General features: G+C 71.6%; 205 protein-coding genes, 2 tRNA genes, 4 pseudogenes and 1 riboswitch (2 of these 212 cut by a window edge). Of the genes and pseudogenes, 90 read left to right on the top strand and 121 right to left on the bottom strand.

From position 1 onward, the window contains the following. From HUO13_RS05240 to HUO13_RS05225, 4 genes are all read right to left on the bottom strand, one after another. A protein-coding gene (locus tag HUO13_RS05240) for a patatin-like protein (protein WP_211900349.1) crosses the window boundary here: on the bottom strand, positions 1 to 2,064 show its 5' portion. The gene continues 1,386 nt to the left of window position 1, outside the view; the window shows 2,064 of its 3,450 coding nt (coding positions 1–2,064); the start codon lies at positions 2,062 to 2,064; its stop codon lies beyond the left edge, outside the window. A 323-nt stretch (positions 2,065 to 2,387) separates the two neighbouring features. Next, positions 2,388 to 3,347: an HpcH/HpaI aldolase/citrate lyase family protein gene (locus HUO13_RS05235; RefSeq protein WP_211900348.1), complete on the bottom strand. Its 960-nt coding sequence runs from the start codon at positions 3,345 to 3,347 to the stop codon at positions 2,388 to 2,390. Positions 3,348 to 3,445: 98 nt separating this feature from the next. Next, entirely contained in the window at positions 3,446 to 3,856 is a 411-nt protein-coding gene (locus HUO13_RS05230; protein ID WP_249124463.1) for an NUDIX hydrolase, read from the bottom strand. Between the two features lie 23 nt (positions 3,857 to 3,879). Beyond that, the gene (locus HUO13_RS05225) at positions 3,880 to 4,371 is read right to left on the bottom strand and encodes a MarR family winged helix-turn-helix transcriptional regulator (RefSeq protein ID WP_211900346.1); all 492 of its coding nucleotides are present in this window, start codon (positions 4,369 to 4,371) and stop codon (positions 3,880 to 3,882) included. Between the two features lie 168 nt (positions 4,372 to 4,539). Here HUO13_RS05225 and HUO13_RS05220 point away from each other — a divergent pair, with 168 nt between their 5' ends. Beyond that, positions 4,540 to 5,679, top strand: coding sequence for an Mrp/NBP35 family ATP-binding protein (locus tag HUO13_RS05220; RefSeq protein WP_211900345.1), 1,140 nt, complete (start codon positions 4,540 to 4,542; stop codon positions 5,677 to 5,679). 180 nt (positions 5,680 to 5,859) lie between these two features. Here the strand turns inward: HUO13_RS05220 and HUO13_RS05215 are convergent, their stop codons facing one another. Next, a complete protein-coding gene (locus tag HUO13_RS05215) occupies positions 5,860 to 6,405 on the bottom strand; it encodes an O-methyltransferase (protein ID WP_249124462.1) in 546 nt (181 codons plus the stop codon). A gap of 401 nt (positions 6,406 to 6,806) precedes the next feature. On the opposite strand from HUO13_RS05215, the gene sigE reads away from it, so the two are divergent. The 5 genes from sigE (at position 6,807) to tatB (ending at position 11,608) form a co-directional block, all read left to right on the top strand. Next, positions 6,807 to 7,397 carry an RNA polymerase sigma factor SigE gene (gene sigE, locus HUO13_RS05210; RefSeq protein ID WP_282976833.1) on the top strand — a complete coding sequence of 197 codons (591 nt, stop codon included), beginning with the start codon at positions 6,807 to 6,809 and terminating at the stop codon, positions 7,395 to 7,397. Beyond that, entirely contained in the window at positions 7,394 to 8,158 is a 765-nt protein-coding gene (locus HUO13_RS05205; RefSeq protein ID WP_249124461.1) for a zf-HC2 domain-containing protein, read from the top strand. The genes sigE and HUO13_RS05205 overlap by 4 nt, the downstream gene beginning before the upstream one ends. A gap of 66 nt (positions 8,159 to 8,224) precedes the next feature. After that, positions 8,225 to 8,953 (top strand): uridine kinase, encoded by a 729-nt coding sequence (locus HUO13_RS05200; RefSeq protein ID WP_211900342.1) that lies wholly within the window; start codon positions 8,225 to 8,227, stop codon positions 8,951 to 8,953. A gap of 182 nt (positions 8,954 to 9,135) precedes the next feature. Next, positions 9,136 to 11,103 (top strand): trypsin-like peptidase domain-containing protein, encoded by a 1,968-nt coding sequence (locus tag HUO13_RS05195; protein WP_349253361.1) that lies wholly within the window; start codon positions 9,136 to 9,138, stop codon positions 11,101 to 11,103. A 109-nt stretch (positions 11,104 to 11,212) separates the two neighbouring features. Continuing rightward, positions 11,213 to 11,608, top strand: a complete 396-nt coding sequence (tatB, locus tag HUO13_RS05190; protein WP_211900341.1) for a Sec-independent protein translocase protein TatB — start codon at positions 11,213 to 11,215, stop codon at positions 11,606 to 11,608. Here the strand turns inward: tatB and HUO13_RS05185 are convergent. Further along, positions 11,587 to 12,792, bottom strand: a complete 1,206-nt coding sequence (locus HUO13_RS05185) for an MFS transporter (RefSeq protein WP_211900340.1) — start codon at positions 12,790 to 12,792, stop codon at positions 11,587 to 11,589. The genes tatB and HUO13_RS05185 overlap by 22 nt on opposite strands. A 63-nt stretch (positions 12,793 to 12,855) precedes the next feature. Here HUO13_RS05185 and HUO13_RS05180 point away from each other — a divergent pair, with 63 nt between their 5' ends. Continuing rightward, the gene (locus tag HUO13_RS05180; protein WP_211900339.1) at positions 12,856 to 13,782 is read left to right on the top strand and encodes a LysR family transcriptional regulator; all 927 of its coding nucleotides are present in this window, start codon (positions 12,856 to 12,858) and stop codon (positions 13,780 to 13,782) included. A gap of 121 nt (positions 13,783 to 13,903) precedes the next feature. Here HUO13_RS05180 and HUO13_RS05175 read toward each other — a convergent pair whose 3' ends face one another. Then, on the bottom strand, positions 13,904 to 15,415 hold the full coding sequence (locus HUO13_RS05175; RefSeq protein ID WP_211900338.1) for a leucyl aminopeptidase: 1,512 nt from the start codon (positions 15,413 to 15,415) through the stop codon (positions 13,904 to 13,906). 254 nt (positions 15,416 to 15,669) lie between these two features. Beyond that, a complete protein-coding gene (locus tag HUO13_RS05170; protein WP_009949794.1) occupies positions 15,670 to 15,837 on the bottom strand; it encodes a DUF3117 domain-containing protein in 168 nt (55 codons plus the stop codon). Positions 15,838 to 16,214: 377 nt separating this feature from the next. Here HUO13_RS05170 and HUO13_RS05165 point away from each other — a divergent pair, with 377 nt between their 5' ends. Beyond that, positions 16,215 to 17,003, top strand: a complete 789-nt coding sequence (locus HUO13_RS05165; protein WP_211900337.1) for an enoyl-CoA hydratase-related protein — start codon at positions 16,215 to 16,217, stop codon at positions 17,001 to 17,003. A 184-nt stretch (positions 17,004 to 17,187) separates the two neighbouring features. On the opposite strand, the gene HUO13_RS05160 is transcribed toward HUO13_RS05165, so the two are convergent. The 3 genes from HUO13_RS05160 to HUO13_RS05150 form a co-directional block, all read right to left on the bottom strand. Beyond that, on the bottom strand, positions 17,188 to 17,775 hold the full coding sequence (locus tag HUO13_RS05160; RefSeq protein ID WP_211900336.1) for a DNA-3-methyladenine glycosylase I: 588 nt from the start codon (positions 17,773 to 17,775) through the stop codon (positions 17,188 to 17,190). Then, complete coding sequence (locus HUO13_RS05155; RefSeq protein WP_211900335.1) at positions 17,772 to 18,119, bottom strand: DivIVA domain-containing protein; 348 nt, start codon at positions 18,117 to 18,119, stop codon at positions 17,772 to 17,774. Before HUO13_RS05155 ends, HUO13_RS05160 begins: the two co-directional genes overlap by 4 nt. 80 nt (positions 18,120 to 18,199) lie before the next feature. After that, complete coding sequence (locus HUO13_RS05150) at positions 18,200 to 18,541, bottom strand: PadR family transcriptional regulator (RefSeq protein WP_211900334.1); 342 nt, start codon at positions 18,539 to 18,541, stop codon at positions 18,200 to 18,202. A gap of 227 nt (positions 18,542 to 18,768) precedes the next feature. Here HUO13_RS05150 and HUO13_RS05145 point away from each other — a divergent pair, with 227 nt between their 5' ends. Then, positions 18,769 to 19,098, top strand: a complete 330-nt coding sequence (locus tag HUO13_RS05145) for a hypothetical protein (protein ID WP_211900333.1) — start codon at positions 18,769 to 18,771, stop codon at positions 19,096 to 19,098. A 175-nt stretch (positions 19,099 to 19,273) separates the two neighbouring features. Here HUO13_RS05145 and folP read toward each other — a convergent pair whose 3' ends face one another. Continuing rightward, positions 19,274 to 20,143: a dihydropteroate synthase gene (gene folP / locus HUO13_RS05140; protein WP_211900332.1), complete on the bottom strand. Its 870-nt coding sequence runs from the start codon at positions 20,141 to 20,143 to the stop codon at positions 19,274 to 19,276. A gap of 151 nt (positions 20,144 to 20,294) precedes the next feature. Between folP and HUO13_RS05135 the strand changes: the two genes are divergently transcribed. Then, on the top strand, positions 20,295 to 21,890 hold the full coding sequence (locus HUO13_RS05135; protein WP_211900331.1) for a CocE/NonD family hydrolase: 1,596 nt from the start codon (positions 20,295 to 20,297) through the stop codon (positions 21,888 to 21,890). Between the two features lie 139 nt (positions 21,891 to 22,029). On the opposite strand, the gene HUO13_RS05130 is transcribed toward HUO13_RS05135, so the two are convergent. Both HUO13_RS05130 and HUO13_RS05125 read right to left on the bottom strand, forming a co-directional pair. Then, positions 22,030 to 22,581, bottom strand: coding sequence for a TIGR00730 family Rossman fold protein (locus HUO13_RS05130; protein WP_211900330.1), 552 nt, complete (start codon positions 22,579 to 22,581; stop codon positions 22,030 to 22,032). Beyond that, positions 22,578 to 23,363, bottom strand: coding sequence for a TIGR00730 family Rossman fold protein (locus HUO13_RS05125; RefSeq protein WP_211900329.1), 786 nt, complete (start codon positions 23,361 to 23,363; stop codon positions 22,578 to 22,580). The genes HUO13_RS05130 and HUO13_RS05125 overlap by 4 nt, the downstream gene beginning before the upstream one ends. A gap of 251 nt (positions 23,364 to 23,614) precedes the next feature. On the opposite strand from HUO13_RS05125, the pseudogene HUO13_RS37295 reads away from it, so the two are divergent. Further along, positions 23,615 to 24,433 (top strand): annotated as a pseudogene (locus HUO13_RS37295) (slipin family protein); the annotation flags it as partial. Positions 24,434 to 25,526: 1,093 nt separating this feature from the next. On the opposite strand, the gene dapE reads toward HUO13_RS37295, so the two are convergent. Continuing rightward, positions 25,527 to 26,612 (bottom strand): succinyl-diaminopimelate desuccinylase, encoded by a 1,086-nt coding sequence (gene dapE / locus HUO13_RS05115; protein WP_211900327.1) that lies wholly within the window; start codon positions 26,610 to 26,612, stop codon positions 25,527 to 25,529. A gap of 80 nt (positions 26,613 to 26,692) precedes the next feature. Here dapE and HUO13_RS05110 point away from each other — a divergent pair, with 80 nt between their 5' ends. From HUO13_RS05110 to HUO13_RS05080, 7 genes are all read left to right on the top strand, one after another. Further along, the gene (locus tag HUO13_RS05110; RefSeq protein WP_211900326.1) at positions 26,693 to 27,007 is read left to right on the top strand and encodes a hypothetical protein; all 315 of its coding nucleotides are present in this window, start codon (positions 26,693 to 26,695) and stop codon (positions 27,005 to 27,007) included. Then, complete coding sequence (locus HUO13_RS05105; RefSeq protein ID WP_211900325.1) at positions 27,007 to 28,707, top strand: alpha/beta hydrolase; 1,701 nt, start codon at positions 27,007 to 27,009, stop codon at positions 28,705 to 28,707. Before HUO13_RS05110 ends, HUO13_RS05105 begins: the two co-directional genes overlap by 1 nt. Beyond that, positions 28,707 to 29,219 (top strand): LppA family lipoprotein, encoded by a 513-nt coding sequence (locus tag HUO13_RS05100; protein WP_211900324.1) that lies wholly within the window; start codon positions 28,707 to 28,709, stop codon positions 29,217 to 29,219. The genes HUO13_RS05105 and HUO13_RS05100 overlap by 1 nt, the downstream gene beginning before the upstream one ends. Continuing rightward, positions 29,216 to 29,737, top strand: coding sequence for an LppA family lipoprotein (locus HUO13_RS05095; RefSeq protein WP_211900323.1), 522 nt, complete (start codon positions 29,216 to 29,218; stop codon positions 29,735 to 29,737). The genes HUO13_RS05100 and HUO13_RS05095 overlap by 4 nt, the downstream gene beginning before the upstream one ends. Positions 29,738 to 29,952: 215 nt before the next feature. Next, positions 29,953 to 30,942, top strand: coding sequence for a 2,3,4,5-tetrahydropyridine-2,6-dicarboxylate N-succinyltransferase (gene dapD, locus HUO13_RS05090; RefSeq protein WP_211900322.1), 990 nt, complete (start codon positions 29,953 to 29,955; stop codon positions 30,940 to 30,942). A gap of 88 nt (positions 30,943 to 31,030) precedes the next feature. Further along, positions 31,031 to 31,975 (top strand): CHAD domain-containing protein, encoded by a 945-nt coding sequence (locus HUO13_RS05085; protein ID WP_211900321.1) that lies wholly within the window; start codon positions 31,031 to 31,033, stop codon positions 31,973 to 31,975. A 183-nt stretch (positions 31,976 to 32,158) separates the two neighbouring features. Next, on the top strand, positions 32,159 to 33,043 hold the full coding sequence (locus tag HUO13_RS05080) for an NAD(P)H-binding protein (RefSeq protein WP_211900320.1): 885 nt from the start codon (positions 32,159 to 32,161) through the stop codon (positions 33,041 to 33,043). Between the two features lie 114 nt (positions 33,044 to 33,157). Here HUO13_RS05080 and dapC read toward each other — a convergent pair whose 3' ends face one another. The 7 genes from dapC to typA form a co-directional block, all read right to left on the bottom strand. Beyond that, positions 33,158 to 34,279, bottom strand: a complete 1,122-nt coding sequence (dapC, locus tag HUO13_RS05075; RefSeq protein ID WP_211900319.1) for a succinyldiaminopimelate transaminase — start codon at positions 34,277 to 34,279, stop codon at positions 33,158 to 33,160. Then, positions 34,276 to 34,596, bottom strand: a complete 321-nt coding sequence (gene fdxA, locus HUO13_RS05070) for a ferredoxin (RefSeq protein WP_211900318.1) — start codon at positions 34,594 to 34,596, stop codon at positions 34,276 to 34,278. Before fdxA ends, dapC begins: the two co-directional genes overlap by 4 nt. A gap of 231 nt (positions 34,597 to 34,827) precedes the next feature. Then, a complete protein-coding gene (locus HUO13_RS05065; protein WP_211900317.1) occupies positions 34,828 to 35,208 on the bottom strand; it encodes a hypothetical protein in 381 nt (126 codons plus the stop codon). Then, entirely contained in the window at positions 35,205 to 36,116 is a 912-nt protein-coding gene (gene mshB, locus HUO13_RS05060; RefSeq protein WP_211900316.1) for an N-acetyl-1-D-myo-inositol-2-amino-2-deoxy-alpha-D-glucopyranoside deacetylase, read from the bottom strand. The genes HUO13_RS05065 and mshB overlap by 4 nt, the downstream gene beginning before the upstream one ends. 125 nt (positions 36,117 to 36,241) lie before the next feature. Next, a complete protein-coding gene (locus HUO13_RS05055) occupies positions 36,242 to 37,381 on the bottom strand; it encodes a threonine synthase (RefSeq protein WP_211900315.1) in 1,140 nt (379 codons plus the stop codon). 48 nt (positions 37,382 to 37,429) lie between these two features. Beyond that, positions 37,430 to 39,178: an ABC transporter family substrate-binding protein gene (locus tag HUO13_RS05050; protein ID WP_211900314.1), complete on the bottom strand. Its 1,749-nt coding sequence runs from the start codon at positions 39,176 to 39,178 to the stop codon at positions 37,430 to 37,432. Positions 39,179 to 39,499: 321 nt separating this feature from the next. Then, complete coding sequence (gene typA, locus HUO13_RS05045; protein ID WP_211900313.1) at positions 39,500 to 41,425, bottom strand: translational GTPase TypA; 1,926 nt, start codon at positions 41,423 to 41,425, stop codon at positions 39,500 to 39,502. A 319-nt stretch (positions 41,426 to 41,744) separates the two neighbouring features. Here typA and HUO13_RS05040 point away from each other — a divergent pair, with 319 nt between their 5' ends. Further along, positions 41,745 to 42,116 (top strand): hypothetical protein, encoded by a 372-nt coding sequence (locus tag HUO13_RS05040; protein ID WP_211900312.1) that lies wholly within the window; start codon positions 41,745 to 41,747, stop codon positions 42,114 to 42,116. A 339-nt stretch (positions 42,117 to 42,455) separates the two neighbouring features. Here HUO13_RS05040 and HUO13_RS05035 read toward each other — a convergent pair whose 3' ends face one another. Next, positions 42,456 to 42,764 carry a YciI family protein gene (locus HUO13_RS05035; RefSeq protein WP_211900311.1) on the bottom strand — a complete coding sequence of 103 codons (309 nt, stop codon included), beginning with the start codon at positions 42,762 to 42,764 and terminating at the stop codon, positions 42,456 to 42,458. Positions 42,765 to 43,179: 415 nt separating this feature from the next. Here HUO13_RS05035 and trpS point away from each other — a divergent pair, with 415 nt between their 5' ends. Together trpS and HUO13_RS05025 are read left to right on the top strand one after the other, a co-directional pair. Beyond that, entirely contained in the window at positions 43,180 to 44,145 is a 966-nt protein-coding gene (gene trpS, locus HUO13_RS05030) for a tryptophan--tRNA ligase (protein ID WP_211900310.1), read from the top strand. 203 nt (positions 44,146 to 44,348) lie between these two features. Next, complete coding sequence (locus HUO13_RS05025; protein WP_211900309.1) at positions 44,349 to 44,954, top strand: Uma2 family endonuclease; 606 nt, start codon at positions 44,349 to 44,351, stop codon at positions 44,952 to 44,954. A 287-nt stretch (positions 44,955 to 45,241) separates the two neighbouring features. Here the strand turns inward: HUO13_RS05025 and HUO13_RS05020 are convergent, their stop codons facing one another. The 3 genes from HUO13_RS05020 to HUO13_RS05010 all read right to left on the bottom strand — a co-directional run bounded on the left by HUO13_RS05020 (position 45,242) and on the right by HUO13_RS05010 (position 48,708). Further along, positions 45,242 to 46,090: an NUDIX domain-containing protein gene (locus tag HUO13_RS05020; protein WP_249124460.1), complete on the bottom strand. Its 849-nt coding sequence runs from the start codon at positions 46,088 to 46,090 to the stop codon at positions 45,242 to 45,244. Between the two features lie 549 nt (positions 46,091 to 46,639). Then, entirely contained in the window at positions 46,640 to 48,028 is a 1,389-nt protein-coding gene (locus tag HUO13_RS05015) for a sensor histidine kinase (protein ID WP_211900308.1), read from the bottom strand. Beyond that, the gene (locus HUO13_RS05010; RefSeq protein WP_249124459.1) at positions 48,025 to 48,708 is read right to left on the bottom strand and encodes a response regulator transcription factor; all 684 of its coding nucleotides are present in this window, start codon (positions 48,706 to 48,708) and stop codon (positions 48,025 to 48,027) included. Before HUO13_RS05010 ends, HUO13_RS05015 begins: the two co-directional genes overlap by 4 nt. A 163-nt stretch (positions 48,709 to 48,871) precedes the next feature. On the opposite strand from HUO13_RS05010, the gene HUO13_RS05005 reads away from it, so the two are divergent. The 9 genes from HUO13_RS05005 to HUO13_RS04965 all read left to right on the top strand — a co-directional run bounded on the left by HUO13_RS05005 (position 48,872) and on the right by HUO13_RS04965 (position 59,326). Further along, on the top strand, positions 48,872 to 49,915 hold the full coding sequence (locus HUO13_RS05005) for a LolA family protein (protein WP_211900306.1): 1,044 nt from the start codon (positions 48,872 to 48,874) through the stop codon (positions 49,913 to 49,915). Then, positions 49,915 to 50,877, top strand: a complete 963-nt coding sequence (locus tag HUO13_RS05000; protein WP_211900305.1) for an ABC transporter ATP-binding protein — start codon at positions 49,915 to 49,917, stop codon at positions 50,875 to 50,877. Before HUO13_RS05005 ends, HUO13_RS05000 begins: the two co-directional genes overlap by 1 nt. 307 nt (positions 50,878 to 51,184) lie before the next feature. Next, entirely contained in the window at positions 51,185 to 52,024 is an 840-nt protein-coding gene (locus tag HUO13_RS04995) for an ABC transporter permease subunit (protein WP_211900304.1), read from the top strand. Between the two features lie 409 nt (positions 52,025 to 52,433). Further along, positions 52,434 to 54,023 carry an ABC transporter substrate-binding protein gene (locus HUO13_RS04990; RefSeq protein ID WP_211900303.1) on the top strand — a complete coding sequence of 530 codons (1,590 nt, stop codon included), beginning with the start codon at positions 52,434 to 52,436 and terminating at the stop codon, positions 54,021 to 54,023. 13 nt (positions 54,024 to 54,036) lie between these two features. Then, on the top strand, positions 54,037 to 54,987 hold the full coding sequence (locus HUO13_RS04985) for an ABC transporter permease (protein WP_211900302.1): 951 nt from the start codon (positions 54,037 to 54,039) through the stop codon (positions 54,985 to 54,987). After that, complete coding sequence (locus HUO13_RS04980) at positions 54,984 to 55,877, top strand: ABC transporter permease (RefSeq protein WP_211900301.1); 894 nt, start codon at positions 54,984 to 54,986, stop codon at positions 55,875 to 55,877. The genes HUO13_RS04985 and HUO13_RS04980 overlap by 4 nt, the downstream gene beginning before the upstream one ends. Continuing rightward, positions 55,877 to 57,640, top strand: a complete 1,764-nt coding sequence (locus HUO13_RS04975) for an ABC transporter ATP-binding protein (protein WP_211900300.1) — start codon at positions 55,877 to 55,879, stop codon at positions 57,638 to 57,640. Before HUO13_RS04980 ends, HUO13_RS04975 begins: the two co-directional genes overlap by 1 nt. After that, complete coding sequence (locus HUO13_RS04970; protein ID WP_211900299.1) at positions 57,640 to 58,770, top strand: serine hydrolase domain-containing protein; 1,131 nt, start codon at positions 57,640 to 57,642, stop codon at positions 58,768 to 58,770. Before HUO13_RS04975 ends, HUO13_RS04970 begins: the two co-directional genes overlap by 1 nt. A gap of 76 nt (positions 58,771 to 58,846) precedes the next feature. Then, entirely contained in the window at positions 58,847 to 59,326 is a 480-nt protein-coding gene (locus HUO13_RS04965) for a GNAT family N-acetyltransferase (protein ID WP_211900298.1), read from the top strand. On the opposite strand, the gene HUO13_RS04960 is transcribed toward HUO13_RS04965, so the two are convergent. The 7 genes from HUO13_RS04960 to HUO13_RS04930 form a co-directional block, all read right to left on the bottom strand. Next, positions 59,311 to 60,096 (bottom strand): ESX secretion-associated protein EspG, encoded by a 786-nt coding sequence (locus HUO13_RS04960; protein ID WP_211900297.1) that lies wholly within the window; start codon positions 60,094 to 60,096, stop codon positions 59,311 to 59,313. The two genes, HUO13_RS04965 and HUO13_RS04960, sit on opposite strands and share 16 nt — an antisense overlap. Positions 60,097 to 60,275: 179 nt before the next feature. Beyond that, positions 60,276 to 61,817 (bottom strand): hypothetical protein, encoded by a 1,542-nt coding sequence (locus tag HUO13_RS04955; RefSeq protein ID WP_211900296.1) that lies wholly within the window; start codon positions 61,815 to 61,817, stop codon positions 60,276 to 60,278. Between the two features lie 30 nt (positions 61,818 to 61,847). After that, positions 61,848 to 62,366, bottom strand: coding sequence for a DUF3558 family protein (locus tag HUO13_RS04950; RefSeq protein WP_211900295.1), 519 nt, complete (start codon positions 62,364 to 62,366; stop codon positions 61,848 to 61,850). A 29-nt stretch (positions 62,367 to 62,395) separates the two neighbouring features. Beyond that, positions 62,396 to 62,791 carry a hypothetical protein gene (locus HUO13_RS04945; protein WP_211900294.1) on the bottom strand — a complete coding sequence of 132 codons (396 nt, stop codon included), beginning with the start codon at positions 62,789 to 62,791 and terminating at the stop codon, positions 62,396 to 62,398. A gap of 165 nt (positions 62,792 to 62,956) precedes the next feature. Continuing rightward, positions 62,957 to 64,171 carry an ABC transporter ATP-binding protein gene (locus tag HUO13_RS04940; protein ID WP_211900293.1) on the bottom strand — a complete coding sequence of 405 codons (1,215 nt, stop codon included), beginning with the start codon at positions 64,169 to 64,171 and terminating at the stop codon, positions 62,957 to 62,959. Positions 64,172 to 64,265: 94 nt separating this feature from the next. Next, entirely contained in the window at positions 64,266 to 65,903 is a 1,638-nt protein-coding gene (locus tag HUO13_RS04935; protein WP_211900292.1) for an ABC transporter permease, read from the bottom strand. After that, entirely contained in the window at positions 65,879 to 66,925 is a 1,047-nt protein-coding gene (locus HUO13_RS04930; protein ID WP_211900291.1) for a thiamine ABC transporter substrate-binding protein, read from the bottom strand. The genes HUO13_RS04935 and HUO13_RS04930 overlap by 25 nt, the downstream gene beginning before the upstream one ends. Positions 66,926 to 66,964: 39 nt before the next feature. Next, a riboswitch (TPP riboswitch) is annotated at positions 66,965 to 67,053 on the bottom strand. 147 nt (positions 67,054 to 67,200) lie between these two features. Between HUO13_RS04930 and HUO13_RS04925 the strand changes: the two genes are divergently transcribed. Continuing rightward, positions 67,201 to 67,500, top strand: coding sequence for a 4a-hydroxytetrahydrobiopterin dehydratase (locus HUO13_RS04925; RefSeq protein WP_211900290.1), 300 nt, complete (start codon positions 67,201 to 67,203; stop codon positions 67,498 to 67,500). A gap of 69 nt (positions 67,501 to 67,569) precedes the next feature. Here the strand turns inward: HUO13_RS04925 and HUO13_RS04920 are convergent, their stop codons facing one another. Further along, a complete protein-coding gene (locus HUO13_RS04920) occupies positions 67,570 to 68,523 on the bottom strand; it encodes an FAD-dependent oxidoreductase (protein WP_249124458.1) in 954 nt (317 codons plus the stop codon). 96 nt (positions 68,524 to 68,619) lie between these two features. After that, a complete protein-coding gene (gene bioD, locus HUO13_RS04915) occupies positions 68,620 to 69,297 on the bottom strand; it encodes a dethiobiotin synthase (RefSeq protein WP_211900289.1) in 678 nt (225 codons plus the stop codon). Positions 69,298 to 69,496: 199 nt separating this feature from the next. On the opposite strand from bioD, the gene HUO13_RS04910 reads away from it, so the two are divergent. The 11 genes from HUO13_RS04910 (at position 69,497) to HUO13_RS04860 (ending at position 76,887) form a co-directional block, all read left to right on the top strand. After that, the gene (locus HUO13_RS04910; protein WP_211900288.1) at positions 69,497 to 70,660 is read left to right on the top strand and encodes an 8-amino-7-oxononanoate synthase; all 1,164 of its coding nucleotides are present in this window, start codon (positions 69,497 to 69,499) and stop codon (positions 70,658 to 70,660) included. Between the two features lie 213 nt (positions 70,661 to 70,873). Then, on the top strand, positions 70,874 to 71,692 hold the full coding sequence (locus tag HUO13_RS04905) for a hypothetical protein (RefSeq protein WP_249124457.1): 819 nt from the start codon (positions 70,874 to 70,876) through the stop codon (positions 71,690 to 71,692). Beyond that, complete coding sequence (locus HUO13_RS04900; RefSeq protein ID WP_249124456.1) at positions 71,685 to 72,818, top strand: SRPBCC family protein; 1,134 nt, start codon at positions 71,685 to 71,687, stop codon at positions 72,816 to 72,818. The genes HUO13_RS04905 and HUO13_RS04900 overlap by 8 nt, the downstream gene beginning before the upstream one ends. A 6-nt stretch (positions 72,819 to 72,824) precedes the next feature. Beyond that, complete coding sequence (gene gvpJ / locus HUO13_RS04895; RefSeq protein WP_211900286.1) at positions 72,825 to 73,259, top strand: gas vesicle protein GvpJ; 435 nt, start codon at positions 72,825 to 72,827, stop codon at positions 73,257 to 73,259. Further along, on the top strand, positions 73,256 to 74,044 hold the full coding sequence (locus HUO13_RS04890; RefSeq protein WP_211900285.1) for a GvpL/GvpF family gas vesicle protein: 789 nt from the start codon (positions 73,256 to 73,258) through the stop codon (positions 74,042 to 74,044). Before gvpJ ends, HUO13_RS04890 begins: the two co-directional genes overlap by 4 nt. A 1-nt stretch (position 74,045) precedes the next feature. Beyond that, entirely contained in the window at positions 74,046 to 74,297 is a 252-nt protein-coding gene (locus HUO13_RS04885) for a gas vesicle protein GvpG (RefSeq protein ID WP_211900284.1), read from the top strand. Between the two features lie 4 nt (positions 74,298 to 74,301). Next, positions 74,302 to 75,135, top strand: a complete 834-nt coding sequence (gene gvpO / locus HUO13_RS04880; protein ID WP_211900283.1) for a gas vesicle protein — start codon at positions 74,302 to 74,304, stop codon at positions 75,133 to 75,135. Beyond that, a complete protein-coding gene (locus tag HUO13_RS04875; protein WP_211900282.1) occupies positions 75,132 to 75,572 on the top strand; it encodes a gas vesicle protein in 441 nt (146 codons plus the stop codon). Before gvpO ends, HUO13_RS04875 begins: the two co-directional genes overlap by 4 nt. Further along, a complete protein-coding gene (locus tag HUO13_RS04870; RefSeq protein WP_211900281.1) occupies positions 75,565 to 76,341 on the top strand; it encodes a GvpL/GvpF family gas vesicle protein in 777 nt (258 codons plus the stop codon). Before HUO13_RS04875 ends, HUO13_RS04870 begins: the two co-directional genes overlap by 8 nt. A 2-nt stretch (positions 76,342 to 76,343) precedes the next feature. Then, positions 76,344 to 76,580, top strand: a complete 237-nt coding sequence (locus tag HUO13_RS04865) for a gas vesicle protein (RefSeq protein ID WP_211900280.1) — start codon at positions 76,344 to 76,346, stop codon at positions 76,578 to 76,580. Next, complete coding sequence (locus tag HUO13_RS04860) at positions 76,573 to 76,887, top strand: gas vesicle protein K (protein ID WP_211900279.1); 315 nt, start codon at positions 76,573 to 76,575, stop codon at positions 76,885 to 76,887. Before HUO13_RS04865 ends, HUO13_RS04860 begins: the two co-directional genes overlap by 8 nt. On the opposite strand, the gene HUO13_RS04855 is transcribed toward HUO13_RS04860, so the two are convergent. Next, entirely contained in the window at positions 76,884 to 77,663 is a 780-nt protein-coding gene (locus tag HUO13_RS04855; RefSeq protein ID WP_211900278.1) for an alpha/beta fold hydrolase, read from the bottom strand. The genes HUO13_RS04860 and HUO13_RS04855 overlap by 4 nt on opposite strands. 112 nt (positions 77,664 to 77,775) lie before the next feature. Between HUO13_RS04855 and HUO13_RS04850 the strand changes: the two genes are divergently transcribed. Further along, positions 77,776 to 78,141, top strand: coding sequence for a MerR family transcriptional regulator (locus tag HUO13_RS04850; protein WP_211902661.1), 366 nt, complete (start codon positions 77,776 to 77,778; stop codon positions 78,139 to 78,141). Here HUO13_RS04850 and HUO13_RS04845 read toward each other — a convergent pair. Continuing rightward, a complete protein-coding gene (locus tag HUO13_RS04845; protein WP_211900277.1) occupies positions 78,065 to 78,601 on the bottom strand; it encodes a hypothetical protein in 537 nt (178 codons plus the stop codon). The two genes, HUO13_RS04850 and HUO13_RS04845, sit on opposite strands and share 77 nt — an antisense overlap. Positions 78,602 to 78,767: 166 nt before the next feature. Here HUO13_RS04845 and HUO13_RS04840 point away from each other — a divergent pair, with 166 nt between their 5' ends. Continuing rightward, positions 78,768 to 79,700, top strand: a complete 933-nt coding sequence (locus HUO13_RS04840; RefSeq protein ID WP_211900276.1) for a DMT family transporter — start codon at positions 78,768 to 78,770, stop codon at positions 79,698 to 79,700. Here the strand turns inward: HUO13_RS04840 and HUO13_RS04835 are convergent. Next, positions 79,694 to 80,374: a DUF899 family protein gene (locus HUO13_RS04835; RefSeq protein ID WP_211900275.1), complete on the bottom strand. Its 681-nt coding sequence runs from the start codon at positions 80,372 to 80,374 to the stop codon at positions 79,694 to 79,696. The genes HUO13_RS04840 and HUO13_RS04835 overlap by 7 nt on opposite strands. 137 nt (positions 80,375 to 80,511) lie before the next feature. Here HUO13_RS04835 and HUO13_RS04830 point away from each other — a divergent pair, with 137 nt between their 5' ends. Beyond that, positions 80,512 to 80,889: a TraR/DksA family transcriptional regulator gene (locus tag HUO13_RS04830; RefSeq protein ID WP_211900274.1), complete on the top strand. Its 378-nt coding sequence runs from the start codon at positions 80,512 to 80,514 to the stop codon at positions 80,887 to 80,889. 44 nt (positions 80,890 to 80,933) lie between these two features. Here the strand turns inward: HUO13_RS04830 and ychF are convergent, their stop codons facing one another. Both ychF and HUO13_RS04820 read right to left on the bottom strand, forming a co-directional pair. Further along, positions 80,934 to 82,013, bottom strand: coding sequence for a redox-regulated ATPase YchF (gene ychF / locus HUO13_RS04825; RefSeq protein WP_211900273.1), 1,080 nt, complete (start codon positions 82,011 to 82,013; stop codon positions 80,934 to 80,936). 311 nt (positions 82,014 to 82,324) lie between these two features. Continuing rightward, positions 82,325 to 82,552, bottom strand: coding sequence for a hypothetical protein (locus HUO13_RS04820; protein ID WP_211900272.1), 228 nt, complete (start codon positions 82,550 to 82,552; stop codon positions 82,325 to 82,327). Positions 82,553 to 82,702: 150 nt separating this feature from the next. Between HUO13_RS04820 and HUO13_RS04815 the strand changes: the two genes are divergently transcribed. The 4 genes from HUO13_RS04815 to HUO13_RS37290 all read left to right on the top strand — a co-directional run bounded on the left by HUO13_RS04815 (position 82,703) and on the right by HUO13_RS37290 (position 87,432). Continuing rightward, positions 82,703 to 83,656 (top strand): hypothetical protein, encoded by a 954-nt coding sequence (locus HUO13_RS04815; RefSeq protein WP_211900271.1) that lies wholly within the window; start codon positions 82,703 to 82,705, stop codon positions 83,654 to 83,656. 17 nt (positions 83,657 to 83,673) lie between these two features. Next, positions 83,674 to 84,924 (top strand): sensor histidine kinase, encoded by a 1,251-nt coding sequence (locus tag HUO13_RS04810; RefSeq protein WP_249124455.1) that lies wholly within the window; start codon positions 83,674 to 83,676, stop codon positions 84,922 to 84,924. After that, the gene (locus HUO13_RS04805) at positions 84,921 to 85,565 is read left to right on the top strand and encodes a response regulator (protein WP_211900269.1); all 645 of its coding nucleotides are present in this window, start codon (positions 84,921 to 84,923) and stop codon (positions 85,563 to 85,565) included. The genes HUO13_RS04810 and HUO13_RS04805 overlap by 4 nt, the downstream gene beginning before the upstream one ends. Positions 85,566 to 85,677: 112 nt before the next feature. Continuing rightward, the gene (locus HUO13_RS37290; RefSeq protein ID WP_249124454.1) at positions 85,678 to 87,432 is read left to right on the top strand and encodes a DNA-3-methyladenine glycosylase 2 family protein; all 1,755 of its coding nucleotides are present in this window, start codon (positions 85,678 to 85,680) and stop codon (positions 87,430 to 87,432) included. 190 nt (positions 87,433 to 87,622) lie between these two features. Here the strand turns inward: HUO13_RS37290 and HUO13_RS04790 are convergent. From HUO13_RS04790 to HUO13_RS04780, 3 genes and pseudogenes are all read right to left on the bottom strand, one after another. Further along, positions 87,623 to 89,022: pseudogene (locus HUO13_RS04790) on the bottom strand (alpha/beta hydrolase). Between the two features lie 257 nt (positions 89,023 to 89,279). Beyond that, positions 89,280 to 92,234: an AAA family ATPase gene (locus tag HUO13_RS04785; protein WP_211900268.1), complete on the bottom strand. Its 2,955-nt coding sequence runs from the start codon at positions 92,232 to 92,234 to the stop codon at positions 89,280 to 89,282. Continuing rightward, positions 92,231 to 93,415, bottom strand: coding sequence for an exonuclease SbcCD subunit D (locus tag HUO13_RS04780; protein WP_211900267.1), 1,185 nt, complete (start codon positions 93,413 to 93,415; stop codon positions 92,231 to 92,233). Before HUO13_RS04780 ends, HUO13_RS04785 begins: the two co-directional genes overlap by 4 nt. Before the next feature lie 269 nt (positions 93,416 to 93,684). Between HUO13_RS04780 and HUO13_RS04775 the strand changes: the two genes are divergently transcribed. Further along, positions 93,685 to 94,596, top strand: a complete 912-nt coding sequence (locus tag HUO13_RS04775) for a DNA recombination protein RmuC (RefSeq protein ID WP_432757850.1) — start codon at positions 93,685 to 93,687, stop codon at positions 94,594 to 94,596. 246 nt (positions 94,597 to 94,842) lie between these two features. Here HUO13_RS04775 and HUO13_RS04770 read toward each other — a convergent pair whose 3' ends face one another. The 3 genes from HUO13_RS04770 to HUO13_RS04760 all read right to left on the bottom strand — a co-directional run bounded on the left by HUO13_RS04770 (position 94,843) and on the right by HUO13_RS04760 (position 98,850). Further along, the gene (locus HUO13_RS04770; RefSeq protein WP_211900265.1) at positions 94,843 to 95,787 is read right to left on the bottom strand and encodes an alpha/beta hydrolase; all 945 of its coding nucleotides are present in this window, start codon (positions 95,785 to 95,787) and stop codon (positions 94,843 to 94,845) included. A 70-nt stretch (positions 95,788 to 95,857) separates the two neighbouring features. Next, positions 95,858 to 97,348 carry an FGGY-family carbohydrate kinase gene (locus HUO13_RS04765; RefSeq protein WP_211900264.1) on the bottom strand — a complete coding sequence of 497 codons (1,491 nt, stop codon included), beginning with the start codon at positions 97,346 to 97,348 and terminating at the stop codon, positions 95,858 to 95,860. A gap of 86 nt (positions 97,349 to 97,434) precedes the next feature. After that, entirely contained in the window at positions 97,435 to 98,850 is a 1,416-nt protein-coding gene (locus tag HUO13_RS04760; RefSeq protein ID WP_211900263.1) for an L-fucose/L-arabinose isomerase family protein, read from the bottom strand. A gap of 250 nt (positions 98,851 to 99,100) precedes the next feature. On the opposite strand from HUO13_RS04760, the gene HUO13_RS04755 reads away from it, so the two are divergent. Together HUO13_RS04755 and HUO13_RS04750 are read left to right on the top strand one after the other, a co-directional pair. Next, the gene (locus tag HUO13_RS04755; protein WP_211900262.1) at positions 99,101 to 100,096 is read left to right on the top strand and encodes a LacI family DNA-binding transcriptional regulator; all 996 of its coding nucleotides are present in this window, start codon (positions 99,101 to 99,103) and stop codon (positions 100,094 to 100,096) included. 10 nt (positions 100,097 to 100,106) lie between these two features. Beyond that, positions 100,107 to 100,454 (top strand): DUF1801 domain-containing protein, encoded by a 348-nt coding sequence (locus HUO13_RS04750; RefSeq protein ID WP_211900261.1) that lies wholly within the window; start codon positions 100,107 to 100,109, stop codon positions 100,452 to 100,454. 122 nt (positions 100,455 to 100,576) lie between these two features. Here the strand turns inward: HUO13_RS04750 and HUO13_RS04745 are convergent, their stop codons facing one another. From HUO13_RS04745 to HUO13_RS04730, 4 genes are all read right to left on the bottom strand, one after another. Continuing rightward, positions 100,577 to 103,072, bottom strand: a complete 2,496-nt coding sequence (locus HUO13_RS04745; protein WP_211900260.1) for a glycoside hydrolase family 172 protein — start codon at positions 103,070 to 103,072, stop codon at positions 100,577 to 100,579. A gap of 641 nt (positions 103,073 to 103,713) precedes the next feature. After that, positions 103,714 to 104,718: a substrate-binding domain-containing protein gene (locus tag HUO13_RS04740; RefSeq protein WP_211900259.1), complete on the bottom strand. Its 1,005-nt coding sequence runs from the start codon at positions 104,716 to 104,718 to the stop codon at positions 103,714 to 103,716. A gap of 32 nt (positions 104,719 to 104,750) precedes the next feature. Further along, complete coding sequence (locus HUO13_RS04735) at positions 104,751 to 105,815, bottom strand: ABC transporter permease (RefSeq protein ID WP_211900258.1); 1,065 nt, start codon at positions 105,813 to 105,815, stop codon at positions 104,751 to 104,753. Continuing rightward, positions 105,812 to 107,398, bottom strand: a complete 1,587-nt coding sequence (locus HUO13_RS04730) for a sugar ABC transporter ATP-binding protein (protein ID WP_211900257.1) — start codon at positions 107,396 to 107,398, stop codon at positions 105,812 to 105,814. Before HUO13_RS04730 ends, HUO13_RS04735 begins: the two co-directional genes overlap by 4 nt. Before the next feature lie 184 nt (positions 107,399 to 107,582). Here HUO13_RS04730 and HUO13_RS38305 point away from each other — a divergent pair. Continuing rightward, a pseudogene (locus HUO13_RS38305) lies at positions 107,583 to 108,023 on the top strand (DUF6542 domain-containing protein); the annotation flags it as partial. 914 nt (positions 108,024 to 108,937) lie between these two features. Here HUO13_RS38305 and HUO13_RS04720 read toward each other — a convergent pair. Next, complete coding sequence (locus HUO13_RS04720) at positions 108,938 to 109,966, bottom strand: 4-hydroxy-3-methylbut-2-enyl diphosphate reductase (protein WP_211900255.1); 1,029 nt, start codon at positions 109,964 to 109,966, stop codon at positions 108,938 to 108,940. A 141-nt stretch (positions 109,967 to 110,107) separates the two neighbouring features. Here HUO13_RS04720 and HUO13_RS04715 point away from each other — a divergent pair, with 141 nt between their 5' ends. From HUO13_RS04715 to HUO13_RS04690, 6 genes are all read left to right on the top strand, one after another. Further along, complete coding sequence (locus tag HUO13_RS04715) at positions 110,108 to 110,572, top strand: lipid droplet-associated protein (RefSeq protein ID WP_211900254.1); 465 nt, start codon at positions 110,108 to 110,110, stop codon at positions 110,570 to 110,572. A gap of 354 nt (positions 110,573 to 110,926) precedes the next feature. After that, a complete protein-coding gene (xseA, locus tag HUO13_RS04710) occupies positions 110,927 to 112,111 on the top strand; it encodes an exodeoxyribonuclease VII large subunit (RefSeq protein WP_432757822.1) in 1,185 nt (394 codons plus the stop codon). Next, positions 112,108 to 112,563 carry a hypothetical protein gene (locus HUO13_RS04705; protein ID WP_211900253.1) on the top strand — a complete coding sequence of 152 codons (456 nt, stop codon included), beginning with the start codon at positions 112,108 to 112,110 and terminating at the stop codon, positions 112,561 to 112,563. Before xseA ends, HUO13_RS04705 begins: the two co-directional genes overlap by 4 nt. A gap of 35 nt (positions 112,564 to 112,598) precedes the next feature. Continuing rightward, positions 112,599 to 112,814 carry an exodeoxyribonuclease VII small subunit gene (locus HUO13_RS04700; RefSeq protein ID WP_432757849.1) on the top strand — a complete coding sequence of 72 codons (216 nt, stop codon included), beginning with the start codon at positions 112,599 to 112,601 and terminating at the stop codon, positions 112,812 to 112,814. Between the two features lie 533 nt (positions 112,815 to 113,347). Next, positions 113,348 to 114,394, top strand: a complete 1,047-nt coding sequence (glpX, locus tag HUO13_RS04695) for a class II fructose-bisphosphatase (protein WP_211900251.1) — start codon at positions 113,348 to 113,350, stop codon at positions 114,392 to 114,394. Positions 114,395 to 114,640: 246 nt separating this feature from the next. Continuing rightward, positions 114,641 to 115,387: a S1 family peptidase gene (locus HUO13_RS04690; protein WP_011873213.1), complete on the top strand. Its 747-nt coding sequence runs from the start codon at positions 114,641 to 114,643 to the stop codon at positions 115,385 to 115,387. Positions 115,388 to 115,548: 161 nt separating this feature from the next. Here the strand turns inward: HUO13_RS04690 and HUO13_RS04685 are convergent, their stop codons facing one another. Next, positions 115,549 to 116,532: an NAD(P)/FAD-dependent oxidoreductase gene (locus HUO13_RS04685; protein WP_211900250.1), complete on the bottom strand. Its 984-nt coding sequence runs from the start codon at positions 116,530 to 116,532 to the stop codon at positions 115,549 to 115,551. Between the two features lie 248 nt (positions 116,533 to 116,780). Here HUO13_RS04685 and HUO13_RS04680 point away from each other — a divergent pair, with 248 nt between their 5' ends. Together HUO13_RS04680 and HUO13_RS04675 are read left to right on the top strand one after the other, a co-directional pair. Next, the gene (locus HUO13_RS04680; protein ID WP_211902658.1) at positions 116,781 to 117,512 is read left to right on the top strand and encodes a S1 family peptidase; all 732 of its coding nucleotides are present in this window, start codon (positions 116,781 to 116,783) and stop codon (positions 117,510 to 117,512) included. A 187-nt stretch (positions 117,513 to 117,699) separates the two neighbouring features. Then, entirely contained in the window at positions 117,700 to 119,094 is a 1,395-nt protein-coding gene (locus tag HUO13_RS04675; RefSeq protein WP_211900249.1) for a class II fumarate hydratase, read from the top strand. 525 nt (positions 119,095 to 119,619) lie between these two features. On the opposite strand, the gene xylB is transcribed toward HUO13_RS04675, so the two are convergent. Genes xylB through HUO13_RS04645 form a run of 6 tightly spaced genes read right to left on the bottom strand, consistent with a single transcriptional unit; the run spans position 119,620 to position 126,258 of the window. Beyond that, a complete protein-coding gene (gene xylB / locus HUO13_RS04670; protein ID WP_211900248.1) occupies positions 119,620 to 121,071 on the bottom strand; it encodes a xylulokinase in 1,452 nt (483 codons plus the stop codon). After that, on the bottom strand, positions 121,068 to 121,958 hold the full coding sequence (locus HUO13_RS04665; protein WP_249124453.1) for a DeoR/GlpR family DNA-binding transcription regulator: 891 nt from the start codon (positions 121,956 to 121,958) through the stop codon (positions 121,068 to 121,070). The genes xylB and HUO13_RS04665 overlap by 4 nt, the downstream gene beginning before the upstream one ends. Before the next feature lie 10 nt (positions 121,959 to 121,968). After that, positions 121,969 to 122,988, bottom strand: a complete 1,020-nt coding sequence (locus HUO13_RS04660; protein WP_211900247.1) for an NAD(P)-dependent alcohol dehydrogenase — start codon at positions 122,986 to 122,988, stop codon at positions 121,969 to 121,971. Continuing rightward, complete coding sequence (locus HUO13_RS04655; RefSeq protein WP_211900246.1) at positions 122,985 to 123,839, bottom strand: carbohydrate ABC transporter permease; 855 nt, start codon at positions 123,837 to 123,839, stop codon at positions 122,985 to 122,987. The genes HUO13_RS04660 and HUO13_RS04655 overlap by 4 nt, the downstream gene beginning before the upstream one ends. Continuing rightward, positions 123,836 to 124,813, bottom strand: a complete 978-nt coding sequence (locus HUO13_RS04650; RefSeq protein WP_211900245.1) for a carbohydrate ABC transporter permease — start codon at positions 124,811 to 124,813, stop codon at positions 123,836 to 123,838. The genes HUO13_RS04655 and HUO13_RS04650 overlap by 4 nt, the downstream gene beginning before the upstream one ends. Then, on the bottom strand, positions 124,810 to 126,258 hold the full coding sequence (locus HUO13_RS04645; protein ID WP_211900244.1) for an extracellular solute-binding protein: 1,449 nt from the start codon (positions 126,256 to 126,258) through the stop codon (positions 124,810 to 124,812). The genes HUO13_RS04650 and HUO13_RS04645 overlap by 4 nt, the downstream gene beginning before the upstream one ends. A gap of 168 nt (positions 126,259 to 126,426) precedes the next feature. On the opposite strand from HUO13_RS04645, the gene HUO13_RS04640 reads away from it, so the two are divergent. The 3 genes from HUO13_RS04640 to HUO13_RS04630 all read left to right on the top strand — a co-directional run bounded on the left by HUO13_RS04640 (position 126,427) and on the right by HUO13_RS04630 (position 129,769). Continuing rightward, on the top strand, positions 126,427 to 128,472 hold the full coding sequence (locus HUO13_RS04640) for a thioredoxin domain-containing protein (RefSeq protein WP_211900243.1): 2,046 nt from the start codon (positions 126,427 to 126,429) through the stop codon (positions 128,470 to 128,472). Between the two features lie 99 nt (positions 128,473 to 128,571). Next, entirely contained in the window at positions 128,572 to 129,078 is a 507-nt protein-coding gene (locus HUO13_RS04635; RefSeq protein WP_211900242.1) for a GNAT family N-acetyltransferase, read from the top strand. Positions 129,079 to 129,154: 76 nt separating this feature from the next. Continuing rightward, positions 129,155 to 129,769: a hypothetical protein gene (locus HUO13_RS04630; RefSeq protein WP_249124452.1), complete on the top strand. Its 615-nt coding sequence runs from the start codon at positions 129,155 to 129,157 to the stop codon at positions 129,767 to 129,769. Between the two features lie 55 nt (positions 129,770 to 129,824). Here HUO13_RS04630 and trhA read toward each other — a convergent pair whose 3' ends face one another. Continuing rightward, positions 129,825 to 130,490 carry a PAQR family membrane homeostasis protein TrhA gene (gene trhA / locus HUO13_RS04625; protein ID WP_211902655.1) on the bottom strand — a complete coding sequence of 222 codons (666 nt, stop codon included), beginning with the start codon at positions 130,488 to 130,490 and terminating at the stop codon, positions 129,825 to 129,827. Positions 130,491 to 130,621: 131 nt separating this feature from the next. Here trhA and HUO13_RS04620 point away from each other — a divergent pair, with 131 nt between their 5' ends. Further along, positions 130,622 to 131,398 (top strand): isoprenyl transferase, encoded by a 777-nt coding sequence (locus HUO13_RS04620; protein WP_211900241.1) that lies wholly within the window; start codon positions 130,622 to 130,624, stop codon positions 131,396 to 131,398. 82 nt (positions 131,399 to 131,480) lie between these two features. Here the strand turns inward: HUO13_RS04620 and HUO13_RS04615 are convergent, their stop codons facing one another. Next, a complete protein-coding gene (locus HUO13_RS04615) occupies positions 131,481 to 131,729 on the bottom strand; it encodes a hypothetical protein (protein WP_249124451.1) in 249 nt (82 codons plus the stop codon). A 303-nt stretch (positions 131,730 to 132,032) separates the two neighbouring features. Further along, positions 132,033 to 132,236 (bottom strand): hypothetical protein, encoded by a 204-nt coding sequence (locus tag HUO13_RS04610; RefSeq protein WP_211902653.1) that lies wholly within the window; start codon positions 132,234 to 132,236, stop codon positions 132,033 to 132,035. Positions 132,237 to 132,557: 321 nt separating this feature from the next. Here HUO13_RS04610 and HUO13_RS04605 point away from each other — a divergent pair, with 321 nt between their 5' ends. Then, positions 132,558 to 133,787, top strand: coding sequence for a DUF885 domain-containing protein (locus HUO13_RS04605; RefSeq protein WP_211900240.1), 1,230 nt, complete (start codon positions 132,558 to 132,560; stop codon positions 133,785 to 133,787). Positions 133,788 to 134,152: 365 nt separating this feature from the next. Next, positions 134,153 to 135,532, top strand: coding sequence for a PhoH family protein (locus tag HUO13_RS04600; protein ID WP_211900239.1), 1,380 nt, complete (start codon positions 134,153 to 134,155; stop codon positions 135,530 to 135,532). A gap of 188 nt (positions 135,533 to 135,720) precedes the next feature. Here the strand turns inward: HUO13_RS04600 and HUO13_RS04595 are convergent, their stop codons facing one another. The 6 genes from HUO13_RS04595 to mca all read right to left on the bottom strand — a co-directional run bounded on the left by HUO13_RS04595 (position 135,721) and on the right by mca (position 141,327). After that, positions 135,721 to 137,160 (bottom strand): GuaB1 family IMP dehydrogenase-related protein, encoded by a 1,440-nt coding sequence (locus tag HUO13_RS04595; protein WP_211902652.1) that lies wholly within the window; start codon positions 137,158 to 137,160, stop codon positions 135,721 to 135,723. 229 nt (positions 137,161 to 137,389) lie between these two features. Then, the gene (locus HUO13_RS04590; RefSeq protein WP_249124450.1) at positions 137,390 to 137,947 is read right to left on the bottom strand and encodes a hypothetical protein; all 558 of its coding nucleotides are present in this window, start codon (positions 137,945 to 137,947) and stop codon (positions 137,390 to 137,392) included. 86 nt (positions 137,948 to 138,033) lie between these two features. Continuing rightward, positions 138,034 to 138,447, bottom strand: a complete 414-nt coding sequence (locus HUO13_RS04585; protein ID WP_211900238.1) for a DUF4288 domain-containing protein — start codon at positions 138,445 to 138,447, stop codon at positions 138,034 to 138,036. 13 nt (positions 138,448 to 138,460) lie between these two features. Then, positions 138,461 to 139,993 carry an ATP-dependent DNA ligase gene (locus HUO13_RS04580; RefSeq protein WP_211900237.1) on the bottom strand — a complete coding sequence of 511 codons (1,533 nt, stop codon included), beginning with the start codon at positions 139,991 to 139,993 and terminating at the stop codon, positions 138,461 to 138,463. A gap of 96 nt (positions 139,994 to 140,089) precedes the next feature. Continuing rightward, entirely contained in the window at positions 140,090 to 140,446 is a 357-nt protein-coding gene (locus tag HUO13_RS04575) for a hypothetical protein (RefSeq protein ID WP_211900236.1), read from the bottom strand. Beyond that, complete coding sequence (gene mca, locus HUO13_RS04570; RefSeq protein ID WP_211900235.1) at positions 140,443 to 141,327, bottom strand: mycothiol conjugate amidase Mca; 885 nt, start codon at positions 141,325 to 141,327, stop codon at positions 140,443 to 140,445. The genes HUO13_RS04575 and mca overlap by 4 nt, the downstream gene beginning before the upstream one ends. Positions 141,328 to 141,523: 196 nt before the next feature. Here mca and HUO13_RS04565 point away from each other — a divergent pair, with 196 nt between their 5' ends. Both HUO13_RS04565 and greA read left to right on the top strand, forming a co-directional pair. Beyond that, a complete protein-coding gene (locus HUO13_RS04565; RefSeq protein ID WP_249124449.1) occupies positions 141,524 to 141,961 on the top strand; it encodes a DUF4307 domain-containing protein in 438 nt (145 codons plus the stop codon). 188 nt (positions 141,962 to 142,149) lie between these two features. Beyond that, positions 142,150 to 142,638 (top strand): transcription elongation factor GreA, encoded by a 489-nt coding sequence (gene greA / locus HUO13_RS04560; protein ID WP_009950486.1) that lies wholly within the window; start codon positions 142,150 to 142,152, stop codon positions 142,636 to 142,638. Between the two features lie 143 nt (positions 142,639 to 142,781). Here greA and HUO13_RS04555 read toward each other — a convergent pair whose 3' ends face one another. Further along, positions 142,782 to 143,285, bottom strand: coding sequence for an Lrp/AsnC family transcriptional regulator (locus HUO13_RS04555; RefSeq protein ID WP_211900234.1), 504 nt, complete (start codon positions 143,283 to 143,285; stop codon positions 142,782 to 142,784). 216 nt (positions 143,286 to 143,501) lie between these two features. On the opposite strand from HUO13_RS04555, the gene hppD reads away from it, so the two are divergent. Continuing rightward, positions 143,502 to 144,647: a 4-hydroxyphenylpyruvate dioxygenase gene (gene hppD, locus HUO13_RS04550; RefSeq protein ID WP_211902650.1), complete on the top strand. Its 1,146-nt coding sequence runs from the start codon at positions 143,502 to 143,504 to the stop codon at positions 144,645 to 144,647. A 54-nt stretch (positions 144,648 to 144,701) separates the two neighbouring features. On the opposite strand, the gene ilvA is transcribed toward hppD, so the two are convergent. After that, positions 144,702 to 145,916, bottom strand: a complete 1,215-nt coding sequence (gene ilvA, locus HUO13_RS04545) for a threonine ammonia-lyase (protein ID WP_211900233.1) — start codon at positions 145,914 to 145,916, stop codon at positions 144,702 to 144,704. 278 nt (positions 145,917 to 146,194) lie between these two features. Between ilvA and HUO13_RS04540 the strand changes: the two genes are divergently transcribed. Next, a complete protein-coding gene (locus tag HUO13_RS04540; protein WP_211900232.1) occupies positions 146,195 to 146,449 on the top strand; it encodes a hypothetical protein in 255 nt (84 codons plus the stop codon). A 41-nt stretch (positions 146,450 to 146,490) separates the two neighbouring features. Here the strand turns inward: HUO13_RS04540 and HUO13_RS04535 are convergent, their stop codons facing one another. The 3 genes from HUO13_RS04535 to HUO13_RS04525 form a co-directional block, all read right to left on the bottom strand. Continuing rightward, positions 146,491 to 147,630 carry a cystathionine gamma-synthase gene (locus HUO13_RS04535; protein ID WP_211900231.1) on the bottom strand — a complete coding sequence of 380 codons (1,140 nt, stop codon included), beginning with the start codon at positions 147,628 to 147,630 and terminating at the stop codon, positions 146,491 to 146,493. A 156-nt stretch (positions 147,631 to 147,786) separates the two neighbouring features. After that, positions 147,787 to 148,950, bottom strand: coding sequence for a hypothetical protein (locus HUO13_RS04530; protein WP_211900230.1), 1,164 nt, complete (start codon positions 148,948 to 148,950; stop codon positions 147,787 to 147,789). A 105-nt stretch (positions 148,951 to 149,055) separates the two neighbouring features. After that, positions 149,056 to 150,423: a cystathionine beta-synthase gene (locus HUO13_RS04525; protein ID WP_211902649.1), complete on the bottom strand. Its 1,368-nt coding sequence runs from the start codon at positions 150,421 to 150,423 to the stop codon at positions 149,056 to 149,058. Between the two features lie 352 nt (positions 150,424 to 150,775). Here HUO13_RS04525 and HUO13_RS04520 point away from each other — a divergent pair, with 352 nt between their 5' ends. Together HUO13_RS04520 and HUO13_RS04515 are read left to right on the top strand one after the other, a co-directional pair. After that, a complete protein-coding gene (locus HUO13_RS04520) occupies positions 150,776 to 151,708 on the top strand; it encodes an SGNH/GDSL hydrolase family protein (protein WP_211900229.1) in 933 nt (310 codons plus the stop codon). 194 nt (positions 151,709 to 151,902) lie between these two features. After that, positions 151,903 to 153,123 (top strand): acetyl-CoA C-acetyltransferase, encoded by a 1,221-nt coding sequence (locus HUO13_RS04515; RefSeq protein ID WP_211900228.1) that lies wholly within the window; start codon positions 151,903 to 151,905, stop codon positions 153,121 to 153,123. A 1,054-nt stretch (positions 153,124 to 154,177) separates the two neighbouring features. Here the strand turns inward: HUO13_RS04515 and HUO13_RS04510 are convergent. Then, complete coding sequence (locus HUO13_RS04510) at positions 154,178 to 154,975, bottom strand: Bax inhibitor-1/YccA family protein (protein WP_211900227.1); 798 nt, start codon at positions 154,973 to 154,975, stop codon at positions 154,178 to 154,180. Positions 154,976 to 155,425: 450 nt separating this feature from the next. Here HUO13_RS04510 and HUO13_RS04505 point away from each other — a divergent pair, with 450 nt between their 5' ends. Together HUO13_RS04505 and HUO13_RS04500 are read left to right on the top strand one after the other, a co-directional pair. Further along, the gene (locus HUO13_RS04505; RefSeq protein ID WP_211900226.1) at positions 155,426 to 156,850 is read left to right on the top strand and encodes a SpaA isopeptide-forming pilin-related protein; all 1,425 of its coding nucleotides are present in this window, start codon (positions 155,426 to 155,428) and stop codon (positions 156,848 to 156,850) included. Between the two features lie 2 nt (positions 156,851 to 156,852). Further along, positions 156,853 to 157,506, top strand: a complete 654-nt coding sequence (locus HUO13_RS04500; RefSeq protein WP_211900225.1) for a class F sortase — start codon at positions 156,853 to 156,855, stop codon at positions 157,504 to 157,506. Between the two features lie 338 nt (positions 157,507 to 157,844). On the opposite strand, the gene yidC is transcribed toward HUO13_RS04500, so the two are convergent. The 4 genes from yidC to HUO13_RS04480 all read right to left on the bottom strand — a co-directional run bounded on the left by yidC (position 157,845) and on the right by HUO13_RS04480 (position 161,152). Further along, positions 157,845 to 158,870 carry a membrane protein insertase YidC gene (yidC, locus tag HUO13_RS04495; protein ID WP_249124448.1) on the bottom strand — a complete coding sequence of 342 codons (1,026 nt, stop codon included), beginning with the start codon at positions 158,868 to 158,870 and terminating at the stop codon, positions 157,845 to 157,847. A 128-nt stretch (positions 158,871 to 158,998) separates the two neighbouring features. Next, a complete protein-coding gene (locus HUO13_RS04490; protein ID WP_249124447.1) occupies positions 158,999 to 159,499 on the bottom strand; it encodes a HipA family kinase in 501 nt (166 codons plus the stop codon). Between the two features lie 43 nt (positions 159,500 to 159,542). After that, entirely contained in the window at positions 159,543 to 160,163 is a 621-nt protein-coding gene (locus HUO13_RS04485) for a TetR/AcrR family transcriptional regulator (protein ID WP_211900223.1), read from the bottom strand. An 83-nt stretch (positions 160,164 to 160,246) separates the two neighbouring features. After that, positions 160,247 to 161,152 carry a LysR family transcriptional regulator gene (locus HUO13_RS04480; RefSeq protein WP_211900222.1) on the bottom strand — a complete coding sequence of 302 codons (906 nt, stop codon included), beginning with the start codon at positions 161,150 to 161,152 and terminating at the stop codon, positions 160,247 to 160,249. A gap of 105 nt (positions 161,153 to 161,257) precedes the next feature. Between HUO13_RS04480 and HUO13_RS04475 the strand changes: the two genes are divergently transcribed. Both HUO13_RS04475 and HUO13_RS04470 read left to right on the top strand, forming a co-directional pair. Next, positions 161,258 to 161,608 carry a DoxX family protein gene (locus HUO13_RS04475; protein WP_211900221.1) on the top strand — a complete coding sequence of 117 codons (351 nt, stop codon included), beginning with the start codon at positions 161,258 to 161,260 and terminating at the stop codon, positions 161,606 to 161,608. A gap of 343 nt (positions 161,609 to 161,951) precedes the next feature. Next, complete coding sequence (locus HUO13_RS04470) at positions 161,952 to 163,469, top strand: plasmid pRiA4b ORF-3 family protein (RefSeq protein ID WP_249124446.1); 1,518 nt, start codon at positions 161,952 to 161,954, stop codon at positions 163,467 to 163,469. A 7-nt stretch (positions 163,470 to 163,476) separates the two neighbouring features. Here the strand turns inward: HUO13_RS04470 and HUO13_RS37285 are convergent, their stop codons facing one another. The 8 genes from HUO13_RS37285 to HUO13_RS04425 form a co-directional block, all read right to left on the bottom strand. After that, positions 163,477 to 164,322 carry a hypothetical protein gene (locus HUO13_RS37285; RefSeq protein WP_249124445.1) on the bottom strand — a complete coding sequence of 282 codons (846 nt, stop codon included), beginning with the start codon at positions 164,320 to 164,322 and terminating at the stop codon, positions 163,477 to 163,479. A 472-nt stretch (positions 164,323 to 164,794) separates the two neighbouring features. Beyond that, positions 164,795 to 168,787: a TIGR02680 family protein gene (locus HUO13_RS04455; protein WP_211900220.1), complete on the bottom strand. Its 3,993-nt coding sequence runs from the start codon at positions 168,785 to 168,787 to the stop codon at positions 164,795 to 164,797. 70 nt (positions 168,788 to 168,857) lie between these two features. Then, on the bottom strand, positions 168,858 to 170,093 hold the full coding sequence (locus tag HUO13_RS04450) for a TIGR02678 family protein (protein ID WP_211900219.1): 1,236 nt from the start codon (positions 170,091 to 170,093) through the stop codon (positions 168,858 to 168,860). Further along, a complete protein-coding gene (locus tag HUO13_RS04445; RefSeq protein ID WP_009944168.1) occupies positions 170,090 to 171,604 on the bottom strand; it encodes a TIGR02677 family protein in 1,515 nt (504 codons plus the stop codon). The genes HUO13_RS04450 and HUO13_RS04445 overlap by 4 nt, the downstream gene beginning before the upstream one ends. Before the next feature lie 17 nt (positions 171,605 to 171,621). Beyond that, positions 171,622 to 172,914, bottom strand: a complete 1,293-nt coding sequence (locus HUO13_RS04440) for a TIGR02679 family protein (RefSeq protein ID WP_432757848.1) — start codon at positions 172,912 to 172,914, stop codon at positions 171,622 to 171,624. A 119-nt stretch (positions 172,915 to 173,033) separates the two neighbouring features. Next, positions 173,034 to 173,107, bottom strand: a tRNA-Leu gene (locus tag HUO13_RS04435). Positions 173,108 to 173,259: 152 nt separating this feature from the next. Further along, positions 173,260 to 174,423 (bottom strand): ATP-grasp domain-containing protein, encoded by a 1,164-nt coding sequence (locus HUO13_RS04430; RefSeq protein ID WP_211900218.1) that lies wholly within the window; start codon positions 174,421 to 174,423, stop codon positions 173,260 to 173,262. A 327-nt stretch (positions 174,424 to 174,750) separates the two neighbouring features. After that, positions 174,751 to 176,073 (bottom strand): NAD(P)/FAD-dependent oxidoreductase, encoded by a 1,323-nt coding sequence (locus tag HUO13_RS04425; protein ID WP_211900217.1) that lies wholly within the window; start codon positions 176,071 to 176,073, stop codon positions 174,751 to 174,753. A 502-nt stretch (positions 176,074 to 176,575) separates the two neighbouring features. Between HUO13_RS04425 and HUO13_RS04420 the strand changes: the two genes are divergently transcribed. Continuing rightward, the gene (locus tag HUO13_RS04420) at positions 176,576 to 177,385 is read left to right on the top strand and encodes an ArsR/SmtB family transcription factor (RefSeq protein WP_211900216.1); all 810 of its coding nucleotides are present in this window, start codon (positions 176,576 to 176,578) and stop codon (positions 177,383 to 177,385) included. A 192-nt stretch (positions 177,386 to 177,577) separates the two neighbouring features. Here the strand turns inward: HUO13_RS04420 and HUO13_RS04415 are convergent, their stop codons facing one another. The 3 genes from HUO13_RS04415 to HUO13_RS04405 form a co-directional block, all read right to left on the bottom strand. Beyond that, positions 177,578 to 177,955, bottom strand: coding sequence for a type II toxin-antitoxin system death-on-curing family toxin (locus tag HUO13_RS04415; RefSeq protein ID WP_211900215.1), 378 nt, complete (start codon positions 177,953 to 177,955; stop codon positions 177,578 to 177,580). After that, complete coding sequence (locus HUO13_RS04410; protein ID WP_211900214.1) at positions 177,952 to 178,155, bottom strand: ribbon-helix-helix protein, CopG family; 204 nt, start codon at positions 178,153 to 178,155, stop codon at positions 177,952 to 177,954. The genes HUO13_RS04415 and HUO13_RS04410 overlap by 4 nt, the downstream gene beginning before the upstream one ends. 72 nt (positions 178,156 to 178,227) lie before the next feature. Next, a complete protein-coding gene (locus tag HUO13_RS04405) occupies positions 178,228 to 178,974 on the bottom strand; it encodes a uracil-DNA glycosylase (protein WP_282976826.1) in 747 nt (248 codons plus the stop codon). An 84-nt stretch (positions 178,975 to 179,058) separates the two neighbouring features. Here HUO13_RS04405 and HUO13_RS04400 point away from each other — a divergent pair, with 84 nt between their 5' ends. Then, complete coding sequence (locus HUO13_RS04400) at positions 179,059 to 180,537, top strand: S10 family peptidase (RefSeq protein WP_211900213.1); 1,479 nt, start codon at positions 179,059 to 179,061, stop codon at positions 180,535 to 180,537. Between the two features lie 204 nt (positions 180,538 to 180,741). Here the strand turns inward: HUO13_RS04400 and HUO13_RS04395 are convergent, their stop codons facing one another. The 7 genes from HUO13_RS04395 to HUO13_RS04365 form a co-directional block, all read right to left on the bottom strand. After that, positions 180,742 to 181,935 carry a helix-turn-helix domain-containing protein gene (locus tag HUO13_RS04395; RefSeq protein ID WP_211900212.1) on the bottom strand — a complete coding sequence of 398 codons (1,194 nt, stop codon included), beginning with the start codon at positions 181,933 to 181,935 and terminating at the stop codon, positions 180,742 to 180,744. A gap of 376 nt (positions 181,936 to 182,311) precedes the next feature. After that, a complete protein-coding gene (locus HUO13_RS04390; RefSeq protein ID WP_211900211.1) occupies positions 182,312 to 183,313 on the bottom strand; it encodes an ABC transporter ATP-binding protein in 1,002 nt (333 codons plus the stop codon). Then, on the bottom strand, positions 183,306 to 184,337 hold the full coding sequence (locus tag HUO13_RS04385) for an ABC transporter ATP-binding protein (RefSeq protein WP_211900210.1): 1,032 nt from the start codon (positions 184,335 to 184,337) through the stop codon (positions 183,306 to 183,308). The genes HUO13_RS04390 and HUO13_RS04385 overlap by 8 nt, the downstream gene beginning before the upstream one ends. A gap of 11 nt (positions 184,338 to 184,348) precedes the next feature. Continuing rightward, positions 184,349 to 185,317 carry an ABC transporter permease gene (locus tag HUO13_RS04380; RefSeq protein ID WP_211900209.1) on the bottom strand — a complete coding sequence of 323 codons (969 nt, stop codon included), beginning with the start codon at positions 185,315 to 185,317 and terminating at the stop codon, positions 184,349 to 184,351. Further along, positions 185,310 to 186,236: an ABC transporter permease gene (locus HUO13_RS04375; protein ID WP_211900208.1), complete on the bottom strand. Its 927-nt coding sequence runs from the start codon at positions 186,234 to 186,236 to the stop codon at positions 185,310 to 185,312. Before HUO13_RS04375 ends, HUO13_RS04380 begins: the two co-directional genes overlap by 8 nt. 74 nt (positions 186,237 to 186,310) lie before the next feature. Beyond that, the gene (locus HUO13_RS04370) at positions 186,311 to 187,942 is read right to left on the bottom strand and encodes a peptide ABC transporter substrate-binding protein (protein WP_211900207.1); all 1,632 of its coding nucleotides are present in this window, start codon (positions 187,940 to 187,942) and stop codon (positions 186,311 to 186,313) included. Between the two features lie 204 nt (positions 187,943 to 188,146). Then, positions 188,147 to 189,121 (bottom strand): Ppx/GppA phosphatase family protein, encoded by a 975-nt coding sequence (locus HUO13_RS04365; RefSeq protein ID WP_211900206.1) that lies wholly within the window; start codon positions 189,119 to 189,121, stop codon positions 188,147 to 188,149. A gap of 481 nt (positions 189,122 to 189,602) precedes the next feature. On the opposite strand from HUO13_RS04365, the gene HUO13_RS38300 reads away from it, so the two are divergent. After that, positions 189,603 to 190,250 carry a hypothetical protein gene (locus HUO13_RS38300; RefSeq protein WP_432757847.1) on the top strand — a complete coding sequence of 216 codons (648 nt, stop codon included), beginning with the start codon at positions 189,603 to 189,605 and terminating at the stop codon, positions 190,248 to 190,250. Here HUO13_RS38300 and HUO13_RS38295 read toward each other — a convergent pair. The 5 genes and pseudogenes from HUO13_RS38295 to eno all read right to left on the bottom strand — a co-directional run. Then, positions 190,214 to 190,726: pseudogene (locus HUO13_RS38295) on the bottom strand (lytic transglycosylase domain-containing protein); the annotation flags it as partial. The gene HUO13_RS38300 and the pseudogene HUO13_RS38295 sit on opposite strands and share 37 nt — an antisense overlap. 541 nt (positions 190,727 to 191,267) lie before the next feature. Beyond that, complete coding sequence (locus tag HUO13_RS04355; RefSeq protein WP_211900204.1) at positions 191,268 to 191,876, bottom strand: Uma2 family endonuclease; 609 nt, start codon at positions 191,874 to 191,876, stop codon at positions 191,268 to 191,270. 175 nt (positions 191,877 to 192,051) lie between these two features. Next, the gene (locus HUO13_RS04350) at positions 192,052 to 192,570 is read right to left on the bottom strand and encodes a DUF501 domain-containing protein (protein ID WP_211900203.1); all 519 of its coding nucleotides are present in this window, start codon (positions 192,568 to 192,570) and stop codon (positions 192,052 to 192,054) included. Positions 192,571 to 192,572: 2 nt separating this feature from the next. Then, on the bottom strand, positions 192,573 to 193,103 hold the full coding sequence (locus tag HUO13_RS04345; protein WP_211900202.1) for an FtsB family cell division protein: 531 nt from the start codon (positions 193,101 to 193,103) through the stop codon (positions 192,573 to 192,575). 2 nt (positions 193,104 to 193,105) lie between these two features. After that, positions 193,106 to 194,392, bottom strand: a complete 1,287-nt coding sequence (gene eno / locus HUO13_RS04340) for a phosphopyruvate hydratase (RefSeq protein WP_211900201.1) — start codon at positions 194,390 to 194,392, stop codon at positions 193,106 to 193,108. A gap of 361 nt (positions 194,393 to 194,753) precedes the next feature. Here eno and HUO13_RS04335 point away from each other — a divergent pair, with 361 nt between their 5' ends. Next, on the top strand, positions 194,754 to 195,137 hold the full coding sequence (locus HUO13_RS04335) for a tetratricopeptide repeat protein (RefSeq protein ID WP_211900200.1): 384 nt from the start codon (positions 194,754 to 194,756) through the stop codon (positions 195,135 to 195,137). Between the two features lie 12 nt (positions 195,138 to 195,149). On the opposite strand, the gene HUO13_RS04330 is transcribed toward HUO13_RS04335, so the two are convergent. From HUO13_RS04330 to mfd, 10 genes are all read right to left on the bottom strand, one after another. Beyond that, positions 195,150 to 195,968: a lytic murein transglycosylase gene (locus HUO13_RS04330; protein ID WP_211900199.1), complete on the bottom strand. Its 819-nt coding sequence runs from the start codon at positions 195,966 to 195,968 to the stop codon at positions 195,150 to 195,152. Between the two features lie 73 nt (positions 195,969 to 196,041). Further along, a complete protein-coding gene (locus HUO13_RS04325; RefSeq protein ID WP_249124444.1) occupies positions 196,042 to 196,845 on the bottom strand; it encodes a lytic murein transglycosylase in 804 nt (267 codons plus the stop codon). Between the two features lie 199 nt (positions 196,846 to 197,044). Further along, positions 197,045 to 198,049 (bottom strand): MazG family protein, encoded by a 1,005-nt coding sequence (locus tag HUO13_RS04320; protein WP_211900198.1) that lies wholly within the window; start codon positions 198,047 to 198,049, stop codon positions 197,045 to 197,047. Positions 198,050 to 198,148: 99 nt separating this feature from the next. Further along, a complete protein-coding gene (locus HUO13_RS04315) occupies positions 198,149 to 199,087 on the bottom strand; it encodes a SurA N-terminal domain-containing protein (RefSeq protein WP_249124443.1) in 939 nt (312 codons plus the stop codon). 198 nt (positions 199,088 to 199,285) lie between these two features. Then, on the bottom strand, positions 199,286 to 199,816 hold the full coding sequence (locus HUO13_RS04310; protein WP_211900197.1) for an AMIN-like domain-containing (lipo)protein: 531 nt from the start codon (positions 199,814 to 199,816) through the stop codon (positions 199,286 to 199,288). Positions 199,817 to 199,902: 86 nt separating this feature from the next. After that, positions 199,903 to 200,706 (bottom strand): ESX secretion-associated protein EspG, encoded by an 804-nt coding sequence (locus HUO13_RS04305; protein WP_211900196.1) that lies wholly within the window; start codon positions 200,704 to 200,706, stop codon positions 199,903 to 199,905. Further along, the gene (locus HUO13_RS04300) at positions 200,690 to 201,718 is read right to left on the bottom strand and encodes a hypothetical protein (RefSeq protein WP_211900195.1); all 1,029 of its coding nucleotides are present in this window, start codon (positions 201,716 to 201,718) and stop codon (positions 200,690 to 200,692) included. Before HUO13_RS04300 ends, HUO13_RS04305 begins: the two co-directional genes overlap by 17 nt. A gap of 86 nt (positions 201,719 to 201,804) precedes the next feature. Beyond that, entirely contained in the window at positions 201,805 to 202,206 is a 402-nt protein-coding gene (locus HUO13_RS04295; RefSeq protein WP_211900194.1) for a hypothetical protein, read from the bottom strand. A gap of 312 nt (positions 202,207 to 202,518) precedes the next feature. Beyond that, the gene (locus HUO13_RS04290) at positions 202,519 to 204,210 is read right to left on the bottom strand and encodes a BCCT family transporter (protein WP_211900193.1); all 1,692 of its coding nucleotides are present in this window, start codon (positions 204,208 to 204,210) and stop codon (positions 202,519 to 202,521) included. Between the two features lie 339 nt (positions 204,211 to 204,549). Then, entirely contained in the window at positions 204,550 to 208,134 is a 3,585-nt protein-coding gene (gene mfd, locus HUO13_RS04285; RefSeq protein ID WP_211900192.1) for a transcription-repair coupling factor, read from the bottom strand. A 214-nt stretch (positions 208,135 to 208,348) separates the two neighbouring features. Here mfd and HUO13_RS04280 point away from each other — a divergent pair, with 214 nt between their 5' ends. Next, positions 208,349 to 209,539 (top strand): PQQ-dependent sugar dehydrogenase, encoded by a 1,191-nt coding sequence (locus HUO13_RS04280; RefSeq protein ID WP_211900191.1) that lies wholly within the window; start codon positions 208,349 to 208,351, stop codon positions 209,537 to 209,539. Between the two features lie 5 nt (positions 209,540 to 209,544). Here the strand turns inward: HUO13_RS04280 and HUO13_RS04275 are convergent, their stop codons facing one another. Together HUO13_RS04275 and HUO13_RS04270 are read right to left on the bottom strand one after the other, a co-directional pair. Next, entirely contained in the window at positions 209,545 to 209,898 is a 354-nt protein-coding gene (locus tag HUO13_RS04275; protein WP_211900190.1) for an ArsR/SmtB family transcription factor, read from the bottom strand. A gap of 41 nt (positions 209,899 to 209,939) precedes the next feature. Next, positions 209,940 to 211,193 carry an MFS transporter gene (locus HUO13_RS04270; protein ID WP_249124442.1) on the bottom strand — a complete coding sequence of 418 codons (1,254 nt, stop codon included), beginning with the start codon at positions 211,191 to 211,193 and terminating at the stop codon, positions 209,940 to 209,942. Positions 211,194 to 211,311: 118 nt separating this feature from the next. On the opposite strand from HUO13_RS04270, the gene HUO13_RS04265 reads away from it, so the two are divergent. Beyond that, the gene (locus HUO13_RS04265; RefSeq protein ID WP_211900189.1) at positions 211,312 to 212,301 is read left to right on the top strand and encodes a LysR family transcriptional regulator; all 990 of its coding nucleotides are present in this window, start codon (positions 211,312 to 211,314) and stop codon (positions 212,299 to 212,301) included. Here the strand turns inward: HUO13_RS04265 and HUO13_RS04260 are convergent. From HUO13_RS04260 to HUO13_RS04245, 4 genes are all read right to left on the bottom strand, one after another. Beyond that, positions 212,277 to 213,452 (bottom strand): 4-hydroxybenzoate 3-monooxygenase, encoded by a 1,176-nt coding sequence (locus HUO13_RS04260; protein ID WP_211900188.1) that lies wholly within the window; start codon positions 213,450 to 213,452, stop codon positions 212,277 to 212,279. The genes HUO13_RS04265 and HUO13_RS04260 overlap by 25 nt on opposite strands. A gap of 276 nt (positions 213,453 to 213,728) precedes the next feature. Continuing rightward, positions 213,729 to 214,541, bottom strand: a complete 813-nt coding sequence (locus HUO13_RS04255; RefSeq protein ID WP_211900187.1) for an IclR family transcriptional regulator — start codon at positions 214,539 to 214,541, stop codon at positions 213,729 to 213,731. Between the two features lie 55 nt (positions 214,542 to 214,596). Beyond that, complete coding sequence (locus HUO13_RS04250; protein ID WP_029621455.1) at positions 214,597 to 215,193, bottom strand: TetR/AcrR family transcriptional regulator; 597 nt, start codon at positions 215,191 to 215,193, stop codon at positions 214,597 to 214,599. A 172-nt stretch (positions 215,194 to 215,365) separates the two neighbouring features. After that, the gene (locus HUO13_RS04245) at positions 215,366 to 216,334 is read right to left on the bottom strand and encodes an acyl-CoA desaturase (RefSeq protein ID WP_211900186.1); all 969 of its coding nucleotides are present in this window, start codon (positions 216,332 to 216,334) and stop codon (positions 215,366 to 215,368) included. A 497-nt stretch (positions 216,335 to 216,831) separates the two neighbouring features. On the opposite strand from HUO13_RS04245, the gene HUO13_RS04240 reads away from it, so the two are divergent. The 4 genes from HUO13_RS04240 (at position 216,832) to HUO13_RS04225 (ending at position 221,561) form a co-directional block, all read left to right on the top strand. Beyond that, positions 216,832 to 216,902: transfer RNA gene (locus tag HUO13_RS04240), tRNA-Gln, on the top strand. A gap of 107 nt (positions 216,903 to 217,009) precedes the next feature. Then, on the top strand, positions 217,010 to 218,716 hold the full coding sequence (locus HUO13_RS04235; protein WP_211900185.1) for a GGDEF domain-containing protein: 1,707 nt from the start codon (positions 217,010 to 217,012) through the stop codon (positions 218,714 to 218,716). 302 nt (positions 218,717 to 219,018) lie between these two features. Beyond that, positions 219,019 to 220,542, top strand: a complete 1,524-nt coding sequence (gene glmU, locus HUO13_RS04230; protein WP_211902642.1) for a bifunctional UDP-N-acetylglucosamine diphosphorylase/glucosamine-1-phosphate N-acetyltransferase GlmU — start codon at positions 219,019 to 219,021, stop codon at positions 220,540 to 220,542. Positions 220,543 to 220,589: 47 nt separating this feature from the next. Further along, positions 220,590 to 221,561: a ribose-phosphate diphosphokinase gene (locus HUO13_RS04225; RefSeq protein ID WP_249124441.1), complete on the top strand. Its 972-nt coding sequence runs from the start codon at positions 220,590 to 220,592 to the stop codon at positions 221,559 to 221,561. Between the two features lie 86 nt (positions 221,562 to 221,647). On the opposite strand, the gene HUO13_RS04220 is transcribed toward HUO13_RS04225, so the two are convergent. From HUO13_RS04220 to HUO13_RS04210, 3 genes are all read right to left on the bottom strand, one after another. Then, positions 221,648 to 222,256 (bottom strand): malonic semialdehyde reductase, encoded by a 609-nt coding sequence (locus HUO13_RS04220; protein WP_211900184.1) that lies wholly within the window; start codon positions 222,254 to 222,256, stop codon positions 221,648 to 221,650. Between the two features lie 94 nt (positions 222,257 to 222,350). Beyond that, on the bottom strand, positions 222,351 to 223,664 hold the full coding sequence (locus HUO13_RS04215) for an Nramp family divalent metal transporter (RefSeq protein WP_211900183.1): 1,314 nt from the start codon (positions 223,662 to 223,664) through the stop codon (positions 222,351 to 222,353). A 149-nt stretch (positions 223,665 to 223,813) separates the two neighbouring features. Continuing rightward, positions 223,814 to 224,446, bottom strand: coding sequence for an NAD(P)-dependent oxidoreductase (locus HUO13_RS04210; RefSeq protein WP_211900182.1), 633 nt, complete (start codon positions 224,444 to 224,446; stop codon positions 223,814 to 223,816). 77 nt (positions 224,447 to 224,523) lie between these two features. On the opposite strand from HUO13_RS04210, the gene HUO13_RS04205 reads away from it, so the two are divergent. The 3 genes from HUO13_RS04205 to pth all read left to right on the top strand — a co-directional run bounded on the left by HUO13_RS04205 (position 224,524) and on the right by pth (position 226,585). Then, the gene (locus HUO13_RS04205; RefSeq protein ID WP_249124440.1) at positions 224,524 to 224,925 is read left to right on the top strand and encodes a winged helix-turn-helix transcriptional regulator; all 402 of its coding nucleotides are present in this window, start codon (positions 224,524 to 224,526) and stop codon (positions 224,923 to 224,925) included. A gap of 365 nt (positions 224,926 to 225,290) precedes the next feature. Next, on the top strand, positions 225,291 to 225,923 hold the full coding sequence (locus HUO13_RS04200; RefSeq protein ID WP_211900181.1) for a 50S ribosomal protein L25/general stress protein Ctc: 633 nt from the start codon (positions 225,291 to 225,293) through the stop codon (positions 225,921 to 225,923). An 86-nt stretch (positions 225,924 to 226,009) separates the two neighbouring features. Then, positions 226,010 to 226,585 (top strand): aminoacyl-tRNA hydrolase, encoded by a 576-nt coding sequence (gene pth, locus HUO13_RS04195; protein WP_211900180.1) that lies wholly within the window; start codon positions 226,010 to 226,012, stop codon positions 226,583 to 226,585. A gap of 259 nt (positions 226,586 to 226,844) precedes the next feature. Here pth and HUO13_RS04190 read toward each other — a convergent pair whose 3' ends face one another. Both HUO13_RS04190 and HUO13_RS04185 read right to left on the bottom strand, forming a co-directional pair. Further along, entirely contained in the window at positions 226,845 to 228,494 is a 1,650-nt protein-coding gene (locus HUO13_RS04190) for a fatty acyl-AMP ligase (protein ID WP_211900179.1), read from the bottom strand. A 121-nt stretch (positions 228,495 to 228,615) separates the two neighbouring features. Further along, on the bottom strand, positions 228,616 to 228,912 hold the end of the coding sequence (locus tag HUO13_RS04185) for an ABC-F family ATP-binding cassette domain-containing protein (RefSeq protein ID WP_211900178.1). It continues 1,494 nt past the right edge of the window; only the last 297 of its 1,791 coding nucleotides appear in the window; the start codon falls outside the window, past its right edge; the stop codon is at positions 228,616 to 228,618.

Here is a 228,912-nt window from a genome sequence, read left to right as displayed (position 1 = left end):
CGCGCCGCGGATCTTGTCGGCGATCCGCAGCGGGAGGTCGGAACCGCGGCGCAGGGCGTCGAACGGCAGCGAGCTCTGCTCGTCGCTGACCACCCGCAGCAGGTTGATGCGGGCGCCCGGGGTCCGGCCGACGTCGAGCGGGGCGGTGAGCACCACCAGCGGGCGCAGCGCCCGCGCGCCGGCTTCCTCCAGCAGCGAGTAGCCGAGCTGTTCGGGCTCCTCCAGGTGCACCCGCTCGCCGGCGGCGGCCGCCAGGCGGCCGGCGATGCCGTGCAGCACCGCGGTCGCCTCGGCTACCGCGTCGACCCCGCCGGTGTCCTCGGGCACCGCGTCGGCCCCCGAGGACTCCACGATGGACAGCAGCTCGCGGGCGAACCCGGTCAGCTCGTGCTGGAACCCCTCGCCGCCCTCCACCGACGCCAGCACCGAGCCGAGCAGCGGCCGGATCGGTGAGGGCAGGTGGTGCTGGAGCCGCTCGCGGCGCCGGATCACGCGGTCGATCCAGCCGTCGAGCTCGTCGGACTCCACGATCGGCTCCAGCCGGGCGCCGTTGAGCCAGTACCGGTCGGCGTGGCCTTCCAGCACCTCGGCGAAAACCCGCAGCCGGTACAGCGCCGACTTGCACCGCCCGATCCCGGCGGGCTCGGCCGACCAGCGCTCGATGTCGCGCGCCCAGCCGATGCACTCCTGCACTCCCGACAGCAGACCGCGCACGTCGTCGAAGACCCTGGGCGTGGCATGCGCGGCCATCCGCCGCGACAGCCGCCTGCCGAGCAGGTGGCGCGCCCGCGCGGACCAGCCGGCCAGCGGGTCGCCGGGCACCGGCGGGAGCAGCCTGCCGTCCTCGGTGCCCGCGGGCTCCTCGAGCAGCCGTTGCACGGCCTGCGCGTCGAGTTCGCAACGCACCACGGCGTGCTCGGTCTCGACCTCGGCCGCCTCGCGCACGAGCGCGTCCTGCCGGTCCGCGGGTTCGGCGGCGCGCAGCCGGGCGAACAGAGCCCTGCGGCGCAGGCCGGTCCGCTCCACGACCCGGTTGTGCTCGTCCAGCGCGTCGAGGTCGCTCAGCAGCGACTCCTGGCTCAGCCGCGCCCGGATCGCGGCGGAGGCGACCGGCAGCCCGGCCCCGTCGGCGCGCTCGGTGTCCGACGCCGCGCCCTCCGGGTTGAGGTAGAGCAGCCAGCGCTGCGTGGGCCGGTCGGCCGGGGCGGCGGCGATGGCCTCGACCGCGGCGGCGACCGGGATGTTGTCCAGCACCCCGCCGTCGATCACCCGGTACGGCGAGCCGGTGGTGTTGAGCTCGGAGAACAGGCCGCTCATGTTCGGCTCACCGGGCGGGACCTCGCCGGTCGACGAGTACACCCTGGACGGTTCGAACGCGAACGGGAACGACGACGTCGTGCGCGCCGCGTGCGCGAGCCGCTGGACCGTCTCGTCGAACTCCGCGCCGCTCCCGAAGTCCGAAAGCGGGTCCCCGGCCTCGCCGCGGTGGCGGAACCGGAACGACGCGGTGCGTCGCTCCTGGGTCAGCGGCCGGGACCGCCCGTCGAAGTGCCGCTCGATCACCGGGTCCAGCAGGGTGGCGGTGAGCAGCAGGTCCGCGCGCCGGCCGAGGTCGCGCGCCCCGTCGCCCTCGGCGACGCCCTCGGACATGGTGCGCGCCAGCTCGGTGCGGAAGTAGCCGTCGCCCTCCAGCAGCGACGGCGGGCGGGCGTCCCAGAGCTTCGGCACCGGCCGGGCCATCGCCTCCAGGTCGGCCAGCCGCACCCACATCCGCCGCATCCGGTCGAAGGGCATGCCGTAGACCATCGACGCCGACAGCAGGGTCGCGTTCAGCCCGCCCGCCGACGCCCCGGCGAGCACGTCCACCGCGACCGAGTCGTACCCGGCCAGCCGCGCGAGCGCGCCCCAGGGATGCTCCGCCGGACCGGGCTCGGCCAGCGCCGAGCGCAGGTGGTTGATCTCGGCGACCGCGCCTCCGATCCACACCGCGAGGCTCGCACCGCCGCGCATGGCCAGCGCCAGCCGCAGTTCCTGCTCGTTCTCCTGCACAGGCCCGGTGGCCACGTCGAGGCCCGCCCCCTCGGTCGGTGATCGGTGCTGCCTCGGAAAGCTACCTCGTGCCGGGCGCCGGACGAAGATCGACTCGGGTCGGTCAGCCCACCGGCCCAGCGGCTTGGTCTGTTGGTGGCCTCCGGCGGTCGGCCGACGTCAACCCGCTGTTGGCGGCGGTCGGCGATCGGCCCGCATCGCCCTGCTGCCAGCGGGTCCAGCAGCCGGTCCGCGTTCCAGCGGCGCCCAGCGATCGATCCGCATCAGCCCGCCAGGGGGCGTCCAGCGATCGGTCCGCGTCAACCCGCTGCCGACGGCCTCCAACCGGCCGATCCGCGTCAACCCGCCGGCGGCGTCCAGCGGTCGGTCCGCGTCATCCCCGCCGCGCGCCCCTTGCCCGCGATCACCAGGGCCATCTTGCGCGAGGCCTCGTCGATCATCTCGTCGCCGAGCATCGCCGCGCCGCGCTTGCCACCGGCCTCGGAGGTGTGCCACTCGTAGGCGTCGAGGATGTTCTCGGCGTGGTCGTAGTCCTCCTGGCGAGGCGAGAAGATCTCGTTGACCGCATCGACCTGCGCCGGGTGCAGCACCCACTTGCCGTCGTAGCCCAGCGCGGCCGAGCGCCCGCCGACCTCGCGCAGCCCGTCGACGTCCTTGATCTGCAGGTACGGCCCGTCGATCGCCTGCACGCCGAACGCGCGCGCCGCCATGAGCATCCGCATCAGCACGTAGTGATAGGCGTCGCCGACGTCGTAGCCCGGCGGCTGCTGGCCGACGACCAGTGAGCGCATGTTGATCGAGGCCATGAAGTCGGCCGGACCGTAGACCAGTGCCTCCACCCGGGGCGACGCGGCGGCGATCGCGTCGACCTCGACCAGACCCCTGGCGTCCTCGATCTGCGGCTCGATGCCGATGCGGCCGACCGGCAGGCCCAGCGCCCGCTCGATCTGGGTGAGGGTCAGGTCGAGCCAGCGCACGTGGTCGGCCACGCTCACCTTCGGCAGGATGATCGTGTCGAGGTTGGCGCCCGCGCCCTCGACGACTCGCACCACGTCCTGGTAGGTCCACTCGGTGGTGAGGTCGTTGACCCGCACCGTGCGGATCTTGCCGTCCCAGCCGCCCTCGTTCAGCGCACCCACGATCCGGTCCCGCGCCTCGGCCTTGGCGAGCGGGGCGACGGCGTCCTCGAGGTCGAGGAAGAACTGGTCGACGGGCAGGCCGCGGGCCTTGTCGATCATCTTCGCGCTGGAGCCGGGCACCGCCAGGCAACTGCGGCGGGAGCGTGGGCTGTCGGGCACGTGATCCTCCTCGGTCCGGGTCGCACCGTGTCTACCACGCACGACGGCGCGTGCACTGTGATCGCCGTCCCTTCCGCGGCCCGGGCGCTCGCGCGCCGTCAGGCCCGTGCGGACTCGGCTTCCAGGTCGCGCAGCAGCGCGACGACGGCGGGCGCGGTCTCCGGCTGCGCCAGGTACTCCGCGCACGTCATCCAGGCCATCTCGGCGATCTCGGCGGCCGGTTCGGGCTGCCCGCTCAGCTCGGCGGCGTAACAGCTCAGGTCGACCTGCACTCCCTCGCCCTGGCCGTAGGCGTCGGTGACGTAGCGGCCGACGAAGCGCTCCGAGCCGGCCACCAGACCGACCCCGAGCTCCTCGTCGACCTCGCGGCGCAGGGCCCCGAGCTCGGTCTCACCGGCTTCGATCTTGCCGCCCGCCAGGTAGAACGCGGCGTGCCACCGGGCACGCACCAGCAGCACCCGGCCGTCCACCCGGTGGACCAGCCCGACGACACGAATGGTCTCGCTCACCGGTCCATGCTTTCGCACGCCGCTCAGGCCTGCGCGCGCTGCCCCGGTGGCGCGGGCACTCCCCCGTCCGCCAGGCGCTCGCACCAGCGCGTCAGCTCCGCCAGCTCCCCGCCCTCGGCGGCGGAGAGGAAGTAGCGGGCGACGCCGCTGCGGTGCGTCGCCGACGCCGTGCGCAGCCGGTGCTCGCCGCGTTCGGTGATCACGGCCTGCACGCCGCGCCCGTCGGAGTCGACCCGCACCCTGCGCACCAGCCCGAGGCGCTCCAGCCGGTCCACCAGCCGGGTCACCCCGGAGCGGGAGAGCAGCACGGAGTCGGCGAGCTCGGTCATCCGCAACCGCTGTTCGGGGGCCTCGGTGAGCGCTTCCAGCACGTCGTATGCGGCCAGGGTGAGCCGCTGCTCGGCGATCAGGTCGCCTTCCAGGCAGCGGGTGACCCGTGCGTGCGCACGCAGGAAGGACCGGTACGCCAGCAGTTCGGTTCGAGTGGGTAATCGATCAAGACCCGTCTCGGTCACGTCGGCCGATGTTACGGAACGCGTTCGGGTGACTGCGAAGCGCCCCCGGCGTTCACTTCGCGGACGCGTTCGACCAGCTCGCCCGGCGGCCACTACTGTCTGCGGGCTACCGGTCCGTAGCATGGAGGCAGCAGCGCACGCGCGCAGAAAGGTCGGTGTCAGGCAACCGTGACCACTACGCAGTCCACACCCGCCGAGGAGGCTGTCCGGCGGGCCCTGAGCAAGGTCCTGGACCCGGAGATCAACAAACCGATCACGGACCTGGGCATGGTCAAGTCGGTCTCGATCGGCTCCGTCGGCGACGTCACGGTCGAGGTCTACCTGACGGTCAAGGGCTGCCCCATGCGGGAGACGATCACGCAGCGGGTCGACTCGGCGGTCTCCGAGGTCGAGGGCGTGTCGTCGGTACGCGTGGAGCTCGACGTGATGAGCGACGAGCAGCGCAGCGAGCTGCGCAAGAAGCTGCGCGGCAGCTCCGACGAGCCGCGCATCCCGTTCGCCGAGCCCGGCTCGATGACCCGCGTCTACTGCGTCGCCTCCGGCAAGGGCGGGGTCGGCAAGTCCAGCGTCACGGTGAACCTCGCCGCGTCGATGGCCCGGCGCGGGCTGTCGGTCGGCGTCGTCGACGCCGACATCTACGGCCACTCGGTGCCCCGCATGCTCGGCGCCTCCGGCAAGCCCACCCAGGTCGACAAGATGATCATGCCGCCCCAGGCGCACGGCGTGAAGGTCATCTCCATCGGCATGTTCACCCCGGGCAACACCCCGGTCGTCTGGCGCGGGCCGATGCTGCACCGCGCGCTCCAGCAGTTCCTCTCCGACGTGTTCTGGGGCGACCTCGACGTCCTGCTGCTGGACCTGCCGCCCGGCACCGGTGACGTCGCGCTCTCGACCGCGCAGCTCATCCCCAACGCCGAGATCCTGGTGGTCACCACCCCGCAGCAGGCGGCGGCCGAGGTCGCGGAGCGCGCGGGCGCGATCGCGATGCAGACCCGCCAGCGGCTGGCAGGGGTCGTGGAGAACATGTCGTGGATGGAGATGCCCGACGGGTCCCGGATGGAGGTCTTCGGCTCGGGCGGCGGGCAGATCGTCGCCGACTCGCTGACCCGCTCGGTCGGCTCCGATGTTCCGCTGCTGGGGCAGGTGCCGCTGGACCCGCGGCTGCGCGAGTCCGGCGACGGCGGCACGCCGCTGGTGCTGGAGGCGCCGGAGTCGCCTGCCGCCGTGGTGCTCGACGGCATCGCCAAGCGCCTGTCCACCCGGGCCCGCGGCCTGGCCGGTCAGCTGCTCTCGGTCTCCCCGGCCTAGGACGTATTTCAGAGGTGGCGTGCGCAGTGGGGCGGCTGGCGGAACCTCAGCCGCCCTCTCACTCCGGGATCTCCGACTGACGTGTGTCCGCCGCCCGCGAGCCACCGCGGGCGGCGGCTCGGACGACGGCCGCGCCCGCTGCTCGGGTGCGCGGGCGCGGGTTCCTGAGCAGGGCGCCGCTCAGCTCTGCGCGATCGCCAGCAGACCGTCCCCGACCGGCAGACCGACCGTGACCAGCGTTTCGTCCTCCTGCACCCGCCGGGCCAGCTCGCGCAGCGCCATGCTCTCCGGGTCCCGCCCGTGCTCGCGCTCCTGCCCCGGGCGGACCCCGGCGAACACGATCACCCCGCCGGGCCTGAGCAGGCGAAGTCCCAGCTCCAGGTAGGAGGGGTAGTCGGTCTTGGCGCCGCCGACCGAGACCATGTCGTAGCCGCCCTCGGTCAACCGGGCCATCACCTCGGTCGCCAGTCCGGTGATCAGCCTGGCGCGCCCGGAGGGCATGCCCGCCTCGGCCAGCACGCGGCGCGCGTCGCGCTGCGCGACCGGGTCGAGGTCGATCGAGGTGAGCACGCCGTCGGAAACCATGCCCCGCAACAGGGACAGCGATTTCTCACCGTCGCCCGTGCCGATCTCGACGACGGCCCGCGCGCGGAGCGCCGCGGCGAGGAACCGCAGCACCCGCCCCGGCGTCATGTCGCCGGCGGGGTCGTCGCCGTCCCCGGGCACTGCGCCGGGCCGGCGCCCGCCGGATAAGCGGCTGCGCGCGAACTCCCGGCCGACAGGCGCGGGACCGATCGGTGTCTCGGGTATCACAACGCGCAAGGCTAACGGCGTGCCCTCCGGCGGCGAACACGCGCGGGCACATTGTTAGGCCCCCGTTTCCCGTCCCGACGCCCCTTAGCCCGATGGTGTGAGCCGCACATCACGACCCGTTCGGCGGTTCTCAGGCTGCTCTCAGGCACCTTTCATGACCTCCTCACCAGCGCGGAGGAGATTGGAGACGCACAACCGGCCGTCTCCCGCTCCTGGCAGGGGACGCACCGCAGGAACAAAGCGATAGGTGCGCACGTTCACCTTGTGCAGCCGCCCGCATGGAGGTGGGTACCCGCCCGATGGCAACCAAGCCGATGGCAACTCAGCCGATGAGTTCGACCGAAACCGAACACCACGCGACCGTGCCGGTCGACCAGCCGTGGACGCCCCCGTCGTGGGACGAGGTCGTCCGCCAGCACGCCGACCGGGTCTACCGGTTGGCCTACCGGCTCACCGGCAACCAGCACGACGCCGAGGACCTCACGCAGGAGACCTTCATCCGGGTCTTCCGGTCGCTGGCGTCCTACAAGCCCGGCACCTTCGAGGGCTGGCTGCACCGCATCACCACGAACCTGTTCCTGGACATGGCCCGCCGCCGCGCCCGGCTGCGGATGGAGGGGCTGCCCGAGGACACCGACCGCCTGCCGGGCGGTGGCCCGAGCCCGGAGCAGGTGTTCAACGACACCCACCTGGACCCGGACCTGCAGGCAGCGCTCGACGAGATGCCGCCGGAGTTCCGCGCCGCGGTCGTGCTCTGCGACGTGGAAGGTCTTTCCTACGAGGAGATCGGTGCCACCCTCGGCGTGAAACTCGGTACTGTGCGCAGCAGGATCCATCGCGGTCGCCAGATGCTGAAGGCCACCTTGGAAGCTCGGCGCGAGCACGCTCGGGAGGACTCCGAATGACGGTTATGCGTGGGTGGGGGTTGCCGGAGCAGCACCTCGCGCTCGACGCGCTGGTCGCGTTCGTCGACGGTGAGCTCAGTCCGAGCGCCTACGACCGCGCCGCGTCCCACCTCGCCCGCTGCCCAGCCTGCGCCGCCGACGCCGCCGCCCAGCGGCAGGCTCGGGCCGCCGTGCAGGCAGCGGACACGCCGTCGATCTCCCCGCGCCTGATGCAGGCGCTGCAGGCCATACCGTCCCAGGCCGAGCTGCCCTCGCAGCCCGACGGCCTGGCGCTGACCCCGGACGGTCAGCTCGTCGCGCTCACCCCGGGAGCCCGGGGAAAATCGTTCGGCACCGGGGCGGTGCTCGGTGCCAGTACACCGCTCGGCGGCTCCCGCCAACCGCTGGGCAGCTCGACGCCGCTCGGCGGCGACGGAGTGGAGGCCGAGCCGCACGCGCGCGGTGACGCCAGGGGCCGCCGCACCCGTCAGGGCGCGGGCGTGGTGTTCTCCGGCCTGGTGCTCGGAGCCCTCGCGCTGATGAACCTGCCCTCCGACGACCAGCGGCTGCCGACCACGAACAGTCCGCTGCCGCTTCCCGGCGGCGCCTACGGCAACGTCGTCATGCCCGCTTCGGCGTCGACGACGAGCGTGGCGCCGGAGTCGGCGGCCGCCCAGCCCGCGGCGTCACAGCCCACTCAACCCGCGACGGCGCACCCCAGCGCCGCGCCGCAGGCTGCCGCGCACGCCACGAGCGCCGCGCCGGCGGCACCGCAGCCCTGACCCGTCCCGCCCGGTACCTGACCGCAGCGTGCGGAATCACCCACGAATGCGGCTGGCTTGTCGCGCGTGCACGCATACGAATCCGTGTCGACGTGGCGGCAACCCGAACCGGCACCGGCCTCCGATGCCCGGACAGCGCTGGTCGGCGAGATCGCCGGGGCGGTGTCCCGCCTCTCCCCCGGCCGCCTGCGGGTGGCGATCGACGGCTTCACCGCTTCGGGCAAGACGAGCTTCGGGCACGAACTCGGCGCCGCGCTGCGCGGACTGAGCCGCCCGACACTGCGGGCGACCATGGACGACTTCAAGAACCCGTGGCGCGAAGCTCACGAACAGGTCTACGACCGCGTCAGCGGCCCCGGCTACTACCGCAACGCTTACGACTTCACCTCCGCGCGGGAACTGCTCCTGGAACCCGCCGGCCCTGAGGGGTCCGGCGAGATCGTGCTCTGCGCGCACGATCCGCTGACCGGGGAGGACCACCGCGACGAAGTGGTGCGTGCGGGCGACGACGCCGTGCTGGTCGTCGACTCGGTCTTCGCCTTCCGCCCGGAGTACGACGCCTGCTGGGACTACCGGATCTGGCTGGAGGTCGACGCCGAGGTCTCGCTGGCCCGCGGGATCGCCCGCGATGTCGCCCTCGAGGGCCTCGACGAGGCCACCCGCCTGCACCGCGACCGGTACCACCCCGCGCTCGCGCTGTACCTCGAGGAGGTCGACCCGCGGGCGCGCGCCGACGTGGTCATCGACAACACAGACTTCGCAAACCCCCACCTTGTGCCCGTTCCAGGGCGCTGACCACGGCTTTCGGCGTCCCTCGGACGGTCGTGACCGATTCGGGGCACCCGAACGCCACACGAACTTCACCTCTGCCGGTGCAGGATGGGGACGAGCGGCTCACGTGCCGGTGACGTGTGCGTCCCGAACGTGTGATCCACTCGGACAGTGGTGTTGAGTCGATTGCGCATGCCCGGGGAGCGATGAGCGAGCAGTCAGGAAGGCCCGCGCGGGGTTCCGGTGACCGGCGCCCGGTCGATGGCGAGTCCGGGACCGGCTCCGGTGACCAGGTGACGCCAGGCAGCGGCGCGGGCAACGGCCGCCCAGCCGAGCCGGTGCACCCCTGGCAGGGTGCCGCACCGGGCACACGCGGCCTCCCGGCGGACCGCTTCGCCCCGGCGCGGCCGCCCTCGGGCAATGGCTGCCCCGAGCAGCACTCCTCCCGCCACGGACCGCAGCCGCCGACCGCGGCGGACGCCCGATCCGCGCCGCAGCGGCCCGTCCAGCCACCGCACGCGGACGCACAGCCCCCGCAGCACAGTCCCGGCCAGCACCCGCAGCACAGCCCCGGCCAACCTCCGCAGCACGGCTCTGGCCAGCCCCCGAGCGCACAGCCCGGCTCGCACTCCAGCGCCGCGCCGCCACAGACCCCTGCCGCTGCCGGACCGCAGCCCGCCAAGCAGGAGGTGCCCAAGGCACAGCCGCGCCTGGCTCCCCGCCCGATCCAGCGCCCCGCGATCGACCCCGCGCAGTCCGCGGTGTTCGGCCGTCCGAAGGACGTCGAGGGCAGTTTCGATCCCGCGCGACCCGACGCCCACGCCGCCCGGGGCATCGAGCAGACCCCGCCGCCACCGGAGGCGCTCGCGAAGGCGTTCGGCCGCCCCGAAGGCTCCGCCGAACTGCTGCAACGCGCCCCCGGCGAGCAGCCGCCGAACGCCGAACGCGACGACCCCGCTTTCTGGGACGACAAGGCGGAGCGCGATCCGTGGCGCGACCCGGCCTCGGCCGCCGTCATCGGCCCGCCCGCGGTGCGCGAGGACCCCGCCGAGAAGCAGGCCGACGCCGAGGAGGGTCCGCTGCTGAGCGCCCGCGAGGTGCTGTTCGGCCGCCGCGTCTCGCCGCGAGCCCTGGGCGCGCTGGCGGGTGTGGCACTGCTGCTCTCGGTGGCCGGCGGCTTCATCGGCAGGCTCACCGCCGAGGAGGGCAACCCGCTGACCAACCCCGACGTGACGCTGGCCGAGGTCGAGCAGGGTGAGGACCGCCCGGCGGGCGCCGTCGCCGCCGTCGCCCAGCGGGTCGTGCCCGCGGTGGTGTCGGTCGAGGTCCGCGTCGGTGCGCAGGGCGGTGCCGGCTCGGGCGTGGTCATCGACGGCAACGGCTACGTCGTAACCAACAACCACGTGGTCTCGATGGCGGCCGACACCCCGGGCTCGCAGGTCTCGGCCGTCTTCCACGACGGGACCCGGGCCCAAGCCCGGATCGTCGGCCGAGACGTCAAGACCGACCTGGCGGTGCTCAAGGTCGAGGTGGCCAACCCGACCGTCGCGCAGCTCGGCGACTCCGACCGGCTCGCCGTCGGCGACGACGTGATCGCCATCGGCTCCCCGCTCGGCCTGTCCGGCACGGTCACCACCGGCATCGTCAGCTCGGTGCACCGGCCGGTGCGGCTGGCGGGCGAGGGCACCGACACCAACGCCGTCATCGACGCCATCCAGACCGACGCCGCGATCAACCCGGGCAACTCCGGCGGTGCGCTGGTGGACGGCAACGGCGCGGTGGTCGGCATCAACAGCGCCATCCGCACCCTGGGCGCGGGCGGCGAGGGCGGCTCGATCGGCCTGGGCTTCGCGATCCCGATCGACGACGCGCGCCGGATCGCCCAGGAGCTGATCCGCACCGGCCAGGTCAGGCACGCCGACCTCGGGGTCAACGCCAAGTCGGTCAGCGACGGCGTCGCCGACGGCGCGCAGGTGCAGAACGTTCAGGACGGCAGCGCGGCAGCGGCGGCGGGCATCGCCGAGGGCGACGTGATCATCCGGGTCGGCGACCGCAGGGTCGGCAGCGCCGACGAGCTGATCGTCGCGGTCGACCGGAACCCCGTTGGCGCGACGGTGCCGGTCACGGTCGTCCGCCAGGGACGTGAACTGGTCCTGAACGCCCAGTTGCGGTAGTGGCGGGCGTGCGGCCGGCACCGGATTCGTTCCGGTCACCCAGCGGGTGTAGGTACCCTGGGCGTCGGCAGGTCGCCGCGCAGGATTCAGGAACCCGGAGGTAGGCGGGGTGTTCGAGAACATCGGCTGGGCCGAGTTGCTGGTCCTCGTCGTCGCCGGGCTGTTCATCCTCGGGCCGGAGCGGCTGCCGCAGGGTGCGGCGTGGCTTGGCCGCACGGTCCGCCAGGTCAAGGAGTACGCGACCGGCGCTCGTGACCAGCTGCGCTCCGAGCTCGGGCCTGAGTTCGACGAGCTGCGCAAGCCGCTGGAGGACCTGCGCGGCATCCGCAACTTCGACCCCAAGCGGGCGATGACCAACCAGCTGTTCGACGGGGAGAACCCGCTCGACGGGATCACCCGCAACGGCAGCACCCCGTCGTCGCCGCCGGCCTCGCCGTCCCGGCCCGCCGAGCAGCGTCCGCTCGCTCCGGGTGAGAAGCCCCCTTACGACTCCGACGCCACCTGAGCCATCAGGGTCCGCGCCGCGGGCCTGCGGTGGGCGAGCGCGACACCGGTCGCGGCCAGCGCGAGCCATCCGCAGAGCAGCACCGTCATGCCCGGCCAGCCCCACGCCGCGTAGGCGGAGCCGCCGATGACGCCTCCGACGCTGCTGCCGCCGTAGTAGGAGAACTGGTACATCGCCGAAGCCTGCCCCCGCGCCGACGACCGGGCCCGCTCACCGACCCACCCGCTGGCGACGGCGTGGGCGGCGAAGAACCCGCCGGTGAACACGACCAGCCCGAACAGGATCGCGGGCAGGTCGTCGGTCAGCATCACCAGCAGCCCGGCGACCGTGGTGGCGAGGCTGAACAGCAGGGTGCGGGTCCGGCCGAAGCGGTCGGCGGCCCGCCCGGCGACCGCGGAGGTGGCGGTTCCGGCCGCGTAGGCCATGAATGCCAGCGCGGCCAGCGCCGGCGGCACCAGCAGCGGCGGGGTGATCAGCCGGAAACCGAGCACGTTGTAGACCGTCACGAACGCGCCCATGCCCAGCGCGGCCACCATGTACGGGACGTAGAGGACCGGGTCGCTCAGGGCGCTGCGCAGGCCGTCGAGCAGCGGCGCCCAGCGCAACGCCTGACGCTTGTGGGCGCGTTCGGCGGGTAGCAGCAGCACGAACAGCACCGTGCACACCGCGCCCAGCACCGCGACGGTGAGCACGCCGCCGGTCCAGCCCGTGAAGTCGCCCGCGACGCCGCCGAGCAGCCGTCCGGACATGCCGCCGATGGTGGTGCCCGCGACGTAGAGCCCCATGATCGCGCCGAGCCGGTTGCCGCCGGTCTCGTCGGCGAGGTAGGCGGCGGCGACGGCGGCGAGCCCCGCGATGGCGACACCCTGCACCAGCCGCAGGGCGACCAGCAACGGGAAGTGGTGCACCCACGGCAGCAGCAGGCCGAGCGCCTCGGCGAGCAGCAGCGAGCCGATCATCATGCGCCGCCTGCCGACCGCCTCGGAGAGCATGCCCAGCGGGATCGCGCCGACCGCCAGCCCGAGCGTCGCGGCCGACACCGTCAGCGCGGCCGAGCCGGGACTCAGGCCGAAGTCGCCCGCGAGCTGCGGCAGCACCGGCTGCGGCGCGTAGAGCAGCGCGAACAGCGCCAGGGCGCCCAGCAGCATCGAGATCCGGATCCGTCGGAGGCGTGCGGTGTCCACGCCTCCGAAGCTAAGACGGGCTAACTAATGCGTCCAATGCGTGAAGTGGTAATAATCGATGCGATGACGTATGAGACAGCTCCGTCCGAGGATGCGGCGCAGCTCGCGGCGCACCTGAGCCCCACCCTGGCACTGCTGCGCGCGGTCGCGTCCGAGGGCCATCTCACACGTGCGGCCGAGCAGCTCGGCATCCCGCAGCCGACCGCGAGCCGGACGCTGGCGCGGCTCTCCGACGAGATCGGCGCGCCGGTGATCGCCCCGCACGGGCGCGGTATCCGGCTCACTCGCACCGGCCGGCTGCTCGCCTCCGCCGCCACCGACGCGCTGCGCAGCCTGGAGGCGGGGTGCCGCGAGGTCGTCGAGGAGATCTCCCCCGAACGCGGCCAGGTCGTCCTGGGCTTCCAGCACACCATGGGCGGCACGCTGGTACCCGCGTTGATCAGGGGCTTCCGCGCCGACCACCCGCACGTGCGGTTCGGGCTCGCGCAGGGTGCGCGCGCCGACATGCTGAGCGGGATGCTCGACGGCCGGATCGACCTCTGCCTGGTCTCCCCGCCGCCGGACCAGGACCCGGCGCTGGAGTGGGTGCCGCATTGCGCGGAGCCGCTGCTGGCCGTACTGCACAACGGGCACCCGCTCGCCGGACGCACCGCGCTGGCGCTGTCCGAGCTCGCCGATGACGACTTCGTCGTCACCCGGCACGGCTACGGGCTCCGGCAGATCTTCACCGAGCTGAGCGACCGCGCGGGTTTCTCGCCACGGGTGGCGTTCGAGAGCGAGGAGGTCGACACCGCCCGCGGGCTGGTCGCAGCCGGGCTCGGCGTGGCCCTGCTGCCGCCCGCCGTGCCGGAGGCGGTGCCCGGGACGGTGGAGATCCCGCTCGACCCCGCCGAGCACCGCACGATCTGCCTCACCTGGCCCGCCCAGCGGGCGCTGCCGCCCGCGGTGCGCGCCTTCCGCGCCTTCGCCTCCCGCCGCGGGCTCGCCTGACCGGCGTCGACCGAAGCCGCTGCGGGGCCACGGCCCGCGCCGCCCCACTTCGCGCTCGGGGCTGTTTCAGAGTCAGCCGATCAGGGTGCGGGTCCCAGCCGCTCGGCAAACCCTCCTGGAACTAACCCCGCTCGGCCAGGCTCGCGACGAACTCGACCAGGCTCCGGGCCGCGAAGCCGGTGCCGCCCGCGACGACCTCGGCGTAGTTCTTGTCCGCCCGCGCCGGTCCCGCGATGTCCAGGTGCGCCCACGGCAGCCCCTCGGTGAACTCCCGCAGGAACAGCGCCGCGGTGACTCCACCCGGGCCCTGCGGGATCTGGTTCACATCGGCCAGCTCGCCCCGGACCGCCTCGGCGTGGTCCTCGATCAGCGGCATCGGCCACCACGCCTCGCCGACCCGCTCGCCCGCGTCGCGCAGCCGCCGCGACAGGTCCGGGTCGGTGGCGAACACGCCGCCGGTGCGCAGGCCGAGCGCGACCTTCATCGCACCGGTGAGCGTGGCGACGTCGACCAGCAGGTCGGCCTCGTGGTGGCGCGCACCGTAGACCAGCGCGTCGGCCATCACCATGCGTCCTTCGGCGTCGGTGTTGCCGACCTCGGTCGTCTTGCCGCCGTAGTGGCGCACGACGTCGCCGGGCCGGTAGCTGCTGCCCGACAGGTGGTTCTCAGCCGACGGGACCAGCGCGGTGACCCGCACCCGGAGCCCGAGCCGCGCCACGGCCAGCATCGCCCCGATCACCGCCGCGCCACCGGACATGTCGGTGCGCATCAGGTGCATGCCCTCGGCGGGCTTGAGCGAGATGCCGCCGGTGTCGAACGTGATGCCCTTGCCCACCAGCACCAGGTGCGGCCCCGTGGCGTCGGCGGGCCGCCAGGTCAGTTCGAGCAGCCGCGGCGGCGAGGCGGAACCGCCGCCGACGGCGAGGATGCCGCCGAAGCCGTGGTCGGCCAGCCACTTCTCGTCCCGCACGGTCGCGGTCAGCCCGTCGACCTCACCGGCCAGCCGCGCGGCCAGCCCGGTGAACCAGTCCGGGTCCTTGACGTTGGACGGCGAGTTGGCCAGGTCGCGGGCCAGCGCGGTCGCCGCCGCCCACTCCCGGGCGCGCGCGACCGGCTCGCGCAGCTCCTCGTCGTCGGTCACCAGCAGCGCCTTGCGCAGTCGCGGCGGGGCGGGCTGCCCGGTGACGCGGAAGCGGTAGTCGCCCAGCGCCAGGCCGAGCGCGAGCGCCGACACGGCGTCCTGGCCGATGCCTGCGGGCAACCTGATCTGGAGGTACTCGGCCTCCGACGGCTCTCCGAAGTCGACGGTGTCGCCCTCGGCCTCGCCGGTCTCGCCCAGCTTCTCCCGGGTCGCGCGGGCCAGCGCGGCACCCGCGGTGCGCCACTGCTCGTCTTCGCCGGAGCCGATGCCGACCACCCAGCCGAAGCGCCCTTCCGGCAGCGGCACCGTGCGCACGTCACCGGCGGAGGACTTGACGCCGATGGCCTCCAGCAGCGCGACGTCCACTTCGAACGCTTCAGCCACCGGGGCCAGCTCGGGACCGGACTCGCCCGCCGGCAGCGGCACCGCCGTGGGCACTCCGTCGCGCGGACGCCGCACGACGTCCACTTCGACCAGTGACGTGGGGATCACCGGCAGTACCGGGTCGTCTTCCCCGTTCCCCCGAGCTGAACCGAATCTTGAGGCACCGGACACAGAAATACCCTTCCGCGCGGAACACCCACGCACGATCGAACCGCGGGCCGACGACGGCCCCGGCACCCACCGAGATGCCGGGGCCTGGTCAATGTGTCGGCGAACGCACTGCGCACCGAACGCCGGCCCGCACAGTTTGTCGCCTGACTACCGGGGCAGGCGACGACCATCCCGTTCACCTTCCAGCGGCCTCAGCCGGTGGCCGACTCCAGCGCGTCGCCCAGGTTCTTGGCCTCCTCGACCGACATCTCGACGACGAGCCGCCCACCGCCCTCGAGCGGGACGCGCATCACGATCCCGCGCCCCTCCTTAGTCACCTCGAGGGGACCGTCACCGGTCCGGGGCTTCATGGCCGCCATAGCGTGCTCCCTCCGTGAACTCGTGCCCGCACCTGGTCGCCACAACCAGCCGGGTCCGGTCCCATTCTCCCCCATCCGGACGCAGCCGCGAAACCGAACCGATCAACTGGTGCCGGTCGTGCGCTGGTCGAATGCCCTCGCCGGGTGGCAGACTCGAGCGTCGTGCGGGGTTGTCCGGCGCCTGTGCGGCGCCATTCGCCGCCGGCGCTCGAGAGCCGGCTCCGGTGGGCTGCCCGCTGCGGAGCGGCGACGGCGATCGCGTGCGGCACCAGGCGGAACCGCACTGTCTACTCGGGACCCGGGCCGCTGCCGAAGTCGTCCACTGTGGAGAACGCGGTCGGCGCGGCACCCGGTCCACCACGACGAAAGGGCGAGAAGTGTCCGACGTACTGCTGACCCAAGACACCGAGGGTGTGCGCCTGCTCACGTTGAACCGGCCGGAGAGCTTCAACTCGCTCAACGTCGAGCTCAAGCAGGCGCTGATCGGCGCGCTGCGGGAGGCCGCAGCCGATGACGCGGTCCGCGCCGTCGTGATCACCGGCGCGGGCAAGGCCTTCTGCGCGGGCCAGGACCTCAAGGAGCACGTCGCCCTGCTGCAGGCCGACGACCCGGCGCCGCTGCGGACGGTGGAGGAGCACTACAACCCGATGATCCGCGCGGTCGCGACGATGCCCAAGCCGGTGATCGCGGCCGTCAACGGCACCGCGGCCGGCGCGGGCGCCTCCCTGGCCTATGCGTGCGACCTGCGGATCGCCTCCTCCGACGCGAAGTTCCTGATGGCCTTCGCCAACGTCGGGCTGTCCACCGACTCCGGCGTGTCGTGGACGCTGCCCCGGCTGATCGGCTACGGGCGCGCGATGGAGATGCTGCTGCTGGCCGAGCCGGTCGCCGCCGAGGAGGCGCTGCGCATCGGCATGGTCAACCGCCTGGTCGGCGAGGGCGAGGCGGCCATGGCCGCCGCCGAGCTGGCGTCGCGGATGGCCGCCGGACCGACCAGCGCCTACGCCCGCATCAAGGAAACCCTGCTCGCGGCTGCGGCCGAGGGCCTCGACGAGGCGCTCGCCGTGGAGGCGGGTGCGCAGGCGGAGGCCGGGCGCACCGCCGACCACCGGGAGGCGGTGGCGGCCTTCACCGAGAAGCGGAACCCGAACTTCACCGGGCACTGAGCCGCGAGCCGTCGCGCCGGTTCCGCGCGTCGCGGACCGGTGCGGCGGCCGGCCGGTGCGGCGGGGCGGTGCGTGCGGTCAGCGGACCGGGGCGACCGGGCGGCCTTGCGGCCGGTACGGGCAGCGGCGTGGGTGGACGGCTGCGTAGCGGCGTGGCCGGGCGACCATGGGCCGCAGGCAGCCTTCAGCCGGAGGCGGCTCTCCAGCAGCCCTCGAGGTGGTCGTCGACCATGCCGGTGGCCTGCATCAGCGCGTAGCACGTGGTGGGCCCCACGAACACGAAGCCGCGGCGCTTGAGCTCCTTGGCCATCGCGGTGGACTCCGGTGTCGTCGCGGGCACGTCCGCGAGGGCCGCCGGCCGCGTCCGGCCGTCGGCGGGCGGCGCGAACGACCACAGCAGCTCGTCCAACGGCCGGTCGAGCCCCAGCACCGCCCCGGCGTTGCGGATGGCGGCGTCGATCTTGGCGCGGTTGCGCACGATCCCGGCGTCGGCCAGCAGCCGCGCCCGGTCGTGCTCCCCGAAACCGGCCACCCGCTCGGGGTCGAAGCCGGCGAAGGCGGTGCGGAACGCCTCTCGCTTGCGGAGGATGGTCAGCCACGACAGACCGGACTGGAACGACTCCAGCGTGATCCGCTCGAACAGCGCGCGGTCGCCGTGCAGGACGCGGCCCCACTCGGTGTCGTGGTACTCCACGTAGTCCGGCGTGCTCGCGCCCCAGGGGCAGCGGGCGAGTCCGTCCGCACCGACGACGACGTCGCCGTGCGTGCTCACAGCTCCTCCTCGGCGCGCTCGGCCCGGCTCCGCCTGATCTCCTCGCCCGCCGCGTCGAGCTGGCGTTCCAGCACGGCGATGCGGCCGCGGAGCTCGTCGAGCTCGCCGGCGACCCGCTCCAGCGCCCAGTCGACCTCCGCCGCCTTGTAGCCGCGGAGCACCTGCTGGAAGCGCAGCGCGCGCACGTCGGAGCCTTCGACATCGGCGGGTGGCAGCCGGGTCGGGGTCGAGCCGGGCGGCAACGCCTCCAGCTGCTCGCCGCGGCCGAAGACCAGCGAGGCGAGCAGGTAGATCACTGCGGCGACCGCGAGCACGACGAGCAGGTAGATCAGCGCACTAGCCACACCCAGATCGTGGCACGCGGCGCCCGAGCCGCACGGCTCGGCCTGCGCGGACGCGGCGACCAGCGGCGCGAGGTACCGGGCTACGCCTGCACGGGCGCCGGGGGCCGCTTGACCAGCACGCCCTCGATCGCCGTGGTGAACTCGCGCCACGCGCGGCGTTCGGCCTGCAGGGTCTGCACCCCCGAATGTGTCAGGCGGTACGTGCGCCGCTGCCTGCCGCCGACCGTGCTCCACGAGCTGTGCACGTACCCGGCGCGCTCGAGCCGGCGCAGCGCGGGGTAGACGGTGCCGGTGGGCAGGTCGAGGGCACCCCCGCTGCGTTGTTGCAGCGCCTCGATGATTGCGTACCCGTGAAGCTCCCTGCCGTCGAGCGTGGCGAGGAGCAGAGCGTCCAGGTGACCGCGCAACGCATCAGCCTTCACGAGTAGCGACTCTACGGATATTTCCGACCACTGTCATCGCCTTCCCGCAAGGGGACCTAGGTCCTTTCGCGATCTGGACCGGTGATGACGTGCATCACATCGCCCGCGGCGGTTCGCCGGAGTTGCCCCGATCGGTTGAATAACGTGGCGACATCCCCGTTCGTGCCCACCGCTGCAGCAGACTTCGGGATCGCCGGTACCCGCGAGCGATCGAGGAGCTCCCCGAAGTGCGCAACGACAGCGACCGCTCGGACCAGCCGGACGCGCGGCCCGACGCCGCCGCGGCGGTCGGCGGCAACAGCGCGCTCGACCAGCTCCGCACCTACGTCAACGCGCTGGTCGACGTGATCGCCGCGCACCCGGACCCGATCCTGGAACGCGACGAGGCGCAGTGGCGGCTCGAGGAGCTCGCCGACGAGCTCGCGGCGGCCAAGCCCAGCGCCCCCAGGGTGAAGGCGCGGTGGATCAGGCTGGCCCCGGTGCTGCTCGTGGTCCGCCCGGACGTCCCGGCCGATGGCGTCTCCGAGCTGGTCGACCAGGCCTTCCGCACGAGCTGACCACCGGCCGCCCACCATTTCCGGACCTCCGCCCGAGGCGCCTCCGCCCCGGGCCACGTCCGTCCAGGCCGCCTCCGACCGCAGTGCCTTCGACCTGGCGCCGCCTCCGAGTGCGACACCTCCGCCCGAAGCACCACCCACCGCCAGGGCAGCCGAGCGCCGCGAACGGGCCTCGTCAGGCCAGGGCGCGGAGCACCTGCTCGGGCGGCCGGGTGCCCGCGATGCTCGCGACCATCTCCACCACGCGCCGCGTCTCCCGGACGTGGTGCGCCCGGAAGACCCGTGCCCCGACCCACGCGGCGACCGCGGTCGCCGCCAGCGTCCCCTCCAGCCGCTCGTCGACCCCGGCGCCGAGGGTCTCACCGACGAAGTCCTTGTTGGACAGCGCCATCAGCACCGGCCAGCCGGTCGCCACCAGCTCGTCGACGCGGCGCAGCAGCGCCAGCCCGTGCCAGGTGTTCTTGCCGAAGTCGTGCGTCGGGTCGATCAGCACGCCGTGCGCGGGCACGCCGATGCGCACCATCCGCTCGGCTCGCTCGACGAGCTCGGCGGTCACCTCGGCGACGACGTCGGCGTAGCGGACCCGGTGGGGGTCGGTGCGAGGCGGCAACCCGCCGGTGTGGGAGCAGACGACGCCGACGCCGAACTCGGCGGCGACCTCGGCCAGCCGCGGGTCCACACCGGCCCAGGTGTCGTTGAGCAGGTCGGCACCGGCGTCGCAGACGTGCCGGGCGACCTCGTGGCGCCAGGTGTCGACGCTGATCACCAGCCCCGGGTGGCGCTCGCGCACCGCCGCGACGAAGGGCGCCACCCGGCGGGCCTCCTCGGCCGCGTCGACGGTCTCGCCCTGCGCCCCGGCGCGCACGCCGCCGATGTCGACGATGTCGGCCCCGTCCTCGACCGCGCGGTCGACGGCCTCGGCCGCGGCGGACGTCTCGAACGTGCGCCCCCGGTCGTAGAAGGAGTCCCTGGTCCGGTTCACGATCGCCATCACCAGCGGGCGATCTGCCGGCAGGTCCTTGTCGCCGAACCGCAGTGGCTTCACCCGTCAAATCCTGGCATGGACGTGCGCAGGTGCGGCACGCCCAGGTGTGTGGCGCTGGTTCCCCGCGACCTGCTAGCCACTTGCTACCCGAGAGTAGGTTCATGTTTACTGCTGATCGCTGTGCCCCACGCCACTCGACAAGGAGGTCGGTGTGCGCCGCCTGCTCACCCTCGCGACCGCGGCCGTCGTCGCGGCCCTCGCCGTTCCCGTGGTCCCCCCGACCGCGTCCACCGCCCCGCCAGGCGTCACCGTCCGCCACGAGACGATTCCCGGCGCCGACGGCGTCGCCCTCGACGCCAAGGTGATCGAGCCGGCCGGTGACGGTCCGTTCCCGCTGCTGGTGATGCCGGCCAGCTGGGCCACACCGAACCTGGAGTACGTCGGCGCCGCGGCCGATCTCGCCTACAACTCCGGATACGTGGTCGTCACCTACACCGCGCGCGGCTTCTGGGCCTCCGGCGGCGCGGTCGAGGTCGCCGGGGCCGAGGACGTCGCCGACGCGTCGAAGGTCATCGACTGGGCGGTGGCCAACACCGGGGCCGACCCCGGCCGCGTCGGCATGGCCGGGATCTCCTACGGCGCGGGCATCAGCGCCCTGACCGCCGCCGCCGACCCGCGCGTGCGGGCCGTCTCGGCGATGAGCGGCTGGGCGGACCTGGAGAAGTCGCTGTACCCGAACGGCACCGTGAACGCGCAGGGTTCCGAGTTGCTGCTCGGGGCGGGCCACCTGACCGGCCGGTTCGGCTCGGACCTCGCCGAGCTGGAGCGCGCGTACCGCGAGGGCCGGATCGAGGACGCCCTGCACCTGGTCCCGGAGCGCTCACCGGCCACCGTCGTGGACGCGATCAACGCCAACGGCACCGCGGTGATGATCGCCAACGCCTGGGAGGACTCGCTCTTCCCGCCGCAGCAGATGGCCGACCTCTACGAGGACCTGCGCGGCCCCAAGCGCCTCATGCTCTCGCCCGGCGACCACGCGACCCCGGAGATCTTCGGCGCGGCGGGCCTGCCCAACGACGTCTGGGACTCCACCCGGCGCTGGTTCGACCACCACCTGCGGGACGTCCCCAACGGCATCGGCGGGGAGAACCCGGTGCGGCTCAAGCCGATCAACGGCGGACCGTGGCGCGGGTACCCGGACTGGGACTCGGTCACCGGCCGGGTCGACACCCGCTACCTCGGCGCGCCCGAACCGCGCCACCCGCTCGCGCCCGTCACCGGCGGGCTGACCACCCAGCCCGGTGCCGGCTGGCAGCACTCGATCTCCGCCGAAGTTCCCACGTTGGCCGACAGCGGGCCGGTGATGATCAGCGGAATCCTCCAGGGCTTCGGCATTCCCGTCGGAGTGTTCACCCCGCTGGTCGACCGCCGCGGGGCCGGGGTGTGGGCCACCGATCCTTACCCGCGCGCGGTGACGGTCAGCGGCACGCCGAGGCTCAGCACGACGGTCACCTCCGACTCCGACGACACGACGCTGTTCGCCTACCTCTACGACGTGGACGCCTTCGGCGCGGGCAGCCTGATCAGCCACAAACCCGTGACGCTGCACGGCGGCGCATCGGGTGGCCCGCAGCGGGTCGAGCTGGCACTGGAGCCCGGGCTCTGGACCGTGCCGGCCGGGCACCGGCTGGTACTGGTCGTCGACACCCTCGACCCCCGCTACGGCAGCAGCGCGCAGGCGGGCTCGCGCGTCGGCTTCGACTCACCGGCCGGTGCGCCGTCCCGGCTGGACATCCCGCTGGGCTGACCTCCAGGCCGCGGCCGGCGGGACGGGCGCCGCCGCGGCCGCGCGGGCTGTCACCTGGCGCGAAGTCCTGGCGCACCTACCGTTCGGGGCGTCGCTGCGGGCGCGCGGGCTGCCACCACGCCCGCACGGCCCGGAGCGTTCACGGCGCGCAGGCGTCGAGCGCGGCCTCCACGTCGGTGACGACGGTCAGCGCGTCCAGCGAGCTGCTGCTCGCGAAACCGCTGTCGACCATGCCGTGCAGCCAGTCCAGCAGCCCGCGGTAGTGGCCCTCCGGGTCCAGCAGCACCACCGGCTTGGCGTGCATGCCGAGGTAGCGCGAGGTCCACACCTCGAACAGCTCCTCGCACGTGCCGATGCCGCCCGGCAGGGCCAGGAACGCGCTGGCGTGCGCGTCCATCAGGCCCTTGCGCTCGCGCATGGTGTCGACGACCAGCAGTTCGTCGGAGTCGCTGTCGGCGACCTCCAGGTCGACCAGCGCCCGCGGGATCACGCCGACGGTCCGCGCACCGCCCGCCCTGGCGGCGCGCGTCACCTCGCCCATCATCGACACCCGGCCGCCGCCGGAGACCAGCGACCAGCCGCGCTTGGCGATGCCCGTGCCGACCTCGGCGGCCAGGTCGAGGTGGTGCTGCGGGACCGGGCGGGACGCGCAGTAGACGCAGACCGCCACCGTTGCCGACTCCTCGTTCAATGCGCGGCCTCCCAAGCCTGGTACGCCTCCTCGACGATGCTCACGGCATCATCGATGTCGTCGGTCAGGTGCAACAAGCCCATTTCCTTCTCGCCGATCTTGCCGGTGGCGAGCATGCTGTCGCGCACCCAGTCGTAGAGGCCCTGCCAGTAGGACTTGCCGAAGAGCACCACGGGGAACTTGGTGACCTTCTTGGTCTGCACCAGCGTCAGCGACTCGAACAGCTCGTCCATCGTGCCGAAGCCGCCGGGCAGGCAGATGAACGCCTGCGCGTACTTGATGAACATCGTCTTGCGCGCGAAGAAGTAGCGGAAGTTGACGCCGAGGTCGACCCACGGGTTGAGCCCCTGCTCGAAGGGCAGTTCGATGCCCAGCCCGATCGAGAGGCCGCCCGCCTCCGAGGCGCCCCGGTTGACCGCCTCCATGGTGCCGGGGCCGCCCCCGGTGATCACCGCGCAGCCGATGGCGGCCAGCGCCGCGCCGAGCTCCACGCCCGCGGCGTACTCGGGGTGCTCCCGCGGGGTTCTGGCCGATCCGAAGACGGTCACCGCCCGGGGCACCTCGGCCAGCGCACCGAAGCCCTCGACGAACTCCGCCTGGATCCGCAGCACCCGCCACGGGTCGGTGTGCACCCAGTCCGACGGGCCGCGCGAGTCGAGCAGGCGCTGGTCGGTCGTGGTGGGCTCGGCGAGCCTCGACCGGCGCAGGACCACCGGTCCGCGTTGCTTCTCCTGCGGGTGCTCGGCACCGTTCGGTGTGCCCCAGGGGCCCTCAATCGTCATGCGATCGAGAGTAAGCACCCGCGGCGAACGGCGGGTGAGCCATCAGTGTCACGGGCGTGCCGCGCCGGTCTCGCCGAGCCGACGATTCCGCTGTTCAAGAGCTTCGCGGCGGTGCGTGCGGGGCGTACGATACGAGGGGTTAGATCGAGTGAATTCGGCGATCCGTCGCCGACACGGGCGATCACGGTGGTTCACACGGGGACGGGACGGATCGCCGGGCACGACCGCGAATCGAGCCCGGGGAGCCTGCCATGGTCATCGAGGCGTTGCTCGTAGCAATCGTGCTCGTCGTGCTCTACGTGGGTTCGGCCGTGAAGGTCATCAAGCAGTACGAGCGCGGCGTGGTGTTCCGCTTCGGCCGGCTGCAGGAGCAGACCCGCGGGCCCGGCCTGACCACGATCGTCCCGGTGGTGGACCGGCTGCGGAAGGTCAACCTCCAGATCGTCACGATGCCGGTCCCGGCGCAGGAGGGCATCACCCGCGACAACGTGACCGTGCGGGTCGACGCCGTCGTCTACTTCAAGGTGGAGGACGCCGCGCGCGCCATCGTCAACGTCGAGGACTACCTGTTCGCGGTCGGTCAGGTCGCGCAGACCTCGCTGCGCTCGATCATCGGCAAGAGCGACCTCGACGACCTGCTGTCCAACCGGGAGCGGCTCAACCAGGGGCTCGAGCTGATGATCGACAACCCCGCGCTGGGCTGGGGCGTGCACATCGACCGGGTGGAGATCAAGGACGTCTCGCTGCCGGAGTCGATGAAGCGCTCGATCGCCCGGCAGGCCGAGGCCGAGCGGGAACGGCGCTCCCGGGTCATCGCCGCCGACGGCGAGTACCAGGCGTCGCAGCGCCTCGCCGACGCCGCGACCGTCATGGCCGACACGCCGGCGGCGCTGCAACTGCGGCTGCTGGAGACGGTGGTCGAGGTGGCGGCGGAGAAGAACTCGACGCTCGTGCTGCCCTTCCCCGTCGAGCTGCTGCGGTTCGTCGAGCACGTGAAGTCCGATCAGGGGGGCGGGGCGGCCGCGCCCGAGCCGAGGCGTCCGGAGTCGGACCAGCCGGCGGAAGCGGAACGCCTGGCCGACGCGGAGCGCTTGGCCGCCGGTGGGCGACAGGAGGAGCTCGCGGCGGCCGGACCGGCACCCGGGGAGGCACTGGCACGCGGGGAGGCACTGGCGCAGGGCGAAGAACCGGTGCCGGACGAGGAGCTGGTGCAGGACGAGGATCGGGTGCGGCGGGGCGCCCCGGCGGACAGCGAACCTGGAGAGCCTTCGCGTATGGCTGGCGAACCCGGTATGGCCGAGGCGCCGCAGCCCCGGCAGGTACCGGATGACGAACCCGGCTCTCCGGGCTTCCGGCCCGATTCGCAACGGCCCCTCGGCCAGTCCTGGACCACAACCGGCGCGGACTGACCCACGCGCCCCAGCCGCCGACGGGGTGGCGGAACGGCACGCGCGCCCGATCGCGTTCGCCTCGGCGTGTCAGTCGATACCACCGGCCACTGCCCCACTGACACGCACACGCGACAGGCTCACCTCGGCATGTCGGCTGACACCACCAGCCACCGCCACCGACACGCGCACCCGACCAGGCTCACCCCGGCATGTCGGTCGCCTTCACCGCTGATCGCCCTGCCGACACGCGCACGCAACCGCGCTCACCCCAGCGTGTCGGTTGCCTTCTCCGCAGACCGCCCCACCGACACGCGCGCCTGACCACGGTCGCCCTCGCGTGTCGGACAGCTGCACCACCCTGGCCAGGATGCGAGTCGGACCGCACACGCGTGTATCGCACGTGCATCGGACTACAAGCATTCCGGCGTGTCGGTTCGGCCAATGCGGCCCCGGATCCGACACGCGCACTTGACCAAGCTCCCCCCGGCGTGTCGGTTGACACCACCAGTCACCGCCCACCGACACGCACACGCACACGCGCACGCGCACGCGCACCTGACCAGGCTCACCCCGGCATGTCGGTCGCCTCCACCGCCGATTGCCCCACCGACACGCGCACGCGACAACGCTCAACCCAGCGTGTCAGTCGCCTTCTCCGCAGACCGCCCCACCGACACGCGCACGCGACAACGCTCAACCCCGCGTGTCGGTAAGCCACCGCCGCAGCCGCCGCACCTCACCTCGCCCCGCGAAGGCAGTCGGCGCCAGCCCCTCAGCCCTCCGGGCTGAGGAAGCGCCGCAGGGCCTGGGCGCAGTGGCGGATCTGCGTCACCGGCACGTGCTCCTGCTGCGTGTGGGCCAGCGTCGGGGCGCCGGGCCCGAAGTTCACCGCGGGCAGCCCGCGCGCGGCGAACCGCGCCACGTCGGTCCACCCCAGCTTCGCGACCGGCGGCTGTCCGGACGCCGCCACCAGCTCCGCCGCCGCGGGCGCCGTGAGTCCCGGCAGCGCGCCCTGCGCCCCGTCGGTCAGCGTCACGTCGAAGCCGTCGAAGACCTCCCGCACGTGCGCCTCCGCCTCGGCCAGGGAGCGGTCCGGGGCGAAGCGGTGGTTCACCGTCACCACGCAGCTGTCCGGGACGACGTTGCCCGCGACGCCACCGGCGATCCGCACCGCCTGCAGCCCCTCGTGGTACTGGAGGCCGTCGATCATGGGCTGCCTCGGCGTGTAGTCGACCAGGCGCTGCAGGACCGGCTGCGCCGCATGGATGGCGTTCTCGCCCATCCACGCCCGCGCCGTGTGCGCCCGCGCACCCTTCGTGCGCACCTCGACCCGCAGCGTGCCCTGGCACCCGGCCTCGATCGCCGCGTTCGACGGCTCGCAGACCACCGCGAGGTCGCCGTCGAGCCATTCCGGCAGCTCCCGCTCGATGCGGTTCAGGCCGTTGCGCTCGGCCTCGACCTCCTCGCAGTCGTAGAACAGGAAGGTCAGGTCGTGGCGCGGGTCGGTGAGCCCGGCGGCGATGCCGAGCATCACCGCGTCGCCGCTCTTCATGTCGGCCGTGCCGCAGCCGTGCAGCAGCTCGTCGTCGCCCGAGCCGCTGCGGTGCGACGGGAGGTTGTCGTTGACCGGCACGGTGTCGAGGTGCCCGGCGAGCACCACTCGGGAGCCCCGGCCCAGGTTCGTCCTGGCCAGCACGGCCTCGCCGTTGCGCACGACCTCCAGGTGCGGCGCCTGCTCGCGCAGCGCGTGCTCGACCGCGTCGGCGATGAGCTTCTCGTCGCCCGACACGCTCGGGATGTCCACCAGCGCGGCGGTGAGCTCGACAGGGTCTGCGGTGAGGTTCAGCTCGGCGGTCACGTGGGGGAGGCTACCGGTATTCACCGAATCGCCCCTTCCGAGCCACTTGATCGGGATAGCCTGCCCGCCGGAGGTGGGCAGTGAGCTACCAAGCCGTCATGCAGAACCTTCGCGAGGCCGCCGCGAAGGCGAGGTCGGCCGGTGACCAGGCCGCCGCGGTCGACCTCGGCTCCGCCGCGACGGACCTGGCCACCGCCCTGCCCGGCAGCCGTTCCGCGCAGGCCGCGGGCGCGGTGGCGCGGAGCTGGTCCCAGACCGTCAAGGTGTGGAGCCGCGACGCGCGCGCCCACGGCGCGGCGCTCGACTCGGCCGCCGCCGAGTACGGCGGGAACGAGCAGGCCGCCGCCGACGCCTTCGGACGCATCGCCGCGGAGATGAGGGAGCAGGCCGGCTGATGGTGTCGCTTTCCGACGTCCGCAGGTGGGAGCCGGCCGCGCTGGAGAAGGTCTTCGCCGCGCTGGGCAGGCACCAGGACCGGCTGGTCGCCGTCGACGACGAGCTGAAGGGCTCAGCCCGGCCCGAGGGCTGGCGTGGTGCGGCCGCCGATTCCGCCGCGCAGAGCCACGCGGGCCTGACCCGGGTGATGCGGGAGCTGGTGGTCGAGGTGGCCGCGGTCCGCCGCTGCGTCGCCGAGACCGCCGACGAGGTGGAGGCGATCCACAGGCTGCTCCGCGAAGCCGACGACCTGGCCAGGGGAAACGGCTTCGAGATCACCGCCGAGGGCGGCGTCCGCGACGTCGCTCCGCCCGACGACGTGCCGGCCGACCAGATCGAGCAGGTCAGGCAGGAGCGCATCCGCGTCCGCGACCAGCTCGTGGAGAAGGTCCGCGAGATCCTCCAACGGGCCAACCGCGCCGACGAGGAGCTGGCGAAGGTGCTCACCGACGCCGAGAACGACGTCATGGACCCCGGCCGGGGCGGCTCGCTCGCCGACGACGCCGCGACCGGCGACGCCCGCGGCCTGGCCGCGACCATCGACGCACCGCCCGCGGGCACTGCGGCGGAGAACGCCCGCTGGTGGAAGTCGCTGTCGCGGGAGGAGCAGGACGCGCTGCGCGCGGCCCCTCCCGCCTGGCTCGGCAACCGCGACGGCATCCCCGCCCAAGTCCGCGACCTGGCCAACCGCAACCGCATCGACGACGAACGCGACGCCCTGCACGAGGAGAGGGCCGGGATCGAGCGGGGCGGTGTCTCCGAGGACGAGCGCGCGAAGCTCGAGGAGGTCGACGGCAAGATCGCCTCCATCGATGCCATCGACAAGACGCTCGAACGGCAGCCGCCGAGGCAACTGCTGGTGCTGGACTCCGGCGGTGAGCGCCTCAAGGCCGCGGTGGCTGTGGGCGACGTCGACACCGCCGATCACGTCTCGGTGTTCACCCCGGGGCTCAACAGCACGGTGAGCGGCACCCTGGAGGGCCTCGACCACCAGATGAACCAGCTCCGCACCCAAGCCCAGCACGAGAGCGACCGCTACGGCGAAGGCGGCACGGTCGCCGCGGTCAGCTGGATCGGCTACGAGGCCCCGCAGGACGACGAGCACGCGCCGTGGGATGAGAACTCGGTGATCCGCTCCGACTCCGCGCAGGAGGGCGGAGCGAAGCTCAACGAGTTCTTCAGGGGCATCAACGCCTCCCGCGACACCGATCCGCACCTGACCGCGCTCGGGCACTCCTACGGTTCGACCACGACCGGCTACGCGTTGCAGGGCGGTGGGCACGGGGTGGACGACGCGATCGTCTTCGGCTCCCCCGGCGTCGGCACCGACGACGTCGAGGACCTGCACATGCCGGAGGGGCACACCTACCGGATCGAGGCGAGGAACGACCCGGTGGCCGACTTCGGGCGCTTCGGCGGCGATCCCACGCACATGGAGGGCATCCAGGACCTCTCCGCCGAGGAGGCGACCGAGCCCGGTGGCGGCCGGCGGCTCGGGGAGTCCACCGGGCACAGCGGTTACGTCGCCGACAACAGCACCAGCCAGCACAACATGGCCGCCGTCGTCGCGGGTCTGCCCGACCGCACCGTGCGGGGCGAGGGCAAGGGCTTCGGCGACTACCTTTCATGGGCACCCTCGAAGATCCGGGACCTGTTCTGATGAAGAAGCTCGTTCTGTTCACGCTCTGCGCCGTGCTCGCCGCCGGATGCGCGGGACGGCCGGGCCCGACCCCCGGGGGAGATGTGGAAGACCAGCGCGCGACCCTCCAGCAGCGGCCGAGCATCGAGGAGGTGACCGCCCGCTACGACCAGATGCAGCGCGAGCTCCGGGAGCGGCTGTCCGCCGAGATCGGGTCGCTGTCCTGGACCCCGCGCGAGCCGATGAGCAACGCCGGCTGCGCGGACTTCCCCAACCTGGGTGGGGAGACTCGGATGCTGGAGTCGTGGCGCTCCAGCGGCAACCTCCCCGACGCCAACTGGCCGCGCGCGGTACGCGTCGTGGGAGAGGTGACCGCCCGATACGGCTTCGGCGCCGTGGAGGTCGTCGTCGACCGGCCCGGCGACCACCAGATCACCGCGACCGACCAGTACGGCGGCAGCTACCTGTTCGGCACCGCGAAGAACACCCTGCTGACCGTCAGCACCGGCTGCCACCTGCCGCAGGGCGGATGAGCCCCCTCGGCGCGCGTTCGGCGGCAGGCACTTCGGCGCTGTTGCTCACCGCAACAGTGGCCGGCGGGTGCGCGAGCGGGCCCGAGGACGGTGCCGCCGCGCTGCGGCAACGCCCCTCCATCGAGGAGATCAGCGACCGCTACGGCCGGATGCAGCAAGAGCTGCGCGACCGGCTGGCCGCGGAGCTCGGCGTGTCCGCGTGGGTGAACGACGGGGAGGCGAGCCGGGCGGGTTGCGCGGACTTCCCCGGCATCCAAGAGGCCGAGAGCCGCACCCTCGACCGGTGGACCTACGAGGCGAACATCGCCGACGAGCGCTGGCCGGAGGCCGTCCGGGTCGCTGCCGAGGTCACCGCCGGTTACGGGTTCGGGGCACCCAGGCCGGTCGTCGACCGCCCCGACGACCACGAGGTCGAGGCCACCGACGGGTTCGCAGCGGTCTACCGGTTCGGCACGGCGAAGAACACCATCCTCAGCCTCAGCACCGGCTGCCACCTGCCGCAGGGCAGTCTGGGCTGATGTCCCCGGCAGTCGGCCTGGGACCTGTGATGCCGCCTACACCGACGCCACCGCATGCCCGCCCCGGGGCTGCCGCCCCACCCCGGCCGCTGTAGAAAACCGCAGGTGAGAGCCCCGGCCGAAGCACCGCCCGGAGGCTCGTGAGGCGTCGGCGGCCCGGTCGTCGCACGCCCCTTGCTAGCAGTGGTCACCTGCGCCGATTACGGTTTCCAGCCATGAGCAGTGCACTCACACCCGACCCGCAGGCCACCGGAGCCCACGGCATCGGCCTGGCCACCGTCACCGACGACGGCACCGTGCTGGACACCTGGTTCCCCACCGTCCGGCTCGGCGAGCCCGGGGAGTCGGGCACCCGGCGCCTGTCCGCCGAGGAGGCCGCGCAGTCGCTCGGCGAGGCCGGCGCTGCGCTGGTCGGTCGCGACGACGCCCGCGGCGTCGACGTCGTGGCGGTGCGCACCGACATCTCCCGGCTGGCCGACGAGCCCGCCGACGCCCACGACCTCTACCTTCGCCTGCACCTGCTGTCGCACCGGCTGGTGCGCCCGCACGGCCAGAACCTCGACGGCATGTTCGGCCTGCTGTCCAACGTCGTGTGGACCAACCACGGCCCGTGCCCGGTGGAGGGCTTCGAGGCGACCCGCCTCAGGCTGCGCGCCCGCGGCCCGGTCACCGTCTACAGCATCGACAAGTTCCCGCGCATGGTCGACTACGTCGCGCCGTCGGGCGTGCGCGTCGGCGACGCCGACCGGGTGCGCCTCGGCGCCCACCTGGCCAGCGGCACGACGGTGATGCACGAGGGCTTCGTCAACTTCAACGCCGGCACGCTGGGCGCCTCCATGGTCGAGGGCCGCATCTCGGCGGGCGTGGTGATGGGCGACGGCTCCGACCTCGGCGGCGGCGCCTCGATCATGGGCACGCTGTCCGGTGGCGGCAAGGAGGTCATCTCCGTCGGCGAGCGCTGCCTGATCGGCGCCAACGGCGGCGTGGGCATCTCGCTCGGCGACGACTGCGTCGTGGAGGCCGGCCTCTACGTCACGGCGGGCACCAAGGTCACGCTGCCGGACGGCACGATCACCAAGGCGCGCGAGCTTTCGGGGTCGGCCGGACTGCTGTTCCGCCGCAACTCCAGCACCGGCGCGGTCGAGGTCGCGCCGCGCTCGGGCGGCAAGGTCGAGCTGAACGCCGTCCTGCACGCCAACGACTGAGCGCCGGAGCACCGCTGCGACGGCGGGCGGGCCTGCTTCGCCTGGATGAACCAGGCGGACGGTCCGCCCGCCGTTCCTATAATCGGGAATGGTTTCCACCGGGACGCAGGGTTGGCAGAGCCGTGACGTGGCGGGCGCGATCGGTCTCGACGAGCCGATCACCGCTGGTCGCGACGCACCCGTCAGGGAACACGTCCGCGCCGGGCTGGACGTCCGGCTGCGCGCGATGGTCCGGCACGACCCCGGCACCAGGCTGGGCGAGGACCCCGAGGAACTGCACCAGATGCGGGTCTCGGTGCGGCGGATGCGGGCGATGCTCCGATCCGGCCGCCCGTTCCTGGACCAGGACTGGTCGGAGCCGCTGCGCGCGGAGCTGGGCTGGCTCGGCCGCGCGCTGGGCCCGGTCCGCGACCTCGACGTGCTGATCGACCGGCTGCGCCAGGAAAGCGCCGACCTCGACGCCGAGGAGCGCGCAGCGGCGGCCCGGCTGCTCTCCGGCCTGGAGGTCGAGCACGGCGAGGCCCGCTTCGAGCTGCTCGCGGCGCTGGACAGCGACCGCTACGTGGAGCTGGTGCGCGAGCTGGCCGCCGCGGTGCGCACCGAACTGCCCTCGCCGAAGTCCGATGTGGACGGACCGGACGAGCTGCGACGCCTGGTCGCAAAGGAGTACCGGAAGCTGCGCAAGGCGGTGGGCAAGCTCGGCGACGACCCCTCCGACGCGGAGCTGCACGCGCTGCGCATCCGCGGCAAGCGCCTGCGCTACACCGCCGAGCTGGCCGAGTCCGCGCTCGACGTCAAACCGCTGCTGAAGGCCGCGAAGCGGTTCCAGGACGTGCTCGGCGAACACCAGGACGCGTGCGTCGCCGAGCAGCGGCTGCGCGACCTACTGCACGCACTCGGGGACGGCGCGGACGGTGCCGTGGCGTTCGTGGCCGGACGGCTCGTCGAGCGCGAGGCTGCCCGCCGCCGCGATCGCCGCGCCGAGTGGCCGACGGCGTGGAAGGAGCTCAGCAAACGCGCCACCGCCGCGTAGCGGTGGCACCGCCGCGACGCGGCGGCACCGCCGCAAAGCGGCGGCAACACGTCCCTGGCCCTTCCCGACCGCAAGCGCAGCCACGGCCCCAAACTCGACAGCCGCGAACCCGTAGACGAACAGACATGAAATAGCGCGCTTCGACCATGTTCCGTCCAACCGCGGCCAGGTTGACTGACGCTCATGACACAACCACCGATCCTCGTCCTGGCCGCGACGGGCAAGACCGGACGCCGGGTGGTGACCCGGCTGCGGGCTGCCGGGCACCAGGTGCGCGCCGCTTCCCGTTCGAGCGACGTCCGCTTCGACTGGTACGACCCCTCGACGTGGCCGGCCGCGCTGGCCGACGTCCAGGCCGTCTACCTGGTCGTACCGGACGACCCCGCCCCCATCGACCCGTTCGTCCGCCAGGCGGTGGCCGCCGGTGTCCGGCGCTTCGTGGTGCTTTCCGGCCGCGGCATCGACTTTCTCCCCATCCCCGGCATGAAGACGGCCGAGGACGCGGTCCGGGCGACGGAGGCCGAGTGGACGATCCTGCGGGCCAACAACTTCCACCAGAACTACGACGAAGACGTGTTCCTGCACCCGGTCCGCGAAGGCGAGGTGGCGCTGCCGCTCGGCGACGAGCCGGAGCCGACCATCGACGTCGAGGACATCGCCGAGGTCGCGGTCGCGGCGCTCACCGAGGACGGCCACGCCGGAAGGGTCTACCAGCTGTCCGGCCCGCGCGGCATCGGCTTCCGCGAGGCGGTCGAGCTGATCGGGAAGGCCACCGGCCGGACGATCCGCTACGTCGAACTCCCGACCGAGGAATACGTGGCCGCGCAGGTGGCGCAGGGCGTCGCGGAGGCCGAAGCGAGGTTCCTCGCCTCCCTGTGGGACCTGGTGCGCAGCGGGCACGTCGCCGCACCCACCGATGACGTCCGCGCGGTCACCGGGCACGCGCCCCGGGACTTCGAGTCCTACGTCGAACGGGTCGCCGAGACCGGTGTCTGGGGCCCGCCGCATCGCGGCGGCAACACTTCTCAGGCTTCCCCAACCACACACGCAACAGGGCCCCAAACCTGACAGCTGCGCAACTGCGGACTCCGCAGCTCCGCGGCTCTCAGGTTTTGGCCGTTGGTGCGACTGCGACTGCGAAAGGCCAGGGAGGTGTTGCCGCCGCTACGCGGCGGGCGGCGGCTACCCCAGCCGCTTCGCGGCGGCGTCGATGCGCTCGTCGGACTCGGTGAGCGCGATCCGCACGTGACGCTCGCCGGCCGGTCCGTAGAACGTGCCCGGGGCGACCAGGATGCCGCGTTCGGCCAGCCAGTCCACGGTCTCCAACGCCGGCTCCCCGCGCGTGGCCCACAGGTACAGGCCCGCCTCGGAGTGCTCGACGGTGAAGCCCGCGGCCTCCAGCGCGGGACGCAGCACCGCTCGCCGGGCCGCGTACAGCTCGCGCTGCACGCGCACGTGCTCGTCGTCGTCGAGGGCGGCGGTCACCGCCTCCTGCACCGGCCTCGGCACGATCATGCCCGCGTGCTTGCGCAGCTCCAGGAGCCGCTTGACCAGCGCCGGGTCACCGGTGACGAACCCGGCCCGGTAGCCGGCGAGGTTCGACGACTTCGACAGCGAGTGCACCGCGAGCACCCCGGTGAGGTCCTCGGTCACCGACGGGTGCAGCACCGACACGGGGTCGGCGTCCCAGCCCAGCGCCAGGTAGCACTCGTCGGAGGCCACCACCGCGCCCAGCTCGCGCGCCGCTCGCACCGAGGCGCGCAGCCGTTCGGCCTCCAGCACCCGTCCGGTCGGGTTGGAAGGCGAGTTCAGCCACAGCAGCGCCGTTCCGGGCGGTGGCGGGTCGTCCGGTCCGAGCCGCACGACGGTCGCGCCCGCCAGCTTCGCGCCGACCTCGTAGGTCGGATACGCCAGCTCGGGGATCGCGACGACGTCGCCCTCCCCGACGCCCAGCAGCATCGGCAGCCAGGCGACGAGCTCCTTCGAGCCGATGGTCGGCAGCACCGCTTCCGGGTCCACGCCCCGGATCCCGAACCGCCGTTCCAGCGCCCCCACAGCAGCGGCGCGCAGCTCCGGCGTGCCGTGCGTGGCCGGGTAACCGGGGCGGTCCGAGACCGAAGCCAGCGCCTCGCGCAGCCGCGCGGGCACCGGGTCGACCGGTGTGCCCACCGAGAGGTTGACGATGCCGTCCGGGTGCGCCTGGGCCCGCGCCTTCTGCCCGGCGAGCGAGTCCCAGGGGAAGTCCGGCAGGCTCGGACCGCGGCGCCCGGCCGACGACGCGGCCGGGCCGGTCCCCGATGTCATTCGCCCTGCGGGGGCAGGCTGGTGACAGGCTCGACGTCGCGGTCGACCTTGCCCACCTTGGCCGCGCCGCCGGGCGAACCGAGCTCGTCGAAGAAGTCGACGTTCGCCTTGGTGTAGGCGGCCCACTCGTCCGGGACGTCGTCCTCGTAGTAGATGGCCTCCACCGGGCACACCGGCTCGCAGGCACCGCAGTCGACGCACTCATCGGGGTGGATGTAGAGCATCCGCCCACCCTCGTAGATGCAGTCGACAGGGCACTCCTCGATGCATGCCTTGTCGAGCACGTCGACGCAGGGCTCGGCGATCACGTAGGTCACGGTTGCTCTCCTGCTTGAAGCGTTTGTCGTACCCGCGCGAGGAATCTCCCGGCGCGGCTGCTGACAGTATCCCCCGAGCCCGGCTGGCCGGGGAACTGGTCCCACGACGTGGAGCGGGTTCCGGCACCACACGACGGCGTCAACGGCGTGTACCGGGCAGGTCACCTTGATCGTTCGACCAGGTGACCAGCGACGGAGCGACGGCGGAGTGTTGTTCGACACACCGTCAGGTCAGTGCGCCGCCCGCCCGGCCTCGACGGCGTTGCGGGCCAGCACGATGCCCAGCATCATCGCGCTCGGCAACGCGCCGGCCGCGATGAACAGCAGCGCACGCCAGTCGCCGACGAGCACCACGTCCCCGCCCGGGCCGAACAGCCCGAACACGAACACCGCGAGGAACCACACCACCAGCGGCGCGGCGGCGACACTGCGGTGGTGCGAGAGCCTGCCCGCCGCCGAGACCAGCAGCGGAGTGGTGACCGCGGCCACCGCGGCCATGATCGGGAACTTCACCGGGCCGATCCACAACGGCAGGAACAGCAGCTCGGTGACGGCCAGGACGAGCGCGTCGAGCAGCAGGAAGCCGAACAGGACCCGGTCGGCAGCCGTCAACGGGCGCCCACCGGCTCGGTCCCGCTCACGCCGAGTCCGCCGAACAGGTCCGTCTCGCAGCCCTGCGGGTCACCGCTCGCCAGCACGTAGTGCTCGGTGTTCACCACCGGCTGCGCGACGCCGTTGGACAGCGCGTACGCGGCCACCCCGGCGCCGTTGTTCCACTGCTCCAGCCACATCTTCACCTGGGTGCCGTGCGCCCGGAGCGCGCTGATCTTGGCGGGCAGGTGCTCGCCGACGTCGACCACGGTCGTGATCCCCTCGTCGGGCACCCCTGGCAGCTCGTGCGGCTCGGGCAGCTCGAAGGGCATCCCCTCGGCCTCGGCCAGCGCCGCCAGACCTTCCTTCACCACGCCCTGCGAGGGTACGGCGTGGAAGACCCGCAGCACGTCCGGGACCTTCGCGGCGGCGGCCGTCGTCACCTCGTGGGCGCGGATGTGGTCGGGGTGGCCGTAGCCGCCGTCGGCGGCGTAGGTCACCACCACCTGCGGCCGGAACTCCCGCAGCAGCTCCTCCAGGGCGCCTGCCTGCTCCTCGGCGTCGCCGACGGCGAAGGCGCGCGGATGCGCGTCCGGCAGCGCGCCGGCCTGCCCCGGCTTCTCCCAGAGCATCCCGGAGTCGCGCCAGCGGCCGACGCCGCCGAGGAACCGCTGGTCGGCGACGCGCAGCGCGGCGCACGCCGAGCGCAGCTCGCCGACCCGGTAGCCGCCGAGCTGGTCGGCCTGGTCGGCGGCCAGGCCGCGCAGGTTCTCCGGGATGACCTCGCCTTCCTCGCCGAGGGTGCAGGTCACAACGACCACCTGCACTCCGCGGGCGGCGTAGCGGGCGATCGTCCCGCCGGTCCAGAGGGTCTCGTCATCGGGGTGTGCGTGTACCAGCAGCAACCGCGGTGGGGCCGTCAGCGTCACCGGTCCAGCCTAGTTGGCGAGGTGCGGGCGTCGGCGGAAGGTAGCGGCATTGACCTGAACGTCCGTTTCACGAGAGCGCTGCCAGGCGCAACGGAATACGGCCGAACGATCCAGCGGCGGTTGCGTCATCGGAGGGTGCCGGGTTGGTTCGCGGCGTGCGAGGTCACCAGCGCGACCGCCCGGTCGCCCGGCTCCAGCAGCGAGTCGCGGCGAAGCGCGTCGATCCCGACCAACCCCGCGGCCGAGCTCAGCTCCGCCCCGACACCGGCCCTGCCCAGCCGCTCGGCCGCCTCGTGCAGGTCGGCGTCGGTGCACGCCACGGCGGTGCCGCCGGACTCGCGGATCACCCGCAGCGACATGACGGTGGCCTGCGGGTTGCTGATCGAGGTGGCTTCGACCGGCCCGGTGACGTCGTTGGCCGGGGGCGGTTCGGCACCCTCGCGCAGGGCCCGGCTCAGCGACGGGTAGCGCTCCACGGCGACCATCCTCGGGGTCCTCGACACCACGCCGAGCGCCTGCAGCTCCTGGAACCCCAGCCACATCCCGGCGAAGCCGTCGCCGCGCGACACCGGCGCGAGCACCACCTCCGGCACGTCGCCGAGGTCGCGCACGATCTCGTAGGCGATCGTCTTGTAGCCCTCGACGCCGACCCACAGGCTGCTGACCGGGACCTCGGAGGTGTTGGTCAGCACCGTCCACTCGTCGGCGTGCTCGCGCAGGATCGCCCAGCGCTGCTCGGGGGTGTCGCCGAACAGCAGCCGCCCGCCGAACCTGCGGACCAGTCCGCTCGCGGTGCCGCTGATCTCGCCGGTGGTGACCACCACCGACTCCAGCCCGGCAGCGGCGGCGTAGGCGGCGGCCGCGACACCGGCGTTGCCGCTGGAGGCGACCGCCACCGTGCTAGCGCCGGCCTCTCGGGCCCACGACACGGCGGTGGTGAAGAACCGGTCCTTGAAGCTGCCGGTGGGGTTGCGGCGCTCGTCCTTGAGCAGCACGCCCCCGTCCAGTTCGAGCAGCGGCGTCGCGCCCTCGGCGAGCGTGACCGCCTTCGCCGCGTCGACCGGCAGCAGCTCGTGGTGCGACCACAGGCCCGGCCTCCGGCGCGACCACTCCGCCCACAGCGCCGCGCCGTCGACCCCGCTCAGGTCGTGGTCGGCGACCAGCGCGGACGGCACGCCCGCGGCCCGGCAGCCGGAGCATCCCGAGGTGTCGTACCGCAGCCCGGTCCGCTCGCCGCACCGGACACAACGCAAGCCCCGCAGCACCCGCCCACTCCTCACGTATTCCGGTCGTGCCCGTTCACGGCTGGTGAGCTACCAGCCGTCGTTCTTGGCCGGTGTCCCCAGCCACTGGTCGGCAGTGGAGAAGGGCCCGGCGAAGCCGTGGCCGGGCTGCACCCCGCGCACGTCGCGGCCCAGGGCCAGCACCTGCGCCTGCTGGTACAGCGGCACCGCGACCGCCGCGTTCCACACCGCCGGCTCGACCCGTGCCGAGGCCGCCGCGAACGGCAGCCGCCCGGTGATCGCGGCGTCGACCGTCGGCTGCAGCAGCTCATCGCAGAATCCGGCCGCGTTGTAGGGGAAGGGCTGCTCGCTGTCGGGGGCGACGCCGGGGCAGCCGAAGGAGGCGGCCATCATCGCCGCCGGATCACCACCGGCGGGCCGCGGCGCGATCGCCATGTCGACCGACACCGCCGAACCCGGGTCCTCGGTCTTCGGGTTGGCCGCGAGCATCTCGCCGAAGAGCTGGTCGCCGGTCGGGGTCGTCACGGTCGCCTGGATGCCCTGCTCACGCAGCTGCCGCGCGGCGGCCTCGGCGATCCGCACGTACTGCTCGTGCTCGAAGGGAGCGGCGATCAGCAGGTTCAGCGGACGCCCGTCGCGCGACCACACACCCCCGACGCGCTGGTAGCCGGCCTCGCTCAGCAGCCGGTCGACCCGCGCCGGGTCGGGCCGCTCGGGGAAGGCTCCCGCGGGCTCGGTCGGGACGTAGCCGGGCTCGGACGGCGCGAGGACCTGCGCGTGCGCCTGCAACTGGTCGGCGGGGCCGCCGCCGGTGCCCGCGTCGATCAACGCGCCCCGGTCCAGCGCGGCGGCGACGGCGTTGCGGACCCGGACGTCGGAGAGCTGCCTGCTGCTGGGACGCAGCAGCAGCTGCATGGTCGCGGGCCTGGGCACCGTGATCAGCTGCACCCGGTCGCCCATCTCCCGCAGCGCGTTCATGGTCGCGGTGTCGGCGCCGAACACGGCCAGATGCGTGTCACCGCTGCGCAGCGCGGATAGCTGGCCCTGCTTGTCGGCGGCCCGGAACACGATCCGGTCGGAGACCGCGGGCGTGCCCCACCAGCGCTCGTTGCGCTCCAGGATGATCTCGCCGCGGTCCAGGTCCACCTGGCGGATGGCGAAAGGCCCGCCGGAAGCCGGATAGCCCTCGTCCAGCGCGGTCGCCCAGCCGCGGGGCGCGTCGCGCAGCAGGTGCGCCGGGAGCAGGTTGTTGAACAGCGTCTTCCAGCCGGGGAACGGCTTGGCGAAGGTGACCTCGACGGTCTTGCCCGCCTGCCGCGACGCCACGTCCTCGATGAGCTGGTATCCGGCCGGGTCGGCGACACCGGGCTGCGAGCGCAGCTGCTCCCACAGGTAGACGAAGTCCTCGGCGGCGATCGGCGCCCCGTCGGACCAGCCCGCCTCCTTGCGGATGCGGTAGCGGACGGTGAACTTGCCCGCCTCCGGCACCACCTCGGCGGACTCCATCAGCGTGGTGTCCAGTTGCAGGGAGCCGTCGGCGGCCGGGCGGAACACCGACGGCAGCATCAGGCTCGACAGCGCCGACGAGGTCGGCGAGAGGTCGGCCAGCGTGTGCGGGTTGAAGCCGCCTTCCAGGTGATCGAGCCCCACCACGACCTCGGTCGGCATCGGCTGGCCCGAGGACGACGTGGTCTCCGGCGCCGTGGTCGTGGGCTGCACGAGGGGCGGCGGCGGTGCGTTGGTGCAGGCCGCGACCGAGCTCAGCAGCGCCACCAGCAGAACGGCCGCGGTGAACGGGCGGCGTCGACCGTGCGACACGACGTACGAACCTCCCCTCACCGCACCACCGGCCGGAGGTGCGTCCGAGACAGCCAACCGCGCTCTCGCGGTAATGGACGTGCCGAAGTCCCCCATGGTTGCTTCCGCCGATCCGGTGGACGACACCGGGGGCCACCGCGCAGCGTTGACCAGCGCGGCATGTCAACCACCCGAAGGCGTGAAGAAGGACCGGTGGGTCTCGGGTGCCGCCGTGGCCGCCCGGCGCCGTCCATCCCGGCGTCCACCCGCGGGCGGGACGAGCCGGCCGGCTCGTCCTCCCACATTACGCAGCGGCCGGGCCTGCCACCCGGCAAGCCGCCGCTACGCCTGGTTGTCGCGGGCCTTCTGGCGGGAGCGCTCGCGGCCGCGGGTGGTGCTGTCCAGGATCATCTTGCGCACCCGGATCGCCTCCGGCCCGACCTCGACGCACTCGTCACCGGAGCAGAACTCCAGGGCCTCCTCCAGCCCGAGCTTGCGCGGGCGGGCCAGCCGCTCCAGCTCGTCGCCGGTGGCCGAGCGCATGTTGGTGAGCTTCTTCTCCTTGGTCACGTTGATGTCGAGGTCCTCGGCGCGCGGGTTCTCCCCCACGACCATGCCCTCGTACACCTCCGCGCCGGGCTCGACGAAGAAGCTGCCGCGGTCGGCCAGCTGGAGCATCGCGTAGCTGGTGACCGAGCCGGAGCGGTCGGCGACCAACGAGCCGCTGTGCCGGGTGCGCAGCTCGCCCACCCACGGGAAGTAGCCCTCGAAGACGTGGTTGGCGATGCCGGTGCCGCGGGTCTCGGTGAGGAACTCGGTGCGGAAGCCGATCAGGCCGCGGGACGGGATCACGTACTCCAGCTTGATCCGGCCGGTGCCGTGGCCGTCCATCGTCTCCATCCGGCCCTTGCGGCCGGCCAGCAGCTGGGTGATCGCGCCGAGGTGCTCCTCCGGCGAGTCGATCGTCAGCCGCTCGAAGGGCTCGCAGAGCTTGCCGTCGATGGTCCTGGTCACCACCTGCGGCTTGCCGACGGTCAGCTCGAAGCCCTCCCGGCGCATCGTCTCCACCAGCACCGCCAGCGCCAGCTCACCGCGGCCCTGGACCTCCCAGGTGTCCGGGCGGTCGGTCGGCACGACCTTGACGCTGACGTTGCCGATCAGCTCGGCGTCGAGCCGGTTCTTGACCAGCCGGGCGGTGACCTTGGTGCCGCCGTTGCGGCCGGTCAGCGGCGAGGTGTTGACGCCGATGGTCATCGAGATCGCCGGGTCGTCGACGGTGATCCGGGGCAGCGGACGCGGGTCCTCGGGGTCGGCCAGGGTGTCGCCGATGGTGATGTCGGGGATGCCCGCGATGGCGACCAGGTCGCCCGCCGAGGCCTCCGCCGCCGGCACCCGGTCCAGGTTCTCGGTGATCAGCAGCTCGGTGAGCTTGACCTTCTCCACGGTGCCGTCCGCGCGGCACCAGCCGACGGTCTGGCCCTTGCGCATCGTGCCGGAGTGGATCCGGCACAGCGCGATCCGGCCGAGGAAGGAGGAGGCGTCGAGGTTGGTCACCAGGGCCTGCAGCGGCGCGTCGGTCTCGGCGACCGGTGCGGGCACCCGCTCCAGCAGCACGTCGAACAGCGAGGTCAGGTCCTCGTCGGCTGGGAGGTCGCCGTCGCCGGGGGCGGTCAGGCTGGCCCGGCCGGCGCGCGCGGAGGCGTAGATCACCGGCAGGTCCAGGATCTGCTCCATGTCGACGCCGCCGCCCTCGCCGTCGAGCTCGGAGGCCAGGTCCAGCAGCAGGTCGTGGGCCTCGTCGACGACCTCGGCGATCCGGGCGTCGGGGCGGTCGACCTTGTTGACGACCAGGATCACCGGCAGCCCGGCCGCCAGCGTCTTGCGCAGCACGAACCGGGTCTGCGGCAGGGGGCCCTCGCTGGCGTCGACGAGCAGCACCACGCCGTCGACCATGGACAGGCCGCGCTCGACCTCGCCGCCGAAGTCGGCGTGGCCGGGGGTGTCCACCACGTTGATGGTCACCGGGCCGTCCGGGGTCATCCGGCGGATGGCCGTGTTCTTGGCCAGGATCGTGATGCCCTTCTCGCGCTCCAGGTCGTTGGAGTCCATCACGCGGTCGACCAGCTCGGCGCGTTCGGAGAAGGCGCCGGACTGCCGCAGCATGGCGTCGACCAGGGTCGTCTTGCCGTGGTCGACGTGCGCGACGATGGCGACGTTGCGCAGGTCGCTGCGTACCTGCTGGGTGGGGGCGACGCTCGTGGCGGACACGCGGGTACTCCTGTCGAACTGGAAGGTGGGCGAACTGAGTCGATCCTGGCTGCGGCGGTTCTCGTCGACTCGGGTTCGGCCGCGGCTCCGCTGTGTTGGTCGCCGCTGCGGAGCGGATTTACGGCACCTCCGGGGCCCGGCGGTGCGGCGCGATGTCGACGCGCGGCTCGCTCCAGCGTAGTGCAAGGTGATTGCGAGACCGCCGACACGTGCTCAGCGCAACATCCAACACCGCTCCCAACATCAAGTTCGCCCGAACGGGTTAGGTTCGCCTACCCTGTCCGCCGACGCACCCGAGGACCGGAAAGACCAGAGCAGCGTGGGCAAGACGATCAAGGTCAAGAGCAAGTGCTGCCGTTCGCGGCCACCGTGCAAGAGCTGTCCGATCGTGGTCCTGCGGGAGATCCTTCGCGAGGCGAAGGCCGAGGACCTGCGCAAGGAGCGCAAGAAGGCGCGCAAGCACGCGGACAAGGCCGCGAAGGACCCCGCCGCGGACGCGGACCTGGCCGGCTGGGAGGCCGAGCCAGGTGACGGCAACGGCTTGGGCGCCGAGGGCGACGACGGCCACGACTCGAAGAAGGACGGCAAGAAGAGCGACAAGAAGGCCGCGAAGAAGGCCGCCGCGAAGGACCGTGACCGGAAGGAGTCCGGCAAGAAGAAGCCGGGCAAGAAGGGCACGGGCAAGAAGTAGCCCCGGCCGGTTCCGCAACTCAGCTCCGCGGACCGGTCGTGGCGAGATCGACTCCGGCAGGACCGGTGGCGGCAAGATCAATTCTTGCCGAACGGGTGGCGGCGGATCAATCCCGACCGGACGGGGAAGCGGCAAGATCAATCCCCGCCGGACCGGGGTGGCGGCAAGATCGATCAGGTCGAGATCAATTCGGCCGAGATCGATTCCGGCGAAAAAGGACTTCGGCGATCAGTTCCGGCGCGGACGGATTCACCTGGAACATTCGGACAATTCCATCAAAAGGCACGCGAATTCACATGGCCTCGGCGCCGGCGCCGGGGCGCGGTCTTCTCGATGCGGTTATTCGCCCGCCGGAGCCAGGGGGTCGGCGTACCTGGCCAGCTCGGGCACCGTCCGCAGGGCCTGGAACTCGATCACCTCGTGCCGGGTCAGCTTGTGCAGGGCGAACGGGTCGGTGGCCAGGATCGCCTCCAGCCTGCCGCGGGGCATCGCCCTGGCGATGATCACAGCCCCGGCCATCGGCCTGCGATGCCCGGTCGCGATGAAGTCGCCCGCGTCGTAGTGCTGGGTGACCCATTCGTAGTGATCCACCAGCCATGCGTCTATGTCTGCTTGCGGGGCCGTGTAATTCAGCAGAACCACGTACATATCTTCAAGGTAACTCCGGCACCGGCACACCGCCGCCAACCCGGCCGCCGAATTCCCGCGGGTGTCCGGGCGGGAACTACCGGACTTTTCCGATCATCCGCGGATGCGCTTTCGGTGACCGCGCATGCCTTTCGGCACTTCCGGACGCCGTTTCCGGCGCTCTCGGACGCCACTCTCCGGCGCCGGCTGATGCACATTCCGGGTCGACGCGGTCCGCCACCGCACGCGGAACGGTTGACCGCCGCCACTTGCCGAGCGGTAAGCTTCCGGACATGCGCGAGCACCTGAGCATGTGGTGGGCCGCCCACGGGCGGCCCGGACGCATCGCGCACTGACCAACGCGAACCGGCCGCCATCAGGCGGCCGGCGCGAATCGCGGTCATCCTGGTGGCGGCCCGGACACCAGGAGATCATCATGACCCGTCTATCCGGCATCACGCCCTCCGGCCACGTGCACCTCGGCAACCACCTCGGCGCGGTCCGCCGGTGGGCGGCCGAGCGGGAGCCGGAGGACCTGTTCTTCGTCTCCGACCTGCACGCGATGACCGCGCCGCACCGCCCGGAGCGGCTGCGCTCGCTCACCCGCGAGGTGTTCGCGGTGCTGCTCGGCGCGGGCATCGAACCGGACTCGGTGTTCGTGCAGTCCGACCTCGCCTACGAGCTGGGCGCGCTGAACTGGGTGCTCGAGTGCACCTGCACCTACGGCGAGGCGGCGCGCATGATCCAGTTCAAGGAGAAGGGCGCCGGCCAGGAGTCGGTCCGCGTCGGCCTGCTCACCTACCCGGTGCTCATGGCCGCCGACATCCTGATGCAGGGCGCGTCCGAGGTGCCGGTCGGCACCGACCAGGACCAGCACGTCGAGCTGGCCCGGACCCTGGCCAGGAGGTTCAACTCCAACTACGGCGAGGTGTTCGTCGTCCCGCGCGCGGTGGTGCCCAAGACGGCGGCGAGGATCCGGGACCTCGGCGACCCGAGCCGCAAGATGGCCAAGTCCTCGCAGCAGTCCCCCGGCAGCGTGTTCGTGCTCGACGAGCCCGACGCGATCCGCCGCAAGTTCCGCCGGGCGGTGACCGACGGCGGCGACGAGGTCCGCTACGACCCCGAGGCCAAGCCCGGGGTCGCGAACCTGCTGGAGATCCTCGCGGCGTGCAAGGGCACCAGCCCGTACGCCGCGGCCGACTCGGTCGGCTCGTACGCGGAGCTCAAGGACACCGTCGCGGAGGCGGTCGTCGAGGAGCTGCGGCCCGTGCGCGAACGCGCGCGGGAGCTGCTCGACGACTCCGCGGAGCTCGACCGCGTGCGGGCGCACGGCGCGAAGCGCGCGGCGGAGCGCGCGCGCCCGCGGCTGGAGGCCGCGCTGCGCGTCGCGGGGCTGCGCTGAAGGGCCGCGGGCTGCGCCGATGACGGGCGAAGCGCCCTGACCTGCGGCGAAGCGGGTCAGGGCGCTTGCAGCAGCATTCGTTCACCAGTTCGAGTGGATCTTGATCCGATTCATGGCACTCCCCTGAGCGGTCCCGCCAACCTGGATGCATGGGTACTGTGGTGGACCAAGGGCAAACGTGGGTTTTCGAGAGGAGCGCTGTCATGGCCGCACCAGCGTTCGACCCGACTGCCAGGTTCGACCCGCTGGTCGATCTCGACGGCTTGTGGACACCCGAGCTCGCCGACCGGTACCTGCCGATCCCGGGGATGCCTCCGGCGAAGTACGAGTGCCTGGACGGAAAGCTGATCGTGAGCCCGCGTGAAGGAACCGCAAACATGTTCGCCGTGTGGATGCTGGGAAAGCTCCTGGAACCGGCGGCAGCGGCGAATGGAAACCGCTTCTACCTGACGGTGAACCTGCAGCTGGACCAGCAGAGATGGATCGAGCCGGACTTCGCCGTGCTCGTGAAGTCGGGGCACGGACGCGTGTGGGTTCCGGCCGGGGAAGCACTGCTCGTCGGCGAATGCGTGTCACCGTCCAGCCGGAAGAACGACCGCATCGACAAGCCGGCGCTCTGCGCTCAGGCGGGCATCCCGTACTTCATGCGCGTGGAGGTTTCGTACGCGCGCCAGCGAGTCGAGGTCGAGCTGCTGCGGCTTGTGGACGGCGAATACCGCGATCAGGCCAAGGCTCTCGACGGGCAGCGCTTCGAAACCGACCTGCCGTTCGAGCTGTCCTTCGACCCGGGCGAACTCCTCGAGCCCTGAGGGCTGTGGGAGCGTCCGGCGGCTGGTGGGCCGGGGCTGCGGAGCGGGGCCCGGGCGGCGGCTGGGGGCCGGGGAAGCCGGGCCGGGCGGTTTGGAAACCAGGGCACACCCAACGGGGTCCAGTGGGCACGCCGGGCCGGCGGTTGGGAAACCAGCGCAAACCCAACGGAATCCGGTGGGCAAGCCGGGCCGGCGGTTCGCGGCGCAGAGCGGAGCAGGCCGGGCGGTCCTCCTCCGCGGAAGCGTTGCCAGCGGGCGGAAATCTGGGCAGTGATCTGGCCCTTGCTTCAGCTCTTCCCGACCAGTTCCCGGAGTGAGTGGACCAGGACTCGGTCGGCGTCCAGCCAGTCCAGGGCGGGCAGGTCCGCCGCCTTCACCCAGCGGACGTCGTGGTGCTCGACGGCCTTCGGGGCCGCTGCCGGGTCGACCAGTTCGGCGCTGTGGATCCGCAGGATCATCCCGTTCGACAGGGGCACGTCGGTGCCGACCCGACCTGTGGGCCGCACCTCGACGTCGAGTTCTTCCTTGCACTCCCGGACGACCGCGTCGCGTTCTCCCTCCCCTGGCTCCACCCGGCCACCTGGCAACTCCCAGCGGCCCGCGTGGTCGGCGGGATAGCGGCGCTGCTGCGCCAGCAGGAGTCCACTTCGGACGATCGCGGCGCCGACGACGACCTTCCGGCCCGCCCACGACTCGGCCAGCTCCCGCACGGCCCTGATTCGCTGGGCCTGCACTGCGAGCACCTTGCGGCGCAACAGCGCCACGTCGGCCAGACGCCCGGCTCCGCCGAGCGGCGTCGTCCAGTGCACCGAGTCGGTGATCAGGGTGCGGTCACCGACGGCGGCGAGAACCGCTTCGTGCCGCAGCTCCCGCAGCGGCCCGGCGACCAGCACTGAGGTGAGGGCGTCCGCATCGGCCCGGACGATCCGCGTGCGCAGCGAGACCGGCACTCCGAGCACCGGCATCCGGAACGCAAGCTCGTCCCCCGGCACGAGCAGCGCCGACGCCTTCCCCACCACGCGGGCGCGCACCCCGAGCCCGGCCAGCGCGTGTTCGGCGAGTGGGATGTCGCGGAGCGCACCTCCGACGGTCGGCAGCGGCGCGTCGATCAGGCCCGTGGTTCGCAAGACTGGCACGTGACGACATCTTGCCCCACCGGGACTCCGTCCAGGTGGTGAGATGGGCGATGACCACACCGCGCCGGACACCTGGGCTGGTGGGGAGGACCACCGGCGACGACCCGGGCGTGGACAGGCGAGGGTCCGCTCGACCAGGAACGTCAACGGCGAGAACGAAGAACGGGCCGCCCGACCGCAGACGCCAACGGCGTGTACATACGAAGACCCTCCGGCCAGGGACATCAGCGGCGAGAACGGACGACGGAGCGCCCGACCGGCGACGGCTCGTGGCGCGCAGGGCTCAAGCGCTCGGCCCTGGCCGCTGACGGCTCCCGTGCGGAAGGGCGCGGGACAACGCGCCTGTCACCGTCGCCGTCGTCTCACAGCGCCTCCTACCGCTGTCGCCATCTCACAGCGCCCCTGCGGGCCGTCGCCCCACAGCGCCCCCGCGGCCATCGCCCCACAGCGCCCCCGCGGCCGTCGCCCCACAGCCCGCCCCAGCGCCGCCGTCTCACAGCCCGCCCGACCGCCGCGGTCGCCTCACAGCGCCCTGCCACTCCCCCGTCGCTACCGCCGCCCGTCGTCGCGGCGAACGGCGGGCAGGAGGGGACCCGAAAGGGGCCAGCGTGCCTCGATGCGGGCTCCGCCCTCGGGCGACTCGCCCGCGCGGACGGTGCCGCCGCGGCGGCGGACGGCCTCGGCAACCAGTGCGAGCCCGAGGCCGCTGCCGCCGGTGCTGCGCGCCCGGTCGGCCTCGACGCGGTGGAAGCGGTCGAAGACCTGTGCCCGGTGTTCGGCGGGGATGCCGGGGCCGTCGTCGTCGACCAGCAGCCGCACGGAGTCCGCCGCGGGCAGCAGCGACACCCGGACCAGTGCGCGGGCGTAGCGCAGGGCGTTGGAGACGAGGTTGTCCAGGACGGTGGCCACCTCGTAGGGGCTGGCGGAGACCACCAGCGCCGCCGCCGAGGTCTCGACCTGGACCCGTGGCCGGACTCCCCGCATGTTCGCCCTGTCGGCCGCCGCGCGCACGGCCGACACCAGGTCCACCGGTCGCGGCGGTGGCTGGCTGCCGCGCTCCGCGCGGGCCAGCGCCAGCAGCCCGTCCACCAGATCGGAGAGCCGCTTGGCCTCGTCGGCGATCTCCTGCAGCGCCTCCTGCGCCTGCTCCGGGTCGGGGTGCACCACCGCGACCTCGGCCTGCACGCGGATCGCCGAGACGGGGTTGCGCAGCTCGTGCGCGGCGTCGCCGGTGAAGCGGCGCAGCCACTCGGTGTCGGCGTCGCGGCGGGTGAGCATGCTGTTGAGCGCTTCGGCGAGCGCCCGCAGCTCGTCGTCGGCCTCGGGCACCGGCAGCCGCTCGCCCTCCGGCAGCGTCCCGGCCGCCACCCGCAGCCGCTCCACCGGGCGCAGGCAGCGGCGCACGACGATCCAGGTGGCCAGGCCGATCGTCGTCGCCGACAGGATCGAGCCGAAGACGAGGAAGTTCCCCGCGGTGCTGAGGGTGTCGCGGTACCCGACGAGCGGCGTGCCCGCCAGCACCAGGCGAGGTTCGCCGCGCGGGTCGGGGACGACCGCGCCCACCCAGCGGCGCCACTCGGCGTGGTCGCGGTGCTCTATGACGCCCTCGCCCTCCTTGAGGTCGTCGATCTCGCGACCGCCGAGCGCCCGCGCGGGCAGGCCGTCGACGGGGGTGCCCGCGACGTCGAGCACCCGCAGGTCGGGTCCGACCAGCGCGGCGGGGTCCGCGCCCGAGGCCAGTTGCGAGGTGGCCGCCGTGGCCCTGCGCCGGAGGTCGGTGTCGACCGAGTCGAGCAGCAGCCAGCCGACGAAGCCGGTGCTGGCGTGCGCGATGGCGCCCAGGGCGCAGAGCGCGACGACGGTGGCGACCGCGCTGGTCCGGAACTGGATCGTGCGGCGCGACCACCACGACCGCACTGGACGGGGCAGCCTGATCACGACGGCTCGTCGCTGACCCGGTAGCCGTGGCCGCGCACCGTCTGCACCAGGTGCCCGGCCCCGGCGGCGGTCAGCTTGCGGCGCAGGTAACCGACGTAAACCTCGACGACGTTGCGCGTGACGAACTGGTCCTCGCCCCACACGGTGCGCAGCAGGTCCTCCTTGGACACCACCGCCCCGGGACGCCCCGCGAGCGCGACGAGCAGCCCGTACTCACGGGGCGAGAGCGACACCTCGGTGCCCGCCCAGCGCACCTCGCGGCTGCTGCGGTCGATCAGCAGCTCGCCGACGCGCAGCTCACCGCGCCCGGCCGCCTCGCCGCGCCGCAGCAGGGCCCGGATCTGGGCCACGAGCACCAGGAACGAGAACGGCTTGACCAGGTAGCCGTCGGCGCCCAGGTCGAGCCCGTCGGCCTGGTCGACCTCGCCGTCCTTGGCCGACAGCAGCAGGACGGGCGTTGCGACGTCGTCCGCGCGCAGCCGTTCGAGCACGCGGTAGCCGGAGAGCTCCGGCAGCATGATGTCGAGCACGACGACGTCGAACGCGCCGGTGCTCGCCAGGCGCAGGGCCTCCACCCCGTCGGACGCGACCGTGACGTCCATGCCCTCGGCCGACAGCCCCCGGCGCAGCGCCGAGCGGACTCCCGGTTCGTCGTCGACCACCAACACCCGCGCCGCCATGGTTCTCAGCATGCCGAGGTCGGGGTCCGTCGTGCACCGTCTCTAAGAGAGTTCTCAGCTGCGGAGGCAGGTCTCAGGCTCTTCTCAGCGTCGGCGGGTCACTCTGGCAGTCCGGGAGCCACGGCTCCCGCAGGGGGAACGGACAGCGACAGGAGACAGTCCAATGAAACGAAACCACGTCACGCTCACCGCGACGGCAGGGGTGGTGGCCGGCGTCGCCGGGCTCACCGCGCTGGCCCTGCCGACCGGTGCGGGCGCCGATCCCGTGCTCCCGCCGGTCGCGCCGGAGGCGCTGGTGGAGTCGGTGATGACGGCCGCGCCGCCCGCCCTGTCCGGCACGGTGGAGGTCGACAACGCGCTGGGCCTGCCGATGATCCCCGGCCAGGACGCGAGCACCTCCGTGCTCTCGCAGAGCCACAGCGCCTTCCAGGTGTGGACCGACGGCCAGAGCAGGCACCGGGTGTCGCTGCCGTCCTCGGCGGGCGAGAACACGATCGTCGACGACGGCGCGACGGTGTGGAGCTGGGACTCGGCGGAGCGCACGGTCACCAGGGCCCCCCACGACCGCGCTCCGGCGCCGGAGCACAAGGCGCCCGCCGACCCGGCCGCGATGTCGCGGCAGCTCATCGACGCCGTGCGCCAGACCAGCGAGGTGTCGGTCGACGGCACCGCCAGCGTCGCCGGCCGCGACGCCTACGAGCTGGTGCTGAAGCCGAAGCCGACCGAGCGGACCGTGCTGCGCGAGATCCGGATCGCCGTGGACGCCGAGAAGCGCATCCCGCTCGCGGTCACGGTCGGCACCAACGGCTCCGACAGCCCCGCGCTGCACGTCGGCTTCTCCAGCCTGGACCTGGCGCAGCCCGACCCGGCGCTGTTCCGCTTCACCGCTCCCCCCGGCGCGCAGGTTCGCGAGGCGGAGGAGACCGGGCCGCACGGCAAGCCCGGCCCGGGTGCCGAGCACCCCGAGCCGACCGTCATCGGCGACGGCTGGGACACGGTCGTGCGGACCGAGCTGCCCAAGGGCGAGGGCGCCGAGGGCAACCCGATGGCCATGGTCGAGCAGATCGGCAGGCCGGTCAGCGGCCCGTGGGGCCAGGGCTGGCTCATCCAGACCAAGGCCGGTTCGGCGCTGGTTACCTCCGACGGTCGCGCCGTCGCCGGCGCGGTCCCGGAGCAGGTGCTGACGGCCGCGCTCGGAAACGCGTGATGACCGGAGTCGTCGAGTCCGCCGGGGTGGCCACCGCCGCCCCGGCGGGCGGTTTCGCCGCCCGCACGGCGGGCCTGCGCAAGACCTACGGGGAGACCGTCGCCGTCGCCGGGGTGGACCTGACCGTCCCGCGCGGCGCGGTCGTCGGCGTCCTGGGCCCCAACGGGTCCGGGAAGACGACCACGATCCGGATGCTGCTGGGGCTGACCCGGCCGACGGCGGGCACGGTCGAGGTGCTCGGCCACCCGGTGCCCGACGGGGCGGCGCACGTGCTGCCCGGCGTCGGGGCTCTGGTCGAGGGTCCCGGTTTCCACCCCTTCCTGTCCGGGCGGGAGAACCTGATGCGCTGCGCGGCGATGGAACCCGCGCTCGCCAACGGCAGGCTGCGGGACGCCGTGGCCGACGCGCTCGAACGCGTCGGGCTCACCGCTGCCGCGCACCGCAGGTACAAGGGCTACTCGCTGGGCATGAAGCAGCGCCTGGGGCTTGCCGCCGCGCTGCTGGTCCCGCGCGAGCTGGTTGTGCTCGACGAGCCGACCAACGGCCTGGACCCCGCCGGGACGCGGGAGATCCGGCGGATCATCGCCGGCCTGCACTCGGTGGGCACGACCGTGGTCGTGTCGTCGCACCTGCTGTCCGAGGTGGAGGCGACGTGCACGCACGTCGCGGTGATGAACCGGGGATCGCTGGTCGCCCAGGGCGATCTCGGGGAGCTTCTGGAGTCGGGCAGGCCGCACCTGGTGGTGTCCACCGCCGACGTCGAAGGCGGCCTGCACGCGCTGCGCGACCAGGGGATCGCGGCCCGCGAGGAGGACGGTGCGCTGCGCGTCGAGCTGACCGACGTCGACCCGCCCGAGGTCATCGCCGCCCTCGTGCACGCAGGGGTCGGGGTGCACGAAGCGCGCCGCGGCCGGGCGGGCCTGGAGGACCTGTTCGCCCAGCTCACCGAGGAGGCAACTTGACTTCTCTCCCGCGTGAACGCGGGAGATTCAGTCCTCGCGGACTGAGTTTCCTGCTTCACAGCCCAGCGCCGCCCGAGGAATCGCACCTCGGCATGTGCGGTGTGCCGCCACGGTCTTACCCAAGCTCCACAGGCTTGACATCCCGCCAGCCCGGCGGTAGCTCAGTCCGAGCTTGGTTTTCGCCCGGACCGGAGGCCCAACCCTACAACCGCCCGAACAACACCGATCTTCCTGGTAAAGGCCAACAACACCCGGGATCGACTCCTCCCCACCCTCAAGGATGGGGTATCCACCGATTGGAGCCCCGATGACCGCGGTCGCGGTGGAACGCACGTCGGCGCCGCTGGGCAGGGTGCTGCTCGCCGAGCTGCGGTGGGTGCTGCGGCGCCCGCGCAACCTGCTCGCCCTGGTCATGCTGGCGGGCCTGCCCGTCCTGATCGGCATCGGGATCGTCCTCACCGGAGGTCCGGAGGGCGGTGACGGACCGCCGCTGCTCGCCGCGGTCGCGGGCAACGGGCTCGTGCTGCCGGTGGCGACCATCGTGCTGGCGCAGACGATGCTGCTTCCGCTGGTCGTCAGCATGACCGCGGCGGACGCACTGGCGGGCGAGTCCGCGCACGGCACGCTGCGCGGACTGCTGCTCGCGCCGGTCGGGCGGGTCCGGCTGGTGGGCGTCAAGGCCGCCGGGGTGCTGGCGATGGTCGTGCTGTCGGTCGGTGTGATCGCCGTCAGCGGCGTGCTGACCGGGCTGGTCATCGTCGGCGGCGACGGCATGGTGTCGCTGTCGGGCACGACGCTGCCGCTGGGCAGCGCGCTCGGCCGGGTGGTGCTGGCCGCGGCGTGGTCGGCGGCGCAGATGGCCGCGATCGGCGCGATCGCGCTGGCGATCTCGTCGCTCACCGACCACCCGCTGGTGGTCATGGCCGCCACGATGGGGACGCTGATCGTCTTCGGCGTGCTGGGCAGCCTGCCCGCGCTCGACTGGTTGCAGCCGCTGCTGATCACCACCGGCTGGACGTCGGTGGTCGACGTGCTGCGCGACCCGGTCGTCACCGGCGCGCTCCTCGACGGTCTGCTCCGCGCCGGCTGCTACCTGCTGATCGGCGTCTCGGCGACCGTGCTCCGGATCACGACGAAGGACGCCTGACACGCCGAACACCGCCCGGACGAACACGCTCCGGAGTCCACCGACCGCCGTCCGCAACCGCGGGCGGCGGTCGGTTCGTGATTCGGGCCTCCCTCTCTGCCGCCTCGGCGCGCCTGTTGACGCTGACGGCGCCGACGCCGCCGGCACGCCCCGAGGGGCGGGGTCCCGGCCTGGCGAATCCGTTGCGCGGCACCACTTTCCACCTCTCGGCGGCGTTGCGAAAGTAGCAAGACAGCACAACGTCGTAACGACATCGCAACCCCTCCCTTGACATATACCCGCTGCATATGGCGTCTTGACAGCCGAGTTGAGGTCGGCAATGGTCGATGCGATCGATTGACTCATCAATCAGTCGCAGGCCGAGGACGCAACACGGGCGGGACTTCCCGCCCCAGGGAGGTTTCGCCGGATGCCGAGCAGAGGGCGGCCGATCACCGGTCCGAGTCGTCGCGACTTCTTCCGGTACGTCGCGGCGGGAGCGACCGCGGCCGGCGCGGGAGCGGTCGCAACCGGATGCGCCGGGGGCGCGGTCCGCAAAGCACCGCTGCCGTCCGGGCCACCGCGCTACGGAGGACGGCTGCGCGTCGGGATCGTCGGCGGCTCCAGCAAGGACACCCTCGACGCGCACGCGCCGGTGACCCACCCCGACCAGGCCCGGGTCTTCCAGCTCTACGACACGCTGCTGCGTTTCAACGACAACTACGAGATCGAGCCGTCGCTGGCCGAGTCGGTCGAGTCCGACCCGCAGGCGGTCACCTGGACGATCCGGCTGCGCGAAGGCGTGGAGTTCCACAACGGCAAGCCGCTGGACGCCGAGGACGTCATCTTCACGTTGCGGCGCATCAGCGACCCGGCCAACCCGCAGAGCGGCGCGGTCGGCCTGACGGCACTGGACCGCGACTCGCTGCGGGCGCTCGACAACCGCACGGTCCGGCTCACCATGCTGCGCCCGGACGTCACGCTGCCCGACCAGTTCGCCCAGTACGCCAACGGGATCGTGCCGGTCGGCTACGACCCCGACCGTCCGGTGGGCACCGGGCCGTTCGCCTTCGACTCCTTCGAACCCGGCCAGCAGAGCGTGTTCACCAAGCACCGCAACTACTGGCGGGAAGGCGAGCCCTACCTCGACGAGCTGGTCATCAGCGACTTCCCCGACGACACCGCGCGGGTCAACGCGCTGCTCGGCGGGCAGGTCGACGCCATCGACCAGGTGCCGCTGGGCCTGCTGCGAGTGCTCGACGCGGACCCGAACCTGCGGCTGCTGGAGTCGCAGACCGGTGCGTGGCTGCCGTTCACCATGCGCGTCGACCGCCCGCCGTTCGACGACGTCCGGGTCCGGCAGGCGTTCCGGCTCGTCGTCGACCGGCAGCAGATGATCGACCAGGTTCTCGGCGGCCACGGCACGGTCGGCAACGACCTCTACTCGCCTCTCGACCAGATGTACAACTCGTCGCTGCCGCAGCGCACCCGCGACGTGGCCAAAGCCCGCCGGCTGCTCAAGGAGGCGGGCAAGGAGAACCTGAGCGTGGAGCTGGTCACCTCGCCCGTGGCGGCCGGGACGGTCGAGGCGGCGCAGGTGTTCGCCCAGCAGGCTGCCGAAGCCGGCATCAAGGTCGGCATCCGGCGGCTGGACCCCGGCGAGTTCTTCGGCGACCAGTACCTGTCGTGGGACTTCGCGCAGGACTTCTGGTTCACCCGCAACTTCCTGTCCCAGGCGGGCAACGGCAGCCTGCCCGAATCCCCCTACAACGAAACGCACTGGGCGCATCCGGAGTTCACCGACCTGGTGCAGCGCGCGCGGGCCACGACCGACCCGGCCGCGCGGCGCGAGCTCATCTGGCGCGCGCAGCAGATCGAATGGGAAAGCGGTGGTCACATCATCTGGGGCTTCCCCAACCAGCTCGACGCGCACAGCGTCCGCGTCGCCGGTCTCGGCGTCGACCGCAGCGGGATTCCGCTGAACTCCTACGGATTCCGGCGCGCATGGCTGGCGCGGTGAGGGCGGTGCTTCGATGACTCGGTTGCTACTCAAGAGAATCCTGCTCGGCGTCCTGATCCTCTGGGCCGTCTCGGTCGTGGTCTTCCTGGCCACCCAGGCGCTTCCCGGTGACGCGGCGCGGGCGATCCTGGGCCGCGAGGCCACGCCGGAGCGGCTGGCGGCGCTGCGCGAGCAGCTCCAGCTCGGGGAGCCGCTGCACGTGCAGTACCTGTCGTGGCTGGGAAATCTGGTCCAGCTCGACCTCGGCACGTCGTTCTCGAACGGGATGCCGGTGTCGGAGCTGCTCGGCGAGCGGCTGAACAACTCGCTCGCGCTGATGCTGTGCGCGACGGCGATCAGCGTCCCGGTGGCGCTGCTGGCCGGCACCTACAGCGCGCTGCGCAGGGACAAGGCTTTCGACCACACGACGTCGGTGCTGACGCTGGTGCTCGCGGCGCTGCCGGAGTTCGTGGTCGGCATCGTGCTGGTGCTGGTCTTCTCCACCGGCGCGCTCAACCTGCTGCCCGCCGTCTACGTGATGACCGAGTCCGGCTCGGCGTGGAGCGACCCGGTGCAGCTGGTGCTGCCGACGATGACCATGGTGCTCGCCGTCTCGCCCTACATGGTGCGCATCATGCGCGCGACCATGATCGAGGTCCTGGAGAGCGAGTACGTGCAGCAGGCCCGGCTCAAGGGCCTGCCGGAGCGCACCGTGATCCTGCGGCACGCGCTGCCCAACTCCATCGGCCCGGTCGCGCAGGTCGTCGCGCTGCAACTGGCGTGGCTGGCGGGCGGCGTGGTGATCGTGGAGTTCCTGTTCCGCTTCCCCGGCATCGGGTTCGCCCTCGTCGACGCGGTCAACAACCGCGACCTGCCGGTGGTGCAGACGCTGGCGCTGGCGATCGCCGCGGTCTACATCGTGGTGAACCTGCTGGCCGACCTGGTGAGCCTGGCGGCGAACCCGAAGGTGAGGTCCGCGCAATGACCGCGACGACGAACGCACCCGCCGTCCAGCACGTGCCCCGCGCCGCAGGCGTGCTGCGCACCGCGCTCCGCCTGCCGCGCAGCAAGGTCGGGCTCGGGCTCGCCGCCCTGGTCCTGCTCGTCGCGGTGGCCGGCCCGTGGATCGCCCCGCACAGCGCGACGGAGTTCGTCAACACCCCGTTCTCCGATCCGGCCGCCGGTTCCTGGTTCGGCACCGACAACCTGGGCCGCGACGTGCTGACCCGCTTCCTGCACGGCGGTCGCACGCTGCTGATGCTCGCCGCGGTGGCGACGCTGCTCGGCGTCGGGCTCGGCGCGCTGCTGGGCATGTACGCCGGCTACCGGCGCGGGTGGCTGGACGAGTCGGTGATGCGCGTGGCCGACATCGTGCTGGCGTTCCCGCAGGTGGTGCTGGCGCTGCTGTTCGTCAGCGTGGTCGGCCCCGAGCTGTGGCTGCTGGTGCTGGTGGTCGCGGGCGGTCACCTGCCGCGCGTGATGCGGGTGGTCCGGGCGGCGACGCTGTCGGTCGCCGAGCGCGACTTCGTCAAGTCGGCGGAGGCGATCGGGATGTCGCGCACCCGCATCCTGCTCGGCGAGATCCTGCCCAACGTCACCGGCACCGTGCTGGTGGAGCTGGGCCTACGGCTGAACTACTCCATCGGCATCGTCGCCGGGCTGAGCTTCCTCGGCCTCGGACTGCAACCGCCGACCGCCGACTGGGGTTTGATGATCAACGAGAACCGCATCGCGCTGACGGTGCAGCCGTGGGCGGTGGCGCTGCCGGTGCTGGCCATCGCGGTGCTGACCATCGGCACGAACCTGGTGGCCGACGGGCTGGCGCGGTCGGTGGCCGGCGTCGACCGCGGAATCGAGAAGGGAGGCCGGAGCTGATGACGACTGCGCTGAACGCCGCCGGCGTCGAGGTCCGCGGCGTGCCCTCGGAGGCCGCGATCGTCGCCGACGTCGACTTCACCCTCGCACCGGGCGAGATCCTGGGCCTGATCGGCGAGTCGGGTTCGGGCAAGACCACGCTCGGGCTGGCGATGCTGCGCTACTGCAAGCGCGGCACGCGCATCGCCGGTGGGCGCATCACCGTCGGGGACACCGACCTGGTGGGGCTGTCCCCCTCGGAGGCCGCGGCGATGCGCGGCAGGCGGGTCGCCTACATCCCGCAGTCCCCGGCGTCGGCGCTCAACCCGGCGTTACGGCTGCTGACGCAGCTCTCCGAATGCGTGCACGACGTGTCGGGCTCGCGGGCGCGGGAGCGCATCCGGCAGGTGCTGGAAGAGGTCGCGCTGCCCGGCGACGACGAGTTCCTGCGCCGCTACCCGCACGAGCTCTCGGGAGGGCAGCAGCAGCGGATCGCGATCGCGATGGCCTTCGTCGGACGCCCGGAGGTCGTGGTCCTCGACGAGCCGACCACGGGGCTCGACGTCACCACGCAGAAGCGGGTGCTGACCACCATCCGCGAGATGTGCGAGCGGCACGGCACCGCGGGCGTCTACATCTCGCACGACATGGCCGTCGTCGCCGAGCTGGCCGACCGCATCGCGGTGATGTACTCGGGGCGCATCGTGGAGACCGGGCCGACCGGGCAGGTGCTCGCGCACCCTCGCCACCACTACACCGCCGGGCTGGTGCTGGCGGTGCCGGACCTGGACGGCTCCCGCGCGATGCAGGCCATCGACGGCCACGCGCCCTCGCCGCTGGACCGGCCCGACGGTTGCGCCTTCGCGCCGCGGTGCGCGGCGGCCACCGCCGAATGCCGCGACCAGGTACCCGAGCTGGTGGAAGTGTCGGCGGAGCACCTGATCCGCTGCCTGAACCCGCGCTCGGAACTGCTCGAGGTGACCCCGCGCGACTCGGATCCGGCGGCGGTCGAAGCGAAACCGGTGCTGGAGGTCGAGGGAGTCGGTGCCTGGTACACGAAAACGCCCGTGCTGCGGGACGTGACGCTGTCGGTGCCCGCCGGGTCGTGCCTGGCGCTGCTCGGCGAGTCCGGCAGCGGCAAGACGACGCTGTCGCGCTGCTTGGCCGGGCTGCACCCGAAGCACCGGGGATCGGTGCGCCTGCACGGGACGGAACTCGCGCGCAGCAGCGCCAAGCGCACCCGCGAGCAGCGCCGCCAGGTGCAGTACGTGTTCCAGAACCCGTACGAGTCGCTGAACCCGCGGCGGCGGGTGCGCGACCTGGTGGCTCAGCCGATCTCGGTGCTGGGCGACGGTTCGGCCACCGGCACCGGCGAGCGCGTCATCGAGGCGCTGGAGCTGGCGGCGCTGCGGCCCGACATCGCCGAGCGCTACCCCGACCAGCTCAGCGGCGGCGAACGGCAGCGCGTCGCGATCGCGCGGGCGCTGGTCACCAGGCCCGAGGTGCTGGTCTGCGACGAGATCACCTCCGCGCTGGACGTCTCGGTGCAGTCGGCGATCGTGGACCTGCTGCGCGGACTCCAGGAGAAGATGGGGCTGTCGCTGGTCTTCGTCACGCACAACATCGCGCTGGTGCGCAACATCGCCCAGCAGGTCGCGGTGCTGCAGGACGGCCGGATCGTCGAGCAGGCACCGGTGGCGGAGCTCTTCGCCTCCCCTCAGCACGAGTACACGCGCTCACTGCTGGTCGACGCCCCGAACTTCCAGATCGAAGGGGCGCTCTGATGGCGGTGGTGCACGGGCGCTTCGACGAGGCGTTCGACCACGTCGCAGCGGAGTTCGCGGCGGTCCTGGACGCCGACGGCGGCGCGGGCAGCGCCTTCGCGGTGTTCCGCGACGGCCGTCCCGTCGTGGAGCTGCACGGCGGACACCGCGACCCCGACGGCGAGCAGCCGATGACGGCGGACACGCTGATGCCGGTCTTCTCCGGCACGAAAGGCGTCGTGTCCACCGCGATCGCGCTGCTCGTCGAGCGCGGGGCGATCGATCCGGACGCGCGGGTGGCCGAGTACTGGCCGGAGTTCGCGGCGGCGGGCAAGCAGGACGTGCTGGTACGGCACGTGCTTTCGCACGCCGCCGGGCTGCCGTACCCGGAGCGGCGGATCACGCCGGAGCAGTCCCTGGACAACCCGGGCATGGCCGCGCTGCTCGCACGGCAGAGTCCACTGTGGCCGGTCGGCGAACGGGTCGCCTACCACGCCCTCACCTTCGGCTGGCTGGCAGCCGAGCTCGTGCGCCGCACCGACGGCCGCGAGATCGCGCACTTCGTGCGCGACGAGATCACCACCGCGCTCGGCGTCGACGTGTGGCTCGGCCTGCCGTCGTCCCAGTGGCACCGCACCGGACGGTGCTGGCGCTCCCCTGACTACCGGGTGGCGAACCGCCTGGACACCGCGGAGAGCCGCGCGCACACCGAGAAGGTCTACGGCAACCCGCCGTCGCTGGTCGGCGACGGCACGCCGTGGAACACCGAAGGGTGGTGGACCGGCGGCGTGCCCGGCGGCGGGGCGATGGCCACCGCCGGCGGCATGGCGGGCGTGTACGCGGCGCTGGTGAGCGGCAACCTCGTCAGCCCGTCGACGCTGGACCGCGTGCACCGGGAGGAAAGCCGCGGCGAGGACCCCGGCACCGGTCGCCCGCTGGTCTTCGGCCTCGGCTTCGAGGTGCAGGATCCGCTGGGCACCTACGGCCCGGAACCGGTCGCCTTCGGCCACAGCGGTGCGGGCGGCTCCCTCCACGGCTGCTGGCCGCACCGCGGCGTCGCCTTCTCGTACGTGCCGTGCATGATGCGCCCGGAGGAGGACGACGGCCGCGCCCAGCGCCTGCTCACCGCCCTGCACACCTGTCTGGGGTGACGGCAGGCCGCCGTCGGTGACCGTCCCGCCGAAAAACCCTGGACCGGCACGCCGCCCCGGGTCGTAGTCTTGGCCGATGGACTTCGAGTTGGACGACTCCCTCGACCGCGTCGACCGGGACGTGCTGTGGGACTTCATGTCCAGCCAGGCGTACTGGGGCCGCTGGCGCTCTCGCGAGGACCTGGAGCGCCAGCTCGCCGGGGCGTGGCGCGTCGTCGGCGCCTACGAGCGGCCCGGCGGCCGGATGATCGGGTTCGCCCGGGCCTTCTCCGACGGCGTTGCGAGCGCCTACCTGGCCGACGTGTTCACCGTCCCGGAGGCCCGCGGGCACGGCGTCGGCAAGGCGCTGGTGCGGACGATGATCGACGAGGGGCCCGGACAAGAGTTCCGCTGGATGCTGCACACCGACGACGCCCACGGCCTGTACCGCGGTTTCGGCTTCGCCGAACCCGACCAGACCTACATGGAGCGCCGGGCGTCCGGCAGCCGCGCCCAGGCCCCGGAGGGCGGCGTTCAGCGACAGTCCGGCGCCGCCGGGAGTCAGCCCACGAGCTGAGCGAGCTGCTCGTCGAGGTAGCGGGCCATCTTCGGGACGTCGGCGGCGGCGAAGGTGTTCCACCGCTCGCCCGCCTGGTTGCGCCGGGTCGTCACGCTGTAGCGGCCGTCCTCGGTGTCGCGCCAGCCGATCGCGGGCAACCGCACCGGCTGCCCCGCGCCGTCGTGGCCGCTGACGACGAAGTAGCCGACCCGCAGCAGCGGCAGGGCCATGATCGCCTGCGCCTTGCGCAGCTCGCTCCCGCTGCGGCCGCCGGCCGACTTCTGCACCGCGCCGAGCCAGGACTGCTCCTCGTCGTCGGCACGGCGGTTCGCCGGTTCCGGTGTCCCGGCCGACACGGTGGCCGCCTCGAGACGTCCCTCTGGGTGGGTGGGCAGCAGCTGCGCGCAGATCCGGGCCAGCCCGCGCACGTCGACGTACTCGAACCGCACGCCCCGTGGCTCCTGTCGCGCGAGCACGCCCGTGCGGCCGGAAACCGCCACACAGCCGCGGAACACGTCCTCGGACCCGACTTCGTAGGAGGTGATCGCGATCGACAGGTTCGAGCGGTCGACGAGCTTCACCGCCGTTTCCACGTCGGGCTCCGGACGGCGCTGGTCGGCCAGTCCGCGACTGCTCAGCTCCGCCCAAACCTCCCGGCGGATCGCCGCGCGTTGATCGAGTGTCGTGCCGAAATGGGGGATCTCGAACGGGAACCGCCGCAAGTTGACTCGCAGGTCCTCGCCCAGGATGTCGGCCGCCTCCAGCGACAATGCGAACGAATCGACCACCACTTCTCCCTTCGGGCACGACGTCTTTCCCCGGGAAGCCCAGCTCCCCGGGGAAAAACCTGTTCGCAGTTCCTTCTTCGCGGCGGCTACGACGGCAACGGTTGCGCCGACCAGTCCGCTACCGCATTCGCGTCTCGCCGCTCAATTCCCGTCACCGGTCCGGTTCCGGCGAATTCCCCTCATTCACCGAAAACCGGTGGTGCGACCTGGGGCAACCCGAGGTCGTCCCACGCCTCGTCGGTTTCCACCATGTACTTGTTCTGGTGTTCCTGGTCCTCTTCGGAGTCGCCTTGGCCACCGCGCCCGCCTGCGCCGGCACCCATCGCTCCGGCGCCGCGGCCGCTTCCTGCCCCGGAACCCGTCGCTGAGCCGCCGCCTGCTCCAACGCCGCCGAGCGCACCGGCCCCGGCGCGGCCTCCGGCGCCGAGCTGGCCGCCGGCGCCGACACCGCCAACGCCACCGACCCGGCCACCGGCACCCACGCCTCCGCCAACGCCTCGGCCTGACCCTCCGCCTGCACCGCCACCACCTGCGCGGCCGCCACCTGGCCCGGGTGTACCCCGGCCACTGCCCGCGCCGGGCGGACCGCCCCTACCTTGCTGCTGCCCCGGCGGAACCGGTGCCCACCGGCCGTTGTAGGGATTGCGCCGCTCCCACTGGCCCGTCTTCTCGTTCCACCGCATGTCCGACTGGCCAGGCCGCGAGGTGCTCGTGTGCTGGAGCCACTCCGGAGTCGTGGTCGTCGGCCGTCCTGTCGTGTCGCGCGGGAGCGACGTCGGATCGTCCGTTCCCACCCGCGCCCACGAGGACTGGGTCGTGGCCGGCGTGCCCGTGGTGTTGTTCGTGCTGGTCGAGGTCGTGGAGGTCGTCGTGCTGGTCGTCTCGTTCGGTTCCTTGAAAGTCGAGGTCGGCCTGTACTCGCTCCGCAGCTCGCAGTTGGTGGGCTCGATCGGCGGAGGCGGCGGTGGGGCGAAGGACGGCGTTCCCGCGGCGGCCTCCCCGAAGCTGCCTTCCATGGTCTGCATGACCTGGGCGGCTTCGGTGTGCGCGGCCTGGCTCTTCTCGTGCTTCTCCACCATGTCGTTGACCCGGCTGATCATGGTGAACGGATCGCCGCTGGCGGCGACGCCGGCCATCTCCTTGCGGAGGTCGAACTCGACGACCTCGGGCATCGAGTTCCGGGCCCGCTCGGCGGCCTCGGCCTGCATCCCCATCTGGTTCGCCGTCAGCTGCGCGGCCTGACCAGAGCTGCCCATCCGGTCGGCGACACCGGTGACGTGCGCACGCATCGCGTCACCGGCCTGGCCCTGCCAGGTCTGCTCGGTCCTGGTCGCGGCTTGGCGGATGCGGTTGGAGAAGTCGATCAGCGTCTGGCCGTGCCCGTGGTAGGTCCTGCCCACGTCGTGCACCGCACCGGGGTCGAAGTTCTCCTTGACGAACCTGTCGAGCTCCTTGTGCTCGAACGACAGGTAGTGCGTGCCCCCGAGCGCCGCCGGGCGCTCCCGCAACTCCTGGTTCTCCGACAGCGCCTGCGCCTGCTGCCGGGCGTACTCCGAGGCCGCCTTCTGCGCATCCACCCGCGACTTGACCTCGGCGATCACGTTGCCGACGTTGCCAAGGAGCGGAATGTCCTCCAGCCCGCGGTTCTGCTCGCGCGCCTGCTCGTAGGCATGCTGCTCGCGATCGGCGACGTACTCCGACCCCTCGTACGGCGACGTCATCCTCGCCCCTCCCCCTCCATCCCTCGGCGGCTACCGGGGAAGCTTCGCTTCCACCATCGGCGCGACCTGCTGTGCCAACTGACAAGCCGTCTCGTTGTTCATGTCACTCGCGACCGCGTGGACCGTCGCCGACGACGAGTCAGCGACCTCGAACGCAACCTGGCATGAGCCGGCACCGGGGTCGCCTTCGGCGAGCTTTGCCGTCCTACCAGCGAGATCGGTGTCCGTGACGTGGAAGTCCGCAAAGTTCAGGCCCGAAAGGGCACGCTTGTCGTCGAATCCCACGGTGAGCGTCCCGGCCGGGACCTGCCACCGGCAGGTTCTCGATCCTGCGAGTTCCTTGGCCCGGCCAGGTCCTTCCGTTCCGAGCTGGGCTGCCTCATCCGCGGTGAAGCTCCGGCACGGGTCCATCCCCGCCAGTGCGTTGGCGGAACCCGATTCCGGAGATGCGGTACCGCTGCTCGGTGAGGGCCCGCTTCCCATTCCGGATCCGCACCCGCCGAGTACCAGTGGAACCACGGCGAATGCGACCACGGCGGCCGTCGACATCGTTCTACGCAAGGTCACAACCCTCGAATTCATACCTGCACACCGAAATTGCGGTTGCCTTCGTCCACGTCCTGGTAGAGCTGGATGCCCTTCCTGATCGCTTCGATCACCTGTGGCACCCGCTCCCTCGTCTGCTTGAGCATGTCCTCGTACGAGCGCCCGTCCCCGCCCCCGACGACCTGATTGTTGAATTCGGCGATCGCCTGCCCCGCTGGACTGTCGCCGAGTGGGGTCCGTACCTTGAGGTATTCGAGATCGCCCCACATGCCTTCCAACTGCTCCTGCAGGTCCTCGAAGGTGCGGATGAGTTCGTCGCCGGCTTCGGGGGTGATCTGGAACTGGCCGCTGTTGGCGGCGCTGATGATGCCCTGCATGGCGCTGTCCGTGGCGGCCAGTCCCGCCGCGGCACCGACTGCTTCCGTCATCGCCGATGTCCCCCAGGAAATCCGGTATTCAGCTCTCAAGCCAGGAGCAAGCTACCACCAGGTGTGCACGGAAAGTGTTGGCATGCGGTGGATTCAGCGACTCGAGGTAGGGTCACACCCGAACGGAGCAGCGACGGAACGGGAGGAACAGAACCGGGCGGCCTTCTACGGCCCCACTACGGCGACGCCGTCGGGGTCGAGGGACAACCGTACGGCTTCGCCGACGCCCGGCGCGTCGGCCGTTCCGGCGACGGCCTCCACACGGCCGACCTCCGGTGCCTCCGGCACCGCGACGGCCAGGCGCACGTGGTCGTGGCGGTGCACGCGCTCACGCACGGTGCCGACCACGGCATCCGTCGAGGTCACGGTGCCGGTGCGCCGGTGCGTCCGGACGGCGACGGGGTGACCACCGTTGCCGTTCCCCAGGCTCAACGATGCCGTCCCGACGCCCCCGGCGTCCGCCCCGCCGCCCCTGGCGTCGGCGACGCCCCCGGCGTCGGCCCCGTCGCCGCCAGCGGCGCCCCCGCCGCCGCCCGCGCCGCCCGCGAGCCGCTCGGCCCGCACGCCTGCGGCGCGCAGGCCGAGACGCGCCTCGCCGTCGGGCTCCGCCACGGCGACGGCGCCGAGCGCGCAGGTCGCGACTCCGTCGCGGACCTGCGCCGGCAGCAACGTCGTGCAGCCGAGGAACTCGGCGACTTCGTCGCCTGCGGGGCGCTGCCAGAGCCGGGCCGGGGTGTCGACCTGCAGGATCCGCCCGCGCGCCATGACGGCCACCCGGTCGGCCAGGGTGAACGCCTCGTCGTGGTCGTGGGTGACGACGATGGCGGTGGCGTCGTCGCGGGCGAGCAGCGCGGCCAGGTCGACGGCGAGCTGTTCGCGCAGCATGCGGTCGAGGGCCGACAGGGGTTCGTCGAGCAGCAGCAGCCGCGGGTCGGCGGCGAGGGCGCGGGCCAGCGCCACGCGTTGCGCCTCGCCGCCGGACAGCTCGGTGACCCGACGCCGCTCGTAGCCCGCGAGGCCGACGAGCTCGAGCAGCTCCGCCACCCTCGCGGTGCGCCGCGCACGGCTCACCGAGCGCATGCGCAGGCCGAACTCGACGTTGCCCGCCACGTCGCGGTGCGGGAACAGCTGCCCGTCCTGGAACACCATGCCGAAGCCGCGGCGGTGCACCGGCACCCGCGCGAGGTCGGTGCCGTCCCAGTGCACGCTTCCCGTCGATGGACGTTCCAGTCCGGCAACGGCGCGCAGCAGGGTCGACTTGCCGCAGCCCGACGGCCCGAGAAGCGCCAGCACCTCGCCGTCGGCCAGTTCGACGTCCACTTCGGACACCGCGGTCAACGGCCCGTAGCGGACGGACAGGTCACGGACGTCCAGCCCCATCAGAAGCACCCCAAGAAACACGTCGAAGCCACTCGACGACCGGCATCAGCGCCAGGAACCGGCGGCAAACCCACCCGGCGAACCAGCGATCGCATCAGAACTCCCCCACCGACTCGGTGCGGCCCCGCACGCGCTCGATGGCGATCACCGCGACGATGGTGACGATCATCAGCAGCGCGCACGCCGCGTAGGCCATCTGGCTGTTGAGCTCCCCCGGCCGGGAGACGAGCCTGCCGATGGCGACCGGCAGCGTCGGCGCGTCCGGCCGGGCCAGGAAGCTCGTGGCGCCGAACTCGCCGAGGGCGACCACGAAGCCGAAGCCGGCCGCCGCGACCACCGCCCGCGCCGCCAGCGGCACGTCGATCTCCCACCGCACCCGCCAGGGGTTCGCGCCGAGCGTCGCCGCGGCCTGCCGCAGGCGGGTGTCGATGGACCGCAGCACCGGCAGCACCATGCGGATCACCAGCGGCGTCACGACCAGCGCCTGCGCGAAGGGCACCAGCAGCGGCGAGGTGCGCAGGTCGCCGGGCAGGGCGTCGAGAGTGACGAGGTAGCCGAAGCCGACGGTCACCGCCGACACGCCCAGCGGCAGCATCAGCACCGTGTCCAGCAGCTCCGCCGTCGTCCGGCGCTGCACGCCGATCAGCACGAACGAGGCCAGCAGCCCGATCAGCAGGGACAGCCAGGTCGCATCCGCCGCGGTGCGCACCGAGTTCAGCGCCGCGTCGATGCCGGAGACCTGGAGCGTGCCGCGCTCGCCGGTGCCCGCCAGGGCGCGGTAGCCGGCCAGGCTCCAGCCGTCCCGGGTGGACACCGACCGCAGCAGCAGGCTCACGATCGGTGTTGCCAGCGCGGCGACGACGACGCCCGCCGCGCCCACGATCCACCACTCGCCGCCCTGCGGCGGGCGCGCGGTCTCCTCGGCCTTGCGCAGCCGCAACGCCGTTTCCCGCCGCCGGCGCGCCAGCGCGGCGATCACCAGCGCCGCGACGATGGCGGCGAGTTGCAGCAGCGACAGCGCCGCCGCGCCCCGCAGGTCGAGCAGTTGCACCGTCCGCAGGTAGATCTCGGTTTCCAGGGTCCGGTACCGGCCGCCGCCCAGCACCAGCACGACGCCGAAGCTGGTGGAGCAGAACAGGAAGACCACCGCCAGCGCCGATCCGAGCGCGGGCAGCAGGGCGGGCAGCGTGACCGACGTGAAGGCCCGCAGCCGCGAGGCCCCCAGCGACCTGGCGGTGTCCTCCACCCGGCGGTCGAGGTGCGTCCACAGGCCGCCGACGGTGCGGGCGACGACCGCGACGTTGAAGAAGCCGTTGGCGAGCATGATGCCCAGCACGCTGACGCCGTCGTCGCCGCCGAGCAGCGCCCGGAAGGCCATGCCGACGACCAGCGTGGGCAGCACGAACGGCACCATGATCATGGCCCGCAGCACGGTCTTGCCCGGGATCGCGAGCCGGGCCAGGACGTAGGCCAGCGGCATTCCCGCCAGCAGCGCGAGCAGCGTCGAGCCCGCGGCCTGGCCGAGGGTGAAGGCGACCAGCCGCCAGGTCGCCGGATCGGCCAGGACGCCGGTGACGCCGCCGTCGGCGCCGAGGCCAAGGATCGCCGCGACCGGCCACGCGAAGAACAGGCCGAGGAAGCCGAGCACCACCGCCGCGGCCACCCCGACCGCGATCCGGTGGCCGCTTCCCGCCTGGGCGGGGGCGGTCAGCCCCGCACCACCGCGCGCCACTGCTCCACCCAACGGTCGCGGTTCTGCTCCACCTGCTGCGCGGGCAGCTCCGCCGGACGCGGCGGCAGCGGGGCGCTGACCGCCCAGCCCTGCGGCAACGGCACGTCGCGCACCGACGGGTAGACGTACATGGTGTCGGCCACCTGCGCCTGGAACTCGGGTGAGAGCAGGAAGTCGACGACCCGACCGGCCGCCTCCGGGTCCTTCGCGCCGCGCAGCACACCCGCGTACTCGACCTGGCGGTAGCAGGTGCCGGCCAGCGCCTTCGTGCGAGGCGAACCGTCCGGGTTCACCTCGGCCGCGGGCGAGGAGGCGTAGGAGAGCACGATCGGCCGCGGCCCCTTGCCTGCGGATCCGGAGAAGTCCTGGTTGTACGCCTCTTCCCAGCCCGACGACACCTTGGTGCCGTTGGCGGCGAGCTGGCGCCAGTAGTCCTGCCAGCCGTTCTCGCCGAAGGCCGCGACGGTGCTGAGCAGGAACGCGAGGCCGGGTGAGGACGTGGTCGGGTCCGGGACGGAGAACAGGTCGCGGTAGCGGGGATCGGCCAGGTCGCGCAGGTTCGCAGGCTCGGGCAGGCCGCGCTGGGCGAACCAGCCGGAGTCGACGTTGACGCAGACGTCGGCGACGTCCACGGCGCTGAGCCGGTGCTCCGGCTCCAGCGCGTAGCGCTGCGGGCCCTGGTCGGCGTTGGGCGCCCGATGCGGTTCGAACACGCCCTCGCGCAGCGCGCGGGAGGCGAAGGTCGAGTCGACGCCGTAGGCCACGTCGCCGATCGGGTTCGCCTTGGACAGCACCAGCTTGTTCGTCAGCTCCCCGGCGTCACCGCTGTTGAGGACGTTGACGCGGATGCCGGTGGTCTCCTGGAACTTCGCCAGCAGCTTCTCGTCGGCGGCGAACGAGTCGTGCGCTACCAGCGTGACGGTGCGCGCGGACTGGTCCTGGTTCTGCGTGCCGGCCAGCGAGCAGCTCGCGGTGAGCGCGGCCAGCGCGGCGGCTCCGGCGAGTCGCAGGAAACGGTTCAACGGTCCTCCCGATGTCGCGCCACGCGTCCGGCATCGAGGGCCTCCCTGCGCCGGCATGATCCGGTTCAGGTTCGTACGGTCGAGGGGCTCGCCCCTCCTCTCAGCCCAGCGCGCTGGACTCCCGTGGCGACCCCGGAGTCTACGTCAGGCCCCGCCGCCGCCCCGGACCGCGGGCCGGGACCGCCGATTGGACGAACGCGGTTTGCGCAGCTCCAACGGCTCTTCGCGGCGCGGGAAGGTCGCGAAGAGCGGCTTCGTCCACCATCATGGTCGACATGGCAGAGCTGCTGACCGACGACCAGATCTCCACCGCCCTCGAACACCTGCCGGAGTGGCGGCACGAGGAGGGCAAGCTCACCCGCAGCGTCGAGCTGGCCAGCTTCCCGCAGGCCATCCAGGTGGTGAACCGGATCGCCGAGATCGCCGAGAAGGAGAACCACCACCCCGACATCGACATCCGCTGGCGGAACCTGACCTTCCACTGCGTCACGCACTCCAAGGGCGGGATAACGCAGGCCGACGTGTCGATGGCCCAGGAGATCGACTCCGCCATCGACGCCTTCCAGCAGAGCTGACACCGACCCCGACACGACCGGACGGGACGCCGGGCGCCAACCGCGACGCGGGGCGTCCGGCACCGGCCGTCAGGTTCCGACGAGGTCGGCGACCTCGAAGGCGCAGCCCCAGGACAGCGCGACCCCGCACCCCGCGTGGCCGTAGTCGTGCACGATCCGCGAGCCCTCGAAGTGCTCGACCTCCAGCCGGACCTGCTCGCGGCCGGGGCGCAGCCCGACGATCTCGTCGCGGACCTCGGCGCCGCCGAGCTTCGGCTCGACCTCCGCGCAGCGGCGCAGGATGCCCTCGCTCACCGTGCTGGAGGGCACCAGGTTCCAGTCGTGCTCCACCGCCACGCCGCCGAGCACGACCCGGTCGCCGTGCGGCATGTAGCCGGCGAACTCGGAGGCCGTGGTCAGCTCGATGAAGTACTCCTCCACGCCCGGGTTGGCCACCACCACGTGCTGGCCGCGCACCGGGTGCACGGCGGGGTCGCCGACCAGCTCGCGGGCCCCGACACCGGTGCAGTTCACCACGACCCGAGCCTCCGCGACCGCCTCGCCCAGCGTCGGCACCGGGCTGACCACCAGCTCGCCGCCCGCGGCCCGGAAGCGGTCGACGAGGTGGTCCAGGTACTTCGGCATGTCGATGAGCGGCACGGTGGCGTGGTAGCCGCTGACGAAACCCTCCGGTAGCTCCTCGGGCCGGCATTTGCGCAGGTCGTCAAGGAGTTGCGCTTCCGGCGGCACGACGTCGCCCAGGTCGAAGCGGGCGGCCATCCGCCCCGGTGCCAGGTGCACGCCCGACGCGCTGTCGCGGCACAGCGCCATGAACTCCGCATACGAGCGGGTGACCCACCGCAGGACGCGGTCGGCAGGCCGGAGCATCGCCGGTCCCCACATCGCGCCCGCGACGGCGGAGGTGGTGTCGCGGGGGCGCTCGGCGGTGCGGATGCGGACCGGGACTCCCGCCTCGGCGAGGACGATTCCCGAGGTCAGGCCCTGCACCCCGGCTCCGATGACGAGCACGGACTCACCGCTCACGCGTCCACGCTAACAGCACGGCACGACGTCGCGGCCCCCTCGAACGGGGCATTCCAACCGACCGGCGTGACCTGCGCTCGATGCCACCGACCGGCCTCACCGGCGCCACTGCCCGCCGAGGGCCGGGGCGAGGCCCGCCCGTGCGATTTCGCGGAAAGCGGCCGGGTCGGCGGCCGCGCCTTCGGGCAGGACCCCCAGCAACGGCGCCCCCGTCACCTCCGGCAGGTCGTCGAGGTTGCACCGGCACGCCAGGTCCGGAGCCGACGGCCAGCTCCCGACGACCACACCCGCGCACTCGACACCGCGCGCCCGCAACGCCTCTGCGGTGAGCGCGGCGGCGTTGAGCGTGCCGAGGCCCGCGTGGGCGACGACCAGCACCGGTGCCGACAGCGCGACCGCGACGTCGGCGAGCGTGCCGCCGTCGTCGTCGTAGTGGACCAGCAGCCCGCCCGCGCCCTCCACCAGCACCAGGTCGTGTTCGCGGTCCAGCTCCCGGGCCGCCTCAGCGACCTGCGCCGGCCGCACCGCCGCCGCGCCCGCTCGGCGGGCGGCCGTGGCCGGGGCCAGCGGCTCCGGGTAGCGGGCCAGCTCGACCGCCTTCACCGGGCCCGCGAGCCGCGCGACCTCGGCGACGTCACCGTCCTCGCCCGCCTCGACACCAGTCTGCGCGGGCTTCAGCACCGCCACGCGACCGGGTGCGAGGGCGGCTATCGCCGCCGTGACGACGGTCTTGCCGACCTCGGTGCCGGTACCGGTGATGACGAGAACGGACATCCGTGGGCTCCAGGAACGTTGTCGGGACGACGGCGTTTCGGGCTCGATTTCCTCCTGCGGCAAGGAGGTCGACGCCATGCGCGAGCATGCCGCACGGGGCGGCCCGGGAGCACCACGCCGCCCGGACAAGCTCCAGCCCAGCGCCATTGTGCACATCGGACACTGGATTCCCGGCGCGTACCGTGCCAGAGTGCGCGCCATGCGACCGATCAGCCGGGAGTCGGCGTTCGCCTGGATCGACCGCGGTCTCGACGAGCGGGACAGCGCCGGGTTGTCCCGCACGCTGCTGCCCCGCGACTCCGAGGACCCGCTGCTCGACCTGGCAGGCAACGACTACCTGGGCCTGTCCCGCCACCCCGCCGTGATCGGCGCCGCGGCCGAGGCCGCCGCCCGGTGGGGCGCGGGTTCGACCGGATCGCGACTGGTCACCGGTACCACGGAGCTGCACCACGAGTTGGAGGAAGAGCTCGCGGCGACCTACGGCACGGAGGCCGCACTGGTGTTCTCCTCCGGCTACGCGGCGAACCTGGCAGTGCTCACCGCGCTCACCGAACCGGACTCGCTGATCGTCTCCGACCAGCACAACCACGCATCGCTGATCGACGGTTGCCGCCTGTCCCGGGCTCGCACCGAGGTGTTCCCGCACGCCGACGTCTGGCGGGCCGACGGGATACTGCGCGCGCACGGCGGCCCCGCGGTGGTGGTGACCGAGTCGGTGTTCTCGGTCGACGGCGACATCGCCGCGCTGCGCGAACTGCACGACGTCGTCGGTGCGCACGGTGCGGCACTGCTCGTGGACGACGCGCACGGCTTCGGCATCATCGGCCCCGGCGGCGCGGGGGCGTTCAGCGAAGTCGGGCTCGTCACCCCGCCCGACGCCGTCGCCACCGCCACGCTGTCGGAGGCCCTCGGCGCGCAGGGCGGTGTGGTACTCGGACCGCGCCGGGTGATCAGGCACCTGACCCAGACCGCACGCACGTTCGTCTTCGACACCGGGCTGGCGCCCGCGTGCGCGGGCGCGGCGCTGGCAGCGCTGCGCGTGCTGAGCCGCGAGCCCGGCCGCGGGAAGCGCGTCCGGCTGGTCGCCGAGCAGTTGCACGAGGGCCTCACCAACGCCGGACTGGTTGTCAACCCGCCGGGTGCGGCGGTGCTGTCGCTGCCTGCCGGGTCACCGTCCAACGCGGTCGAGTGGGCCACGGCGTGCCGTGCCGGCGGTGTCGCCGTCGGCTGCTTCCGCCCGCCCGCGGTGCCGGACTCGACGTCGCGTCTGCGCCTGACCGCCGGCGCCGACCTCACCGAGCAGCAGATCGCGCAGGCCGTGCGGGTCATCGCCGACGCCGCACCGCACCATCTCCGCCTCTGAAGCGGCGCAGCCGCTTGGCCGCGCGGGCAGCACATTTGGTTTCGAACCAATTCCGATCAGTGACGAGAATTGAATCCGGGCACGAAGACGATCTTTTCCGCAAGATCCCGGAAAACATCTCACACATCGTCCTCCGGAATTGTTTGACGATCACGGACCCGCCGGTTCTTTGATCAGTTTCGACTTCTCCGCCGAGGGGTAGCCCTCAAACCAATGGGCCAGGTCGTCCCGTTACCTCAACGGAAAGTCAACAAGGCGGAGCGAGTGTCGCCGCAGGTCCGGGCATCTGGCGCGCCGGCGCCGGAAATCCGGGGGCCGGTGAGGCGGCTCCGGCAGGAGGTCGACATGAAATCAGGGCCTCAAATCGCCATGGCCGTGGCGGTGGGTTACATCCTCGGCCGCTCGCGCAAGATGAAACTGGCGATCACCGTCGGCGGCATGATGGCCGGCAGGCGGCTCGCGGGCAATCCGGCGAAGTTGCTCGAGCAGGGCGGCAAACTGCTCGCCGAGTCGCCAGAGCTGAAGAAGCTCACCGGTGACGCCAGGCAGCGGCTGCTGGAGGCGGCCAAGGGCGCCGCGTTGGCCGCCGCCAGCAACAAGATCGACTCGCTGGGGGCGAACCTCTCCAAGCGCGCTGAGGGCCTGCGCACGCCGCACCTCTCGGATGTGTCGGCGCCCACGCAGGATACCGGTCAGGACGAGTCGCAGGACGAGGGCGAGGACCGGGACGAGGAGCAGGAGGAGCGCCCGGCGCGATCCTCCTCCCGCGAAGGGGGACGTTCCACGCAACGCCAGGAGCCGGAACGCCGCCGCAGCGGCTCGACGGGGCAGCGCACCCGGTCCGGCACCGCGAGCACCTCCAGTCGTTCGGCGGGTTCGAGCGGCAGCCGTTCGTCGGGGGCGAGTGGCGCGGGGCAGAGCCGGTCGGCAGGCCGGGCCAGGTCCGGCGGGGAGCGCCGGAGCACGCCGGCGCAGCGTTCGAGGCCCTCCGAACGGAGGTCCGCGAAGACTCGGGGTGATGACGATGGCTGAACCGGAGCGCGCCGGGCGCGCGGTGACGGGCGACGTGGGCAAGCTGCTGCAGGACCTGCCGCTCGACCCGTTGAAGAGCGGCCTGCAGGACCTGCTGGGCGCGGTCGCCGAGCGCGCGGCGGGCGTGGTCACCGACAAGGTCGAGGACATGACCGAGCGGCTGACCGAGTCCGCGGGCAACGGGGGCGCCGGACTGCTGGCCGCGGTGACCGGCGGCACGGACCTCGCGTCCGGGAAGTCCCCGGTGTCCTCCGCGCTGAGCGCCGGGCTGACCGGAGCCAAGGAGAAGGTCAAGCAGGCGGTCGGCCTGGGCGGTGGCGGCAAGGGCGGCAAGAAGGGCAAGGCCAAGGTCGTCAACATCATCGAGACCAACGACATCGGGCTGCCGCTGCGCGTGGTCTACGACAAGTGGACCCAGTTCGAGGACTTCCCCGACATGACCAAGAAGGTCGAGAGCGTAGACCAGCAGTCCGACGAGACGGTCAACTGGCGCGCGCGGATCTTCTTCTCGCGGCGCAACTGGGAGGCCACGATCGTCGAGCAGGTCCCGGACTCCCACATCGTGTGGACTTCCAAGGGCGCCAAGGGAACCGTGGACGGCTCGGTCTCCTTCCACGAGCTCGCCCCGAACATGACTCGCGTGCTGCTGGTCGTCGAGTACTACCCGCAGGGTTTCTTCGAGAAGACCGCGAACCTCTGGCGGGCGCAGGGGCGCCGCGTCCGCGCGGATTTCAAGTACATCAAACGCCACATGATGACCCGCACGATCCTCGAGCAGGGAGAGATCGAGGGCTGGCGGGGCGAGATCCGCGACCGCGAGGTCGTCAAGACCCACGACGACGCGCTCGCCGAGGAGCAGGAGCGGGAGTCCGGCTACGAGGACGAGGACCGCTACCGCGAGGACTACGGCGACGAGGAAGAGGACTACGGCGACGAGGAGGACGAGGACCGGGACGAGGACCGGGACGAGGAGGACGAAGAAGAAGACCGCGGCTACGACGACGAAACCGGCGAGCGCGACCGCTACGACGAGGAGGAGGAATACGCCGAGGAGGAGCCAGCGGACGAGGAGGAAGACCGCAGCAGCCGCAGGCAGCAACCGACAACGTCAGGCAGGAGAAGGTGAGAGAGCATGACGCTCGCCAACACGCAGGGCGGCGGGGCCCAGGTCCAGCGCGGCGGAGCCGGTAGCGGCAACCTGGCCGACGTCGTCGAGATGATCCTGGAGAAGGGCATCGTCATCGACGCGTTCGTCCGGGTTTCGCTGGTGGGGATCGAGCTGATCACGATCGACGCCCGCGTCGTCGTGGCCAGTGTGGACACCTACCTGAGGTTCGCCGAGGCCACCAACCGCCTGGACCTGCACGCCAAGGGCGGCAAGGACCTCCCCGAGCTGATGCAGGGCATGTCGCAGGGCGTGACCCAGGGCGGTGCGCACGGCAAGACCAAGGGAGTGCTCGACGCCGCCAAGGAGAAGATCGACGAGTTCCGCACCGAGGAGCCGGAGCGGGAACGCCAGCCCACGCGCCGCCGCGAGTCGCGCGGCCGGGAGCGTGGTGGGTCATGACCACGCAACCGCGGCACGACGCTCGCGAGCAGGGGGACGTGACCACGGAGCGCGGTGTCTACGTCTACGGCATCATCTGGTCGCCGGACGACCTGCCCGCCGACCTCCCGTCGGTCGGCGACGACAAGGCGCCGGTGCGGCTGGCTTCGCACCGCGGGCTGAGCGCCCTGGTCAGCGAGGTGCCGCTGGCCCGGCCGCTGGGCACCCGGCAGGACCTGCTCGCGCACGAACGCGTGCTCGACACCCTCGCCGAGGAGACCACGGTGCTGCCGATGCGGTTCGGTTCCGTGGTGAGCACGGTCGACGCCGTCACCGACGAGCTGCTCGCACCGCACCACGAGCACTTCGAGTCGGTGCTGTCCGAGCTGGACGGGCTCGTCCAGCTCACGGTGCGGGGCAAGTACACCGAGGACGCGCACTTGCGCGAGGTGGTGACCGAGGAGCCGGAGATCATGCGGCTCCGCGAGTCGCTGCAGGGCGTCGCGGAGGACGCCGGGTACTCCGAGCGGGTTCGCCTGGGTGAACTCGTGAACGAGGCCGTGGCGAAGAAGCGCCAGTCGGACGGCGAAGACCTCGTCCGGTCGCTGGAACCGGCGGCGGTGGCCAGCGCCTCGCACGAGGTCGGGGGTGTCGAGGACGCCGTCGACGCGGCGTTCCTCGTCGACCGCAGACGGGTGCCGGAGTTCGAGCGCGCCGTGGACGAGCTGGCCGAGCGGTGGACCGGACGGGTCTCGTTGCGGCTGCTCGGGCCGCTGGCTCCCTACGACTTCCTACCGGAGAGCTGACATGGGGCTTCTCAGCGGAATTCTCACGTTGCCGCTGGCGCCGGTGCGCGGCGTGGTGTGGGTCGCCGAGCAGATGAAGAACCAGGCGGAACGCGAGTACTACGACCCCCGCGTGATCCAGCGGCAGCTCGCCGAGGTCGACGAGGCCCACGCCAACGGGGAGCTGACCGACCAGCAGCGGGACGAGCTGCAGGAAGGGCTGCTCGCCCGGCTGTTCGAGGTGCAACGCCGACGCGGGGCAGGGGAGATGTGATCGTGTGGTCAAGGCTCGAGACGACGACGCCGAAGACCGCGAGCGCCCCAGGCGCCGGCGGCCGAGCACGGACGCCGAGGGGCGTCGCAGGCGCACGCCGCGGGCCGAGGCGGAGGTCGGCCGGGAACGCCGGTCGCGCGCCGAACCGGAGCGGGAACGCCGATCGAGTGGCGAAGCCGAGCGGCGTTCCGACCGCGAACGGGATCGGGAACGAGACGGCGACTCCCGGCCCCGGCGCAGGCCCAGGAGGGCGGAGCCCGAACCGGAGCCGACGGCCGGACGAGCCGGCGAAGCCGAACGGGAACCCGATGTCGAGCCGGAAACGGATGCCGAGCTGGAAGCGGAACCCGATGCAGAGCGGGAACCCGAGCCCGAGCCCGACTCCGATGTGGAACCGGAAGCCGAGCGCGAGCGCGAACGCGAACCAGAACCTGAGCGCGAGTTCGAAGCCGAACGCGAACCAGAGCCCGAGCGCGAGCTCGAAGCCGAACGCGAACCAGAACCTGAGCGCGAACCAGAAGCCGAATCCGAGCCGGAGCCCGAACCCCGACGTGAGCCCGAGCCGCGCGCACCGGGGCGTCGAATCAAGGCCGCGCAGGTCGCGCAACTCGCGCTCCAGCAGGTCTACGAGCTGACCGGCAGGGACACCGAGGGCGTCACGTCGCTCCAGCGCGGCGGCGAGGGCTGGATCGTCGGGGTCGAGGTGGTGGAGAGCCGCCGGATTCCCGACACCACCGACGTGCTCGCCGTGTACGAGGCGGAGCTGGACGAGGAAGGCGACCTCGTCTCCTACCGCCGCGTCGACCGATACGCGAGGGGGCGAGGCAACGAACGATGACCGGGTACGACGGAGAAGAGCGCAGGCCGGCCGCGGCCGGTGAGGCGCGCGCCCCCGCCTGGTACGGGCAGCAGCGCACCGCACCGCCCGCGCGCCAGGAGGGCACGAACCTCGCCGACATCCTGGAACGGGTGCTGGACAAGGGGATCGTCATCGCCGGTGACATCCAGGTCAACCTGCTCGACATCGAGCTGCTCACCATCAAGCTGCGGCTGGTGGTGGCCTCGGTGGAGCGGGCGCGCGAGATGGGCATCGACTGGTGGGAGCACGACCCCACGCTGTCGTCGAAGCAACGAGACCTGGTCGAGGAGAACCGGCGGCTCCAGGACCAGGTGCGTGACCTGGAGTCCGAGCGCGACGCGGCGATCGGCGCAGGCCAGGGCTCCGAACCCGTGGAAGCGGAGTACGAGGAGGACGAGGAGCGCGACCGTGGCTGACTCGGTGACCTACGTCTACGCGATCACCCGCGCCCCGCGGGACGACATCGCCGCGGGGCTTGAGGGCATCGCGGGTTCCCCGGTGCGGCTGGTCCGCTCCGGAGAGCTGGCCGCGCTGGTCAGCACCGTGGACGCCGAGGAGTTCGGAGAGCAGGGGCTGCGCCGCAACCTGGAGGACATCCACTGGCTGGAGACGACGGTGCGCGGCCACAACCACGTGGTCAACGCCGCCGCGGCCGCCGCACCCGTCGCACCGCTCGGGATGGCCACCGTGTACTTCAACGACGACCGGGTGCGCGCGGTCCTCGACGAGCGCGCCGAGGTGTTCGGCGAGGTGCTGGCCGAGATCACCGGACGAACCGAGTGGGGCGTGAAGGCCTACACCGATCCGGAAAGCGCGCAGCCCGAGCGGGAAGGCGGCGCGGACACCGCCCCGGAGCGCCCGGGCGCCGCCTACCTCCGCAAGCTGCGCGAACGCCGCGAGAGCAAGGAGAGCTCGCGGCAGGAAGCCGTGGACCAGGCCGAACAGGTGCACGCGACGTTGAGCGAGCTGGCGCGGGCGAGCCGGGTGCATCCGCCGCAGAACCGCGAGCTGGCCGGCTACCGGGGCCAGATGGTGCTCAACGGCGCCTACCTCGTGGACGACTCCGCGACCGACGAGTTCACCTCGCTGGTCGGCGAGCTCGCCGGCACGCACCCGGCGCTGCGCGTGGAGCTCACCGGGCCGTGGCCGCCGTACTCGTTCGCCGTGCTGCGGGACGGGAACTGACGATGTCGCAGCTCAGCACCGACCCCGTCCGCTCGGCCGAACCCGTCCGCGCCTCCAACGAGATCGCGCTGGTCGACCTGCTCGACCGCCTGCTCGCGGGCGGAGTGGTGCTGACCGGGGACCTGACGATCTCGCTGGCCGGGGTGGACCTGGTGCGGGTGTCGTTGCGCGCCATCATCAGCTCCATCCGGGAGGGCGACACCGACCTGCGCGACTGGGAGCCCGAACGCGATGGCTGAACGACCCGGAACCGGCGGTCGCACCGGCCGGCTGCCGCACCGCATCGAAACCGACTCCGAGGCGGTGCAACGCGACCTCGCCAAGCTGGTGCTGACCATCATCGAGCTGATCCGGCAGCTGATGGAACGCCAGGCGCTGCGCCGGGTCGACGAGGGCAACCTCCACGAGGACCAGGAAGAGGAGCTGGGGATGGCTCTGATGAAGCTCGAAGAGGCGATGGGCGAGCTACGCGACCACTTCGGACTCACCACAGAGGACCTCAACATCGACCTGGGCCCCCTCGGCCCCCTGCTACCCCGCGACTAAGCCGCTTCCCTGCTCGTTCCTTCCACGCCGGCCAGGAAGTCCCGCACCACGTCGAGCCATTCGCCGGTGCGTTCGTCGGCGATCAGGTGCCCGGACTCGATCTCGGCCAACCGGGCCCCGGCGATCCCGTCCGCGATGCGCCGGGAGTTGTGCGGCGGCACGAGCGTGTCGCGAGCCGTTGCCACCACGAGAGTCGGGACGGCGATCCCGGGCAGGTCCGCCCGCACGTCGACGGTCCGCAGCAGCGCGAGGTGGTCGTCGGCCCCGGGCGCCTGTCCGTGCGCTGCCTGCGCGACGGTCTCCTCCCACGGCTCGACGGCGTCGAGGGACGCCGGGGTCAGCCCGTTGAGCAGCAGGAACCTCGACAGCGCGAAGTGGTCCCCCGTTTCGCGCAGCCGCTGCCAGAGGTCGAGCGTGAGCCGCAGGTGCCGGTCCGGATGCGTGAGACCGGCAGTCAGGACCAGCGCGGACACCCGCCGCGGATGCCGAGTCGCGGCGCGGATCGCGACGGCCGTTCCCATCGAGTAGCCCAGGATCGCGAACGTCTCCACGCCGCCGTCCACGGCGGTCGCGACCAACTCGTCGGCGAGGTCGTCGAGCCGCAGCGGGCCGTCGGCCCTCGGCGTCGCGCCGGAACCGGGGTAGTCGGCCGCGACAACGGTGTGGTCGGCGGCCAGCTCGTCCAGGAACGGGAAGTTCCCCTCGATGCTCCCGGTGGCCCCGTGCGCGAGCAGCAGTCCCGGCCCGGATCCGACGATCTTGTGCGACAACGGCATCGCGGTTTCCCCTCACGGTCGTGCGGCGGGCGGTCGGCCCTTCCGCGGTCGGTGCCGTGAACGCTAAAGTCTTACATCGATGTCAGAGTCAACCCGCTATGCGCCGGATCTCATGAAGATCGGCGAGCTGTCCCGCCGCACCGGCGTGAGCCAGCGCCTGCTGCGCTACTACGAGCAGCAGGGCCTGCTGTCGTCGCACCGGGCGCCGAGCGGCTACCGGCACTACTCCCCCGAGGCCGTCACCGTCGTCCGCCAGATCCGCCGGTTGCTGGCCGCCGGGCTCACCACGGAGGTCATCCGCGACGTCCTGCCCTGCGCACGCGGCGAGATGCCGGCCCTCGACCCGTGCCCCGAGCTGCTCGCGACCCTGCGCTCGCAACTGAGCGGCATCGACGACCGCATCAGCTGCCTCCAGCAGACCCGGGGCGCGCTCGTCGACTTCCTGACCGCGGCGGAACGCGAGTCGGCCACGCACTGAGCGGTTCACAGGTGCCGCAAGGGGATCTGGTGGCCAGGTGGTACCCGAACGTCGCGGCCGCGAGCGCGACACCCCACAGCAGGAACACGGCTTCCGTTGCCGCGTAAGCCCAAACCTGGCCCAGCTCTGCCCACGTCGTGCCGGTCAGCAACGCCCGGGCGATCAGCGCGACTCCCAGCAGCCCGTAGGACACCAGCGCCACCGACGCCACCCCGGCAGGGATGACGGCGAGCAGCCGCGGGACCTGGCGTCCGCGCAGCACGGGCACCCAGCGCGGGACGACCTGACCGCTCGCGATCTCAGCGGCGCTCGACACCTCGGTCCGGTCGCACGCCGTATAGCCCAGCCGCCCACCCGCCGCCCAGTACAGGCGCAGCAGCCCGTACCCGACGGCGCAGGCCACCGCCCAACGCGCCCACAGCGCGCCTTGCGCGGTCGTCCTCGCCTCACTTCTGGCCATGCCACGACGATGCGCCGGGCCGCCGCACCGGACCTCCCCCGCGAGAGGTATCTCCACCTGAGACTTACTTAAGTTTAGCTAACCAATAGTGCCAGATTGTTTCACTTGTTCTTCCTGGTTTTGCGCGGCAATGTTCTTGCCAAGCGAACCGGGCTGGGAGGCGATCGTGAGCAGCAGTGGACGTGGATCGGTAGTGCGCATCGCGGTGCTCGCACTGCTGTGGGGGTCGGGTTTCCTCTGGATCAAGCTGGCACTGAACAACGGCATGTCGCCGGTCCAGATCACCTTCGCCCGCTGCGCGCTGGGCGCGACCGCGCTCCTCGTGCTGGCGGCCCGGGCCCGTCAGCGCCTCCCGCGCGACCGGGCGACCTGGGGCCACCTGCTGGTCGCCGCCTTCTTCTGCAACGCCCTGCCGTTCTTCCTCTTCAGCATCGGTGAGCAGACCGTCGACTCCGGAGTCGCCGGTGTCCTGAACGCGACGACCCCGCTGTGGTCGCTGCTGATCGGCATCGGTCTCGGCACCGAACGGCGGCTGCGCCCGCTCCGGGCGGGCGGTCTCCTGCTGGGCTTCGCGGGCACCCTGCTGATCTTCGCGCCGTGGCAGCAGACCGGGCTGCTCAGCTGGGGAGCCTTCGCACTGCTGGTGGCAGCGGTGAGCTACGCCGTCGCATTCGCCTACATGGCGCGGAAACTCGCCGGGCGGGGCACCTCACCGGTCGCCCTGTCGGCGGCCCAGCTCCTCACCGCGACGGGATGGAGCGCATTGGCGATCCCCGTCAGCGGTGCGCCACCGGTCCACTTCGACCTGACGGCGCTGGCGGCCGTGGCGGCACTCGGCATCTTCTCCACCGGACTGACCTTCCACCTCAACTTCCGCCTCATCGAGGAGGAGGGCCCCACCAACGCGGCGACCGTCGGCTACCTGCTCCCCGTGGTCTCGGTGGCGTTGGGCGCGCTCGTCCTCCACGAGGACCTCAGCGTCAGGGTCCTGACCGGCATGGCCGTCGTCCTCGTCGGTGTGGCCCTGACCCGCTGGCAGAAGTCCACCCCGCAGCCGCAGTCGAACCGGACGGCGGCGCGGCCGGTGGCGTCTCAGTAGCTCAGCGTCGGGTACCAGTCGCCACGGCCACGGCGGGTGAGGTCGAGCAGGTGCCACACCGGGGTGAGCAGGTCGATGCCGCGCTCGTCGATGTCGTCGGCCATCCTCGGGTGCACCGAGTAGAAGTGGCGCACCGACCCGTCGTCGCCGCGGACGAACACCGACACCGTGGAGTCCTGGTTCCCCTCGGCGTCTTCGCTGCCCAGGTCCTGTTTGAACGTGCTGTCCCCGGCGCTGAGCAGGCGCACGTTCGTCCACCCCCGGTTCCTGGCGTGCGCGCGCAGCGCGGGCAGGTCGGCCGCGGCCACGACGGCGAAGTCGGCGTTCTGCCTGACGTGGTGCGCGATCCCGTTCAGCCCGTCGATCCACATCGTGCACATCGGGCAGGGATCGGTCTGCTTCTTGCCGTACATCAGGTGGTAGACGAGCAGCTCACGCCCGGTACCAGTGAACAACTCGCTCAGCCGCACCTTGCGCGCCGGGGCGTCTCCGGCGTCGAGGTCCTCGGGCCCTTCCTCGAACGTGTAATCGTCGACGGCGGGCCCCAGCGGCAGTTGGCGGCGCAGGTCCGCGACCCGCTCGCGCTGCCGCATCAGGTCGATCTCGGCTCGGCGCAGCTCCTCGCGAGCGTCGAGGTACTCGGAAGGCTCCCCGGTGAGGTTGGTCTGGCGCATCGCTGCCTCCGTGGACGGACGGCTACTGACCTGGTCACATGGTCTGATGGCACGCGGTGGCCCGCCAGACGGGCCGCCCCCGTCCCGCGACCGCGCCGACGCGGCATAGCGGGCGGGCCGGCGGCGTTCACCTCTGCATGAGGGATCGGAAACCGCAGGACAGGCCGGAGCCGCGGACGGCGCGGGAGCTGCTGGCCGAGGAGCGCGCCGGCGCGACGGCCAGGATCAGCTCCCTGCAACGCCATCTGTCGTCCATCCGCGAGGTGTCGACGTGGACGGGCACCGACGACGAACACGACCCCGAGGGCGCGACCATCGCCTACGAGCGCGCCCAGGTACAGGGCCTTCTCGCCGACGCCCGGCGGGACCTCGAGGCGCTGGAACGCGCCGCCGCCCGCCTGGACGAGGGCACCTACGGCGTGTGCGAGCAGTGCGGGAAGCCCATCGCACCGGAGCGCCTGGAGGCCCTGCCCGCCACGACGACGTGCATCGCCTGCGCAACCCACCGCCGCTGAGCGGGGCGGCGGATCATGAGCTCGCTACCAGCGAAAACGTCCGATCAGACGTTGAAGCGGAATTCGACCACGTCGCCGTCGGCCATGACGTAGTCCTTGCCCTCCATGCGGACCTTGCCCGCGGACTTGGCGGTGGCCATGGAGCCGGCCTCCAGGAGGTCGTCGTAGGACACCACCTCGGCCTTGATGAAGCCGCGTTCGAAGTCGGTGTGGATGACACCCGCGGCCTGCGGGGCGGTCCAGCCCTGGCGGATCGTCCACGCCCGCGCTTCCTTCGGGCCCGCGGTCAGGTAGGTCTGCAGGCCGAGGGTGTGGAAGCCCGCGCGGGCCAGCGCGTGCAGGCCGGGCTCCGGCTGGCCGATCGACTCCAGCAGTTCCCGCGCCGACTCCTCGTCCAGCTCGATCAGCTCGGACTCGACCTTGGCGTCGAGGAAGACCGCGTCGGCGGGCGCGACCAGCTCGCGCAGCTCGCGCTGCTTGTCCTCGTCGGTCAGCACGCCCTCGTCGGCGTTGAAGACGTACAGGAAGGGCTTGGTGGTGAGCAGGTTCAGCTCGCGCAGCTCGACCGTGTCGGCACCCTTGCCCGCCCCGAAGAGGGTCTGGCCCGCGTCGAGGATGTCCTTGGCCTCCTTGGCGGCCTCCAGCGCGGGACGCTTGTCCTTGTGCGTGCGGGCTTCCTTCTCGAGGCGTGGAAGTGCCTTCTCAAGCGTCTGGAGGTCGGCGAGGATCAGCTCGGTGTTGATCGTCTCGATGTCGCTCGACGGGTCGACCCGGCCGTCGACGTGCACCACGTCGGGGTCGTCGAAGACCCGGATGACCTGGCAGATCGCGTCGGCCTCGCGGATGTTGGCCAGGAACTTGTTGCCCAGGCCCTGCCCCTCGGACGCGCCCTTGACCAGGCCCGCGATGTCGACGAACGACACCGTCGCGGGCACCGTCTTGGCGGACTCGAAGACCTCGGCGAGCTTGTCGAGCCGCTTGTCCGGCAGCGGCACCACACCGACGTTGGGCTCGATGGTGGCGAACGGGTAGTTCGCTTCGAGCACGTCGTTGCTGGTCAGCGCGTTGAACAGGGTGGACTTGCCGACGTTGGGCAGCCCGACGATTCCGAGGGTGAGACTCACGGGTGAAAAGTCTAGGCGCTGGGTCTGAACGATCACCGAGGCATGGGGCCGGGAGGCGCACGGCGCTGGCCAGCGGCCACCGCGACACCCAGCGGCCACCGCGACACCCGGCAGCCACGGCGGCACCCAGCGGCCACCGCGGCAGCGGGACGAACGCCCGCTGGCCGGCGGACGGGCGAAGTGCACCGACCTTGCCGCTGACGTGGGCCCGGCCACCGGAGCCCGGAGCGGGACGTGCGGCGGACAGCTGTCCGCACGCATCCGCACGCCCCGCTCCGGCGGAGTCAGCGGTCACACGACGGAATCAGCGGTCAGTTGTCGTCCTGCTGCTGCTCGCCTTCACCGTCCTGGTCGGGCTGCTGCTGTTGCGGGGGCTGCTGCTGGTCGTCGCCGTCCTGCTGCTGTTCCTGTTCCTGCTCCTGGTCGGCGGGCGGGGCGGTGTCGTTGCATCCCGCGGTGACCATCAGGGCGAACACGGCGGTCGCGACCGCCCCGACGATCTTCGGGCCACGGGCGTTTCGGATCACGGATCGGGTCATGACACGACATTAGGGATGAAACGCCCGATACGCACCCATCTTGATCAGATTCCCTCCCAGGCGGGAGGCAGACCCCGCCGGAGCGGGAGGTGACGGCCGGGGGCGCGGGCGAGCATTCGTGGTGATCTCCTCCACACCCCCGGAGCCGTCATGGAAACCCCGCATCCCCGAGCTCACGTCCACGCCGCCGCGGCGCTGGCCGCATCCGCGGCGACGCTGTCGGCGTTCCTGGCCAGCCGGGTCCTCTCGCGTGGCGAGATCCTCTTCGCGATCCCCGTGTGGGTCACGCCCCTGGCCGCTGCCCTCGGTATGACGGCGGCCGCAGCGATGATGTTCCGCCACCACCGCGCCACCACCGTCCTGACCGCCATCGCGCTCGGGACGATGCTCCTGACCGCCGGTGGCGTGTTCTTCGACATCGCGACGCCGATCAGCTACCTGCTCGTCGGCGAGCCGGTGCCCGACTGGCCGATGGCGGTCACCCGAGCACTCGCGCTGGTCGCGGCGATCCTGCTGTTCAGGGCGCTGGTCCGCTACCGGCGGCGGGCTCTGGCCCAGTGCCTCGGCTGCGGCCGGAACCCCACGGCTCCACCTGTCGAGCAGCGGCTCTGGCTCGGCTATGCGGGTTTTCTGTTCGGGCTGCCCTATCCGCTGCTCAAGACGCACTGGGCGCTGGGCGGGACGATCGGACTCGACCACTCCGACCTCGCCCGCGACGGGTTCACCAGGGGTTGGCTCGTGGTGCCTGCCGCGCTCGTCGGCCTCGTGCTGTCGCTGGCGCTCGTGCACCGCTGGGGCCGCGTCTGGCCACGCTGGGTACCTGGCCTGGCAGGGAAAGCGACACCGCGCGGCCTGCTGTTGTTCGGAGGTTGGTTCGGCTCCGGCCTGCTGCTGACGATGGGGCTCCCGGCCGCCGTGCAGATGCTCGGGGTCGCGGGTGCTCCGGCTCCCAGGCCGATCGAGGGCATGCACGCGTGGCCGTCGATGGTCTTCTACGGGAGCTGGCTGCTGTGGGGTCTGCTGCTGACACCCGCCACGCGCTCGTACCAGCTGCGAACCCGCGGGCGGTGCGGTCTGTGCGGGCTGGGGCCCGAACCCGCGTGAGCACCGAGGAGGATGCGGTGGTGTCCACGCTGTCGCGGCTCGTCCGGCCGTTCGCCGCCCGCTCCACCTACCTGCGATGGGCGCACCTGGTCCTCGGCTCGGCGCTGGCGATCCCCTACCTGGCGCTGGCGGTCACCGTGATCGGTCCGCTGCTCGACCGAGGACTGCTGGTGCCCCCACTGCCGGCGGGACGGGTGCTCGCCGTGCAGGTGGTCTTCGTGCTGGCGGCGTGCGCGGCCACCGCGTTGGTCCCGGTTACGCGGCTACTGGAAGGCTCGGTGTCGAAGGCCCTGGTGGGCGGGCCGATCACCGAGCACGAGATCGGGCGCGCCGAGTCGTGGGCGGACCGCTGGCGCACCGCGGCCTGGTACCTCGTCCACCTGTCCGCCGGAACACTGGTCGGTGCGCTGACGCTGGTGGTGCCGCCGTTCATCCTGGTTCTGACCGTCTCGCCGGTGCTGGACGGCGTCGGTCCCTTCCACGCACACCCCGTCTACCAGTGGTCCGGCCTCGGTGAACCGTGGGCACCGCTGGTGGGGCTCGGCCTGGTCGCCGCGGGTGTCTACCTGGTCGCCGGAATCGGAGAGCTGCTGAGCAGGCTCGCGCCGGTGCTGCTCGGCCCCTCTGCTCGGAAGCAGTTGCTGCACCGCGTCGAACAGCTCTCCGAGCGGAATCGCATCGCCTCGGAACTGCACGACTCCGTCGGCCACACGCTCAACGTCGCGACCCTGCAAGCGGGCGCGGCCGGTCGCGTGCTGGACTCCGACCCGGAGTTCGCCCGTCAGGCATTGCGGGCGATCGAGGAATCCACGCGCTGCGCGCTCGACGACCTCGACCACGCACTCGGCGTGCTGCGCGCGGAGGCTCCGGCCGACCGCAGTACCGCGCAGAGCCTGCGCGACCTGGCAGAACTGGCCCGGTCGACCGACCTCGCGGGCCTGGAGCTGCGCACCGACGTCCGAGGAGACGTGGACGCCGTCCCGCAACACATCAGCAGGGAGGCGTACCGGGTCGCGCGGGAAGGACTGACCAACGTGCTGCGGCACGCTGGGCCCGTCCCCGTCGAACTGCGCGTGGCCGTCGACGACGGCGACCTGACCCTCGACATGACCAACCCGGTCGGCTCCGCTCGCTCGAAACGCCGGTCCGGGCTGGGGCTGCCGGGCATCCGGCACCGCGTGCAGGCCCTCGGCGGCGAGGTGAGCACGGGGGCGGACGGTTCGAGCTGGCGGCTGCGGGTGCGCATCCCGCTACGGTCTTCGTCGTGAGCGTGACGGTGCTTCTGGTCGACGACGAGCCGCTGATCCGCACCGGCCTGCGGGCCGTCATCGACGCGGAGGACGACCTGCGGGTGGTCGGTGACGCCGCCGACGGCGCGGAGGTCCTGCCTCTGGTGCGACGGCTTCGCCCCGACGTCGTGCTGATGGACGTGCGCATGCCCGCCGTCGACGGCATCCGCGCCACGACGGCGGTGCTCGACGCGGTCGCCGACCCGCCGGCGATCATCGTCATCACGACCTTCGAGCACGACGACCACGTCTACGACGCGCTGCGCGCCGGCGCGACCGGATTCCTGCTGAAACGCTCACGCCCGGAGGAGATCGTGCAGGCGATCCGCATCGCGGCGCAGGGCGAGTCTCTGCTCTTCCCGGCGGCGATCCGGCGGCTCGTCGCATGGCAGGCGCCGGGGGCGCGGCGCCCCGCCCCGGCGCTGACCGAGCGCGAGGCGGAGGTGCTGCGGCTGATGGCCAAGGGGCTGTCGAACACCGAGATCGCCGCGGAGCTGTTCATCGGCATCCAGACGGTGAAGACCCACGTCGGCAACGTCCTCGCGAAGCTCGGCGCCCGCGACCGAACTCAGGCGGTGGTCTTCGCCTACGAGTCCGGCTTCGTGAGTCCGGCTTCTTAGCCGTGTCGGACGCGCGGTGTTCGGGTTTGCCGTGGCCGACGCTCTGGTGCCAGGCTCTGCGGTGTCCGATTTCCGCTAGTGGGGTGTGGCGGCCGCTGGGACGATTGGCGGCATGCTGGTCGCGGCGGAGCAGGCGTACAGGGCGGTCACCTCGCGGGACGCCCGCTTCGACGGCTGCTTCGTGCTCGCGGTTCGCACGACGGGGATCTACTGCCGGCCGTCCTGCCCGGCGCGGACGCCCAAGCCCGGCAACGCGGAGTTCTTCCCGACCACCGCCGCGGCGCAGGCCGCCGGCTACCGGGCCTGCCGACGCTGCCTGCCCGACGCGGTCCCCGGCTCGCCGGAGTGGAACCTGCGCGCCGACCTGGCCGGACGCGCCATGCGGCTCATCAACGACGGTGTCGTGGAACGGTCCGGAGTCAGCGGCCTCGCGGCGCGGCTCGGCTACTCGACGCGGCACCTGACCCGCGTGCTCACCGCCGAACTGGGCGCCGGACCACTCGGACTCGCCCGCGCGCACCGGGCGCACTCGGCCCGCATCCTGATCGAGACCACGGAACTGAGCTTCACCGACATCGCCTTCGCCGCCGGGTTCTCCAGCCTGCGGCAGTTCAACGACACCGTCCGCGAGGTTTTCGGAGCGACGCCGACCCTGCTGCGCCGCCAGGCACCGAGGGCTGGCCGCGTTCGGAAGTCCGCCGGGCCGGTAAGGCGCACGCGTGCGGCGGCTGTTGGGGACGCTGTGGGCGGAGCGGGAGCGCGAGCTGGAGCTATCGGCCCGGTGCGAACGGGACTTGGAGCGGGACCGGCAGGGGCGGTGACTGCGGGGACGGCGGTCACAGCCGGTGCGAGTGCGGGCGCAGCGGCGAGTACGGCGGCTGGTTTGAGTGCGGCGGTACCCGCGAACGTGGCGTCATCCACGAGCACGGCGGCGGTCGGGAATGGGGATGTCTCCGGGAATGCCGGAGTCTCCAGCGCCGCAGGGGTTCTCAACCTCCGGCTGCCATACCGATCCCCCATCGACACCGACGGGCTGTTCGCGTTCCTGGCTGCGCGGGCGCTGAGCGGTGTCGAGGACGCCGGGCCAGGCCATTACACGCGGTCGTTGCGCCTGCCTCATGGCACGGGAATCGCGACGCTGCGCCCGGCGGACAACCACGTCGCGGCCGCTCTGCAGCTGACCGACCTGCGTGATCTCGGCTCTGCGGTGTCGCGACTGCGCAGGCTCCTCGACCTCGACGCCGATCCCGTGGCAGTGGCGGACGTTCTCGGTGACGACCACGCCCTCGCGCCGGTCGTCCGCACCGCGCCGGGCGTGCGAGTGCCTGGCAGCGTGGACGGCACCGAGATCGTGGTCCGCGCCCTCGTCGGCCAGCAGGTCTCGGTATCGGCAGCGCGGACCACGCTCGGACGTCTCGTCGCGGCCTTGGGAGAACCGCTGTCCCACCCCGACGGAACCGTGACGACGCTGTTCCCGACCGCGGAGGCCATCGCGAAAGCCCTGGCGAATGGAGCGGACAACGTCCTGCCCGGGCCGAAACGCCGCACCGAGACCGTGCGGCGTGTCGCCGAGGAGCTGGCCGGCGGCAACCTGCAGGTCCACCCCGGCCGCGACGAAGCCGACCTCCGGCGGGAGCTGGAACGCATACCGGGAATCGGGCCGTGGACAGCCGGCTACGTCGCCATGCGCGTCCTCGGCGCCCCCGACGTTCTCCTGGACGGCGACCTTGTGCTGCGCAAGGGCGCAGCGGCCTTGGGCCTCCCGGCTGATGCGCGGACCTTGCGAGCACACGCCGACCGGTGGAGTCCCTGGCGCTCGTACGCCGGGATGCTGCTGTGGCGCTCGGGGCGAAGCGGAGCGGCGTAAGGCCGCCTTGGCATCGCGGCTCACTTTGAGAGCGCGGGCGCGGGAGTATCCGACGCAGCCGCCTAAACATCGATATAGCAGTGCGCGGAAAAGCAACTGCTCCCAGCGGGAGCGCTTCAGTGGTGGCGGCGTCGTCGGGCTGACCCCCTGTGCAGCCCGACGACGCCGCCACTCCGCGCCCCCTCTCCCGCTACTCGCTCGGCTCCGCCGCGCAGGCGAGGTCCTGTGGAGGGCGCTGCCCGGCGGTCAGGAACGCCGTCACCGCGTCGTTCGCGCACGTGTTGCGGCCGAACGGATAGACACCGTGCCCGCCCTGGTCGGCCGTCACCATCGTGGCCCGTTCCCCGAACGCCCGCCGCAGCTCCTGGGCGCCGGCCAGCGGCGTCCCCGGGTCGCGCTCGTTCTGCACCATGAGCACGTTCGACGGGCCCCGGTCACCGATGCGCACCGGCGGCTCGGGCCGCTCGTCCGGCCAGAACGCGCAAGGTCCGATGCTGGCTGTGGACCCGCCCAGCATCGGGTGCCTCAGCCGGTCGGCCGCGGCATTGCGCTGATAGTCCCGGACCGTGCCCGGCCAGCGCGAATCACCGCACATCACCGAAAAACGGGCGGACATGAAGTTCTCGATGTTCGCCATCGGCAGGTCGGGCGGCAGCGGCCGGTCCGTGTCGAGTGCCTGCCAGGTCTTGGCCAGCAGGGGCATGAGCGCATCGTTGTAGAGGCGGTCGAACGTGATCCCGCGGAACAACGTTCCGTCGATGCCCTGGACCGGTTTCGCCTCCAACCGCTCCGCTAGTTCGAAGAACTTCGCGGTCACCTGTTCCGGGGTGGTGCCCAGACCGTACTCGGGGTGTGCGGCGGCGAACGCCGCGAAGTCCGGGAACCGGTCGTCCATTCCACGGGCGAGCAACCGCATGGCGGTGACGTCGTAACCGCCGGGGCCCAGGTTGCTGTCGAGCACGATCCGGTCGCTGCGCTGCGGGAACATCGTCGTGTACACCGCACCGAGGTAGGTCCCGTAGGAGGCACCGAGGTAGGAGAGCTTCGACTCGCCCAGCGCCGCCCGGATCCGGTCAATGTCGCGCGCGGTGTTAGCGGTGGTGGTGTGCGGCAGCATCCACGCTGTCGGCGAGGTGGCGCACTGCTCGGCGATGGTCCGCGCGTTCCCCGCCTCCCGTGCCACATCGGCCGCGGTGTGCGCGTACGGCGGGAAGTTGCGGCGTGCCTGCTGCTCCGGCGTCAGATCGCAGGTCACCGGCGTGCTGCGGCCGACGCCGCGCGGGTCGAAGCCGATCACATCGTAGGAGTCCAGCACCTCCCGCGGCAGCTTTGATCCGGCGAGAACGGCCGGGTAGTCGAGTCCCGTGCCGCCGGGGCCGCCTGGATTGGTCAGCAGCACGCCGCGGCGCTGCGACGGTTTCTCGCTCGCCAGCCGGGAGATCGCGATCTCGATCTGCCGGCCTCCGGGTCCCGGTAGTCCAGCGGGACTTCGAGCGTCGAGCACTCGAGGCGGGGTGCGGCGACCTCCTCCGGGCACGGGCCCCACCCCACGGTGTCCGGCGTCGCCGCCACCGACACTCCCGTAATCATGATCGCCGTCGTACAGATCGCACTCCTGGTCCGCGATGCAGAACTATGACCAGCCTGGCGCGATGAAGGCCGACGCTACTCCGAGGGGAGCGTCGTGGAGCCGCTGATTCGAACCAACCGCTGAGCCTTGAAGATCTTCATCCACAGGTCTTGACGATTTCACCCATCGACCTCCACGAGGGCCATCGGCCGGGCGCCAGGCCGACGGGATGAGAACCGTGTGCGGTTTCCCGTGGAACATGGAAAACCGCTGGTCGTCAGCGCTCCAGAACGAGGGTTGAGCCGGTGCGGGACTTGCGGACGCGCAGTCGGACGGCGATGCGCTGGCGCATCTCCTCGACGTGGGAGACCAGGCCCACGACTCGGCCGCCGGTGCGGAGGTCGTCGAGGGTGTCCATCACCAGGTCGAGGGTGTCGGCGTCGAGCGTGCCGAATCCCTCGTCGATGAACAGGGTGTCCAGCAGCGCACCGCCGGTCTCGGCGGCCACGACGTCGGCGAGGCCGAGGGCCAGGGACAGGGACGCGAGGAAGGACTCCCCGCCGGACAGGGTCTTCGCCGGGCGGATCTTGCCGGAGTAGTCGTCGAGCACGTCGAGGCCCAGGCCGCCGCGGGTGCCGCGGGCGCCTGCTGCGTCCGAGTGGACGAAGGAGTAGCGGCCGTCGCTCATGCGCTGCAACCGGCGGGTCGCGGCCTCGGCCACGTCCTCCAGCCGCGCCGCCAGCACGTACGAGCGCAGCGACATCTTGCGGGCGTTCTGGCCGCGCCCGTTGACCACGTCCGCCAGGGCGGCGAGCTCCTCGTACTCCGCCTGCGCCGGTCCGAGCTGCGCCCACGCCGCGCGCAGCCGCTCCGCGAGCTGCGCCACGTCGCGGTGCCGCTGCTCCGCGCGGTGCGCCATCGCGGCTGCCCGCTCCGCGGCCTCGCGCGCCACCGTGGCCTGCTCGGTGGCCTCTTCGAGACCCACCTCGGCGTCCGGGTCGACGCCCGCCAGCTCCGCGCTCTCCAAGGTCGCGCGTGCACCCGCGGCGCGTTGCTCCACCTCCGACAGCGCCCTGGACAGTTCGGCGAGGCGGTCGTCACCGCGCTCGGCGGCGAATGCCGCCTCGACGCTTTCGAAGCCCGCGGCGGTCGCCGCTTCGCGCAGGGCGTTGCGCTGGTCCTCGACCCGCGTTTCCGCGTCAGCGCACGCAACCCGGGCGTCGACGAGCCTCTCGAGCTTGCCTGCGAGGTCGAGCAGGTGCTCGCGGCGGGCGCCGATGCCGGGGAACTCGCCCCTGGCCTCTTCGAGCCGCTCCTCCCTCTCCTCCACTGTGGACGTGAGTGCGGAGTGCTCGGCGCGCGATGTCGCAAGCCGGGTGCGGACTTCCTCGACCTGCGTGGAGATCCGATCGGTCGAAGCTTCGAGGTCCGCGAGCTGCTTGGCGCGCTGCTCGGTGCGGCCCGCCGTGTCGCGCAGCGCGTCGCGCTCCGCGGTCAGGTCCGCGAGTTCGGCGGTGAGCTGCTCCTCCGTGTGCTCGCCGAGGCGATCCCGCAGGCTCTCGCACGCCTGCTGCGCACGTTGCGCTTCTGCGGCGGCTTTCTCGCGACGCGCCTGCGCCTGCTGCTCGGCGGTCTGGGCGCGTTCCTCGTCGTCCGCGCTGACCTGGTCGTCGACCGGACGTCTCGGGTCCGGGTGCTCGGCCGAGCCGCAGACCGGGCAGGGTTCGCCCGTGGTCAGCCCTCCGGCCAGCTCGGCGGCCATACCCGCGAGGCGGCGCTCCCGGAGGTCCTGCAACCGGTCGCGGGCCTGCTGGTGCTCGTCGACGGCCAGCCGGGCCGATTGGGACGCGGTGGTGGATTCCCGTTCTGCTGCGGGAAGTTCGCGTGCGGCGGTGAGTCTGGCCGAGAGGTCGTCGAGCTTCGGGACGAGCGTCTCCAGGCGCAGTTCGCTCTGCTTGGACTCGTCGAGCTCCCTGCGTGCCTCTGCGATGCGTTCGGGCAGCGCCGCTTGCTGCGCGGTGATCTCGGCCTCGCGACGCGAGTCGGCCTCGATGCGGTCCGCGAGCTCGGCGAGCCGGCGGCGGTCCGCCTCCTGTTGCTCGGCCTGGGGAAGCAGCTGTGCGAGTGCGCCGGCCTGTTCCCGGTGGCTGCCCGCGAGCGTGCGCAGCCGGTCGGCCGGCTCGTCGTCGCCCACCTCGGAACAGGCGGCGGCCGCTGCCGACAACTCGGCCCGGGACTGTTCGAGCGCGGCCGCGGAGCGGTCGACCGACTGCCGCGCGGTGAGAACCGGAAGAACGCGCTGGGCGGCGTCCTGCTCCGCACGCCAGGCGTCGTGCTGTTCGCGGTTGCTCGCCAGCTCGGCGAGGTCGGCGTTGGCCTTGCGCACGCGCCGCACCTTGTCCGCGAACTCCCGGCGCTCGGCGAGCTTCGCCTCCGCCGCCTCGCGTTGCCGGCCGAGCTGCGCGTGCTCGGCGCGGGTGCGCTCCAGCTCGCGGATGCCGCGCTTCTCCAGCTCCTCCAGCCAGCTCGGGTGGTCCTCGTCCTCGGCGGGTCCGTTGCCCGAGACCTGGGAGAGCCGGGCGAGCAGCTCGCGTACCTGCTGCGTCTGCGACTCCAGTTCCCGGCCGCGTTCGCGCCGCCGGTCGACGAACCACTGCTCGACACCACCGAAGCGCTGCGTGGCGAACAGCTTCTCCAGCAGTTGCTCGCGTTCGGCGGTGTCGGCCCGCAGGAACCGCGCGAACTCCCCCTGCGGCAGCATCACGACCTGGAAGAACTGCTCGACGCTCATCCCAAGCAGCCGCTGCATCGTGCGAGCGACCTCGTCGATCCTGGACAGCCCCTCCCGCGGCTGCCCGTCGGGCACCGCGTCCAGCCACGTCAGCGACGCCTTCGCCTGCTGCGTCGTGAAACCCTGGCCGCGCTTCTTCGGCCGCTGGTACTCCGGGCTGCGTTCCAGCCGGAGCCGGTGGCCCTGGACCGTCAGCTCCAGGGCCACCTTCGTGGTGACCTCGGGATCGGCCGTGTCGCAGCGCAGCCGCTTGACCTCGCCGCGCGCCCCGGGAACCGCCCCGTAGATGGCGAAGGCGACCGCGTCGAGCAGCGTGGTCTTGCCCGCGCCGGTGTCGCCGTGGAGCAGGAACAGCCCATCGGAGCCGAGGGTGTCGAAGTCGACCGACTGGGTGTCCCGGTAGGGCCCGAAAGCCGTCACTTCCAGGTGGTGCAGCCTCATCGCCGGACCTCCGCGATGTCCATGGCTCGAAGCGCCTCCTGCAGCAGCAGGCGCTCGGACTCCGTCGGCTCGGATCCCCGGCAGTCGGCGACGAAACCCTTCGCGATGGTCTGGTCGTCGCGTCCGCGCACCGCCTCGGAGTAGCGCAGCGGCGCGGTCGCCCGGCCTCCCTCCGGCTGCCACTCCAGGTGCACGGCGTGCGGGAACCGCTGTTGCAGCCGCCGCATCGGCTCGAGCGGGCGGACCTCGTCGGTGAGCGTCGCCGAGAGGTAGCAGTCCTCGTGCTCGGCGTGCTCGGCGGACGTCAGCAGGTCTTCGAGTTCGCCCCGGACGGTAGCGAGCCGACGCGGCACCGGCAGCTCGCGACGATCCACACCGGACAGTCCTCCTGCGTCGAGGTCCAGCAGCCACACCGATTTCCGGTGCGCGGCCTCGGAGAACGAGTACGCCAGCGGACTGCCCGAGTAGCGCAGGTGCTCGTCGAGGCGCTGCGGACCGTGCAGGTGCCCCAGCGCCACGTAGTCGACACCGCCGAAAACCGAGCCCGGCACGTCCTCGACGCCCCCGACCGCGATCGAGCGCTCGGAGTCGCTGGAATCGCCACCGGTCACGAACGCGTGCGCCAGCACGACGGAACGGGTCTGCTCCCCGCGGGTGGAAATGTCGGCGCGGACGCGGTTCATCGCCTCGGTGAGCACGGCCGCGTGAGTGCGCGCCTCGACGCGGGCGGCCGCGCCTGCGACGTCGGCCGACGCCTCCAACGCGTGCCGGGCGGGATCCGGTTCGAGGTAGGGAACTCCGTAGAACGCGACCGGCCCGTGCTCGTCGTCGATCAGCACCGGCTCGTGCAGGCGCGAGATTTTGGTCCGCAGGTGCAGTCCACCGGCCGAGGCGAAGTCGGCGAACGCGCCGACGCGGGCAGCCGAGTCGTGGTTGCCCGGTGTGACGACGATTTCGGCACCGGCGGCGCGGATGCGCGACAGCACGCGCACGCAGGTCTCCACCGCCTCACCCGACGGCACGGCGCGGTCGTAGAGGTCACCGGAGATCACCACGACGTCGACGTGCTCGTCGGAGACCAGGTCGGCCAGTCCGCCGAGGACGGCCTCCTGGTCCCGGAGCAGGTCGCGACCGTGGAAGGTCCGGCCCACGTGCCAGTCGGAGGTATGCAGCACCCGCATGCGGCAAAGCTATCTACGCGGTCCGGGGAACGCGGCAACCCCCCAGGACGCTTCGGCGTGTCGTGCACCGGTCACGGAGTGGGACGCCCGGATGGAGCAACCGGACGCAACAGCCGCCAGAGGCCGGTCAGGCGGGTGCGGGCCGAGGCTGTCGGTGGGGTTCGAGATGATGCGGTGCGGAGCACCGAGCGGCACAGGGAGCGGATGTGGGCACCGGCGTCCTGATCACCATCGTCATCGTGCTGACGCTGCTGTTCGCGGCGGCGCTCATGCTGGTCTGGCGCCTCTACACCGACAGCGCCCGGCGGGCCGACGAAGCGCTGCGCATGGTCGAGGCCGAACGGGCGCGGACGGTGTCGCAGCAGGCGGCGCTGCGCCGGTACGAGGTCGCCTTCGCCTCCATCAGCGGACGCGGTGAGCTGGGCGAACAGGTCCTGCTGGAGACCGCGCGCTCGCTGGGGCTGCGCGAGGACATCCACTTCACACTGCAGACCGACCTCGCGGGCGGCGGCGCGGCCCGCCCGGACATGGTCCTCACCGTCGGCGGTGGCAGGCAGGTCCCCGTCGACGCCAAGGCCAGCCTCGCCGTCTGGGCGGAGGCGATGGAGACCGACGACCCCGAGGAACGCCGCGACGCGCTGCGGGTCCACGTGCGCAACATCCGCTCCCGTGCGGCGGAACTGGCGGGCAAGGGCTACCAGAAGTGGGCCGACGCGATCTACGGCTCGATCATGTTCGTGCCGTCCGACGCCGCCGTCATCGCCGCCATGGACACCGACCCGCAGCTGCTGTCCTGGCTGCTGGGCAAGCGCGTCTTCCTGTGCGGGCCGACCGGGTTCGCCGTCCTGGCCTCCGCCTCGATGTTCGCCGCGACCGAGCGCACGATCGCCTCCGACATCGAGCAGGTGCGTGCGCAGTCGGTGCGCGCCCAGCGGGCGGCCGCGGGCGCGGTGGAGGCGGTCAACCTCTCCAGCACGCACCTCCAGCGGTTCGTGTCCGCGCGGAGGCGGGAGCTCGACGCGCTGGAGGCGTTCCGCAGCGCGGCGCAGCCTCTGACCGACGCGGCCGGCGGCGCCACCCCCGTCGGCGAGGTGCGCAGGGACGAGGACGGGCTGGTGGGCAGCGCCGTGCCGGAGCTGGACGGCGGACGGGGCAACGGCGGGTACACCAACGGCGGATAGTGCCGTGGCCTGCCGGAGGCGGGAAGACGGCGGGCACGGCAACGGCGGACGCAGCGGCGGGCAGGCAGCAGCGCGGCGATTACGACGGCGGGCGGGCACCGTCCGACACAGCGGCGGCGCAACGATGGGTAGAACGGCGTCGGTTACAGGACGCACCTGGTCGGCAGAGCACCCGCGACTACCGCCGCCGGGAACGCGACCGCGGCTCGCGAACGCCGCCGATGACGCAGCGCGCCGCCGCCGGCCTCAGCGCGCGAGGCGGGTGTCGACGAAGGCGACGGCGGTGTCGACGATGAGCGGCGTGCGCGGCCCGCGCCCGAAGCCGTGGTCGAACCCCTCGTACGGGTGCATGTCGACGTCGACGCCGAGGCCGCGCAGCTTCGCGGCGAAGTCGAGGCTCTGGTCGATCGGCACGAGGGAGTCGCTGGTCCCCTGCTGGATCAGGAACGGCGGTTCGTCACCGGAGACGTTCTTGATCGGGCTCGACGCGTCGGCCGTCGCCGGGCACTCCAGCGGCACGCAGCCCAGCAGCTTGCGGACCGAGCGCTGCGAGTAGTCCCGCAGCTCCGGGTGCGAGACCTGAGCCTCGGCGCTCATGTCGGTCGGGCCGAACCAGTTCAGCACCCCGCGGATGCCGGTCAGCCCGCCTCCCGGCTTGCCCGGGTCGCCGGCGACCGCCGCGACCTGAGAGACGAGGTGCCCGCCCGCGGACGCGCCCCACAGCACGACCCGGTCGCCGTCCACGCCCCACTCACCGCCGCGCTGCTGGAGCCAGCGCACCGCGTCGGCCACGTCCACCACCTGCGCGGGGGCCTGCGCGACGCCGGTCAGCCGGTAGTCCACAGTGGCCACCGCGTAGCCGTGTTCGAGCAGCCGCTCGGCGGTCAGGGCCTCGACTGCGGACGGGTCGGCGTCCAGCGTCCGCACACCCGCGTCCCAGCCGCCGCCGTGGGCGTACACGACCAGCGGTACGGGTCCTGACCTGCGCTTCGGCAGGAACAGGTCGAGTTGCAGGGCACCGGAGTCGCGCTGCGCGTAGACCTCGCCGCGCAGCACGCGAGCGGCACCCAGGTCGCGCCCGGCCGCGGGCGGGGCCTCGTCGGTGCTGGACGCCGCGGGGCGGGCGCATCCGGCGGCGGCCAGCGCGACCAGGGCGAACGCCGCCGCCAAGACACGTCGTGCCACCGCCATCGGATCTGCCCTCCCCCTCCGCCGCACTGCACAGGGTGCGGAGACGGAGCGAGCCTAACAAGATCGCCCCTCAGTCCGCGGCGCGTTGCTCCGCTGCGAGGAAGTGGGCTGTGCCGACCGTCGCCTCGTAGAGGTCGCGGTAGTGGCGGTAGAAGGCGTCGTAGCGGTCGTGGTTGGCCGGGTTCGGCCGGACGGTGGTGGCGATCGGGTTCCACTCGTCGGGCGCGACGGCGGCCCCGGTGCCGATCCCGGCGAGCAGCGCGTCGCCGAAGGCGGCGCCGACCGTCTCGCCCGGCACCTGCTGCTCCTGCCCGGTGACGTCGGAGACGATCTGCGTCCACAGGCCGCCCTGCGTGCCGCCGCCGACCGCGACGAGCCTGCCCGCGGTGCCGCCGGCCTCGCTCATCGCCTCCAGGTTGTGCCGGACGCCGTATGCGATGCCCTCCAGCGCGGCCCGGTAGAGCTCACCGCGCCCGTGGCTGGTCGTCAGGCCCACGAGGACGCCCCTGGCGTCCGGGTCGAAGATCGGCGTGCGCTCCCCGGCGAAGTAGGGCAGCAGCAACAGCCCGCGGCTGCCCGCCGGCGCCTGCGCCGCCTGCTCGACCAGGTCGGCGAACTCGCCGCCGACCAGCTTGCGCAGCCAGTCGGTGACCGCGCCGGAGGTCGCCATTCCGGCAGCGAGGGTGTAGGTGTCCGGGAACGCGCCGCACGTGCCCCACAGCGCCGGGTGCGGATGCGGGTCGGTGAGGACCTGCACGAAGAACATCGTCGTGCCGTACATCAGCATCACGTCGCCGGGCTTGCGGACGCCGACGCTGGTCGCCTCGGCCCAGGCGTCGACGGTGCCCGCGGTGACCGGCAGGCCCTCGGGCAGCCCGGTCTCGGCCGCGGCCCGCGCGCCGACGTGGCCGACGACCTCGGTCGGCCATGCCAGCTCCGGCAGCGGCAGGTCCGGGGCGACCCGCGGCGCCCACTCCGCCGACCAGTCCCGCGCGGCCAGGTCGTAGAGCGGGTCGCACTGGCTGGCCGAGTGGTGGTCGAGCACGTAGCGGCCGGTCAGCCGGTGCACCAGGTACGAGCTGCACATCAGCAGCATCTCGGTGCGCCGGTAGGTCTCCGGCTCGTGCTCGGCGAGCCAGCGGATCTTCGGCCCGACCGCCTGGCTGCTCAGCGCCGACCCGCCGCGCCGCAGGATCTCGTCGGCGCCCAGCTCCTCGGTCAGCGCGGCGATCTGCTCGGTGGCCCGGGTGTCGACGCCGTAGAGGATCGCCGGGCGCAGCGGGTTGCCGTCGCCGTCGGCGGGCAGCAGCACCGGCCCGATGCCGCTGACGCCGAGGCCGGCCAGCGTGCGGCCCTCGACCGCGGGCAGCAGCTCGGACACCAGCGCCCGGAAGTCGGTCCACCACACGGCCTCGGCGTCGTGCTCGACCCAGCCCGGGTGCGGGTAGGAGGTCTCGTGCGGCTTGATCGCCCGGGCTACGACGCGCCCGTCGGCGGTGACCAGCACGCCCTTGGAACTCGACGTGCCGATGTCGATGCCGAGCAGCACTGTTTCGGCCATCGCGAAGTCCTCTCCTGGTGGTGGCCGGCGGGTGAGCCGGTCCGGCCGGAGCGCCCCGGCCGGAGCGGTTCGGCTACGGGTATGCGTCAGCCGCGGGTCCACTCGTCCAGGCGGATGCCGAGCTGCTCGGTGACGGCGCGCAGCGCGGCGCGGTGGTCGCCCGGAATGGCGTGGATGTGGTTGGCGCCGAACTTGGACAGGAACACCTCGCCCGGCGCGTCCAGCCGTGCGAAGGCGTGCGGCCACTCCGGCGTCGACTGGTCCATCAGCACCTTGTTGGTGGCCTCGTCGTAGCTCTCGAACTCGCCGAGCATGAGCTGGAGCCGGTACTGGCCGTCCTCGCGCGTCAGCCTGCCGAGGGTCATCTGACCGGGAGCGGCGATGTGCTGGACCGAGGCGCCGCCCGCCGGGAAGAAGAACACCTCCGGGTAGAAGTTGACCTTCGCCAGGTTCTCCGCCGGGTCGTCGCTGCGGGCGGCGAACCAGGTGGCGTGCTGGCCGGAGTTGCACAGGTCCCAGATGTCGCGGTCGGCGTGGTAGTGGCGGACGTCGGCGAACAGGACCGGGGTCTCGGCGATGCTCTTGAAGATCTGCATCGTCAGCGCCCCGTCCATGTCTGCCTCGGTGGCGCAGACGTGGGTCTTCTTCGGACCGTTCCAGTCGTAGGGGTCGTTGAGGAACGCCTCGGTGACGTCCATCGTGGCGAAGTGCTCGGTGAGCTCGGGCTGGCCCTTGATGCCGGAGAAGTCCAGGTTGCGCTCGGCGATGATGTCCCGGACCGCCATGTAGGAGCGGATCTGGCGCTCCAGCAGCTCCGGGGTGAGCTTCTTGCCGTCGTAGTGCACGCCGGCGGCATGGCGCTCGATCCACTCGCGGGCGTGCTTGGCCTCGGCCGCGTCGGCCTTCTCCGCGCGCAGGACCAGCTCGTACTGGTCGATCTCCTCGACGTCGATGCCGAACTGGCGCTGCCACTGGTCGGTGTTGGCCACCGCGGTGTTCATGCCCATCGGGCGGCCGCCGAAGCGCCCGAACGTGGAGCCGTGCAGCGCGGAGACCGCGGCCGCCGCCCTGGCCCGCACGCTGATCTTCTCCGCCAGCTCGGTGTCGTCCGGGGCGCCCCACGCCCGGGTGTGCGCGCGGCCGATCTGGTCGAGCGCGCCGCCCGCTGCGAGCATGCCGACCAGGCCGGGCTCGGTGGGGTCGGTGCTGGCGACCAGGACCAGCGGGCTGCGGGTGGCGTCGGCTGCCAGCATCGTGAAATGCGGGAAGGCCCAGACGGTGTAGTAGAAGACCGTGACGTCGACGTCGGAGGCGGCGACCTTGCGCGCGACCGAGGTGGCCAGGGTGTTGGTGGCGACCAGGTCGTCGCCCGCGACGACCTCGTGCCCGGCCTGCTTCAGCGACCGGACGAGGTCGTCCTGTTTGGACTGGATGAACTCCGAGTTCCGCGCGTGCACATGGTCACGCCCGTCGGAGATGCTGATGACACCGATGCGAGCCACGGGTTCCTCCCAAGTTCTTCCAGACAGGCGGCGTTGACTGCTGAGAGCACGACGGCGGGGGCGGGATCGCAGACGACCTGCGCCCCGGACGCCCGCGACTCCCCGGTGGCGAGCACTCGAACGGGAAGGTTTTTCACAATGCACCGTACGAGCTATGAGCAATCGTTTTCTCGGACGCTATTCTCGTATAACACGGGCTGTCAAGGCTGGCGGCCGGTGATCACGCGGGAAGAGGACAACGGGAGGAACGGTGGCGACGATCAGTGACGTGGCGACCCGCGCGGGGGTCTCCACCGCGACCGTGTCCAGGGCGCTCAACGGCAAGAGCACGGTCGATCCGGAACTGGCCGCCCGGGTGCTGGCGGCGGCCGACGAGCTGGGCTACCGGCCCAACGGTCCGGCCCGCAACCTGCGCAAACAGGAGACCGCGGTGCTGGCGCTGATCATCTCCGATGTGGAGAACCCCTTCTTCACCGCGATATCGCGCGGTGTCGAGGACGTGGCGCACTCAGCGGGCTACTCGGTCGTGCTGTGCAACTCCGACGACGAACCGGAGAAGGAGCGCGAGTACATCGACGTGGCGTTGCAGGAGCGGGTGGCCGGGGTGCTGCTGTCCCCGGCAGGTGCCGGGGACAGCGCCGACCTGCTCCGCACGCACGGCACGCCGGTGGTGGCGCTGGACCGGCCGCTGCCGAACTCGTTCGGCGACACGGTCCTGGTGGACAGCCGCGACGCGGCCCGGGACGCCGCGCTGCACCTCAGCGCACAGGGCTACCGCGACATCGCCTGCATCACCGGCCCCACCGGTGTGCTGACCGCCGACGACCGCCTCGCCGGCTACCAGGACGGTCTGCGCGAGGCGGGCCGGACCGTCTCCGACGCACTGGTCCGGCGCTGCGAGTTCAAGGCCGCGGGCGCGAAGGAGGCGGCGCGGTCGCTGCTCACCCAGGACCCGCGGCCGGACGCGGTGCTGGTGGCCAACAACGCCATGGCGGTCGGTGTGCTGGAGACGATGGCCGAGCTCGGCCTGCGAGCGGGCCGCGATGTCGGCGTGGTGGCGTTCGACGACGCTCCCTGGGCGACGCTGCTCGACCCGCCGCTGACCGTCGTCTCCCAGCCCGCCTACGACATGGGTGCGGTGGGGGCGCAGCTGCTGCTCAGCCGCATCGGCGGCGACGGCACCGACGCCTCGACCACCACCCTGTCGGCCCACCTGGTCACCCGGGGTAGCAGCTCCCGGGGCTGACGCCGTGGCGATGCGGGAGTGGCTCGACGGGCTCGACGAGCAGGCGCGTGCCCAGGCGCGAGAGCTCGCGGCGCTCGTCCTGGGCACCGAACCGCGCGTCGAGCACGCGGTGAAGTGGGGCCGGCTGACCTTCACCGTCGACGGCGACTGGCACCACTGGGTGTGCGCGGTCGCCGCGACGGCCCGAGGCGCGCGGCTGGTGTTCCACAAGGGGGTGCTGCTCGACGACCCCGAGGGGCTGCTGACCGGTTCCGGGCGCTACGTCCGCGAGGTCTCCGCCTCCGCCGCGGCGAGCCACCCGGACGCGGTCAGCGCGCTGCTCCGCGACGCGCTCGCTCACCGAACCGACCTGCTCTGACGAACTCGAAGGCCCGCGCCCGCCGCAGCAGGGCGCACGTGCGGACACGGGCCTGGTGGATGTGGACGAAGGGGCGTCCCCGGCGCCGGGGACGCCCCTTCAACGCGCTCATCCAGCCACCCCTAGCGCGAGTAGACCGAATACTTCGAGGCCGACCAGGCGGGTGCCCCCTGGACCGGGAACAGCTCCACCCGCACCGACTGCTTGCCGTCGGTCAGGCCAGGCGCCACGTCGAACTCGTCCTCGAGCCACCGGTGGTGCGGGTTGCCCAGCGGCTGCAGCCAGCGCCCGGCGGGCTGGCCGTCGATCCGCACGTCCACGGCCTGGTAGGCGTTCTGCTGGTCGCCGAGCCGCCGCAGCCGCACGCCCTCGCCGTTCGCGTCGACCGCCACATCGAAGCTGATCGGGCCGGTCGCGGTCGTGGTTGCCCTGGTCATCGGCGACGGGTTGCGCCCGCCCTCATAGGTTGCGTTCAGCGACGCGACAGCCTCGCCCTGCGCCCGGTAGCCGTGCCGGTCGCGGCTGGCCGGGTCGGCGAGGTCGACCTCGTCGGTGAGCCGCTGCTCGGCGGGGTGGCCGCCGTACCAGTAGGCCACCGAGCTGTAGTCGCCCGGCTCGTCGTTGAGCGGCCCGTGCTCGATGCCGGCCAGCAGCCCGTCGGCGAAGGGCACCGCGTCGGGCACCATCAGCCGGTAGGCGCCGGTGCAGTCGTAGCGGCAGCCGTCCGCGTTCAGCTCGTGCGACGGGTTGCCCGCCAGCGGCATCGAGAACGTCGTGCCGTCGCGGAAGTACCACCCGGCCTCGTAGTAGTCCTCGCTGCCGGTGCCGTGCCAGGCCGGGCTCGACGACCCGTTGACGTAGAAGCGCTCGTCGCCCTCCAGGTAGTTGCGCTGGTTGGCCGCTGCCTGGTTCTCCACCGAGAGCGGCCGCGCGGCGCTCCTCATCCCCGGCGGGATCAGCCCCCGCATGGTGTGCGTGACGCCGTAGAAGGTGCCCGCGCCCTTGGCGTCGACGAACGTCCAGTCCTGGCCCGGGGTCGTGGGGGCCCGCCGGTGCGTGGCGTGGAAGTAGCCGGTGTTGGTCCCGATCTCCATCGGCGCGCTGACCACCTCGGCGGTCGCGCCCCTGACCACGGCTCCTCCGGTGTTGACGATCTCGACCCTGGCGTTCTGGCTGAACGGCATCGGCCACCAGGCGGTGTACCAGCCGTCGAGGCCGGGGTCTACCGAGCTCATCATGGTCCGCACGTCGTGCTCGCCGAGACCGGTGCCGAAGAACTCGCCGATCGGGGCGTCCACCGTGGTCCTGCCGTCGAAGGTGATGCGCACCCGCGTCGTCTCCAGCATCGCGTCGGACGCCGCGACCTGGTCGGGCGGGAACCCGTAGCGGCCGACCAGCTTGGACCGCGCGAACACCGGGTTGTCGATGCGGTACCCGTGCGCGGCCTCCTCGCCCGGGTGGGCCGGGCCGAGGTCGAGCACGTCGGTGCGCACCCACTCACCGTTCACCTTGCTGTGGACGTCGTAGCGGAACTCGTTGACGTCCAGCGAGGACGAGATGAACTGGTTGGCGATCTCGACCGAGGACTTGCCCGCGGTGAGCGCGGGCGGCACCTCGATGATCTGCACGCCCCAGGCGCCGGGCGCGGCCGCCCCGCTGCGCCACTCCCCCGCGGGCACGCCGTCGACGTTCATGCGCGCGACCTGGTTGGCGATCTGCGGGTCGTAGCGCCGGATCACCCGGATGCCCTGGTTGCCCGGGTGCACCGCCATCCGGAAGCGGCTGCCGCCGCCCTGGCCGTAGGCCATGCCGTCGTCGACGACCTGCGGGCTGGCCAGCACCTGGGGCAGGCGCACCCGGAGCTGGTTGATCTGCGCGGGCCCGCTGAGCTCGGCGACCCGCACCGACGCACCGGGCGCGAGTTCGAAGTCGCGGCGGGTGGGCCGCGCCCCCGGGGCCGGCGGCTTCGGGTCGGCGACGCCGAAGCCGCGCAGCCTGCGCAGGACGTCCGATGCACCGTCGGCGGGGTTGAACGTCTGCACACCGTTGCTGTCGGGGAAGGTGCGGGTGTTGACGTGGTAGAAGTACGGGTTGTTCTGCACGGTCACCCGCATCGACTCCCGGTAGGGCATCGGGACCTTGATGACCGCGCCGCCGGAGGCGTCGTCGGCGTTGCCGACCAGCGGCCACTGGAACGGTCCGCCGACCCGCCCGGTGACCACGTCGATCAGCGGCCGGTCGAGCACCACCCTGCCGTCGAGCTCGATGATGATGTTGCCGGTGCCGGTGACGTCGCCCCAGGGCTCCCGGGTGAACCAGATCGAGGAGATCTCGCCGGGCCCGGAGTGCTCGGCGATCACGCAACCGCGCTGCCAGGTGCGCAGGCAGGAGAAGGTGCCCTGGAATCCGTCGTTGTTGCTGCCGTCCCGGGCGAAGCTGGAGAACTGCCTGCTCTGCTCACCCCCGCGGAGCTGCGTCAGCCCGTTGACGTCGCGGTAGGTGTCCCAGCCGACAGCGCCCCGCGCGGCCGCGTTGCGCTGCGCGAACGCCGCTTCGGGGCTCAGGCCGGCGTCGGCCACGACGGTGGCCGCCGCCAGCGTCGCGACTCCCAGGTACACTCCGAACCTGCTCGGGCGACGGCGATACGCCGAATTCGCTTCCCTCGAGCCGTCTCTCATCCTGCTTGCCCTCCCCACACACGGCACCGTCCTCTGCGGACGGTGCCGTACCGGTTCCATCGGTCACGCGCGCGATTCGACTTCGCCTTCCCGGTTCGACTCGGGAACAAGACATCACTCGACTTTGTGCAAAAGGGTATGAGCGGGACCCGCCGCCGCAGTCCGAACACCTGTCGGTGCACGGGAAAACGGTGCGACGCATTCACCTAATAGAATGGTTGCCGGGCGGAGTAGCGCCGGACAACCCCCATCCAGGTGGCATTCGGCCATTCATTGCAAATCGGACTCACGGTCAGTTACGCGTCCGGCATCGTCAACCGCCGCAAAGGAATTAGCTTCTCCACAATGGATGAAAACCGTAGTCCCAACGTGACCTGGGGGCATGCCCAGGCGGACTCGCCGATGCGTCCCGCGGAATTCTCCCCAGCGGGACGCACCGGCGAGTGCCGGTTCCTGCTTCACGCGTCCGGGCGTTCGCGGCCCGGTTCAACCAGGTGTGTCCGGTCGCCGACCGGGTGACCGTCCGGCAATCGGGTGACACTCCGGCGGAGCAGAAGTTCGCCACCCGGTTCTCGAAGCGGTCAGCCCTGGTTCAACCGCGTGTAGACCTGGGTCGCGTTCTCCTTGGTGACCAGCTCGGTCGGCAGCGTCTGCTCCTTCGGCAGGGGCTGGCAGTCGATGAGCAGCTTGCGCGCCGCCTCGACGGCCTCCTCGCCACCGGTCGGGTAGAGGTTGGTGGCCGACAGCCTGCCCTGCTCCACGGCCTTGATGCCGCCCGACTCGATCGGCAGGCCGTCGATGCCGACGAACTTCAGGTCCTTGCGCCCGGCGGCCTGGGCGGCCAGCCACGCGCCCTCGGCCATCGGGTCGTTCTGCGCGTACACCGCCTGGATGTCGGGGTGGGCCTTGAGCAGCGCGTCCATCTTCTGCTGCCCGACCGAACGCTCCCACTCGCCGTCGGCGGTGTCGACGACCTCGATCTTCGACCCGGCGATGCCCTCCATGAAGCCCTTCTCCCGCTCGGCGGCGGGGGTGGACCCGGAGAGGCCCTTGAGCTGGACGATCTTGCCGCCCTGCGGCAGCAGCGTGTTCTTGAAGTACTCGCCGGCCTGCCTGCCGATCTGCACGTTGTCCGCGCCGATGTAGGTGGTGAATGCCTCGCCCTCGACCTTGCGGTCGAGCACCACGACCGGGATGCCCTCGTTGTAGGCCTTGCGCACCACGTCGGTCAGCGGCGCGGCCTCGTTCGGCGAGATCATCAGCAGGTTGACCTTCTTGGTCATGAAGTTCTCGACGTCGCTGACCTGCTTGGAGTTGTCCTTGGCCGCGTCGGCGAACAGCACTTCGAACTGCGGCACCTTCTCCGCGGCCTTGCGGATGTCCTCGTCCATCCGCACCCGGTAGGGCTCGGCGAGGTTGGCCTGGCTCATGCCGATCGTGTACCTGGTGTCCGGGCCCTTGCACGCCTTCGTCGGGTCCTGCTGCTGGACCTGGCCGGTGTTCTCACTCGTCGTACCGCAGCCGGCCGCGGCTATGGCCACCGCAGCGCACGTCATCGCGAACAAGGACCTCGTTGTCTTGCGCATCGTGCTTCCTCCCGGATGGTTCCCGCTTGCGGCTACGACGTGGGGCGCAACCGTTGCAATGCCGCAGCCGCGACGATCACCAGACCCTTGATCAGCAACTGCATGTCGGTGTTGACGCTGTTGAGGCTCAGGATGTTGTTGAGGATGCCGAGCAGCAGCGCACCGGCGATCGTGCCGATCACCGACCCGCGACCGCCGGCGAGACTGGTCCCGCCGACCACCACCGCCGCGATGCCGTCCAGCTCGTAGGCGATGCCGTCGTTGGGGCTGCCCGCGTTGAGCTGGCCCGCATGCACGATGCCCGCCAGCGCCGCGCAGAACCCGGCGATGCCGAAGGCGATGATCTTGACCCGGTTCACCGGGACACCCGAGAGCCGCGCGGCCTTCTCGTTGCCGCCGATCGCGTACAGGTGGCGCGAGAAGGCGCTGGTGCGAAGGAACAGGATCGCCGCCACCGCGACCGCGGCGAAGATCAGCGCCGGGATCGGCACCACACCGCCGAAGGTGCGCTCGCCGAGCAGCGAGAACGTCATCGGCGCCTGGTCGGGCCCGTCGCCGTAGGAGATCTGCACCGTCTCGCCGCCCGACCACATGCGCGCGAGACCGCGGGCTATCTGCAGGCCCGCGAGCGTCACGATGAACGCCTGCACGCCGAGCAGGGAGACCGCGGTGCCCTGCAGGAGGCCGAACACGACGCCCGCCAGCAGCACGATCGAGACCGTCGACAGCACCCCGAAGTCGCTGTTGATCATCAGCACGGCCGAGCCGACCGCGGCCAGCCCGAGCACCGATCCCACCGACAGGTCGATGCCGCCGATCAGGATGACGAAGGTCAGCCCGATGCCGATGATCCCGATCTCCGACACCGCTCGGACGATGTTGAACAGGTTGTCGCTGGACAGGAACAGGATCTCGCCGTCCTTGCGCGGCGAGAAGACCACCGCTGCCACGAACACCGCGAGCAGCCCGAAGAAGCTCTGGAACCGGAACAGCGTCTCCACGGTCCCCGCCCGCGAGGACCGCGGCGGCGCGGCGGGCGGCCCGCCGCCGGGTTGCGTCGCCGGAGTCGGGGCCCGCTCATCGGTCCGGTCGGTCACCGCGCACCTCCCCCCGCGACGGGGCCGGTCCCCGCCGCGTCACCGCCGCCGGCGGAAACCCTCTCGCCCATCGCGGCGGCCAACAATTCGGCTTCACCCGTCTCGGCGGTCCGGAACTCGGCCACGCTGCGCCCGCCGCGCAGCACGACGACCCGGCTGCAGACACCGACCAGCTCGGGCAGTTCGGACGAGGCCAGCAGCACCCCGATGCCCTGCGCGGCGATGTCGCTGAGCAGCTGGTAGATCTCGGCCTTCGCGCCGATGTCCACGCCGCGCGTCGGGTCGTCGAGCAGCAGCAGCCGCGGCTCGGTCAGCAGCATCCGGCCGAAGACGACCTTCTGCTGGTTGCCACCCGAAAGAGTGCCGACCGGGTCGAGGATCCTGCCGAGCTTGACCTTGAGCCTGCGGACGCTGTCCTGGGTCGTGCTCACCTCGGAGCGGCGGCGCACCAGCCCGCCGACGCCGAGCCGGTCCACCACCGACAGCACGGTGTTGGCCATCACCGAGTGCCCGAGGACCAGACCGGACGCGCGGCGGTCCTCCGGGACGAACGCGATGCCCTCGCGCAGCGCCTGGCGCGGCCCTCTCGGCCGCACCTGACGTCCGCCCAACGTCACCGTGCCTTCCCAGCTCCCGGGCGAACCGGCGCCGAACAGCGTCTCCAGCAGCTCGGTGCGTCCGGAGCCCAGCAGACCGCATAAACCGACGATCTCGCCCGCGCGCACGGTCAGGTCGATGCCGTCCGGCTCCCGCCTGCCCACGCGCGGCCTGCGCGGGCGGACCGCGAAGCCCGACAGCGTCAGCAGCTCGTCGCCGATCTCGGTCTTCCCGGTGCGGAACATGGTCTGCACCTCGCGGCCGACCATCGCCTCGGCGGCCTGCTCCGCGGTGACCTGCCTGGCGTCGAACTCGGCGACCCACCGGCCGTTGCGCAGCACGGTCGCCCGGTCGGCGATCTGGCCGATCTCGTCCATGCGGTGCGAGATGTAGACGACGCCGGTGCCGCCGCGGCGGAGTTCGCCGATCACCGCGAACAGGCGCTCGACCTCGGTGTTGGACAGCGCCGATGTCGGCTCGTCCATGATCAGGACCTTGGCATCCAGCAGCAGCGCCCTGGCGATGGTGACCAGCTGCTGCTCGCCGACCCGCAGCTCACCGACGGCGCGGGCGGGGTCGAGGTCGATGCCGGTTCGCTTGAGCAGCTCGCGGGTGCGGGCGGCCATCCGGCGCCGGTCGACACCGCCGAACCGGTTGCGCAGCTCCCGGCCGAGGTAGAGGTTCTCGGCCACCGAGAGCGCGGGCACCAGGTCGAGCTCCTGGTGGATCATCGCGATGCCGGCCTGCTGGGCGTCGGCGGGCTTGCCGAAGCGCACCTGGCGGCCCTCGATCGCCACCGAGCCGTCGTAGTCGCCGACGTCGCCGGAAAGCACCCGCATGAGCGTCGACTTGCCCGCGCCGTTCTCGCCAAGCAGCGCGTGCACCTCCCCGGCGCGGACGGTGAGGTCCACGCCGTCACAGGCCACCACGCCCCCGTAGCGCTTGGTGATCCCGGTCATCTCGACCAGCGGCGCTGCTGTGCTCATACGACCCCCAGTCGCGGTGGCATGCGCATGAGAAAACGATTGCCCGGACGCTAAGATGCTGGTGGGTCCTGTGTCAAGACTCACACGCTGGGCCTGGTGAACGGGCATCCATTCGGCTGCACGGACATCACATACCGGTCACAACGGCAGGAACCGAACCGGTTCATGAGCAAGTTCGCCGACAGTGTCTCCGAACCCCGGTACTGGACCGTTACGGTTAGTACCTGTGACCGCCACCCGCGAGCGCCCGGACGCACCTGCCCCCGACAACGGCGCGCCTTCCTGGTCGGAACTCTCGGCTTTCGGCACCACCAGGGGCGTACCACTTTGGGGTGCATTGCTCCTGGCAGCAGTACCGACCGCAGCGGGCACCCTGCTCGACATCCTGATCTGGTCGCAGCCGGGGCTGCTGTTCAAGGCGTGCTTCTTCGTCGGCTCGATGCTGGCGGTCGCGTTCATCAAACGTGCCAACATGTTCGGCCCGATGGTCCAGCCGCCGCTGGTGCTGGCGATGGTCATGCCGGTGCTGGTACTGCTCACCGGAAGCGGCACGCCCAAGGACGGCGGGCTCGCCGCCAAGGCGCTGGCCGTGGTCAACCCGCTGATCGGCAGCTTTCCGGTGATGGCCGCGACCACCGCGCTCGCGGTGGTGGTCGGTCTGCTGCGGATGTACGTGCTCCAGCGCTCGCCGCACGCCAACGCGGAAGCGGCCACCAAGAGGCGACCGCTGCCGAAGCTGCCGCCCGAGGACGGCGACACCCCGCCCCGCAAGCAGTCCGCGGACGGCCGGGCGAAGCGATCCTCCGACCGCGACGCGCGGCGGGACGCCCGGCGCGACGCGAAGCTCGCGGCGGGCTCGGCGAAGATGGCCGAGCGCGACGCCAAGCGCCCGCAGGAGGGCGGCGCGAAGCGCCCCCCGGAGCGGGACCCGCGCCGCGGCGCGGCGAAGCGCGGCGACGAGCGCGGGGCGGGACGCCCGTCGCGCGACGCCGCCGACCCGCGGGCGCGCGGGCAGGCGCCCGGGCGCGGAGCGCGGGCGCGGACCCGCGCGGACGCGCGGCGACCCGAGGCCGGAGCGCGAGGGGCGCGCGATGCGCCGCCGGGGCGGGCGCGCCGCGGCCCGCGCCGGGGCGCGGGCGGCCGCCGGAGCCGAAGGCGGAGCCGCCGCGCCGGCCGCGGAGGCCGCGGCGCGACGACTCGTTCGAGTAGGCCGGGGCGCGGTGCCGGTCCTGCCGCGGGTGGCGGAGGACCGACGGCGTCCGGACAACACACAACAGGCCCGTGGCTCCGGTTGGGAGCCACGGGCCTTGTTCGTCATCGCGGGGTCACTGGACCCGTTCGGTGTCGCCGCTTTACGTCGCCGCCGTGCGCTTCGGCTCGACGGGTGCGCGCCCGGAACGGCATGGGCGCTGCCTTGAGCGCGCGGAAAAGCCGACACGGCGTCCGCCCTGGCCTAGCGCGCTCGACGGCAGCCCGATCGCGCTCCGGGGACTGCTGGACGGGACCTCCACCGGGCGCTGCGGCCCGGGCGGAGAGCGGTCAGCGCACGCCCTTCGGGCCGTTCGGGTTGTCGCGCAGGTCCTTGCGCAGTTCCGGCGGCAGCGCGAAGGCGATCTTCTCGTTGGCCGTGGTGACCTCCTCGACATCGCCCCAGCCGCGCTCGGCCAGGAAGTCGAGGACCTGCATGACCAGCACGTCCGGCACCGAGGCACCGCTGGTGACGCCCACGGTGGTGACGCCGTCCAGCCAGGACTCGTCGATCTGCTCGGCGTAGTCGATCAGGTGCGAGTCGCTGGCGCCCGCCTGCAGGGCCACCTCGACCAGGCGCTTGGAGTTCGACGAGTTCTGCGAGCCGACCACCAGCACCAGGTCGCACTCGGAAGCCATCGCCTTGACCGCGACCTGGCGGTTGGAGGTGGCGTAGCAGATGTCGTCGCTCGGCGGCGCCTGCAGGTCGGGGAACCGGCCCTTGAGCTGGTCCACCCGCTCCATCGTCTCGTCCACGCTCAGCGTGGTCTGCGACAGCCACACCACCTTGGAGGGGTCGCGGACGGCGACCTTGTCGACGTCCTCCGGCTTGTCGACCAGCTGCACCCGGTCCGGGGCCTCACCCGAGGTCCCCTCGACCTCCTCGTGGCCCTCGTGGCCGATCAGCAGGATGTCGTAGTCCTCCCTGGCGAACCGGTTGACCTCCTTGTGGACCTTGGTCACCAGCGGGCAGGTCGCGTCGATGGTCCGCAGGTTGCGGCTCTCGGCCTCCGCGTGCACCGCGGGCGAGACGCCGTGCGCGGAGAACACCACGAGGGCGCCCTCGGGCACCTCGTCGGTCTCCTCGACGAAGATCACGCCGCGTTCGCGGAGGGTCTCCACCACGTGCTTGTTGTGCACGATCTCCTTGCGCACGTACACCGGAGGGCCGTAGGTCTCCAGGGCCTTCTCGACGGTGATGACGGCGCGGTCGACTCCGGCGCAGTAACCGCGGGGCTTGGCAAGCAGCACCCGCTTGTTCGACGCCGCGCCGGGGCGGTCCTGGTCAGCGTGGTCGGCGGCCTGGGGCGAGGTCGTCATGCCATCCAGGGTACGGACCCGCCCGGATCGGGTCAGCCTCGCCGTCGGCGGGATCACCGGACGGTGTCCGCCGGGGTCCGCACCGTTCGCTCGTACGGACTAGTCGTGGCTTACCGGGTGCGCATGCGGCAGGCTGTGGCCATGCGATCGTTCCCCCTGCCGGTGCGGGTCGCCGCCGGGCTCGCGGCCACCGCCGTCGAGCAGACCCGCCAGCTGCCGGCCACCCTGCTCGGGATGCCGGTGACCGTCGTGAGCCAGGCGTTGCAGGTGTCGATGCGGGTCCAGCAGCAGATCACCGAGCTGGCGATCAAGGGTGACGAGGCTCTCGCGGGCCTGCGCACCTACGAGGAGCAGCCCGCCTGGGCGACGTTCGACGAGGACGAGGAGCCTGCCGCGCCGCAGCGCCCGTCGCCCGCCGCGCCGGAGGAGGAGACGTCGCTGCTCGCCGACTACGACCGGATGAGCCTGCCGCAGCTGCGGGGCCGTCTGCGCTCCTACACCGAGGCCGAGCTGGTCGAGCTGCTGGAGCACGAGCAGGCCCACGGGAACCGCCCGGAGTTCGTGCGCATGCTCGCCAACCGGCTGGAGCGCGTGCGCAACCAGTAGCCGCGCCGAGCAGCCGGGCGAGCTGGGCGTCGGGAGCGCGAACCCGGGCGAGCGACCGAGGTGCGGCGTTCGGGACGCGCGAGTTTGGCGAGCGCCCCGAGCGTGCCGGGTGATCGCCCGTTCTGCGCGCGGCCGGGCGCGCGGCACCTCGGCACGCGGGTCGTGGGCGGACGGGACTCCCTGGGCGTCAGCAACGCGGGCTGTCGGCCAGGGCGAATACCCTCGGACATCGCCGGCCCGGTAGCTGTTGGCGGGCGCGTCCGGGTCCGGCCGCGAACCCGGCGCCGCCAACGACCGCACGACCGAAAAGGAGCGGACCTGTCCTCCCCGACCAGCCCCGAAGAACCGTGGCCCGTGCGCACGGTGGCCCGCAAGATCGCCGACTGGATCAACCGGCTCGGCTCGATCTGGGTCGAGGGCCAGATCACCCAGATCTCCGCGCGCCCCGGTGCGGCCACGGCGTTCCTGACGCTGCGCGACCCGTCGGCCGACGTGTCGCTCACGCTGACCTGCTCGTCGGCGCTGCTGCGCAACATGGAGCCGCCGCTGACCGACGGCAGCCGGGTCGTCGTGCACGGCAAGCCCACCTTCTTCGTCGGGCGCGGCACGCTGAGCCTGCGGGTCGACGAGATCCGCGCGGTGGGCATCGGTGAGCTGCTGGCCCGCATCGAGCGACTGCGCCAGCTGCTCAAGGCCGAAGGGCTGTTCGACCCCGCGCGCAAGCGCCCGCTGCCGTTCCTGCCGAACAAGGTCGGCCTGATCACCGGGCGCGCCTCGGCCGCCGAGCACGACGTCCTCAGCAACGCCCGGCTGCGCTGGCCCGCCGTCCGGTTCGAGATCCGCAACGTGGCGGTGCAGGGCTCCACGGCGGTGCCGCAGATCCTCGAGGCCCTCGGCGAGCTGGACCGGATGCCGGAGGTCGACGTGATCGTGCTGGCCCGCGGCGGCGGCAGCGTCGAGGACCTGCTGCCGTTCTCCGACGAGGCGCTGTGCCGGGCGGTGTCGGCCTGCCGGACGCCGGTGGTCAGCGCGATCGGGCACGAGCCGGACTCGCCGCTGCTGGACCACGTCGCCGACGTCCGCTGCTCGACCCCCACCGGAGCGGGCAAACGGGTCGTACCGGACGTCGCCGAGGAGACCCAGCGCATCCACCAGCTGCGCGACCGGGCGCGTCGGGCGTTGCACGGATGGGTGGACCGCGAGCGCAGACTGCTCGACGCGCTGCGCAGCAGACCGGTCCTGGCCGATCCGATCGGGCCGCTCGACCGCAGGTCCGAGCAGGTCAGCGGGCTGCGCGACCGGGCGAGGCGGGCGATGACCTCGGTGCTGACCACCGAACAGCACCGGGTGGAGGGAGTTCGATCACGCTTGACGACCCTCGGGCCTGCGGCCACTCTTGCTCGCGGGTACGCGATCGTGCAGCTCGTCGATCCGGACGGGGTGGACGGTGTGCTCAGGTCGGTCGACGAGGCACCGCCGGGGACCAGGCTCCGGGTCAGGGTCGTCGACGGGGCGGTGTACGCGGTCACTGACGAATGACGGCGAGGACGGAGGAGCTGGTGCACCCGAAGCAGGAGCCCACGTTCCTCCCGTTGACCGTGGGCGTGGCCCGGTCGGCGGCCACCGAGCAGGCCGACCACGCGCGGCGCGAGCCCGCCGGCGAGGTGTGGCGGCGGGCCGAGGAGGCCGACTCGGCGGCGGCGGGCTGCTGGGCCGCCCTGCTGGGCGGCTGCGACTCGGCCGAGCGCAAGTCGCTGCCCGCGCGGTTGCGCGCGCTGGCCGAGGCGACGACGGGCTACGTCGGTCAGCGGTGGTGGCTCGGGCACGGGTCGGCGCTGCGACGTAGGGTCGCGGAGGCGCAGTTGCGCATCAACGACGCGGTGCGCGAAGGCGACGGTGCCGAGTTCGCCGAGGCGTTCGTCGGCTACGACCAGGCGATAGCCACCGCGGTGGTGTCGGTGCAGAGCAGGCTGGAGAGTCCCACCCCGTGAGTGAGAACGACCCGAAGGACGAGCACTTCGACCCGGTGGCCGCGCACCCCGAGGTCGCCGAGATGGGCTACGAGGAGGCCAGGGACGCGCTGGCCGAGGTGGTCAAGCAGCTGGAGGCCGGCGGCCTCTCGCTGGAGGACTCGCTGGCGCTGTGGGAGCGCGGCGAAGCGCTGGCCGCGGTGTGCGAACGCCACCTGGCGGGCGCGCGCGAACGCGTGGAACGCGCCCTGGCGTCGGTCGAGGACGAGTAGCGCCGCGCGGTACGCGGAGCGGGCCGTCGGCCGGGAAAGCGGGCGGTGCACCGCGCCTCTCGCGCTGGGCGGCGGAAGCGATACGGGCAGCGGGTAGCCGTAGCGACACGGGCTGAGAGCGGCGCACCCGCGAGGCGGCAGAGAACCGGCGAGGCCGCTGGACCGCCGTGAACCGGGGAGGCCGCTGGACGGCCGTGAACCGGGGAGGCCGCTGGCAGCGGCCGTGGAAGCCGCGGCATCCAGTCGCATCACTCGCACCACCCGCATCTCCAAGCACACCGGTGCGGCCAGGTCTGTCCCGCTTCCACCCGCCGGGCCCTGCGACCTGCTGCGACGCCGTGCGCGCTCGGCGGTCCCGCCCCGGGCGCGCGGCGCCGCAGGCGTAGTGGGCTGCCCCACGTGACCCCGCTGGAGCCCCGCCGATCTGGGAAGATCTGTCGCAATGAGCCTGCGCGCGGCGCACGTCACACCGCACACCGCGCCCGCGGGCCGTGGAGAACACGAAGAAACCCGCTCACCACCCGGGAGGCGCGATGAGCACGTCCACCACCGAAAGCCGCAACGAGGCACCGGACCGCAACCTGGCGATGGAACTGGTTCGGGTCACCGAGGCCGCTGCGATGGCCGCCGGTCGCTGGGTCGGCCGGGGCGACAAGAACTCCGGTGACGGCGCCGCCGTGGACGCCATGCGCAAGCTGATCGGCACCGTCTCGATGCGCGGCGTCGTCGTGATCGGCGAGGGCGAGAAGGACGAGGCCCCGATGCTGTTCAACGGCGAGGAGGTCGGCAACGGCGAAGGCCCGGACTGCGACGTCGCGGTCGACCCGATCGACGGCACCACGCTGCTGAGCAAGGGCATGCCCAACGCGCTGGCGGTGCTGGCGGTCTCCGAACGCGGCGCGATGTTCGACCCCTCCGCGGTGTTCTACATGGAGAAGCTGGCCGTCGGCCCCGAGGCCGCCGGCGTGATCGACCTCTCCGCCCCCACCGGGGAGAACGTCCGCCGGGTCGCCAAGGCCAAGCACATCGACGTCTCCGACGTCACCGTCTGCATCCTGGACCGCCCCCGCCACGAGCAGCTGGTCAAGGAGGTCCGCGAGGCCGGCGCCCGCATCCAGTTCATCTCCGACGGCGACGTCGCCGGCGCCATCGCCGCCGCACGCCCCGACAGCGGCGTCGACATGTTGATGGGCATCGGCGGCACCCCGGAAGGCATCATCACCGCCTGCGCGCTCAAGTGCCTCGGCGGTGAGATCCAGACCCGGCTGTGGCCCAAGGACGACGACGAACGCCGCAAGGTCGCCGACGCCGGCCACGACGTCGAACGCGTGCTCAGCACCTCCGACCTCGTGCGCGGCGACAACGTGTTCTTCTGCGCCACCGGCATCACCGACGGCGCCCTGCTCAAGGGCGTGCACTACCGCGCCAACCGGTGCAGCACCCAGTCGATCGTCATGCGCTCCAAGTCCGGCACCGTCCGCATGATCGACGGCTCGCACCGCCTTTCCAAGCTCCGCGAGTACGCGAACGTGGACTTCGGGCAGGAGAGCGAGACCGCCCGGCACGGCCTGTTGCCCTGATTTCGCGGCACGGCAGTTTTTCCCGCGTTTCACAGTTTCACCCGAAACCCGCCAATTCGGGTTTCGGGTGAAACCGCAGGAAATCGAGGGTTTCCCGGTCATCCGGAGTTCGTGGACGGCTAAGCACCCCGTTCCTTGGACACGACGCATTTACTCCCTAAGTGGGTACACCTTTCGAGGAATGCCGCATACGGTCTGTGGCCATCCGGCGACCGGCGCCGGGGTTCACGGAAGGACTCCACGGATATGCGAAAGCGTTCCGTTCTGATTGGGGTACTCGCTGCCGTCAGCAGCGCGATCAGCCTCCCAGCGGTCGCATCCGCCGACGACGCGGGTGTGCGCATCATCGGTGGCCACGACGCCACCGAGGAGTACTCGTTCATGGCCTCGCTGCAGATCGGCGGCAGCCACGGCTGCGGCGCGTCGCTGATCAAGCCCGACTGGGCGGTCACCGCGGCGCACTGCGTGCAGGGCGGCAGCCCGTCGGACTTCAGCCTGCGCATCGGCAGCAACGACAACACCACCGGCGGCGAAGAGGCCGGCGTGACCAACGTCGTGACCCACGACTCCGGTGACATCGCGCTGCTGCAGCTCGACCACGCCGTGCAGGCCGCCCCGATCAAGATCGCCGCCGAGTCCGGCGCCCCGGGCACCGAGACCCGCATCATCGGCTGGGGCCAGACCTGCCCCGAGCAGGGCTGCGGCGAGGCCCCGACCATGCTGCAGGAGCTCGACACCTCCATCGTCGACGACGGCGACTGCACCAGCATCGACGGCCCGACCGAGATCTGCACCGCGAACCCGGGCGGCAACTCCGGCGCCTGCTACGGCGACTCCGGCGGCCCGCAGATCAAGGGCACCTCGGGCAACTGGGAGCTGATCGGCGCCACCAGCCGTGCGGGCAACAACAACCCGACCTGCGCCACCGGCCCGTCGATCTACACCGACGTGGTCGCCTTCACCGACTGGATCAACCAGAACACCGGCGGCTGATCCGGCCAACCGCCCGGGTGAACCCCGAACAACCCGGGTCGCGGCGAATTCTCGCGGAACTCCCCAAACCCCACACTTTCGCGAGCAATCGCCACCGCATCGGCTGACAGAGGCCGTGGGCGAATGCGCCGGAACCCCGTCCGGCAGTGCCGCCCGCGGCCTCATCCCATGTTCGAGGAATGCCCGGGGAACAGGTGGGCTTCGGGGTTGAGCGCGACCGCGATGTTGTTGACGGCGGTGGCCGCCTCCCCGAATCCGGTCGCTATCAGTTTCACCTTTCCCGGATAAGCGGCGACGTCACCCGCGGCGTAGACGCGTTCCCGATTCGTGCGCATCGTGCTGTCCACCCGGATCGTGCGCTTTTCGAGTTCGAGTCCCCAGGACTCGATGGGTCCCAGGTCGGCGGTGAAGCCCAGCGCCGCGACCACGGCCTGCGCGGGCAGTATCTGCCGGCGGTCGCCCCCCAGCGCGAGCTCGACCTCGTGCGGGCCCGCGTCGTCGCCCCTGATCTCGGCGACCTCCGCGTCGGTGATCAGCGGTACGCCCAGGTCCTGCACCTTGGCGACCAGACCGGCGTGGGCGCGGAACCGGGCTCTGCGGTGCACAAGGGTCACGCTGCGCGCGACCGGGTGCAGGGCCAGCGCCCAGTCGAAGGCCGAGTCACCGCCGCCGACGACCACCACGTCCTGTCCACTGTGGGCGCCCAGCTCGGGGATGAAGTGCACGACGCCACGGCCCAGCCAGTCGTCGGCGGCGGGCAGCGGGCGCGGGGTGAACTCGCCGATCCCCGCCGTGACCAGCACCGCCCCCGCCCTGACCGACTCGCGCTCGCCGATGTCGACCAGCAGGCCGTCCTCCACTTCGGACAGCTTCTCGGCGTGGCGTCCCAGCAGGTAGACGGGGTCGTACTGGGCCGCCTGCCGCACCAGCGCGTCGACCAGGTCGCGGCCGCGGACCTCCGGGAACCCGGCCACGTCGTAGATCATCTTCTCCGGGTACATCGCGGTCACCTGGCCGCCCGGCTCCGGCAGCGCGTCGACCACCGCCACCGACATCCCGCGGAAACCGGCGTAGTACGCCGCGAACAGTCCGGTCGGGCCCGCCCCGACCACGAGCAGATCGACTTCGCCTGGAACCGGGGTCATGCCCACCCCATTCGGTCGCCACCGTGCGGATGCTTCCCAGGCTAGACCCGGCAGACCCGCACATAGCGCGCGAAATGCCGAGGTTGCTCCGCCGTGTTGCGCAACTGCGCCTGGCAGTTGGCGGTACCTGGCCGGTAACCCCGCACCTAGCTTCGGCAGAACGGGTCTTTGAGCGGGAGAGGAGAGCCGTGAGCAGATCTTCACTGGTGCTCGGTGCATTGGCGGCGCTGGCAATGGGAATCGGGGCATTGCCGGCGACCGCCAACGCCGCACCCGCGCCGCAGGAGGGGCCGGGCACCCTGATCGTCGGTGGCCACGACGCCACCGAGCCCTACGGATGGATGGCCTCGCTGCAGCGCCAGGGGCAGCACAGCTGCGGCGCCTCGCTGATCGACGAGGAGTGGGTGCTGACCGCCGCGCACTGCGTCCAGGACGCCACTCCGGCGGATCTGGGCCTGCGCATCGGCAGCCCGGACCACACCGCCGGCGGCGAGCAGGCCGGTGTGACCGCGGTTGTGGTGCACCCCGACTACACGACCAAGAACCCCAACGGCGACATCGCGCTGCTCAAGCTGGATCACGCGGTGTCGCAGCAGCCGGTCGAGATCGCCGAGGCGTCCGGCCCGGTCGGGACGCAGTCCCGGATCATCGGCTGGGGTGTGACCTGCCCGGTCCGCGGCTGCGGTCAGCCGCCCGTGCAGTTGCAGGAACTCGACACCACGGTCGTCGACGACGGCCAGTGCTCGCTGAGCGCGGTGGACGAGGGCACTGAGATCTGCACCGGCAGCTCGCGGCTGCTGACCAACGCCTGCTTCGGCGACTCCGGTGGCCCGCAGCTCGAGGGCACGCCGGGCAACTGGCGCCTGACCGGCGTCACCAGCAGGCTCGGCAGCCTGGTCCCGGTCTGCGGCACGGCGCCGTCGATCTACACCGACGCCACCGCCTACCGCGGCTGGATCAACGACGTCGCGGGAGTCTGACCTCTCGAGGCAGCAGAAGACGCCGGTCCGGGGCGCGGACCGGCGTCTTCTGCTTTCCGGGGGAAATGCGGGCCCGGGACGCCGGCGCGAGAGATGCCGCACGTTGATCGCTCAAGTACCCGGTCGCGGTGCCCGAGTGGGGTCCCCCATACTGACCGGCCAGCCGGATCAGGGGCACACTTTCGCCATGGCTGAACAGGACTACCGGATCGAACACGACACCATGGGTGAGGTGCCGGTCCCCGCCGACGCCCTGTACCGGGCCCAGACCCAGCGCGCCGTGGAGAACTTCCCGATCTCCGGCCGCGGCCTGGAACGCTCCCAGATCCGCGCGCTCGGGCTGCTCAAGGCGGCCGCGGCGCGGGTCAACGGCAGGCTCGGCGTGCTCGACCCCGACCTGGCCGAGGCCATCGCCGCCGCCGCCGACGAGGTCGCCGAGGGCAGGCACGACGAGCACTTCCCGATCGACGTGTTCCAGACCGGTTCCGGCACGTCGTCGAACATGAACGCCAACGAGGTCATCGCGACCCTTGCAGGCCGCGGGCTCGGCCGCGACGTGCACCCCAACGACCACGTCAACGCCTCGCAGTCGTCCAACGACACGTTCCCGACCACCATCCACGTGGCCGCCACCGAGGCGGTGCTCACCGACGTGATCCCGGCGCTGGAGCACCTGGCCGCGGTGATCGAGCGCCGCGCGTCGGAGTGGACCGGCGTGGTCAAGTCGGGGCGCACGCACCTGATGGACGCGGTGCCGATCACGCTGGCCCAGGAGGCCGGCGCGTGGGCCTCGCAGGTGCGCTTCGGCGTCGAGCGGCTGCAGGCCGGGCTCGGCAGGCTCGGCGAGCTGCCCATCGGCGGCACCGCGGTCGGTTCCGGGCTCAACGCGCCGGACGGGTTCGGCGCCGAGGTGGCGCAGGAGCTGGCGCGGGTCACCGGCCTGCCGCTGACCGAGGCCCGCGACCACTTCGAAGCGCAGGCCAGCCAGGACTCGGTCGTGGAGACCTCCGGCAACCTGCGCGCGGTGGCCGTCAGCCTCAACAAGATCGCAAACGACCTGCGCTGGCTGGGATCCGGCCCGCGCACCGGGCTGTCCGAGCTGGCCCTGCCCGACCTGCAGCCCGGCTCGTCGATCATGCCCGGCAAGGTCAACCCGGTCATCCCGGAGGCGACGCTGCAGGTGGTCGCGCAGGTGATCGGCAACGACGCGGCGGTGGCCTTCGCTGGTGCCCAGGGCAACTTCCAGCTCAACGTCAACCTGCCGGTGATCGCGCGCAACGTGCTGGAGTCGGCCCGGCTGCTGGCAGCGGTGTCCCGGCTGCTGGCCGACAAGGTCTTCGAGGGGGTGGAGGCCAACGTCGAGCGTGCCCGCGAGTACGCGGAGGGTTCGCCCTCGATCGTCACCCCGCTCAACCGCTACATCGGCTACGAGGAGGCCGCCTCGATCGCCAAGCAGGCCCTCAAGGAGCGCAAGACCATCCGCGAGGTCGTGCTGGAACGCGGTCACGTCGACGCGGGCAAGCTGACGATGGAGGAGCTGGAGACCGCCCTCGACGTGCTCGGCATGGCCAAGGCGGACTGAGCCGGCTGCGGCCGTGGGTGCCCACTGGGGCATGGCGCCCACGGCCGGAGCGCCGCGGGCCAAGCGCCGCCACCGGGCTCGACTTCTCGGGCTCGACTGCTCGGGCTCGGCGGCCCAGCGCCAGCGGCTCGGAATAGGTGGCCTAGCGCCAGCGGCTCGGAGTCGGCAGCGCGGCAGTGACGGCCCGACACGGCGGCGGCGCAACGCGGCAGTGACGGCCCGGCACGGCAGCAGCGCGGCACCTTCAGCGCTCGGCAGCGACGGCTCTGTCCGGCAGCGGCGCGGCGCCTTCGGCGCTCGGCAGCGACGGCTCTGTCCGGCGGCGCGGCCTGGCGCCACGAGACAGCCGCGCTAGCGGCATGGCCGCAGCCGAACCGCGCGCCCGCACGCCCCGGCCGCACAGGTTCCGGATGGGACGGTGCGCCATTCAGGTCCGGATCGGGCGGGCGGCGCGCGGAACAGCCGCGCCCGAACCCGGCGGACAAGCGGCGGCATTCACGACCGGCCAGCCATATAGGCAGGCCCCTAGCCGTGCATGCGCTCCAGCGCCGCCCGGTGGCGCTGCCTGATCTCCTCCCCCGTCGCCGCGTCAGCGGCGTCCAGTTCCGCTGCGTGACCCGCGTCCTCCGCCGTTGCCACGCCGTCCGGCTCCGCCGCCGCGCTCCCCTGCCCGGACACCGATCCCGGCAGGTGCCACGCCGGTGGCTCCGCGCCGCCCGCCAGCGCCCAGGCCGCTTGGCGCGCGGCGCCGACGGCGACGTACTCCGCGGGTTCGGGCACCACGACGGGCACGCCGAACACCGTCGGCGCCGCCACCCGCACCGCCTTCGACTGCGCGGCTCCGCCGATGAGCAGGACCCTGCGCACCTCGATGTCGGCAGCCCGCAGCGCGTCGAGTCCGGCGGCCAGCCCGCAGAGCATGCCCTCCACGGCGGCCCGCGCGAGGTTCTCCGGTGTCATGTTGTCGCGGCGCAGGCCGACCAGGGTGCCGCTGGCGTCGGGCAGGTTGGGCGTGCGTTCGCCGTCGAGGTAGGGCAGCAGCGTCAGGCCGCCCGCGCCCGCGGGCGCGGCACCGGCCAGCCGGTCGAACTCCGCGGGGTCCGCGCCGAGCATGGCCGCGGTCGCGGTGATCACCCGTGCCGCGTTGAGAGTGCACACCAGCGGGAGGAACCCGCCGGTGGCGTCGGCGAACCCGGCGATGGTGCCGGTCGGGTCGGCGCTGCCGCGCGGGGCGGCGGCGAAGACGGTCCCGCTGGTGCCCAGCGACACCACCACGTCGCCGGTCCGCAGGCCGAGTCCCAGCGCTGCGCCCATGTTGTCGCCGGTCCCGGCGGAGACCAGCGTGCCCTCCGGCGTCGTGCCCGCGGGTTCGGCGGGCCCGAGCACCCGTGGTGTGCGGGGAGTTCGTCCGCCGAACGCCATCGCCAGGATGTCCTCGCGGTAGCGGCCTTCGCGCGGCGACCAGTAGCCGGTGCCCGAGGCGTCGCCGCGGTCGGTCACGGGTTCCCCGCCGGTCAGCCGCGAGGTGAGCCAGTCGTGCGGCAGCACGACGTCGGTGACGCGGTCGGCGAGCTCCGGCTCGTTCTCGGCCATCCACCGCAGCTTGGTGATGGTGAGGCTGGCGACCGGGACCGTGCCGACGGCCTCGGCCCACGCGCCGGGACCGCCCAGCTCGGAGATGAGGTCGGTCGCGGCCGGTGCCGAGCGGGTGTCGTTCCACAGCAGCGCGGGCCGCACGACCTGGCGGTCCTCGTCGAGGGCGACGAGCCCGTGCTGCTGCGCCGCGACGCCGACCGCCCCGACGTCGTCGAGCAGTCCGATCCGCGACAGCGCCGCCCACCACACCTCGGGGTCGGCGACGGTGCCCTCGGGGTGCGGCGCACGTCCCTGCCGCACCACCGCCCCGGTCTCGGCGTCGCACACGACGACCTTGGTGGACTGCGTCGACGAGTCGATGCCCGCCACGAGGCGGCTCATTGGGCACCTCCCCGGCGGGCGTAGCCCGCGGTGGCCCATTCGTCGGACTCGGGTGTGATTCGCATGTAACCTACCGGTTCGTCGTTCGGGGACACGACCTCGACCTCGGTGCCGAGGTCGCGGATCGCGTCGAGTTCGTGCTCCGGGGTGGCGTCGTCGGTGATCACCAAGTCGAAGATCCCGGCGTCACCGTGGGCGTAGGTGGCGGTCTTGCCGAACTTGGAGTGGTCGGCCAGCAGGCACGTGTGCTCGGCCGACTCGTGCATCACGTGCTTGATCTCGGCGTAGTCCTGGATCGGGTGGTACATCCGGCCGTGCGCGATCGTGGTGACCGACATGAAAGCGATGTCGGTGCGCAATCGCGACAGCGAGCGCAGCACGTCCGGTCCGGTGCACGAGTCGAACTCCGCGCGGTAGCGGCCTCCGGCGAGCACGACCTCCCGCCCGGCCCGGGACAGGATCTGGGCGATGGTCACCGAGTTGGTGACCGCCGTCAGCTCCTCCACCTCACCGAGCAGCCTGGCCAGCGGGAACAACGTGCTCGAGTCGTCGAGCAGCACCGAGGCGCCGGGCCGGACCCGGGCCGCCGCGGCGGCCGCGATCGCCTGCTTCTCGGCCGTGTGCAAACCCACCCGGAAGCGGGTGGCGGTCTCCATCGTCAGCGACGGGAAGGCCTCGACCAGCCCGCGCTTCTTGCGCAGCATCCGCCGTCCGGCGAGGTCGTCGAGGTCGCGGTGCATCGTCATCAGGCTGACCCCGAACACGCTCGCGAGGTCGCCGATGCGCGCCTCTCCGCGGTCGATGACGTAGTTCAGGACGTCCTGCCTGCGCTGTTCCACCGCCGCCTCGGTCGGTCGCGCGTTGGACATCGCCGCTCCCCTCGTCATCGGCCTGCACCTACTCCTGCGGGCGCACGACGGTCTTCACCGCCGTCTCGTCCCGCGCGGACGCGGTGAGTGCCTGCTCGACCTCGGCCAGCCCGAACCGGTGGGTCACCAGCCGGTCGAGGTCGACGGCACCGGATGCCGCGATCGCGATCGCCGCCGGCCAGGTGTTGGCGTACCGGAACGTACCGGTCACCTCGATCTCGAAGTTCTGGACGTGCGAAAGCGGCAGCGGCAGCTCGTCACCGCCCATGCCCACCAGCACGACCCGGCCCGCCCGCGTGACGCGCCGGATGGCGTCCGCGGCGGCGCGGGGCGCACCGGAACATTCCAGCAGCACCTCGGGTTCGAAGTCGATGGCCGACTCCCGCACGTCGACGGTTCCGGTCGCGCCGAGTTCGGACGCCAGCTCCAGTCGGCGCGGGTTGACGTCGGTGACCACGACCTCGCTCGCGCCGAAAGCGCGGGCGGTCTGGGTGGCGACCAGCCCGATCGGTCCCGCCCCTGTCACCAGCACCCGCGAGCCTGGGCCGACCCCGCCCTTGCGGCAGGCCCACACCCCGACCGACAGCGGCTCGCACAGGGCGGCCGCCTCGTCGGTCATCGAGTCCGGGACGGCATAGGCGAACTCCTCGTGCACCGCGACGTACTCGCAGAAGGCGCCGTCGACCGGCGGTGTCGCGAAGAACCGCACGTCCGGGCACAGGTTGTAGCGGCCCGCGCGGCATTGGGCGCACACGAAGCACGGCACGCCGGGCTCGATCGACACCCGCTGCCCTGGCTCGTGCCGCGACACCTCGGCGCCGCGGGCCACCACCACGCCCGCGGCCTCATGCCCCAGCACCAGTGGCTCGCGCACTACGAACGGGCCGATCCGGCCGTGCTCGTAGTAGTGGGTGTCCGAGCCGCAGGTGCCCACCGCGGTCACCCTGACCAGCACCTCGTGCGGCCCGGGCTCGGGCACCGGCCGCTCCTGCACCACCACGTCCCCGACACCGCGCAGGACCGAAGCGCGCATCTTCTCCGGGATCATTCCCCCGTCACCGCTCCCAGGGTCAGGCCGGTGACCAGCCACCGGCGTACGGCGAGCCCGGCGAGCACCATCGGCACCACCACGAACGTACCGATCGCGGTCAGCTGTCCCCAGTCGATCCCGGACTGGGTGACCAGCTGGCCTGCCGCGATCGGCAGCGTCTGGGAGTTCGGCCCGCTGAAGACCAGCGCGAAGGCGTAGTCGTTCCAGGCGAACACCAGGCAGAGCACGAAGGTGGTCACCAGACCCGATTTCGTCATCGGCAGCACGACGTGCCAGAACGCCTGCCACCGCGTACAGCCCTCCACCTGTGCCGACTCCTCCAGGGCGGGCGGGAGCTCGGCGAAGAACGCGCTCATCAGCCAGATCGCGAACGGCAGGTCGAAGGTCAGGTAGGCCAGCACCAGTCCGGGCACCGAGTCGATCAGGCCCAGTCCCCGGAACATCAGGAACAGCGGCAGCACGACGGCGGCGATCGGGGCCATCCGGGTCGAGATGATCCAGAACGACAGGTGCTTCCTGCCGCGCATCCTGGTGCGAGCCAGGCCGTACCCGGCGGGCGCGCCGAGCACGACCGCGAGCACGGCGGAGATCCCCGCGGCCAGCACGCTGTGCAGGACGTACGGGCCGAGGTTGTTCGCGCCGGTGAACAGGTTCCGGTAGTTCTCCAGCGTCGGGGTGAACAGCAGCTGCGGCGTGGCGGCGGTGACGTCCGCGCTCGACTTGAACGAGGACAGCACCATCCAGCCCAGCGGGACGAGCGTCCACAGCAGACCGGCGCCGAGCACCAGCCACACCACCAGGCGCAGTCGCCGCCCGCCGCGTTCCAGCGGGCTTGCGGGAGTGGTCACCGGGTTTGTCCCTTCTTGTCCAGCAGCCGCACGAAGGCGCGGGCGATCACGATGGAGACGGCGAGCATCACCAGGCCGAGCACGGCGGCGTAGCCGAGGTCGAAGAACCGGAACGCGGTCTCGTACAGCCGCACCGGCACGATCTTGGTCGCGTCGGCCGGGCCGCCGCCGGTGGTGACCCAGACGATGTCGAAGTAGCGGATCGCGTCCATGGACCGGATCAGCAGCGCGACCAGCAGCACGTTCGAGATCGACGGCAGCACGATGTGGCGCAGGCTCTGCCAGCCGTTCGCGCCGTCGAGCGCCGCCGCCTCGCGCAGGCTCAGCGGGACCGACGACAGCCCGGCCAGCGCGATCAGGGTGATCAGCGGCGTCCACTCCCAGACGTCCATCAGGACCACGGCCGCGAACGCCGAGTACTTGCCGCCGAGGATGTCGCCGGTGTAGCCCAGCGCGCCCAGCAGCCACGAGTAGAGGCCGAAGGTGGAGTCGGTCAGGAACCGGCCCAGCAGGCCGACGATCGCGGGGGCGACGAACATCGGCAGCAGGAACAGGCTGAGCACCGCGTTGCGGCCGCGCGTCAGCCGCCACACGCACAGCGCGAAGACCAGGCCCAGCAGCATCTCCAGGCCCAGCGTGAGGGCGAAGAAGACGCCGGTGCGCAACCAGTTCGCGGCCAGGTCGGGATCGGTGAACAGCCTGGCCCAGTTGCGCAGCCCCGCCCATTCCACGCCGACCCCTCCGAGGAGCCGGACGGACGAGAAGCTCATCACGATCATCGTCAGGAACGGGATGACGCTCAGCGCCGCGAGCAGCAGCACGCCGGGCGTCAGCATGCGGGCCTCGAACCCGAACCGGATCCGCCGCCGTGAAGGCCGGCCGGGGGCCGGGGGTTCGCCGGTGTACTCCGCAGAGGCGTCCGCCAGGCCGTTCACCCTCTGCCCGGTCGGCCTCGTCGGCTCGGTGCGGCTCATCGCGCGGCCACCCACCCTCGTGCCGTGATCTGGTCGAAGCGCCTGGCGGCCTCCCGCATCGACTCGGCCGGGCCCGCGTCACCGGCGAGCATGCGGGAGAGCTGGGTGTAGATCGCCGTGTCGCACTCGTTCCACATCGGGATCTTCGGCCGCAGTCCGGCGTTCTCCGGCTGCCACGCCTGCCGCACCGCGTCGGCGGCCAGCATGTTCGGCATCGCCGACGGCCGCCGCTCGGCGGCCTCGACCTCCGGAAGCGCGTACACCGAGCCGCGCGTGGGCGTCCCGCCGCCCGCGGAGCTGCGCAGGTTGCGCAGCTGGACGTCCTTCGACGTCGCCCAGTTGACGAACAGCCACGCCGCACCGCGCTCGTTAGGCAGCGTGTTCGCGCTGATGCCGATCCCGCAGCCGCCGTAGTGGTTGGCCGACCGCACCGGCCCCGTGGGCAACCGGGCGTAGCCGACCCGGCCCGGCAGCACGCTCTCGTTGTCGGCCGCGAACTCGTGCCAGTTCGGGCACATCGCGATGCGCCCGGCCCGGAACGCCGCTCCGAGGTCGTTCCACTCCCACGTGCGCGAGGCGGGATCGGCCACCGCCAGGAGCTTGCGGTAGAACTCCGCCGCCTCCACCGCGCGGTCGTCGCCGAGCAGGGACGGGCCCGGCTCGACGGCGCCTACGCGGCCGATCTCGGTGCCGTTGCCGAAGTAGTCGCCGCCGTGCGCCCACAGGACGTTGGAGAAGTCGCACATCAGCGAGTCGTGCTGCTTGGCCTGGTGCCCGGTGCCGTAGCGGACGTCCTCGGTGCGGTCGTTGAACCACCGCGCGATGGCGAGGTACTGCTCCCACGTCGTGGCGCCGGCCGGCATCGGGTCGAAGCCGAGGTCGTCGGCCATCCGGGCGCGGTGCTTGTCGAACAGGTCGCGCCGGTAGTGCCAGATCATCGTCGGGCAGTCGTAAGGCAGGGCGAAGACCTTGCCGTCGCGCCCGAACCGCCCGGCGGCGTCGAGCTGCAACGGCACGAAGTCGGCGAAGTCGTCGGCGGAGCCGGGCAGCACCGGGTCGTCGGCCAGCTCGCGCAGGTCGGCCAGACCCTTGGAGTACGGCGCCAGCACCTGGTACGGGTCGGCGTAGATGACCTGGTACTGCGCCTGCCCGGAGGCCAGGTCCAGGGCGACCTTCTGGACCAGCGCCGACAGCTCCAGCGTGACGATGTTGACCCGGATACCGGTCAGCTCGGCGAACGGCCCGAGGTCGGCGGCGATCGCCGCGGTCGGGGCGGTGTTCTCCGAGACGAAGTTGAGCGTGGTGCCCGCGAACTGGCGCCACGGGTCGCCCGATGCCCGCCGCGGGGCGTCACCGCGCGTCGAGCACCCGCCCAGCACGGTCGCGGCGCCCCCGGCGAGCGCCCCGCCCAGCAGCCGCCGACGGCTCAGTCCCGGCTCCCTCACGTGCGCTCCTCCGGTGGACGGATGTGACTGACGCCATTTGTAGCACCACTCCACGGGTTTGTTAACACTTTTTGCGAGATGTATTGCCTGAAAGTGTGAGAGATCAGGGACCTCTCTGATCGCGAACCGATCGATGCGACCGCCCCGCCGAAGTGGGAGGCTGTGGGCATGGCTCACCGGCTAGCGGACGCGACCAGCCCGTACCTGCTCCAGCACGCCGACAACCCCGTCGACTGGTGGCAGTGGTCGCCGGAGGCGTTCGAGGAGGCCCGCCGGCGCGACGTGCCGGTGCTGCTGTCGATCGGCTACGCGGCCTGCCACTGGTGCCACGTCATGGCGCACGAGTCCTTCGAGGACGAGGTTACGGCCGCGGTCATGAACGAGAACTTCGTCAACATCAAGGTCGACCGCGAGGAGCGGCCCGACGTCGACGCGGTCTACATGGAGGCCACCCAGGCGATGACCGGTCAGGGCGGCTGGCCGATGACCTGCTTCCTCACCCCGGACGCCGAACCGTTCCACTGCGGCACCTACTACCCGTCCGCGCCGCTGCACGGCATGCCGTCGTTCCGGCAGCTCCTCGACGCGGTGGCCGGCGCGTGGCGCGAACGCGGCGGCGAGGTCCGCCAGGCCGCCACCCGGGTGGTGGAGCAGCTCTCGGCGCAGCGCACGGCACTGCCGGAGTCCTTTTTGGACGACGAGGTCATCGCCACCGCGATCTCGCGCCTGCACGCCGAGGCCGACCCCGAGCACGCCGGCTTCGGCGACGCGCCGAAGTTCCCGCCGTCGATGGTGCTGGAGTTCCTGCTGCGCCACCAGGAGCGCCAGAACGCGCCGGGCAGCGGGCACACCGCGCTGGAGATGGCCGAGGCCACCTGCGAGGCGATGGCCAGGGGCGGCATCTACGACCAGCTCGCGGGCGGGTTCGCGCGCTACAGCGTCGACGCCGCGTGGGTGGTGCCGCACTTCGAGAAGATGCTCTACGACAACGCCCTGCTGCTGCGCGTCTACGCCCACCTCGCCCGCCGCCGCGAGTCCCCGCTCGCCGAGCGCGTCGCCCGGGAGACCGCGGCGTTCCTGCTGCGTGATCTGCGCACGCCGGAGGGCGGTTTCGCGGCGTCGCTGGACGCCGACACCGAGGGCGTCGAGGGCCTGACCTACGTGTGGACGCCGGAGCAGCTCGCGGAGGTCCTCGGCGACGCCGACGGCGCATGGGCCGCGGAGCTGTTCGAGGTCACCGAGTCCGGCACCTTCGAGCACGGCACGTCGACCCTCCAGCTCAAGCGCGACCCCGGCGACCCCGCCCGCTGGCGACGCGTTCGCGACGCCCTCTACGACGCCAGGAGCCGGCGTCCGCAGCCCGGGAAGGACGACAAGGTCGTCACGTCCTGGAACGGCATGGCCATCACCGCGCTCGTGGAGGCATCGACCGCGCTCGGCGAACCGGAGTGGCTAGCCGCGGCGGAGCAGGCCGCGAAGCTGCTGGTGGAACGGCACCTCGTCGACCAGCGGCTGCGCCGCAGCTCCCGCGACGGCGTCGTCGGCGCCGCGGCCGGTGTGCTGGAGGACTACGGCTGCCTGGCCGACGGGCTGCTCTCGCTGCACCAGGCCACCGGCGAACCGCGCTGGCTCGAGGTCGCGTGCTCGCTGCTGGACACCGCGCTGGAGCAGTTCCCCGACAGCGACAACCCGGGCGCCTACTACGACACCGCCGCGGATTCCGAGGAACTGGTGCGCCGCCCGTCGGACCCCACCGACAACGCAAGCCCGTCCGGTGCGTCGTCGCTGACCTCGGCCCTGCTGACCGCGTCGGCGCTGGCCGGCGGCTCCGCCGCGCAGCGCTACCGGCAGGCCGTCGAGCAGGCGCTGTCGCGGGCCGGGCTGCTCGCGGAGCGGGCGGCCCGCTTCGCGGGCCACTGGCTGAGCACCGCGGAGGCGCTGGCGCACGGCCCGCTCCAGGTCGCGGTTGCCGGCTCCGAGGACGACGGCGACCGCACCGCCCTGCTCGAAGCCGCCTGGCGGCACTCTCCCGGCGGGGCGGTCGTGCTCGCCGGTGAGCCGGAGGCGACCGGTGTGCCGCTGCTGGCCGACCGGCCGCTGGTCGACGGGTCCGCCGCCGCCTACGTCTGCCGGGGCTACGTCTGCGACCGGCCGGTGACCGGCGTCGACGACCTCGTGGAGACCCTGGGGCGCGTGCAGGTCCCGCAGAGCTGACCGTTGCCACGCGGTCGGCAGCGGAAATCCAGCGCTGAGCGCGGCCGGCAGCGGAAATCCGGTGGCGCCGCCGGAGCGCCCGCTGCTGCACTGCGCGGCGTGGACCTCCGAACCGCCGAGCCCGGCGAGCTCCCCCGCCTCCAGTCCGTCGAGGTCGCCTCCGGCGAGCCCTTCCGCGAGATCGGCATGCCCGAGATCGCCGACAGCCCGCCGCTGCCGCTCGACGCCCTCACCGCCTACCAGCGGGCGGGGCGCGCCTGGGTCGCAGTCGAGGGCGGCGAGCCGGTCGCGTTCGTCGTGGTCGAGCTGGTCGACGGCGCGGCGCACATCGCGCAGATCAGCGTGCATCCCGACCACGCGAGGCGGGGCATCGGGCGCGGCCTGCTCGACCACGTCGCCGCCTGGGCCGTCGAGCGCGGCATCCGCTCGATGACCCTCACCACCTTCCGGACGGTGCCCTGGAACGCGCCGTACTACCGCCGTCTGGGGTTCCGGGAGCTCGGCACCGACGAGATCGGCGCCGGGCTGACCACCGTCGTCGCCAACGAGACCGCGCACGGCCTGGACCCCGCCGCGCGGGTGTGCATGCGCCGCGAGCTGACCTGATCGAGTTCTCCAGGAGCGCAATCCGCAGCCCTTCCACGGCACGTGCAAGCGTGTAATCGTGTAATTGGAAGGGGTGATGGCGATGAACGCGAGATTCATCCGCACCGCACGAGGCCGCCGGTGGGGCGGTCAACCCCCGTGGACCGGCGGCGGACGCGGTGGCAGGCGGCCACCGGAAGCGCCGTCGGCCGACGACGCCAATGCGTGGTTCACCGGCCGCCTGCCGGAGGGCTGGTTCACCACGGCTCCCGAGGTCAGCGTCGACCGCGAGGAGATCCTCGTCGTCGGCGAGCTGCCCGCGCTCGACGACGACTTCGCCGACGACGCCGCCCGCGCCGCGGCCGAGAGCGGCCGCATCGCCAGGTTCCGGGAGGAGACCCGGGAAGAGCGCATCGAGATCGCCCGGCAGGCCGAGCACCGCTACGGACGCAAGGTGTCGTGGGGAGCGCGGCTGGGCGGCGCGGAGGAGCTGTTCACCACGCTGTCGGCGCCGGTCATGACCCGGCTGCGGCAGCCGGAGCGGATGGTGCTCGACACGCTGGTCGACGCGGGCATCGCCCGCTCCCGCTCCGAGGCGCTGGCGTGGGCGGTCCGGCTGGTGGGCGAACACACCGAGGAATGGCTCACCGAGCTGCGCGAAGCGCTGGCCAAGGTCGACGACCTGCGGGCGCAGGGCCCGGACCTGACCTGACCCGTCGGGCCGGGGATCCGCGCTCGCGCGGTCCCCGGCCCGACGGGTCGAGTGGTCAGGAGTAGAGGGCCAGCCAGATCGCCACGTGGTGGCAGACGGCGGCGCTGGAGACCGCGGCGTGGAAGAACTCGTGGTAGCCGAAGGTCTTCGGCCACGGGTCCGGCCAGCGCGTGGCGTAGAAGACCGCGCCCGCCGTGTAGAGCACACCACCGGCCAGCAGCAGCACGAGCGCGGCGACCCCGGCGTTCTGCAGCAGGTCCGGCAGCACGAACACGGCCACCCAGCCCAGCGCGATGTAGACCGGCACGCCGACCCAGCGCGGCGCGTTCGGCCAGGCGAGCTTGAGCACCACGCCGCCCAGCGCGCCGCCCCAGACCACGGCCAGCACGACGGCACCGGTGGTCGGCTGCATCGCCAGCATCGCGAACGGCGTGTAGGTACCCGCGATGAACAGGAAGATCATGGAGTGGTCGAGCCTGCGCATCCAGGTACGCGCACCGACCGACTTCCACGTCTTGCGGTGATAGAGCGCACTTACGCCGAACAGGCCGAGCACGGTCGCCACGTAGATCGACGTCCCGACCGCGGCGGCAGCCGACACCGTCGACCCCGCGAGCGCGATCAGCGTCACGCCGGCCGCGGCCGAGACAACCAGGGACCAGAGGTGGATCCAGCCGCGCAGCCTCGGCTTGACGATCGCCGTCGAGCGGCGGGCGGTCATGGCACTAGTCACGCCATGAGGTTACGGGAGCGCAGATCCGGCGTGCACCCGCAAGGCCGGTGACGTGCGTTTCACCGGCTTGCCCAGGGACGCGGTCGCCGCCGGTTGCGGCCCGCGTACTCTCGTCGGGCGTGGCGCTTAAGGTTCGGCTCCGAGAGTTCATCGTCGACATCTACGAACGGCGGCTGCGCCGGAAGCTCGACGTGTCGAAATCACCCCGGCACGTCGGCGTGATCCTCGACGGAAACCGCAGGTGGGCCAAGGAAGCCGGTTTCGACGTCAACCACGGTCACCGCGAGGGCGCGCGCAAGATCGCCGAGATGCTCGGCTGGTGCCAGGAAGCCGACGTCGAGGTCGTCACGCTCTGGCTGCTCTCCACCGACAACCTCAACCGCACCAGCGACGAGCTGTCGGCGCTGCTGGAGATCATCGCCGGTGTGGTCGACGAGCTGACCGAGCCCGGAAAGCCCTGGCAGGTGCGGATAGTCGGCGCGCTCGACCTGCTGCCGACCGAGACCGCGGCCCGGCTCTCGGCGGCGGCGTTGCGCACCAAGGGCCGCACGGGAATGCAGGTCAACGTCGCCGTCGGCTACGGCGGGCGGCAGGAGATCGCCGACGCCGTGCGCAAGCTGCTCCAGCAGCACGCCGAGGCGGGCACGACCATCGACGAGCTGGCCGAGGTGCTCACCGTCGACCACATCGCCGAGCACCTCTACACCTCCGGGCAGCCGGATCCCGACCTGCTCATCCGAACTTCCGGTGAGCAGCGGCTGTCCGGCTTCATGCTGTGGCAGTCCGCGCACTCGGAGTTCTGGTTCTGCGAGGCGTACTGGCCCGCTTTCCGGCGGGTGGACTTCCTGCGCGCGCTGCGCGAGTACGCGGCGCGGCACCGCCGCTTCGGCGGCTAGCGCCCGCCCGAGGTTCCCCGGGCGCAGCGAAAGGCCAGGCCGTCTTGAGACGACCTGGCCTTCTTCGTCAGTCGGTCCGCGCTCAGCTGTTCTGGCTCGGGTGGTCGACGACCGGGGCGTTGACGCACTGGGTGGTCTGAGCCGAGGCGACCTTGGCGACCGCGCCGACGACGGCGACATCGTTGCCGCAGAGCTGGATCGGCACCGCGCTGATGTTGTTGTCGTTGAGGATGTTCACGCCGTCGTTGTCGGCGGAGTCGGCGTTGGCGACCGGGGCCAGCGCCAGCAGGCCGGCAGCGGCACCTGCGAGGATCGCAGCCTTCTTCAGCACTTCGTTCACTCTCCTTTGGTCCACGCGGGGAATTGACACCAAGCGGTCCTCTTGAGGGGGCCGCGGGGTGGCACCGGAGTCTTGCGCACTTCCACCAGTGATCAGGACCGGCAGGCCGTGCACGACAACTCTTAACCCGATTGTGTGATCGGATTGCTTTTCACGCGATCCAGCCCGCTCGATACCGGGAACTGGCGTGCGCGAATATTTCGAAAGGAACGCAAAAAGGAGCGCCGGGGCAGCCCGGCGCCCTCTCTGCCCGGGGCCACTCGGGAAGAGCAGCCCGAAAACCAACCGACCGACTCAGCGCTGGCTCGGGTGGTCGACGATCGGGGCGTTGACGCACTGGGTGCTCTGGGTCGAGAAGAGCTTGAGGATGACGCCCACCACCGCGATGTCGTTGCCGCAAGCCTGGATCGGCAGCGCACTGATGTTGTTGTCGTTGAGGACGTTCACGCCGTCGTTGTCGGCGGAGTCGGCGTAGGCCATCGGGGCCACGGCGAGCATGGTGGCGGCAGCGCCGGCGACAACCGCTGCTTTCTTAAGCACTTTTCTTGCTCCTTGACTGGATGGGGGTAGGCGAGTGCGTATTCCTCGACCCGAGTACCCCAGTAGCTTGGCGAGGGAAGCACCCGGCGAGAAACATAGCGATCAACGACTGCGAACAAAACCTCGTTAACACCATTGTGTGCTTTATCTGCCACCCCCTAAAGCTGCGGCTCCATAGAATCCCAGGTAGACGCGGCACACAGTTCCGGGCGGTCGGTGAAATCGAGTGATCCGCGGGGTTCTTCGCCGCGACGCGCCGCCACGTCGTAGTGTCTCGGCATGGACCCCTCCGCTCTCGTGACCGAGTACGTGCGGCTCGGTCTGCGGTTCGACCGGCTGGTGCCGGGCTTCACCGACGCCTACACCGGCGACCCGGAGCTGCGCAGGAAGGTCCGCAACGAGACCCGTCCGGATCCGAGCGCGCTCGCCGCCCGCGCCCGCGGCCTGCTCGCGGAGCTGCCCGGCGCGGAGCTGGGGCGGCAGCGCGAGGCGTTCCTCAGCGCGCAGCTCACGGCGCTGGAGTGCGCCGGGCGGAAGCTGGCTGGCGAGCAGATGTCCTTCACGGCCGAGGCCGCCGCGTACTTCCAGGCGCGGATCACCCCCGGCGATCCCGACGACTACCGGCGCGCGCACCACGAGCTGGACGAGGTGCTGCCCGGCCACGGCACCCTCGGCGAGCGGATCAAGTCGCTGCGCGAGCGGAACCGCATCCCGCCGGAGCGGCTCCGGCACTGTGTGCTGGCGTTGTCGAGCGCTCTGCGGGACCGCGTGCGAGCCCGGTTCCGCCTGCCACCTCAGGAAACCGTCGACTACCGCATCGTGACCGGTGAGGTGTGGGGAGGCTTCAACCAGTACCTGGGCGACTTCCGCTCGCGGGTCGCCATCAACGCCGATGCCGGGCACAGCGCCGCCGAACTGCCGCACCTCATCGCGCACGAGTCCTATCCCGGGCACCACACCGAGCACTGCCGCAAGGAAGCCGGGCTGGTCGACCGGCAGCAGCGCATCGAACACACGATCTTCCTGATCAACACCCCCCAGTGCCTGCTGGCCGAGGGGATCGCCGACCTCGGTTTGCACGCCGTCGTCGGCCGCGGCTGGGGCGCGTGGGCCGCCGAGATCCTCGCCGACCTGGGCGTCGTGTTCGACGGCGAGCTCGCCGAACGCGTCGAGACCGCGATGGGCCGGCTGCTCGCGGTGCGCCAGGACGCCCTGGTGATGCTGCACGACCGGGGGAAGGACGAGACCGAGGTGGTGAACTTCCTGCGCCGGTGGCAACTGCTGCCCGACAGCACCGCGCGGCGGCTCGTCCGGTTCATGGCCGACCCGCTGTGGCGGGCCTACACCACCACCTACGTGGAGGGATACAAGCTGCTGCGGACCTGGCTCGAGCTCGCGCCCGCCGGGACGACGGGCGGCGAGCGCTACCGGCGGCTGCTCGACGAACCGCTGGTGCCGGAGACCATCCGCGAGGAAATCGCCGGACAGATCCCCATGTTCACCCGTTGAGAGCAGGGTTTCGGCTGGAGGGATTACCGGCGGTAGGCGCTTGTGGGTAAAAGTCCTGGTACATGACGCGCAGTTGACGATTCGCTGAATCACCTGTGTGGCTGCCTGCCGAGTTCGGATCATGCAGGTAGCGTCCGCAGTGACGGGCCGTCCGTAGTGCAACGCCGTAAGCGGTCCGTCCGGGGAGGCCCTGACCGTGGCTGTAGGCAGGATCGGACGGTTCCCGTCCATCGTGGTCGCGCCAGGGCCGGTGCGTGGCCCTGCGGCCGCGGCGGACCGCCGATCGGTTCTGCCCGGGGCTCGGCAGGGGCAGGCCCGGCCCGCCGACGAGCGGGTGTGCGCGCCACGCCCGCGAGGGAGTAGCCGTGACCACACGACGTTCCCAGCCCCCAGCGGATCTCCCGGCAACGACCGGTGATCCAGCGTGCCCGACCCGTCCGGATGCCCCGGGCGAGGTCCGCACGTACGTCCTCGACACCTCGGTGCTGCTGTCCGACCCGTGGGCGATGTGCCGGTTCGCCGAGCACAGCGTGGTGCTGCCCCTGGTCGTGATCAGCGAACTCGAGGCCAAGCGACACCACCCCGAGCTCGGCTGGTTCGCCAGGGAGTCCCTCCGCGTGCTCGACGACCTGCGTCTTCGGCACGGGAGACTCGACGCCCCCGTCCCCGTCGGGGAGCAGGGCGGCAACCTGCACGTCGAGCTCAACCACTCGGACCCGCAGGTGCTTCCGCCGGGTTTCCGCACCGACTCCAACGACGCGAGAATCCTCGCCTGCGCGCTGAACCTGGCCGCCGAGGGACACCGCGTCACCCTGGTCACCAAGGACATGCCGATGCGGGTCAAGGCCGCGTCGGTCGCCCTGGAGGCCGAGGAGTACCGGGCGCAGGACGTGGTGTCGTCGGGCTGGACCGGCATGGCTGACCTCGACGTGCCGCCGGACACCATCGACGTGCTGTTCAAGGAGTCCGTCGCAGACCTCGACGAGGCGCGCGACCTGCCCGCAAACACCGGTCTGCGGCTGCTCGCCGGCTCGCAGAGCGCGCTGGGCAGGGTCACCGCGGACAAGCAGGTCAAGCTGGTGCGCGGCGACCGGGAGGCGTTCGGGCTGCACGGCCGCTCCGCCGAGCAGCGGATCGCGCTGGATCTCCTGCTGGACCCCGAGGTCGGGATCGTCTCCCTCGGCGGGCGGGCGGGCACCGGCAAGTCGGCGCTCGCGCTGTGCGCGGGCCTGGAAGCGGTGCTGGAACGCCAGCAGCACCGCAAGGTCGTGGTGTTCCGCCCGGTCTACGCCGTCGGCGGGCAGGAGCTCGGCTACCTGCCGGGCAGCGAGAACGAGAAGATGCAGCCGTGGGCGCAGGCCGTGTTCGACACCCTCGGCGCGCTGGCCAGCCAGGACGTGCTGGACGAGGTCATGGACCGGGGAATGCTGGAGGTCCTGCCCCTCACCCACATCCGCGGGCGGTCGCTGCACGACTCGTTCGTCATCGTCGACGAGGCGCAGTCGCTGGAGCGCAACGTCCTGCTGACGGTGCTCTCACGCCTCGGGTCGAACTCGCGGGTGGTGCTCACCCACGACGTCGCCCAGCGCGACAACCTGCGGGTCGGCCGCCACGACGGGGTCGCCGCGGTGATCGAGAAGCTGAAGGGGCACCCGCTGTTCGCCCACGTCACCCTCACCCGGTCCGAGCGCTCGCCGGTGGCCGCGCTGGTGACCGAGATGCTGGAGGGCGACTTCACGCCGTGAGCTGAGCCCGCAACCGGGTTGCCGGTGCCCTGCCAGGGCACCGGCAACCCGGCCGGGCGCGTCACTCGCCGGTCGTCACCAGTGGACGGCGAGGGCCACCAGCCGGACTGCCTTGATCGTCGCCGGGCTGATGCCAGGCGTGGCCGACCGGTCGGCACGGGTCGTCGCCCACCGGTCGGCCCCGGTCGTCACCAGCCGGACGGCAGAGGGCGGCCCTCCGCGAAGCCGGCCGCCGACTGGATGCCCACCAGTGCCCGCTCGTGGAACTCCTCCAGGCTCCGCGCGCCCGCGTACGTGCACGACGAACGCAGGCCGGAGCTGATCTCGTCGAGCAGGTCCTCCACGCTCGGCCGCTGCGGGTCCAGCCGCATGCGCGAGCTGGAGATGCCCTCCTCGAACAGCGCCTTGCGCGCCTGGTCGAACGCGCCGTCGGTCCGGGTCCGCGCGCTCACGGCACGCTTCGAGGCCATGCCGAAAGACTCCTTGTAGGCGCGGCCGTGCTCGTCGCGCTGGAGGTCGCCCGGCGACTCGTAGGTACCCGCGAACCAGGACCCGACCATCACCGACGAGGCGCCGGCGGCCAGGGCGAGAGCCACGTCGCGCGGGTGGCGCACGCCGCCATCGGCCCACACGTGCTTGCCCAGCTCGCGGGCGGCGGTGGCGCACTCGGCGACCGCGGAGAACTGCGGACGGCCGACGCCGGTCATCATCCGGGTCGTGCACATCGCGCCCGGGCCGACACCGACCTTGATCACGTCGGCCCCGGCTTCGGCCAGGTCCCGCACGCCGTCGGCGGTGACCACGTTGCCCGCCACCACCGGCACCCGAGGGCCGACCGAGCGCACCGCGCCCAGCGCGGCGATCATCTTCTCCTGGTGGCCGTGCGCGGTGTCGACGACCAGCGCGTCCACACCCGCGCCGAGCAGCGCTTCGGACTTGGCGGCCACGTCGCCGTTCACCCCGACCGCCGCCACCACTCGCAGCTTGCCGTCGGCGTCGAGCGCTGGGGTGTAGATCTCGGCCCGCAGCGCCCCCTTCGCGGTCATGATCCCCGCGAGCACGCCGTCGGCGTCGACGGCGAGCGCGACGTTCCTGGCCTGCTTGTGGAGCTGCTCGAACACCTCGCGCGGCTTGGTCTCCAGCGGCAGCACCACCGGGCTGAGGTCGGCGACCTCGCCGACCCGGCTGAAGCGGTCGACACCACCGCAGGCGGCCTCGTCGACCACACCCACCGGGCGGTTGCCGTCGTCGACGACCACCACGGCGCCGTGGGCGCGCTTGGGGAGCAGGTTCAGCGCGTCGGCGACCGCGTCGTCGGCGTGCAACACCAGCGGCGTGTCCCAGAGCGGGTGGCGTTGCTTGACCCAGGAGACGATCTCGGCGACGGCGCTCGGAGCCACGTCCTGCGGCAGCACCACCAGCCCGCCGCGCCGGGCGATCGTCTCGGCCATCCGGCGGCCGGCGACCGCGGTCATGTTGGCGACCACGATCGGCAGGGTCGCACCGGTGCCGTCGGCGGTGGCGAGGTCGACGTCGAACCGGGACTCGACGCCCGAGCGCCGCGGCGCGAGGAAGACGTCGTCGTAGGTCAGGTCGGTAGTGGGCTGCTGCCCGTTCAAGAACTGCACGAGGTACCAGGATACGTGTTCGGAGGCGGCCTGTGACCGGGTCGGAGCCGCCGGGCTCTGCCCACCGAGATCGCCGGATCGGGCGACGTGACCGATGTTGCCCCAGTGACCAGCGGTGTCGCTATACTGGCCGTGGCCGCGCACCGAGGTGTGCGGAAGTACGCCGGGACCCCCCGCTGTATTGTGGGACCCCGGCCTCTGCGTTTTCCGGGGCCTTTTCCTTTGCCCGTCAAGCGATCGAGATCGAGATCGTGGACATCGCCGCGCCGAACTGGGCGACGCAGGCGGGTTCTCCTCGCTGGTCCGCGAGCGCCGCACCGCACGCGACGTCGGCGACCCACAGCAGCGGTTCACTGCCGCCGGGTACGAAGCTGACCTGGATCCGACCCGACAGCAAGCGCTTGCGACGGCAGACCGCGACGAGTTCCTGGTCCTGCTTGTTGTTGCGGAGCTGCCTGGACTCGAACACGACCGGCCCCACGGCACTCCTGTCCAGCTCCGGCAGCAGCGTTTCCATGCATTTGCGGCGGGCACGTTCGGCACGCAGTTGCTTTCCGCGGCCGATGACGGTGATGTGGCCGACCGGCAGGACACCCACCGCCTTGGCGAGGTGCAGCCGGTGCGAGTGGTCGGATTCGTACCAGTGCAGCTTGCCGCTGCTAGGGCGCAGGGCGCGCAGCGCGGACCGGATGTGCTCGGCGTCGGCGAGGTCGACGATGCCGGCGGTGAGGACGTAGACGCCGAGGGCCAGGTCGTAGGACTCCTCGACGTAGGCGGCTTGGAACACGCGCAGCAGTGAATCGGGAACTGCAGTTCGAGATCAAGCCGATGCACTCGGTAGTGTTGCCTGCTCGCGGGGCTGCGCGCCCCGCCTCAGAGCTCCTCGCCGCCGAGCAGCGGTTCGAAGGAGCGGTAGCCGGCGAAGTTGCGGAAGAACCGGCTGTAGAGCTCCGAACCGTCGTCGAAGGTGGCGTCCTCGACCAGCCGGACGTCCACGACGTGTCGGAGCTTCCAGGTGATGTCCTGGTCGTTCTCGTTGCGGTAGCTGGTTTCCTGCTGCTTGCCGTAGTCGGCGGCCTTCTCCCTGGCCTCTTCCTCCGACTCCGCCTTGAGCAGCACGAAGGACTCCTCGTAGAGGGGCTTGTCCGAGCCCTCGGTGACGCCCTCGGTCACCAGCACGGCGACGTAGAAGTCCCGGTCCGCGCTGCTCACCGGGGCCTGGAAGTCACGGGGGTCGATGGTGCCCGGGCCGATGTTGACCGACCCGACCTCTTCGGGAGTGCTCATGGCTCCCAGGGTCTCATCCGCCCTCCGCCGCACGCTGCGGACCGCGCACGTCCCGCACCGCGTCGATGGTGTCGGCGGAGGCGGCGTCCTTGTCGGGGCGGTAGCGCAGCACCCGCGCGAACCGCAGCGCCACACCGCCCGGGTAGCGGGTGCTCGTCTGCACGCCGTCCAGCTCGATCTCCACCACCAGCTCCGGCACCAGGTGCACCGTCCAGTCGTCGCGGTGGGTCTCCCTGCGCTGGAACTCCTCGGTCTGCCAGGCCAGCAGCTCGTCGGTGAGCCCCTTGAAGGTCTTGCCGACCATGATCGGCGGCCCTCCGTCGGGGTCGCGCGCGCCGAGGTGCAGGTTGGACAGGTAGCCGCTGCGCCGTCCGTGGCCCCACTCGGCGGCCAGCACGACCAGGTCGAGGGTGTGCGACGGCTTGACCTTGCGCCAGGTGCGTCCGCGCCGCCCCGCCGCGTAGGCCGACTCCAGCGACTTGACCATGACGCCCTCGTGCCCGGCTTCCAGCGCGTCGTCGAAGATGCCCGAGGCGTGCTCGGCGTCGGCGGTCAGCACCGCCGGGATGCGGTGGTCGGCGGCTACCCCCTCCAGCGCGGTGAGCCGGTCGCGCAGCGGGAGGTCGAGCAGGTCTCGTCCGTCGAGGTGCAGGCAGTCGAAGAAGTACGGGTGCAGCAGCAGATCCCGCGGGCTCTGCGCGCCGAAGCGGCCCATCGTCTCCTGGAAGGGCCTCGGCCGCCCCGAGTCGTCGAGCGCCAGCGTCTCGCCGTCGAGCACGATCGACCGGCAGTCCAGGCCCCGCACCAGCTCGACGAGCTCGGGGACGTGGCGGGTGATCTCGCGCAGCGTGCGGGTGTAGACGTGGACGTCGTCGCCGTCGCGGTGCACCTGGATGCGCGCACCGTCCATCTTGTACTCGACGCTGACCTCGCCCAGCTCGGCCATCGCCTCGTCCAGCGTCTCGGCCGGGGAGGCGAGCATCGGACGCAGCGGGCGCCCCACCTCCAGGCGGAAACCGCCCAGTTCCTCCTCGCCGCCGCGCAGCGCCGCCTCGGCGGTCGCGGGCAGCCGGCCGGAGAGCATGAACGCGCGGCGCACCGCGTCGGGGCGAACCTCGGCCGCGGATGCGATCGCCTCCAGCATCACGCCCTCCAGCGCGCCCTGTCGCAGCTCACCGCCGAGCAGCCGCACCAGGAACTCCTGCTCCGCCGCCGTGGCCCGGGACAACAGGTCAGCGAGTAGTTCGGTGCGCCGCTGCCCGGAACCGGCACCGCCGATCCCGCGCAGGGCGTCGATGGCGGCGTCCACCTCCGCGACGGTCAGCGACGGCTCGCCAGCTGCCACCGGGTCGAGCGCCGACAGCGTCGCCCAGCCCACCCCGGCGCGCCCGCCGGGCAGCTCACCGGCGAGGAACGCCGTGCCGGGCCCGACCTCGGCTTCACCGAGCCGCGAGAGCAGCCCCGCGATCGCGGCGACCTTCGCCTTGCGCGAGCGGGTCGCGGAGACCTCGGCGGACGTGCGCACGACATCGCTCAGAAGCACCATGCCCCCATGGTGCTTGCGATCACCGACAAGCGCTGAGGACGCGAAACGGCCCGCCCGACCTCGTCGGTCGAGCGGGCCGCTCGGGGTCGGACGCCGCTACTTCTCCTTGGCCTCGCCGGAGTCCTTCGCGACGGGCTCCGCCTGCTCCGCACCGGATTCCGGCTCCGCCGCGGATTCCTGCTCCGCAGCCGAATCCTGCGCCGACGCCTTCTGTGCTCGGGCGCGCACCCTGGCCGGCGCCGCCGCGGCGGCCTTCTCCTCGTCGAAGGTCGTCGGCAGCTTCTTCAGGTGCTTGGTCATCGACCGGATCAGGAACACGACCGCGATCGCGAACAGCACCAGCAGCAGCAGGCCGAGCGGGGAGGACTTGCCGAAGTCCTCGCCCTGGCCACCGGGATCGGGCGGCGGAGGCGCCTGTGCCAGGACGAAGGCGAGGGCCTCCTGGGCACTCATACCGCACACACCTTCTCTTCCACACCGGCGAACAGGTCGTCCTCCGGCAACGTCGTGTCCACCAGCGACCTGACCAGCTCGTAGTCCTCGGTGGGCCACAGCTCCCGCTGCAGGTCGGCCGGAACCGCGAACCACCGGCTGGTCGGGTCGATCTGGGTCGCGTGCGCGCGCAGCGCGTCGTCACGCACCTCGAAGTATGCACCGCACTCGACCCGCGTCGTCACCCGCTCGTCGGGGTCCGGGCGCGAGGAGTCCCACTTGCCGAGCCACTCCCCGTAGGGCGACTCGATGCCGCGCTCGACCAGCGCGTCGTGGAAGAGCTGCATGCGCTTGCGGGAGAAACCGTGCGAGTAGTACAGCTTCAGCGGCTGCCAGGGGTCGCCCGCGTCGGTGTGAAGCTCGGGGTCGCCGGCGGCGTCGAAGGCTGCCATCGAGACCTCGTGGCAGCGGATGTGGTCGGGATGCGGGTAGCCGCCGTTCTCGTCGTAGGTGATCACCACGTGCGGGCGGAACTCGCGGATGACCTTGACCAGCTCGCGGGTGGAGGTCTCCAGCGGCACCACCGCGAAGCAGCCCTCCGGCAGCGGCGGCAGCGGGTCGCCCTCGGGCAGCCCGGAGTCGACGAAGCCCAGCCACCGGTGCTGGACGCCGAGGATCTCGGCCGCCTTCGCCATCTCCTGCCTGCGGACCTCCGGCAGGTTCGCCACCACCTCCGGCCGGTCCATGGCCGGGTTGAGGATGCTGCCCGCCTCACCACCGGTGCAGGTGACGACCATCACCTCGTGGCCGTCGGCGACGTAGCGCGCGGTCGTCGCCGCCCCCTTGCTGGACTCGTCGTCCGGATGCGCGTGCACCGTCATCAGACGCAGCTTTTCGGCCATGGCCAGGCTGTCCCTCCTGCTTCAGCAACAATGTCGCAAGATCAAATCCGCGAACCGCCCCCGCCGGAGGCAGGGCGGACACCCCCGGGGATACTCAACGTGGGTGTCGGGCCCCATTGTTCCCAACGGGTCCGACGAAATCGGCGACAGGGCTCCCCCGGAGCCCGCCGCAGGCACGAAAGGCTGACCGGGGTCGATGACAAGCCAGCGGTTACCGGAGGGCCGTTACGGCTCGCGTGCGCGCGGGCAGGCGCGCCCCGGAGTGCGCTGGCTGCTGACCGGGATCACCGTCGTCGTCCTCCTGGGGCTGTCCGTGCTCGGCTACGCCAACCTCGGCAGCACCCCCATCGAGGGCAAGCAGACCGCTTTCACCATCGACGACGACAGCTCCGTGCGGATCACCCTGGAGGTCCGTCGCGACGACCCCCGGCGCCCCGCCGCGTGCGTGGTGCGCGCCCGCGCGGAGTCCGGCGACGAGGTGGGCCGCAAGGAAGTCATGATCCAACCGGCGGACGACACGATCCGGCAGGAGACTGTGCTCCGTACCTCCGCCCGAGCCACCATCGGGGAGGTGTACGGCTGCACTTACAACGTGCCTGAATATTTGTCCACCTGGACACGGCCAACCGGGTGAAGCCACCGCTGCAACGCCGGATGCTGGGAAAATCCCGTCCACCGGCGTGCTGCTTCGTGCTATCGTCGGCACTAGGCACGGCCCCGCGCGGGCCGTGTTTTTCCGTTCCTGAGCATTACGACACACGGGGGCGGGAGTTGTCGGCTCCGCGGTAGGCGCGGAGTCGCCGTCGACGAGGAGTGGTGACCGTGAGCGAGACCCAGGTGACCTGGCTGACCCAGGATGCTTTCGACCGGCTCAAGTCCGAGCTGGACGAACTGGTCGGTAACCGCCCGGTGATCGCCGCGAAGATCAACGAGGCCCGTGAAGAGGGCGACCTCAAGGAGAACGGCGGTTACCACGCCGCCCGCGAGGAGCAGGGCCACCTCGAGTCCCGGATCCGCCAGCTCCAGGAGCTGCTGCGCACCGCCAAGGTTGGCGACGTGCCGACCGAGGCAGGCGTCGCCAAGCCCGGCTCGGTGCTGACCGTCCGCTACGACGACGAGGACGAGACCGAGAAGTTCCTGCTCGCGACCCGCGAGGAGGGCGCCCACGGCGACCTGGAGGTCTACTCCCCGAGTTCCCCGCTCGGGCAGGCGCTGCTGGACGCCAAGGAAGGCGAGACCCGGGAGTACGAGCTTCCCAACGGCGGCACCATGAAGGTGACCCTGGTGAAGGCGGAGCCCTTCACCGGCTGAAACCACCAGGCTCGACCCGCGCGGGCGCCCCGGTCACGACGACCGGGGCGCCCGCCGTTTTACGTGCGCAGTCGTGCGCGGCGGTTGTCCTGCCTGGTTAGCGCACGCTCAGCGGCCAGTGACGCGACCGCCTCTACGACGGGTCACTCTCCGCCGGAGGCCGCCAGGCGCTCCAGCAGTGGCCGGACCCGGGGCGGCACCGGTGTGGACAGCGCGATCGACGTCGACGTCCGCCGCACCTCCGGCACCGCCACCACGTTGTCGATCACCCGTTGCAGGTCGGCGTTGGACCTGGCGACCATGCGCACGAACAGGTCACCCTGCCCGGTGGTGGCGTGCACCTCGCACACCTCGTCGATCGCCGCGAGCCGGGCGGCCACCGCGGCCCGCTGACCCTGGGCGATCTCCAGCACCGCGAACGCGGTGAGCCCGTAGCCCATGGCCGCCAGGTCGAGGTCGGGCGGGAAGCCCTGCAGGACGCCGCGCCGCAGCATGCGGTCCATGCGCGCCTGCACGGTTCCGCGCGCCACGCCCAGCCGCCGCGAGCACTCCAGCACGCCCAGCCTCGGCTCGTCGGACAGCAACAGCAGCAGCTTCGCGTCGAGAGCATCCAGAGCCTCGTCCGCGCCGGTGTCGTTGGGAGTCACGTCATGCCCCTTGCTCAGTCTGACCAGTTGGATCGGGGAATCGCCGCGATCTGCTGAGCAATTTGTACAGCAGATCAAGGCTCTGTTGCTCATCAATCCCGCCCCAGCGCAGTCTGACGGTACAAATCTTGTGACTTGGAAAACGGGAGGGGCACCGTGACCGGCACCATCAACCAAGGCCAGAGCGGTCAGATCGACGACGTGACCTTCGACCAGATGCGCCAGCTCGTCGGCCTGGTGGACCACGACGCGTCCAAGGACCCGTTCCCGGTCCGAGCGATGGACGCGGTCGTGTTCGTCGTGGGCAACGCCACCCAGAGCGCGCTGTTCTACCAGGTCGCCTTCGGCATGGAGCTCGTCGCCTACTCCGGGCCCGAGCACGGAAACCGGGACCACAAGGCCTACGTGCTCAAGTCCGGCTCGGCCCGCTTCGTGCTCAAGGGCGCCGTCGACCCGGACAGCCCGCTGGCCGACCACCACCGCAGGCACGGCGACGGCGTCGTGGACCTCGCGCTGGAGGTCACCGACGTCGACAAGTGCGTCGAGCACGCCCGTGCGCAGGGGGCCACCGTCCTGGAGGAACCGCACGAGGTCTCCGACGACAACGGCACCGTCCGCACCGCGGCCATCGCGACCTACGGCGAGACCCGCCACACGCTGGTCGACCGCAGCCGCTACCGCGGTCCGTACCTGCCGGGCTACGTCGAGCGCACCGGCAGCTACCGCAAGCCCGAGGGCGCGCCCAAGCGGCTCTTCCAGGCCGTCGACCACTGCGTCGGCAACGTCGAGCTCGGCAGGATGGACGAGTGGGTCGCCTTCTACAACCGCGTCATGGGCTTCGTGAACATGGCCGAGTTCGTCGGTGACGACATCGCCACCGAGTACTCGGCGCTGATGAGCAAGGTCGTCGCCAACGGCAACCACCGGGTGAAGTTCCCGCTCAACGAGCCCGCGGTCGGCAAGCGGAAGTCGCAGATCGACGAGTACCTGGAGTTCTACCGCGGGGCGGGCTGCCAGCACATCGCGCTGGCCACCGGCGACATCCTGACCACCATCAAGGCGATGCGCGAGGCCGGGGTGGAGTTCCTGAACACGCCGGACTCCTACTACGACGACCCCGAGCTGCGGGCCCGCATCGGCGAGGTGCGGCTGCCGATCGAGACGCTCAAGGAGCACGGCATCCTCGTCGACCGCGACGAGGACGGCTACCTGCTGCAGATCTTCACCAAGCCGATCGGCGACCGGCCGACCGTCTTCTACGAGCTGATCGAGCGGCACGGTTCGCTGGGCTTCGGCAAGGGCAACTTCAAGGCGCTGTTCGAGGCGATCGAGCGCGAGCAGGAGCGCCGCGGCAACCTCTGACGGTCGCCGCACCGCTGACCGGTGAGGGGCGGCCCGACCGCGCCGGGGCGCTCCTCACCTCCTGGCCACCACCACGAACCCCGCGGCCTCGAGTTCCGAGACGACCCGTTCGCGGTGCTCGGGACCCCGGGTCTCCAGGCTGATCTCGACGTCGACCTCGCCCAGCGCGAGGGCCCCGGCGATCCGGGAATGCTCGATGTCGATGACGTTGGCCGACAGCTCGCCGAGCCGGGCCAGGAGCCCGGCCAGCGAGCCCGGCCGGTCCGGTAGCCGCACCCGCAGCGACAGGTAGCGGCCCGCCGAGGTCATGCCGTGCTGGATCAGCTGCAACATCAGCAGCGGGTCGATGTTGCCGCCGGAGAGGACCACCACGGTGGGCGAGCCGACCTGCTCCGGGTGCTCCAGCAGTCCGGCGACCGCCGCGACTCCTGCGGGTTCGACCACCAGCTTCGCCCGTTCCAGGCACAGCAGCAGAGCGCGCGAGAGCGCCTCCTCCCCCACCGTGAGCACGTCGTCGACGAGCTCGCTGACGTGGGCGAAGGTCAGCTCGCTGGGCGCGGGAACCGCGATGCCGTCGGCCATCGTCCGCTGGGTGTCGACCAGCGCAACCGGCTTTCCCGCCGCGAGCGACGGCGGCCAGGCGGCGGCCTGCTCCGCCTGGACCGCGAGCACCCGCACCTGCGGGTGCTCGGCCTTCACGGCCGCGGCGATGCCGCTGACCAGCCCGCCGCCGCCGGCGGGCACCAGCACCGTCCGCACGTCCGGGAGCTGCTCCAGGATCTCGACGCCGACCGTGCCCTGACCGGCGATGATGTCGGGATGGTCGAACGGGTGGATGAACTCGGCCCCGGTCGCGTCCGCGTGCGCACGCGCCGCCTCCAGCGACTCCCCCAGCACGCCCCCCTGCAACCGCACCTCGGCCCCGTACGCCTTGGTCGCCGCGACCTTGGGCAGCGGTGCGCGCTCGGGCATGAACACCGTCGAGCGGATGCCGAGCAGTGACGCGGCCAGCGCGACGCCCTGGGCGTGGTTGCCCGCGCTGGCAGCGACGACTCCCGCGGCCCGGCGCCCGGCGTCCAGGCCGGCGAGCCGGACGTAGCCGCCGCGGAGCTTGAAGGACCCGGTGCGCTGGAGGTTCTCGCACTTGACGTGGACCTCGCCCCGGCACGCTTCGCCGAGAACCCGGGAGTGCTCCAGCGGTGTCCGGCGCGCGATGCCCTCGAGCTGCTCACCGGCGGCGCGGATGCGGTCCAGGCTGACCAGGCGCATGCACCAATGCTGCCACCGGCGGCCCGAACCGACCTGGGATCGCGGAGCCCCTGGTGCGCCGGGAAATCGGCCATCGGTGGGGAGCCGTTGTCTGTCAGGAATCCCTTGTACGCCGCGGAAGGCCGTCAGCGGAACATGGTCCACGGGCCCGCGAACCGCCTGTCGGGGCAGCGGCTCTTCGGTACTCTCGAAGAACCGGTGCCGGCCACCGATCGGCGCGGCCGGGCCGTTCGCGCGGGGGCGAAGCGCGTGCGCACCGTTGGTCCTGGGAGGAATGCATGGCACGGCTGACCGCTACGACGGGCACGCTGCCGCTGCTCTCCGGTCTTGCCGCGGCCACCGCGCTCTCCGGCCTCGCCATCTTCGCCGTCGTGCAGTCGGGCTGCGACGATCCCGGCAGCTACCGGCCTCGCGACGGCGTGCTCGAACTCGTCGGCGGCTGCGTGCAGCCCGACGACCTGCCCGTCAGCCCGCAGCTCCCGGCGCAGGACCCGGGCTCGCTCGGCGGCACGCAGCCCGCGCTGTCCCCCTGAACCGGGCGCCCCGGCCCGTTCGCGGACCGGGGCTCGCGGCGTCAGCCCAGCGCGCTGAGCAGGTCCTCGACGAGGTCACCGGCGTCCTCGATGCCGACCGACAGCCGGACGAGGTCCGAGGGCACCTGCAGCATCGAGCCCGCCGTGCTGGCGTGGGTCATCCGGCCGGGGTGCTCGATCAGCGACTCCACCCCGCCCAGCGACTCGGCCAGGGTGAACAGCCTGGTGCGGGCGCAGACGTCGAGCGCGGCCTGCTCGCCGTCGGCGTGGATGAACGACACCATCCCGCCGAAGCTGCGCATCTGCTTCACCGCCACGTCGTGGCCGGGGTGCTCCTCCAGACCCGGGTAGAGCACCTTGGCAACCTTGGGGTGGTTCTGCAGCGCGGCCACGACCCGCTCGGCGTTGGCGCTGTGGCGGTCCATGCGCACCGCGAGCGTCTTCAGGCCGCGCAGCGTCAGCCACGCGTCGAACGGCCCCGGCACCGCGCCCGCGCTGTTCTGCAGGAACGCGACCTGCTGGGCGAGCTCGTCGTCGGAGGTCACCACGGCGCCGCCGACCACGTCGGAGTGCCCGCCCAGGTACTTGGTCGTCGAGTGCACGACGACGGCCGCGCCGAGTTCCAGCGGCTGCTGCAGGTACGGCGAGGCGAACGTGTTGTCCACGACCAGCTTCGTGCCGGTGTCGTGCGCGAGCTGCGCCAGCGCGGCGATGTCGCCGATGTTGAGCAGCGGGTTGGTGGGGGTCTCGATCCAGATCAGCTTGGTGTTGGCCCGGATCGCCGCCCGCGCGGCATCCACATCGGACACCGGGACCGGCGTGTACTCCACACCCCAGCCCGACAGCACCTTGTCGATCAGCCGGAACGTGCCGCCGTAGGCGTCGTCGGGGATGATCAGGTGGTCGCCGGGACGCAGCGTCGCGCGCAGCACCGCGTCGGTGGCGGCCATGCCCGAGGCGAACGCCCTGGCGTGCCTGCCGCCTTCCAGCGCGGCCAGACACTCCTCCAGCGCCGTCCGGGTCGGGTTGCCGGTGCGCGAGTACTCGTAGCCCGAGCGCATCCCGCCCACGCCGTCCTGGGCGTAGGTCGAGGTCGCGTGGATCGGCACGATCACCGAGCCGGTCGTCGGGTCTGCATCCTGGCCCGCGTGGATCGCGCGGGTGGCGAAGCCGTCGGTCATACGCAGCAGCGTACGGGCCTGACGCGGTCCCGCGCCCGGCGCCCTGCGCACGGTTGCTTTCGCTGAGCGGCAGCGATCGGCGCACTCCCGGTGAACGCGAAGCGACCCCCGACCTCGGCGAGGTCGGGGGCCGCCTGCGACTCGTTCAGCCGGACGTCACCACTGCGGCGGCTGACCCGGCTGCTGGTAGCCACCCGGCTGGCCGGGCTGACCGTACGGCTGCTGCTGTCCGGGCTGGCCGAACTGCTGCGGCTGGCCGTACTGCTGCTGCGGCTGGCCGTAGGCACCCTGCTGGCCGTACTGCTGCTGCGGCTGACCGAAGCCGGCCTGCTGACCGAAGCCGGCCTGCTGGCCGTAGCCACCCGCGACGGCGGGCGCGGCACCAGCGCCGGCCACGTACTCACGGGTACCCGGCAGCATCGCCAGGACGCCCAGCGCGATCGCGAAGATGATGCCGACGATCGCACCGAAGATCGCGTACGAACCCACGACGAAGATGTTGAGGAGCGACAGCACACCCCAGACACCCGCGGCGCCCACGACGAGCAGCGGGGCGATCTTGTTGCGCTTGAGGATCAGCACACCGCCGACGAGCAGCGCGACCGCCGCCAGCAGCGACACGATGTAGGAGAAGTACAGGTAGCCGATCGGCGGCAGCTCCGGCAGCGGGATGTCGGCGCCGAGCTCACCCAGCGACTCCTTCGCCCGCTCGGCCTGCTCGTACTGCGCGCTGAGCCCGCCGAGCATCAGCGTCGAGACCAGGTAGCCGATGGTGCCCAGACCACCGATGACGATGGCGATGATGCCTGCAGTCATCGCCAGGCCCTTGCTGCCCTGCCCCTGACCCTGCTGCTGCCCGTACGGCGACTGGCCGTAGGGAGCCTGGCCGTAGCCGGCCTGCGGCGCCGGGGCGCCGAAGCCGCTCTGCGGCGTCGCCTGCGGAGCCGGGAAACCGCCGCCAGGCGTGCCGGGCTGCGCCGGGAAGCCGCCGGGCTGGCTCTGCGGCGCGGCGGGCTGCTGCCCGAACGCGGGCTGCTGGGCCTGCTGCTGACCGGCCAGACCGGGCTGCTCGTACATCGGCTGCGGCGGCTGCATCGACGGCGGAACGACCTGCGTCGAGTCCGACGTCGGCTGCTGAGCGGCCGGCTGCTGGGCCGGCCGGACGACCTGCGTCGCGTCCGCCCCGCTCTGCTCGCCCTGCTGCGGATCCATCCGCGACGAGATCATCTGGGTCGACTCCGGGTTCTGGTCAGCGCCGCCCGGCTGCTGGCCGGATCCCTGCGGCTGCTGGCCACCTTCCGGCGGCTGCGGAGAGGTCATCGGGCTTCCTAACTCCCTAAGGCATGGAAAAGCAAAGATCAGGGGCGTGCGAACACACACGCTAGCCGATCGGCAAGCACAGTAGTGCCGATACGTAACAACTCGTCATCTTCCGGCGATGAAACCGAGCACATCCTGGCGGGTCACCACACCGGCAGGCTTGCCGTCGATGAGCACCATGGCGCCGTCGGCGTTGGTGAGCGCGCCCATCGCGGAGCTGATGTCCTCCCCGGCGCCGATGGTCGGCAGCGGCGGGGACATGTGCAGCTCGACCCGGTCGGCCAGGTTCGCGCGGCCGGCGAACAGCGCGTCGAGGAGGTCGCGCTCGTTGACCGCGCCCGCGACCTCGGCGGCCATCACCGGCGGCTCGGCGTTGACGACCGGCATCTGCGAGACGCCGAACTCGCGCAGGATCGCCACCGCCTCGGCGACCGTCTCGTTCGGGTGCACGTGCACGAGCTCGGGGATCGTGCCGTCCTTGCGGCGCAGCACGTCGCCGACCGAGCCACCGGCGTGGTCGGGCGAGAGGAAGCCGTAGGAGGCCATCCAGGAGTCGTTGAAGACCTTGGTGAGGTAGCCGCGGCCGCCGTCGGGCAGCAGCACGACGATGACGCCGTCGGGGCCCGCGGTCTCGGCGATCTTCAGCGCCGCCGCCACCGCCATCCCGCAGGAGCCGCCGACCAGCAGGGCCTCCTCGCGGGCCAGGTCGCGGGTGACGTGGAAGGAGTCGGCGTCGGAGATTGCCACGATCTGGTCGCAGATGTCGCGGTCGTAGGTGTCCGGCCAGAAGTCCTCGCCGACGCCCTCGACCAGGTACGGGCGGCCGACGCCGCCGGAGTACACCGAACCCTCGGGGTCGGCGCCGATGATCTGGACCCGGCCGTCGGAGACCTCCTTGAGGTAACGGCCGGTGCCCGAGATCGTGCCGCCGGTGCCGATGCCCGCGACGAAGTGGGTGACCCGGCCCTCGGTCTGCCGCCAGATCTCGGGGCCGGTGGAGTGGTAGTGCGACTCCGGGTTGGCCGGGTTCGCGTACTGGTTGGGCTTCCAGGCGCCCTCGATCTCGGTGACCAGGCGGTCGGAGACGCTGTAGTAGGAGTCCGGGTGCTCCGGCGGGACCGCCGTCGGGCAGACCACCACCTCGGCCCCGTACGCCGCGAGCACGTTGCGCTTGTCCTCGCTGACCTTGTCCGGGCAGACGAAGACGCACCGGTAGCCCTTGCGCTGGGCGACCATCGCCAGCCCCACGCCGGTGTTGCCGGAGGTGGGCTCGACGATCGTGCCGCCGGGCCGGAGCTCGCCGGAGGCCTCGGCCGCCTCCACCATCCGCAGCGCGATGCGGTCCTTCACGCTGCCGCCGGGGTTCATGTACTCGACCTTGGCCAAGACGGGGGTCGCCCCCTTGGCCAGCGAGTTCAGCCGTACCAACGGAGTGTTGCCCACCAGATCGGCGATGTGCTCGACGTAGTCCACGCGGGGATCCTCACCCTTCATCTCGCGTCCGTGCTGCGGAGCCTAATCGCACCTGGTTGTCCCGCCGTTAACGCGCCCGTGACGCCGGGCGGTCGGGAGGCGGTACGGCGGGAACCGGCCGCACGCAGGACCGAACGGGCCAGGTCAGGCGGGCGCGACCGGCTACCGGAGGGGCGGTCGGCGGCGGTCGGGGCTGCGCGACCCGCAGGCGGCCGGGAATGAGGGGCACCCGCGCAACATCGTGCAAATCTGTCACGACACACACCTCGGGAACGAATTTCGCACCTGCGGCGTCTTCCATGGTGAGCGCACCGAACGGTGCGGGTGGTTCGCGTCCGGTGAAGGGGGAGGCATGATCGCGCTGAGAGCGCTTCGACTCGCCATGCTGGCCGCCGGTACCGCGGGCGGGCTCTCCGGAGCCGCGTGGGGACTGCTGAACGGCCAGTCCCGCTACGCCAGGCGGGTGATCGGCCCGCCGGCGAACATGCCCCTGCGCGCTGACGGCATCCACCTGCCCGAAGGCGTCGGCCCGGTGCCCCGCTCGGAGCTGCCCGAAGGCACGCAGCCGCTCGACCTCGCGGTCCTGGGCGACTCCGCGGCGGCCGGTCTGGGCGTGAACTTCCCGGACGAACTGCTCGGCGTCCTCATCGCTCGCGGGCTGGCCGCCGAGCTGGACCGGCCGGTGTCCCTGCGCACGCACGCGATCGTCGGCACGACGTCCCAGGAGCTGCACGCCCAGGTCGACGCGCTGCTGCCACTACCGCCGCAGCTTGCGCTGGTGATCATCGGGGCCAACGACGTCACGTCCCGGCTGTCCGTCGCGACCTGCGCCGAGATGCTGGGCGCCGAGGTCCGGCGGCTGGCCGAGGCCGGGGTGGCGGTGGTCGTCGGCACCTGCCCGGACCTCGGTTCGATCCGGCCCATCCCGCAGCCGCTGCGGTCGGTCGCGAGCTCGTGGAGCCTCGCCCTGGGCCGAGCCCAGCGCCGGGAGGTCGAGGCCAACGGTGGGCACGCGGTGCCGTTGGCGGACCTGCTGTCGCCGGAGTTCCTCGCCAGGCCGGCCGAGTTCTTCAGCCCGGACCGCTTCCACCCCTCGGCAGCCGGCTACCAGGCGGCCGCCGAGATCCTGTTGCCCGCGGTGTGCGCGGCGCTCGGCGAGTGGACGGGCGGGCCGCTGCCGACGGCGCCCACGCGGTCCGCCGCGGCGGAGGCCAGGCGGCCGACCAGCCGCATCGTCGCGCGGCTCAACCGCAGGTTGAGGAGCCGCGCGGACGTCGAGAGCTGAGCCGGGAGGGCCGAGCGCGAAGTCGACCCGCGTCGGTCTCGCCAGCACGGCGCCCCCGTGTCCATACTTAACGGTCGGTCGGGGCATTGCCCGTGACGGGCATCACCGCGAATATGGTCGTCGCGGACCTACAGTGACTCCACCGAGCCCAACGACACGCAGTGCCACTTCTCGGCGAACGAAGGAGTTCCCCCATGACCGAAGCAGTGATCGTCGCCACCGCACGCTCCCCCATCGGCCGCGCGGGCAAGGGGTCGCTGGTGGACGTCCGGCCGGACGACCTGACGGCGCAGATCGTGCGCGCGGCGCTGGACAAGGTGCCCGAGCTGGACCCGGCCGACATCGACGACCTCATGCTGGGCTGCGGTCTGCCCGGCGGCGAGCAGGGCTTCAACATGGCCAGGGTGGTCTCGGTGCTGCTCGGCTACGACCACCTGCCCGGCACCACCGTCACCCGGTACTGCTCCTCCAGCTTGCAGACCACGCGGATGGCGCTGCACGCGATCAAGGCCGGTGAGGGCGACGTGTTCATCAGCGCGGGCGTGGAGATGGTCTCGCGCTTCGCCAAGGGCAACTCCGACTCGCTGGATGACACCCGCAACCCCCTCTTCACCGAGGCCCTGGAGCGCACGCAGCGCACCGCCGAGCAGGGCGCGGACTCCTGGACCGACCCGCGCGAGTTCGACGCTCTCCCCGACGTCTACATCCCGATGGGCCAGACCGCCGAGAACCTGGCGCGGCTCAAGGGGATCAGCCGCGACGAGATGGACGACTTCGGCGTGCGGTCGCAGAACCTCGCCGAGAAGGCCATCGCCAACGGGTTCTGGGCACGGGAGATCGTGCCGGTCACCACGCCGTCGGGCAAGGTCGTCGACGCCGACGACGGTCCGCGCGCCGGGGTGACAAAGGAGGCTGTCGCGGGCCTCAAGCCGGTGTTCCGCCCGGACGGCCGGATCACCGCGGCCAACTGCTGCCCGCTCAACGACGGCGCCGCCGCCGTGGTGGTCATGAGCGACACCAAGGCCAAGCAGCTCGGCCTGACGCCGCTCGCGCGGATCGTCTCGACCGGCGTTTCGGGCCTCTCGCCGGAGATCATGGGCCTGGGTCCGGTGGAGGCGTCGAAGCAGGCCCTGGCGCGCGCGGGCCTGTCGGTCGGCGACATCGACCTGGTGGAGATCAACGAGGCGTTCGCCGCGCAGGTCATCCCGTCCTACCAGGACCTGGGCATCCCGCTGGAGAAGGTGAACGTCAACGGTGGCGCCATCGCCGTCGGCCACCCCTTCGGCATGACCGGCGCCCGCATCACGACGACGCTGCTGAACTCCCTCCAGTGGCACGACAAGCAGTTCGGTCTGGAGACCATGTGCGTCGGCGGCGGCCAGGGGATGGCCATGGTCGTCGAGCGCCTGAGCTGACGGCCGATCCGGTCACGGCGTCGCGCCCGGCCCCCGCGTGGGTCCGGGCGCTGCGGCGTGCCGGGGGCCTGCGGCGTGCCGGGGACCCGCGGGACGGCGGGGGCTGCGGCGTGTCGGAGGCGGGTGACAGGCGTCTCTGGACGTGGGCGCCTGCGGGACGGCCCGCACCTACGCGCCCCGTCCGACACACAGAGGTGTGTCTGGGGGCAGCGGACTCGGCACTTACCTCCAGCGGGCGTACGCGGGGCCTGGCCCGACACTCCAGACCCGTGTCGGGCCCGCCGAACTGGGCCCTCGTAAGCAGATCCGACACGCCGACGGTGTGTCGGGACACGCAGCACTCGCCCACGCCGACAGGCCTGACATACGGGCGCGCACCCGAGAATGCAGCAGTAGACCCTGGCCGATAGGTCTGACACGCGGGCACGTGTCGGGCACCGGGCGGCGGGAGTCTCGGGACTCGGGCGCCTTCGGGAAGGCGAGCGCCTTCGGGGCCTGGTCCGACACCGGAGGTGTGTCCGGGACGCGCCGCACTCGCGCTCCTCACCAGGTCCGACACACCGGGGCGCGTCCGCGACGCACGGCACTCCCGCTCCTCACCAGGTCCGACACACCGGGGCGCGTCCGCGACGCACGGCACTCCCGCTCCTCACCAGGTCCGACACACCGGGGCGCGTCGAGGGTGCGCAGCCCTCGGTGCTCGCCGACGGTCTTCCGCGCGGCGCGTGTCCGGAACGCGCCGCACTCGCGCTCCTCACGAGGCCGGACACGCCGGAGGCGTGTCCGGGGCGCGCGGCACTCGCGCTCGTCGGCAGGTCCGACACGCGCAGGCGTGTCGTTCGCGGCGTCGCCCCACAGAAGCCCGGCCCGCCAAGAGCCCCGTCCGCCACCAAAAAGCCCCGTCCGCAAAGCAAAGCCCGCAGGCGCCCCAACGCAAAACGAGGCGCCGCCCTCCTTGCGGAGGACGGCGCCTCGAACCGCCTGTTGCTACCGCCAGCCCAGCCGACCGCAGTAGTCCTGCGACCACGCCGACCGCTGACGGTCAGCCCGGCCGCTAGTCGTTCTGGAAGTACGACAGCAGCCGCAGGATCTCCAGGTACAGCCACACCAGGGTGGTCATCAGGCCGAAGGCGATGTACCACGCGAACTTGGCGTCCACGCCGCCCTTGATGGCCTGGTCGGCGGCGTCGAAGTCCAGCAGGAAGCTGAACGCCGCGATGCCGATGCACAGCAGGCTGAAGGCGATCGCCAGGGCACCGCCGCTACGCAGCCCCAGGCCACCGGACACGAAGAAGCTCGCGATCAGGTTGACCAGCATGAGCACCGCGACACCGGCGACCGCGCCGATGATCCACTTGGTCAGCTTCGGCGTGACGCGGATCGCACCGGTCTTGTAGACCACCAGCATCGCCGCGAAGACACCCATGGTGCCCGCGATGGCCTGCATGACGATGCCGGGGTTGTCGACCAGCATCGCGAACAGGTAGCTGATGCCGCCGAGGAACACGCCCTCGACCGCCGAGTATGCGATGACCAGCGCCGGGCTGACCTTCTTCTTGAAGATGACGACCATCGCCAGCACCAGCCCGATGATCGCCGCGGGCAGCGCGAGCCCAAGCGCGGCGGGACCCATCAGGTAGGTTGCCGCGCCGGTGACCACCGCGAGCGCGAGGGTGATGGCGGTCTTGGTGACCACGTCGTCGATGGTCATCGGACGCGCGGTCTGCGGCGGCGCAGCCGGCGCCTGGCCGAAGGGGGTGCCGTAGCCGCCCTGTCCCTGGCCGTGGTTGAAGTTCGCGTACCCGCCGGTCGTCGGCAGGTTCTTGAACGCGGGGTTGCTCGTTGTGCGCAACTCATCCTCCTGGGCGTGTTTGCGCCGTCACCGGTACCAACGATCGGACCCACCGATCAGTTCCCAAGTCGGGTAAAGCAGACTTTACTCTCGATCGGCACGCGCGCCCCACCGCGTTGCAAAACTACCCCGTATCGGTTTGGGCGCGCGTAACGATCACGTTGCGTCGCCAACCCCTGACGCCCGTTGCGGCACGTGACCGGAGCCTGTCGGAACCAGCGCTCACCTGCGGCTGAACGGGCGACAACAGACGTCGGTCCGCGGTTCGATCCGCTGCTCTCCGTAGCTCCATTCGATCAACCGAATGGACTCTTGTAGACACGTTCCGTAACCGGAAGTATCACGGCGGGTGTCATGTGCTCACTGCCAGGGGTAAGCGCTTCGGGGACGCGAAGTACGCAGCGAGCACCGCGACGCCCCTTGACCTCCGCGACCGAGACTGGAGCTCGCATGCGCACGTTCAGGAAGTTGGTCACGGCGGTGCTGGGGACCGCCGTGCTCGCTGGGGGAACGCTCCTGGCGACGCCAGGGGCAGCTCTGGCCGATCCGCAGGAAGGACTCGGCCACGAGACCAGACCCGGTCAGCCCTACGTGGGAAACCCGCAGCCGGAGCGCGACTGGCTCGGCTCCTACGTCGTCAACGGCCGTCAGGTCTGGTGCGTGCAGTTCGCGCTGACCGCGCCCGACAGCGGTGAGGAATACAAGCCTGGCGACGAGCTGAAGACCAAGTGGGGCGAGCCGATCGCCGAGGACGTCGCGGCCAACATCTCCTACCTCCTCCTCCGCTACGGCACCACGCAGGACGCCGACAAGGCGGCTGCGCTGGCGCACCTGCTGCACTCCTGGACTTCCGCGCCGCGAAATGCCGGCGACCTGGATCCGGACCACGACTTCCGGCGCATCGGCTACGACATGGAGGGACACCTCGCCAAGCTCCCGCAGCAGGTCAAGGACGCGGTCACCAAGCTGCATGACGAGGCGGTCGCCAACCGAGGCCCGTGGGAGGCCGGGCTCACCGCCCCCGAGCAGCCCCAGACCATCGGCCAGGCCGCCGAGTGGACGCTGACCGTGCAGCGCGCCGACGGCAAGGGCGTCGGCGATGTCCCGGTCAAGCTCACCGCGACCGACGCCGAGGTCGAGGGCCTAGCGGAGGACGGCACCGTCACCACGCCCGCCGACGGCGGACCGCTGGCGCTGAAGGTGACCCCGACCGGCCCGAACCCCAAGATCACCGGCGCGCTCTCCGCCCCGGCCGACCGGCCGTACGTGCAGGAGGCGGTCAACCAGCCCGACACCACCCAGCGCGTGGTCTCCACCGGCGGCGAGAAGCAGCTCACGATCGAGGACGCCACGACGGCGGTCACCACGCCGGGCGCCGTGCGGATCGGCAAGGTCGACGCCGAGAGCCAGGCCGGCATCGCCGGTGTCGCGCTGCGCATCACTGCCGCCGACGGCAAGCCCGCGCTGCGCCAGGACGGTACCGAGCTGCTCGGGCCGGACGGGCAGCCCGCCGTGGTCACCACGGGCACCGACGGCACGGTCTCCGTGCCGGACCTCAAGACGCCGCAGGACGTCGTGATCACCGAGGTCGCACCAGCCACGGGCTACGAGGAGGCGTTCGACGCGACCAACCCGCCGTCGGTCGCGGGCACCCTCCAGCCTGGCCGGACGCTGGAGCTGAGCCTGTCGAACCAGGCGAACACCCCCACCGTGCCCATCCGCATCCCGGCCGGCGACCCGGGCGCGCCCCCCGGTGAGACCGTCGAGTTCGGCGAGATGAGCCTGCTCGCGGCCGGTGCGCTGGCGCTGGTCGCGACCGCCTTCGGCGGGTTCGCGCTGCGCCGCCGGGCGGGTTCGGCGAACGGGCGGGGGTGACCGTGCGGTCCAACAGACGTCGTCTGATCACGCTGCTCGCGGTGGGCGTGGTCGCGGTGGTGGCGGTCGTCGGCGTGGTGACCGCTGCCCTGCTCCCCGGAGGCACGCAGCCGCGGCCGCTGGCCGCCGGGCCTGCTCCCGCCGCTGAACGGCACGCCCCGCCGGCCGTCGCGGAGGAAGCCCTCCCGCCGCAGCCGGTGCACGTGCCCGCCGGGCAACCGCCGGGCACCATCCGCCTGCCGCGAGGAGGCACGGCGGAACTGGTGCGCAAGGAGCTCGACCGCTCCGGCACCCTGCCGGTGCCCGACGGAGTCACCGAAGCGACCTGGTGGGGCGCCGGGCTCGACTCGCCGAAGGGCGCGACGGTCCTCGCCGGTCACGTGAACTGGAAGGGAGCGACCGGCCCGTTCGCCGAGCTGTGGGACAGCTCGGCCGGCCAGGAGGTCACCGTCGTCGACGACGACGGCAAGAGCTGGCGCTACCGCGTGTCGGAGATCGTCACGGTGGACAAGGAGAGCCTGCCCCAGCGCGCGGCCGAGCTGTTCGGCCAGGGTGGGGCGCACCGTCTGGTGCTGGTCACCTGCGGCGGCCGCTACGTCGGCGGCGACACCGGCTACGACGAGAACCGCATAGTCGTCGCCACCCCGGTGGCCTGACGAGGACCGGCAGGAGGGGCCCGGCGCATGCCGGGCCCCTTCGCCATGTCGGCGGGCGGGTTGCTGTGGGCCCGCTGGTCGGCGAGCGGGCATGGCCCGCTGGTCGACGGGGCCCTGGTCGGCGAACCATCCTGGTCGGCCCACATGCCGACGGGCGCCTCACGTGCTTGGGCTCGCCGTCAGGCACGTCCGCGTTCACCCTCCGCCCGGGCGAGGTGCTGCGACAAGACTCCCGCTGCCGGTACCGCACCATGCCCGCCCAGGCGCCCGCCCACCCGCACGCGAAAAGGCCCGCGATCCGTTCGGATCGCGGGCCCACCCGAGTCGGCTCGAGTCACCTAGCGTCGTTTCCGCTGCCCCTTCTTCGCCGAGGCGGCCTGCTTGCCCGGCCGGTTCTTCGACTGCGTCTTCTTGCCGCCCGGCCGACCGCCCGCGCGCTGTCCGTTGGCGGACTTGTTCTGCCCAGCGCCGGTCTTCTCCGCGGTCACCGTCTCGGTCCCGTTCGAGTCCGGCGGCTGGACCTCCACCTGCGACTGCTTCGCGGCGGGCTTCTGGCCGGGCTTGGGCCGCGGCGCCTCCTTCTTCGCCGCGATCTCGGCCTCCTTGGCCTTCTGCTCCTCGCGGTCGATCTTGTTGGTCAGGAAGTGCGCCTGCCCCAGGGTCCAGAAGTTGTTCGCCATCCAGTACAGCAGCACCGCGATCGGCAGGAACGGGCCCGACACGATCGCGCCGACGGGCGCGATGTACATCATCAGCTTGCCCATCATGGCCGTCTGGGGGTTGGCCATGGCGGCCTCGGTCTGCCGCTTCATCGAGATGCGCATCGAGAAGAACGTGGCGACCGAGGCGATGATCATCAGCGGGACGCCGACCATGATCATGTCGGCCCGCGTGGTGCCGAACAGCGCGAGCTCCTGGTCGGACTGGACGATCCAGTTCGACAGCTTGGCCCCGAAGATGTCGGCCTCGACGAACGAGCGGACGCCGTCGGCGTCGAAGATGTAGTTGCTGGGCGCGCCGGGCTTGAAGTCGCGCAGCACGGTGAACAGGCTCAGGAACACCGGGATCTGCAGGAGGGCGGGCAGGCAGCCGCCGAGCGGGTTCACCCCGTGCTCGGACTGCAGCTTCTGCATCTCCTGCGCCATGCGCTGGCGGTCGTTCTTGTGCTTCTCCCGCAGCTTCTGGATCTGCGGGGCGAACTTCTGCATCTTGCGACCGGAGCGCATCTGGCTGATGGCGGGCTTGAGCAGCACCACCCGCAGCGAGAAGACCAGGAAGAACACCGAGAGCGCCCAGGCGAAGCCGTTGTCCGGGCCGAGCACGAAGCCGAAGATCTTGTGCCAGAACCACAAGATGGCCGACACCGGATAGAGGATAAAGTCGAACACTCAACCACTCCTGGTCATCGCCCGGTCCACGTCATCCCGGGGCGCACCTGCACAGCCGTACCCGCAGGGTCAGCTCTACCAGGGTGCCATGCCCCTTGTACGACCTACGGCGCGGGCCGCCGCGAGGGCCGCCGAAGTGATCTCTTCGTGGCCCGCTCGGCGTGGTCCCCACGCCTGTGGCCCGGCCTGACCTGGGCCTCCACGCCCGCGTGCAGCGCGTCGAACCAGAGCACCCGGCCGGCCAGCGCCGGGTCCATCGCGAACGCGCCCGGGTCGAAGTCGAGCGCGCCGGGCAGGAAGTCGACACCGAGGTTGAGCCCGGCGCTGGCCCGCAGCAGCTCCTGCACCTCCGGATCGGGCTCGGTCGCGGCCGGCGCGACTTCCAGCTCGACCGCGACCAGCCTCGGAACCGGCAGCCCGAGCCCGCGCGCCAGCTCGGCGCAGATCACCTCCGCGACCAGGACCTTGCGCCCCTGTCCCGCCCCGGTGAACTTCACGACGTAGGTGCCGAGGTCGTCGGCCTCCATCAGGCCGGGCAGGGATCCGCCTTCGCGCAGGGGCGTGATGTATCGCGTCGCGCTGACGTGCGCGAGTCCGGCTGACATGACAGCTAAAATACAGATCTGTATCTGAATGCGCTATCGAATATCAGGAGTCGCCCTTCGCCGCCCCGGCCGCCGACCAGGAGCGCATCAGCAGCTCGACCGCGTCGACGACCACCCCGTCGGAGACCTCGTCCGGGGACAGCAGCCGCTGGACGAGCAGCCCGTCCTCCAGCGCGTGCACGATCAGCGCCAGGAAGGCCGGGTCGGCGGGCGGTTCGACGCCGAGTGAGGAGAAGGTGGCTTCGATGCTGCCCGCGTGCGCGTCCCGGGCGATGCGTTCGCGCTCCGCCATCTGCGGCCGGAAGGAGGGGTTGCGCAGCGCGTAGAGCAGCAGTTCCGCCCGCAGCGACAGCCAGCCCACCAGGTGTTCGGCGCGCTCCTTGTGCCACTCGCGCAACGCCGCGAACGGTTCCGGCTTCCGCGCGATGGCGGTGACCTCGTCCAGCTCACGCAGCGTCCGGTGCTTGAGCAGCTCGACCACCAGTTCGTGCTTGTCGGCGAAGTTGCCGTAGAAGGCGCCCCGGCTGTAGCCGGCGCCCTCTGCGATCTGCTCGACCGACGCTCCGTTGACCCCGCGCTCGGCGAACAGCTCCGCCGCCGACTCGAGCAGCCGAGCCCGGGTCTCCTGCCTGCTCTCCTCGCGCGTCAGCCGCTTGCGGGCCACTCCGGCCTCCAGGTCCGAATCCAGATGCGGAAATGAATGTTAACAACGGCTGCGTCGAGCACCTCGTGTTCGATCGCCGGTGCTCACCGCTCGCGGGTCTTCCCCATGACCTCCAGGCAGCAGTCGACGAAGTCCTGGACCACCGGGTTCGCGTCGGCTGCGGGTGGCCACACGATTCCGACCCGGCTGGGGCTCACGCCGATGACCGGCCGGTAGACGACGCCGGGACGTGAGTAGAAGCGCGCCGCGGACTCGGGGGCGAGGGCGACGCCGTAGCCGTTGGCGATGGCCTGGAGCCAGTCGTCGGGCTGGTCGGTGGTCGCGCCTATGCGCGGAGGGCGACCGTCGCGCTCGTCGGCGGCCAGCCAGTAGTCGCGGAACGCGCCGGTCTCGGGCGGCGCGGCGACGAACGGCTCGTCCCACAACTCGCTGAACGGGATCGCGTCGCATTCAGCCAGCGGGTGGCTGGCGGGCAGCGCGACGCAACGGGGCTCGGTGAGCAGGACCTCGACGCGCAGTGCTTCCTGCCCCGGGAACGGCAGCCGCAGCAGGGCGGCGTCGACGTCACCTTCGGACAGGCCCGCGGTCGGCTCCGACCACGTCGCCTGCCGCATGTCCACGCGCCATCCCGGCCGCACGACGCCGAACCTGGCGATGATGTCCTGCGTCGGCTCGTTGGCGGCGCTGGCGAGGAACCCGATCCGCAGCACCCTCGCCGCCCGACGCGCGGCGCTCTTGGTGTCCCGCAACGCGTCGTCGCAGGTGGCGAGCAGCGCCGGCGCGCGTTCCGCGAGAACCTGTCCCGCCTCGGTCAGCGCCATCCCGGCGCGTGACCGCGTGAACAGGCGCACCCCGAGCAGGGCCTCCAACTGCTTGATCTGCTTGGTGAGCGCCGGCTGCGAGACGTAGAGGCGCTGCGCGGCGCGCGTGAGGCTGCCTTCCTCGGCGACCGCGGCGAAGTAGCGCACCAGCCGGGTGTCCACGTCCATGCCTACAGGTTATAGACACAGGTATTGGACGCCGAGCCGACAGCGCGTCACGGTTGAACCGTCGATCGGCCGACATCTTCCGTCCGCACGGGAAAGGAGCAGCGCGTGTTCACCGCCTACGTCACCGTGACGATCATTACCGCTCTGTGCAACCTCGCGGCCGCGGCCGTCGATTTCGCCCGCTCCAAGTGGGTTCTCGGCAACATGTCGAAGTACGGCCTGCCGCACTCGTGGATCTACCCGCTCGGCGCGGTGAAGACGGCGGGCGCCCTGGGCCTCCTGGCCGGCATCGCCGTGCCGTGGATCGGAATCGCCGCCGCGGCCGGGCTCTTCCTGTACTTCATCGGCGCCGTCGCCACCGTCGCACGCGCCCGCTGCCGCTCCGACGTGCCCTACCCCGCGGCGTTCCTGCTGCTGGCCACCGCGTCGCTCGCGCTCGGACTCACCGCAGCATGAACCCGGAAATCGTTGTGGCGCAAGCAGAAACCGCGGCGCGGCCGCTGAGCGGAGGTGGTCAAGAGAGGCGAAAGGCCGTAAGTGCCCCCGGTGCGATTCGTACGACGTCTATACGATCCCGCGAGCACCGTGAGCTGCTGGTTTCCGCCACGCTGGGGGTAGTGCGTCGTCGCAGCAGCAGCAGCAGGGGCGATGGTGCTTGATGACTGCGATACCCGTGAAGCACTGGCCGAATCCGCGCAGCGGCAGTCGCCAGCTAGGCCACACGATTCCGAAGTGGCGTGGGGTGCAGCGCGTCTGGTCGCTTGGTCGATGGCCGTGGGGTGGTACTACCCTTTGCCCGATGGGCAGCGACGATCTTGTTGATGATCTTGCTGGGTCGGCGCGTGAGTGTCCGGCATTGCGGGACGCGGTTGTCCTGGCGAGTTGGGTCGACACGGGCCGGGCAGTGACGGCCAAAGGTGTGCTGCGCCGGGCGGACGTGCCGGCGGCGGGCCGTGCGCTGGGCATCGAGTTGCCGGAGCGGGTGCGCAGCGCGGCGGATGTGCCCGCGCTGCACTGGCCGTGGACGGCGGCACTCGGCGCGGGGCTGCTGTCCATCGATGGCGGTCGCGCCGTGCCGGCGTCGGCCCTGACGGGCTGGCGGTCCGCCAACGCCGACGAGGTACTCGACCTCTGGACCCGGGGTTTCGCGGCAGCCCTGACCGGCCTGTTCGACGACGATGAGGGGTCGGAGGGGCTGGAGATCGGCAGGCTCGCCCTGACCGTGTTGGCGAGCGACCCGGCGCCGACCCGCGCCGAGCTGGCGACTGCGATCAGTCACGCCATCCTCGATGCGGGGTACGAGTTGTACAGGACATTCGCTCGCGGGTTCGGCGTACGCGATCCGGCGGAGGTGACGTTGGAGCTGCTGGCGGCCTTCGGCACCGTCACCGGCACGCCGGGGCGGCGGATCACTCCTCTTGGCCGCTGGGCCCTGTCGGTGATCGGCACCCGAGGAGTGGCGTTGCTCGGCTCGTCCGACGACGCGGAAGAAGACGGGACGTACCAGCTCAAGATCGCTCTGCAGCATGTGCGGCCGGCGTGCTGGCGCCGCGTGCTCATGTCGGCATCCGCCACGTTGGGCGAGTTGCACGAGGTCATCCAGGTCGCCTTCGCCTGGGACGACGACCACCTCCACGGGTTCACTGTCGGACGGCGCCGGTACGGCGACCCGTACTTCGACTTCGAGTACGACGAACACGAGATCACCCTTGCCACCGCGTTCGCCCGCACCCGCAAACCCATCACCTACACCTACGACTTCGGGGACGACTGGCGGCACGAGATCACCCTGGAGAAAGTCGTCGAGCCGGCACCAGCCGCCACTGACCCGATCTGCGTGGACGGCCGTGGCGACGCACCGGTTGAGGACTGCGGCGACGACGAGGCTGCGTGGATCGCCTTCGACAAGGTCGGTATCAACACCCACCTCGCCCGGCTGGGCGGTGGTGGGCAGGAGGCCCAAGCGCGACTGCGTGACGACATCGAGGTCATTCTCACCGACGCCTACGGCGAAGCCGAACAGATGACCGCGTTCCAGACCGTGCTGGACGAGGAGATCGACTTCCCGGTTCCCGCCACGTTGCTGGGTAACCCGGTCGTCGTGACCGGACTCGTCGAGGACGACGCCACGCTTGAGCTTCGCGCTCGCTGCAAGGGGAAGCACGCGAAGGGCCTGGTTTCCTTTGCCGATCTGGAGTTCCGGCCAGGTACCGTCGAGTCGTGGCTGCACGCCGCGTATGTCACCTACCTGGGCCGGTCACCGTCCGGGGTGACTCCGCCGTCCACCTGGGACGGCCTGACCCGCTGGTTGTCCTGAGCCATCGCTATCGGGTGACGCGGAGAAGTTCAGCGAGACGTTCGCCGACGGCGGAGATACTGGGGATCGGTTCGCGGTCGAAGAAGGCCTTCTTGCGGCGGCGGAGCAGGTCCTCCCCGTCACGCGCCCAGGAGAAGCCGGGTTTGCGCAGCAGGACGCGGAAGACCGGGTCGGCGCCGTCGGGGTGGCGCTGTGCGAGTCGGCGGATCGCCAGCGGGGAGACCGACTCGTCGTTCAGGTACTCGCGCAGCTGGGCGAGGTAGGTGCGGTCGCGGGTCAGCGCGGGGTCGGCGAACAGCGCGTCCAGGCGGCCGAAGTCGCGGTAGTGGTTGAGGCCTTCGACCTCGTCGTAGATCAGTGCGACGCTGCCGGACGCCGGCATTTCATCAGACAGTTGCGCCAGTTGCTCGGGTGCTGGACCGGTTTTCGCGGCTCGCTTGACAGTTCTTTCATCGAGGTTGGCCAGCGCCCGCTGCCGTTGGCGGCGGTAGTGCTCGCGCAACGTCTCCTGCGCCTCGTCCGGTGGCAGCACGATCATGTCGGTGCCGACCTGGTCGATGAAGTCCGCGCGATGTTCGTTCTGAATCTCCCAGGCTCTCCGGAGCATGGCCGGGTTGCGGCAGAGCAGTTCCGGATAGGCGGTGAGCTGTTCGACGGCGGCCTGGGCGATCTGCCGCCGCGCCGACTTGGGGAAAATGGAGAAGTGCCCGGTCACCAGCCAGGCGTCGGTCCCGGGGTGCAGCGGTACGATCCGTCCGACGAGGAACATGCCCGCACGGAGCTTGGTGAGCGCCTTTCTTCCCATGTTCGAGTAGACGCTGTAGACCACGTCGTCGACGAGGTTGTGCAGCACGACGGCGTCCCGTCGAACCGTCGAACCTCGAAACACGCCTCGACGACGTCGTGCCACCCGAGCAGCATCTCCCGCTCAGCATCCGGCAGCGGCGGTCGCCGCTGCGCTACGAACCGTTCGAGCACGGTGCGGCCGTCGGACAGGCGGTGCTGCAACGCGAAGTAGTCGACGGCGAGGACGGCCGTGCTCTCGTCGAGATCGCCGTAGCGATCGGCCGCCTCGAACAGCACGGCGTCCAATCGCCGCGCGAAGCGAGGGCTTTGGGCGAACGCCACGAGCTCGCCCTTGAGATCCCCGGCGCGGGCAATCAGATCTCCGACGGAGATATCCTTGCCGGCGGAAGACGGTGTACGTGCGGTCATCGCGGTAACCCGATCGATTTGTCGCAACTCCACGGTGGGTCATGTGTACGACGATCTCCAGTCTGCGGAGGGGCTGGCCCGCCGGAGCCACCGGTGAGCCGTACGAGTCATTAGGGTTCGTCTCCGTCCGGCGCGAGGTCGTGGCCGTTCCAGGTGAAGCGGGCAGTGGTGACCGCGTCGCTGTCATCGCCGGTGATGAGCTGGTGGATGGCGATGCCGCTCAGTTCGGCGTATGTGCACCACTCGTGGTCGGAGGTGAGCATGAGGTCGAGGTCGAGGGCGGACAACAGCGCGAACACCTGGCCGCGGTTGATGCTGTCCACGCCGACGAACACCTCGTCGAGCAGGATGAGACGGGGTGCCTCCGGCGCGGCTTCGTAGTGGGCGGCGACGGCCGCGAACAGGGGCAGATGCAGCGCGATGGCCTTCTCACCGCCGGACAGCGCGCCGTGCAGCTTCTTGGTCAGCAGCTGCCACCCCGCCCCGTTGGCGCGGTCGACCTTGACCACGAACCGGTGCCAGGAGGTGTAGTCGAAGACTTGCGCCAGCTGCTGTTCCCAACTGGCAGCGGTGCCGTCGGCCTTGGCCTGTTCGATGCGGTCCCGGAAGAACTGGTGCAGCGACTCGCGGTCGGATTCGGTCAGCCGTACCGGGTCTTTGAGCAGCAGATCCCGCGCGGCCTTGGTGCCTGCCGGCAGATCGGGCGCCACCTGCCAGACGAGCTGGACAGCGACGTTCGACGCCGTGCGCACACGTTCCAGTCGCGCGTTCATGCCGTCGACGAGTTCGGTGGCCTGGCGGATCCGGTCGGCCAGATGACGACGGGTGCCGCCGGTGAGGGTCTTGTCGAACAGCTCGCGTTCCCGCTCGGTGATCTCATGGCGGCTGCGTTCCGCCTCGCCGCGCAGGATGGCGAGCAGCTCCGCCGCGCCGACCCGGACCCCGTCCACTACGGCGGTGAAGACTTGGACGTCCTCGTCGGTCTCCAGGTCGAGATCCGCCCTGGAACTCAGCGTGCTCCGGCACTCGTGGACCGACTCGGACAAGCGGTGCACGGCGTCGCCGAGGTTGTTCGGTGCGTGCACCAGCGTCGGCCAGGCCGCGGCGACCATGCGTGCGGCGTCGAGCGTCGCGCGGACCCCGTCGGAGGAGGTAAGAGTCGCCTTGAACCGCTCAAGATCATCCATACCGCTGTCGGCGGGAAAGACTCCAGTGGCCAGGTGGCGGAACCGGTGGGCCATGGTGTCGCGCTTCTCGACAGCCGCGTCCCGGTGTTCGGCGTCTGTGGTGCGGCGTGCGCCAAGTTCACCGAGACGTCCGGCGAGCCGGTTCAGTTCCTTGTGGGTGGAGGCGAGCTCGCCGCGCAGGTCTCCCAGCCGTCTCCGCAGGTCTTCGATCTCGGACTGAACCTGCCGAAAGTCAGCACCTACGGTGCCCTCGATCGCTTCGAGCTTCGCCACCAGCCGACGATGCTGCTTGTCGGCTTCGCCCGCCTCACTCTCACGCTGTTCCGCGATCGATCCGGAGCGGCGAGCCTGTTCGCCGAGCGCGCTCGCCTCACGTCGAGCCGACAGCAGTTCGGCGTAGCTGTCCAGCCAGTTTTCGGCCTGGTCTTGGAAGTTGCCGACAGCGTCGGACAGTTTCGCCACTGCAGCTCGATCGGCGGGTACGTTGTGCTGCGCCGCCAAGGCGGTCAAAGCGAGCAGGGCTTGCTTGACGTCCTTCTCGCGTTCGGTCACCACCCCAATCCACCGCCGAACCTGCGAATCCGCGGCATCCACATCGGACCCGGCACGGTTGAGGTCCGTCGCAGACGCGTGAAGCTCACGATGGTCGGGCCGGGCTTTTCGTTCGCCGTCCAGAACATCGCGCCGACTGCGTAGTGCCGCCAGCGCGGCTTCGAGCTCCGCGATCAGCCGGCCGTGTTCGTCGATGCGTTCGCGGAGTTCGCCGATCCGGCGCTGCCTGGCCCGCTGGCGTGCGAGAACACCGATGTGAGCAGGGTGCTCCTTGCTCCAGGTTCCGGTTACGTTGCCCAGTCGCCAACTGCCGTCGGCACCGATCGCGGCTGGATGCTCGGGTGGAAGCTCGTCGCCGAACGCGACGGTGGACAGCAACTTCCGCACCACATCGGCAGGCACTTCCGCGTCCTGCTCCGGAACCAGCACGTCAGCCAGCGACATCGGCACAGCGGCCAATACCGCGGGATCGGCGAAGACGTCGTGGCCCGCCACGGCTCCGTTGTGGCCGATCCAGGCGTCGAGCAGTCCCGACGCCTGTAGCGCCGCTTCGATCGGACCGTGCACGGTTTCACTCGTGGTGTCGGCGAAGTCGACGAGCCGCCACAGCGGTGCGCCCGTCATCGTGCTGCGGTCGGCAGTGCGCGACAGCGGCGGATCCGGCGGCAGGTCCTGTTCACCCGCGAGCCGGTCGACTTCGGTCGACAGCTGTTTCCGGTCCGCGCGAACGGCGTCCAGCCGGGCGCTGGTGCTCGTCTCGTCCCGGGTGATCGCCTCGAGCACCGCGGCGGCGACGGAGTCGACGTGGGTGAGCAGGCCGGTCTCCGACTCGATCAACTCCAGCAGTGCATCCGGGTCGGGGAAGTGAAGTTCCCGGCAGCAGGATGCCCAGTCGCGAACCCGGGCACTCAACCGAGCGAGGGCGGCCTCGTGCTGGGCGGCTGCGGCTTCCCGTCGCTCCCTCGCCTGCGAAAGCACGGTCCTGGCCTGGTCGAGTTCGTCCTCGGCCTGCGTGCGGCGCTCCACGGCCCGGTCGTGGGTGCCGATCGCGGCACGGACCCCGTCCAGCTGTTCGTGCCTGCTCCGCACCGCGGCGCGGAGCAGTCTGCGCGGCTGCACGTCCGTGTCGAGTGACGCGGCGATCTCGTCGTGCAGACTCGTCATCCCGGCGCGCGTCGCGGCATGCGAGGTCTCGGTCTGCTGCGCTCGGGCCGTCTCGGCTCGCCTGTCGGTCTCCCGTGCGGCGTCGTGTGCGGCCTGCCGGTCCTTGTCGGCTTGCGAGCGCTTCTCGGCCGCGTCCTCGCCTACCGCGGTCGCTTGCAGTTCCGCGTCGGTCGTCTGCCGGCGGAGCCGGTCGTACTCCTCGCCCTTCTTGTACCTTTCGCTTTCGGTGAGCCCGGTGATCCTCGACTCGGTGCTCTCGATGTCGAGTTCCAGCGTTTCGGCACGCCACTCGGCCGCCGTCTTCGCCTCGGCGACCCCTTCGTACTCCTCGGCCGACTCCCGGGCGGTCCGCGTCAGCTTGTCGAGTTCGGTGGTCGAGGTGATCAGGTTGCCTGCCGCGGCGCGCAGCACCCGCTGTGCGTAGGACTTCTGGCGGGACGCGAGTGTCTTGGTGGCAGCCACCTCTTCGTCCAGGTTGGCGAGGCGTTCACGCTGCCGGTCGAGCCTCTCGAAACCTTCCGCGAGATCGGCGATCTCCTGTTGTCCCAGCGGAGGCAACGCGCGGGACAACAGGCTGGACAGCAGTTGCGGGTCGAGTCGCTGCGACAGCTTCGGCGTGCGCAGTTGGAGAAGCGCGGTGATCAGCGCGTCGTAGCGCTGCTCGTTGAGTGTCGGGAACAGAGTGGAGCGGACCGCGGCTCGGTAGTCGCCCGCGTTGCCGTGCAGAACACCGGAGTCACCGAGCCGTTCCTCCAATACCGCTTTGGTAAGGGGTTGACCGGAGTCGTTGACCAGCGTGACATCGGTGCCGATGCGCTGTCCGGTTGTGAAGTAGTCGGCGTGCGCAGTGGTGGTGTTCTTGCTGGCCTGGAGCCTCGCACCGCAGGTGAACCACCGATCCGGACCGCCAGGCAGGCGGAACTCCAGCCAGACGTAGCCGACGCGGGTGGTGCCGGAGGCACCGTCGCCCATGAGGTTCCAGTGCATTGTCCGTTCGCTGGTGCCGAAGGTCGACAGCCGGTGGGCCCGCAGGCTCGCGTCGAACAGGAACGGCAGCAGCAGTTCGAGTGCCTTGGACTTGCCGCTGCCGTTCTGGCCGCGCAGCAGCAGACGTCCCTCGTGGAACTCGAACACCTCGTCGTAGTAGCGCCAGACATTGAGGATGCCCGCCCGGCTCGGTATCCATCTCGACGCGTTCACGATGCCTCCGTGTTCTGCGGGGCACCCGCACCCGGTCGGCTTACACGAGCGTGGAGCGAAAAAGTGTCGCTCATGACGCCTCCGTTGCGTCGGTGTCGCTTGTTCGGGCGGTGCCGAGCGCGTACCTCGCCGCGGCGGGCAGTAACTGCACGAGACCGCCGGAGACCTCGGCGAGACCGAAGTTCACCAGCACCTCAACCGCATCCTCCGCGAGTTGCCTGGGACCGTCCTCACCGCGATAGGTCTTGGCCCAGCGTGGAAACCTGCTGAGTATCCCCGCTACGACCAGTTCGAGCTGCTCGCTGGTCACAGGGCCGTCGATCTCGTCCAGCACCAGCAATGCGGCGACCTTGGCATTGCCGGTGTCGTCAGGAAAGCGGCTGTCGGTCGCCATCCCGTCCGGGTCGACGAACAGGATTCCTTCTGCACGTTCTTCGAGTACGAAACCGCCCTGCTCAGCGGCACGGCGCAACAGCTGTCTGCCGGTCGGAGATCCGAGGTAGGCGCGCTCGTCGTCGATGAGTTGATCGAAGTAGAGCACTGGGTCATCCACGAGCCTGCGGAAGATCGAATGCCGGAGCCAGAGGTTGCGCTGCACATCCGACGAGCCGCCGTCCCGATCCGCCGTGCCGTAGCGGCGCTCGCGGGAAAGCTCGGACACGAGCTCATCGAACCGCAGCGGCACCTCTTCGGCGGGCACCGCGAGTCGCGACGGTCCGGTTGGCGCCGCCAGCAGATGCAAGAGCAGCGTCGGATCGACCCGGTAGAGGACCTTGGCGTCATCAGAATCCACAAAGGACTCTGTGTGTCCGTCGACGACTTCAAGCACGCCGTAGGACTCAAGCAGCCGCAGAACGTCGACGAACGCCATCCGCTCACCTCGGCCGGCGGTGTCGAACGCGGCGACCACCTGATCGGTCGCGGTGGCACGGCTGACCCGGTCGGCGAGCAGACCGATCGTGGTCACCGGAGCCGCCAGCAGCTCGGCAGCCACGACGCACAACAGCACATACCGTCTGCGGTCGAACGGCGCACGCCCGGATCGCAGCCGCCTGGCGGGTCTGCTCGCGTCGGTGGCGGCCCGGACCTTGACCAGTCGTGCATGACCCAGCCGTGGTTCGACGACGAGCTTCCAGCCGCAGTAGTAGTCGAACCACTTGCCGATCGGCTCGTGCCGTCGACGGACCAGATCGAACGTCTCGGGGGAACCGCGTTCGGTGATCAGTGGACTGCCCAGCAGCGTCCGGATTCCGCGCGCGACCTCCTCGCGCTCGGCGATGACCAACTGGTTGGTGAGGTTGCTCATGCGTGCCCTCGGGCGCCAAGAGAGTTGATCTCGATCTCATAGTCCGGGCCGCTGAACACGCCGCGTGGTGTGGTCAGGTGGGCGACGGCTGAGTCCGACGGTGGCCGGAGCAGGATCTCGATCCGGCCGTCGGCAGTGCTGCCGCGTCGCGTCCCGGACTCATCGGGCGCGCTCGAGAGCGCCCGCCCCAGCAGTTCGAGGAGTCGTTCGAAGATCCCGTGATCGAGTTCTCCGAACTCGGAAACCCGGACGGCACCACCGGTGTCGAGCAGGTTCCACGCCGCCTCGAGCTGCGCGCGTTCGGCTCGCGCGCGTTCGGCACGCTGTGCCCGCAGCGCCTTGACGTCACGCACCCGCCCGGTCCTGGCGAACCGTTCCGTCCTGCCGGCCGTGCGAAGCAATGGCGAGACCTCGACCGGAGGCGACTCCGACCAGGAAACCGACGGACTGACCAGCTCCGGGTCGTGATGGGCGAGATGTGCGTGCCGGGCGGAGCTGAGCCCGAAAACCGTCGACCACAGCCGGTGCAGATCCCGCTCGGGAACCACGGTGAACCATCGCGCCAGCTCACGGAAGTCGAGGACCGCGCTGCTCGCCCGCCTGCGAGACTCGGTGATCCGGTCAAGCACCTGAAGCAACGTGACGATCGCCCGGCGCGCCACCCGGTGAAGTTGCTCGACCCTCGGCGGCGTGCTGTCACAGGGAAGAAACCACGCGCGAAGACCTTCCCAACGGGCGCGCCGGTGTTCCAGCCACGCCGGTGCCGGGTCGGTACCGGAAAGCTGCGGTAGCTCCGCGCCTGCCAGCGCACGCTGATGCAGTTGCTCGACACCGTGGTCCTCGAGTCGGCCGATGCGGGTGGCGATGGCGTGCGTTCGATGCTCAAGGTTGGTCACGAACTCCTGGAGGTAAGCCACCGTCGACGCCTTGACCTCGTGGAAGGTCTCCAGGTCGGCGCCATCGGCCCGCAGCAGACGCTGGAGCTCGCCGTTGAACTGCTTTGTGTTGCCGCGCAGGGCGTCCAGGTGACTTTCCAGCTCGGTGAGGATGGCGAACACCTGCCGGTCGGAGCCGGTTTCGCCGTGCTCCAGCAGATCACCCAGCCGGTCCGAGATCGCATCGAGCACGGCAGTCTGCAACGCGCCACTCGATGCCAGCACACTCATCGCGTGCACGACCCCGGCCAGCGCTGCCTCTCCTTGGCGGGTAAGGGAATACTGGAGGTTGCGCCGCTCGTACTCGGCTGCGGTCCGGTAGTTCTCGGAGTGGTTCTGGATGACGTCGACCAGGTTCCAGTCCCGCAGCTGCTCCAGCGCACTGGTCAGATCGCTGTCCTCCAGCGCGTCGAGCCAGCCGACCGAACGCAGGCGACCGCGGACGTCGTCGAGTCCCAGCGCGGTTTCGAGACGTTCGTTGGCCTCACCAAAGGCATGCAGCACCGAGACGTAGAGCTCGGCTCGGTCTCCGCTGGTGAATCGGAACATCTCCGGCGGGACGCGGACCGGTTCCAAGCGGCCTCCAGCAGGTGTCAGGCAGGGTGTCGCTGGGTGAGCTCGTCCAGCAGAGTAGTGGCCACCCGCTCTTCGGACACGGTCGTACCCATGCGGGTCAGGTGTTCGGCGAGTTCATCGTCCCAGGGTACTGGGGTGGTCCGGCCCACCGGCGGGCCGTCGGCGACCGCGGCCAGGTAGTCGCCGCTGCTCATCCGCCATGGCCGTGCTCCGGTCCTGGCGATGACGTGCGCGGCGATGCGCAGCCCCTCGCCGTCGAAGTCTCCGTGGTAGTGCAGTTCGCAACCTGCCGCCGCGAGTTTGCGCAGGAACAGGACTCCGGCGCTGCTGGGCCAACCCGAGGTGACCACGATGGGTGGGCAGGCAGCGCCGAACCTGTTGAGCGCGAGGGCGAGCATGCTCGGGTTCTCGAAGACCCAGACGCGCTCTGGAACACTGGTCAACTCGCTTGCCCGTATCTGGCGCAGGGTGAGCGAGCTCGGCTGGCCGGCGTCCGCGCAGAGTCGGAGGACCCCGCCAACGACGCTGTCGCCATCAACCCGCATGCCACCGGCGAGGACCACCGACGACAACTCGTCGTCGGTGATGCCCGCCTGCTCCCACAACGCCCGCCGCTCGGATGCGTCGACGGGGGACGGGCGGTCGTAGATCGCGGCCAGCGCGCGCAACACCAGGCCGGAACACCTGGTGCCGTCGTCAAGTGCGTGTGTGTCGAGCAGTGTCTGTTCGGCCAACACCGGCAGTGGGATGCCGGATGCGGGCAGCACCGCGAGAACCTTCAGCGCACGTTCGAGATCCTCCCTGGTCAGTGTGACCGAACCGCCGCTGAGTCCGGCCCGCCGCACCGCCGCGACCCAGTCGGACAGCGCTGGCTGCATGGCGACCACCGGATGGCCTTCCAGCCACGACCACAACTCGTCACGTTCGGTCGCCGCGCGACGCCGGTCGGCGGCCTGATCGCCCACCGGGCCGACAAGCTCGGTCACGACCTCATGGACACCGACGCCAAGCGATTCCCGCAGAATCCGGTCGAGCACCTGCACTGAGACGGTGGTGTGTTCGCCGGGCAGCCGAGCCATGCCGAGCAGATCCGCCACGGCACTGCGTTGGTCGGCGTCCAGTGGCCCCACCCGAACCCGGCTGACCGGTCGCCCGGAGGACAGCCGGGCATGCACCACCCGCCACAGCGGCGCAAGAGTCGACGGCAGTCGCGAACGGAGATCCACAGTCCGTCCAAGATACCGGCCGCCCGCACAGCTCCTCGCGGCGCTCGGCCGGAACGCCAGCCATGCCCGCGGGGGGTATGTCATCGAAGAAGCTGCGGCAAACCGTGAAGATCCCCGACGCGAGGAATGTCGGTCCAAACCCCTGTGAGCTGCTCATTTGAACTGTCTCTGCTTTTCAGGCGGGTCCCCGTGACTGCCGTAAGTGCCCCCGGTCGGGTTCGAACCGACACTTGAACGATTTTAAGTCGTCTGCCTCTGCCGATTGGGCTACGGGGGCTCGGCGGCAAGCGGTACCCCGTCCTTACCGGCGTACCGCTTGCACCACTGCTAACGGGTGGGACGTATCGACTCTGCACCTGGTTCCCCGTGAACGGAAAGCCCCGATCAGAGCATTGACGTCCTGCTGCGTCCCCATCCCGGCACCTCCCCTCACCACCGGTCCCGGCTCGCCGCCGCCACGGCCGCGAGCTCGCCGAACCGGGCGCGCACCCAGCCGTGGACCCCGTCGCTGACCTCCGTGCACTCGGCGCGGTGCTCGAACCAGCGCCAGTCGCAGTTGACGTTGACCTCGAGGAAGACGGGCTCGCCGCGGATCACCAGCAGGTCGAACGCGGCGACCTGGAGCTTCCAGTGGCGGCACAGCGCCAGCATCTTGTCCGCGAGCGCCGCGTCGATCTCCACGCGGCTCACGGCAACCGCCTCGGGATCGACCCACAGCTGCGCCGGATCGAGCTTCTCCACCCGGAAGGGGATCACCCGCTCGCCGACGACGAAGACGCGGAGCTCGTACTCGGCGTCGAGGTACTGCTGCACCAGCACCGGCGCCGGCTCCAGCGCCTCGTGCGTGCGGCGGATGTCCAGCGGGCGCGGGAACAGCCCCCGCAGCGCCCCCGGCTCGGGTTCCAGCAGGTGGTGCCCCGCGGTCTTGACGATGCAGCGCCCGCCGCCCGGCCGGGTGCGCCCCGGCATCGTGGTGACCGCGGTGCGCGGCACCCGCAGCCCGAACGCCGCCGCGTCGTGCAGCTGGGTCAGCCGGTCCAGGTGCTCGCTGGAGCGCACCGGGTTGACCTGCTCCCAGTCCGAACGGCAGGCCAGCCAGTTCGCGACCGCCTGCCACTGCTCGCGCACGTAGGCGCCGTGCACGGTGGTGGGGTCGACCGGCACGGCCGTGATGTCGAAGTGCCTGCGCCACACCAGGAGCGGACGCAGCAGCCAGCGCTGGAACTCGATCAGCGGCGCGTCGGTGTAGACCGTCAGCGCCAGGTCCAGGCAGCGGTCGGCGTCCACCCGCACCATCCGGATGTTGTGCTCGGCCAGCGCGAGGGACAGCTCGTTCATCTCCATGTCCGCGGCGCGAGCCAGCACCAGCACGCACGGGACCGGGTCGACCGACCCGTCGCTGACGAGGTCCGCGCGGTACATGCGGTCCTGGAAGTCCAGGTCGGTGTCCGGTGACCGGAAGAAGTAGTCCTGCCCCTGCAGCAGCAACGGCGTGGGGCGCATGGCACCCCTGCGGGCCGGAAGAGCGGAGCCGGGACCGAACGGATGCGCGAGCCGCGCGAGGTCCTCCTGCCGCCCTTCGGCCTCGGTCATCGTCAGTCGTCCTTCTTGCGGAAGATCCGCGCGGCTTCGTGGTAGTCGGCGGCGAAGTCCGCGACCGGGCCATCCTCGATCTCTCCGCTACGCACCAGCGCAGCGAGTTCTTCCAGCGTCAAGGGATTCACCCCTTCCCACGCGAATCAGCCATCCTTTCAGGTGAAGACAAGGTCAAGTCTTCGATTACCCACTACGGATTGTCAAGGATAACCGGCGTCCCCGGTCCCCTGCACGGAGCAATAACGAGCCTGGGTCGGACATGAAAACGCCGCGTGCCCGGGCGGACACGCGGCGTGTCGGCGGATGCGCCGGCCTGCCCGGGACTCAGCTCGCGGCAGCCCGCTCGAAGTCGGCCTTCGGGTCCTGGATCTGGCCCATCGACACCGCCTCGCGCTTGAACATGAACGCCAGCGTCCAGTCGATGATGATGCGCAGCTTGCGGTTGAACGTGGGCATCCGGCTCACGTGGTACGAGCGGTGCATGAACCACGCGACGAAGCCCTTGGCCTTGAAGCCGTAGACGTCGGCGACACCCTTGTACAGGCCCAGACCGGCGACCGAGCCGGCGTAGGCGTGCTTGTACTCCTTGGTCGCCTTGCCCCGCATGCTGGCCAGCACGTTCTTCGCGAGCTGGTCGGCCTGGCGGACCGCGTGCTGCGCCGACGGCGCGCAGGTGGCAGTGGGGTCGTCCTCGGTCTTGGACAGGTCCGGCACCGCCGAGCAGTCACCGGCCGCCCACACGTTGGGCAGGCCCTCGACCTGCAGGTGCGCGGTGGCGCGGACCCGGCCGCGATCGTCGAGCGGCAGGTCGCTGCTCTTGAGCACCGGGTTGGCCTTCACGCCCGCGTTCCACACCAGCGTGTCGGTGTCGAACTCGGTGCCGTCGGAGAGCACCGCGTGGCCGCCCTCGACCGACTTCAGGAAGGTGTTCAGGTAGACCTTGATGCCGCGTTCCTCGAGCGCCTTGACGACGTAGACGCCCATCTTCTCGCTGACCTCGGGCATCACGCGCCCGGCGGCCTCGACGAGGACCCAGCTCATGTCCTCGGGCGTGATGTTCGAGTAGTAGCGGGTGGCGTACCGGGCCATGTCCTCCAGCTCGGCGAGGGCCTCGCCGCCCGCGAACCCGCCACCGACGAAGGTGAAGGTGAGCAGCCGCTTGCGCAGCTCCTCGTCGTTGGTGTTGGCGGCGGCATCCAGCTTGGCCAGCACGTGGTTGCGCAGGTAGATCGCCTCGCCGACGGTCTTGAGGCTGATGCCCTGCTCGGCGAGCCCGGGGATCGGCAGGAGCCGGGAGACGGACCCGAGCGCCACGACCAGCAGGTCGTACTCCAGGGTCTCGGTACCGGTCTGGGGGTTGTTGACCGTTACGACCTTGTCACTGTTGTTGATGTCAGTGACCGCGGCGGTGATCACATGGCACCGCTTGAGCACTCGTCGCAGTGGCGCTACCACGTGCCGGGGTTCGACCGAACCCGCGGCAGCCTCCGGCAGGAAGGGCTGGTAGGTCATGTGCGGCTGAGGGTCGACGACCGTCACGGAGGCTTCGCGGCGCCCGAGCTTCTTCTGAAGGTTGAGCGCCGTGTACATGCCGACGTAACCGCCGCCGAGGATGAGAATCCGGGTGGGTTCGGATTGACCAGCCATGCCGCAATGTTCGCACCACAGACCGGCGCAGCGCTGCGGCGACCCCCCTTAATGTGACGCCAGTCGCGAGTGTCGTCGATCACGATCGACGCTGGGTAGGCACTCGGGCGCGGTGCGTACCCGGAAAACGGATGCTGGGGGGCAAATCGACCGGCGTCCGTGACGGTTCCGCCACCCTACCGGACTTCGCGACACGGCGCCGTGATCGACGAAACACCGCAGCACGCGCACCAGAGGCGAAGGTCCCGTTTCCGGGGCCCTTTGTGCACGTATGAGCCGGTGCACGGCGGGTGCGACGGCCGTTGGCGCGACGGGAAATCGCTCGACGGTCGCGCCGCGCCGCCAGCTGTTCAGCGGAAATTTCCTTGCGGCGCATGGAAATCGTGCGATATGGACGCCCGCCTCCCAGCGCCTCTCGCGGGTCATCTTGACACGCAGTCAGTTGGCTGCCTATTTTTCATGCAGCCAACAGGCTGCCTTTCTCGGTGATGTGCAGGGAGTCATGGACGAGGTCTTCAGGGCGTTGGCCGACCCGAACCGGCGCCGGCTTCTCGACAGCCTCAATGCCCGCAACGGGCAGCGGCTGCGCGAGCTGTGCGACTGCCTGGCCATGGCCCGGCAGTCGGTCAGCAAGCACCTCGCGGTGCTCGAGCAGGCGAACCTGGTCACCACGGTCCGTCGCGGCCGGGAGAAGCTGCACTACCTGAACGCCGCACCGATCAACGCGATCGCCGAACGCTGGATGGGCCAGTACGGGCGGCGGCGCGCGGAGGCACTTGCCGATCTCAAGCGAGCATTGGAGTCAGCACCGATGAGCGAACCCGCTTTCGCTTACACCACCTTCATCAGGACCACGCCGGAGCAGTTGTGGCAGGCCCTCACCGATCCGGCGTTCACCCGCCGGTACTGGGGCGTCGCCTTCGAAACCGACTGGCGCCCGGGATCGCCGATGGTCTGGGAGGAGAACGGTCGGCGCACCGCCGATCCGGAGCAGGTCGTGCTGGAGTCCGAGCCGTACCGCCGGCTCTCCTACACCTGGCACACCCCGACCCCGGAATGGGCTGCCGCCGCGGGCATCGACGACGACCTGCTCGCGACGCTCGTTGCCGAGAGCCGGTCGAAGGTCACGTTCGAGATCGAACCGCTCGGGCAGACGGTCAAGCTCACCGTCATCCACGACGACTTCCCCGACGGCAGCACGATGCGGCAGATGGTCAGCACCGGCTGGCCGCACCTGCTCTCCGACCTGAAGACGCTGCTGGAGACCGGCGAAACGCTGCCGCCGGTGCCGGACGAGGCATGGCAGAGCTGACCACCCACGGGGATCGAACGACTGTCAGGGCCACGCCAGGTTGCCGGGGAATCGCCCGACCCGCCCCGACAGCTGCTTCACCCGCTCCAGCACACCGCGCAGCATCTCCGGGCTCAGCTTGCCCGTCTGGGTGTCGCGCTGACTGACGTCAATGGATTTACGGAGCTCCGTGCAGGCAGTGGCGACACGGGGTCAGCGAGGCTCGATCGCCTGGCCGATGCGGGCTGCAATGCTGGGAACATCGTTGAGCTCACCAGCGGCCACAGCGATGATGAAGTCGTAGGCCCCGTCGTTGGAGAAGGTCAGCCGCTGTCCGTTGACACCGAGGAAGGCGATGGTCGCGGCCAGAGCCAGACGCTTGTTGCCGTCGACGAGCGCATGGTTGCCGGCAAGGGAATGCAGCAAGGCCGCCGCCTTCTCCTCCAGGCTTGGATAGGCATCGGCGCCGAACACCGAAGCCCGTGGCCGCGCCAACGCCGATTCGAGCAACCCGTGGTCACGAACCTCGACTTCGCCCGCGATCGCTCGCTCAGCGACGTGGATGAGCTCGGCCAGCGTCAGATAGATCACTGGCCGAGCCGCTCCAGCGCCTCGGCATAACGCGGCAGCTCCTCGTCAAGCACATGATCGAGAAGCTCAGCTCGACTGTGGTTCTCCACGTACTCGCGAACCGCCTGCCTGGCAACATCCTGCATCGAGCGATGCTCGAGTTCGGCGCGTCGACGCAACGCATCGGCCTCGGCGTCCGACAGGCGCAAAGTCATCGGCATGACGCGATGGTATCACGAATGATACCGAGCTGCCGTCCTTCACCAAGTGCTGACTTCGACCGCACTGCGCTATCACGACAACCCCGCCACCTCCTTCGCCCGCTCCAGCACCTCCCGCAGCATCTCCGGCGTCAGCTTGCCGGTGAAGGTGTTCTGCTGGCTGACGTGGTAGCAGCCCAGCAGGTGCAGGGGCGGGCCGCCGTCGGCCGCGGGCAGCTCGATGTGGGCGCCGTGGCCGAACTTCGGCCGCGGCGACGGGAGGCGCCAGGCCGCGGCGCCGAGGATCGGCAGCAGCGCCTGCCAGCCGAAGGCGCCGAGCACGACGACCGCGCGCAGAGTCGGCCGCAGCAGTTCCAGCTCGCGGGCCAGCCAAGGGGCGCAGGTGTCGCGCTCGCCCGGTGTGGGCTTGTTCGCCGGAGGCGCGCAGCGGACCGGGGAGACGATGCGCGCTCCGCGCAGCACCAAGCCGTCGTCGAGGCCGTGCGCTTCGGGCTGCGACGCGAGGCCGACGTCGTACATCGCGCGGTAGAGCACGTCGCCGGACCGGTCGCCGGTGAACATCCGGCCGGTCCGGTTCGCGCCGTGCGCCGCCGGCGCCAGTCCGACGATCCCCAGCGCCGCGTCGGCCGGTCCGAATCCGGGGACGGGCCTGCCCCAGTAGGGCTGGCCGCGGAACGCCGCCCGCTTGACCATCGCGACCTCCTCGCGCCACGCGACCAGCCGGGGGCACGCGGTGCAGCGCGTGATGGCCTCGTCCAGCTCGGCGAGGCCGGGGGCGCCGCCCGCGGCCGCCGACGGGTCCTCGACCGGGTCGTCGATGAGTCGGGATGGTCCGGAGATCACCCCAGCCACCTTCCCAGAAACCGGAACGGTCCGCGTCTCGCGGCACGTAAAGTGCGGGGTATGGCAGCCAGCGAAGCGAACAACGACGAGGCCACCAAGGAAGCGACCGCTCCGGCCGAGCCCGTCGACGATCTGGTCAGCACGCACCACTCGATCACCGTGGACGGCACCGAACTGCCCTACACGGCCACCACTGGGCGGATCGTGCTGCGGGAGGAGACGTTCCAGGACGGCAAGTTCGAGGGCTTCAAGCCCAAGGCCGAGGTCTTCCTAACCGCCTACGTCGCCGACGTCGAGCCCGGCACCAGCAGACCGGTCACCTTCGCCTTCAACGGCGGCCCCGGCTCGTCGAGCGTCTGGCTGCACCTGGGTGTGCTCGGCCCCCGGCGCGTGCTCTCCGGCGACGCCGGCGACCTCGCCGCCCCGCCCTACGGCCTGGCCGACAACGCCGAGACCCTGCTGGCGCACAGCGACCTGGTGTTCATCGACCCGGTGTCGACCGGCTACTCGCGCGCCGTCGAGGGCGGCGAGGCCACCGACTTCCACGGCTACGCGCGCGACATCGAGTCGATCGCCGAGGTCATCCGGCTGTGGACCTCGCGGAACAACCGCTGGCTGTCGCCGAAGTACCTGGCGGGCGAGTCCTACGGCACGCTGCGCGCGGCCGCGCTGGCCGAGCACCTGCAGAACCGCCACGGCCTCTACCCCAACGGGCTGCTGCTGATCTCGTCGGTGCTCGACATGGGGACCATCCGCTTCACCGAAGGCAACGACCAGCCCTACGCGCTGTTCCTGCCGACCTACGCCGCGATCGCGCACTACCACGGCAAGCACGGCGACCGCCCGCTGCACGAGGTGGTCGCCGAGGCCGAGGAGTTCGCCTCCGGCGACTACCCGCGCGCCCTCGCGCGCGGCGCGCGGCTGAGCGAGCAGGAGCGCGCCGACATCGTGCGCCGCACCGCGCGGCTGACCGGCCTGTCGGAGGACTACGTCGACCGGGCCAACCTGCGCATCGAGCACATCCGGTTCTTCACCGAGCTGCTGCGGGACCAGCGGCGCACGGTCGGCCGGATGGACGGGCGGTTCACCGGCTGGGAGCCGGACGCGGCAGGCGAGCACTTCTCCGACGACCCGAGCATCTCCGGAATCCGCGGCGCCTACGCGGCGGGCATCAACCACTACCTGCGCGCCGAGCTCGACTACGTCAACGACCTGCCCTACGAGACCCTGAGCAGCCGGGTGCAGCCCTGGTCGTACAAGGAGTTCGAGGGCGCGTCGGTGTCGGTGGTCGAGAAGCTGAGCGCGGCCATGCGCGCCAACCCGCACCTGCGCATCCACGTCGCCTGCGGCTACACCGACGGCGCCACGCCGCACTTCGCGGCCGAGCACGTGCTGGCCCGGCTGACGATCCCGCCGCAGCTGCGGGAGAACATCGAGGTCCGCTACTACGAGGCGGGGCACATGATGTACGTGCACGAGCCGTCGCGAATCCAGCAGTCGGCGGACCTGGCGGCCTTCGTGTCCGGCGAACGTCCTTAGTGGACGGTTGACGCGATCGGCGTCGGACGCGGCCCTGCTCCTCAAGCTGGAGCGGGGCCGCGCTCGCTTCCGCCTCATGGCACGTCATCGCCGTTTGCGGCACCCGCCGTTGCCGCCGTATGGCGTTCGTGACCTGCGGCTTGCGGCCGAACCCACTGCGTCAGCCACGATCACGGTGCCAGCCCCAAGGGAATGGCCCTCTGGTCAGGTCTGGACGCCTGCCCAGCGCGCGAAGTTCGCCAGCGACGTGGTGCGACGCCGGTCGGCGGCGGCCAGCGCACGCACCGTCTCGCGGACGGAGGGGTGCGCGCGGGTGTGGTGAGGCGACACCCGGCGCGCGGCGTCGAGCTCGGCGAGCGCGCGGTCGCGGTCGCCGTGCAGGGTCCAGGCACGGGCCTGGTCGATGTGGTGATGGCCGACGCGCTCCGGGCGGGCCGGGTCGGCGACACGCACGCGACCGGCGCGCGTCACGGCCTCGGTGCCGTCGTGGCGCTCGACGGGCACGGCGCACCAGTGGACGTCGACGTTCAGCCGACTGGCGTCGGTGTTGTAGTACGGCGTCGGGTCGGCTCCCCTGCCGACCAGCGCCCCCGCCTCGCGCACGTGGTCGTCGGCCCGCTGTCCGTCGCCTCCGCGCGCCGACATGACGGCGGCCCGCAGGTGCAGTTGCACCGCCACGCCAAGCGCAGCGTCGTTCGGCGGCTGCTCCGCGACGCGGCCCAGGGCCCGTTCCAGCAGGCGCAGCCCCGACGCGTAGTGGCCGTTCTGGAGGAAGTGGCTGGATCGGTGCCAGTCCGACACGGCGCTCCGCAGCGGATCCCCGGTGGAGGCCGCGAGCGCGACGTGGCGCTCGGAAGCGGTGGCCGCGAGGTCGGGACGGCCGAACCGGCCGCCGACGGTCGCGGCGAGCCGGTACGCGTCGTGCAGCATCGCGCGCGCCCGCTCTCCTGCACCGGTGTCGCCCGGAGTGTCAGCGACCAGGACGTAGAGGTGGTGCAGCGCGGGAGGCAGGACTGATGCCAGCTCCACGTACCGCTGGCGCCGCCGAAGCTCCTCGGCGCGGTCGAGCCGCCGCAGCAGTGCGAAGGCGTCCGGCGGCCCGGCGGGCGGCCGCGGGTCGTCGAACGACTGGAGCGCCTCCCGGAGAGCGGCGACGTCGGCGTCCCGGGTGTTCGGCGCGGCGAGGATGCCGGTGTCCGGCACGCCGTACAGCGCGCGGACCTCGACCCCCAGCGCACGTGCACAGGCCGCGACGAAGGCCGGACTCGGCGGGGTCCGGCCCTGCTCGACCTTCTTGACCAGGCTGGTCGAGACGAAGGCGCGCGCGGCGAGCTGGTGCTGCGTCCACCCGGCCAGCTTGCGGAGCCGCGCGATCCGGGCACCGGCACCTTCGTCCATGGTCGGCATTGTCCCCGGATTGTCCTTCCACGACGCAAGTAACTCCTAGTTTCGATCCTGACACGAACAGTGATCGACCTGGGAAGTGGTCAGTGGACGACGCACGACAGCCGCAGCGACACTTCTGGCTCCCGATCCCCGACGCGGGCCATCGCGGCGGGACTCGTCATGCGTTCCGGGGCGCCCGGTGGGACGGCCGCGCGGCGGACAGGGCCGTGTGCGGCGAAGACGTCGCGCTGGCCCAGCCGTCCGAAGTGGACTGGTGCACCTACCCCACCTGCCGCAACCGCAACGAGACGCTGAGAGCCGAGCAATAGCCGCGAAAGCGCGACGCCCGCCCTCCGAGCGGAGGACGGGCGTCGCCGATGCGCGCGGATCAGGCCACGACGTGCGGGCGCTCCTCGGCGAAGTGGCACGCCGAGGGGTGCTCGCCCATCCGGACGGTGAGCTCCGGCTGCTTCTCGGCGCAGATGTCCTGCGCCTTCCAGCAACGGGTGCGGAACCGGCAGCCCGAGGGCGGGTTGGCCGGGCTCGGCACGTCGCCGGTGAGCCGGATGACCTCCCGCCTGCCCCGCAGCGTCGGGTCCGGCACCGGAACCGACGACAGCAGCGCCTGGGTGTAGGGGTGCTGCGGGTGCTCGTAGATCTGCTCGTCGGTGCCGATCTCGACGACCTTGCCGAGGTACATCACCGCCACCCGGTCCGACAGGTGGCGCACAACGCCCAGGTCGTGGGCGATGAAGATGTACGACAGCCCGAACTCCTGCTGGAGCTCGCCGAGCAGGTTCATCACCTGCGCCTGGATCGAGACGTCCAGCGCCGACACCGGCTCGTCGCAGACGATCACCTTCGGCCGCAGCGCCAGCGCGCGGGCGATGCCGATGCGCTGCCGCTGACCACCGGAGAACTGGTGCGGGTAGCGCTGGATGTGCTCGGGGTTGAGCCCCACGACCTCCAGCAGCTCCTGCACCTTCTGCCTGCGCTGCCCCTTCGGCGCCACCTCGGGGTGGATCTCGAACGGCTCGCCGACGATGTCGCCGACGGTCCGCCTCGGGTTCAGCGAGGTGTAGGGGTCCTGCAGCACGATCTGCATGTCCCGGCGCAGCTTGCGCAGCTCCGAGCCGTGCATCTTGAACATGTCCCGGCCCTCGAACAGCGCGCTGCCGCTGGTCGGCTTCTCCAGCCGCATCAGCACCTGCGCGAGGGTCGACTTGCCGCAGCCGGACTCGCCGACGACACCGAGCGTCTCGCCTTTGTGCAGGTCGAACGACACGCCGTCGACCGCCCGGACGTGCCCGATGGTGCGCCGGAACAGCACGCCCTGGGTCACCGGGAAGTGCTTGACCAGATCGCGGACCTGGAGGATCGGCTCAGTCACGGGTCATCAGCTCCTCCGCGAAGTGGCATGCGCTGGCCCGGCCCAGCCCGAGCTGGTGGAACGCGGGCACCTCCCGGCTGCACCGCTCCTCGGCCCGCGGGCACCGCGGGTGGAACGGGCAGCCTGATGGGACGTTGAGCAGGTTCGGCGGCAGACCCTTGATGGTGTCCAGCTCCTGCCCCTTGAGGTCCAGCCGCGGGATGGACCGCATCAGGCCCTCGGTGTAGGGGTGCCCCGGCTTGCGGTACAGCGAGTACGCGTCGGCGGACTCCACGATCCGCCCCGCGTACATCACCACGATCCGGTCGGCGACCTCGGCGACCACGCCGAGGTCGTGGGTGATCAGGATCAGCCCCATGCCGCGCTCGCGGCGCAGTTCGTCGAGCAGGTCCATGATCTGGGCCTGCACCGTGACGTCCAGCGCCGTGGTCGGCTCGTCGGCGATCAGCAGCTCCGGGTCCAGCGCCAGCGACATCGCGATCATCGCGCGCTGCCGCATGCCGCCGGAGAACTGGTGCGGGAACTCCTTCACGCGCTGCTTGGCGTTGGGGATCTTCACCTGGTCCAGCAGCTCGACGGCGCGGGCCATCGCATCCTTGCGGGACATGCCGCGCCGCATCCGCAGCTGCTCGGCGATCTGGAACCCGACGGTGTAGACCGGGTTCAGCGCCGACAGGGCGTCCTGGAAGATCATCGCCGCCGACTCGCCGCGCAGTTCCCTGCGGCGCGCTTCGGTGGCCTTGAGCAGCTCCTCGCCCTTGTAGCGGATGGAGCCCCCGGTGATCACGCCCGGCGGGATGTCGAGGATGCCCATGATCGTCTGGGCGGTGACGCTCTTGCCCGAGCCCGACTCGCCGAGCACGGCCAGCGTCTCGCCCTTCTCGACGTGGTAGCTCACGCCGTTGAGGACCTTGGCCACGCCGTCCCGGGTACGGAACTCCACGTGCAGGTCCTCGACCTCCAGCAGCGGCCCTTCGGGCTTGTCGGAGGAGTACTGGGAGGACTTCTCGTCCACAGCAGTCATGCCAGGTCCTCCTACTTCTGCTTCGGGTCGAGCGCGTCGCGGACGGCGTCACCGAGCATCACGAACGCCAGGACGGTGACGACCAGGAACGCCGCCGGGAACAGCAGCAGGTGTGGCGCGCCCTGGATGTAGTTGCGGGAGTCCGCGATCATCAGGCCCCACGAGACCACCGGGTAGCGAAGGCCGATGCCGAGGAACGACAACGTGGCCTCGGCGCCGATGAACGCGCCGAGCGCGATGGTGGCGTAGACCAGCACCGGCGCCAGGCAGTTCGGCAGCATGTGCCGCAGGATGATCCGCGGCGCGCTGGCACCCAACGCCCTGGCGGCCTTGACGTAGTCCTGCTGCTTGGCCGTGATCGCCGCCGACCGCATGATCCGCATCGCCATCGGCCACGACAGGATCGCGATCGACAGCACCACCTGAGTGATGACCCGAGTGCCGCTGGGCAGCGCGACCTCGGCGTTGAAGGTGGTCAGGATGACGATGGCACCGAGCACGAAGGGCAGGCCGAGGAAGATCTCGGAAAACCGGGACATCAGGTTGTCGGCCCAGCCGCCGTAGTAGCCGGCCAGCAGCCCGATGGTCGAGCCGATCAGCACCGTCAGCAGCGTGGCCATGAAGCCGACGACGATCGACGCCCTGGTCCCGTAGATCGCCCTGGACCACAGGTCGCGGCCGAGGTTGTCGTAGCCGAACCACGCCTCGGCCGAGGGCAGGTCGCGGACCTTGGACAGGTCCTGGAAGTTCGGGTCCACGGACGTGAACAAGCCGGGGAAGGCCGCGATGAACAGCAGGACGGCGATGATCGCCGTCGCGGCGATGAACAGCGGGCGCCGGCGCAGGTCGTACCAGGCGTCGCCCCAGAGCCCGCGCGGCTTCTTCGCGTTGCGGGCGAGGGGCTCGGCGAGCGGCTCGCCGCCCGATCCGTCGCGCACGGCGGCGGCGACGCGGTGGGTGGATTCGGCACGCTCAGTCATATCGGATCCTCGGGTCGAGAGCCGCGTAGAGGAGGTCCACGATCAGGTTCATCAGCAGGTAGACCAGCACCAGCAGCGTGACGATCCCGGTGACCGTGGTGCCTTCCTTGGTGAGGATGGACCGGAAGATCAGGCCACCGATGCCCCTGATGTTGAACACGCCCTCGGTGACGATCGCACCGCCCATGAGAGCGCCGAGGTCGGTTCCCAGGAACGTGATCACCGGGATAACGGAGTTGCGCAGCAGGTGGACCCCCACCACCCGCCGGGGTTCGAGGCCCTTGGCGACCGCGGTGCGCACGTAGTCGGCCCGGCGGTTCTCCATCAGGCTCGTCCTGGTCAGCCGCGCCACGTAGGCCATCGACAGGGACGCGAGGACGAAGGCCGGCGCGATCAGCTCGCCGATCGAGGGGTTGGAGCTGACGGTCGGCCGGATGATGCCGAGCTCGGTACCGAGCGAGATCTGGATCACGAAACCGGTCACGAACACCGGCAGCGAGATCAGGAACAGCGTGGACACCAGCACCAGGTTGTCCAGGAAGCCACGGCCCCGCAGACCGGTCAGGATGCCCGCGAGCAGGCCGATGACGCCCTCGATGATCAGCGCGATGACCGCGAGCTTGATCGTGACCGGATAGGCGCTCTCGATCAGCTGGCTGACCGGGATGCCCGCGTAGGTCTCGCCGAAGTCACCCGTAAAGAGCTTCCCAAGGTACTTGAAATACTGGATGATCAGCGGATCGTCCAGGTTGTACTTCGCGTGCATCTCGGCGATGTACTCCGGCGGGCAGCCCCGGTCGCCGCACTTGCCGGCGAACGGGTCGCCGGGGATCGTCCAGACGAGCAAGTAGATGATCAGCGTGGTGCCGATGAACACCGGTATCAGCTGCAACAGCCGTCGCAGCAGGTAACGACCCATCAGGGCCTCCTCAAACAAGCCAGCGCGGGGCCCGGCCCACCGGGTCTCGGCGGGCCGGGTGCGCGTGCGGATCGTTACGGGTTGAGACGCACGGTGGTCAGGTCAAGCTCACGGTAAGCCTTGACCTCGCCCGCTGCGATCCGTTCCGAGAATCCGTACTGGACCGGCTGCGTCCACAGCGGGACGATCGGCAGGTCCTGGCCCAGCAGCTTCTCGGCCTCGGCGTAACCCTTGTTCGCCTCCTCGATCGTGGGAGCTGCGTTCGCCCGGTCGAGTGCCGCGTCGAAGGCCGGGTTGGAGTAGCCGTAGTCGTTGGACGACGCCCCGGTGCGGTACAGCTGGGTCAGGAAGGTCTCCAGGTTCGGGTAGTCGGCCTTCCACCCGGTGCGGAACAGGCCGTCGAACTGGAAGGCGTTCGCCGTCTGCCGGAACTCGCCGAAGGTCGGGACCGGGGTGAAGACGACGTTGATGCCCAGGTTCTGGCGGATGCTGGCCGCGACGGCCTCGCTCCACTCGTTGTGTCCGCCGTCGCCGTTGGTCTTGACGGTCAGGGTGCCCTTGAAGCCACCGGCCTGGGCCAGGTACTGCTTGGCCTTCTCCGGGTTGAACTCGCAGGCCTCACCGCACTGGTTGGGCACGAAGCCCTCGACGGCGGGGGTGGCGAAGCCGTCCGCCGGGTCGCGGCCGCCCGCGAAGACCGTCTCGGTGATGGTCTTGCGGTCGATGGACATCGAGATCGCCTTGCGCAGCAGCGGGTTCTTGAACTGCTCGTCGTAGATCGGGAAGCCCATGTTCTGGGTCAGCAGACCCGGCTTCTCCTTGGCGCGCTCACCGAGGTCCTGCTTCCACTTGTCGCCGACCAGGGCCGAGACCGGGATCGCGCGCAGGAAGTCGAGGTTGCCCGACACCAGGTCCTGGTAGGCGCCGTCGAGCTGCTCGTAGACCTTGAACTTGGCGCCCTTGATCTGCGGCTTGTCCGCGCCGGCGTAGTTCTCGTAGGCGGCGACGTTGAGCTCGACGTTCGGCGTGCGGTCGACGAACTTGAACGGACCGTTGCCGATGGGGCGCTCCTCGAACTTCTTCGGGTCGGCGAAGAACGAGTCGGGAAGCGGCTTGTAGGCCGAGTAGCCCAGGACGACGGGGAAGATCGTGAAGGGGTTCTTGAGCTTGACCGTGAAGGTGTTGTCGTCGACGACCTTGAGGCCCGACATCTCCTTCGTCGGCGGCGTCGGCGGGGTCGCGGGGCCGGCCTCACCGTCGGGGTCCTTCGGATGGACCACGTCGTAGCCGTCGACCTGCTCGAAGAAGCTCGAACCCTGGAAGCCGTTGGGGCCGTAGGCGGTGTAGTTCCAGGCGTCCACGAAGTTCTTGGCCTTGACCGGGGTGCCGTCGTGGAACGTCCAGCCCGGCTTCAGCTTGATGGTGAAGTTCGTGTTGTCGGTCGTGGTGATCGACTCCGCGACCGCGTTCTCGACCTTGAGGTCGCTCGCCCGGTACTCGACGAGGCCGGTGAACAGGGCGTTGATGACGAAGCCGCCGTTCTCCTCGGTCGTGTTGCCCGGAACCAGTGGGTTCTCCGGCTCGCCCCAGTCGAGGGTGACGATGCCGTCCTCACCCGAGGCGCTACCGCCTCCGCCGCAGGCACTGGCGAGCATCGCCACCGCCACGGGGACCGCGACCGCAGCGGCCAAGCGTCCCTTTCGCATGTACGTCCTCCCGCTTCCACGTGTGCCCCGTCGGGGATTTTCGGGGGTCACCACGCACGGCGGCGTTCACCGCCGCGTCAGACGAGCGTAAACATAAGTGAGAACGGGCTCACAGCAATCCGCTGTCACAAAGCCGTCACCTTCTGGCTCGATCCAGAAACCCCGTCACTCAGAAGGTGGAATAGGACGACCACACTCCGGGAACTAGCTGATAGACAGGGCGATGCCGTCCAGGATGTCGTGTTCACTGACGGTGATCGAGTCGATTCCGGCGCGTTCCGACAGCTCCTCTGCCAGCACCTTCACCACCAGCGCGCCGCCGACGATCACGTCCACCCGGCCCGCGTGCAGCGAGCCGATCCGGGCGCGCTCGTCGTGGGTCATCGACAACAACTGTTCGGTTGTCCGTTCGAGTTCATTCCGGGATATCTGGGAAAGGTGAATGGCGGCGGGATCGTACTCCGGCAGATTCTGCGCGATGGCCGAAAGCGTCGTGACCGTTCCGGCGACCCCGACCCAGGTCCGGGCATCCGAGGAATCGACGGCGGCGAACGCGTCGTCCAGAATGCCGCGCGCGACCTTGACGGCCTCGCGGACCTCGTCCTCGGCCGGGGGGTCGCCGTGCAGGCTCCGCTCGGTCAGCCGGACGCAGCCGATGTCGGCCGAGTACGCGGCGGTGATGTCGGCGCGCACGCCGTCCCAGGTGCCCACCACCAGCTCCGTCGATCCGCCGCCGACGTCGGTGACCACGAACGGCCCGTCCTGCGGGTCCAGGTCGCCGACCGCGCCGATGAACGACAGCCGAGCCTCCTCGTCGCCGGTGATCACCTCCGCGTCGATGCCGAGGGTCTCGCGCACCATGGCGAAGAACTCCTCGCGGTTGGAGGCGTCCCTCGTCGCCGAGGTCGCCACCATGCGGATGCGCTCCACACCCTTGCGGCGCGCGATGTTGGCGTAGTCGACCAGCGCGGCCCGCGTGCGCTCGAGCGCCTCGTCGGCGAGCCTGCCGGTGGCGTCGACGCCCTGGCCGAGCCGCACGATCCGCATCTCGCGGTGGATGTCGCGCAGGTGGCGCGTCCCGCCGTCGGGATCGGAGTCCGGCCCCGGGGAGACCGTCACGTCGGCGACGAGCAGCCGGATGGAGTTCGTTCCGCAGTCGATCGCCGCGACCCGTGACATCGCTGGTCCTCCTCGATACGTGCGCCGGCAGGCCGCCGCAGGCCCGCCCCGCGCTGCCCCGCGCTGTTGGCCCCCACGCTAGTAGCGCGCCCGGCGGACGCTCGCGCGTGGTGCCACAACTCCGCGTCACACGGAAGTGGCGAGCGCGGACTCCTTCGGACGGGCGACCCATGGTGACTCAGCGCGTCCAGGGCGAGCGCGCGAACCGCCGGGCGAAAACGGGTGATCACACAGAGATTCACCCGTCTGCCAAACCATCTCCACCCGGTCCAGCGACCTCGACCGGCGGTGTCGCGGGCCTGGAAAGCGGCAGGCGGTGTCCCTGGCACCAGGACACCGCCTGCCGGGTGGAGCGGTTTCACTCCCAGGACATCACCGCTGCGCGGGGGCGTAGTCGTCCGGCACGACGCACGGCACCAGCGGCCCGCCGTCGCCCGGCTCGACGTAGACGGTCGCGCCGCCGGTCGCCGATGCGGGATCGGTGCGGCCCGGCGCGAGGTCGTTCCCGGCCGCCGGCCTGTCCTGCTCGGTCACGAACTCGCCGTTGTGCAGCACCGGCACCTGGCACGACGGCGGCGGTCCCGGATCCTCCGGCGGCCTGCTGCTCTCAGGCGGAGGTGTGCTGCTGTCCGGGGGCGGTGTCGTGCTGTCCGGGGGCGGTGTCGTGCTTTCCGGAGGCTTGCTGCTTTCCGGCGGAGGAGTCGTGCTCTCCGGCGGCGTGGTGCTCTCGGGCGGCGGCGTGGTGCTCTCGGGCGGCGGCGTGGTGCTTTCCGGAGGCTTGCTGCTCTCCGGCGGAGGCGTGGAACTCCCGGGCGGAGTCGAACTCCCCGGCGGGGTCGAGCTTTCCGGCGGAGTCGAACTCCCCGGCGGAGTGCTCCCCGGCGGAGTGGTCGACGGCGGGGTGCTGCCCGGCGGGGTGCTCGACGACGGTGCGGGTGGCGGGGTGCCGTTCGGCGGGGGCGCCGTCGGCGCCGGAGCAGGCCCAGGCACCGGCGCGGGCGCACCGGCCGGAGGCGGCGCCTGCGGCATCGCCAGGACCGCCGGGCCGTCGGGCAGGCGGTTGCCCTCGAGCACGTCGTCGACCTCCGGTGCCGGCTCCGACGGCGTCGGCGTCACGCCCTTGGCGTAGGCGGAGGCCCACACCAGGACGGTGCGCACGTACTCGTCGGAGTGGTTGTAGCGGAACACCGCGGCGGCCAGGTTCGCCGGCTCACGCAGGTTCGTCCCCCCGGAGCACAGGTACTCGGCCGCCGCGACGGTCGCGTCGTGCACGTTGTGCGGGCTGCTGACGCCGTCCTGGTTGCCGTCCGTCGCGTACTTGCGCCAGGTCGACGGGATGAACTGCATCGAGCCGACCGCCCGGTCCCAGGTCGGGTCCCCGTCGTACTGGCCGCCGTCGGTGTCCGGGATCGCCGCGATCCCGGGTCCGCCGGAGAGCCGCGGGCCGAGGATGGCCTCCACCGTCGTGCCCACGACGTCGACCTCGCCGCCGCGGGCGTGCCCGGACTCGATGCGGCCGATGGAGGCGAGCACCGACCAGTGCACCCCGCAGGACGGGGTCGACTCCGACGCGCGCTCGGCAGCCGCGACGTAGGCCGACAGCATCGGTTCCGGGATTCCCAGCGGTCCGCTCGGCACCTCGACCGCGGGCCCCGCGCCGGTCGCGAGCCGCTCCGGGTCCCCGGCCCGGTCGAGCACTTCCGGGCTGAGCTGGTCGGCCTGCGGAATCCGCCCGCCCGCGCCGAGCTCCCGCGGGTCGGCATCCGTTCGCAACGCCCCGCCCGCCGTCGGCGCGGAAGCCTGGAAGCCGCTGGAGGCACCGATCAGCGCGGCGGGCACGAGCAGGACAGGCGTGAGCGCGGTGACCGCCACCCAGCGCGATCTGCGCCTGCGTTGCCGGAAAAGCGGATTCCCCCTGCGCGAATGCTTCCTGCGAGCTGTCACTGCTCCTCCTGGTCGCCGGCGGAGTGACTCCCTACGACCGACGCGCCACCCGGTACCCCAACCGGAACGCGGCCTCCTGGATACACCACCGCGGCAAGCAGCGCTCGGCGGCGACTCCGGTGTCACCCCTGTGCCGGGAAGACGGAACGGGACGGCGATGGCGTTGCCCGGATGGCGAGAAACCGCCGAGAAACCGGGTTGTTCAGCCCCGATGGCTGGAGACGAGATCGGCCGGTCGCAGCCGCACCGGGAACGGTTCGTTGAGCTCCAGCCACTGCTGCCCCGCCACCGAAGCGGTCTCGGTGTAGCCGTCGAGCGGCTCCGCGCAGGAGGTGGGCGAGTCGAGGTCGACCGCGCCGCGGGGACCGAGGCGCCAGCACCGGATGCGGGGCTCGTCGGGGTCGATGACCCAGTAGTGCGGGCAGCCGGCCTCGGCGAACTTGGCCCGCTTGAGGTGCAGGTCGAAATGCCTGGTGCGGGGCGAGAGCACCTCGACGGCCAGCACCGGCGGGCCGATCAGCGCCTGCTCGGTGAAGGCGTCCCGCCTGCCGACCACCACGTCGGGGATGAGCACGGTGTCCTCGGCGAGGATGACGTCGACCGGCGCGGGCAGCACCTCGTGGGTCGCCGGGCACGCCGGTTCCAGCGCGACGATCAACCGCAGGATCGCGCGCTGGTGCAGCGGCCGCGGCGACGGGCTCACGACGAGGACCCCGTCCAGCAGCTCGTATCGGTGCCCGTCATGAGGCATCGACTCCAGGTCTGCCCGCGTCAAGGACCTGCCGGGAGGAAAACCGCGGACGTAGCCCATGGTGCGCTCCGCCTCTTAACTGTCAGTGACCTCAGGATGACTACACGCGACGTCCTGGAGTGGGCAGTGTATCGGCCCGCGGCCGGCACCGTTCGGCGAACCCGGCGAGCGGACGAGCGCTGCTCCGAAGGCCGGGCACCGGGACCACCGGCCGGGCGAACGCGGGAGGTGCGGCTCAGCTCTCCGGCCAGCGCTCGGCGATCAGCTCCAGCGCCTGGTCGCCGAACGGGTTCACGCCCGGCCCCTTGGCGAGGGCGTGTGCGACGTGCACGTGCAGGCACTTGACCCGGTCCGGCATGCCGCCCGCGCTGACGTCGGTGCCCAGCGACTCGATCGCGTCGCGCTCGGCGAGGTAGGACTCGTGGGCCCGGCGGTACTGCTCGGCGAGTTCGTCGTCCTGCGCGAGGCGGTCGGCCATCTCCCGCATCAGCCCCTCGGCCTCCAGCGTCGAGACGGCCGACACCAGCCGGGGCGAGGTCAGGTAGTACAGCGTGGGGAACGGCGTGCCGTCCTCCAGCCGCGGGTTCGTCTGCACCACGGTCGGCTCGCCCGCCCCGTCGCGCGCCGCGACGGCGCGCAGCCCGCGCGGCGGCCTGCCGATCTGCCGCGCGATGACCTCGCGGTCGGCCTCGCTGATCGAGGACGTCCCGCCCGGCTCCGCGGCGTCCGCGCCCGGAGTCGATGTGCCCGCCAACGTCACTGTTCCTTTCCCGTCACCGAGTCCCACAGGCGTTCGTACCACGGCCTGCCGTCGCCACGCGGTTCGGCCGCGGGCGCTGGTGCCTGCGGCGCCGCGGGGACCTCCACGACGTAGGGCGTCTCGCCCGGCCGCACGTAACCGAGCCGCGCCCTGGCCTCGGCCTCGATGCGGGCCGGGTCGGACAGCTCGGTCCGCCGCTGTTCGAGCTCCTGCACCTGCTGCACCAGCTCGACCTTGCGCTGCTCCTGGTGGGCCAGCTCCGCGCGCTGGCTGAGGTAGGTGCGCAGCGGCACCGACACGCTCAGCGCCATCGCGCACACCACGATCGCCAGGACCGCCGCGTGCCGCGTGGAGGAGAGCTTGAACGCGCCGCCGCTGCTGCTGGACCTCGGGCGCGACCGGGCAGGCGACTGCCCGCCCGGCCGCTTGCCCGAGGACCTGGGGGTGTTCCGGCGGACGCGCTCGGATCGCCGCGCCGCCGGGCTCTCGCCCCGGCGGCGGCGCTGGCCGCGGTCGCGTCCGCTCATGATCACGCCTCCGGTGTGAACCGCGGGAAGGCCAGCTCGCCCGCGTAGCGCGCCGCGTCACCGAGGGTCTCCTCGATGCGCAGCAGCTGGTTGTACTTGGCGACCCGCTCGCTGCGCGCGGGGGCACCGGTCTTGATCTGGCCGCAGCCGGTGGCCACCGCCAGGTCGGCGATCGTGGTGTCCTCGGTCTCGCCCGAGCGGTGGCTCATCATGCTCTTGTAGCCGCAGGACGTGGCCAGGTGCACCGCGTCCAGGGTCTCCGACAGGGTGCCGATCTGGTTGACCTTCACCAGCAGCGCGTTGCCCGCGCGGCGGCTGACGCCCTCCTCCAGCCGCTCCGGGTTGGTGACGAACAGGTCGTCACCGACCAGCTGCACGCGCTCGCCGACCTCGCTGGTCAGCTGCACCCAGCCGTCCCAGTCGTCCTCCGACAGCGGGTCCTCGATCGAGACCAGCGGGTAGGCGTCGAGCAGCTCGCCGTAGTAGCCGGCCATCTGCTCGGCGCTGCGCTTGGAGCCCTCGAAGTGGTAGGCGCCGTCGCGGTAGAACTCGGTCGCGGCGACGTCGAGCGCCAGCACGATGTCGCGGCCCAGCTTGTAGCCGGCCTTCTCGATCGCCGAGGCGATCAGGTCCAGCGCCTCCCGGTTGCTGGGCAGGTCGGGGGCGAAGCCGCCCTCGTCACCCAGGCCGGTGGCCAGGCCCTTGGCCTTGAGCACCGACTTCAGGCTGTGGTAGGTCTCCGCGCCCCAGCGCACGGCCTCGGAGAAGGAGTCCGCGCCGATCGGGGCGATCATGAACTCCTGGACGTCGACGCCGGTGTCGGCGTGGGCGCCGCCGTTGAGGATGTTCATCATCGGCACCGGCAGCACGTGCGCGTTCGGCCCGCCGACGTAGCGGAACAGCTCCAGGCCGACCGACTCGGCCGCGGCCTTGGCCACCGCCAGCGAGGCGCCCAGGATCGCGTTGGCACCCAGCCGGGACTTGTCCGGCGTGCCGTCGAGGTCGACCAGCTTCTGGTCCACCACCCGCTGCTCGATCGCGTCGACACCGGCCAGCTCCGGGCCGATCTCGTCCAGCACCGCCTCGACGGCCTTCTCGACACCCTTGCCGCCGTAGCGCTCGGCGTCCCCGTCACGCAGCTCAACGGCCTCGTGCTCGCCGGTCGAGGCACCCGAGGGAACCGCGGCGCGGGTGAGCGTGCCGTCCTCCAGTGCGACTTCGACCTCGACGGTGGGGTTCCCGCGGGAGTCCAGGATCTCGCGGGCACCGACCTGCTCGATGATCGCCACGTGTGCTCCTAATCAGCGTTTTAACTACGGACGTGTCGAGCCGCCCCGGCGTTGCGCGCGCGCCGGTGGTGCGGGCCGAACGCCCGACGACCGGTTACGAGCCTAACCGGGGCCCGATCGGCCCCGCCGCAGACTCGCTCGGATCCGCCGGCGTGGCCGTCGTCATGCGGCGTACCCGGCCGCGGGCCTGCGAAAAGCGTCTTGATCAGCGGTTTCGCGCCGACCGGGGGCCTCCGCCCGTCCCGCCGGCGGGAGCGTGCCGGTCATGCGAGCGCACCAGTGGGGAACGATCGTTCGGACGTGTACCACCATCCGGTCGGACGTCGAGGAACGGGCCGGTAGAACGTACCGTTGTTCACCTATGACCACCGAAGGCACCGTGGAAGCTTTCCGCCGGGCCGAGAGCCTGGTCGCGCAGCGGCGCCCGCTGGAGGCGATCCGCGTTCTGGAACCCGTCCTCGACATCGCCTCGGACAAGAAGAGCGTTCAGCTCCTGCTGGGTCGCGCCTACCTGTTCTCCGCCCAGTTCCGGCGGGCCGAGCTGGCGTTCCTGCGGGTGCTGGAGCTGGACCCCTCCGACCACTACGCCCGGCTGGTCCTCGGCCGCACCCTGCAACGCCAGGGTCGTCTCATCGAGGCCCGCACGCAGCTCCGGCTGGCCGCGACCATGAACCCCGACCCCGCCTACCAGGAGGCCCTGGGCGAGATCAACGCCCGGATCGCCGTCGACTCCCGGGCGCGGTGACCCCGGCGGCCGTCAGCTGCGGCGCGACCCGGCGGCGGCGTAGCGCTCGGCCAGCGCGAACACCTTCTGCCCGTACTCCTGCGAGTTGTTGTAGGACATGACCGCGGCCCACCAGCCGCCGCCGGTGGTCATGTTCCGGCCGCCGTTGCACAGGTAGCGAGCCGCGGCCATCGCCGCGTCGTCGAGGTCCTGCGGATCGCCGAGTCCGTCGCCGTTGCCGTCGGTGGCCCAGTTGCGCCAGGTCGACGGGATGAACTGCATCGGCCCCACGGCCCGGTCGTAGAGCCGGTCGCCGTCCAGCGCCCCGCCGTCGGTGTCGCCGATGACCCGCACCCCCGGCGTCCCGTCGAGCGCGACGCCGATGATCGGCCGGGACGGCCGGGCGTCCTCGCGCAGCAGCGCGCCTCCGTAGCGGCCGTGGTCGGACTCGATGCGCCCGATCCCGGCGAGCGTGGCCCACGAGATCCGGCACCCGGGCTGGTACTGCCGCATGGCCAGGTCGGCGTTGACGTAGGCGACCAGCGCGCGGGCGGGGATGTCGACGTCGGCCGAGACCCTGTCGGCCCACTGCCGAACCGGGTCGGTGCCCGGCGCGGACTGCGGGATCGGCGCCTGCTCCGGCGGAGCGACCGATCCCGGCGAGACGTGCGCGGGTTCCAGCTCCTGCACCGGTTGCGGACCGGCGACTGGCGCGGTCGGCGGCGTGCTCAGCACCGCGGCCAGCCCGACCCCGCCGGCCAGCGCGGCCAGCAGGGCGAGGGCCACGCCGAGCCGTCCGAGCGCGGCGAGCACCCCCGCGACGCGGCGCCGACGGGCGGTGGTCTCGATCACCCGACCCAGGCTACTTGCCAGTAGCTCTCAGGACCACCGCCGACGGCGGCGGTCTCACCGCGCGGGCCGCGCCCTACGGCCCGGTGGGGATGGCCCTGCTCCGGCGGCCGTAGTCGTCGGCGTGGTCCAGGACGTCCTGGCCGTACTCGCGGCTGGCGTTGTAGGTGAGCAGAGCCGTCCAGAAGCGGTCCGGGTCGCGCATGTCCCCCGCCACGTCGCACAGGTACCTGGCGGCGGCCAGCGCGGCGTCGTCGATGTCGTTGGGGTCGGCGGCACCGTCGCCGTCGGCGTCGACCGCCCACACCCGCCAGGTCTGCGGGATGAACTGCAGAGGCCCCACCGCCCGGTCCCACACCTGGTCGCCGTCGAACTCGCCGCGGTCGGTGTCGTCGATGCGCTTGACCCCCGGAGTGCCGTCCAGCGGCGGCCCGACGACCGGGATGCTGGGCCTGCCGGTGCGGTCGAGCCTCGCGCCGCCGAAGCGGCCGTGGCTGGACTCCACCACCCCGATGCCGGCCAGGACCGTCCAGCTCAGCCCGCACCCCGGCGCGCTCTCGGCGACGGCGGTGCTGGCGTAGCCGTAGGCCTGCAGCGCGGCGCGCGGGATGTTGAGCGCGTCGGCCATCGACTCCGACCAGGGCACGAGCTGGTTCTGCGGCCTGGTCTCCGGGGTCAGCGGCGGCGAGCCCGCGGCCAGCAGCCGCAGCGGCGGCGGATCGACGCCCGGGTCGGGCGGAGCCGCGGCGGTCGGGGGCTCGGTCTCGGTCACCGGACTCTCCCGCGCCGGCTGCGCGACGGGGACGGCGCACGAGACCGCCAGCGTCATCACGGGTGTCAGCCCCAACAGCACCCACTGCCTGCTCGGTCGCTGCCGCAAAGAGGTCCTCCTGCCGCGCACGCGGCGCGTGCGCTCGTAGTCGCGTCGGGTTCGGGGCACGACCGCCCCCAGCAGGCCCCGTGTGGAATGTCGGCGAGCAGCCCGGTTTCGTGACCTGCGGATCCAGCGGTGATCGTCACAGCAGGCCGCTGGTCACCGCCGGCCGGGTGGGCGTCCGCCGGTCACGGCCGGCGGACGCTCATGCGTGCCCGGCCGAAGCCGACCGCCAGAAGCCGACCCACTCCGGACCGGACAGCTCCGCGGGCTCCCGGCCGGACTCGCGGGCTTTGGACTCGGCGGCCCGCACCTGCCCCGCGAAGGCGAGCGCGACCGCACGCAGCTCGTCCTCCGGGTCGGCGCCCGCGAGCCGGGCCCTGGCCGCCACCGAGAACAGCAGCTCGCCCGCGGAGTCACCGCTCGGGAGCACGTCCGCGGGCACCCCCGCGCGCTCCGCGCGCTGCACGAGCTTGGCGGCCAGCGCCACCGCGGGCTGACCGAGCGCGACACCATCCACAATGGACTCGCGCTTCTTCTCGGCCTGCTTGAGCTCCTCCCAGCGCACCTGCTGGGACTCGGAGTCGTGCACGTGCTCAGCACCGGAGAAGACGTGCGGGTGCCGCGACACCAGCTTGCTCACCAGCTCGGCCGCGACCTCGTCGACGCCGAACGGGTCCTCGCCGTGTTCGGCGGCGATCCTGGCGTGGAAGAGGACCTGCAACAGCACGTCGCCGAGCTCTTCGCGCAGTGCGGCGCGGTCGCGCTGCTCGATGGCGTCGAGGAGCTCGTAGGTCTCCTCGACGAGGTACCTGCGCAGGGTGTCGTGGTCCTGCTCGGCGTCCCACGGGCAGCCGCCGGGCGAGCGGAGGCGGTCCATCACGGTGACCGCGTCCAGCAGCTCCACCCCGGCGGGCCTGGGCGCCTCGACGAGGCTGGCGCCCGCGGCGTGCAGCGCGTCGGCCTCGGCGGAGCCCAGCTCGGGCGCGACCAGGACGACGGGTTCCCGCGCGGCCAGCGCCAGCAGCTCGTCGACCGGCGGCGGCTGCGGCGCCTCCAGCGCGGCGCGGGTGGTGTCGGCCAGCCCCGCCTCGGCGTAGACGGCGGTGGCCCGCCGCAGCAGCGGCGCCGCCGCGGCCGGGAGCACCTCGCCGAGCCGGTCGTCGACCAGGACGACCGCGCAGCCGTCCGAAACCCGAAGCTCGCTCATGCCGCCATTGTCCCAGTCCGCCCGGGGCGGACCCCGCGGCCTGCGCCGAGGCCCACCACCGGAGCCCGCGGCGCGGGGAGGTCCCGCGCCCGGTGCCCGTCAGGTCGCGGCGGGCTGTCCGCCTGGCAGCCAGAATCCGGTGGTCTCACCCGCGTTCGGCGCGGCGCCGAGCGCGACCCGGTCCCAGACGCCGTAGCGGGGGCTGAGCTGCACGCCGACCCGGTCGGCGGTGATCCCGACGAGGTTCGTGCCGATCTTCTGCAGGCTCGCCTCGTCGAGCTGCGCTGCCACCGGCGTGGGCGCGGGGGTCGCGGTGTCGCGCTGCCGGACCACTGCGACCAGCCACTGCCCGGACTGCGGCTCGAGCTCGAAGGCGACCACCGAACCCGGCCGCATGCCGAACAGCGGTGTCGCGCCTGCCATCTGCCCGCCCTGGTCGGCGGCCCAGACCCGCTCGCCGGAGACCGCGCGCAGCCCCGCCTGGCGGTCGGCCTGCAGCAGCGCGGCGGCCTCCTGCGGGCTCCGCGCGAGCCGGTGCGCCTTGGCCTCGGCCTCGGCGCGGGTGCTGGCCTGCGTGTAGTCGATGGTGACCGACAGCCGGTCGACGTACTTGCGGGCGAGCTCGGCGGCCAGCAGCCGCGACCGGGTCATGTCCCGGATGTTGCCCTCGGTGAAGATCGTGCCCTGGGTCGCGGCGCGCGGCCCGCCCATCTGGTCGATCGCGGCGGTGACCCGCTGCTCGTCGACGCGCAGGCCCTCCTCGATCGCGGCCTGGCGGATCAGCTCCTGCTGGACGGTGAAGGACGCGAGCCTGCGGCCGAGCTCGTCGGTCGTCCCCTGCTGCTGCAGCTGCGGACGCAGTCCGGGCTCCTTGTCCAGCACCTCGGTGAACCAGGACTGCACCTGGCCGACCGGGATCCGGGTGTCGCCGACGATGGCGGCGGCGCCGGGTTGGCCGGTTCCGCAACCGGCGAGCAGGATTCCGGCGGTGGCGATCGACGCGAGCAGGCGCCCGTGGCGCGGCATGACGAACCTCACAACGATCACCCTCTCATGAAGTCACACAACGAAGGAACCTCGCCACAGTCCGAAATCGTACGACCTCAGAGAGTGTGATCCACCGCATACCGCGCCGGTCGCGCCCAGAGCCCGTCCTTGGTCTTTCAAGCGGCGCAGCCGCTTGGCCCACCCCCGCCACCGGCACCGCCGCGCAAGGTGAGTCCGAAGAAAGGGCCCTCAGGCGCGGGTCATGTTGATGACGACCTTCTCGCCCTGGACCTCGACGTCGTACTTGACCCCGGCGTCGAGCCCGACGGTCAGCTCCACCGTGCCGCCCTCGTTGTCGTTGACGACACCGCTCTCGGCGGTCGGCAGGTCGAAGGTCTCCGGACCGGCGGTCACCCACGGCGAGCCGTTGGTCTGCAGCAGCACGTGCAGGAACTGCGAGCCCTTCATGCCGTCGACCGGCTCACCCGAACCGCCCCACACCGGCTTCTGCTTGTTGACCTCGTGCTTCATGAGCTTGACCTCGGACAGCTCCGGGAGGGCGCTGAAGTCGAAGACGACCCGCTCCTGGTTGCCGTGCTTGCCGCCGCGGATGTCGATTTCCCCCTTCTTGGGGGCGGCGAAGTTCACCGGAGCCGGGGCGGCGGGCGCGGCGGCCGGCGCGGGCGGCTGCTCCTGCGCACCGGCCGAGCAACCGGTGAGCGCGAGCGCGGAGAACGCCACCGAACCGAGGACGACTGCGAGCGTGTTGCGGACGGACATGGAGTGCGAATCCCCCTGCTGTTTCGTTGATCATTCGCGTCTTCGCAAGCTCAGACGCACCGCGCGCGGAATGGTTCCCCCGGAGGTCACAAAGTTCGGAGCTCGCGGCGGAAAGCGCTTCGGGTGGCGGGGATCAGGTGCAGCCGCGGCTCCGCGTCCGGGCCGCTGCGCTTGTGCACGGTCAGCACCGCCCCGTGCGCGCTCGCGTAGTAGTGCAGCGGGAAGCCGGCCACCTCCTCCCGGCCCCTGGAGTTCTTGCGCGAGGTGAACACCTGCATCGCGAACAGCAGTTTCGCGCCGTAGGTCAGGGCCTGCACCCTGGCGTGCTCGCGGTCGACCGGATCGTCGTCGTCCTCCTCGTAGACCGGCTCCAGCCAGTCCCCGCCCCGCTCCTCGCGCGCCGCGCGGCGGCCCAGCGGCACCGCGGCGGCCCCGCCGCTGACCGGCCCCACGTCGGGCAGCAGCTCGAAAGCCCTGGTGTAGAGGGAGCTCCAGCCGATCGGCTCGATGGTCACCACGCCGTCCTGCAACCTGGCGAACACCACGTACTCGTCGGAGCCCGCGATGTGGAAGCTGCCGGGAGCCTGGCCGTGGCCGTCGCGGGCGACGTACCAGCCGAAGATCCTGCGGTGCGGGTCGCACAGCAGCCGCATGGTGGTCAGCAGCGGACGCACCGGGGTGTCGACCACGGCGAGTCCGCGCTCGCGCAGGTCGGCCAGCACCCGGCCGACCAGCCGGACCCGTTCGCGGTAGGTCGCGCCGGGCGAGGCGCCCTCCAGACCGGCGGGCTTGGGCGCGTCCTCCCCGCACTCGCCGGCGTAGAGGACGTCGAAGGCCGGGTAGTCGAGCGTGACTGCGCGGTCGATGATGCTGTCAATTCGCGTCACCATCGGACTCGCCCTTCTTCCGCTTCCAGTCGCCGAAAACCGGCGGCGCGCCTCGGCCGCGCAGACCAGGCAGACCACCCCCGCCTGCGCCGCGCCCGTTCCCCCTGCCGCCGAACCGTCCACCGAACAGCCCTCTGCGCCCGGTGCCGCGGTCCGCGCTCCGGCTTGCGCCCGCGCCGAATGCGCCACCGGTGGCGGCCGCACCCGCGTCGTTGACGTCGTCGGCCGCGCCCGGTGGATCCGCGCTCCGCCAGGCCGACTGCGTTCGCGCCGGAGGCTCCGCGCTCCCCGCGTCCTCTGTGGACGCTCGCCCGGGATCGCGGACAGCCCGGACGTCACCGACCTCGGAGACGCTGACGGCGGTGTCGCCTGCGCGTACCGGCTTGCCGTCGAACGCGGGCAGCCGCGCCCCCACGTCGGCGGTCAGCGCGCCGTAGCCGTGGAGCACCCTCTGGTTGGCCGCCTGCGCGGCGAAGTACTTGGAAACCTCGGAGGCGTAGTCGATCGGCGCGAAGGGGTTGATCGGCGCGGTGATGCTCATCGTCGGCGGCTCGGGCGGCACGTAGACGACGTGGCGCTTCGCGTCGTTGAAGCCCTCGCTCTGCGCCTCCAGCGCGGCGCGCACGGAGTCGGCGTCCTCGCCGAGATGCTCCTGCCGCAGCGCTCCGGCACCCGCACCGGCCGTCTCGCCCTGCCCGGAGGCGCGCATCCGGGCCATCGCGGAGCTGACGGCCTCGGCCGCCTCGCGGTGGTGACCGGCGACCCCGCCCCACTGGCCTGCCGCTTCGTCCATGCTCTCGGTGCCGGGTCCGCCGTGGAACATCTTGTAGATGTCGTTGCCGCCGCACGCCTCGGCGCGGATCTGCGGGGTCATCTGCCGCTCGACCCAGTCCACCGCGTCGTCGAACTCGGCGGTGGTCGACGCCGCGGTGCGCTTCAGCCCCTCGACCGCGTCACCGCCCGCGTCCCACGCCTTCTCGGCTATGTCCCGGACGTAGTCCAGTCCCCACCCCATGCCAGCTCACCCCAGCCCCGCTCAGTGCACTCCCGATGCGGACTCGATCGTCTTCATCACCTCGGTCGCGACCTGCCCCGCCATCCTCACCTGGAGAGCGAGTTCGCTGTCGCGTCTTCTTGGGCGTCGTACGCACGCATGGAGGCCGAAAGCTCCGCTATGAGCGCCTGGATGCCGTCGACGTGGGACTCCGCGGCGCGCAGGTACGAACCGGCGGCCTTCGGCCCGAGCCGCTCGGCCGCTTCGGCGCTGTGGGGGTCCAGACCGGGTGGGCGCACGTGGTCGCCGAGGCGTCGGGCCGTCCGCATCGCTTCGTCCAACAGCGCCTTGGCGTGCTTGAGGTCGGCGATCACGCGGGGGATCTCGTCGCGGTCGACCTCGAAGCCGACGCTCGTGGCCGCACCGTCGCGCAACGCCTGTTCGGCCGCGGTCGGCCGCTGAAGCGCACCGTCCGGCGACACGGCCAAGGACGCCTTCACGATTCCCATGGGACCTCCCGGGCTCCCCAAGGCAATTCGCCACGAGGACCGGCCCGAGTTTGACAGAGAGTCACCGCTTGCATCAGTTCTTGACCGGATAACGATCCGGGAAGCGGCCGGAAATCATCCTGATGCCGCAACTGGATTAGCTGATCGGCGAAGGACCCGAGCCGGAAATACGCCCGGTCAGTGGATACCCCGCTCGGTCACCCTGGGTTATCGTCCGCACGCGTCGGCGTCCATCGGTCCCGCCAAGGACATTACCGTCGCGCAGGCCGCGCAGGATGAGCCAGTTGGCATATTCCAGGGCGGGACCGGCCGTCAGGACTGCCGGCCGGTCCCCTGCGCCCCCTCCTCGCCTGACTCCATCGGGCCGACCTCCAGCCGGAAGTCCTCGCCGTGGCGCTCGGTGCCCGCGATGACGGCCTGCTCCAGCACCTCGGCGCCCTTCTGGCCGCGCTGCATCAGCGGGTCCTCGCGCAGGTCCTTGGTCAGCGCCACGCACAGCAGCACCATGACGATCGCGAACGGCGCCGAGGCGATGAAGGTCAGGTTCTGGATCCCGCTCAGCGCGTCCTCACCGCCGATGACCAGCATGATCGCGGCCACCGCCCCGGTAGCGGCACCCCAGAAGATCACCATCCACCGGGTCGGATCGATCGTTCCGCGCTGCGCCAGCGTGCCCATGACCACCGACGCCGCGTCCGCACCCGACACGAAGAAAATCGCCACCAGGACCATCACCAGCACGGTGGTGACCATCGACAGCGGCAGGGTCTCCAGCACCGCGAACGTCTGCGCCTCCTCACCGCCGCTGCGGTAGACGTCGATGCCCCCGTCCTCGATGCTGATCGCGCTGCCGCCGAGGATGCAGAACCACACCAGGCTGACCGCGCTGGGCACCAGGATCACACCGCCGACGAACTGCCGGATCGTGCGCCCTCGGCTGATGCGCGCGATGAACATGCCCACGAAGGGCGTCCACGAGATCCACCACGCCCAGTAGAAGATCGTCCAGCTCGACAGCCAGGTGTTCATCTCGGCACCGCCGGTCGCCCCGGACCTGGCGATCATGGTCGCGAAGTCGCGCAGGTAGACGCCGACCGACGTCGGCAGCAGGTCGAGGATGAACACCGTCGGGCCGACGACGAACACGAACACCGCGAGCAGGGCGGCCAGCACCATGTTGATGTTGGACAGCCACTGGATGCCGCGGGCGATGCCCGAGACCGCCGACAGGACGAAGCAGATCGTCAGCACCAGGATGATCAGGACGAGCACGGTGTTGCTGACCCCGCCGATCCAGCCCGCCGCCTGCATGCCGCCCTGGATCTGCAGGGTGCCCAGGCCCAGCGACGCCGCCGACCCGAACAGGGTGGCGAACAGCGCCAGGATGTCGATCAGCCTGCCGATCGGTCCGTCGCAGCGCCGCCCCATCAGGGGCGTGAAGACAGCGCTGATCAGCTGCTTGCGGCCGCGCCGGAAGCTGCTGTAGGCGATGGCCATCCCGACCACCGCGTAGATCGACCACGGGTGCAGGGTCCAGTGGAACAGGGTGGTCGCCATCGAGACCTCGATGGCCTCGTCGGAGAACGGCGGCACGGTCCCCGGCGGCGGGTTGACGAAGTGCGCGAGGGGCTCGCTCACGCCGAAGAACATCAGGCCGATGCCCATGCCGGCGCTGAACATCATCGCGATCCAGGAGACGGTGCGGAACTCCGGCTCCTCGTCGTCGGCGCCGAGCGGGATCGTGCCGTAGCGGCTGAAGGCCAGCCACACGGCGAACACGACGAACGCGGTGGACGCCAGCACGAACCCCCAGCCGATGTTGGTCACCAGCCAGGACAGCGCGTCGCCTGCGGCCTTGGCCAGCGTCGCGGTGGACAGCGCGCCCCACAGGACGAAGAACACCGTGATGGCGGCGGTGACCCCGAAGACGACGAAGTCGGTGCGCGCCCGGTGCCCGTTCGCGCCCGCACCGGGCACCTGAACGAGATCTCTGTGCTCCGCCATGACGTCGCGCCTCCTCGTGACCATGGGAGTCGCGTCAACCGTCACTCGAAGGCGCGTTCCCGGCAACTCAGGAGTGCCTCCAGCCACGCGCGCCACTCCCGTGGTCTGACCTGCGAGAGTGACGCCGCGCGGCGGAGGCGCCACGGAGGTGCTACGGCCGCGCGAGGCCGTCGAAGGCCGGACGTCCACGGCCATCAATGGCCGGACGACACGGGCGGATGGTGCGTACCGCCCGGCGCGGGCGGTACCGAGCCGGTCGGACAACCGCACAGGCGACCAGAGGCCGCCTACGCGGTTGCGACCGCCCGCCCGCGTCGCCCCTCGGGGTTGGCGAGGGCGTCAGCCCACCGGCGCGGGGCGCCCGGCCAGCGACTCGAGCAGCTTCGCGCACCAGTCCAGCAGCGCTTCGTCGCGCAGCGGCGGCGCGCCGATCCGGCCCCCCGCGGCGCCCTCGGTCGGCCGCGGCACCGAGACGGTGCGCACCGCGGCCTTGTACACCGCCTTGGGGTACAGCCGCTTGAGCCGGACCAGCTGCGAGTCGGCCAGCTCCAGCGGAGCCGCCCGCAGCGACGTGCCCTGCAGGGTCACCTCCGTGACCCCGTGCGCGCGGCACAGCTGGCGGAACGCCGCGACCTTGAGCAGGCGCTCGACGGGCTCGGGCAGCTGACCGTAGCGGTCGGTGAGCTCGGCCCGCACCGCGTCGAGGGCCTCGGCGTCGGCCGCCGCGGCGATCTTGCGGTATGCCTCCAGCCGCAGCCGCTCCCCCGGCACGTAGTCGTGCGGGATGTGGGCGTCCACCGGCAGGTCGACCCGCACCTCCGGCAGCTCCTCCTCGCCCGCCCCGGGCTCGGCACCGGCGTGCCTGCGGAACGCCTCGACGGCCTCGCCGACCAGCCGCACGTAGAGGTCGAAGCCGACGCCCGCGATGTGGCCGGACTGCTCGGCGCCGAGGATGTTGCCCGCACCCCGGATCTCCAGGTCCTTCATCGCCACCGCCATGCCCGCGCCCAGCTCGGAGTTCTGCGCGATGGTGGCCAGCCGGTCGTGGGCGGTGTCGGTCAGCGGCTTCTCCGGCGGGTACAGGAAGTAGGCGTAGCCGCGTTCGCGGGCGCGGCCGACCCGGCCGCGGAGCTGGTGCAGCTGCGAGAGGCCCAGCACGTCGGAGCGCTCCACGATCAGGGTGTTGGCGTTGGAGATGTCCAGCCCGGTCTCCACGATCGTGGTGCACACGAGCACGTCGTGCTCGCGCTCCCAGAAGCCCTGGATGATCTTCTCCAGCCGGTCCTCGTTCATCTGTCCGTGGGCGGTGACGATCCGCGCCTCCGGCACCAGCTCGCGCAGGTGCCGCGCGGCCTTCTCGATGGTCTGCACCCGGTTGTGCACGAAGAAAACCTGGCCGTCGCGCAGCAGCTCGCGCCGGATCGCGGCCGCGACCTGCTTCTCGTCGTAGGCGCCGACGTAGGTCAGCACCGGGTGGCGCTCCTCGGGCGGGGTGAGGATGGTCGACATCTCGCGGATGCCCGCCATGCTCATCTCCAGCGTCCGCGGGATCGGCGTCGCCGACATGGTCAGCACGTCGACGTGCGTGCGCAGAGCCTTGATGTGCTCCTTGTGCTCGACGCCGAAGCGCTGCTCCTCGTCGACGACCACCAGCCCGAGGTCCTTGTAGCGGACGCCGGTCTGCAGCAGCCGGTGCGTGCCGATGACGACGTCCACGGTCCCCTCGGCGAGTCCGGTGGTGGTCTGCTCGGACTCCAGCGGGTCGGTGAAGCGCGACAGGCCCTTGACCGTCACCGGGAACGAGCGCATCCGGTCGGTGAAGGTGTTGAGGTGCTGCTGGGCGAGCAGGGTCGTGGGCACCAGCACCGCGACCTGCTTGCCGTCCTGGACCGCCTTGAACGCCGCGCGCACGGCGATCTCGGTCTTGCCGTAGCCGACGTCGCCGCAGATCACCCGGTCCATGGGCACCTCGCGCTGCATGTCGGCCTTGACCTCGTCGATGGCGGCGAGCTGGTCGCCGGTCTCGGTGTAGGGGAAGGCGTCCTCCAGCTCCCGCTGCCACGGGGTGTCGCCGCCGAAGGCGTGGCCGGGGGCCGACTGGCGGGCGGCGTAGAGCTGCACCAGCTCGGCGGCGATCTCCTTGACCGCCTTGCGCGCCTTGGCCTTGGTGTTCTTCCAGTCCGAGCCGCCGAGCTTGTTCAGCGTGGGCTGCTCGCCGCCGACGTAGCGGGAGACCTCGTCGAGCTGGTCGGTCGGCACGAACAGCCGGTCGCCGGGCTGGCCGCGCTTGCTGCTGGCGTACTCCAGCACCAGGTACTCGCGGGTGGCGCCGCCGACGGTGCGCTGCACCATCTCGACGTACTTGCCGATGCCGTGCTGCTCGTGGACGACGAAGTCGCCGGCCTTCAGCGCCAGCGGGTCGACGGCGTTGCGGCGCCGCGACGGCATCCGGCGCATGTCCTTGGTGGAGGTGCCGCCGCGCCCGCCGGTCAGGTCGGCCTCGGTGAGCACCACGAGCGCGACCTCGGGCGCGGCGAAGCCGTCCTCCAGGCCGCCGCGGGCGACCGTGACCACGCCTGGCTCGGGTTCGCCGGTGAGCCCGTCCTCGGCCAGCCGGGCGGGCAGCTCGCCCTCCCGGAGCTGCTGCACCGCCCGCTGAGCGGTGCCCGCACCCGCCACGACCAGCACCGCCGCACCGCCGGCGGAGGTGTGCGCGCGGAGGTCGGCGAAGGCTCGCTCCACCTCGCCGCGGTAGGCGTCGACCTGCTTGAGGGCGAGCCGGACGACTCCGTCGTCCTCGGTGTCCTCGCTGCTGAGCTGCGTCAGCGTCCACCACGGCAGGCCGGCCGACTCGGTGTGCGCGGCGACCTCGGCCAGGCCGCGGTAGGCGGAGGCACCGAGGTCGATGGGCGCCCGGCCGCCGTCGGCGGCGACCATCCACGACGCCTCCAGGAACTCCTGGCCGGTACGCACCAGGTCCGCCGCGCGCGCCCGCACCTTCTCCGGGTCGGCGACCACGACGTGCGTGCCGCTCGGGACCAGGTCGGTCAGCAGCCGCATCTCCCCCTCGCACAGCGCGGGGATCAGCGCCTCCATGCCCTCGACCGGGGCACCGCCGGCGATCTTGCCCAGCATCTCGTTGAGGTGCGCGTCGGCCTCGTGCTGCTCGGCGAGCTTGGCCGCGCGCTCCTGCACCTGCTCGGTGATCAGCAGCTCTCGGCAGGCGGGCGCGAACAGGGTGGTGTCCTGCGCGTCGGGCAGCGACCGCTGGTCGGCGACGGAGAACGGGCGGACCTCGGTGACCTCGTCGCCCCAGAACTCCACCCGCAGCGGGTGCTCCTCGGTCGGCGGGAAGACGTCGACGATGCCGCCGCGCACCGCGAACTCGCCGCGCTTCTCGACCATGTCGACCCGGTTGTAGGCCAGCGCCGCCAGCCGCTCGACCAGCTCCTCGAAGTCGTGCTCGTCGCCGACGCGCAGCCGCACCGGGGCCAGCTCGCCCAGCCCGGGCGCGATCGGCTGGATGAGGCTGCGCACCGTCGTGACCAGCACCCTGACCCGGCCGTGCTCGTGCTCCTCGGGGTGGGCGAGCCTGCGCAGCACGGCGAGCCTGCGGCCGACGGTGTCGGCGCGCGGGGAGAGCCGCTCGTGCGGCAGCGTCTCCCACGACGGGAAGACCTCCACGCCGTCGGAGCCGATGAGGTCCGACACCGCGGCGGCGACCTCCTCGGCCTCCCGGCCGGTCGCGGTCACCAGCAGCGCCGGGCGGTCGGCGGCGGCCAGCGCGGAGGCGGCCAGCGGGCGGGCGGCCGCCGGGCCCTCCAGCACCAGGCGCGGCCGGTCCACGGCCTCGACGACCTGGCGGACGGCGCTGTCGCGCAGCATGGTTTCGAGCAGTCCGCGCAGGGGACCGGCCTGGCTCATGGCATCTACCTCGCACCGAACGTCTGAGAACGCGGACACACCCCTGCCCGGGACTTCGCCCGATGCGCCAGGGCTGCCGGTGGACATGGCTGCACGCACCAGTCGGGCGGCCGCTGCCGGGGGTTCGCCGGTCCAGCCTACGACTCCGCCCCGACGGCCTGCCGCCGGATCGAACGGCAGCCGTCCGTCTATGACCGGTGTCACACTGGACGGCATGCTTCGGTCCGCCGCATCCGCCGTGCTCTGCCTCGTCGTTCTCGCGGGTTGTGCCGGCGCCGGCACCCCCGCGCCCACCGCGCCCGCGCCGCCCGCGCAGCAGGCGCCGAGGCCGGTCGACGCGCGCGAACTGCGGGCCGAGGTCGTCGCCTCGGGGCTCCAGCACGGCTGGGAAATCGGCTTCCTGCCCGACGGCAGCGCCCTGGTCACGCAGCGCCCGGGACGTCTCGCGCTGTTCAAGGGCGGACAGGTCCAGCCGGTGGCCGCCGACTTCGGCGACGTCCTCGTCGAGTTCGAGGGCGGTCTCATGGGGATGCTGATCCACCCCCGGTTCGCGGAGAACCGGCGCTTCATCACCTGCCAGACCCACCAGGCCGGCGGGCGAGCCATCGACATCCGGCTGATCACGTGGCGGCTGGCCGACGACGGCGCGAGCGCGCAGCGGGTCGGCGAGCCGCTGCTGACCGGGCTGCCGATCAACCCCAACGGCAGGCACTCCGGGTGCAGGCCCGCACTCGCCGCGGACGGCGCCCTGCTGGTCAGCACGGGCGATGTGGCACGTCCCGCGACGTCGCAGGACCGGCACGGGCTCGGCGGCAAGGTGCTGCGGATGGACATCGACACCGGTGCCCCGCTGCCGGACAACCCGTTCGCCTCGTCGCCCGACCCCAACGAGCGCCTGCTGCTGACCTACGGCCACCGCAACCCGCAGGGCGTCGCGGTCCGGCCGGGCGGCCAGGTCCTCATCTCCGAGCACGGACCCGACCGCGACGACGAGATCAACCTGCTCCGGCCGGGAGGCAACTACGGCTGGGACCCGTCCCGGGGCGGGACCGAGGACAGCTACGACGAGGCCGTGCCGATGACCGACCTGCGGCGCTTCCCCGACGCGGTGCCCGCGGTGTGGTCGTCGGGACGCGCGCGGGAGGCCCCCTGCGGGGCGGAATTCCTGACCGGATCTCAGTGGGGCCGGTTCGACGGCATGCTCGCCGTGACCACGCTGCGGGGCAGCAAGTTGTTGCTGTACGCGGTGAATCCCGACGGGAGCGTGCGCGGCACCGAGGTGCCCGCGGCGCTCGACGGCACGTACGGCAGGCTGCGCGCGGCCCGTCAGGGCCCGGACGGCGCGCTCTACGTGACCACGTCGAACGGCGGCGACGACAAGATCCTGCGCATCACCGCGGGCTGACGCCGCTAGCCTCCGTCGCCGGCGGGCCCTCCACGGCGCCGCTTCCGCGCGCCCCGTGCGAGCTCGGTGGCCAGCGCGTCCAGCGGCTGCGACCAGATGCGGCGGTAGCGTTCGAGCCAGGAGTCGATCTCCCTCAGCGGCGCCGGGTCGACCGAGTACAGCCGCCGGGTGCCCTCCGCGCGCACGGTGGCGAAGCCGTTGTCGCGCAACACCCGCAGGTGCTGCGACACGGCGGGCTGGGAGATGCCGAACTCCTCCCGCACGACCGCGGTGACTTCCCCGGAGGACAGCTCGCCGTCGGCGAGCAGCTCCAGGATCCGCCGGCGCACGGGATCGCCCAGCACGTCGAACGCGTGCACGGGAGAACTGTGCCGCTACGACCTTATATAAGTCAATGTTTTTACGATGCGGTGGCGGCCGGCTCCTCCACGGCCCCGGCGTGGACGGCGGGCCGCGCGGCGACCGCGATCGCCATCGCGCCCAGCGCGCTGATCGCGCCGAAGACGTAGAAGCCCCACGGATACGCGAGGCCCGCGGTCAGCAGCGCCCCGCCGAGCAGCGGGCCGGTGATCGCGCCGATCCGGCCCACCCCGGTGGTCCAGCCGAGTCCGGTGGCGCGGGCCGCGACCGGGTAGGCGCGGCCGACGAAGGCGTAGACCAGCACCTGCGCGCTGAACACGAAGAACCCGGCCATCAGCACCGCGCCGTAGAGACCGACCGCGGGCAGCCGCACGCTCAGCAGCGCGAGCATCACGGCCGCCGCCGCGAACCACAGCACCGTCGAGCGCTTCACGCCCGTGCGGTCGGCGACCCCGCCTGCCACGACCAGCCCGAGCACCGCGCCGACGTTCAGCGTCAGCAGCAGGCCGAGCGAGGCGCCGAGCGGGTAGCCCGCGGCCCGCATGATCTCCGGCAGCCAGGTGTTGAGGCCGTAGACCAGGATCAGCCCGAGGAACGAGGCCACCCAGAACGCGACCGTGGAAACCGCCATCCCGCCGCGGAACAGGGTCGCGATGTTCTCGCGCACCGACGCCGGTTTCGCCGCCGACTCCGCGGCGGCCCGGAAGATCCGCGACTCCGGCAGGTAGCGCCACATCAGCGGCACCAGCACCAGCGCGGGCAGCGCGCCGGCGACGAACATCATCCGCCACCCCACGACCGGGATCAGCAGCAGGCCGAGCAGCGCGGTGAGCACCGCACCCACGTGGTAGCCGGTCATGATCGTCGTCGTCGCGCTGCTGCTGCGGCCGCCCCTGGCGAACTCGGTCACCAGCGTGATCGCGGTCGGCAGGCAGCCGCCGAGGCCGAGCCCGGCCAGGAACCGCAGCAGGCCGAACACCACGACCGACGGCGCCAGCGCGCACAGCGCGGTGAACAGCGAGAAGGAGGTGACCGCCAGCAGCAGCACCCGGCGGCGGCCGACGAGGTCGGTGACGGTGCCGATCACGAGCCCGCCGACCATCATGCCGAGCAGGCCGACCGTCGAGACCAGCGAGGCCGAGGCCGGGGTCAGGCCCCACACCCGCTCGTCGAGCATCACCGGCAGCACCGTGCCGAGCACAACGAGGTCGAACCCGTCGAGCAGGACCGCCGTCCAGCACAGCGGCAGCACCCAGCGGACGTTCCCGCGGTCGATCGTCCCATCACCCGGCACGGCAGTCCCCTCGTCGAGTCACACGTGAGATGGAGACTGACGTCACTCGGGCCATATGTCCAATACCACCAGGTAGCGTGCTCCATATCCGAGAGATATGGAACTCGCGGGAGGACGCGTGGAACTGCGGCACCTGCGCTACTTCGTGGCGATCGCCGAGGAGCAGAGCCTCACCCGCGCCGCCGCGCGGCTGCACATCGCCCAGCCGCCGCTGAGCGCGCAGCTGCGCAAGCTGGAGACCGAGCTGGGCGCCGTGCTGGTGCACCGCACCGCACGCGGCACCCAGCTCACCGACGCCGGACGGGTGCTGCTGGAGGAAGCGCGGCGCATCCTGCACGAGGTCGACCACGCGGCGCAGATGACGCGCGAAGCGGGCAGCGGCCGCGTCGGGCGGCTCGCGCTCGGCTTCATCCCGTCGGCGTCCAACGTGGTGCTGCCGCCGATCCTGCGGCAGTTCAAGGCCCGCTACCCCGAGGTGCGTCTGCGGCTGCAGGAGATGCGCCCGGACGAGATCGTGGAGCGGCTGCACGACCGCCGGATCGACGCGGGCTTCTTCTACCTGCCCATCGACGACCCGTCGCTGCACGTGCGCAGCGTGGCCGACGACTCGCTGGTGCTCGCGCTGCCGTCCACGCACCCGCTGGCGGACTTCTCCGAGGTCGATCTGCGCGCGGTGGCCGACGAACCGTTCATCCTCCCGCCCCGCTACGACATGCCCGGCCTCTACACGATCGTCACGCAGGCGTGCGAGCGCGCCGGGTTCACCCCGCGCGTGGTCCAGCCCGACGTGTGGCTCATGCAGACCATCGTCGGGCTGGTCGCGGGCGGGATGGGGATCGCCGTCGTCCCGTCGTCGGTGCAGCAGATCCCGCGGGCGGGAGCGACCTTCGTGCCGCTGACCGACGTCTCGGCCACCGCGCGGATGGCGATGGCCTGGCGGCGGGAGACCGGGACCCCGGTGCTGCGCTCGTTCCTGGACATCGCCGCGGCCGCACCGGCGCAGCCGGGCGGGGGCCGGCCGGGTGCGGCCGACCCGACCCGGACTGGCACGCCCCGGCCAGGCGTTGGTGCGAGCGGACCGGCTCAGTCGAGCGGGGTGCCCACGTAGTTCTCGGCGAGCAGCGTCCGGCCCGCGCGGGAGCGGGTGACGAAGTCCAGCTCGGCGCGCTGGCGGTTGAGGTCGAACCCGCTGGCATCGGGCATGCGGTGCAGCATCGAGGTCATCCACCACGAGAAGTGCTGCGCGCGCCAGACCCGCGGCAGCACGGTCGCGGTGTAGGCGTCGAGCGCGCCCGTCCCGCCGCCCGCGAAGTACTCGGCCATGGCGCGGGAGAGCACGTAGACGTCGGCGATGGCCAGGTTCATGCCCTTGGCCCCGGTCGGCGGCACGGTGTGCGCGGCGTCGCCTGCCAGGAACAGCCTGCCGTACTGCATCGGCTCGCACACGAAGCTGCGGAAGTGCAGGACCGACTTCTGGAAGATCGGCCCCTCCACGATCCGCACGCCCTCACCGGAGACCCTGGTGTGCAGCTCGTGCCAGATCCGGTCGTCGCTCCAGTCGGCGGTGGTGTCGTTCGGGTCGACCTGCAGGTAGAGCCGCTGCACCGTGGGCGAACGGGTGCTGACCAGCGCGAAACCGTTCTCGTGGTGGGCGTAGATCAGCTCGTCCGACGACGGCGGCGCCTCGGCGAGGATGCCGAACCAGGCGAACGGGTACTGCCGGAAGTGGTCCTGGCGCGGCTTCGGGGCCGGGACCAGGAAACGCGTCGTGGAGCGCGAACCGTCGCAGCCGGCGACCAGCGCGGGGTGCAGCACCTGCTCGGTGCCGCCCTCGGTGAAGCGGATCGCCGGCGAGTCGCCGTCGACGCCCTCGACCCGGACGTCGGACACGCCGAAGCGGATGTCGCCGCCGTCGGCGAGCCGCTTGGCGATGAGGTCCTTGAGCACTTCGTGCTGCGGGTAGATCGTGACGCCGCGACCGCCGGTCAGGTCGGCGAAGTCGATGCGGTGCCCCTGCCCGCCGAAGCGCAGCTCGATGCCGTGGTGCACCTGCCCCTGCCGCTTCACGCGGTCGCCGACCCCGGTGGCCGACATCAGGTCGACCGAGGTCTGCTCCAGCACACCGGCCCGGATGGTGCCCTCGATCTCGTCCCTGGTGCGCGTGTCGACCACCACGGACTCGATCCCGTGCTGGTGCAGCAGGTGCGCGAGCATGAGCCCGGCCGGCCCTGCTCCGACGATCCCGACCTGGATCCGCATGGACGTGGGTTCCTTCCGATGTCACCCCTGGCCGGCCCGCGACGTCGGCCGCGTGCCCGGCGGCGTGTGACCGCCGTTACAGGGTCTGGGAGACACCACCCTGCGCCCGCCGCCCGATCCGGCGGTACCGCTCTTTCCGGTGAACAGAAGACCTCAGCGCCCCAGATGGGGCGTTGATCAGCGCGCAGCGCTGTCCGGTCGAAGACCGGATGCGGCTTCCGGAGGCGAGCAGCGCCTCCGATGACGCGTTGAGCCGTGCCGGGCTCCGCGAACCCCTCACCCGCTCTTCGGGCTCCGCCCGGCCAGGGGCGTTGCGGAACCCAACGCCCGCGAGATCCCCCGCGCCGCGGCCCGGACGGCCGGGACCAGCGTCATCGGATCGACCTCCCCCGAGGGCACGACGATCGACAGAGATGCGACGACGGTGTCGGTGTGGTCGCGCACGGGCGCGGCCACCGAGACCGTCGACAGCTCGATCTGGCGGTCGCTGATGACGTAGCCGTCCCGCCGCGCGTCGGCCAGCACCCGGCGCAGCCGGTCCGCGCCGCTGATCGTCCGGTCGGTGAACCGCTTCAGCGGTGCCCGCAGCACCTCCTCCTGGAAGTCGCCGTCGGCGTGCGCGAGGAGCACCAGCCCGACACCGGTGGCGTGCAACGGGAGCCGCGCGCCCGGCCGCGAGGCGACCGGCACGGCGCCACGGCCGGAGAGGCGTTCGACGTAGACCACCTCGGTGCCGTCGAGCACCCCGAGCTGGACGTTCTGATGGGTCGCCTCGTACAGGTCGCCGAGGAAGGGCATCGCGATCTCGCGCAGGAACATCCCGCGCGGCGCGAGCGCGGCCAGCTCGTGCAGCCGCAGGCCGATCCGGTAGCGCCCGGCCGCGTCGCGCTCCAGCGCACCCCAGCGCGTGAGCTCGCCGACCAGCCGGTGCGTGGTCGTCAGCGCCAGCCCGCTGTGCCTGCTGATCGAGGACAGGGTCATGGCCGGACGCTGCGCGGAGAAGGCGTCGAGGATCCGGAACAGCCGGCTGGCCACCGTCGGAGCGGCGGTCCCGCGTTCCCGCGGGGCGTCCGGATCGTGCGCGGCCATGAGGCGAAGCTACAGCTCGCGGTCCGGCGCGGCGCGATCCAGACCGGGCGGCAGGCTACTTCGGCCTGCGCAGGGTCGGCTTGTGCTCCAGGTGCGAGAGGCCGTTCCAGGCGAGGTTCACCAGGTGCGCGGCGACCTCCTCCTTCTTCGGCTTGCGCACCTCCAGCCACCACTGGCCGGTCAGCGCGACCATGCCGACCAGGGCCTGGCTGTAGAGCGGCGCCAGCTTCTTGTCGTAGCCCTTGGCGCTGAACTGCAGCCCGAAGATGTGCTCGACCTGGCTGGCGATGTCGTTGAGCAGGCTGGAGAAGGTGCCGCTGGTGCTGGCGACCGGCGAGTCGCGCACCAGGATGCGGAAGCCGTCGGTGGAGTTGTCGATGTACTCCAGCAGCGCGTGCGCCGCCTGCTCGAGCAGCTCGCGGGGATGCCCCGCCGACAGCGCGGAAACGATCAGGTCGAGTAGGTGGCGCATCTCGCGGTCGACGACCACCGCGTAGATGCCCTCCTTGCCGCCGAAGTGCTCGTAGACGACCGGCTTGGAGACCCCCGCGCGGTGGGCGATCTCCTCGATGGAGGCGCCGTCGAAACCCTTCTCGGCGAAGAGCTCGCGCGCGACGTCCAGGAGTTGCTGCCGCCGTTCCTTGCCCGTCATCCGCACCCGCGCCGTCCGGGCGGACGTGCGTCCACTCGCTGCCTCGGGCGCGCTGCGCCGTCGCCTCGCCACCACTCGCATCACCCTAGGTCGTGCTCGGCGGCACCACGTGCGCACCTGATGAAAAAGCCGCCCCCGCCGCGTCGCGCGGCGGGGGCGGCCGGGCCCGCGGTCAGCCCTTGTAGTCGGTCACCGCGATCCGCGCGAGGCGCTTCTCGTTCGGCCAGCGCACCTTCCAGACCCAGCCGACCTTCTCGAAGAACCAGATGAGCCGCGCCGACATGTCGAGCTGGCCGCGCAGCACGCCGTGGCGGGCGCAGGTCGGGTCGGCGTGGTGGGAGTTGTGCCAGGACTCACCGAACGACAGGATCGCCAGCGGCCAGAAGTTGGCCGCCTTGTCGCGGCTCTTGAACGGCCGCTCACCGATCATGTGGCAGATCGAGTTCACCGACCACGTGATGTGGTGCAGGAACGACACCCGAACCAGGCCCGCCCAGAAGAACGCGGTGAGCGCGCCCCACAGCGACCAGGTGAGCAGGCCGCCCAGCACCGCGGGCAGCAGCAAGCTCACGACCGTCCACACCGGGAACAGCTTGTTGGCCCAGACGATGTCGCGGTCCTTGAGCAGGTCGGGGGCGAACCGGTCCTCGTTGGTCATGTCACGGCTGAACATCCAGCCCATGTGGGAGTGCCAGAAGCCCTTGGTCAGCGCGATTGCCGAGGTGCCGAACAGCCACGGCGAGTGCGGGTCGCCCTCGCGGTCGGAGAAGGCGTGGTGGCGCCGGTGGTCGGCGACCCAGGTGATCACCGGCCCCTGGAGCGACAGCATTCCGGCGATGGCCAGGCCGATCTTCACCCCGCGGTTGGCCTTGAAGGAGCCGTGCGTGAAGTAGCGGTGGAAGCCGACGGTGACGCCCAGGCCGCTGATCAGCCAGAACGCCACTGCCAGAGCGAGGTCCACCGGGCCGACGCCCCAGCCCCACAGGACTGGCACCGAGGCGATCAACGCGGCCATCGGAATCAGCAGGAAGACGTACACCAAGGACGACCGTCCGACGGTCTGCGGCCCCGTGGTCAGCGGCTTCGGCCCGGACTCGGCGCCGTCGCCCGGAGCGGCGACGCGCTCGGTTGCTGCGGTCATGCTCAATACCTCGAATGGCGTTGGGGAGGTGGGAAAACGGCTGTCAGCACCGGGAGATCCGGTCCCGCAACACCTCCAGCCTACGGGACCGTAACCTACGAAAGCGTAAGTTAGTCGATGCAGAATCGTCACCCCCAGGGGCCTGAATCACGGCGTGTCGCAAACCACCGGGCGTGTCCGCCTCGTCCGATTCTTCACCCGAAAGGGGCTCGCGAGCTGGAAACCGCGCCCCCGGCACCCGCGTCGAAGGCACGTGCGAGCGGGCAGGCGGATACGCGGCAGCGGGCCGAGGTCAACATCACTGGACAGACATGTCACGATGTCGGCTGGACAACACCGGCCGCGTCGCCGGGCCGGTAGGCTCTGGCGGCGTTGCCGGGGGCGGGCCGACGGCGCGACGCACCGGCCGTGCTCGCCACGTCGGCAGGGCACGACGCACCGGCAGTGCCCGACCCGCCGGACGTGCCGGGGCCTCCCGGTACGCCAGCAGGGCCCGATCCGCCGTGGTGTAAAGGCAGCACCTCGGATTTTGGTTCCGATGGTCCAGGTTCGAATCCTGGCGGCGGAGCGACCGGCCCTCCTGGAGCACCCGTGACGACCGCCGGCGGCGGTCCAGCGGGGCCGGGAGGAATTGTTGACAGGGGGTGTGCGCCGCTGCACGACGAGACGACGGCCGTGCGCGAAGAAGCGGCAACCACGCTGAGCGAGGTCTCGGACGCGTGGTTGGTCGGACGCGCACGCGAGCTGAACGCCGTCGGTCAGCACAGCGACGCACTCGGCCAGCGCAGCACCGTCCGCGAGGCCGACAACCTGCTCAACGAGGCGCAGCGCCGCGGCGAGCCCCGGATCGTCGCCCAGCTCCTGCGCCACTGCGCGGCCATCCGGCTCTCGGTCCCCGACCTGCTCGACAGCGCCGACGCGCTGCTCGACGAGCTGCTCACCCACTCCCGCCGCCACGGCCTGCAGGTGCTGGAGGCCGACGCCCACGCCCTGCGCGGCAGGCGCGCGCTGCTGGCGGGCAGCGAGGACAGCGCGCTCACCGAGATCGCCAACGGCATGAGCATGCTCGACAACGAGCTGGTGCCCGACGCCACGCTCGGCCGCCGCTCGTGGGAACGGCTGCTGGCGCAGGCCCTGATCGACATCGGGCTGGTGCTGACCCAGCTCGGCGTGTACGAGATGTCCGACCAGGTGATGGCGCGCGCCCACCAGCGCATCCGGGAGAGCGGCGGCCCGCACGAGATCGCCGTGCACATGATCAACCGCTGCCGGATGCTGCTCGGCTGGGGCCTGCGCCTGGAGCGCATCGGGCAGGTCGCCGAGGCCACCGACCGCTTCGCCACGGCATCCGCTATTGCGGTCGCCGTCGAGGGCCCGTGGCGGGAGTCGCTGTTCCCGCGGGTCGCCGACCGGCCGGCCTCGGAGCAGATGCCGGTGCTCGGCGCGGCGCACGCGCTCGCCCAGCCGCACGTCGAGCACATCGAGCGGCTGGAGTCGCTGCGGGACCTGGACCGCTCGATGCACCCGCGCGAGCAGATCATCGTCGCGATCGCGCTGTCGCGGTGCCTCAGCGGCGCCGGGCGGGGCGAGGAGGCGGTGCGGCTGCTGTCGGAGACCCGGACCGACCTCAAGGACGACAACTCCGAGCCGACGCTGCGGATCTCCCTGGCCCGCGAGTACGCCCAGCTCTCCGAGCTCGACGCCGATGGCACCAGCGAGGCCCTGCGCGACTACGCCCTCGAGCTGGAGACCGAGCTGTGGACCATGCGCGAGGTGCGGCTGTCCACCCTGGCCACCCGGCTGGACAACTACCGGCTCAACCACCGCCACGACGCGATCACCCGGCAGGCGCTGCAGGACCCGCTCACCGGGCTGTCCAACCGCCGCGCGCTGGACGAACGCCTCGACAAGCTGCAGGACCGGCACGACTCCCAGCCGCTGTCGGTGGCGCTGGTCGACCTCGACGGCTTCAAGGGGGTCAACGACCGCTGCTCGCACGCCGAGGGCGACGACGTGCTGCGGGTGGTGGCCAGCACGCTGCGCGACACGCTGCGCACCGACGACTTCGTCGCCCGCTACGGCGGTGACGAGTTCGTCGTCCTCCTGCCGGGTGTCACGCTCACCGCGGCCGAGGCGGCGCTGCAACGCACCGTGGAGGCCGTCGACCGGCTGCCCCACCAGCTCTCGCGGGGTGTGACGCTGTCGATCGGCGTGGTCGCGATGCGCCCGCAGGAGTCCGGCGGGCAGGTCCTGGCCCGCGCCGACGCGGCGATGTACCAGGCCAAGCGCGGCGGCGGCAACCAGGTCTCGGCGTTCCCCGGCAGCAGCGGTGCGCCGGAGGGTGCGCGGCACGCGGTCTGGACTCCGCCGGACGCGCTGTGAGCCCGTCCGGACGAGCTGTGAGCAGGACCTCGATACCCCCTGCGTAGTGGGAAAACCCGCTGCTCGGAGCACACCGGCGAGCGGAAGAGCGCCCGATGGGCGGTACCATCGCAGCGCCGAGCAAGCGGGCAGGGGCACCGGCCGCGGGTCCGACTCCCCCGGTTACCCTTCACCCGCTTGGACGCCACAAGCACGCGCCAGCCGGTGCGTCGGTCCCCGCAGCGAAGCCGACCCGCGGCCCGCCGCCAGGCGGCGGCTCTGCCACGGGCAGCTTCCAGAGACAAGGGAGAGCGCTGATGCTCATGGGCGAGAACGCCCGCCCGTCTGCCCGCAGTGCGTCCGGCGAGCCTTCGGCGAGCGTCAGCACGGTGGTGCTGGCCGCGGGCGAGGGCACCCGGATGCGTTCGGCCACGCCCAAGGTGCTGCACCGGCTCGCGGGCAGGCCGCTGGTCGAGCACGCGGTGCGGGCCGCCGCGGGCATCGGTCCCGACGAGCTGGTCGTGGTCCTCGGGCACGGCCGCGACGCCGTCGGCGAGCATCTCAAGGGCGTTGCCGACTCGCTGGACCGCGACGTCCGCACGGTGGTCCAGGAGGAGCAGCTCGGCACCGGCCACGCGGTCGCCTGCGGGCTCGAGCCGCTGGCGGGCCGGCTGACCGGCACCGTTCTCGTCAGCTACGGCGACGTGCCGCTGCTCGACTCCGACACCCTGCGCGCCCTGCTCGCCGAGCACCGCGACTCCGGCAACGCGGTCACCGTGCTCTCCGCCGTCGTCGAGGACCCGACCGGCTACGGGCGGCTGGTCCGCGACACCGCGGGCCAGGTCACCGGCATCGTCGAGCAGAAGGACACCACCCCGGAGCAGGCGGAGATCACCGAGATCAACTCCGGCGTCTACGCCTTCGACGCCGAGGTGCTCTCCGACGCGCTGAGCAGGATCTCCACCGACAACGCGCAGGGCGAGCTCTACCTCACCGACGTGCTGTCCATCGCGCGCTCCGACGGCAGGCCGGTCGGCGCGCTGGTCTGCTCCGACCCGTGGCTGGTCGAGGGCGTCAACGACCGGGTGCAGCTGGCCCGGCTCGGCGCCGAGCTCAACCAGCGGCTGCTGCGGCACTGGATGCGCAAGGGCGTCACGGTCGTCGACCCGGCGTCGGTGTGGCTGGACTGCGACGTCGAGCTCGACCGCGACGTGGTGCTGGAGCCCGGTGTGCAGCTGCGCGGCGGCACCACGGTCGGAGAGGGCGCGACCATCGGCCCGGAGACGACGTTGACCGGCTGCACGGTGCACCACGGCGCGAAGGTCGTGCGCACCCACGGCGACGGCGCCGAGATCGGCCCGGGCGCGACGGTGGGCCCCTTCGCCTACGTGCGCCCCGGCACCCGGCTGGCCGCCAGGGGCAAGATCGGCACGTTCGTCGAGGTCAAGAACTCCCGGATCGGCGAGGGCACGAAGGTCCCGCACCTGACCTACGTCGGAGATGCGACCATCGGCGAGTACAGCAACATCGGTGCCGCGACGATCTTCGTCAACTACGACGGCGTGGCCAAGCACCCCACGGTGATCGGTTCGCACGCCCGCACCGGCGCGGACAACACGTTCGTCGCCCCGGTCGAGATCGGCGACGGCGCCTACACCGCCGCCGGGTCGACCATCACCCAGGACGTCCCCCCCGGCGCGATGGCGGTCGCGCGGGGGAGGCAACGCAACATCGATGGCTGGGTGGCCAGGCGCCGCCCGGGTACCGCCGCCGACGAGGCCGCACAGCGGGCGCAAGCCGACCAGCGGTCGGAAACCGAAGTAACAACCACCAATCCGACAGAGTGACGCCCAACGCCGGGAGTCAACGGGGAGGGACGATGACCGTGAGTGCCATGTCTGCGACCCCGAAGAAGAGCCTCAAGCTCTTCTCCGGGAGCAGTCACCCGGAACTTGCCGAGGAGGTGGCCAAGCAGCTCGACGTAACGGTCACGCCCCAGGCCGCGTACAAGTTCGCCAACGGCGAGATCTTCGTCCGCTACGACGAGTCGGTGCGCGGCTGTGACGCGTTCGTCATCCAGTCGCACTGCAACCCGCTCAACGACGCCATCATGGAGCAGCTGATCATGGTGGACGCGCTCAAGCGCGCCAGCGCCAAGCGCATCACCGTGGTCATGCCGTTCTACGGCTACGCCCGCCAGGACAAGAAGCACAAGGGCCGCGAGCCGATCTCGGCGCGGCTGATGGCCGACCTGTTCAAGACCGCGGGCGCGGACCGGATCATGGCGGTGGACCTGCACACCGACCAGATCCAGGGCTTCTTCGACGGGCCGGTGGACCACCTGTTCGCGCAGAAGATGCTGGCCAGCTACGTCCGCGACACCTACCACGACCAGAACATCACCGTGGTCTCGCCGGACTCCGGCCGGGTGCGGGTCGCCGAGAAGTGGGCCGACGACCTCGGCGGCACGCCGCTGGCGTTCATCCACAAGACCCGTGACCCCAGCAAGCCCAACCAGGTCGTGGCCAACCGCGTCGTGGGTGACGTCGAGGGCAGGCTGTGCGTGCTGGTCGACGACATGATCGACACCGGCGGCACCATCACCAAGGCCACCGAGCAGCTGCTCGCGTCGGGCGCGAAGGACGTCATCATCGCCTCCACCCACGCGGTCCTGTCGGGCCCGGCGGTCGAGCGGCTGTCCTCGTGCGGTGCCAAGGAGGTCGTGCTGACCAACACGCTGCCGATCCCCGAGGAGCGGCGCTTCGACACGCTGACGGTGCTCTCGATCGCCCCGCTGGTCGCCGAGGCGATCCACCAGGTCTTCGAGGACGGCTCGGTCACCAGCCTCTTCGACGGCAAGGCCTGATCAGGCGCCTTCGCGGCGAAAGGCCCCGGTCCGCGCGGACCGGGGCCTTCCTGTTCGCCGTGTGCGGCTGAGTTCGACGACAGCTCTCAGACGGTGGTGACGACCTCGTCGTAGTCCAGGCGCGGGAGCCGCTCGAACCAGGCGTCGGGGCCCGGCTTGCCGAGGTTGACCGCGACCAGGGCCTGCTGGCCCTCGGGGAAGAACTCCTTGGTCACCGCGTCGGCGTCGAACCCGGTCATAGGGCCCGCGGCCAGCCCGGCGGCGCGCACGCCGACGATGAAGTAGCCGATCTGCAGGGCCGCGTTCAGCCGCGCGTGCCTGGCGCGGAAGTCGTCGTCGGTCCAGACGTCCCTGGCGCCCGGGAAGTGCGGGAACAGCCGGGGCAGCTTCTCGTGGAACTCGGTGTCGGTGCCCAGCAGCGCGACCAGCGGCGCCTTGCCGGTCTTCTCCCGGTTGCCCTCCCCCATCAGCGGCAGCAGCCGCTGCCTGGCCTCGTCCGAGCGCACCAGCACGACCCGCAACGGCTGCTGGTTCATCGACGTCGGTCCCCACTTGACCAGGTCGTAGATGGCGCGGACCTGCTCGTCTGTGACGGGCTCGTCGCTGAAGGTGTTGGCGGTGCGGGCCTCGCGGAACAGCAGGTCCTGGACGTGCTGCTCGATCTCCAGGGCGGGGGCCTGGTCGGTGGCCGTCATGAAGCGTCCTCCTCGGGGTGACACGGAGAGTCCCCGGCGCCAACGCTTTCTTGAGGCTTCAAATTTCCATCCAGGCGGCGAAGTGCCCCAACTCTCACTCGAACATGCCGATGATCTCGTTCACCGCCACTCCCACGAACAGCAGGAGGCACAGCGCGAGTATCGCGTTGGACAGCCACCGCGACCGGTGCGGCGCGGGCATGTGCGACTTCGAGTTGAGCAGGAAGAGCAGGGTGCCCGCCAGGAACGGCATGAACAGCGCGCCGAGCACGCCGTAGATGATCGTGAGCTGGAACGGCTTGCCAAGGAACAGCAGCAACATCGGCGGGAAGGTCAGCCACAGCAGGTAGATCCGGTACGGCGTGCTGTGCATGCCGGCCTTGTGGTCGTAGGTCTCGGCGGTCTCCTCCGGCGCCTCCTTCGGCATCCGCCAGGTCCGCCACCAGTCGGCGAACAGCAGGCTGACGCCGTTCCACACCCCGATCACCGAGGTGAACGCGACGGCGAAGAAGCCGACCAGGAACGGGATCCGCGCCCACTGGCCGTAGTCCACCGCGAGCCGCTCGCCGAGCGTGAGCAGTCCCTTGTCGCTCTCGGTCAGCTCCTGGCCGAGCAGGATCTCCGAACCCACCACCAGCATCGCGACCACGAAGATCCCGGTGGTGATGTAACCGACCGCGTTGTCGGTCCGCATGAACGGAATCCACTTCGGCGACCGCCAGCCCTTGGCGAAGGTCCAGTAGCCGTAGGCGGCCAGCGTGATGGTGCCGCCGACACCGCCCATCAGGCCGAGCACGTAGGCCACCGAGCCCTCCGGCAGCGACGGCGCCAGGCCCTTGGTCAGCTCGAACAGGTTCGGACCGACCATCAGCGCGGTACCCACGACGGTCACGAACATGATGCCGACCAGCACCGTCATGACCTTCTCGAGCAGGGCGTAGCGGCCGAACCAGACCAGGCCGAGCCCGGCCAGCCCGCACACCACCGCCCAGCCGCCGACCGGCAGGACCGGGAACATCGCGTTGAGCGGCAGCGCCGACGCCGACATCGCGGTGGCGCCGTAGATGAAGCCCCAGACCACGATGTAGACGCCGAAGTAGCCGGTCGCCCACCGGCCGAGCGTGCGCCAGCCCGAGAGCATCGTGCGGTTGGAGCCGAGGTGCCAGCGCCCGACGGCCTCGCCCAGCGCGAGCTTGAACGCGGTGCCCAGCACCACCGCCCAGAACAGCGCGTAGCCGTAGCGGGCGCCCGCGACCATGGTCGCGACCAGGTCGCCCGCGCCGACGCCGGTCGCCGCGGCCATGACCCCCGGGCCCACCTGCTTGAGGCGCGCCTTCCAGGTCGGTTCCGGGACGCCGTTGCCGTCTTCCGGGACCTCGTTGTCACCAGAGCTCGCGTTGGCAGCCATGCGGGTCAACTTAACCCCGGCGAAGCGCCCATATGCCCCTCGGCGATCAAACCGTGACGAGACCGCGCGTTCGGATGACGCCTGGCCGGCTCAGGGCGGGCGGCGCCGGGGCTGCCTCCGCGCCCCGGCGCCGTCCGCGCCCGTCAGTCTCAGTACGCCACCGTGAACCGGGAGCGCGAGTGCACGGCCGACTCCACCTCGTCGACGAAGGCGATCGCGTAGTCGTCACCGCCGATCGCGGAGACGCCTTCCTCATCGGTCAACAGCACGTCCCCGCCCGTCCGGTAGCGGCCGGTGCGCTCGCCGGGCGCGTACGAGCCGAAGACCGCCGCGGGGCTGAGGTAGAACCAGTCGACCTCCGCCGGCGCCTGGCGGAAGGCTTCCAGCACCTCGGCGTGCGAGCCCGCCTCGTCCTTGAACTCCGCCGGGAACTCCGGCGTGTCGATCAGCCGGGGCCCGTCCTCCGACACGCGCAGGCTGCCCGCACCGCCCACGACACCGATTCGCGCGCCGTGCTTGCGCGCCGCCGCGAACAGCCCCGGCACCGCGTCGAGCAGCTTGCGGCCGTCCTCCATCGGGCGGCCGGGGATCGCCACGGCGATCACGTCGGCACCGCTGGTCACATCGAGCACGAATGCCTCGTCGTGCAGCGAACCCGCGCGAGCGCCGGGCAGCGAACCCACGTTGCGCGCCACCGGGACGACCTCGTGGCCGCGCGCGGTGGCCTCCCGCATGATCGCGCCGCCCGCGAAGCCCGTCGCACCGAACAACACCAGTCGCATCGCTTACCTCCTCCTGCCTGGTACGGCGCGACGGTATCGATTGGTAACCAGTGACTTCAAAGTGGTATAAGTACCGTGTGGTTACCAATGACGGGACCGACGGTGCGCCGCTGGTCGCCGACGTGATGGATCCCCAGTGCCCGACCCGCGTCGTGCTCGACCGCATCGGCGACCGCTGGACCACGCTGGTCGTGCTCTTCCTGGAGTCCGGGCCGCTGCGCTTCACCGCGCTGCGCAAGGCGATCGGCGGCGTCGCGCCCAAGGTCCTCACCCAGACGCTGCGCGCTATGGAGCGCGACGGGTTGCTGATCCGCACCGTCCACGCGCAGGTCCCGCCGCGGGTCGACTACGAGCTCACCGCCCTCGGCAGGTCCCTGCTGGAGCCCATCCACGCTGTCACGGCGTGGGCCGAGCGCCACGTCACCGAAGTCCTCGACGCCCGCGACCGCTACGACGAAACCGCCGCGGCACACCCCTGATCCGCCGCAGCCGGTCCCGCGACGCGAGGGCGTTGCGTCGCCCGGACGCTCCGGGAGCATCCGGAACCACTGCGCCGCAGGAAGTTCCCACGCGGTTACCGTCCGCGTCACGCAACCCGATGCAGCGCGGTCCCGAAGCGCCTCTTAGACTGTTCGGGTTGCCTCGGCGAGGTCGGGTCGTTCGCCCGGCGTGATCGACGCGGCGGCATGGTGGCCGCCGACCCTTCTGGTCGGCCACACCGGTGCCGTTCGCACACCGGGTGCCGCATCCGGCACCGCGTCGTCTCACGCCGCGTAGCGCGCCCCGCCGCCGCAGGCCAGCGACCCATCCACGTCCCGCCCGACGTCACGAGGAGTGCAACACCGTGTCCGAGGTCCGTCTCACCGTCGAACCGCGCACCGAGTTCGGAAAGGGTGCCGCCCGCCGCACCCGCCGCGCCGGCAAGGTCCCCGCCGTCCTGTACGGCCACGGCGCCGACCCCAAGCACCTGTCCCTGCCCGCCGTCGAGTTCGCGCGTGCCATCCGTGAGAACGGGCACAACGCGGTCCTCACCCTCGAGGTGGCCGGCTCCAACAGCGAGCTCGCGCTCACCAAGACCATCACCACCCACCCGATCAAGAACTACATCGAGCACGTCGACCTGCTGCTGGTCCAGCGCGGCGAGAAGGTCACCGTGAACGTGCCGGTCGTGCTCAGCGGCGACGCCGGCCCGGGCACCCTGGTCACCCACGAGGTCACCGAGATCTCGGTCGAGGCCGAGGCGCTGCACATCCCGGAGCAGTTCGAGATCTCGATCGAGGGCGCCGAGGTCGGCACCCAGATCACCGCCTCGGAGATCGTGCTGCCGCGCGGCGTCCTGCTGCAGGCCGACGAGGACCTGCTGATCGTCAACGTCACCGAGGCCCCCTCCGAGGCCGAGATGGCCCCGGAGCTGGCTGAGGAGGAGGCCGCCGAGGGCGAGGCCGAGTCCACCGAAGCCGCGTCCGAAGAGGGCTGACCCCCTGACGCCGGGCGGGCGGCGCGCCGCACCAGCGGCGCGCCGTGCCCCTTCCGGCCGAACCTCCCCAGGAGAGACGGCGTCTCGTGAGCACACCCGAACCGATTGCGCTGATCGTCGGGCTCGGCAACCCCGGCCCCCGCTACGAGGGCAACCGGCACAACATCGGCTTCCTGGTCGCCGATGAGCTCGCCGCGCGCGTCGGCGGCAAGTTCAAGGCGCACAAGAGCGGCGCCGAGATCGTCGAGGGACGGCTCGGCGGCGTACGCGCGGTGCTCGCGAAACCGCGTTCGTTCATGAACCTTTCCGGCGGCCCGGTCGCCGGCGCGGCGAAGTTCTACAAGGTCCAGCCCGAGTCGCTGATCGTGATCCACGACGAGCTCGACCTGCCCTACGGCACGGTGCGGCTCAAGCGCGGTGGTGGCGAGAACGGCCACAACGGACTGCGCTCGATCAGCAAGTCCCTCGGCACCAAGGACTACCTGCGGGTGCGGTTCGGCATCGACCGCCCGCCGGGCCGGATGGACCCGGCCGACTACGTCCTCAAGGACTTCTCCGGCGCCGAGCGCAAGGAGCTCGCCTTCTTCGTCGACCTCTGCGCCGACGCCGTCGAGTCCCTCGCCAAGGAGGGGCTGGAAGCCGCGCAGAACCGCTTCCACTGACGCCGGTCACCTCCGAACGCGTGGTTCCCCGCCGCCAGGCCGCGGGTGCCGTTCTCAGTGTCTGCCTTTGGTCTTCGAAGCGGCGTAGCCGCTTGACCCAACGCCCGCAACCGGCATCGCCGCGGGTTCTCAGGCGTTCTCCGGCGAGGACAGCTTTTCGCAACGTATGGGCGATACGTCAGAAAGAGATCCCGGAGCCAGAGGGCGCCTGAGGTTCCGCCACGGGCCCCACCAACGCAAGGTGAGTCAAAGACAGGACTCAGTCCGCTGGCACCAGTTCCGCGGTGGCGGCCCGCCTTAGCTTGCCCGACGGCGTCTTGGGCAAGGTGCCCGGCCTGAGCACCACCACCGCCGACGGCCGCACGCCCACGGCGTCCACGACCCGCGCCGCGACCTCCTTGCGCAGCGCCTTCACCGCCGCTTCGTCGTCGGCGAGCCTGGACTCCAGGACCACCGCGAACCGCTCCCGCCTGGTCCCGGCCTCCTGCCGGACCGCGGCGGCGTTGCCCGCGCGCACCCCGTCGACCTCGCAGGCCGCGCGCTCGATGTCCACCGGGTAGATGTTGCGCCCGCCCATGATGATCACGTCCTTGCGGCGGCCGCAGATCACCACCTGCCCGTCGACCAGGTAGCCCTCGTCCCCGGTGTCCAGCCAGCCCTGCTCGTCCTGGGTCGCCAGCGGCCCGTCCACGGTCAGGTAGCCGGGGGTCACCGCCTCGCCGCGGATGCGCAACCTGCCGACCTCGCGCTCGCCGAGCTGCTTCCCCGCGTCGTCGACGACGTCGACCTCCAGCCCCGGCAGCGGCCTGCCCAGCAGGGCGAACCGCCGCTCGCGCGGCTCCCCGGCGCCCACCGGCACCGCGCGGCGCTGCTCCTCCAGCGCGCCCGCGTCGATCGTGTCGACCTCGATGCCGCGCCCGAGCGGCGCGAACGACACCGCCAGCGTCGACTCCGCCATCCCGAACGCGCACACCATGCAGTCGGGGCTGAGCCCGAAGCGGGCCCCCGCGTCGGTGAACGCGCGGGCGGCGGCCGGGTCGATCGGCTCCGCGCCGTTGAGCGTGAAGCGCAGCGTGGACAGGTCGAACTGGCCCTCGTCGGCACGTTCCATCCGGCGGCCGACCACGGCGTAGGCGAAGTTCGGCGCGGCCGTCACCGTCCCGCCGTAGCGGCTGATCAGCTCCGGCCAGAGCAGCGGGCGGGCCAGGAAGTCGGCGGGGGTGACCTTCACCGCCTCCATGCCGATCGCCATCGGCACGGTCAGGCAGCCGACCATCCCCATGTCGTGGAACAGCGGCAGCCACGACACCGCGACGTCGCGCTCGGGGACGAGCTCGGCGGCGGTGACCATGCCCCGCATGTTGGAGTGGAGGTTGCCGTGGGTGATCCGCACGGCCTTCGGGTCGGCGGTCGACCCGCTGGTGAGCTGCAGCAGCGCGGTCGCGTCCTCGCCGACCTCCACCGGGCCGGCCAGCGGCTCGCCGTCGAGCTCGGCCAGCAGGCGGTGCTCGATGGAGTTCTCGCTCAACAGCCCGGAGAGCTGGTCGAAGGGCGGACCTAGCAGGACCAGCCGCGCCCCGATCATGCGCAGCACGCGCAGCGTGTCCTGGGCCCAGTGCCCGAGGTCGGTGCGCGGAGTCGGCTGGTGCAGCATCGTCACGCTGCCGCCGCTGAGCCAGACGCCCTGCACGGCGGGTGCGATCAGACCCGGGTCGGCGGCCAGGATCGCCACCGCATCACCCGGGCGGACCTCGTCGCGCAACGCCCCGGCCATCCGCAGGGCGACCGAGTGCACCTCGGCCCACGTCCGGCGCCGGGGGTCGTCCGGCTCACCCGTCGTGAGCCCGCGAGCACCGTCTCCGGCGTTGGCGCGGGCGGACGCGACCACTTCGTCAACGAACCGACTCACGCTCGCAGCTTACGTCGGCGGTTGATCTACGGACAGTCTCGATCGGGTCGCGGTCGGTTTGCGGACTCCGCCGCGGCGATCGCGGACGCGCTGGTCGGCGACGGTGCGGCGGGCCTGTGGTTCAGCCGAGCTGGTCGGCCAGCTCCATCCAGCGCGTCTCGATGTCGTCCTTCTCCTGCTCGAGGGTGCGCAGGTCGGAGTTGAGCGACTGGAGCCGGTCCGGCTCGGTCGCGGCCTCGGCGAGCTTCTCGTGCAGCTCCGCCTCGCGCTTGCCCAGCTTGTCGAGCTGCCGCTCCAGCCTGCCGAGCTCCTTGCGCGCCGCGCGCTCCTCCGCGCCGGAGAGCCCGGCGGGCCTGGCGGCCTCCGCGGCGTCCCCGGCCTGCTTGCCGACGTTCTCCTCGGCCGCCGCCAGCAGCGA

The sequence above is a fragment of the Saccharopolyspora erythraea genome (assembly GCF_018141105.1).
Lineage (GTDB): Bacteria > Actinomycetota > Actinomycetes > Mycobacteriales > Pseudonocardiaceae > Saccharopolyspora_D > Saccharopolyspora_D erythraea_A.
This window is presented reverse-complemented; position numbering and strand designations above follow the sequence as displayed.

Bases quoted from the DNA above. Each gene is read 5' to 3' on its own strand.
- HUO13_RS05080 (WP_211900320.1), top strand. From the start codon at position 32,159: ATGACACAACCACCGATCCTCGTCCTGGCCGCGACGGGCAAGACCGGA.
- HUO13_RS04970 (WP_211900299.1), top strand. From the start codon at position 57,640: ATGGCGGTGGTGCACGGGCGCTTCGACGAGGCGTTCGACCACGTCGCA.
- HUO13_RS04720 (WP_211900255.1), bottom strand. From the start codon at position 109,966: ATGACGACCTCGCCCCAGGCCGCCGACCACGCTGACCAGGACCGCCCC.
- HUO13_RS04215 (WP_211900183.1), bottom strand. From the start codon at position 223,664: ATGGCTGCCAACGCGAGCTCTGGTGACAACGAGGTCCCGGAAGACGGC.
- HUO13_RS04565 (WP_249124449.1), top strand. From the start codon at position 141,524: ATGACAAGCCAGCGGTTACCGGAGGGCCGTTACGGCTCGCGTGCGCGC.
- HUO13_RS04685 (WP_211900250.1), bottom strand. From the start codon at position 116,532: ATGACCCCGGTTCCAGGCGAAGTCGATCTGCTCGTGGTCGGGGCGGGC.
- HUO13_RS04505 (WP_211900226.1), top strand. From the start codon at position 155,426: ATGCGCACGTTCAGGAAGTTGGTCACGGCGGTGCTGGGGACCGCCGTG.
- HUO13_RS04210 (WP_211900182.1), bottom strand. From the start codon at position 224,446: ATGCGACTGGTGTTGTTCGGTGCGACGGGCTTCGCGGGCGGCGCGATC.
- HUO13_RS04540 (WP_211900232.1), top strand. From the start codon at position 146,195: ATGGCACGGCTGACCGCTACGACGGGCACGCTGCCGCTGCTCTCCGGT.
- HUO13_RS04490 (WP_249124447.1), bottom strand. From the start codon at position 159,499: ATGTCAGCCGGACTCGCGCACGTCAGCGCGACGCGATACATCACGCCC.
- HUO13_RS05125 (WP_211900329.1), bottom strand. From the start codon at position 23,363: ATGACGATTGAGGGCCCCTGGGGCACACCGAACGGTGCCGAGCACCCG.
- HUO13_RS05005 (WP_211900306.1), top strand. From the start codon at position 48,872: ATGAAACGAAACCACGTCACGCTCACCGCGACGGCAGGGGTGGTGGCC.
- HUO13_RS04310 (WP_211900197.1), bottom strand. From the start codon at position 199,816: ATGTCCGTCCGCAACACGCTCGCAGTCGTCCTCGGTTCGGTGGCGTTC.
- HUO13_RS05025 (WP_211900309.1), top strand. From the start codon at position 44,349: ATGGCCGCACCAGCGTTCGACCCGACTGCCAGGTTCGACCCGCTGGTC.
- HUO13_RS04480 (WP_211900222.1), bottom strand. From the start codon at position 161,152: ATGGACGTGGACACCCGGCTGGTGCGCTACTTCGCCGCGGTCGCCGAG.
- HUO13_RS05000 (WP_211900305.1), top strand. From the start codon at position 49,915: ATGACCGGAGTCGTCGAGTCCGCCGGGGTGGCCACCGCCGCCCCGGCG.
- HUO13_RS04705 (WP_211900253.1), top strand. From the start codon at position 112,108: ATGACGGCGAGGACGGAGGAGCTGGTGCACCCGAAGCAGGAGCCCACG.
- HUO13_RS04820 (WP_211900272.1), bottom strand. From the start codon at position 82,552: ATGACCCGATCCGTGATCCGAAACGCCCGTGGCCCGAAGATCGTCGGG.
- HUO13_RS04575 (WP_211900236.1), bottom strand. From the start codon at position 140,446: ATGAGTGCCCAGGAGGCCCTCGCCTTCGTCCTGGCACAGGCGCCTCCG.
- HUO13_RS04715 (WP_211900254.1), top strand. From the start codon at position 110,108: ATGCGATCGTTCCCCCTGCCGGTGCGGGTCGCCGCCGGGCTCGCGGCC.
- HUO13_RS04730 (WP_211900257.1), bottom strand. From the start codon at position 107,398: ATGAGCACAGCAGCGCCGCTGGTCGAGATGACCGGGATCACCAAGCGC.
- HUO13_RS04320 (WP_211900198.1), bottom strand. From the start codon at position 198,049: ATGAGCGAGCTTCGGGTTTCGGACGGCTGCGCGGTCGTCCTGGTCGAC.
- HUO13_RS04440 (WP_432757848.1), bottom strand. From the start codon at position 172,914: ATGACATACCCCCCGCGGGCATGGCTGGCGTTCCGGCCGAGCGCCGCG.
- HUO13_RS05085 (WP_211900321.1), top strand. From the start codon at position 31,031: ATGGTTTCCACCGGGACGCAGGGTTGGCAGAGCCGTGACGTGGCGGGC.
- HUO13_RS04860 (WP_211900279.1), top strand. From the start codon at position 76,573: ATGGCTGAACGACCCGGAACCGGCGGTCGCACCGGCCGGCTGCCGCAC.
- HUO13_RS04630 (WP_249124452.1), top strand. From the start codon at position 129,155: ATGGCGATGAACGCGAGATTCATCCGCACCGCACGAGGCCGCCGGTGG.
- HUO13_RS04925 (WP_211900290.1), top strand. From the start codon at position 67,201: ATGGCAGAGCTGCTGACCGACGACCAGATCTCCACCGCCCTCGAACAC.
- HUO13_RS04675 (WP_211900249.1), top strand. From the start codon at position 117,700: ATGGCTGAACAGGACTACCGGATCGAACACGACACCATGGGTGAGGTG.
- HUO13_RS04250 (WP_029621455.1), bottom strand. From the start codon at position 215,193: ATGACGGGCAAGGAACGGCGGCAGCAACTCCTGGACGTCGCGCGCGAG.
- trhA (WP_211902655.1), bottom strand. From the start codon at position 130,490: ATGACCGCCCGCCGCTCGACGGCGATCGTCAAGCCGAGGCTGCGCGGC.
- HUO13_RS04535 (WP_211900231.1), bottom strand. From the start codon at position 147,630: ATGACCGACGGCTTCGCCACCCGCGCGATCCACGCGGGCCAGGATGCA.
- glmU (WP_211902642.1), top strand. From the start codon at position 219,019: ATGGGCGAGAACGCCCGCCCGTCTGCCCGCAGTGCGTCCGGCGAGCCT.
- glpX (WP_211900251.1), top strand. From the start codon at position 113,348: ATGAGCACGTCCACCACCGAAAGCCGCAACGAGGCACCGGACCGCAAC.
- HUO13_RS04690 (WP_011873213.1), top strand. From the start codon at position 114,641: ATGCGAAAGCGTTCCGTTCTGATTGGGGTACTCGCTGCCGTCAGCAGC.
- HUO13_RS04280 (WP_211900191.1), top strand. From the start codon at position 208,349: ATGCTTCGGTCCGCCGCATCCGCCGTGCTCTGCCTCGTCGTTCTCGCG.
- HUO13_RS04955 (WP_211900296.1), bottom strand. From the start codon at position 61,817: ATGACGTCGCCGTACGAGGGGTCGGAGTACGTCGCCGATCGCGAGCAG.
- HUO13_RS04430 (WP_211900218.1), bottom strand. From the start codon at position 174,423: ATGACCGAGGCCGAAGGGCGGCAGGAGGACCTCGCGCGGCTCGCGCAT.
- HUO13_RS04420 (WP_211900216.1), top strand. From the start codon at position 176,576: ATGGACGAGGTCTTCAGGGCGTTGGCCGACCCGAACCGGCGCCGGCTT.
- HUO13_RS04845 (WP_211900277.1), bottom strand. From the start codon at position 78,601: ATGGCCAGAAGTGAGGCGAGGACGACCGCGCAAGGCGCGCTGTGGGCG.
- HUO13_RS05180 (WP_211900339.1), top strand. From the start codon at position 12,856: ATGACGTATGAGACAGCTCCGTCCGAGGATGCGGCGCAGCTCGCGGCG.
- HUO13_RS04650 (WP_211900245.1), bottom strand. From the start codon at position 124,813: ATGAGCCGCACCGAGCCGACGAGGCCGACCGGGCAGAGGGTGAACGGC.
- gvpJ (WP_211900286.1), top strand. From the start codon at position 72,825: ATGACGCTCGCCAACACGCAGGGCGGCGGGGCCCAGGTCCAGCGCGGC.
- HUO13_RS04940 (WP_211900293.1), bottom strand. From the start codon at position 64,171: ATGGGGCTGGACGTCCGTGACCTGTCCGTCCGCTACGGGCCGTTGACC.
- mfd (WP_211900192.1), bottom strand. From the start codon at position 208,134: ATGAGCCAGGCCGGTCCCCTGCGCGGACTGCTCGAAACCATGCTGCGC.
- HUO13_RS04220 (WP_211900184.1), bottom strand. From the start codon at position 222,256: ATGACGGCCACCGACCAGGCCCCCGCCCTGGAGATCGAGCAGCACGTC.
- HUO13_RS04260 (WP_211900188.1), bottom strand. From the start codon at position 213,452: ATGCGGATCCAGGTCGGGATCGTCGGAGCAGGGCCGGCCGGGCTCATG.
- HUO13_RS04945 (WP_211900294.1), bottom strand. From the start codon at position 62,791: ATGACGGAAGCAGTCGGTGCCGCGGCGGGACTGGCCGCCACGGACAGC.
- HUO13_RS04225 (WP_249124441.1), top strand. From the start codon at position 220,590: ATGTCTGCGACCCCGAAGAAGAGCCTCAAGCTCTTCTCCGGGAGCAGT.
- HUO13_RS04750 (WP_211900261.1), top strand. From the start codon at position 100,107: ATGCGGGAGTGGCTCGACGGGCTCGACGAGCAGGCGCGTGCCCAGGCG.
- HUO13_RS04580 (WP_211900237.1), bottom strand. From the start codon at position 139,993: ATGGTGCTTCTGAGCGATGTCGTGCGCACGTCCGCCGAGGTCTCCGCG.
- HUO13_RS04775 (WP_432757850.1), top strand. From the start codon at position 93,685: ATGCTGGTCTGGCGCCTCTACACCGACAGCGCCCGGCGGGCCGACGAA.
- HUO13_RS04990 (WP_211900303.1), top strand. From the start codon at position 52,434: ATGCCGAGCAGAGGGCGGCCGATCACCGGTCCGAGTCGTCGCGACTTC.
- HUO13_RS04385 (WP_211900210.1), bottom strand. From the start codon at position 184,337: ATGACTGCTGTGGACGAGAAGTCCTCCCAGTACTCCTCCGACAAGCCC.
- HUO13_RS04965 (WP_211900298.1), top strand. From the start codon at position 58,847: ATGGACTTCGAGTTGGACGACTCCCTCGACCGCGTCGACCGGGACGTG.
- HUO13_RS04885 (WP_211900284.1), top strand. From the start codon at position 74,046: ATGGGGCTTCTCAGCGGAATTCTCACGTTGCCGCTGGCGCCGGTGCGC.
- HUO13_RS04530 (WP_211900230.1), bottom strand. From the start codon at position 148,950: ATGACCTCTCCGCAGCCGCCGGAAGGTGGCCAGCAGCCGCAGGGATCC.
- HUO13_RS04345 (WP_211900202.1), bottom strand. From the start codon at position 193,103: ATGAGCGGACGCGACCGCGGCCAGCGCCGCCGCCGGGGCGAGAGCCCG.
- HUO13_RS04375 (WP_211900208.1), bottom strand. From the start codon at position 186,236: ATGGGTCGTTACCTGCTGCGACGGCTGTTGCAGCTGATACCGGTGTTC.
- HUO13_RS04305 (WP_211900196.1), bottom strand. From the start codon at position 200,706: ATGGTGACGCGAATTGACAGCATCATCGACCGCGCAGTCACGCTCGAC.
- HUO13_RS05010 (WP_249124459.1), bottom strand. From the start codon at position 48,708: ATGGCGGCGCGGGTGTTGGTGGTCGACGACGAACCGGGAGTCCGCTCG.
- HUO13_RS04300 (WP_211900195.1), bottom strand. From the start codon at position 201,718: ATGGGGTGGGGACTGGACTACGTCCGGGACATAGCCGAGAAGGCGTGG.
- HUO13_RS04740 (WP_211900259.1), bottom strand. From the start codon at position 104,718: ATGCGCAAGACAACGAGGTCCTTGTTCGCGATGACGTGCGCTGCGGTG.
- HUO13_RS05170 (WP_009949794.1), bottom strand. From the start codon at position 15,837: ATGGCGGCCATGAAGCCCCGGACCGGTGACGGTCCCCTCGAGGTGACT.
- sigE (WP_282976833.1), top strand. From the start codon at position 6,807: ATGGCAACTCAGCCGATGAGTTCGACCGAAACCGAACACCACGCGACC.
- HUO13_RS04400 (WP_211900213.1), top strand. From the start codon at position 179,059: ATGGCAGCCAGCGAAGCGAACAACGACGAGGCCACCAAGGAAGCGACC.
- HUO13_RS04855 (WP_211900278.1), bottom strand. From the start codon at position 77,663: ATGCCGTTGTCGCACAAGATCGTCGGATCCGGGCCGGGACTGCTGCTC.
- HUO13_RS05195 (WP_349253361.1), top strand. From the start codon at position 9,136: ATGAGCGAGCAGTCAGGAAGGCCCGCGCGGGGTTCCGGTGACCGGCGC.
- HUO13_RS04975 (WP_211900300.1), top strand. From the start codon at position 55,877: ATGACGACTGCGCTGAACGCCGCCGGCGTCGAGGTCCGCGGCGTGCCC.
- HUO13_RS05100 (WP_211900324.1), top strand. From the start codon at position 28,707: ATGAAGAAGCTCGTTCTGTTCACGCTCTGCGCCGTGCTCGCCGCCGGA.
- HUO13_RS04785 (WP_211900268.1), bottom strand. From the start codon at position 92,234: ATGAGGCTGCACCACCTGGAAGTGACGGCTTTCGGGCCCTACCGGGAC.
- HUO13_RS04950 (WP_211900295.1), bottom strand. From the start codon at position 62,366: ATGTCGACGGCCGCCGTGGTCGCATTCGCCGTGGTTCCACTGGTACTC.
- HUO13_RS04660 (WP_211900247.1), bottom strand. From the start codon at position 122,988: ATGATCCCGGAGAAGATGCGCGCTTCGGTCCTGCGCGGTGTCGGGGAC.
- HUO13_RS04850 (WP_211902661.1), top strand. From the start codon at position 77,776: ATGAAGATCGGCGAGCTGTCCCGCCGCACCGGCGTGAGCCAGCGCCTG.
- HUO13_RS04995 (WP_211900304.1), top strand. From the start codon at position 51,185: ATGACCGCGGTCGCGGTGGAACGCACGTCGGCGCCGCTGGGCAGGGTG.
- HUO13_RS05105 (WP_211900325.1), top strand. From the start codon at position 27,007: ATGGTGTCGCTTTCCGACGTCCGCAGGTGGGAGCCGGCCGCGCTGGAG.
- HUO13_RS04470 (WP_249124446.1), top strand. From the start codon at position 161,952: ATGGGCAGCGACGATCTTGTTGATGATCTTGCTGGGTCGGCGCGTGAG.
- dapD (WP_211900322.1), top strand. From the start codon at position 29,953: ATGAGCAGTGCACTCACACCCGACCCGCAGGCCACCGGAGCCCACGGC.
- HUO13_RS04295 (WP_211900194.1), bottom strand. From the start codon at position 202,206: ATGGGAATCGTGAAGGCGTCCTTGGCCGTGTCGCCGGACGGTGCGCTT.
- HUO13_RS04255 (WP_211900187.1), bottom strand. From the start codon at position 214,541: ATGGCCGCGCACGATCCGGACGCCCCGCGGGAACGCGGGACCGCCGCT.
- HUO13_RS04985 (WP_211900302.1), top strand. From the start codon at position 54,037: ATGACTCGGTTGCTACTCAAGAGAATCCTGCTCGGCGTCCTGATCCTC.
- HUO13_RS04395 (WP_211900212.1), bottom strand. From the start codon at position 181,935: ATGGACGAAGGTGCCGGTGCCCGGATCGCGCGGCTCCGCAAGCTGGCC.
- ilvA (WP_211900233.1), bottom strand. From the start codon at position 145,916: ATGCGCCTGGTCAGCCTGGACCGCATCCGCGCCGCCGGTGAGCAGCTC.
- HUO13_RS04520 (WP_211900229.1), top strand. From the start codon at position 150,776: ATGATCGCGCTGAGAGCGCTTCGACTCGCCATGCTGGCCGCCGGTACC.
- HUO13_RS04610 (WP_211902653.1), bottom strand. From the start codon at position 132,236: ATGCTCGCCGTGGCCCCGATGGCCTACGCCGACTCCGCCGACAACGAC.
- HUO13_RS04875 (WP_211900282.1), top strand. From the start codon at position 75,132: ATGACCGGGTACGACGGAGAAGAGCGCAGGCCGGCCGCGGCCGGTGAG.
- HUO13_RS04425 (WP_211900217.1), bottom strand. From the start codon at position 176,073: ATGGCTGGTCAATCCGAACCCACCCGGATTCTCATCCTCGGCGGCGGT.
- HUO13_RS04370 (WP_211900207.1), bottom strand. From the start codon at position 187,942: ATGCGAAAGGGACGCTTGGCCGCTGCGGTCGCGGTCCCCGTGGCGGTG.
- HUO13_RS04585 (WP_211900238.1), bottom strand. From the start codon at position 138,447: ATGAGCACTCCCGAAGAGGTCGGGTCGGTCAACATCGGCCCGGGCACC.
- HUO13_RS04515 (WP_211900228.1), top strand. From the start codon at position 151,903: ATGACCGAAGCAGTGATCGTCGCCACCGCACGCTCCCCCATCGGCCGC.
- HUO13_RS04905 (WP_249124457.1), top strand. From the start codon at position 70,874: ATGGGCCAGGTCGTCCCGTTACCTCAACGGAAAGTCAACAAGGCGGAG.
- HUO13_RS04910 (WP_211900288.1), top strand. From the start codon at position 69,497: ATGCGACCGATCAGCCGGGAGTCGGCGTTCGCCTGGATCGACCGCGGT.
- mca (WP_211900235.1), bottom strand. From the start codon at position 141,327: ATGGCCGAAAAGCTGCGTCTGATGACGGTGCACGCGCATCCGGACGAC.
- HUO13_RS37290 (WP_249124454.1), top strand. From the start codon at position 85,678: ATGCTGGTCGCGGCGGAGCAGGCGTACAGGGCGGTCACCTCGCGGGAC.
- HUO13_RS04815 (WP_211900271.1), top strand. From the start codon at position 82,703: ATGGAAACCCCGCATCCCCGAGCTCACGTCCACGCCGCCGCGGCGCTG.
- HUO13_RS05095 (WP_211900323.1), top strand. From the start codon at position 29,216: ATGAGCCCCCTCGGCGCGCGTTCGGCGGCAGGCACTTCGGCGCTGTTG.
- HUO13_RS04665 (WP_249124453.1), bottom strand. From the start codon at position 121,958: ATGACGAGGGGAGCGGCGATGTCCAACGCGCGACCGACCGAGGCGGCG.
- bioD (WP_211900289.1), bottom strand. From the start codon at position 69,297: ATGTCCGTTCTCGTCATCACCGGTACCGGCACCGAGGTCGGCAAGACC.
- HUO13_RS04410 (WP_211900214.1), bottom strand. From the start codon at position 178,155: ATGCCGATGACTTTGCGCCTGTCGGACGCCGAGGCCGATGCGTTGCGT.
- HUO13_RS04245 (WP_211900186.1), bottom strand. From the start codon at position 216,334: ATGACCGCAGCAACCGAGCGCGTCGCCGCTCCGGGCGACGGCGCCGAG.
- HUO13_RS04865 (WP_211900280.1), top strand. From the start codon at position 76,344: ATGTCGCAGCTCAGCACCGACCCCGTCCGCTCGGCCGAACCCGTCCGC.
- HUO13_RS04365 (WP_211900206.1), bottom strand. From the start codon at position 189,121: ATGTCACGGGTCGCGGCGATCGACTGCGGAACGAACTCCATCCGGCTG.
- HUO13_RS05205 (WP_249124461.1), top strand. From the start codon at position 7,394: ATGACGGTTATGCGTGGGTGGGGGTTGCCGGAGCAGCACCTCGCGCTC.
- HUO13_RS04290 (WP_211900193.1), bottom strand. From the start codon at position 204,210: ATGGCGGAGCACAGAGATCTCGTTCAGGTGCCCGGTGCGGGCGCGAAC.
- HUO13_RS04605 (WP_211900240.1), top strand. From the start codon at position 132,558: ATGGACCCCTCCGCTCTCGTGACCGAGTACGTGCGGCTCGGTCTGCGG.
- HUO13_RS04830 (WP_211900274.1), top strand. From the start codon at position 80,512: ATGAGGGATCGGAAACCGCAGGACAGGCCGGAGCCGCGGACGGCGCGG.
- xylB (WP_211900248.1), bottom strand. From the start codon at position 121,071: ATGAGCCGCCTCGTGGCGGGCATCGACTCGTCGACGCAGTCCACCAAG.
- HUO13_RS04640 (WP_211900243.1), top strand. From the start codon at position 126,427: ATGGCTCACCGGCTAGCGGACGCGACCAGCCCGTACCTGCTCCAGCAC.
- HUO13_RS04780 (WP_211900267.1), bottom strand. From the start codon at position 93,415: ATGCGGGTGCTGCATACCTCCGACTGGCACGTGGGCCGGACCTTCCAC.
- HUO13_RS04980 (WP_211900301.1), top strand. From the start codon at position 54,984: ATGACCGCGACGACGAACGCACCCGCCGTCCAGCACGTGCCCCGCGCC.
- HUO13_RS04900 (WP_249124456.1), top strand. From the start codon at position 71,685: ATGGCTGAACCGGAGCGCGCCGGGCGCGCGGTGACGGGCGACGTGGGC.
- HUO13_RS04450 (WP_211900219.1), bottom strand. From the start codon at position 170,093: ATGAGCAACCTCACCAACCAGTTGGTCATCGCCGAGCGCGAGGAGGTC.
- HUO13_RS05035 (WP_211900311.1), bottom strand. From the start codon at position 42,764: ATGTACGTGGTTCTGCTGAATTACACGGCCCCGCAAGCAGACATAGAC.
- hppD (WP_211902650.1), top strand. From the start codon at position 143,502: ATGCGCCAGCTCGTCGGCCTGGTGGACCACGACGCGTCCAAGGACCCG.
- HUO13_RS04770 (WP_211900265.1), bottom strand. From the start codon at position 95,787: ATGGCGGTGGCACGACGTGTCTTGGCGGCGGCGTTCGCCCTGGTCGCG.
- HUO13_RS04335 (WP_211900200.1), top strand. From the start codon at position 194,754: ATGACCACCGAAGGCACCGTGGAAGCTTTCCGCCGGGCCGAGAGCCTG.
- HUO13_RS04355 (WP_211900204.1), bottom strand. From the start codon at position 191,876: ATGGGCTACGTCCGCGGTTTTCCTCCCGGCAGGTCCTTGACGCGGGCA.
- HUO13_RS04765 (WP_211900264.1), bottom strand. From the start codon at position 97,348: ATGGCCGAAACAGTGCTGCTCGGCATCGACATCGGCACGTCGAGTTCC.
- HUO13_RS04380 (WP_211900209.1), bottom strand. From the start codon at position 185,317: ATGACTGAGCGTGCCGAATCCACCCACCGCGTCGCCGCCGCCGTGCGC.
- trpS (WP_211900310.1), top strand. From the start codon at position 43,180: ATGACCCGTCTATCCGGCATCACGCCCTCCGGCCACGTGCACCTCGGC.
- dapC (WP_211900319.1), bottom strand. From the start codon at position 34,279: ATGACATCGGGGACCGGCCCGGCCGCGTCGTCGGCCGGGCGCCGCGGT.
- HUO13_RS04890 (WP_211900285.1), top strand. From the start codon at position 73,256: ATGACCACGCAACCGCGGCACGACGCTCGCGAGCAGGGGGACGTGACC.
- HUO13_RS04835 (WP_211900275.1), bottom strand. From the start codon at position 80,374: ATGCGCCAGACCAACCTCACCGGGGAGCCTTCCGAGTACCTCGACGCT.